The organism is Chromohalobacter marismortui, assembly GCF_004364315.1.
Classification (GTDB): domain Bacteria; phylum Pseudomonadota; class Gammaproteobacteria; order Pseudomonadales; family Halomonadaceae; genus Chromohalobacter; species Chromohalobacter marismortui.
On sequence record NZ_SOBR01000002.1, the window covers coordinates 173,015 to 403,700 of the forward strand.

The window sequence follows — 230,686 nt, forward strand, 5'->3', positions numbered from 1 at the left end:
ATTGGTGTATTTCTTGGCGATCGAGATCACCAGGCGCAGGTTGGCCTCGACCATTTCTTTCTTGGCACGACGCGCCTTGGCCTCGCCAATCGACAACCGCCGATTGACTTCTTTGATGTTCGTGACCGGCAAGCGCACCATTTCTTCCTCGAAGCCGATCTTGCGCTGGGCACGCAGGATATCGGCACGGAACGGCTCGACCCGCTCGGCGTACTTGGCATGCTTGGCTTTGAAACGGTCCAGCCATTCAAGGTCGGACTCGGCGCCGGGAAAAGAGCCGATGAACGTCTTGCGCGGCACTTTGGCCTGCTTCACGAAGACCTGCATGATGGCCTTTTCCTGACCACGAATCTGCTCGATGCTGATGCGCACCTGCCCCACCAAGCGCTCGAAGTGCTTGGGCACCAGCTTGATCGGCGAGAACAGTTCGGCAAGACGCGCCTGCTCTTGATTCGCCTCCGAGGACCCCAGGCCATGCTTGTCGATCGCGGCCTTGGCACGCTCGTTCTGTTCGCGAATCTGCTCGAAACGCGCCCGCGCTTCTTCGGGATCAGGGCCGCCGCCGGTTTCTTCTTCCTCGGCGTCGTCTTCCTCTTCGGACGCCTCGCCGTCCAGGGCATTACGCTCGGGCTCGGGCTCCGCAACGTCCGCCTCGGCCACACCGGGAATTCCCTCGTCGGGGTCGATGAAGCCCGAGAACAAATCGGACAGCCGCCCCGGCGCTTCCTCGTCCTGAGTGGCATCATAGGCCTCCAGCACGGAATCCACGGCGCCCGGCAGATACGCCAGCGAGGACATCACCTCGCGGGTGCCTTCTTCGATGCGCTTGGCGATTTCGATCTCGCCTTCGCGCGTCAACAACCCCACCGTTCCCATCTCGCGCATGTACATGCGCACGGGGTCGGTGGTACGCCCGACGTCGCTCTCGACCGCGGCCAAGGCGGCAACGGCTTCTTCCGCCGCCGACTCGTCGGCGGACTGATCGGACATCATCAGGGTATCTTCGTCAGGTGCCTCCTCGACGACGCTGATACCCATGTCGTTGATCATCGCGATGATGTCTTCCACCTGATCGGGATCGGCGATATCCTCGGGAAGATGGTCGTTGACCTCCGCGTAGGTCAGGAAGCCTTGCTCCTTACCCTGGGCGATCAACTCCTTCAGACGTGACTGCTGCGTATTTCCAGCCATAGAAACCCTATCTCGACAATGGAGCACCTGGAAGCGAACGGATCGAAACGCTGCTAAGCCTGCCAGTATAGCCGCTAAGGGCATTTTACTGCCAGTATCGTATTTGTCTTGTCATCCAGGTGTGCTAGTGTGTTCGGCTATCCTTTAGATATTGCCTAGTAAATGGCGACGTTTTGCGCCAATTCAACCCGTCGCGGCAGGCATCTTCTCCACGACCGTCATGCTGGAGGAGCACCGCCCTTCAACTCCGTCAGTAACGTCATCAGCCGTGCCCGCTCTTCACGGGAGAGACGCTCCCCCTGCCGCTCGCGCGCCAGCAAAGCATCGATGGCCTCCTGCGGCGAGCGCTGCGAATGGCGCTGACGCAAGCCGTCGACCAGGCCTTCCACCTCGGCGCCGCGTGCGTCGCGAGGCATCAACAATTCCCGACGCGCCAGCCAGGCGAGCCGCTCGCCTTCGGGCGTACCGTGAAAGTGCGCCAGCAAGACCTGTGCGTTGCGATAGCCTCCCGCGCGAATCAAGCGCACCACTTCGTGACACAGCGCGCCATCGCCCTCGTCATCAGGGCACCAATCGAGCGACTCGGGCAGGCGATTCACCAAGCCAGGCTCGTGCACCAACAAATGCAGCAAGCGACCCACGAGGCCCAACGCCCCATACCCACCACCCGATGAAACACCTCGGGAGGGCGCCTTTTCCCACGACGGGGGTCCCGTGTCGGGAGACGCAAGCGCCTGACCTTCTGATACCTTATCGGCACGCGCCAGCAATGTCTGAAAGTGCGCCTGCTCGACGCCGGTGCGCTGCGAGAGTTCGCGCAGCAACAGCGATTTCAAAACGCCCTCAGGCAGGCGCTCCAAGGCGCGCAAGACCGTCGTGACGAAACGCTCACGCTCTTCGATGTGCTTGAGATCGCGCCCTTCGGCCGCCTGATCGAAAAGAAATTCCGAAAGCGGGGCGGCGCATAACACACGGTTCTCGAAGGCCTCGGCGCCTTCGCGCCGGATCAGGGTGTCCGGATCTTCGCCTTCGGGAAGAAACAGGAAACGCACCTGGCGCCCATCGATCATCGACGGCAGCACCGTTTCCAGCGCGCGACGCGCGGCCTGCCGTCCTGCCTGATCGCCGTCGAAACAAAACACGACCTCGCCCACCAGGCGAAACAGACGCTGCAAATGGTCTTCGCTAAGCGAGGTTCCCAGGGTCGCACAGGCGTTGCGCACCCCGAATTGCGCCAACGCCACGACATCCATGTACCCCTCGACCACCAGCATGCGCTCCAGCCGCGCATTGGCTTGACGCGCCTCGTAGAGGCCGTACAGCTCGCGCCCCTTGTGGAACACTGGCGTCTCGGGCGAATTCAGGTACTTGGGCTTGGCATCTCCAAGCACGCGCCCGCCGAACGCAATCGTGCGCCCTTTCCAATCACGGATTGGAAACATCACCCGATTGCGAAAGCGGTCGTAGCTGCGCCCAGAGTCCTCACGGTGCACCAGCAGCCCGTATTCGATCTGTACTGCATCGCTGATCCCTCGTTCCGCCAAGTGTCGCTTGAGCGCTTCCCACTTGTCCGGAGCGAAGCCGATACCGAACTCGCGCACGACGTCCGGCGACAATCCGCGACGCTCGAGATACGCGCGTGCCTCGCTGCCTTCCGCCACCGCCAGACGCTCACGGAAGAAACTCGCCGACAGCTCGAGCAGATTGACCGCTTCCTCCCGACGCTGCTCACGCTCCTGGGCACGTGGATCGTCGCCACCTTCACGGGGCACGTCCAACCCCAAGCGCGATGCCAACTGCTCGACCGCCTCGGGAAATCGCAGATGATCGAACGCCATCAAGAAGCGCAGCGCATTGCCGTGCATGCCGCAGCCGAAACAGTGATAGAACTGCTTCTCGGCACTGACGGTGAAAGACGGCGACTTTTCCTGATGAAAAGGACATAGGCCGGCGTAGTTGCGACCAGCCTTCTTGAGCTTAACGCGCTCGCCGACGATCTCGACCACGTCGGTACGCGCCAGCAAATCATCGATGAAGCGTTGGGGTATCTGTCCAGCCATGGCGGGGAGGCGCTCGACGAAACGTTGTCTGTATCGCGGAAATCACGGAGCCTGGCATCGCGGAAACAGCAGGGCGGGAAAAACAAGCGGCCACCCGATGGCAGCCGCTTGGCGTCCCTCTAAAAGGCGGCCGTGGCCACCTCTAGTACGGATCAATACAACCGTTCGAAACGCTTGCGCTCACGCTGCAGTTTCTTGGCATGACGCTTGACCGCCGCAGCAGCCTTGCGCTTGCGCACTGCAGTGGGTTTTTCATAAGTTTCACGACGACGGACTTCGGAAAGAACGCCGCCTTTTTCGCAAGAACGTTTGAAACGCCGCAGGGCGACGTCGAACGGCTCGTTGTCACGTACTTTTACAGAAGGCATTAACCAATCACCTACCTTGGAGAAAGATGAGTTTGGATTGAACGCACACCTTGGTCAGCACGTGTTCAGCAAATGCCGAACGGCATGACGGGTGCACGACCCAGTCTTGCAGAACACAGTATTCTAGTCGTCGTGCGCGCGCTTTGCAAAGCCTTTACCTTCAGCCCCTGCCATGCCCGCCGCGAAAGGCGTAGAATGATGCGCTTCACGGGATAGCGGGAAACCAAGACACATGCGGGTACTGGGCATCGAGACCTCTTGCGACGAAACCGGCGTCGCCATCTACGATACCGAGCGTGGCCTGATCGCCGATGCGCTGCATAGCCAGATGGCGATGCACGCCGAATTCGGCGGCGTGGTGCCGGAACTCGCCTCACGCGATCATACGCGCAAGCTGCTGCCACTGATTCGCCAGGTCCTCGACGAGGCCGCGCTGGACGGCAACCAGCTCGACGCCATCGCCTACACGGCCGGGCCCGGGCTGATCGGCGCCCTGATGGTCGGCGCTTCGACCGCGCACGGCTTGGCCCGCGCCTGGAACATCCCGGTGCTCGGCGTGCATCACATGGAAGGCCACCTGCTGGCACCGATGCTCGAGGAGGCCTCCCCTGACTTCCCATTCGTGGCCTTGCTGGTCTCGGGCGGGCACACGCAGCTCGTGGAAGTGCATGGCCTGGGACGCTATCGCCTGCTGGGCGAGTCGGTCGACGACGCCGCGGGCGAGGCCTTCGACAAGGCCGCCAAGATGCTCGAATTGGGCTATCCGGGTGGCCCGCAAGTGGCCAAGCTGGCCGCACACGGCGATCCCAAGCGGTTTCGCTTCCCGCGCCCGATGACCGACCGACCGGGACTCGACTTCAGCTTCTCGGGGCTCAAGACGCACACGCTGACCACCACCAGAAAGCTCCAGGAAGCCGGCTCGCTCAGCAACCAGGACCGCGCCGACATCGCCCGCGCCTTCGAGGACGCCGTCGTCGATACGCTGGTCATCAAGTGCCGCCGCGCCCTCGACGCCACGGGGCTCAAGCGTCTCGTGGTGGCCGGCGGGGTCAGCGCCAACCAACGCCTGCGCGAACGTCTCGACCATGAAACCGCCAAGCGCCAGGCGCAGGCCTTCTATCCGCGTGGACGTTTCTGCACCGACAACGGCGCGATGATCGCGTACGTCGGCGCCCAACGCCTGCTCGCCGGTGAACGCGACGACATGACGATGCAGGCCACGCCACGCTGGCCGCTGGCGTCGCTCAATCCGCCGGCGGCTTGACCCCTTTCTCACGTTTCAAGCCGGGTTCACTGCCCTGCCCCAGACGGCGAATGTTCCAGGCATGGCGAATCAGCACCAGGGCCGAAAAGGCGCTGACCACCAGCGTCGCCTCGCGCGCCAGCCAATAGCTGGCCAAGGGAGCGAGCAAGGCCGCGGCCAATGATGCCACCGCCGCAGTGCGCGAACGCCAGGCCAGCACCCCCCAGCACAGGGCGCAGACCCAGGCCACGGGTGTCGCGATCATCAGCAGCACACCGAAGGCACTCGCCACGGCCTTGCCGCCACGCCCGCGATGCCATGCGGGATAGCTGTGCCCCACCAGCACCGACAGGCCTATGGCACCCTGTATCCATAGTGGCAATGCCTCGCGCTGTGCCACCCACAACACCGGCATGGATTTGACCGCATCGACCGTCAATGTCAGGGCCGCCGGTAACGCCCCATGCACACGCAGAACATTCGAAAAACCAGGGTTGCACGATCCCACGTAACGCGGATCACGCCGCCCCAGTGCACGACACACCCAGACGGCCCCGAGCAGCGAACCACTCAAATAACCGACGATCATCAAGGCAGCGACGGGCAGGGCTGGCGACATGGTTGGGACTCCCTTGTAGCGTGGGCACACCAGTGCATGGGCCCGCCCATGATTCTGCCACTTCCATGACGTACAATCTAAGGTTTGCAATGTGGTGAAACGCTGACCAGGCTTCGCCGCATGAACACCTGACCTAATGAGGATACGCCGTGGATCACGTGCTGATCGAGGCACTGGAAGTGGACACCGTCATCGGTGTTTACGACTGGGAGCGCACCCTTCGCCAGCGGCTGCGGCTGGATCTCGAACTGGCCACCGACATTCGCCCCGCCGCACAGCGAGACGATATCCACCTGACGCTCGATTACGCCGCCATCAGCGAGCGTATCGGCGCATTCGCCGAGGCCCATCAGTTCGCGCTTGTCGAAACCTTTGCCGAGCGCTTGGCCGAGACCCTGCGTCAGGAATTCGCCATCGCCTGGCTCTGCCTGACCGTCCGCAAACCCGGCGCGGTCGCCAATGCCGCCAGCGTGGGCGTACGCATTACGCGGGGGCAGGCATGACACACGTCACCGTCAGCATCGGCAGCAATATCGACCGTGAACGACACGTCCTTGCCTGTCTCGACGCACTCGCCGACACGTTCGAGGATGTGCGTGTGTCGCGAATTTTCGAAAGCGAGCCGGTCGGCTTCGAGGATGGGCGCAATTTTTACAACCTCGTCGCCGCGTTCCACTCGTCTCTTTCGGTCGGCGAGCTGCAAGCTTGGTGCAAGCAGGTCGAGGCCGACAACGGGCGTCTGCCAGACAGTCCCAAGTTCAGCCCCCGCACCCTGGATATCGATCTGCTCACGGTGGGCGATCGATGCGGCCATATCGAAGGCGTCGATCTCCCGCGTGACGAGATCCTCAAGCATGCCTTCGTGCTGCTGCCACTCGCCGAGTTGCTACCGCAAACGCCGCATCCCGAGACGGGACATCCTTATGCCGAGCTGTGGGCGCGATTCACCAGCGCCGACCAACCCCTGTGGCCCGTGACCTTCACCTGGCGTGGCCGCACGATTTCGCACCCGGATTGACGCCTCGATACCGGGCCGCGTGATGCCTGCCAAAGCAGCCAGCGTCGCATTGCGGTCAGTGACGTCGCTGCTGCACTGCCAGCCTGGCCGGATCGCCTGACGCGAGACATGACGGCGACACACCAGCGCTTGAAACTCGCTCCCGCCGACACAATGAAAAGCCACCCGCCTCGAAAGGCGGATGGCTTTGGCATGCCCGCTCAGACGGCGCCTTGTCGACGCCGTCAATCGGCATTTTACCAGTCTGCGCTATGGCCGATCTGCTGTTGCTCCTGCGTATCGCTGGGCAGGTTGGTGTGCTTGGTGTTGTGTACTGAAATGTAGTGCCGAGCCTTGGCAACGGCCACACTGTCGGCGCCCGAGGTATCTAGCTCCTTGAAGCTCACGTCTAACTGTTCGACGTTCTGGCCGGTCTGCAGTGATTCATGATTGACCTGCATGGCTTCCGAGGAGGCGACGCTAGCTTGAGCAGCCACCGGCAGAGCGGTGAGTGCGACGGCGGCAATCAGGGTACGTACTTGCATGATGGATCTCCTTGCGTGTTCATGTTCGCTTGCGAACGTTGAGTAAAATATATAGCAAGCTAACAATGAACGCAATAACAGATTTGGCAATCGCGCCTATAGCCGAAACCTATATGCCCCAAAAAATCATAATGCAGTCGTTTTTACTGCTTATGGCGCTTAATGGAGCATTGAAACCACCGCTCCCTCTGCTCCCTTTGAGCACAAGCAAGAGATTTTCTTATACTTGAGTTCCTAGTTCTTTTCGTCACCGAAACCTCACGATACCCGCTGCAAGAGCACCACATCATCACGCGGGAAGGTCACCGTGAGCCCGTACCGCTCGGCGAGATAGTGAAAGCTGCGCTCAGCAAAGAAGCTCACATGGGTCGGGTCGCGCATGTACCGCCAACGGCTGAGGTCGGTGACGGCATCGCTGCGTTGGGTCATGATGCCCAGCCAGCCGCCAGGACGTAGACGTTCGACCAGCTCGTGAAGCACCCGTCCCGGTGCATGCAAGTGCTCGACCACCTCGGTGGCGGTGATGACGTCGTACGCCCGCGTCAAGCGTTCGGGGTACGGCGCATAGAAAGGATCGAATACCGTCATGCAATGCCCGGCTTCCTCGAGCATGACCGACAATGTCGGTCCCGGTCCGCAACCGAAGTCGAGTCCTTGCGAGGCCGGCGACAGCCGCGCCAGCAAGGGGTCGCACAGACGTGCCAAAAAGCGGCGATAACCTGGGTCGTCGGGCGAATTCTCGTGCAGATCATAGACCGCACGCTCTTCTTCGGCCGTCGGGCGCTCTCCGGGAGCGACGAAGATCAAGGCGCACACCGGGCAGCGATAATAGCTGCGTGGCGGCGCGCCCGACGAGGGCACACTGCACGACGCCGCGCATAGCGGACATGGCGGGGCCGCGGTCGGTGATATGGTGCTCTCTGTCATGGGGCCTTGCATGACGGGGATGAGTGATCTGCCTGACGCGTCGACAAGGCGACACGCGCGCATCTTTCGACTGGATAAGAACTACCTCGAGCGTGCATGATGTCCTTCCCCCCTTGGGGCCGACCGTCACTTTTTGGACAATCCGCCATGCTCAATGCCATCGACCATTTAGTGGTGAACGTCACCGACCTCGAACGTAGCATCGACTTCTATACCCGCGTATTGGGACTCGAGGCACGCTACCATGATGCGACACGCGCCGATCTCTACCTGGACGATTTCGCCTTGCGCCTATGCACCGTTCAAGCCACGGCCGACAACACGCAACCTGCCATGCCAGGCAATCAGGCCCTGGGCTTTCGCAGTGCTCTGCCGCTGGCGGAAGTCAAGACGCATCTAGAAGTACTCGGAGTACCGCTGGACCGAGAGTCAGACGCCACCGACAGGCTTCATGTACGCGACCCGGATGGCAATCCGATCGAAATTTCGCGCCCCCGGCGCCGCTGACAAGATAATAGCGTATACCCGCGCAGGCGGGCATACGCTGCGCGATCTGTATAATACAAGCCCTATCGTCCGCCGTAACCGATGATGCCATGAGCTCGATGTCCGAAGACGTTTCCGCACCTTTACGCGCACGCGCCATCGCCCTGTTGTGGCGCACTCTGGCACGCTTGAAACCCCACCGGCTGTGGCAGCTTGCCCGCCTGATCGGCCCGCTGATTCTCGCCTTCAGCCGCCGCGAACGCGACGTGACACGCGTCAATCTCAGACACGTCTATCCGGACATGGCGTCACGCCAGCAACGACGCCTGACACGAGACAGCCTGACGCACTCGTCGGCGACCATGCTCGAGCTGGGGTTTGCCTGGATGGCCGCCCCGCAACGCGTCGAAGATTCGATCCGTGCCGTGCATGGCCGCGAGCTGCTCGACGATGCCCGCGCCCAGGGGCGTGGCGTGATCGTGCTGGCGCCGCATTTCGGCAACTGGGAAGTCCTCAATTTCTGGCTGTCCAGTCATTTTCCGTTCACGGCCATGTACGAACCACCCAAGATCGACGCGCTCGACCCGGTGATTCGGCATGGCCGCGAGCGCATGGGGGCCCAGCTGGTGCCCACCAATCCACGCGGTGTCGCCTCGCTGCTCAAGGCGCTCAAGCGCTGCGAGGCGGTGGGGATCCTCCCCGATCAGGAACCGAGCTGGGGAAGCGGCGTCTTTGCCGACTTCTTCCAGCGCCCGGCCTATACCGCCACCCTGCTGCCCAAGCTGGTAGCGCGCACCGAAGCGCGGGTCGTCACCGGCGTGGCGCGACGTCTCCCCGACGGCAATGGCTTCGCGCTGCACTTCCTCGCCGCCGACGAGCGCGTCTACTCACGCGACGAGGCGCTCTCGGCCACCGGCGTCAACGCCAGCGTGGAACACGCCATCGCCCTGGATCCCGCCCAGTATCAGTGGGAATACAAGCGCTTCCGCAAGACGCCGCAACAAGCCGCTCAGCACCCCGACTTCAAACGCTTTCGAATCTACTGAACCTGCGACGCGCCGCCGATTGTTGCCTACACTGCTCCAGAGCATTTCGCGAGGCGCCATGCATGATCGCTCACCACACGACCCAGGCACTAAGACGAAGCGCGCCGACGCTTGCCGGCCTCTGGCTGGGCGCCATGATGATCGCTGCCGGTCAGGCCCAGGCGCTCCCCCCCGTGGAAGTCGTCGGCAACGCGGCACGGGCCAACGTGCCCGACGGTGCCACGCTCGAAAAACGGCTCGCGCTGCGCGCGCCTCGACTGATCAGCTTTGGCCCCGAGGACGAGATGTTCATCGGTTCCCAGGCGGGACGTCTGTACCGTCTGCAACCGCCCTATGATCGTATCGATGCGGAAATTCCGTTGTCCGGTTACCCGCACAGCGCGGTGGTGCACGACGGCTACCTGTACGTGGCGACCACCGATCATCTCTATCGCACGGCCTATACACCGGGACAGGACGTCACCGAGGTGGACTTCGAGGGCGTCGCCGACTTGCCCGGCGGTGGCGGCCATGCCTCGCGTTCGTTATCGGTCGGCCCCGATGGCAGGCTTTATGTCGCGCTCGGCCTACAAGGCAACTGCTCGGCGCAACGCCTCGCCGACGACGTCGCGTTCGAGGACCGGCGTGGCGGCGTGATGGCGCTCGATCCGACGCACGAGACCCCCGGATGGACGCCCTATGTCAGCGGGTTGCGCAATCCCATCGGCATGGCCTGGAGTCCACAAGGCATTCTATACCTCAACAATAACGGCCCCGACCATTGGGGATACGAGGCGCCGCCCGAACTGCTGGTGCGTGCCGAATCAGGGAGCTTCCACGGCATGCCGTGGTATCAATGGAATGACGACGAGTGGCAACGCGACACATGCATCGACTCGGCACCGCCTGCCGGACGTGACACCCTGGCACCGCCGGTGGCCACCTTCGCCGCGCGTAGCGCCCCCATCGGTCTTACCTTCCTGCCTGAGGATAACCCTTGGCAGGTGGACATGGTCAGCGCCATCCATGGCAGTTGGGCCACGCAAGCATCCGGGGGGCGTGCTACTCGCCGGCCCCCCAAGATCGTCGGCATCCGACTCGATGACGACGGCCGTCAAGGCCAGATGGTCGACCTGGTCAGCGGTTTTCAGGCGGCAAACGGCGAACGCTGGGCACGCCCCGCCGGCGTCGCCTACCACGACGGAGCGTTATATTTCACCGCCGACGACGGTGATACCGGGCTGTACCGCCTGACGCCGTGAACTGACAACGTCTAGCGCTTATCCAGATGCGCCTGGCGCGCGGCAACCTCGGCAAGTCCCGACCAGTCCTTTTCACCATCACCGTGCGCCAGGGCATCGAGCAGCCGATCTCGCACCGCACTACCCAATGGCAAGGCGACATGCTGTTCGTCGCCCGCGCGCAGGGCCAGACCGACATCCTTGTGGCCCAGGCGCATCGTGAAGCCGGCGGGCTCGAAGCGCGCGTCGGCAATCATCTTCCCGTAGCCCTGATACGCCGGCGAGGCGAAGAGCGTGTTGGTGACGACATCGAGAAAATCGCTGGCCTCGATGCCGTATGCGCGGGTCAGCGTCGACGCCTCGGCCATCGACTCGATGGCGGTGGCGAGCATGAAATTCGCCGCGATCTTGGCCACGTTGGCGCGCTCCGGCGATTCGCCCAAGGGCCATACGGCTTGGCCCATGGCGTCGAGCACGGGCCTGACCCGCTCGATCTGCGCCGGATCACCGGCAGCGATGATATTGAGCTTGCCCGCCGCCGCCACGTCCGGACGTCCGAGCACCGGCGCGGCGATGTAGGCCACGCCCAGGCGGTCGTGCAGTGCCGCCATGCCGCGCGCAAAGGCCACCGATACCGTGGCCATGTTGATATGCACGCTGCCCTTTTTCATCGCCTCGACGGCCTTGCTCTCGACGAGCACTTGATGCGCCGCCTGGTCGTCCGCCAGCATGCTGACCAGCACCTCGTGGCGTGCCGCGTCGGCCGGTTTCTTGGCGACCTTGGCGCCCTGCTCGGCGAGCGCCTCGGAAGCCTCAGGGGAACGATTCCATACCGTGACCTCATGCCCTGCCTCGAGCAATTGCTGCGCCATGCCACGTCCCATGGCCCCCAGGCCAATGAATCCAATGTTCATATCCAACTCTCCTTTGGTGGCTCCCCTGAACATTAGCACGCAAACAAGGATTTGACGCCCCGGTCGTCGCACACATCGCATGGGGGATTTCATTTGGGCGATACCTTGCTAGACTCGAGACGACAGCTTGACGGGGTGCCGGTGGAACCGGCTGAGATCGTCCTGCTTCGCGTTTCACATCATCGCGGAGCCACGACGGATCCCGACGAACCTGATCCGGCTAGTACCGGCGTAGGGATCAAGCGGAGTGCGCAGCGCTTGGACAGCGTTCATCGTTGCTTACTTCTCCCGCCTACGCTGTGCGCCGGCCTGACTTGTGTCATGACCTGGAGCACATATGACAACAGCGCCATTTCTGTCCGCTACCGCCCGCGTCGACGCGGCCGCCCTTCAGACATTACCCGGCTCGCGCAAGGTCTATGTGGAAGGCTCACACGCGGATATCCGCGTCCCTTTCCGTGAAATCGTCCTGTCGCCGACCACGACCTCCGGCGTCACCGAAGAGAATCCACCCCTGCTGGTCTACGATACTTCCGGTCCCTATACCGACCCCGAGGCCGAGATCGACCTGCGCCGCGGCCTGCCCGAGCTGCGTCGCGGCTGGATCGAGGGACGCGGCGATACCGACTTCCTCGACGGCCCGTCATCGGAATACGGCCGACGCCGCGCCAACGACCCTCTGCTCGCCCCGTTGCGCTTCGACCTGGCCCGCACCCCAAGACGCGCGAAAACAGGCAAGAACGTCACGCAGCTGCACTACGCCCGCCAGGGCATCGTCACCCCCGAAATGGAATTCATCGCCATTCGCGAGAATCAACGTCGGCAAGCCCTCGGGTCCGAAGAGGTGGAGCGGATCCTCGGCCACCAGCACCCCGGCCAGGGGTTCGGCACGCGGCTGATTGATGAGATCACCCCGGAGTTCGTGCGCCGCGAGGTCGCCGAGGGCCGCGCGATCATTCCCTGTAACATCAATCACCCCGAATCCGAGCCGATGATCATCGGCCGCAACTTCCTGGTGAAGATCAACGGCAACCTGGGCAACTCGGCGGTGAGCTCGTCCATCGAGGAGGAAGTCGACAAGATGACCTGGGGCATTCGTTGGGGCGCGGACACCATCATGGATCTCTCCACCGGGCAGAACATCCACGAAACCCGCGAGTGGATCGTGCGCAACGCCCCGGTGCCGATCGGTACCGTGCCGATCTATCAGGCGTTGGAGAAGGTGGGCGGCGTCGCCGAGAACCTGACCTGGGAGATCTTCCGCGACACCCTGATCGAGCAGGCCGAACAGGGTGTGGACTACTTCACCATCCACGCCGGCGTGCTGCTGCGCTATGTGCCGCTGACCGCCAAACGGGTCACCGGCATCGTCTCCCGCGGCGGCTCGATCATGGCCAAGTGGTGCCTCTACCACCACCGCGAGAGCTTCCTCTACGAGCACTTCGAGGACATCTGCGAGATCTGCAAGCAGTATGATGTCGCCTTCTCGCTGGGCGACGGCCTGCGCCCCGGCTCGGTGGCCGACGCCAACGACGAGGCCCAGTTCGCCGAGCTCGAGACCCTGGGCGAGCTGACCCGCATCGCCTGGCAGCACGACGTCCAGGCGATGATCGAGGGCCCCGGCCACGTGCCGATGCACCTGATCAAGGAGAACATGGACAAGCAGCTCGCCGAGTGCGACGAGGCGCCCTTCTACACCCTGGGGCCGCTGACCACCGACATCGCCCCCGGCTATGACCACATCACCTCAGGGATAGGCGCAGCGATGATCGGCTGGTACGGCTGCGCCATGCTCTGCTACGTGACGCCCAAGGAGCATCTGGGCCTGCCCAACAAGGACGACGTCAAGACCGGCATCATCACCTACAAGATCGCCGCCCATGCCGCCGACCTGGCCAAGGGCCACCCGGCCGCCCAGCGCCGCGACAATGCGCTGTCCAAGGCGCGCTTCGAATTCCGCTGGGAAGACCAGTTCAATCTCGGCCTCGATCCCGATACCGCGCGTGAATACCACGACGAGACGCTGCCCAAGGACTCGGCCAAGGTGGCTCACTTCTGCTCGATGTGCGGGCCGAAGTTCTGCTCGATGAAGATCAGCCACGAAGTGCGCGCCGCCGTTTTCAAGGACGAGGCCGACAACCCTGGCCTCGAAAGCGATAGAGAGACGATCGAGCGAGGCATGGAAGAACAGGCCGAACGTTTCCGCGCACAGGGAGGTCACTTATATCGCGAGGTCTGACCATGCACCCGGGACAGCCACGCTGCATGGCGTGGCTGGATGCGTGACCCCCAGATGACGCTTAAACTGGATGATCCTTCGATCGCAGTCGGCGATCGATGATCATGGCAGACAGGAGTGTCGATATGCTCAACGACTGGTTCGTATCCCATCCATCCAATCTGATCTGGGTGGTCTTGTGCACGGCCGTGCTGTATCTGGTCGTGGTGGCTCTGGCACGGTGGTCGGGGGTGCGTAGCTTCGCCGAGTTGTCGACGTTCGATATCGTGGTCACGATCGCACTCGGCTCGATGATCGCCAGCGTGGTGGTGTCCAAGGAGCCGCCTCTGCTGCAGGGAGTGGCGGCCGTGGCGACGCTGTACGTGCTGCAGCTTTTCGTGTCGCGCCTACGTTCGCGTTTTTCCGTGTTTGAGAAGGCGACCGACAATCGGCCCATTCTGCTCATGGGGCCGGGCGGCGAGATCAAGCACGCCAATCTGCGTGTGGCGCGCGTCACCGAGGATGATCTACGCGCCCACATGCGCCGCGCCAATGTCTCTGATCCCCGCCAAGTGCAGGCGATGGTCATGGAAGGCGCCGGCAACATCAACGTACTTTACGGCGAGCATCACGACCTCGGCGATGACCCCTGGATCCTGCGTGGCGTGCGTGATTACACGCGCTAGGTCTCGGTCCGCCCTATCGACATCGCGCCTTGCTGCTTCGGTCACGCCTCGCCATATTCCGGGGACCAGTTCAACCTGGGGCTCGCCTCAGCCACCGCATGGGCATGCCAGGATGAGCACACGGTCTGACACGCGCCCGGGACGAAAAAAGCCACGCTTTCGTTAGCGTGGCTTGGCATGGCGGGCAAGGGGCGCAAGATCAGCGTAGCGAGGTCATCAGCACTTCGTTGTCCGTGACCTGAAAGTCGATCGACATCATGATACTCAGTGCCGTGATGGTGAAGATCGAGAAGATGAACACCTTCTTGGCCCATACACGGTCGTCGCCGGCACGGTAACCGCGCAGCGCCATGACGAGCCAGTAAAGTCCCATGACCGCCGCAACCGCGAAGTAGCCATATCCGGCGTAGCCGCCCAGCGTGAGCATCAGGGTCGCCCCCAGAAACGCCAGGATGTACCAAAAGATATGATGCTTCGCCGCCCGCACACCACGCTCGACCGGCAGCACGGGAATCGATGCCGCGCGGTAGTCATGATAGCGAAAGATGGCGATGGCATACGAATGTGGCATTTGCCACAGGCAGAAGATCAGCAGCAGTGTCAGCGCACCAAGATCGAACTGACCACTGACGGCGCAATAACCCACCACCGGAGGCGATGCGCCGGACAAGCTGCCCACCAACGTGCCATAGATGGAATGTCGTTTGAGATACAGACTATAAAGCCCGACATAGACGACGAAACCGAGCAAGGCAAACAGCGTCGCCAACGCATTGGTACCGAACCACAGCACAGAGAAGCCCGCGATCCCCAACGCACCGCCATAGGCCAGCGTGACCCCGGGCGGGATCAAGCCCTGTACCGTGGCGCGTTCCCGAGTGCGCTCCATGAGCCGATCGATGTCACGATCGATGTAATTATTGAATACGCATCCGGACGCGATCACCAGCGCAATCCCGATGACCGTGGCCAGGAAGAGCCCGCCATCCACGCTCCCTTGGGAAGCGAGGAAGAAGCCCCCGGCCACGGAAATCAGGTTGCCGAAGATGATCCCCGGCTTGGTGATGGACACGAAGAGTTTGAGCATCACGCGAGGCGACTCACCCACCGAGCATCATATTGGCATGCAGGTTTTGCATGATCCAAATCGAGCCGCCCACCAGGATCCCTAGAATCAACGCCGTAAAAGCGAAAGACCCTACATTCCAGCCTTCTTCGGTCTTGAAGTCCAGGTGCATGAACATCACCAGCTGCACCAGGACTTGCAAGATGGCCATGATGGAAATCGTCACGAAAACGGTCATCGTGCTGAAGCCGCCACTCATGACCATCCCGAACGGGATGATCGTCAGCACGATGGACAGGATCAAGCCAGTCACATAGGACTTGACGCTACCGTGATTGCCACCATCGTGGGACGCATGTGCATCGCTCATTTACAGAACTCCCATCAGATAGACGAAGGTAAAGACACAGATCCACACGATATCCAGGAAGTGCCAGAACAGGCTGAGGCACATGATGCGCGGGCGTGTCATGTCGTTGAGTCCCTTCGTGGACAGCTGCACGATCATCACCAGCATCCAGATCAAACCGAAGGTCACGTGCAGACCATGGGTCCCGACCAGCGTAAAGAACGCCGACAGGAAGGCACTGCGATCCGGACCGAAGCCTTCCACGATCAGGTGATGGAACTCATAGAGTTCCATGCTCACGAAGCCCACCCCCAGAATGAAGGTGACGATCAGCCAGGCCCGGACCTGTGACAGGCTGTCCTTGTGCATGGCCAGCACGGCCATGCCATAGGTGAAACTACTGAACAGCAGCAGGAAGGTCTCGACCAGGATGAAAGGAAGTTCGAAGATCTCCTTTCCCGTGGGGCCTCCCGCCGTGCCATTCATGAGCACGGCATAGGTCGCGAACAGGCTTCCGAAGATGACCAGGTCGCTCATCAGATAGACCCAGAAACCGAACAACTTCATTTCCGAGGCATCGTGGTGCTCATGCCCGTCGTGGGCATGAGCGTCATGCTGATTCAAGGTTTGCGTCGTCATGATTACGCCTGCATCTCCAGCCGTTTATGGTGCTCGCGCTCAATACGTTCGACTTCCGCCGCCGGGACGTAGTAGTCGATATCGTCATTGAAGATCCGGAACATGAAGGCCACGAACATGCCAACCGCGCTAACACCGGCAAGCCACCAGATGTGCCAGACCAATGCGAACCCGAACACAATGCTGATCAGACCGATGATTGGCCCCGCCACGGTGTTCTTGGGCATATGAATATCTTCGTACTGCGTCGGCTTGTCCGCTGCCATGCCCTTCTCTTTCTTCGCTTCCCAGAAGGCATCCACGGAGCCGACATGAGGAAGATGCGCGAAGTTGTAGAACGGCGCCGGCGACGACGTGGACCACTCCAGGGTACGCGCGTCCCATGGATCGCCCGTGATGTCGGCGTTTTTCTCGCGATCGCGAATGCTGACGATGAACTGAATCACGGTGCTGGCGATACCGCACAGGATACACACGGCACCGACCCACGCCACGATCATGAACGGCTGCCACTCAGGGTTGGCATACGACTGCATACGGCGTACCGCCCCCATGAAGCTCAGGATATAAAGCGGCATGAAGGCCAGGTAAAAGCCGACGATCCAGAACCAGAAGGAGCGCTTGCCCCACTTCTCATCGAGCTTGAAGCCAAACGCTTTCGGGAACCAGTAGGTCAGGCCCGCCAGCATGCCGAACACCACGCCGCCGATGATGACGTTGTGGAAGTGGGCGATGACGAACAGGCTGTTGTGCAGCACGAAGTTTGCACCGGGGACCGCCAGCATCACACCGGTCATGCCACCGATGGTAAAGGTGATGATGAAGCCCAGCGTCCACAGTACCGGCGACGTGAACTCCAGACGCCCACGGTACATGGTGAACAGCCAGTTGAAGATCTTCACGCCGGTGGGAATGGCGATGATCATCGTCGCGATCCCGAAGAAGGCGTTGACGTTGGCGCCCGCCCCCATGGTGAAGAAGTGGTGCAACCAGACGACGAACGACAGGACCGTAATACACGCCGTCGCCCAGACCATGGTGTTGTAGCCGAACAACCGCTTCTTGGCGAAGGTCGCGATGACCTCGGAGAACACCCCGAACGCCGGCAGGATGAGAATGTACACCTCAGGATGGCCCCAGGCCCAGATGAGGTTGACGTACATCATCATGTTGCCGCCCATATCGTTGGTGAAGAAATGCATCCCCAGGTAACGATCGAGCGTCAGCAGCGCGATGGTCGCGGTCAGAATCGGGAAAGAGGCAATGATGAGGATGTTCGCGCACAGCGACGTCCAGGTGAAGATCGGCATACGGAACAGCGTCATGCCCTTGGTACGCATCTTCAGGATGGTGACGAAGAAGTTGATACCGGTCAGGGTGGTCCCGATCCCCGATATCTGCAGTCCCCATATCCAGTAATCGACCCCCACGCCGGGACTGTACTTGATTCCCGATAATGGTGCATAGGCCAGCCAACCGGTCTTGCCATACTCACCGATGACCAGCGACACCATGGTCAATATGACACCGGCCATGAACAGCCAGAAACTCAGGTTGTTCATGAACGGGAAGGCCACGTCACGCGCACCGATCTGCAGCGGCACGACCAGGTTCATCAGACCGATGACCATGGGCATGGCCACGAAGAAGATCATGATCACACCGTGGGCGGTGAAGATCTGATCGTAGTGCTCGGGGGGAAGGTAGCCCTCGGCTCCGCCGGCGGCCAGAGCCTGCTGGGTACGCATCATGATGGCGTCGGCGAAGCCACGCAGCAGCATGACCAGGGCCACGATGAAATACATGATGCCCAGTTTTTTATGGTCAATGGATGTGAGCCATTCCGTCCACAGCCATTTCCACTTCTTGAAATACGTCAGCAAACCGACGATGGCCAAGCCACCGAGGGCCATCACGATAGCCGTCACGACGATGATCGGCTCGTGATAGGGAATATCGTCAAGTCCAAGTTTTCCGAACATAATGTTACTCCGCTGCCTCTGCGCTCATGGCCTTCTCGCCATGGCCTTCGCCGTGCCCGCTTTGCCCGCTGCCACCTTTGAAGCTCTGGATGATATTGCGGTAAAGGTTAGGCGTTACGTCGGAGAAATATTCCACCGGGTGATCCGTGGAGGGTTCCGCCAACTCCTGATAGCTCCCTTTGAAAGAAAGCGTCTGGGGTGCTTGGCCGACCTTGTCGACCCAGTCTTCGAAGTCGTCCTTGGACAAGGCGAGCGCATCGAACGTCATCTCCGAGAAGCCTCTGCCACTGTAGTTGGACGACTTGCCGGCGAAGACGCCAGTCTCGTTCGCCACCAGGTACACGTCGTTGTCCATGCCGGCCATGGCGTAGATTTGGCTACCCAGGGTAGGAATGAAGAAAGAATTCATGACCGAGGCCGAGGTCACACGGAAGTGCACCGGCACATCGACGGGCATGGCGACTTGGTTGACCGTGGCAATCCCTTGCTTGGGATAGATGAACAGCCATTTCCAGTCCAGGGCGACGACCTGGACCTCCATGGTCTCGCTCGCTGGCGCGAGCGGCTTGTGCGGATCCAACGAGTGTGAAGTCTTCCAGGTAATGATCCCCAGAAACAGGATGATGATGCAGGGCACGAGCCACACCACCACTTCGATCTTGTTGGAGTGCGCCCAATCCGGCAGGTATTTGGCGGCATGGTTGCTATGCCGATACTTCCAGGCAAAGACCACGGTCATGACGATGACCGGGATCACCACGATCATCATCAACCAGAAGGCCGTGATGATCAGCGACTTCAGCTGTTCCCCGATCAGGCCTTTCGGGTCCACCAGCGCCGCGTCACAACCACTCAGCAACACTGCGATCAAAGGTAGGACACCGAGCCATCCCAGGTTCTTCTTCATTCTCATTGCATGGCCTCACTCAAGCATGGGAAGACGTTGCAGCGCTTGCTCATTGAATGCTTTCCTCCGCTAGCGACCCGTTGAACTCGACAGTCAGGAGGGATGGCAAATTCGCCGGCGGAACACGAGCGACTTGCAGTGTGTCCGAGCGGTCATGTATGACGGCCTGACCGCTTGGACACGCCCAATGATTTGCATCCCGGCATGCTGCCGAATCCCAGCTGCCAATAACACGAGTATTATGCACTCTAAAGGTTGGGCATACCGCGCATGCTAGGAGATGACATGGGGCTTCGCCATCGGTGCGCATGCATCGCTTACGCCCTTGCGTCCCTGACCTGCCTGCAATACCGCCATTAGCCGATAGATCGCAAGCAGGGAAGGCCGACGGGGCGGCATTCTGAAGCAAAATCAGGTGAAATAGAAGCGACCATTTGCCGCAGTCGTGTCACACCCCACGCCTCTCGTCCGGGCAGGTGCGCCTACGATTGTAGGGGGTAGCGCAGCGCGCCTCAACGATCTCATCGCCAGGCATCAGAAAAGCTCGGGCGCGAACACCATCAGCGCCATGCCAACGCTCGTGGCCAGCGAGAGTCCGGCGCCCCAGAGCAGGACCCGACGCACTTGCTGCCAGGTATCATGGACGCGTACGGCACGCGCTACTTTAGCCTTGAGTTCCGCATAACGGGCATACTCGTCATCGGCACTGATCGAGAAATCATTGGCCACGTTACCGCGCCAATAAGGCGCATGACTCAGCCCCATGCGTGCACGCAGCAGACCGATGCCCGTCAAGGTGCCGTAGAGCTGGTCATATTCACGCTTGCGCGATTCGACACACAGGATGTGTTCGGCGGCCGACTTGACGGCCTGGTTCTCGCAACGCGCAATGGCTCGCGCAATATCCGCGTCACTCGCCGACACGTGGATGTCCAATCGTCGATAAATATCACGCATGCTGGCGCATCAAATAATCGTAGGCATTCTTGATTCGCTGGAAACGCAGCGACGCCGTGACCATCGCCTCCTGGCTCTGCGCATGGTAGCGATCGGGATGGTATTTCTGTGCCAAGCGTCGATAGGCACGCTTGATATCGCTCTTCTGGGCGTTTTCCATCAATCCCAGCACCGCCAGCGCCCGTTGGGCTTTTTCATTGCCATTGGCATACCCGCCGGTACGCCCACTTTCATGGGAAAAACCTTCATGAGAAAACCCCTCATGGTGACGTTTACCCTCCCCAGAGCGCTGGCCCCCTCGAGAGCGTTCATGATGCCCGGTATCATCACGCCGCCAGCGCCAACGGCGCTGACGGTTTTCTTCACGTTCTTCCTTGGCATGCTCATTTCGGCGATGCTGGCGTTCTTGTCGACGTCCCGCTCGAGCCCCCTGATCGCTGCTTTCCTGATCATCGGCATGCGCTCGAAAACGCTCGCCATCCGCGCCGCGACGTTTTTTTCGAGCCCCACCCCCAGGCTCGGCTCCTTCGCGTGCTTGCCAATGATCGACGGCACTAGGGTCCTCAGGCGCCGCTAACGGATAACCGGCAACATCCCGAAACAAGACCTCGAACCTTTCCGGCGCCACGCCCAGCAGATCGGCCAGAAACCTCAATACATGGTGCTGACCGGCCGCCAAGGCTCCTTCATGGGTCGCCACGTGAATCGCCTGGCGAAGAAAGGTTTCCCGGCGCGGACCACGATAATAGCGCTGCAACACTTCCGCCGCGAGCTGCAAGGCCACGAAATCCGGCGTACTCGCCAAATCAACGATCAACTGATGGCCATGGTCGTGGCGGAAATCCCCGGTGAGGTCGTCGAGCAAGGCCCGCTTGCGGTCGCTCAAGGCATCCTGTCCGTCGCTCATTGCCAACCATGCCAGCAACAACAACGCAGCCGTATCGGCCTCGTTACGACTGCTGAGCAACAAGCGCTCGAAAGGCGTAAAACGCGATGATGCCATGCCAGCTCCTGGCTTTCGGGTCATTTATTATGGGTAATCGCCATATCCTATGATGAATCGGCCGCTGTCTGCATAGCTTTAGCGGTGACACCATGACATGGGTCACTCGCCCTTACCCGATCATCGCTTTCACAGCGACGATCAGCTCGTATCCGCTGGCGCGTCGCTCGCCACGCCACTGGTCGATGGCGCCTGCTCGGCCGCGGCCGGCAAACGTCCCGACGCATCCGATGCCTGTTCGAGGCTCACGCTCATGCGTGGCATCGCGAGTTCCACGCCCAATTCATCGAAACGCCGCTTGAGACGCAAGTTGAAAGCCCGTGCCACGTCCCACTGCATGACCGGAGCCGTGCGCATACGCACGCGCAGGATCGCCGCGCCGGCATCGAAACTTTCCACGCCCTGAAGCTCCAACGGCGACCAAATATAGTGTCGCATCATCGGATCGCGACGCAGCTCTTCGGCCACCTCCCTCACGATGGCAATCGCATCGTCGATCTGCATATGGTGCGCCACGCGAATGCGCAGCAGCGCGACCCCGAATTCACGTGAGAAATTCTGGATCCCCTTGATCTGGCTAAAAGGGATCGTATGCACGATGCCATCCAGGTCACGCAGGCGCACGGTGCGTAGACTCAACCCCTCGACCGTCCCCATATGGCCGCTCAGGTCAACGAAGTCGTCGATGGCCAACGAGTCTTCGATGAGGATGAAAAGCCCCGTGATCAAATCCTGGACCAGCGTCTGGGCACCAAATCCCACCGCCAGACCGATCACCCCGGCCCCGGCCAGCAGCGGCGTCACGTTGACCCCCAGGTTGGCCAACGCCACGATGAAGGCAATGATCACGATGGTCGCGAAGACCACATTGCGAATCAGCGGTGTAATGGTCTGTGCCCGCGTGCTCTGCGCGCGCCCGCTACGTCCCCGCTTGGAAGATAACAACGCCCGCTCGATCGCGGTATCGGCGAGAATCCAGACCAGCCACGCCAGCAGCAGCGTCATGCCGATACTGATCAACGACTGGCCGATGCGCTGGCTGATGCCTTCGTCGCTACCAAAAACCAACAGCGACAAGCCCCAGACACGCATCGCCAACTCGGCGAAGACCACCCAACTCATCAAGTGCGCCAGGGTGTAGCCGAAGCGTACCAGGCGCCGTCGATACTGTGATTGGCGACGCACCTTGGAAGGCTGCTCGGCATGGCGGTGAATCAAACCATTGACGATCAAGGTCACCACCAACAACCCGGCGGTGACGATGGCCTTGGCGAACGCACTGCGCGAGTCACCTTCGGAGGTCAGGATGGCGATCAGCGAGACCACGACCATGAGCAGAACCGGCATATGCCATACCGTTCCCACCACTTGAATCAACTCACTGCTGGCACGCTTATCGCGCCGGTAACGATAGGGACGATTGCGGATCAGGTGCTTGATGGGACGCTTGAACCGGAGGGCGAACGCCCCCGTCAACAAGGCCGCCGTGACGTTGGCCAGCATGGAGACCACCTCCGCCAGTGAGGCCCCCAGGGTCGAGCGCAGTTCCGAGGCATTCGCGGCGTCGCCCAACGCGACTAGCGCACCGATGACGAATAGCCAACGCGCGGCGCGACGATGCAGAATGCGCAAGGCAACCCGTCGATGACCATTGGCGAAAAGCGAAAAAACGACCTCGCAAACGGCGGTGAACAAAATACCGCACAGGGTGATGTAAGCGATCACCATCGCCAATGTCTTCCCCAGCGTGGACGTCATGCCATGCACCACGCCCAGCGTCATCCCGAACGCGAGCCCCCAGGGGAGCAAGCGACGCAGCATGTGACGTATCAGCATCCAAGTGCTCGGCTCAGCGCTGAGCGTGAGCTGCATATTCAAGCGTTTGGCCAAACTGCGCCCGCCGAACACCATCAACGCCGCGCTGCCCCCCCACAATCCCAGCACCCAGGCAAAATCGCCGACGAGATGCACAAGCGACTCCAGCGATGTGAATCGTTGCATCAGGGTATCGCCTGCTCGCGCGCTCAGGCGCCGCCAATACTCGAGAGGCGTCACGACGTCCCCGGCATCGCTCAGCGAGGTCAGCGACTCCGCAATGGCTCCCAGCAACCCACTCGGCGATTCGGCCTTAGCATCGGCGCCTTCCAGCGAGGCTCGCAAGGCGCGTAGCTGGGTGAGCAAGGCGTCTCGGCGCTGCTGGTCTTCAAGCATGGCGATGACACTATCCAATGATTCACGTGCCTGCTCATTCGATGGTGCCTGCGCGCCTTGGCTACCACCTGCGCCGGACAATGCCGCCATCGGCGATGCAATCTGCCCCCACGCAGCACTGGAAAACACCAGTAGCGCACACAACAAAACGAGCCATCGGCCCCAATGCGCCGCTCTCTTGTCCATGCTCACCTCATCTCGACGTCTCATCGACACAGCGTGCCCTAGCCGCGCGCTGCAACCAACCGGTAGACGCACGCAGGAGCGCTTCCAAATAAAAAGCCAGGGCACGAGGCCCTGGCCATAATCCGATCCACTCGAGGGTCAGTGACGGCTGGTCGGAGGCTCGGATACCGCCGCTGCCTCGTCGTCATCCTCGTGATGGGAGGATACACCCCGCTTGCGCTGCAGCCATGCCTGCACATGGGCGATCATGGCGTAGAACGCCGGCACGAAGAAGCTTGCCAACACGGCCACCGACACCATCCCCATTGCCACCGTGGTACCGATGTGATGGCTGTTGGTATCGTTGGCGCCACTCGCGATGGCCAACGGCAGCGTACCGAAGATGAAGGCCAGCGAGGTCATCACGATCGGCCGGAAGCGTAGCTCGGAGGCGGTAATCGCCGCGTCGCGGATCGACTTGGCGTATTCGCGGCGCTGCAGCTCGGCGAACTCGACGATCAGGATAGCGTTCTTGGCCGCCAACCCGACCACGACCAGCATGCCCACCTGGACATAGACACTGGTATCCAGCCCACGCAGCACGATCCCACCAATGGCCCCGATGAAGGCGAATGGCACGGCAGTGATGACCGCCAGCGGCAGCGCCCAGCTTTCGTACTGCGCCGCCAGGATCAAAAAGACCATCAGAATGCCGAAGGTAATGGCAATCAAGGCGGCATTGCCGGCATTGACTTCCTGGAAGGAGGTGCCTGTCCAGCCCATCCCCCATTCGTTGCCAAGCTGTTGCTGCACCACTTCCTGCATCGCGGCTATCGCTTGGCCCGAGCTATACCCCGGCGCGGGTTGGCCCTGGAATTGTGCCGACGGATACACACCGTAACGCGTTACCACCGATGCCGCCGATTGCCGTTCCAGGGTCACGAACTCGGAGATTGGAATACGTTGCCCATCGCCACCGCGCACGAAGATTTGATCGAGATCATCGGGTGTCTGGCGATATTCGTCCTCGTTTTGCATGTAAACCTGGAAATTACGGTTCTGATACGTGAAATAGTTCACGAAACCACTGCCCAGCGTATTCGACAACGTCGTATTGAGATCGCTGAGGGACACGCCGTAACTAAGCACCTTCTCTCTGTTCACTTTAGCGCGATACACCGGTGTAGAGGCGCTGAATGTGGTAAACACACGGGCCAGCTCCGGCCGCTGATTGGCGGCTTGCATGATCTTGCCCGCCGCCTGCATCAGCTGCTTGGAATCGGCGCCACCGTAGGACTGCAGATAGGCCGTGAAACCACCGGTCGTCGAGAGCCCGATGATCGGCGGCATGTTGAAGGCCCTGGCGGTACCGCCTTCCAGACCGGCAGCGATCCGATTGATCTTGGCGATCATTTCCGTGACGGTTTCCTGACGCTCGCCCCAGGGCTTCATGGTGATGAACATCACGCCTTTCGACGTATTGACCGCACTGGTCAATAAATCATAGCCCGCGACCGCGGTGGAATAGGCCACTGCCGGATCCTGCTCGATCTTAGCGCTCAGTTTCTCCATGAAGGCCGTCGTTCGCGCCAAGGAGGCCCCTGCCGGCAGATTCACACTGGCAATGGCGATCCCCTGGTCCGTTTCGGGCACCAGTGTCGACGGGTTGCTTTGATACATCCAATAAGACGCACCGATAATGAGTGCCGTCAATACCAGCGTCAGCGCCCAGGCCTTCACCAGCAAACGCACGACGGCCATATAGCCTCGCGTTACCCACTCGAAGAAGCGGTCGAACAAGCGAAAGGGCGTCGCAGCGGCACGTGCTACCTTGGAACTGCCCAACCCCGATTTGTGCTTGACGAAAAGCGCACTCATCGCCGGTGTAAAGGTCAACGCCACGACGGCCGAAATGGCCACGGAAATCGCGATCGTCAACGCGAACTGCTGATAGATCTGCCCCGTGAAGCCGCCCAGGAACGCCACGGGAATGAATACCGCCGCCATGATGAACGAGGTCGCAATAACCGGGCCACTGACTTCTTTCATGGCTGTAATGGCCGCCTTGCGAATGGAGATATCGGGGTCTTCCTCCAATAATCGCTCGACGTTTTCCACTACCAGTATCGCATCATCGACCACGATACCGATCGCCAACACCATGGCGAACAGCGACAGCAGGTTGATCGAGAAGCCGAACATATAGAGGCCGGCGAAGGTCCCCACCACCGAGACCGGTACCACCGACATGGCAATGACCGTGGTGCGCCAGTTCTGCAGGAAAATGAACACGATGACCGCCACGATCAACAAGGCTTCGAGAAACGTATGGAATACCGAATCCACTGACGCACTGATGAACAATGTCGTGTCGTAGGGGACTTCATACTTGAGCCCCGGCGGGAAACGCTTGGCAAGCTCGTCCATCTTGTTCTTGACGGCTTCGGCGGTTTCCAGCGCATTGGCGCCCGGCTGCTGATTGATCATGATCGGCGTCATGGTGTTGCCGTTCATGTTGGCATTGATCGCATAGGACGATGCGCCCAGTTCGACACGAGCCACATCATTCAGGCGCAACGTCGAGCCATCGGGATTGGTGCGCAGGATGATATTGCGGAATTCATCCGCAGAAGAGAGCCGACCCGGCGCCGTCACTGTATAGGTATAGGCACGCGGATCATCCTGGGGCGCCTGCGACAAGGCGCCCGCCGGAGTCGCGGTATTCTGTGCACGAATGGCGCTGGTAACTTCGGCGGTGGTGAGGTCGTATTGCGCCAACTTACCCGGCTGCAGCCAGATACGCATCGCGAATTCGCCGCCGCCCAGCACCTCGGCCGACCCCACGCCCGGGACCTGACGCAACTCGTTGAGGATATTGAGCGTGGCATAGTTCTGCATGAAGATGCTGCCGTACTCGCCGCTCGGCGAGGTCAGGGCCACCAGCATCAGGATGCTGCTCGAACTCAGCTCGACCGTGACCCCTTGCGACTGCACCGACTCGGGCAACTGGGACAATGCCTGCTGAACGCGGTTGTTGACATTGATGGTGTTGATATCGCCATCGGTGCCGATCCGGAACGAGACGTCCATCTGCATCGAGCCATTGTCGGCGCTGGTCGAGGTCATGTAGATCATGTTCTCGACGCCATTGATCGCCTCGGCGAGCGGTGCGGCAACGGTCTTCGACACCGTCTCGGCATCGGCCCCCGGATAGGTCGCCTGTACCGATACCGTTGGCGGCACCACACTAGGATATTGCTCGATGGGCAAGACACGCATCGCCATCGCCCCGATCACGATGATGACGATCGAGATGACCGTGGCGAAGATCGGTCGCTTGATGAAGAAGTTGGAAATATTCATCCGTCAGGCTCCACTCGCCTGCTTGGCTTGGCGCGTCGAGGACGATGGTTCGGCACTCGACGTTTGCTGAGCCGCCGGCGGCGCGTCACGCGCCCCGGGGACCGCCTCCGCCTTGCCATCGAAAGGCTGAGGCTCGACGACCGCCCCCGGGCTAAGGTTGCCAATATCACTCACCACGACACGATCCCCGGTGTCGAGGCCGGACTTGACGATCATCCACGCCCCGGCGGTATCACCCAACTGGACAGTACGCGTGCGCACCTTATTTTCCTTGCTCAGCACATAGACCTGCGGGCCCATCAATCCCTGCGTCACGGCAATTTCCGGCACCGCGTACACATCGTAACGCTTCAGCCCTTCCAGCTTGACGCGCACGAACTGACCGGGCAGGTAGAACCCATCGGGGTTATCGAAAAAGGCATTGGCCTGGACGGTACTGGTGTTCTCATCGACGCGAGAGCCCAAAAACTGGATGCGTCCGGTCAGGCTATCTTTCGGTGACCCGGGAATCTGCAGGTTGGCGGTAATCGTTTGCTGATCATTTTCTTGCCGTTGACGACGCAACTGGAAGGCTTCCTCTTGAGGAAGCTGAAAACGCACCTCGAGAGGATCGAGCGGCGTAATCGTGGCCAGCTCGGTGCCATCGTTGACGAGATTGCCGAGATTGACCTCGCTAAGACTGATCATGCCCGATGTCGGCGCTTCAATAGTCGTGTAATCGAGATCGATACGTGCGCTATCCAGGGCTGCCTGGGCTTGCGCGACATTGGCGCGCGCGACTTTCAGGTCGGCGAGTGCCTGATCACGCTGTTGGACACTGACCGAGTTCTGCTTCAGCAAGCGTTGATAGCGGTTCGCATTGGCTTGCGCCAACTCGGCGTTGGCCCTGGCGCTCGCCAGGTCCGCCTCACGCTGGCGCACGATGGCCTCGTAGACTTCAGGCTCAATCGTGTAAAGCGTCTGGCCCTTCTCCACTCGTTGCCCAGGCTCGAAGTGGCGTTCCTCCAGCATCCCGCTCACGCGTGCCGCGACGGTGACATCGTGATCGCTACGCAGCATCGCGGGGTAGGACTTGTCGAGTTCGATATCGCGCTTGGCCATTTCCATGACCTGAGCCTTCGTGGGCGGGGGAGCAGCACTCTGCGCCTGCTGTTGGCCGGCGTCATCGCCGCCGCTGCACCCCATCAGCAGAGCACCCGCCAACGCCACGGCCAAAAAGCCCCGGCGCTCATTCCCTGTCGTGGATACCATCGGTGTTTTACCTTGTTTGATCGAGATCAATGATGGCTAAGACTACACGCATACATACATGAATGTAAATGCCATTCACTTGGGGTATGATGGCAGAAAAGTCTTGCCTTTCGGTGTCCATCGCCATCGTCTAGCCGGATTCATCAACGAGATCACGCCATGCCCCGCAGAACCAAAGCCGAAGCCGAAGCCACGCGAGAAGCCTTGCTCGATGCCGCCGAAGACGTTTTCCTCGAAAAGGGCGTCTCACGCACTTCCCTCGAGCATATCGCTCGCCATGCCGGCATGACGCGAGGCGCCGTGTATTGGCACTTCAAGAACAAGGCCGACCTGTTCCATGCCATGCTCGATCGGGTCAAGATGCCGCTCCAGCAGATCATCGACGACATCACCGCCGAGCGTCAGGCGTCAGGGCCACTGAACACGCTGCGCCTTGCCACGCTGCATGCCTTCGAAATGCTCGAGCGCCCACGCTCATGCCGTGTGCATACCATCTTGATTCACCGCTGCGAATTCATCAGCGACATCAACCCCGTGGAACTCCAGAACCGTTTGGCATCGGATTGCCGTGAAGTCGTGCGGCGCTGTTTTCAGCAGGCGCATGACGAAGGTCTGCTGATCGACGAGGTCACACCCGATGTCGCCACACTGATGCTGCATTCAATGATCGGCGGTCTGGTGCACGACTGGCTCCGGACGCCCGACAACTATTCGCTCAGCGCACACGGCGGCGAAGCGATCGACAACTTGTTCTATCTCATTACGCGTCACGCTCAGGTCTAGGCTGCTTGCAGGCGTGCGATGGCCCTTTCGACACCCGCACGGTAAGCGCCACCGAACAGCAGCAGGTGGTTGAGCAATGGGTACAGCTGGAACAATGTTTCACGACGATCCCAATCGTCGGGACGGTCGCCATCCCAGTAAGCCTCGAAGAATGCCTCACCCGGTGAGCCAAACAGTGTCAGCATCCCCAGATCGACCTCTGGATAATGATAGTAGACGGCGGGATCGATGATGGCCGGCCCCTCGGGCGTGGCGAGCACATTGCCGGACCATAGGTCGCCATGCACGAGGCTTGGCGACACCTGCGGCAACCATGTCTCGAGCTGATCGGCGACATCTCCCAGCGCATCCAGCATCGCTGCAGGCAGCAAGCCCCGTTCGACACAGGCCGTGCCCAGCGGCATCAGCCGATGCTCGCGTTGAAACACACGACCATCGTCGCAGGGCGTATTGCGCTGCGCCGTTGGCCCGCAGCGATTATCGCGGGGCCACCCGTGACGCTCGCCGTGCACCGCGTGCAACTCGCGTAGTCCTTCGCCCAGCTTCGCCGCATTGCGCTTGCCGCCCGGCGTCAATGCCTCCATGACCAACCACTCTCCCTCCTGGGCGATCACCGCCGGCACTTTCAACGCTGTGTTCGCTCGGTGCAAGGCACGCAAGCCTTCGGCTTCGGCAGCCAGGGCCACGGGAGCGTCGCGCTTGACCACCACCGCCCCCTGATCGGTTTCCAGCCAGGCGACATCGGCGATATCGCCTCCCGCAAGCGCTCGAGGCTCTCCTCGAGCGACCAGGTGTTGCGATGCCAGCACGGCACGCAGCGACTCCTGCATATTGGCCTCCCTCTCGATTGCTGCTTGCCTTGCATGCCCCGCGGCGTGTTCAGCGCTCCTCCGGCACGGATGTGCTCGTCGTACCTGATGGCGACGCGGCATCGCCAGCCTCCTTGACGCGCCGCTGCTTCAACTCTTGCTGGAACAGCGCCTGAAACTCAGCGATGGCTTCATGCTCGGTCTTTCTCAAGGTTTCTAAATCATGACGATGTTCGTAGGACGATGCCAGTAATTGGTTATCGAAGTCACGGAAGGTGCGTACGGCTTCCAGCGCATTGGAGCCAGGGTAGCCGAGGCCCTTGAGTACTTCCACGCTCATCTCCATGCTCGAGGCAAACGTCTCGCGTACGACGGTATCGACGCCGAGCTCCATCAACTGCCAGGCATGATGGCGATTACGCGCGCGGGCGAAGATTTTGACTTGCGGATAATGACTGCGCACCATCCTCGCAATGGTGAGTGCCGCCTCCTCGTCGTCGACGGCGATCACCAACATCTTGGCTTGAGGGAGGCCCGCCGAGCGCAAGACATCGAGACGCGCGGCGTCGGCATAATAGATACGCGAACCGAAACGGCGAATGAACTCTACTTGGGCGATATTGGGGTCGAGCGCGGTGAAGTTGATGCCCTGCAACTTGAGCACGCGCGCCACCATTTGCCCGAAGCGTCCCAGCCCCGCGATCAGGACCGACGGTGTCTCGTCGCCGAAGTCCTTGTCATAGGGGCGGCTCTCTTTCATCCACAGAGCAAGCCGATCACCGCCACGATAGAGGAAGGGCGTTAGCGCCATGCTCAAGGTCACCGCCGCGATGCACAAGCTGGCGATTCGCTGATCGAATACCCCCGCGCCCACCGCCGCGCTAAGCAGCACGAAGTCGAACTCGCCGCCCTGGGCAATCACCGTCGCCAAGCGCGGGATCTCCTGGCGTGGCAGGCGCGCCACCACTCCCACCAGTGTAATGACGATCAGCTTGGCCGCCAGTAACCCGAGGGTGATGCCCAGCACCCACCATACATTGTCGAACACCAGCGCCAAGTCGACCGACATGCCTACGGCAATGAAGAACAGCCCCAGCAGGATGCCCTTGAAGGGCTCGATATTGGCTTCCAATTCATGCCGATACGCTGTATCCGCCAGCATGACACCACCGAGGAAGGCCCCCAGCGCCATGGACAAGCCGGCCCACTCCATGACCAGCGCCATGGTGAGCACCATGAACAACGCCGCAGCAGTGAATACTTCATGCACCCCGCTGCGCGCGATGAGCGCCAGAACGCGAGGAAAGACCAGGCGCCCGAAGACGATCGCCGCCAGCACCATGCCCACGGCCTTGCCGATGTCGCCCCACATCGCTCCACCGTGACCACTCAGATCGCCCGCGAATAATGGCAGCAGGGCGAGTAGCGGAATGACCGCCAGATCCTGGAAGAGCAGGATGGAGAACGCCGTCTGACCGTGAGGTGTCGCCAGACGGTGCTGCTCATTGAGCAGCTGCAGGGCGAATGCCGTGGAGGACAGCGCCAGGATCAACCCCAGCAATACCGCGAGTTCCCATGACAGCCCCAACGCCCACCCGATGGGCGTCAACAGCATGCCACATGCCAGCAATTGCAGGATCCCCAAGCCGAACAGGTGCTTGCGCATGCCCCACAATCGCGCGGGCTCCATTTCGAGACCGATGAGGAACAACAGCATCACCACGCCGAACTCGGAGAAATGCAACACCTCTTCAGGCTCGGCAATGAAACCGAGCACGGACGGCCCCAGCAGCAGCCCCACGGCCAGATAGCCGAGTATCGAGCCCAGCCCCAGGCGTTGAAACAGCGGCACGGCGATGATGGATACACCCAGCAGCACCGCTGCTTCATAGAAAAAATTCATGCGCTAGCGTTCCTCATATACGCTTTCCGTGATCGCACCGCGGTAGGTGTTCGACTGACAGCTGCTACTCATTATACGTGCGAAACGGCAAGCGCTCTCGGCATGCCAGGCGATAGTGGGCCATGGCCTGGCGCTCCTCGACGCAGAACCGCGCTACCGCCTCGCGAAATCCGGCATGTGGCAAGTAATGAAGCGAAGTACTCCGTTCGGGCGAGAAGCCACGCAGCAACTTGTGCTCACCCTGGGTACCGGGATCGAAGCGTTGCAGGCCCTGTTCCAGGCAATATTCGATGCCTTGGTAATAGCATGCTTCGAAGTGTAGACAGTCGGCCATGACTTCACTGCCCCAATAGCGTCCAAACAACGTATCACCGCCCTGCAGATAGAGCGCCGCGGCGACAGGCGTATCCCCCTGTCGCGCTTGCACCAGCATGAGGGCTTCGCCCATCGTCGCGCGCAGCCGGGTAAAGAATGCTTCACTGAGATAGGGCAGCTGTCCGCGCTCGAGATAGGTGATACGGTAACAGCGATAGAAATGTGCCAACGCGGCGGCATCGATATCGTTCCCACTCAGGCGATGCAGGCTCACCCCTTGTTCGGCGACCTTGCGCCGTTCGCGGCGAATCTCCTTGCGCCGCTTCCCCACCATCGACGCCAGAAAGCCCTCGAAATCACCGTAGTGGGCATCGCGCCACTCGAAACGCACCGCCTCACGTCGCAGCAAGGCCGGCCACTGTGCTTGCCACTGAGTGACTTCCTGCTCATCGGCAAACAGCAGATGCCAGCTCGACACGTCGTTGCCCCGTTCCTCCAGAAAGGCCGCCACCGCTTGCATGGCCTGGGCACGCGAGATGTCGGATGCCACGATCAGGCGTGGACCGACAGCAGGCGTGAAGGGAATGGCGCTCAACCGCTTGGGGTAATACCGTCCGCCGGCACGCTCCCAGGCATCGGCCCAGCTCCAATCGAAGACATATTCGCCGAAGGAATGCGTCTTGAGATAATGCGGTAACACACCCACCAGACGTGCGTCCTGCCACAGCGAGAGATGGCGAGGCGACCAGCCACTCTCGGCGTCTACACAGCCGGTACTTTCCAGCGCATCCAGAAACTCGTGCCGCAGGAAAGGATAGCGGCTCCCCACCAATGCGTTCCATGTGTCGAGCGGGACCTCGGCTACGCGCGGCAGTTCCCGTATCGTCAAGCCCATCATCACGCCTCCCGAAGCGGATTCCCGAACATCACGGCTCATGCTAGGGTGAGGCCAACCCACTTTTGGAGCAAGCGATGCCCCGCGTCACGCCCGTGCCTTCCAAGCCGCCTCCCACTCCACAGTTCAATAGCATGGCGCTGGTCGCTTTTGCGCTCAGCGTGCTGGGAATCTTCGTGCTGCCCAGTGCCTTGGGGGGTGTCGTCTGCGGCCATCTGGCGCGCCGACAAATCCGTCGCACCGGCGAACAAGGCGACGCCTGGGCGCTGGCGGCCCTCATTCTCGGCTATTTGCTGCTTCTGCTGTCCATCGCAGGCTTGTTAGTGTTTGGCGGTGTCATGATCACCATGTTCGGTGTCATGAGCTTCATGTGAACAGTGCACCAACGATCTCCGGACTGGCAGCAGTGGTGCCCATTGCGTAGCTGCGCTAAGCTGGCGCTCCTGTTCCGGAACCTCGCAGTATAGGATGCACGATGCTGGATTCGCTCCTCGACAACGATTTTTACAAGTTCACCATGCAGAGCGCCGTCATCAAGCGCTTTCCTTACGCGCGAGCTCGCTATGCGTTCATCAACCGGGGCGACCACGCCTTTCCTCCTGGTTTTGCCGAACGACTGCGTGAAGCAGTGGACGCCATGGCGAATCTGTCGCTGACGCTCGAGGAAAAGCGTTACCTGGAACGTACTTGCCCCTACCTCGACCCGACCTACCTCGATTTTCTTTCGGGGTTCCACTACGACCCCGGCGAGGTCGAGATCTTTCAGGAAGGCGGGCACTTTACGCTACGCATCGAAGGCCTCTGGTATCGCACCATTCTTTGGGAAGTGCCCCTGATGGCACTGATCAGCGAGATCTGGTATCAGATGGGGGATGGTCAGCGCGATACCGATGAAATCATCGACGCCCGTACACGCGACAAGATCGAGCATTACAAGCGCCTGGGCCTCAAGATTGCCGAATTCGGTACGCGTCGACGCTACTCCTACGACGTACACGACCGCGTCGTGGCATCGCTGCGCCACCACGGCGGCGACACCTTTTCCGGTTCGAGCAACGTGCATTTGGCCATGCGTCATGGCGTCAAGCCGATCGGCACCCATGCCCACGAGTGGTTCATGTTTCACGGCGCGCGCTTCGGGTTCAAGATGGCCACCAGCCTGGCCTTGGAGCATTGGGTGGATGTCTATCGCGGCGACCTGGGCATCGCGCTGACCGACACCTTTACCTCGGCCACCTTCTTCGACAGCTTCGACAAGAAGTTCGCCAAGCTCTTCGATGGCGTGCGTCACGACAGCGGCGATCCACTCGAATTTGCGGCCGCCACCATCGCGCATTACCAACGCATGGGCATCGACCCGCGCACCAAGACGATCATCTTCTCCGACGCCCTGACCCCCGAACGCGTGGAGCGCATCGACAACTTCTGTCGTGGCCGCATCACCACCGCATTTGGCATCGGTACCAACTTCACCAACGATGTCGGCGTCACGCCCATGAACATGGTCATCAAGATGACCGAGGCACGCCCTGAGGGCCAGCACTGGATCCCCGTCATCAAGCTCTCGGACGTTCCTGACAAGAACACCGGTGACGCCGACATGATCGAGCTCGCCAAACGCGTGCTAGCCCTCTCCCGGCGAGCCTGATACGTCCCGCCGTCAGGTTGCTTATCAGTCCTTGTTGAGTGCGCGATCCAAGGCGACCAACGCGGCCTGCCAGGATGCCGCGTCGGCGGCGGCGTCATAGGCCAGGGGCAACTCGAACTCCTTGGCTTGGGCATCGGATGCCGGATTGCTGAAGCCATGCTTGGCACCGGGGTATTGAACCACCCTAACCTCGGCGCCTTGCTCGCTCAACGTGGCCGCCATCGACTCCAATGCCTGCGTTTTCACCAACGGATCGTCCGCACCATTGTGGATCTGCACGATGCCATCGAAGGGTTGCGGATTGGATACCGCCTGGGTGGGACTCCCATGAAAGCTGATCGCCGCTTCGATGGGCATGCCCGCCAGCGCCATGTTCATGACGATGCCGCCGCCGAAGCAATAGCCGATCGCGGCCATGCCTCCATCGCTGACATACGGCTGCTGGCGAAGCTTCGCCATGGCCGCCTCGAGACTCGCGCGCGCCGTCGGCCAATCGCTCATGACACGCTGGGAAAACGCCTTGGCATCCTGCGGATGCGCCGCTGTCTTGCCGTTGCCATACATATCCACCGCCAGGGCGACGAAGCCGAGTGCCGCCAACTGATCGGCCCGTGACTTGGCGTAATCGTTGAGCCCCCACCATTCGTGCACCAACAATACGGCCGGACGCGGCTCATCGTCGTTGACGTTACGCGCCAGATACCCCTTGTACACCTCGCCACCAGTGGCGTATTCGAACGTCTCGCCGACGACCTTCGGGCCTTGCACGGCCTCGGCCCAGGCCCCGACGCTCAGCATGCCCAGCAAGCAGGCCAACAGAATTCGCAGCATGTTTTTCTCCTTGATCCTTGCATCGTGTCCAGGTAAAGCTCGCCGATACGGCATATGAGTACCCAATGATTGCATCACCTGCTCAAGTGGGAGATAGCGGCGCCTGCTGCACACGATTGCGGCCGTTGCGCTTGGCGACATAGAGCCCCATGTCAGCGCGGTGCAGCAGCGACTCCACCCCCTCGTGGGCGTAACGCTCCGCCACGCCGAAACTGACCGTGAAACTCAGCCACTCGCCGTGACATTCCACCCGAACGCTTTCGAATTTCTTGCGCAGTCGCTCTGCCAGCAACACCGCATCGTTGAGCGACTGACCGGCCAGCATCAGCGAGAATTCCTCACCACCGATGCGCCCGAATACATCGTGATCTCGCAACGCGGTACGGCACATTTCGCCCACGCATGCCAGCACCAGATCCCCAGCCGCATGCCCCCAAGTATCGTTGACCGTCTTGAAATGGTCGATATCGAAAATGACCAGGGACACACGCTGGACGACATGATCGGCGGCTTCCAGGCCGCTACGCAAGCAACTCAGATAGGTCCCTCTATTGAGTGCCCCGGTGAGACTATCAGTCGTCGAAAGCTCATGCAGGCGATGCTCACGATGCTTGCGATCGGTGATGTCGCGCGCCACCGCGACGACCCATTCATGGCATTCGCTGGCAGGATTCAAATAAGGCGAGCAGCAGGTCTCCAACCACACATAATGGCCGAGCCGATGACGCACACGAAGCTCCATGCACACCGGTTCGCCATGCCGCGAAGCGTCATGGATCAGGCGCTGCACACGCGGCGCATCATCCGGCGGCAACAGCGCCAGCACTCCCCGTCCGTAAAGCGTTTCGGGACGGTGCCCGAGCAGGTCACGAATCGACGGCGAGGCGAATCGGCATTCGCCCTCGGCATCCAAGAGCACAATGGCATCGCTGACATTTTCGACGATGGCCCGATAACGGCGCTCGTGTTCGGCTAACGCTTCAAGGCGCGTCAAGGCGGCCTGAGTCTCGCTGATATCGGCCAGAGAACCGACCAACTCGACCACGTCGCCTGCCGAATCACGCTGGACGACGATATCGTCTTGCACATGACGCACGGGCTCTTCGTCGGTGCCCACGATGCAATAATAAAGGCGAAGGCGTGATTCACCCGCCGCCAACGCGGCGAATAGATGGGCCTCGACCGCCGACACATCGCGCACACGATCCAGCCACAAGGCAGGGGATGACTGAAGCTGTACCCGTGTGACGCCGATCAGCGCCGCGAGATTATGGCTGACATAGTGCACGTCATTGCGCCACCAACCGGGGCCGGTCGCATAAAGGATGGCGGGAGAGCTCTCCAGTACTGCATCGACATCGCTGAGCAGTGTGGAGAACCCCTTTGCGGCCGGTATATCCATAATGAGTCATAGCCCCACTTCACAGGCTTCGTGACGAATTCACACGACCGCTGACTCGACGAAGGCGCCCAACGGGATTATCGCACCCCGGTTCGTCGCTGTGGCGGCACCGGGGCGGTCTCCGGCTCGGTTTGTTCAACGGGTCGGCGATCATGCGTCTCGAGATAGGCCGACACCAGGGTGCGCAGCTCTTCAACGCTCAGCGCCACACGCTCGCAGCGGGACTGACCCGACCAAGCGACGTAGACGGCAGGCGTGTCGCGCGATTGATCGACACCTGTGATTCTGCCTTGGCGATTGCGGTGTCCGTCGCGCAGCATGACACCGACCAGCCGATGAGCCTGTTGCACAAAATCGCGCATGATGCCCGTTCCGTTGATGAGAAATGATGCATGCCTTTTCAGTCTATCACAGGCCGGCTATAAACCCGACCCAGACGAGACGAAGGACTCGCTACGACACGACGTCATTCTCTACAGGAGCTTAGGCATCGTCGCAAAAGTGGCAATGTCTCCATGGCCATGCGGTGTTGCCTTACCCTGAACATCGGCCAGGCATGACCGGACCTTGAGTATTTGCCCAGAAAAAAGGCGCCCTGAGGCGCCTGATGTCGCGGGTATCGGGGATACCCGATAGGAAGCGAGAGCGAACGGACAACGATCGAGCGGAGCCGTGAGTGCGCGAGACGTGTATCCGGACGCTCCCACACGGGGTGGTTACGTCACCGACGATGGCCTTACTTGGCCGCGTGCATGGCCAGTGCCGTATCCAGCATACGGTTGGAGAAACCCCATTCGTTGTCGTACCACGCCATCACCTTGACCAGCCGGCCGTTGACACGCGTGTGGTTGGCATCGAAGGTGGATGAATTCGCATCATGATTGAAATCGATGGACACCAATGGCTGGGCGTTGGCTGCCAATACCGGGGAATTCTCGGCCGCCTTTTCGACGATGGTGTTGATTTCATCCCGCGTCGTATCACGACCTGCGGTAAAGGTCAGATCCACCAGCGAGACGTTGATCACCGGCACGCGAACCGCCAAGCCATCGAACTTGCCCTCGAGTTCTGGCAGCACCCGACCCACCGCCGCAGCGGCACCCGTCTTGGTAGGAATCATCGACTGGGTGGCGCTGCGCGCACGGTACGGATCCTTGTGGTAGACATCGGAGAGGTTCTGGTCATTCGTGTAGGCATGCACGGTTGTCATCAGGCCGTTCTCGATGCCTACCGCATCATTGAGCGCCTTGGCGACCGGTGCCAGGCAGTTGGTGGTGCAAGAAGCGTTGGACACCACGCGATGTTCGCGAGTCAGCACGTCTTCGTTGACACCGAACACCACCATGGCATCGGCATCGCCGCTGGGCGCAGAGATCAACACCCGCTCGGCGCCGGCCTCGAGATGCTTGGCGGCCGCATCACGCGCGGTAAATAGCCCGGTACACTCCATGACCAGGTCGACATTCAGCGATGTCCAGGGCAAGGCGGCCGGATCTCGCTCGGACAATATGCGGATGCGGTCGCCATCGACAGTCAATGACTCATCGTCGTGCCCCACCTCGAACATGAAGTGCCCATGCACGCTATCATGCTTGAGGAGATGGGCGTTGAGCAACGGGTCACCCAGATCATTGATGGCCACGACCTCGACGCGGTCGCGATAACCGTTTTCGTAGAGAGCCCGCAGGACGTTACGGCCGATACGCCCAAACCCATTGATTGCAATACGCAGCGTCATGATGGCTTCCTCTCTTTGATTGGCACTTTGATTGGCGTGAACCCAAGGATACGATAAGAACCTTTTGGAAGAATACTACAACCATCCCCTCAATTTGGCCAAAAGACGCACGACCATCAAGGTATTTTTTGCTAAATTTACTTACATGACCACCCACCGCACTTGATGAGGTCCTGACATGCCACTGAATCAGACCGTTGCCGACGTTACTCGCCGCATCGAAGAACGCTCCAAGGAGCGCCGTGCGCTCTATGAAAAGAACATGCACGATCAATACAAGCGCGGCGTGCATCGCGGCGAGCTCAGTTGCGGCAACCTGGCCCATGGCGTTGCCGCCTGCGGCAGCCAGGACAAGAACCAGCTCAAGCTGATGAACTCTGCCAACCTGGGCATCATATCGGCCTACAACGACATGCTGTCGGCGCACCAGCCCCTGGAAACCTTTCCCGCCACCATCAAGGACGCCGCTCGACAAATGGGCTCGACCGCCCAGTTCGCCGGTGGCGTCCCCGCCATGTGCGACGGCGTGACCCAGGGTCAACCCGGCATGGAGCTGTCGCTGTTCTCGCGTGATGTCATCGCCATGGCCACGGCAGTGGGCCTGTCGCATAACATGTTCGATGGCGCCCTCTATCTCGGGGTGTGTGACAAGATCGTGCCGGGGCTGTTCATTGCGGCCGCGCGCTTCGGCCACCTGCCGGCCACCTTCGTGCCCGCCGGCCCGATGCCCAGCGGCCTGCCCAACAAGGAAAAGGCCCGGGTCCGCCAGCTGTTTGCCGAGGGCAAGGCAACGCGTGAAGACCTGCTGGAAGCAGAGTCACAGTCTTACCACAGCCCCGGTACCTGCACCTTTTACGGCACCGCCAACTCCAACCAGTTGATGATGGAAATGATGGGCCTGCATCTGCCAGGCACCTCATTCGTCAACCCCGGCACCGAGATGCGCGAAGCGCTGACCCAGTTCGCCACCCAGCAGACGATTCGCAATACCGAACCGGGTGGCGATTACCGGCCCTTCTACAAGCAGGTCGACGCCCGTGCCATCGTCAACGCCATCGTCGGCCTGCTCGCCTCGGGCGGCTCCACCAACCATACCCTGCACCTGGTGGCCATGGCCGCGGCGGCGGGACTGACACTGACATGGGATGACTTCACCGACCTGTCGGCGGTGACGCCGAGTCTGATGCACGTCTATCCCAACGGCCAGGCAGATATCAATCACTTCCAGGCGGCCGGCGGCATGAGTTTCCTCTTCCGCGAGTTGATCGGGGCCGGGCTCGTCCATAGTGATATCCCGACCGCATTCGGCACCGACCTGACGGCCTACACTCAAGAACCCTTCCTCGAGGACGGCGAGCTGATCTGGCGCGAAGGCCCCGAGCAAAGCCTCGACGAGGACGTCCTGCGCCCGGTGTCGAATCCCTTCTCCCCGACCGGCGGCCTGACGGTGCTCGATGGCAACCTGGGGCGCGGTGTGATCAAGATCTCCGCCGTGAAGCAGGAACATCGCTTGGTCGAGGCACCGATTCGGATCTTCGAGGACCAGAATGATCTTCAGAGCGCCTTCGAAGCGGGCGAACTCGATCGTGATGTCATTGCCGTCGTCCGCTTTCAGGGTCCCCAGGCCAACGGCATGCCCGAACTGCACAAGCTCACGCCCTATCTCGGGGTCCTGCAGGACCGCGGCTACAAGGTCGCCCTGGTGACCGACGGCCGTATGTCCGGCGCCTCGGGCAAGGTCCCCGCCGCGATTCACATGACGCCCGAAGCCCTCGACGGTGGCCCGTTGGGCAAATTACGCGACGGCGATATCGTTCGCCTCGACGCCGACAACGGCAGCCTGGAAGTAAAAATCGACCCGCAGACCTGGGCGCAACGCGAGCAGCTCAGCGGTGATCTCGACCACTATCACATGGGACTGGGACGCGAGCTCTTCAGCGGCTTCCGCCAGCTCGCCATGCGCGGCGAGGAAGGTTGCAGCGTGCTGGGTGGCTTCGAGGCAGCCTACCTCCAGCGCCAAGCGCCCCGAACGCATGGCGAGGACGCGTGAATGAGTCGACCTGCCTTGATCGGTGACATCGGCGGCACCAATGCCCGTTTCGCCTTGGTGACGCCGGGGAAGTTCGACCTTCAGGCCATTCGAACGCTCCCGTGCGCGCACTACCCGACACTCTCCGAGGCGATCCGCGCCTATCTCGATGAGGTAGGTGCGGACGTCCCCCACGAGGCCTGCCTCGCCTTCGCCTGCCCCGTGCACAACGATGAAGTCCGCATGACCAACAACGCCTGGTGCTTCTCCAAGCGCCAGGTCACCGAGGAGTTCGGTTTCGAGCTTTTCAAGGTCATCAACGACTTCACCGCGCAAGCCCTCGGCGTCCCCCATGTGGAGGCCGACGACCTGGTCCCGCTGGGGGAAGGCGAGGCCGCACCCGGCAGCGCCAGATTGATCTTCGGCCCTGGCACCGGCCTGGGCATGGCGGGCCTCTTTCCCGGTCAACACGACTGGATCCCGCTCCCCACCGAAGGCGGTCATGTCTCCTTCGCGCCCACCGATGCACATGAACGCAAGCTTCTGGCGTACTTTCATCAGCACTATGGGCGCGTCTCGGTGGAACGTATTCTCTGCGGACAAGGCTTGCTGGATCTGTATCGCGCACACGCGCATCTGGCCAAGCAGATTTCCCACTACAACACGCCCGCCGAGGTCACCGGTGCGGCCCGTGCCGGTGACCCGCTGGCGCGTCAGTCGCTGGAACGCTTCCTCAAGATACTCGGCGATGTCAGCGGCGATGCCGCCTTGATGCTCGGCGCGCGCGGCGGCGTCTATTTGTGTGGCGGCATCCTGCCACGCCTTCTCGATTGGCTGCCTCATAGCCATTTCCGTGACGCCTTCGCCGACAAAGGACGCATGCACGCGTACACTGCTCAGATTCCCGTGTGGGTGGTCACGGCGCCGTGGAATGGGCTGCTGGGCGCCTGCGAAGCATTACACAACGAGGAGGTGGCATGATTCCCGATTCCCTGCGTCAATTGCTCGACGCGACCCAGGGGCAGCGCGACGCCGAATGGCAAGGGCGTCGCGTATTGCTGATCAATGCCGACTGGGGCGAATTGGCGGTGTCCCTACAGGGGGCCAGGTGCTGCACTATTTGCCTTGCGGCCCCGAAGCCAAGCAAGCCGTAGGCACCCAACCGGCGCCCGGCACGGAGAATGGCTGGCTGTGGGTCACGCCTTCACCGCAGACGCTACCCGGCACGATCCGCGGCGGTATCCCGGTGTGCTGGCCGTGGTTCGCCGATGAATCCCCCGATGGCCGCGGCCCCATGCACGGCACTGCCCGCCAGGCCGAGTGGCGGCTTGACGGTGTCGACGACGAGGACGAAGGGGTCGAGGTGCACCTGTCACCGACGACACGCCTCGACGAACAGCTCACCCCTCGCGTGATGATCCATGCCAGCGCCCGGCGCCTGCATGTCGAGTTGATCACCGAGCATCGCGGCGAAAAACCGGTGAAACTGACGGCGGCCTTGCATACCTATTTCGCCGTTGCGCACGCCCACCAATGTCGTCTAGAGGGGCTCGCCGGCGCTCGCTATCTGGACAAGCGCCAGGACTTTTCCGAAGCGCATCAACAGGGCGAACTCGGCGTGCGCGGCCCACTGGATCGCATCTACGAGTCCAATCGCCCGCTGGTGCTCGACGACGGCGAGCGTCGCATCAAGATCGCCAAGCAAGGCAGCGATTCCACGGTCGTCTGGCACCCAGGGAGCGAATTGCCCAGCGACACACCCGCCGATGTCAGCCATGGTTTCCTGTGTGTCGAAGCCGCCTGCACCCGCGTCGATCCCGTATGGCTGGTACCCGGCGCCCAGCACCTCCTGGCCACCACCCTGACCCGAGAGGAGACACTCCAATGAGCGATGAGCTGACGTTCGATGTCCCTTTCGTCCTCGGCATGATGCGCCTCCACGAGCGTCCTGAACTGGCCGATGCCACCCATTTGGCCGACTGGATCGAGGCACGCCTCGACGAAGGACTCGACTGGTTCGATCATGCCGATATCTACGGCAATCGCGAGTGCGAGCGACTGTTCGGCGAGGCCTTGTCACGGCGCCCGGCGCTCAAGGCCCGCGTCAACGTCATCACCAAGGCGGATATCGTACTCCCCGCACGTGACGTGTCGCGTTTCGGGGTCAAGCATTACGATACCTCGCCCGACTACCTCAACGCGCGGATCGATACCTCGCTGGAACAACTCGGCCTCGAGCGCCTCGATCATTTCCTGCTACATCGCCCCGACCCCCTGCTCGATGCCGACGCGACCGCCGCCGCCCTGGACGCCGCCATCGACGCCGGCAAGATCGGTGCCGTGGGCGTTTCCAACTTCTTGCCCGAGCAATGGCGGCGCCTGCAGGCCGCCATGCGCCACCCGCTTGGCGCGCATCAGTTCGAGCTGTCGCTGGCCCGCCCGGACGTGCTGTTCGATGGCTTCTACGATGCCGTGATCGCCGATGGTCTCGCGCCCATGGCCTGGTCGCCGCTAGGGGGCGGCCTGGTCTTCGAGGATGTGCTGGGCAGTGCGCTGGAACACTTCGCCGAGACATTCGAGTCGAGTACCGCGGGTTTGGCACTCGCCTGGCTCAGACGCCTTCCGGGACATCCCGCGCCCGTTATCGGGACCCTCAAGGAAAGCCATATTCAGGCATTGCATCGCGACAGCAACCTGACGCTGGACCGGGCCACCTGGTTCGCGCTGCTCGAAGAGGCGCGTAGTCACCGTGTGGCCTAGCCGGTGTTCCGCATGCGGCTTTCGTCGAATGAGCATTGTCGACCCGCCGACAAGCTGACACGATTCATCCAATCGACCCGCGTGGTCATGCCGCCCGATTCATGAAGAAGGATGACGCCATGTTCCAACTCACGCGCAGCGTCACCTGGCGCGCTCTCGAACGTCTCCACCGCGAGACCGCCAATGATCGCATCAGTGATTACTTCGCCGCCGATCCCCAACGCTTCGAGAAGATGAGCCTGCGTGTCGGTGGCCTGTTCCTGGATTACTCCAAGCATCATGTCTCCGATGCCGTGCTCGCCAAACTGATCGAACTCGCCGATCACTCGGCGCTGGTGCAACGCCGCGCGCAGATGTTTTCCGGCGACATCATCAACGTTACCGAGGACCGCCCGGTCCTGCACACCGCCTTGCGTCATCTGGGCGACGAGCCGGTCTACGCCGATGGCAAGAACGTCATGCCCGAGATTCAGAGCACGCGCGAGCAGATCAGGCGCTTCTCGGAAGAAGTACGCAGCGGCGAGTGGAAGGGCTACAGCGGCGAACGCATCAAGGACGTCGTCAACATCGGCATCGGCGGCTCCGACCTGGGGCCTAACATGGCCTGCCGCGCGCTGCTCAAACACCGCAACGGCGAACTCAATTTTCACTTCGTCTCCAACGTCGACGGCGCACACATTCAGAAAGTGCTGAGAGCGCTCGACCCGGCGACCACGCTATTCATCGTCTCGACCAAGACCTTTTCCACCCAAGAGACGCTGCTCAACGCCAAGACCGCGCGGCGCTGGTTCCTCGACAATGCCGGCGAAGATGCCGATGTCGGCGCGCACTTCATCGCTGCCTCGACCAATCGCAAGGCGGCGATGGAATTCGGCATCCGCGAGGAAAACGTCTTCGAATTCTGGGCCTGGGTCGGCGGGCGCTACTCGATGTGGTCGTCGATCGGCCTCCCCATCGCGTTATCCATCGGCTACGACGGCTTCATGGAACTCCTCGAAGGGGCCTACGAGATGGACCAGCACTTCATCGAGGCGCCGTTCGAGAAGAACATGCCGGTACTCATGGCGTTGATCGGCATCTGGTACATCAACTTCATCGGTGCCGAAACGCATGCCATCGTGCCTTACGATCAGGCCTTGCATCAGCTACCGTCGTTTCTCCAGCAGCTCGACATGGAGTCCAACGGTAAGTCGGTGGATATTTTCGGTCAGCCGGTGAATTACAAGACCGGCCCCATCGTCTGGGGACAGACGGGCTCCAACGGGCAGCATGCGTTTTTCCAGCTGCTCCACCAGGGCACGCGCTACGTGCCCATCGACTTCATCGCCTCGCTCAAGCCCGAGCCGGAATTCGAGGATCACCATTTCGCGCTGCTCACCAACATGCTGGCGCAGGCCAACGCCTTCATGGAAGGCAGCCAGGACGGGGGCCAGCTCGACCCCTACAGCTGCCCAGGCAACCGCCCCTCGAGCACACTACTGCTCGATGAGTTGACACCCAAGAATCTGGGCGCGTTGATCGCCTTGTACGAACATAAAGTCTTCGTCCAGGGCGTGATCTGGAACATCAACTCCTTCGACCAATGGGGCGTGCAGCTCGGCAAGCGTATCGCCGGCGAGATCAGCGAACGCATCGATACCAACGCCGCGGATTTCGATGTGTCTACGCAAGGGCTGCTGTCGCTGGTACGAGAGCACTTCCCCTCGCCTCAGGCCACATCGACGCCGGACGCCAAGAAACCAAGCGGCCGGAAACCAGGAGGAAAAACGTCATGACACCGCTCATTGCCTTCGGCGAAGCGCTGGTCGACATGCTCTCCAACCGCCTGGATGGCGCCGCCGACGATCTCCCGGAAACGTTCACGCCCTATGCCGGCGGCGCCCCGGCCAATGTCGCCGTGGCCTGCGCCCGACTGGGACTGCCGAGCCGTTTCTTGGGCATGGTCGGCGACGATCGCTTCGGCGATTTTCTCGTCGAGGAGCTCGCGCGCCATGGTGTCTCGGTCGAGAACATTTGCCGCACGCGCGAGGCCCGCACGGCCCTGGCGTTCGTCTCGCGCGATGCCCATGGCGAACGACGTTTCGACTTCTACCGCCCCCCCGCAGCCGACCTTCTTTATCGCCTCGAGCATCTTCCCACAGGTGTCTTCGCCGAGCCGGCGATCCTGCATCTGTGCAGTAACAGTCTCACCGATGAAGCGATCGCCGAGACCACGCTGAGCATCGCCGATATCGCGCGGCGTGGCGGTACCCTGATCAGTGTCGATGCCAATCTGCGTACCAACCTGTGGCCCGACAATCGCGTCGATATAGGCCGTGTCACGGCCTTGCTCGACCACGCGCACTTGCTCAAGCTCTCCCGCGACGAACTCGAGCTGCTGCGCGGCGATCATGACGTCGATTCCTGGTTGCAATGGCGCCTGGCAGCCGGCGTGCGGATGATCGTGATTACCGATGGGGCAGCGCCGGTCATCGTGCATCGGCTGGGCAAGGTGATTGACGTCATTCCCCCCGACGTGACGGCCGTGGACACCACCGCCGGGGGCGATGCCTTCGTGGGCGGTCTGCTGGCACAACTGGCCGAGCACGATGTCAACGCCGCCACGCTTGGCGACTGGTGTCAAGACGAAGCCCGCCTGCGCCACGCCGTCGAGCTCGCCTGCCGTTGTGGCGCCTTCGCCGTGACGCGGCCAGGTGCCTACTCGGCATTGCCCACCCGCGACGATCTCGACGCCATGTATTGAAACACGTCGAGCGCCCACCTCGGGCGCTCGCCATGCTGGTCGTCTCACATCCCCGGGCATGCGGGATATCCACGATGCCGTTCCCTACAATGACGCGGCAACGGCTTTATTCGCATTCACTGCGTCCAGATCATCTTCCAGTGTCTGAACCCGGTCGTAATATGTCTTGATCGCCTGCCTGCCTTTCTCGGCATCAGCAAATGACCAGGTGTCCTTTTCAGCCCCTTCGATAATAGTGGTGTAAACGGCCAGCTCAATCGCTTCTCGGACAGCTAGCTGTGGTGGGTCATTGCGAGTAAACCCTGCTTCCAGTTCGAAAAGCTCATCGACAGCGACATAGCGGAATATCGATCCCTGCACCAGAAAGGAGTAGATCTTCTTCGTAGTGGTAACGCTATTCAACACGCGCCCGGTCTTCACACTGACGAGGCGCATGTTGACCGTCACCAGATCGCTGCGGTATTCGGTATTGGCGCCGATGCCTAGATAGCGGGCGCCAACGCCGCCCGTGGTGAGATTCGTTTCATAGGCGATGATCCCGCCTTCCACGATGACACCGGCAAATGTCAAAGGAGGTAACGGCGTGGCCGATGCACCGTTGAACTGCTGACGAGTGGATTGAATGACTTGCCGCTCTCTAAGCAGATTGGGCAGCCCTCGACGCTCCATGACATTGAACCATTGGCCTTTTCCCGCTTTTTCCAAGACGTCCACCATGATAGCGTCTGCGCCTTGCGTCACCGCCCGTGAATATTCCGCGAAGTTATCATTCGGCTTGTATTGCCCCGTCAAATCGGAAAACTCATACACGGCTATATCGATCGGCCGCGCGGCAGCCGGCAGTTGTTCGAGCAACGATGATGTCTTGGTTTCCTGCACGAAGCCAGCGGGTTCCGATGGCATCATCTGGCCAGACACACACCCGCCCATCAGCAGCAACGCGCTCAACCCAATAAGTCCCTTGATAATATTCATACCCCACCCTTGAGTTTTTATAATATATAATTTATTGAATGAGCTTTACTGACCCACGGATGACCTGGGAATATTCACAACATTGGTGTTGATGCCATCCGAAATATTCACGACAACTCTGTCACCCACTGTCTCGTAAGAGACCATGGCACCGTCCAATGAAAAGTTACCCGAGGGTGGAGCGCCATCCTGAAAAATCGCCTCCGAAAGTTGACTCGCCGAACCGGCGATCATGGTATTGCGTATGGCATCCGCAAACTTGTCGGCGGTCGTCTCTTCCTCGAACAAAGAGGAGTATTCATCGCCATCATCCTTGTATTGATTCTGCACGTCTGCCGTCTGCAGGAGATAATTTATATAAAACGGATCTCCTCCAAATGCAGGATTGATAGGTTGGTATACGAGATCGCCGGCCCACGCCCCGGGGGCGACACCAAGCGTTGCCAATAACACTCCGCCCAGGCAAAGACGAAAATTCACTCGACGCATCATGACACTCTCCCTGCATATCGGATGTTATTGAGGAATCGCTTTACTGATACGCCCGCGCGGCGTGTCCAGTACCACGGAAGCCTCATGCTCACTGCCGGAAAAAACCAAGGGGGGACGGTTCTGGATATTCTCGCCTCGCTGCAAATGCAGGATCTTTTTATTACCTCCCACCACGAAAATATCAGAGGTGAGAAGGCTTCCTTTCTGATCGACGACAATGGCATTGCGTCGACCTGTCAAACTTATATGCGACTCAAGATCATCTCCCACCTGGCGTTGGTAGGTTAGATTCCGGTCTCCCTGTGAACTCACCACGGCCCTGTTGCGATTCCCGTATTGCAGGGAGTAGGTCACATTACTCTTCTCGGGAGCGGAAAGAGAAAGGTCATCGAAGTATCCTGACTCGATGGCATTGATCAATCCTTCACCCGGGGTAGAGAAGCTGGCAACCTGACGCTCATTGTCATAGGTCGTCCGCTCGGCCTCGGATATCTGCTCCACGAAGGCCAGGGACCCTTGCCCCATGGCCGCGGGCAACACCGGTATCATGGCCACTAGTACAAGGAAGCCAAGCACTGCGGGATGTTTCATGATCTCTCTCCCATGTCACCATGCAAGCCTCAGGCATTGTGCCTAGATAGGACTCACGACTTCTTCTGCTTCACAAGTGGAACCCGTAAGCCGCTCGGTCACCTCCAAGTGAAACTCCAACCAACCGGCCGGTGCCAGACGAAACTGCACGCGAGACGTGATCGCTTGTTCACCCGGCTGAAGCCGTTGAGAACCGGATTGCTCGATCGTGCCCGAGCCCCCCGGGTCAATCTTTAGCGTTTTCAGAACATAGTCCGCACGCGTCGGTTTGACACTTTCGATAATACCCACTGCCGTCACGATATCGCCCTGCTGCTCTACCGCTATCCGGCAATACAGCTGGTTGAACACCTGCTGCCCCTCACTGGCAAGCGGATAAAAAAGCACGCAGGCGCATAGTAATTGCTTTACTTTGCAGGATATCATGGCGCTCTCACAGTGCTTAACATGACTTACCGATCAAGCTCCCCGGGCCACTACCAGCGCCCGGGGATCAACACGCTCAGCCGACGTTAGTTCTTCTGAAGTGCGTTGAAGGAATTGCCATACCCATGCTGAGAGTGCACGGTGACGTTATAATCTCCGTACTGCCGTGCAATACCAGTATTACCAAAGCCACCCTGTTGGTAAGACATGGTGTTATGATTACCGTCTTGCAACCCTGTCATCCTGTTGCCAAAACCGTACTGCTCTGCCTTGTTGACAAAGTTGTTGTCCCCTTTCTGCGTCAGATTAGCCTTATTGAAGCCACCATGCTGAATGGCGCGATTCCCATTCGTGGCAATATCGTTGCCATCGCCTTCTTGCGTGGTATTGAAGGAGTTATGAGCTCCCACCTGGTTCATATAGACTTCGTTGCTGTCGGCAATGGCATAGCCGCTCATGACGGACAGAATACCTGCAGCCAGAATCAATTTCTTCATTTCATTCACCTCTGCAACAATTATTATAACCCTCAGAGCCCTGGACCCCTGATCCCAGACTCACTCACGAGCAATTGATAATGTTCGAAACACTATCTTCACGCTCGATAACAATTCTTGCCTCAATGTAAAAAAGCGTCAAACGACAAAAGACCCAAATACTTAAAAAAAAGATCTCAGAAAAGCAATCCGTTACCTTTAAAAAACAAACTACATTTCTCATACTCACTACCATTAAGCGCCTGCCAAAGGAGCAGACACGTTTTCAACAGCTTTTGAAATTCAAGACGTTACCCCTTGCCCCATGTCACTACTCCGTACCAGAGCGACCCACGCCGATGAGGAGGTTCGCGCACAGAAGTCACAGAAGTCTTTGAGAGGGGGCGGCACGCGACAAAGAGCTGCCTCGATACCAGGCACTGAAGCACGACGAGCGCCCGTTAAGGGCGCTCGTCGCCTCCCCTACGGGAGCACTACAACGGGCATGTCGAACCGTTAGTGTTGCGCTGCGAAAGGGCGTAGAACTTAAAGCAAGGCATTGAACTGCTTCAGCCATTCGGGATGCGCGGGCCATGCCGGGGCCGATACCAGGCGTCCGCAGGTAATCGCCTGATCGGCCCCGATCTCGGCGAAGTCACCGCCCGCCAGCCGTACCTCGGGCGCACAAGCTGGATAGGCGGAGACGCGCCGACCGCTCAGTGATACCGCGGCGGCGAGCAACTGCGCGCCGTGGCAGATGGCGGCCACGGGCTTGTCGGCTTCCATGAAATGGCGCACCAGCGCCAGGACACGCTCGTCGAGGCGCAGGTATTCGGGGGCACGCCCGCCCGGAATGACCAGGGCGTCGTAGTGCGAAGCCTCGATATCGGCGAAACTGGCATTCAAGCTGAAATGATGGCCGGGTTTCTCGGAATAGGTCTGATCGCCCTCGAAGTCATGAATCGCCGTCTTGATGCTGTCGCCCTTTTTCTTGTCCGGGCAGACGGCCTCGACGCCGTGCCCCATCGCTTGCAACGCTTGAAACGGCACCATGATCTCGTAGTCTTCGACGAAATCCCCGGCGATCAACAGTATACTGGCCATGCATCAGACTCCTTCGGGCAGTTGGGAAACGGATTGGCGCTTGCTGCTTCAGCATAGTGCTTCGCATGCCACGCTGCACATCAGGGCGGCGTCACAGGTCGGCTGTGTAATGGCACAGAACACGGCCATCACGGCGCACTGACAAGCCGCCTGGCAGTCGCCGACCTGGAGCGGGATGAAATGCGCTAACCGCCCATAAGCAAAAGCTTTTGCGTCTCCGCGAACGCTCGCATAGAGTGGCGAGCTTTTGCAGATTTCTTCCTGGAGCGAGCATGCTGGCCGGATTGCTGTTGATCTTGTTGCCTTTGATCGTAGGCTACCTCATTCCGGTTCACCATCGCGGTGCCCTGGCCCTGATCGAGCGCGGCGTAAACGCTTCGGTCTACATCATCCTGTTCTTGATGGGCGTCAGCCTCGCCGGCCTCGAGGATCTGCTGGGCCAGTTATCACGCATGAGCGGCCAGGCCGCGACCCTGTTCGCGATCATCACGCCGCTCAATCTGCTCGCGCTGGCGTGGCTATCGCGCCGTAGCCGTCTGCGCGCCGGTGCGTCGCCGCGCGTCGCCGACGCACCGACCAGTACCGGCGCGGCGCTGGCCGGCTCGTTGTCGCTCGCCGGCGTGGTGGTCCTGGGCACGCTGTGCGGGGCGGCCGCTGGTCACTGGGAGCTTCGGTTCGTGCATGCCTGGGCGGAGCCACTCGCGGAATGGACCCTCTACCTGCTGCTGGCATTGATCGGCTGCCAACTGCGTAATTCGGGGATGCCGCTCAAGCAGATCCTGCTCAACCGCCACGGCCTGGTCATCGCGATCTGCGTCGCACTCAGCTCGCTGCTCGGCGGCTTGCTGGCCGCTCCGCTGCTCGATCTGCGCTGGAACGAAGGCCTCGCCATGGCGGCTGGTTTCGGTTGGTATTCGCTCTCCGGGATTCTCATCGGCGACCAGCTCGGCCCCGTGCTCGGCGGCGTCGCCTTCTTCAACGACCTTGCACGAGAGCTCTTCGCCTTTCTGCTCATTCCGCTGGTCATCCATCGCGCCACGCCGTTGGCCATCGGCTACGGCGGCGCCACGTCCATGGATTTCACCCTGCCGGTCATCCAGCAGCACGGCGGCGTGGCCTGCGTGCCCATCGCCATCGTCAATGGCTTCTTGCTGTCGCTGCTCTCACCGCCCTTGATCCTGCTGCTGCTGTCTTTTTGACGCCTTTCCGACGCGCCCGCCTTGCGACCATGGCCCAACAGTCATGTCTCGCACGAGATGCTAATCTTCTGGAACGTTACCGCTAACATTGCGGCATGACATAACAAGGGGATGGGGAGACACATGCCGCGTCGTTCGTCGGGCCGCGTCACGCTGCAGGATATCGCCGAACGCGTCGGCGTCAGCAAAATCACGGTCTCGCGTGCCTTACGTGAACCTCACCGCGTTTCTGAAACGCTCAGGCTGCGTATCGAGGAGGCCGCCGAAGCGCTGGATTACATCCCCAATCTCCAGGCTGGCGCACTCTCCAGCGGACGCAGCCTGAGCGTGGCACTGCTGGTACCGTCGATCTCCAACTCGGTTTTCTCCGAAGTCCAGCGCGGTGTCGATGAAGGGCTCCGCGAGGCGGGTTATCAGGTACTCATGGGGCATACCGGCTACTCGATTCTCGAGGAAGAACGGCTGATCGATACCTTCCTCGCCTATGGCGTCGACGCGTTCGTACTCTCCAGCACTCGGCACACCGACTACGCCCGGCGCCTGTTGAGCCGGGCGCGCCTGCCGGTAGTCGAGACCATGGAGCTGACCGATACGCCACTCGACGTCAATGTCGGCCTTGATCAACGCGCGGCCGGTCGCGCCATCGGGGAGGCCCTGATCGACGCCGGTTATCGGCGCATCGGATTTTGCGGCGCGCGACTCGACTATCGCGTTCAGCAGCGCTTGGCCGGCTGGGAAGATGCACTGAAAGCAAGGGGACTATCGACACAGCGCTGCCAGACGACGCCGCGCCCTTCGTCCTATCGCTTGGGCGGGGACCTGCTATCGGCCATGCTCGAACGCTGGCCGGATATGGATGCCGTGTTCTGCTGCAACGACGACCTGGCGGCGGGCGCCTTGTTCGAATGCCAGCGACGGCGTCTCGATGTGCCCGGGCAGCTGGCCCTGGCGGGCTTCAACGGCCTGGATATCACCGACGCGACCTGCCCGGCGCTCACTACCGTGATCACGCCGCGTCGTCTCATTGGCGAACAGGCCGCACGCCTGCTCATCGAGCGCTTGCAGGGCGCACCACACGTTCCTTCCCGCCATGACATGGGCTTCGAGATCGCACTGCGTCACAGTACGTGAGACCACGCCTCGCTCACGAGGCGTGGTCGGCACCGAGACGCGACACGCCTTGCACGCTGAGAGCGACGACGTCCTCCAACGAGGCATCGATATCGACGGTCACCGCTTCGTCTGCTCCCGGCGCCTCGAGGGTGGCCAATTGGCTATCGAGCATGGCCTCGCCCTTGAAGAAGTGATCTTGACGCGCCTTCAAGCGTTCCAGCAGTACCTCGCGCGTACCGGCCAAATGAACGAAACACAGCGCGTCGTCTCCATCACGCAACACCTCGCGATACTCGCGCTTGAGCGCCGAACAACCGATCACCAAGGTTTCGCGGTTGTCGCGCCCTTCGCGTACGAGTTCGGCCAAGCGTGCCAGCCAACCGGCGCGGTCGTCGTCATTGAGCGGCTCGCCGCGTGACATCTTCTCTACGCTGGTCGCCGAATGATAGTGATCACCATCGATGAAGCGTCCGTCGAGCGCCTCGGCCAGACGCTCACCGACAGAGGTCTTGCCGCACCCCGACACGCCCATGACGATGATCCGCCGCGTGCTGCCCGTCGCTTCGCTCATACCCACCTTTCCTCGTTTCTCTATTCGCTTTTCAACGCATTGTTATGCATGTGATGTTACCGGTAACATTCATTTTCCTAAATCCGACGCCAAGACACAACGCGACCATCGCCGCATCTCCCGTTGCCGGTCGCGCCTCCACTAAAGGTTTCGTTCACATGGATAACGCTACTCCCCTGCTCCTTTCCGCGCTGGGCGGCATCATCTTGCTTTTGTACCTTGTCATGCGCCTGCGCCTGCATGCGTTCGTCGCGCTCTTGACCGTCAGCCTGATCGTGGGTCTCACCACGGGAATGGATCTCGCGGCCATTCTACAATCCGTGCAGGACGGTATGGGGGGCTCACTTGGCTTCGTGGCGACCGTCGTCGGGCTTGGTGCAATGTTCGGCAAGATGCTGGAAGTCTCTGGCGGGGTCGATCGGTTGGCCAGCACGTTGCTCGATCGTTTTGGCGAAGACCGTTCGCAATGGGCCATGGGGGTGACCGGCTTCCTGGTGGCCATCCCGGTGTTTCTGGATGTCGCCTTCATCATTCTGGTGCCGCTGATCTATGCCCTGACACGTCGCACCGGACGCTCACTGCTTTATTATGGTATCCCGCTTCTCGCCGGCCTTGCAGTTACCCATTCGTTCATTCCGCCGACGCCGGGACCGATTGCCGTGGCGGAACTGATCGGCGCCGACCTGGGCTACGTCATTCTCTTTGGCGCCATGGCAGGCCTGCCCGCCATGGTCATCGCGGGCCCCCTCTTCGGACGCTATATCGCCCAGCATATCGACGCTGGCATTCCGGATTACATGGAACTGCCCAAGGACGAGATCGACAGCAGCGGCCTGCCGAGCTTCACGCTCATTCTCTCGATCATTCTGCTGCCATTGGTTTTGATCGTGCTCAACACCGTCTCCGGTGCGATATTGCCCGACGATAGCCCGATCGTCGCCGCCCTGGCGTTCGTGGGGCATCCCTTCGTGGCGCTCACCCTGGCGACGCTGTTGTCGTTCGTGTTTCTCGGCACGCGGCGTGGCATGAGCCGCGAGAATGTCATGGAGGTCGCTACCAAGGCGCTCGAACCGGCCGGCATCATCATCCTCGTCACCGGTGCCGGCGGCGTCTTCAAACAGATGTTGATCGACTCCGGCGTCGGCGAAGTCATGGGCCAGATGATGGCCGACAGCGCCCTGCCGCCGATTCTGCTCGCCTTCCTGATCTCCACTGCCGTGCGCGTGGTACAAGGCTCCGCCACCGTGGCCATGATCACCGCCGCGGGGCTGATGGCGCCGCTGATCTCCACGCTGGGCCTGGAAGGGCCGGTACTCGGCCTGATCGTGATCGCCATCGCCTCCGGCGCCACGGTGCTCAGCCACGTCAATGACTCCGGTTTCTGGCTGGTCAACCGTTACTTCGGCCTGACCGAGGCACAGACCCTGAAAAGCTGGACGGTAATGGAGACATTGATCGGGCTGGTGGGTCTGGTGGTCGCCCTGATCATTGGGCTGTTCGTGTAACTGGGCATCACTGGAAACGCAGCAGGGGCCTGAATGGCCCCTGCTGCTGGCATATCGCGGCTTCTCGCTTGGCGTCGCACACCTCTCGGCCAAGGCTTACCGCCTGAGCGCATTCTCGATGCTGTCCAGGCGACGTTGCGCCAGCGCTTCGCCTAATGCCTTGCCGCGATAGCCCTCCTCGAGCAACGCCCGTGGCTGGATCGCGCTGGCGGCCTGCCAGGCTTCATCGACGCATGTACTCAGCGCCGGCGCTGCCAAGGCCAGGTAACGCTGCAGCGGCGCGATGCGTTCGGACCGCCGCCACGCATCGATGGCATCGAACCAGGCCATCACGTCGGCTCCCGTCAACCCGGCATTGTCGTACTTCTGCCGCAACGCCCGAGTCCGCGCCACCTGACGGGCCAGCTCGCGCCACGCATTGGGCACGCGCAGGCGCTCGCACAAGGCCTCGCGCGACTCGTCGGCCAGCGCTTCGAGTAACCGCGCCCAACGCCACATCGCAGGATCGTCGCTGACAGGCAGTGTCGCCATGGCTTGTTCGCCAAGGTCGAGCGCAGCGTCGGCATCCAGTTCAGGCATCCATACGGCCAGGGCCCCGCACGCTTGCAGTGCCTGGAAGTAAGCGATGGGACGCGGCTCCGCCAGCGCCTTGACGGTCTCCTGCCAGACACGCTCGGCGACGAGGTGGCCGATTTCGCCGCTATCGCATAGCCGACGCATCAGGCGCTTCGTGTCAGCGGCGATGACGAAGCCCAGATCCCGGTAGCGCGCCCAAAAGCGCGCCGTGCGCAGCACACGCAACGGGTCTTCGACGAACGCTTCGGAGACATGGCGCAGCACGCGGGCATCGAGATCCTCCGCACCCTGGAAAGGATCGACCAGATGCCCCTCGGGGTCTTCCGCCATGGCGTTGATGGTCAGGTCACGGCGCGCCAGGTCTTCTTCAAGGGTTACCTCGGGGCTGGCGTGAACCACGAACCCGGTATAGCCGTGGCCCTGCTTGCGCTCGGTACGCGCCAGGGCATATTCCGCGTGGGTCACCGGGTGCAGAAAGACCGGGAAGTCACGCCCTACCGGGATGAAACCTCGCGCAGTGAGCTCTTCCGGCGTGGCACCAACCACCACCCAGTCTTCATCGGTGACCGGCCAGCCAAGACGCGCATCGCGCACCGCCCCGCCGACCCGGTAGACGGCAAAACCCTCGAGCACATCGCGCGGCTCGTCCATGGGCTCAGTTCTCGACCCGCTCGGGATGACGCGCGGCCCAGTCAGTGAAGCCGCCGTCGAGGCTATAGACATCGCTGAAGCCCTGGGCCGCCAGCCAGGTAGCCGCCTGCTGGCTGGAATGACCGTGATAGCAGACGACCACCATGGGGCACTCACGCGGCGCTCGCTCGAACAGTTCCGCCACACTGGCGTTGTCGAGATGATAGCTGCCGGGGATATGACCCTGTGAGTAACTCAAAGGATCGCGGATATCGACCAGCGTCAGCTCACGGTCGCTCTCGAGCCATTGAGCCAGGGTGGCCGGGGCGAGATGGGTAAAGCTTGTCTCGAGGGGCATGGAATCTCTCCTTGACGGAATGGCTCAGTGCCGCGAATGAGCCGGTTCGACGTAGCGTTCGCCGCTTTCCAGATCGATCGCGGTCAGCTCGCTCCCCCAGACGCAACCGGTGTCCAGCGCCAGGGCACGCACGCGGGCGTCGGGGGTCTCACCTTGAAGCGCCGCCCAGTGGCCGAAGACAATGCGCGGGTCATCCTGACGTGGATAGGTGAACCAGGGGGCGAAGCCCTCTGGTCCGCTATCCAACCCTTCCTTGGCGGCGAAGTCGAGCGTACCGTCGGCGGCGATGAAGCGCATGCGTGTGAAGGTATTGACGATCACCCGGAGGCGCTCGATCCCCTCAAGGTTCTCCGACCAGCGCGCCGGCGAGTTGCCATACATCGCCGCCAGGAAGTCACCCACCGCATCGCCACGCAGCACCGCCTCAGCCTCGGCGGCATGCTCGGCCGCCTGGGCCACGGACCAATGCGGCGGCAATCCGGCATGCACCATGACGGCATCTAGCGCAGCATCCTGCACCAGCAGCGGCTGGCGACGCAGCCAATCGAGCAACGCGTCGCGGTCATCGGCGTCGAGGATCGGTTGCAGGGTATCGGAACGTTTGAGCGGCGCATCGGCCCAGGCCACCGCCAGTAAGTGCAAGTCGTGATTGCCCAGCACGACCCGAGTGCTGTCGCCCAGCGCCTTCACCGCACGCAGACAATCGAGCGACCCGGGGCCGCGATTGACCAGATCGCCCACTAACCACAGGCGATCATGGCGTGGATCGAAGGCGATCCGCTCGAGCAACGCCGCGAACTCCGCATGGCAGCCTTGCAAGTCGCCGATGGCATATGTCGACATATCTTCTCCCCGCCCTACTCAGTGTATCTGATTAGGCCCCGCAAGACGGAAGGCCGCGATGGGAACCTCGAAGGCACGCTGCTCGGTCGTGTCCAGGCAGGTGTAACTCCCTTCCATGACGCCCACCGGACCATCGAGCACTGCGCGGCTGGTGTAGCGAAAACGCTGACCGGGGCCAATCAATGGCTGCTGCCCCACGACCCCCTTGCCGCGCACCTCCTGCACCTGACCGCTGCTCTGCGTGATCTGCCAATGACGTGCCAGCAGCTGGATCGAGCGCATCGAGCGGTTATGCACGGTAATCGTATAACTGAATACATAACGCTGCTCGGCGGGAGCGGACTCACCTGCCTGGTAGACGGGCTCGACCTCGACCTCTACATCGGACGCCACTTCACTCATGGTGTGTCGCCCCCGCGACATGGTTGGCAATACGCACCAGCTCTGCGACGCTCAGGGTCTGCGGGCGACGCCCCGCGTCGATCTCCAGTGCGTTCCAGGCCGCGTCGTCGAGACGCCCCTTGAAGTTGTTGCGCAGTGTCTTGCGGCGCTGGCCAAAGGCCTCGCGCACGATCTCGGCGAACAGCGCTTCGTCATGCGCGACATGGGGTGGCGCGACATGCGGCACCAGACGCACGATCGCCGACTCCACCTTGGGACGCGGCGTGAAGGCTTCCGGCGGGACCACGAACAGATTGTCCACCCGACAATAATACTGCGCCATGGCCGACAGGCGTCCCCATGCCGAACTGCCCGGCGTCGCCGCCAAACGCTCGACGACTTCCCTTTGCAGCATGAAATGCATGTCGGCGATGGCGCCGCGCGCCGTCAACAGATGAAAGATCAGCGGGGTGGAAATGTTGTAGGGCAGATTACCGATGACGCGCAATTTCTTGCCTGGCGTGTCTCCTTGCGCGGCGAGCGCAGCGAAGTCGAACTTCAGCGCGTCCCCCTCGTGAATGACGAACGCCGGGTAATTGAAGAACTGTACACGCAGCCCGGGAATCAGGTCGCGATCGAGTTCGATGACTTCCAGCGCACCGGCGGCGTCCAGCAATGGCTCGGTCAAGGCGCCTTGCCCGGGGCCGATTTCGATCAGGCGCTGACCGGATTGCGGCGCGATGGCACGCACGATTCGATCAATCACGCCAGCATCGCGCAAAAAATTCTGGCCGAAACGTTTACGGGCCTGGTGGACCGGTGGGCGATTGGACATGAGCGTTGCGTATTCCTTGGGAAAATCGAGCATTCAGGCGCGAGGCGCACCATCGCGAGCCATTCTGGCAGCGACATTCAGCGCCACCCGCAGACTACCGGCGTCTGCCTGACCACTCGCGGCCAACTCGAGCGCCGTGCCATGATCGACCGAGGTGCGAATCAAGGGCAGCCCCAACGTCACGTTGACGGCTTCGCCAAAGCCGGCGTATTTCAGCACTGGCAGGCCCTGATCGTGGTACATGGCCAACACGGCATCGGCGTCGGCCAGGTGACGCGGCGTGAACAGGGTATCGGCAGGCAGGGGGCCGACGAGATCCACCCCCTCGTCGCGCATTGCCGCGAGTGTCGGCGCGATGATATCACGCTCTTCAACGCCCAGATGGCCGTCCTCCCCGGCATGCGGATTGAGACCACAGACCAGGATACGTGGTCGCGCGATACCGAAATGACGCTGCAAGTCCGCCGCCAGGATGGTAATCACGCGCCGCAAACCACCGGCATCGATGGCATCGGCCACGGCCCGCAAGGGGAGGTGCGTCGTGGCCAACGCCACGCGCAATGCCGGGTCGGTGCGTTCGGTGGCCAGCAGCATGACCACCTCGTCGACACCGCAGGCATCGCGCAAATACTCGGTATGGCCGGTAAAGTCGGGATAGCCGCCCTCGATGATGGCCCCTTTGTGCAGGGGCGCCGTCACCATGGCATCGGCGCGCCCTTGGCGACACGCCACGATGGCGACATCGAGCGTTTCCAGCACGTAGGCGGCGTTGCCGGGGTCGAGCCGACCGGCCTCGGTGGGTGCTCGCAGTGGCACTGACCACACCGGCAAGACACCATCGCGACACGCCGGCACGGCCTCACCATCGGCCAGCGGCACGATGCGTACCGCAAGCGACAGACGCGCGGCGCGCGCAGCCAGTAACTCAGGGTCGCCGACCGCCACGACACGTGCCTCGAGCGGGCCCCAGGACGCGGCCAAGGCCAGCGTCAAGTCCGGTCCGATCCCCGCCGGCTCCCCTGTGGTCACGACCAGTAACGGGGTGATCCCCATCACTGCTGGCCATCCTCCAGCCGGATATCGATATAGGCGTCGGCGCGAATCTCCTGCAACCAGGCTTCCATTTCATTGTTGACCTTGCGCTGGAACAGCGTCTGGCGAATCTGCTCGCGCTGCGCTTCACGCGTCACATCTTTCTTGCGGCGGTCCTCGAGCTTGATCACATGATAACCGAAGCGTGAGCGGACCGGCTGCGACAACTCTCCGACCGTCATCCGGTTCACGGCATCTTCGAAGGCCGGCACCATCTGCCCGGGGCGCACCCAGCCAAGTTCACCGCCGTCGAGCGCCGTACCATCGTCATCGCTGTACTGCTGAGCCATCGCGGCGAAGCTTGCGCCCTCCGCGATCCGCTGACGAATGTCCTGGGCCAGCGCCTGGGCCTGCTCGTCGTTACGGTTTGGATTGGTGCCGATCAGGATATGGCGTACGCGGTTCTCGGTGACGACTATCTTCTGCTCACTCTGGCCACCGCGCGTGTCGATGCGCTTGACCAAGTGGAAGCCACTGGCGCTACGCACCGGCTCACTGACCTCGCCATCGGCAAGCTGCGGTACCACATCGGCAAAGATCGTCGGCAACCGGTCGCCACGGCGCCAGCCCAGATCACCGCCGGCACTCGCCTGCTCACCGTCGGATTCGGCTCTGGCGAGTTGCTGAAAATCGGCGCCATTCTGCAACTGACGGTACAACTCTCGCGCTTTGGCGCGAGCCTGTTCGACCTGCTCGGGGGAAGGCGATTGCGGCAACGACACCAGCAAGTGCCCTAGATGATAGGCCGTATCGGAGGTGCTGCCTTGCTGATCGAGATAGCGGTCCACTTCGCTGTCGGTGACGTTGACACGGCTAGCGACCTGGCTCTGCTGCACTTGACGCAGCAACATTTCACGACGTACTTGCTCGCGTACCGTGGCCAACGACATACCGTTTTTCTCGAGCGAGTCGGCGAATTCATCCAGCGACATGCCATTGTTCTCGGCGATCTTGCGCACGGCGGCATTGAGCTGTGTGTCGTCGACGCTCACATTAGCGCGTTCGGCCATCTGCAACTGAATCTGCTCGACGACCATGCGATCGAGCACCTGGCGGCGCAGCTCGTCCCGAGACGGCACGGGTATATCGCGACTGGCCATCTGCTTTCTTACCTGGGCGACACGATCCTCGAGCTGACTCTGCATGATCGCGTCCTTGTTGACGACCGCGACGATGCGGTCCAGCGGCTGGGGCTGCGCTGACGCCACCAGTGGCACCAGCGCCAGCAGTAGCATGAAGCCTAGTAAGGCGAACGATCTCAAGCGCATGAAGTCCTCTCTACGTTACTGTCTTATCGCCGACGCGACTGCCGACGGTGAAAATTTGCAAGCGGGTTTAGAAGCGCGTCGCCTGATAACCGGGGATCGCTTCCTCGAAGTAGCTGTCGGCGCCCTGGCCAATGCCGCCCAACCCCTTGAACACGAAGCGCAAGAAGACGCCACGGTTCGTGTAGTCGTCTGCGATGGTATTGGCGGTGTCGTTATCCTCGATCCATTTACGCCAGACGAGCTGTACCGCCGCACAGCAGTCATTGAACTGCACGCCCGCCAACTCTTCCAGGGCACGGTCGTTGGTGTTGTCATACAAGAAGCGGCCAATCAGGTCCAGGCTCGGCAGCGCCTGATACGCGAAGGACACATCATAGTCCTCACGGTTGTAGCCCAGGCGATCCTCGGCGTCGTCCGCCGGCTCGAATCCTTCGACTTGCCAAGTGTACCCCAGGTTCAACACATGGCCGGCGGGATCCCGGTATTGCAAATACGCCGAGGCTTTCTCGGTCATGCTGCGGTCGGGATCGTAGAACCAGGTATACCGGCTTCGCCAGCGCTCGCTCATCTGCCATTCCAGTTGAGTAATGACCGGCGAGCGGTCGCGTGTGGCGTCATACCAGTCCTGATAGTTCAACTCGCGATCCGGGAGGGTGTCGGGATTGCCGTTCATATCGATGTTGCGATTGGAAAAGTAACTGCTCTGTCCCACCGATAGAGACAACCGCTCGCGCCCCGTCTCGTCTTCCAGAAAGCGCGTGGACGCGCCATAGGATAGCTTGTTGACATCCCCCAGACGATCGGCGCCGGTGAACCTGTAAGGTGACCATAACTGCCCCCAGGACACGGCCCGTTCGCTGGTGTCGAAGTCAGGAAAACCGGTCTGGTCACGCTCAGGCACGTACGCATAATAGAGCCGTGGTTCCAGTGTCTGACGCCAATCATTACCAAACAATGTGGTCTCGCGCTCGAAGATCAGCCCCGAGTCCACCGACAGAACCGGCGCCGTCAGCGACGGGTTTTCATCGCGGTCGGTTTGCCGGTTGCCGTAGTCGAGCTCATAGCTCGTTTGCCAGAGCTGGGCGCGTGGCTCGAAGAAGCCCCAGCTGGGGCTGGTGCGCCACCCCAGCGCCGGCGCCAAGTGCACGCGAGAGCCGGTCGCCGCCTCGCGCAGAGGCACTTCCTGCTCGTCGACGTCCCGCCAGAAGTAGGTCACGTTGGAGTTCCACTCCTGATAGAAGCCACTGTCCTGTCGCCAGCGCGCATCGGCGGTCAGACTGGGCAGACGGTAGAACGGCTTGTCATTCTCGGCGAGCGGGTAGTCGAGTTTCTGATAACCTTGAGCACGGGCATCCAGCCGCCAGGTATCGCCCCGGTAAGTCGTGCGTGCCAGACGCAGCAAATGATCGGTATCCTGCTCGGCAAAATTACGCCCGAAATCATCGAAGTAACGGCCATCGCTCGCCGCCCCGTAGGCCAGCTGGTAATCCAGGCGCGGCGAAAAACGTCCCGCGTGTCGATAATCGATGTACCAACGCGATTCACCCTCGAAGGCATCGTCGGGATCATTCGGATTGTCGCTTGCCCCGCCGCGGTCACTGGCCAGGTACGCCCCCTCGAGGGTGCCCTGGTCGCTACCGAATAGATAACGGAACTCACCGCCCAACATGGCGCCATGCTCACTCATCCAGCGCGGCGAGAGGGTGGCATCGTAATTGGGGGCCAGGTTGAGATAGTAAGGCTGCGTATAGTCCAGTCCAGCACTCGAAAAACCGAGCGTCGGCCATAGAAAGCCACTCTGGCGACGATCATCGATGGGAAAGCGTAACCATGGCCAGTAGAAGACCGGCACATCGCCCATCTCCAGGCGCGCATGGGTCGCCGTACCAAAGCCTTCGGCACGGTTCAGCGTCACGTCGCTACCCACCATGCGCCACAAGCCGTTGCCTGGCTCACAGGTGGTGAAGCTGGCTTCTTCGAGACGGTAGCGGCCATCCGGCAAGCGCCGCAGTTCGACGGCATCGCCGCGCACGCGCTGGTCGTGGATCACATAGTGCGCCCTGTTGACGTGTGCGGCGTCACTCTCCAGCGACATGCTCGCGTCGCCGCCCCGCACTAGCAAGCCAGGATAACGAACCGCCGTCGGGCCTTCGGCGAACGCCCGATCACGCGCCGCGTTGACACGTACACGCGGCGCTTCGAGCTGGGTATCATCACGCCGCAGTACCACTTCGCCGGACAGGATGGTGGCCCCGCCATCGCCATAGGCAGCGGTGGCGGAAACACTACGAACTTGCCGGGGAGTGTCACCGGCGGACAACTGATAGCCCGGCTCAATGTAGCGCCCACTGCAAAGTGCGCCATTCGGCGCTTGGTCGCCCCAGGGTTGCCAATCGAGCTGCTGCGCAGGCAGGGGCGCGGGAGGCGCCGCGTGGGCAGCGCTTACCATCAAGCCTGAGAGGGCAGTCCAGAAGAGTCGCTTGCCCATGGTCCTCTGTGTCCTTGCCGAGTGGAATCGGTATTATACAGCCCCTGTCGCGTGCGTCTGCCTCGCAAGGGCGCGTTAGATGAGTAACGTGGCACGACGATACTACGCAACGCCTCGATCGTCAGCGATACGCAACAAGACAATGGACGTGCCAGGGAGTTGTCGACCAGCATGCTGCGGCGAACCAGGCCCGTCAACACGCAACCCACGAGGAGCCCGCATGAACCAGCGCGCGGAGACCCTTCAACGCTGGATCGCCCAGCAACACGACCTGCCCCTCGGCGACTGCCGCCTGGAGCAAGTCGCCGGCGATGCCAGCTTCCGCCAGTATTACCGCTTGCACCTGCCCGATGGCACCCCACGGGTGCTCATGGATGCGCCGCCCGAGCACGAGAACAACCAGGCGTTCGTGGCTATTGCACGTGACTGGCGTGCGGCCGGACTTCCCATGCCCACGCTGTATGCCATGGACCTGGCGGCCGGTTTCGTCGAACTCGAGGATCTCGGCGACGACGTCATGCATCACCATCTGACGACCGAGGCAGCGGCCAGTGCCTGGTTCGAGCGCGCCCTGCAACTGCTCGAACGCGTGCAGCGCCTGGCGCCGAGCTCGACCTTGCCCGCCTACGACCGCGCTCTACTAGCGCGCGAACTGGACCTGTTTCCAGACTGGTGCCTGTCGCGCCTGCTCGAGATTCCCGCACCGCCCGCATGGCCCATGCTGCGCGAGGCACTCATCGACAACGCCATCACCCAGCCCCAGGTCGCTGTCCATCGCGACTTCGATGCCATGAACCTGATGGTGCGCGATGACACGCTATGGCTGATCGACTTTCAGGACGCGGTACAAGGCCCCCTCAGCTACGATCTCGTCTCGCTGTTGCGGGGGCGCTATCGGCTGTGGTCGCGCGAGTGCATGGACGCCTTTATCGGCACGTTTCACCAGCGGGCACAAGCCGATGGCCGACTTCCCGCCGACAGCGATGTCGCTACTTTCGTGTGCCAAGCGGAAGCCATGGGCGTGCAACGCTCGCTCAAGGTGCTGGGGATCTTCTGCCGATTGGCACTGCGCGATGCCAAGCCCCGCTATCTGGAGCGCCTGCCGCACTTCCTCGCGCATTTGCGGCAAGGGCTCGCGGCACTGCCGGCGCACGGCGAATTCCTCACCTGGATAGATACCGCCTTCATCCCCGCGTTGTGTCGTGAACTCGACCGCCGGGGCATCGCCCACTCCTTGCAAGCGAGCGCTTCATGAAGGCCATGATACTTGCCGCCGGACTGGGGACGCGGATGCGCCCCCTCACCGACCATTGCCCCAAACCGCTGCTGCCGATCGCAGGCAAGCCACTGATCGAGCATCACCTGGAGCGTCTGGCGGCGGCCGGCGTCACCGATATCGTGATCAACGTCAGCTACCGCGCCGAGCAGATCGTCGAGGCACTCGGCGACGGCCAACGTTTCGGCGTATCGCTCGTCTTCAGCCACGAAACGACGCCCCTCGAGACGGCAGGCGGCCTGCGCCACGCATTGCCCTTGCTGGGCGAGGCTCCCTTTCTCGTCATCAATGGCGATGTCTGGTGCGATATCCCTCTGGCGACGCTTCCCGGCCTTGGCGACGACCTCGCCCACCTGATCCTGGTCGACAATCCCGACCATCACGCCGAGGGCGACTTTGCCCTCGACGATGCAGGACGCGTGCGGCTCGACAGCACGCCCCGGCTGACCTACGCGGGGCTGGCGATACTCGCCCCCGCGCTGGTCGCCGGATTGCCGGACGACGTCCCGGCAAAGCTGGCGCCCCTGCTACGCGAGGCCATCGCAGCGGGGCATGTGAGTGGCACCCATCATCGCGGCGGCTGGGTGGATGTGGGCACCCCCGAACGCCTCGCCGCATTGGACGCCCACCTGCGCGGCATTTGAGATTGGCTCCTGACATCCCCACATTGAACCGACGCCCCTACGGAAAGGCGACACAAACATGCCAACCCCGTTACCATGCATCCTTTCGAGGCCACGCCTCAGGCGCACGGCACATGCAGACAGATGAGGAATCCCAGCCCATGAAAGCCAGCATCAAATGGACCGACGGTCGCCAATTCGTCGCCGAGGCCGGCAGTGGACACAGCGTCGTGATCGACGGCAACCCGGAAAACGGCGGTCGCAATACCGGCCCCCGCCCCATGGAAATGATGCTCATGGGCCTCGGCGGCTGCACCTCGTTCGATGTCATGCAGATCCTCGACAAGTCCCGGGCGCCGGTAACGGACTGCGTGGCCAGCGTCGAGGCCGAGCGTGCCGAAGGCACACCCGCGGTGTTTACCAAGATTCACGTGCATTTCACGGTGACCGGCCACAGCCTCAAGGAAGCCCAGGTCAAGCGCGCCGTGGAGCTTTCCGCCGACAAGTATTGCAGCGCGTCCATCATGCTCGCGCGTGGCGGCGTCGAGATGACGCATTCCTACGAGATCGTCGACGCGTGACACGCCCACGCGGCGTGTGCGTGACGACATGAGCCGCATGGTGGCGCGAAAGAAATTGCACTCGACAGGTGCGCCGGTCACGGTGGATGTGCATAATACGCGCCTTCCTGCATACGCTTCTGCTCGAGTTCCGGCGCCTGTTCGTCGGGTTCAGTACCAACCTGCCAATTGGGAGGCTCGGACGTGACCGATAATCTCCGACTCCACGGGTTCAACAACCTGACCAGCTCGCTGAGCTTCAACATCTACGACATCTGCTACGCCAAGACGGAACAGCAGCGCAAGGCGTACATCGATTACATCGACGAGCTTTACAATGCCGAACGCCTGACGCAGATCCTCAAGGACGTCACCAACATCATCGGCGCGCACGTGCTCAATATATCGCGTCAGGATTACGAGCCGCACGGCGCCAGCGTGACCATCCTCATCGCTGAGCATGAGCTCGACGAACACGACCCGGAGCATATCGAACCGGGGCCAGGGCCGCTACCCGAAACCGTCGTCGGGCACCTCGACAAGAGCCACGTCACGGTGCATACCTACCCAGAATCGCACCCCGACAACGGCATCAGCACCTTTCGCCTGGATATCGACGTGTCGACCTGCGGCATGATCAGCCCGCTCAAGGCACTGAATTATCTCATCCACAGTTTCGATTCCGATATCGTGACCACGGATTATCGCGTGCGCGGCTTCACCCGCGATGTCGACGGCCGCAAGCTGTTCATCGACCACGACATCACCTCCATTCAGGATTACCTGGCGGAGGACACCAAGCGCGCCTACCAGATGGTCGACGTCAACGTCTATCAGGAAAACATGTTTCATACCAAGATGTTGCTGAAAGACTTCGAACTCGATAACTACCTGTTTGGCAGCACACGCCGCGACCTCACTTTCGAAGAGGCCCGCAACATCGAAGACCGACTGCGCAAGGAAATGCTGGAAATCTTCTACTCGCGCAACCTCGACTGACCCACCACCTCGCGGCTGAGCGGCACAGCGCCCGTTGAAGACCGAAAGCCCCCTGCCGGTTAAAGCCGACAGGGGGCTGTCTTGATGTTCCTTGCAGCTTCCGGCTTATCGCCAGAATGCGCTCATAACTGATAAACCGATTTAGTCATCACCCTGGACATCAAGCGCATGCCCAGTTTGACCGGCATGGGAAAGCGCGCACCGCCCGCCTCCAGCGCCCAGCGTTCGTGATGCGCCTCGTCGGTGCGCATCTGCTCGAGCACCGCCCGCGAGCGGCGATCGCCCATCGGCAGCTTGTGCATGTGGTCGTCAAGATGCCGGCCGACCTGCTCTTCGGTGGCGGCCACGAACCCCAGGCTGATGTTGTCGCCCAACTTGCCGGCCAGCGCGCCCATGCCAAACGAGGCCGCATAGAAGGCAGGATTGAGATAGCTGGTCCGACCATCGAGCTCGCGCAAGCGTTCATCGCACCACGCGAGGTGGTCGATCTCTTCGGACGCCGCCTGCTCCATCTGAGCACGCGTCTCGTGCAGCTTGGCGGTGGCTCCCTGTCCCTGATAGAGCGCCTGGGCGCACACCTCACCGGTATGATTGATGCGCATCAGTCCTGCGGCATGACGGCGTTCGGCGTCGGTCATCTCGGCATCCTGCGTCCCCACCGCAGGATTGGCACGCGACGCACTGGCGGCATGCGGCACGAGCGTACGCAGGATGGTATCGAACTGCTGGATCAGGTTGTCGGTGCGGGAAAGCTGACGCGACATGTGGAAGTCTCCATGCAACGAAGCGGAGTGTAAAAGCACGAGCATCGTAAAACCGGGCCGCTCGAGGAGCGACCCGGCAGCATCGATGCGTCCATCGCTGGGAAGAAACGCGCAAGCCGCTGGCGCGTTACGGTCAGCCCGCTGGCCAAGTGAAGCGACGACCGCCCATCAAATGCATATGCACATGATAGACCGACTGGCCGCCATGGTCATTGCAATTCATCACCACGCGATAACCGTCCTCGGCAAAACCGAGATCCCGCGCCAAGCGTGCGGCGGTATGCTGTAACCGCCCGACCAACGCCAGATCGCCCTCTTCGATATCGTTGAGCGTGGCGATGTGCTTCTTGGGGATGATCAAAATATGCGTGGGTGCCTGAGGGTTGACGTCGTGAAACGCCAACACGTGATCATCCTCGTAGGCGATATCCGGCTCGATATCGCCTTTCACCATCTTGCAGAACAGACAATCCATGAGCCTTTCTCCTCGCGTCGATGTAGAAATGACTGTCTAGCGGAAGCGACGCTGATCCAACAACTGCGTCACCAGCGGTGCCAGGATCAGATCCATGGCCAACGACATGCGTGCCCCCGGCACTACCAGCGTATGCGGACGCGTCATGAAAGAGTCGCGAATCATGGTCAGTAGATACGGAAAATCCACCACATGCGGATCGCGGAAGCGGATCACCACCATGGACTCGGCATCGGTGGGAATGTCCTGCACCTCGAAGGGGTTGGACGTATCCACCGTCGGCACACGCTGGAAGTTGATATGACTGCGCGAAAACTGCGGCTGAATGTAACGCACGTAATCGTGCATGCGACTCAGGATGGTATCGATCACCGACTCCTGAGAATGGCCGCGCAGATTGGTATCGCGATGAATCTTCTGGATCCACTCGAGATTCATCGTCGGCGCCACGCCGACCAGCAGATCGACATGCTTGGCAATATCGTATTCGTGCGTGACCAGACCGCCATGCAAGCCTTCGTAGAACAGCAGGTCGGTGCCGCCGGGCACCGGCTCCCACTCGGTGAACGTGCCGACCTGGTACCCAGCCTCGATATGCTGCTTGTCCTCGGCATGGATATAATGACGGTGCATGCCCATGCCCAGATCACCGTACTCTTGGAACAGGCCTTCGAGACGATCGAGCAGGTTGGCCTCCACCGCGAAATGTGACAGTTCGGACTTGCGGTTGGGCTCTTCCTCGAAGATGCGTGCCAACTCATCGCGCGTGTAGCGGTGGAAAGCATCGCCGTCGACGAACGCCGCATGAATGTCTTCACGCGCGAACATGCGCTCGAACGTCCGCTTGACGGTCGTGGTACCGGCACCCGAGGAGCCGGTCACCGCAATGATCGGGTATTCACGCGACATGACGCATCTCTCCGGCTCGCGAAATTCTCATCACCCGGCACATGCTCGCCGCGCGGTCGGCTCTGCTCGATCGTACAGCTTTCATGTCGCGTTACCCTGCTCGTCGCTTATCGTTTGGTAGGGCGAGGCGTCGAACGTCTCATGCGCCGGCATCGCGCTCGCGCGCCACGGCAAGATGAGCGATGTCACGGCGATACAACGCATCCGGCCAATCGATCGCTGCCACGCCTTCATAGGCATGCTCGCGCGCCACCGTGACACGTGCCCCCAGCGCCGTTACACATAGCACGCGGCCACCGCTGGTCACGACTCGACCATCGTCGCGCAGGGCGGTCCCGGCGTGGAAGACCTTGCATCCCACGGCCTCGGCCCCGTCGAGGCCGTCGATGACGTCCCCCTTGCGATACGCGTCGGGATAGCCGCCCGCCGCCATGACCACGCCCACTGCCGCGCGGGTGTCCCACTCGCATTGCTGGACCGCAAGCTGACCACGAGTCGCCGCCAGACACAGCCCTACCAGGTCTGACTTCAAGCGCAGCAGAATCGGCTGGGTTTCCGGATCACCGAAGCGGCAGTTGTACTCGATCACCTTGGGCGCGCCTTGCGGTGAGATCATCAGCCCTGCATACAAGAAGCCGGTATAGGGGCGCCCTTCGATCGCCATGCCGTGCACGGTGGGCAGGATGACCTCCCGCATGATGCGCTGCTCGACTGCCGGCGTCACCACGGGTGCCGGCGAATAGGCCCCCATACCGCCGGTATTGGGGCCGGTATCGCCATCGCCGGCACGCTTGTGGTCCTGGCTGGTGGCCATCGGCAACACATCCTCGCCATCCACCATGACGATGAAGCTGGCTTCCTCGCCTTCCAGAAACTCTTCGATCACCACCCGCGCGCCGGCATCACCGAAGGCATTGCCAGCCAGGATATCGCGTACCGCCGCGTCGGCTTCTTCCAGCGTCATGGCGACGATCACCCCTTTGCCGGCGGCAAGGCCATCGGCCTTGACGACGATCGGCGCCCCCTGTTCGCGCACATAGGCCAGCGCCGGCTCGACGTCGCTGAAGGTAGCGTAGGCCGCAGTGGGAATCGCATGCCGAGCAAGAAAGTCCTTGGCGAAGGCCTTGGAGCCCTCCAACTGGGCGGCGGCCTGGGTGGGACCGAAGACCGCCAATCCCGCCGCCTGGAAACGATCGACCACCCCCTCGACCAATGGCGCTTCGGGGCCGACGATGGTCAGCTCTATGCCGTTGTCACGCGCAAAGAGCTCCAAACCCACCAAATCGGTGGCGGCGATATCCACGTTGGTGAGCTTCGACTCGCGCGCCGTGCCGGCGTTCCCCGGCGCCACGAAGACAGCATCGACCTGTGGGGATTGGGCTGCCTTCCAGGCGAGTGCGTGCTCGCGGCCACCGCCGCCGATGATCAAAACCTTCATCTGGATAAGACCTTATGAAACTATGACGAAAAAAGATCGACCCATTATGGCAGAAAGCATGCGCCACGACAGAGCCAGGCGTCAGCGTTCCGGCGCATCATCATCCTGCGCTTGGTTCTGGCGCATCATGCGCTGCCAAAAGCGCAGGTTCTCCTCCGCCAATTCGTGCATGGTCTCCACTGGCGAGTGACGCATCGCCTGCTGCCATTGATCCTGCATACGGCGCTGCTGCTCGAGCATCAACTGCGTGCCCTGTTCGAGATAACGGGCCAGTGGCAGAGGCTGCGCCATGGCGTAAATACGGATCAACTGCTCGAGCAAGGCATTGGAAAAAACGTCAGCTTGGTTATCGTCACGCTGTTCCTGCTCAGTGATGATCGACAACAGGATAGGCCGGGTCAGATCCTCACCGCTCTTGGCATCCTCGACGCGAAACGGGACCTCGTCGAGTACCAGACGACGCAAGTCTTCCAGCGTCACATAATGACTCTGCTGAGTATCGTAGAGACGACGATTGGCATATTTGCGTATTACGCGCACGGCGCAGTCCTTGCTGAGGCTTTCATTGCATTGTGCACCGACATTCGAGCAGCGCAAGCCACCCGCGACAGGGCAGCGGTGTGATAGTAGACTACGCGCGTCATTCGCGGAGCCTTCATGAACCTCATTCTCTTCGACGATAACGACCGTCTCGATGCCCAGCGCATGCATCTGCGCGACCCCGTGCGCCTGCGCCACCTGCGCGAGGTACACCATGCGACACCCGGCGACGAGTTGAGCGTGGGCCTGGTCGGCGGCGCGCTGGGACGCGGGCGGCTGCAATCGCTGGACGACACGGGCGCCATCTTCACGGTAACCCTGGATCGCGAGCCTCCCGCGCCCCTGCCGGTCCATTTGCTGCTGGCGTTGCCGCGCCCGCGCATGCTGGCGCGCACCCTCGAGCACGTCACCGCACTAGGGGTAAAACGGCTCACCCTGCTGCATACCCGCCGCGTCGAAAAAAGCTATTGGCAGTCGCCGGAACTGTCCCCCGAGAAGATTCGCCACCATCTACGCCTCGGGCTCGAGCAGGCACGCGATACGCATCTGCCATGCGTGACCTTCGAACCACGCTTCAAGCCCTTCATCGAAGACCGCCTGCCAGCACACCTGAGTGGCCGGCGTGCCCTGATCGCGCATCCCGGCATGGCCACGACCTGCCCACGCGGCCTGGAGGAACCCGTCACACTGGCGATCGGCCCCGAGGGCGGCTTCGTGCCTTATGAAGTCGAGCGCTTCGAGGCGCTCGGCTTCGAAGGCGTGCACCTCGGTGAACGCATACTACGCGTCGAAACCGCCGTGACCGCACTGCTAGCGCGGCTTTTCTAGACCTGCTGCACATCCCCTTCTCGCCCTTCTTCTTCGCCATGTCGTAACGCCTCCGTGGCTCACTTTCCGTCGGCTTGCATGGCTTCTCGGTGACCTCTCGCGGGCTGCGACGGCACCCGATACCCCCTCCTCAAGTGCCGAGAGATCACCGCTACCATCACCACCGTGTGATGGATCGATGATGCTCTTCCATACAAAAGCTGGACACAGGGAGTTAAATGTACAATCATTGTACATGTTACATTTGCTCACTTTCAGGCTACAGCCGAAGCACACTGACAACGAAAAGAAACATTCAATAGCGAATCTGTCACCACCTCCGACATGGAGATTCCATGGTCCGTTTCCGCCAGCAGCGCCGCCACGCCGCCACGCTCGAGGCACTCGATCGTGCCACCGCCATCGTCCACTTTCATCCCGACGGGACGGTGCTCGATGCCAATGCGAACTTCCTGGAAGTAACGGGATACCGTCTAGACGAGCTTCAAGGACGACACCACCGCCTGTTGTGCGAACCGGCTCACGCACAAAGCGACGCGTACCGCGACTTCTGGCGTCGCCTGGCGCATGGCGAGTCCATGACCGGGCGCTACAAGCGCCTCGGCAAAGGGGGACGGCCCCTCTGGCTCGAAGCATCGTACATGCCGATACTCGGGCGATCTGGACGGGTCAAGCGCGTGGTCAAGACCGCCAGTGACATCACCGACAAGGTGCAAGCCGAAAACGACATGCGCAGCCGCCTCGACGCTCTGGATCGCTCCACCGCCGTCATCGAATTCACCCCTACAGGCGATATCCTGACCGCCAACACCAACTTCCTGGCGACCGTGGGATATCGTCTCGAGGACGTGGCCGGGGCCCATCACCAGCTTTTCTGCGAAGCCGAGTATGCCAACAGTCAGGCATACCGTGACTTCTGGGCACGCCTCAACGCCGGTGAATTCATTGCCGGCGAGTTCAAGCGCCTCGATAGCCAGGGGCGGCCACTGTGGCTAGAAGCCACGTACAACCCGGTTTTCGATAATCACGGCAACTTGTACAAAATCATCAAGTTCGCCACCGACATCACTCAACGCGTCGAACGCCATCGGGCGGAATCAGACAGCGCCCGCATGGCGTATCGCATTTCCACCGACACCGACGTCAGCGCCACCGACGGCGCGCGTATCATTGGCGAGGCCATCGAAGAGATCCGCCACATCGAGACGCGGATTCGACAGACATCCACCATCATCGACGAACTCACGCAACGTTCGCAGGATATCAATGCGGTCATCGAGAACATCCAGCAGATCACCGAGCAAACCAACCTGCTGGCACTCAATGCCGCCATCGAAGCAGCACGCGCAGGCGAGCATGGCCGAGGGTTCGCGGTGGTCGCTCGCGAGGTACGCGAGCTCTCGACCCGCACGGCCCACGCCACTCGCGATATCGTGTCGACGACCGGCACCCTGCGCGAGTTGACCCAACGAGCCGATGCCGGAATGCGTGACTGCCTGAGTGGTGTGGAAAGCGGGGTCAGACATGCGGAAGGCGCCGGCGAGACGATTGAGCGCATTCGCCAGGGAGCCAATGAAGTGGTCGCCGCCATCGAGCGTTTCTCCGCGACGCTGGACGACGATCAACGAGATGCGCCGCAAGCGCCCCATGCGTCGCGGCAGGCGACCGCGGCCTCCCTCCCCGCAACCGCCTGAGCGATACGCTTACCGCGCGGATGCCTCGCGCACGCTGTCGAGCAGTGCAGGCGTGGGAAAGCCATCCGCCGTCATGCCTTGGCTGCGCTGGAAGGCGCGCAGGCCCTTGCGGGTATTGGGCCCCACGATGCCATCCGGCGGTCCGCCGGTGGAAAAACCCAAGGCGTTGAGACGACCTTGCATGTCCTTGACCTGGGTACGTGACAGCGGCTCGACCTCACGCGGCCAGTCGCCTTGAATGCCGTCGCCGCCCGCGATGCGCTCGGCCAGCGTCACGACCGCCAGGGCATAGCTGGTCGACGCGTTGTAGCGCATGATGGCACGGAAATTGGGGCCCACCAGAAACGCCGGCCCGCGCGCGCCCGCTGGCGCAATCACCGAGGCCGCGTCGAACGTCGGCAAGGTTCCTTCACGGGCGGTCACGCCCTGTGCTCGCCAGGCAGCACTGGAATGACGTACCGCCAGTTCGGTCTGCGAGTAGTCGAAATCATCGGGCAAGATGACCTCCGTGCCCCAGGGTTGCCCGGCCTGCCAACCGGCTTCCTCGAGGTAATGCGCGGTCGAGGCCATCACATCGTCGATGCTGCCCCAGATATCGCGGCGACCGTCACCGTCGGCGTCAACGGCATAGGCGAGGAAGCTCGACGGCAGAAACTGCGTGTGTCCCATGGCGCCGGCCCAGGAACCGCGCATGTGGTCGCGGTCGATATCGCCGCTTTGTAGAATTTTCAAGGCCGCGAGCAACTCGTGACGGGCGAAGTCCTGGCGCCGCCCCTCGAACCCCAGCGTGGCCAGCGCGTTGATGGTCGAAAAGTGGCCAAAATAGCTGCCGTAGTTGCTTTCCACGCCCCAGATTGCCGTCAATATCTCAGCCGGCACCGCATAGCGGTTTTCCGCGCGGATGGCGGCATCACGATGGGCGTCGAGCTTGGCACGCCCCTGGCGAACGCGCTGCTCGGAGACCGCCGTGTCCAGATATGCCCACACCGGCCTGGAGAACTCCGGTTGAGAACGGTCGAGTTCGATGATGCGCGGCTGAAAACTCACCTGGTCGAAGGCAGCCGCAAGCGTGACCTCGTCGATGCCGGCGTTCGCAGCCTCTTGGCGAAACGCCGCGACCCAGGCGGCGAAGTCGCGGTACGTCTGCTCGCCGCCCTGCGTGTCATGGGTACTGGCACTTGAGGCCTGCGCCGATGAGCTGTCGACCGAAGCCGTTGAAGCAGCGGTATCGCTGGTCGCCATACCTTGGCATCCTGCCAAGTAAAGTCCCAATGCGAGGCCGAAAATGGGTCGTTTCATGTGTCGTTCCTTGTCAATGACGACGATGAGGGCCAAGCGCCGAGCGACGCGGGGCGGATCAGGCCGACAGGCACAGCTGCCGCGCAGGGGCCATGCTACCTAGCCGACAACGCTGCCACCAGAGTTGGCATGCCCAGATAAAGCATGCACCGCTGCATCTTTCGCCGCCCATGCTATAGCGAGGCCAGGAAGGTGCGTGGTACATTCGATCGACCATCTCGTTTTGGCGCTCGACGTAGCAAATAATCAGTCGATACAAGCCGCTGTACGCACAGCTTCGCGCCGAAGCGTCCCGAAGGAGGAGAGACACCATGACAGGACACTCCCTGCCCGGCTGCCTGCCGCTGCGCATGCCCTGCCATTACGGTGCCCATCGTCTGTCACTCATGCCAGCCGGCGATGCAACCGACCGCACCCCTGCTTGGATGCTGGCACCACGAGGTATCAGACGGCCTTATCTGACGGATCCTCCCACCGTCTGCGACTGACGTTCGCGCCGCTGCCGTCCATACTCGTATCCGAGTCTCCGCCCGGATGAGCTCGGGTACTCTCAAACGTTAAACGACAAGAGCAAGTTGCATGTCATTGCTACTGATCGTGCTGTTGCCGCTGCTCGGCAGTCTGTTGCCATTGCTGAGTTCAAACCAGCGACGCCATCAATGCGCGCTGTTGACCGCTGCGATGCCACTCGTCGCACTGCTGGTCACATTACGCGAAACCCCCGGCATTCTCGCCGGCGAGGTGCCGCGCCTGGCGCTTTCGTGGGTGCCGGCACTGGGCCTGGACCTCGCCTTTCGCCTCGACGGTCTCTCGCTGTTGTTCGTGCTGCTGATCCTGGGGATCGGGCTGCTGATCATCCTCTATGCACGCCACTACCTGTCCGAAACGGACAACATGCCGCGCTTCTATGCGTACCTGATGCTCTTCATGACCTCGATGCTGGGCATCGTGATGGCCGACAACCTCATCCTGCTATGGATGTTCTGGGAATTGACCAGCCTGTCGTCGTTTTTGCTGATCGGCTTCTGGAGCCATCAATCAGCTGCACGCAAGGGCGCTCGCATGGCGCTGGCCGTTACCGGGATGGGCGGGCTGGCATTGCTCGCCGGCCTCATCCTGATCGGCCAGATCGTCGGCACCTTCGACATGCAGACGGTGCTCGATAGCCGCGATGTCATCCTGGCGGATCCGCGCTATTTGCCGGCATTGCTCTTGATCCTTCTCGGCGCGTTCACCAAGTCGGCCCAGTTTCCATTCCAGTTCTGGCTTCCCCAGGCCATGGCGGCACCGACGCCGGTATCGGCCTTCCTGCACTCGGCGACCATGGTCAAGGCCGGCGTCTTCCTGTTGGCCCGTCTGCATCCGGCATTGGCCGGGTCACAGGCATGGTTGTATCTGGTTAGCCTGACCGGCCTTGTGACCATGCTTTATGGTGCCTATTTCGCACTGACCAAGCTCGATCTCAAAACGATTCTGGCGTACTCGACGGTCAGCCACCTGGGGCTGATCACCATGCTGTTCGGGCTCAACAGCCAGATGGCGGTGGTCGCCGGGATCTTTCATATTCTTAACCATGCCACTTTCAAGGCGGCACTGTTCATGACCGCCGGCATCGTCGATCATGAATGCGGCACGCGCGACATTCGCAAGCTCAAGGGCCTGTGGCGCTACATGCCAATGACCACTGCCCTGGCCGCCGCCACCGCCGCCTCGATGGCCGGTCTACCGCTGTTCAGCGGGTTTTTATCCAAGGAGATGATGCTCGCCGAGACGCTGAATACGCAGCTCCTTGGCGGCTTGGCCTGGTTGATTCCGGCCCTGGCCACCCTGGGGAGCATTTTATCCGTTTCATATTCGCTGCGTTACGTGCGCAATACCTTCTTCGACGGCCAGCCGCGCGAGCTCAAGAAAACACCGCATGAAGCACCGTTTCCCATGCGTCTACCGGTCCTGGTACTGGCCATCGTCTGCGTGGTCGTCGGTATCTTCCCGGCGCTGACCACCACAGCGCTGTTGACGGCCGCCGCCAATTCAGCCTTGACGACGACCGCTCCCGAGCTCCACCTCAGCATCTGGCATGGATTCAACCTGCCCCTGCTGATGAGCGCGATCGCGCTGGCCGGGGGCCTGATAGTGTATTTGTTGCGCCAGCATCTCTTCACCTTCCATCGCCAGTTCCCGGCGCGCGACTCGCTGGCGATCTTCGAAGGGGCCGTTCAGCGGCTGGTACGCTTCTCGCAGTGGGGCATCGACACCCTCGAGAACGGCTCGCTGCAACGCTACATGCTGTGGGTGGTGATCAGTGCCCTGGCAGTCGCCGGTATCAGCCTCACCGGCATCGAAACGTTGAAAGGCGAGCTGGCCATTCAAGAGGCCAGTCCCTTGGTCATCGTCGGCGCCGCGATCACCTGCTTCGCCGGCCTGGCAACGGCCTTTCTCCATCGCCGTCGCCTGATTTCGCTGATCATGCTCTCGGTGGTCGGTTTGATGGCCTCGCTGATCTTTGCGCGTTTCTCGGCGCCCGACCTGGCATTGACCCAGCTGGCGGTCGAGGTCGTTACCGTGATCCTGCTGATGTTGGCACTGTTCTTCTTGCCACAGAAGACACCCAAGGAGTCGAGTGCGTCGCGCATCGTGCGCGATGTCCTGTTGTCCGCAGGCTTTGGTGGGGTGGTGGCGAGTCTCAACTACGCACTACTGACGCGTCCGTTGAATTCGATTTCGGATTTCTTCCTCGAAAATAGCGTTCCCCAAGGGGGCGGCCACAACGTGGTCAACGTGATTCTGGTCGACTTCCGTGGCTTCGATACCCTGGGCGAAATCACGGTGCTATGCATCGCCGGGATCGGTATCTACAAGCTGCTCAATCGCCTACGCCTGTTCATGCCCTCCAGTGACAGCGAAGGGCGGCCCTGGTCGCCGGATCGCTACCCGACGATCCTGGCATCGGTCTCACAGACCCTGCTGCCGATGGCGCTACTGGTCTCGGTCTTCATCTTCCTGCGCGGCCATAACGCGCCCGGTGGGGGCTTTATTGCCGGACTCGTGACGGCAGTGGCATTGATCCTGATGTATATCGCCCATGGGGTGGAATGGGCGCAGCAACGCTTGTCGTTCCAGTATCAGCCGATCGCCGTCTCCGGCGTCACCATTGCGGCACTGACCGGCATCGGCAGCTGGGCCTTCGGACATCCGTTCTTGACGTCAGCCTTCGGTCATTTCCATATCCCGTTGATCGGTAACGTGGAGCTGGCCACCGCCATGCTCTTCGATCTTGGTGTCTACCTCACCGTGGTCGGTGCCACGCTGATGATCCTTGCCAACCTCGGCAAGGTGACCACGCCTCACCGTCCCTCCAAGCAGAAGGAGAAAGCGTGATGGAAGCGCTATTCGCGACCACCACGGGCATCCTGGCCGCCAGTGGACTGTATCTGGCGCTACGCGGACGTACCTTCCCCGTGGTCGTGGGTCTGACGTTGTTGTCCTACGCCGTCAACCTGTTCCTGTTCTCCACCGGCGGACTGACCACCGGCAAGGCAGCCGTCATCAGCGGCGATGCGGGCGAGTACACCGACCCGCTACCGCAGGCCTTGGTACTCACCGCCATCGTCATCGGCTTCGCCATGACCGCCTTTTCGGTCATTCTTGCCATGCGCGTGCGCGGTGACGTGGGGAGCGATCACGTCAACGGCAATCGCATCGACGAGCCGCGAGAGGACAAGTCCTGATGCAGCACTTGATCATTCTGCCGGTTCTGCTGCCACTCTTCACCGGCGTGGCATTGCTGATCCATCGTGGCGGCGCGCTGACCTTGCGCCGCACAGCCAACGTCCTCTCGACGATCGCACTGGTCGTGGTGGGCATCTTGCTGGTCGCCGAAAGCACCGACGATACCATCCGCTATTACGCGCTGGGCGATTGGCAACCGCCGTTCGGTATCATCCTGGTGCTCGACCGCCTCTCTGCATTGATGGTGATGCTGACGTCGGTACTGGCATTGGGTAGTCTGCTATACGCCTGCGCCGGTGATGACGAGCAAGGCTCCAATTTTCACGGACTCTTTCAGCTGCAATTGATGGGCATCAACGGGGCCTTCCTGACCGGCGATATCTTCAACCTGTTCGTCTTCTTCGAAGTATTGCTCATTGCCTCCTATGCACTGCTGATGCACGGCGGCGGCAAGGCACGGACACATGCCGGCTTTCATTACGTGGCACTCAATCTGCTCGGGTCGATGCTGTTTCTGATCGCGCTCGGTGTGATCTATGGGACGACGGGAACCCTCAACATGGTCGATATATCGATGGCCATTCCGAGCCTGAGTCCCGTCGATCTCGGGCTCGTCAAGGCGGGCGCCCTGCTGCTGCTGATCGTGTTTGGACTCAAGGCGGCCATGCTGCCACTGTATTTCTGGCTGCCACGCGCCTATGCCGCCGCACCCGCGCCGGTAGCGGCGTTGTTCGCGATCATGACCAAGGTCGGCATCTATTCGATCATTCGTGTCTACACGCTGATTTTCGGCGAACAGGCCGGTCCTTTGGCCAATCTCGCCCAACCGTGGGTGTGGTGGTTAGGCTTGGCCACGCTCGCGCTTGCGGCCGTGGGCGTCCTCTCCGCGCGCGACATGCGCACCCAAGTGGCGTACCTGATTCTGATCTCGGTGGGTACCCTCTTGGCGGGCATCGGTATGGGGAGCGAGGCCGCACTGAGTGCGTTGTTGTTTTACCTGATCCATACGACGCTGGTGAGTGGCGGTTTATTCCTGCTGGTGGATGCCATCGCGCAACAACGCGGCAAGGCCGGCGCACGCATCGTACAGTCTCGCACGTTGACGCAGCCCACCATGCTGGGGCTGATGTTCTTCGCCGGGATGATCGCCATCGCCGGTTTGCCACCTTTATCCGGCGCCTTCGGCAAGGCACTGCTTCTTCAGGCGGCGACGACGGTGCAGCAGTATTGGCTGTGGCCCATCCTTCTGACCAGCGGGCTGGCCGCCTTGATCGCTCTGTCGCGAACCGGGTCGACCATCTTCTGGCGGGCCTCGGGCGAGAAAACCGGTACCACACTAGGCCCCTTGCGCGCTGCCGGCGCGTTAATGCTGATCGGTTGCGCTCCGCTCATCGTCGCCTTTGCCGGCCCCATCACCGCATTCACCCAAGCGACCGCCGCTCAATTGCTCGACCGCGATGCCTATGTGCAGGCGATCATCGCGCGGGGCGACACGGGAGGTGACGCATGATTCGTCCTCGCAAATGGCTGCCGATGCCATTGTTGTCCGTCTTGTTGCTGATCGTGTGGCTGCTGCTGATGAACAGCATCGCCCTGGGCCATTGGCTACTCGGCGGCTTCCTGGCCATTGTCATTCCGCTGATCACCGAGCCCTTCTGGGAGGCGCAACCCAGGATCAAACGGCCTTGGCTCATGGTGCGCTATTTCTTTCGGGTCTTGATCGATATCGTCATCGCCAACCTGGAAGCGTCCAAGGTCATACTTGATCCACGCGGCCGGGCGCGCCCTGCCTTCGTCGAGTATCCGCTCGAGCTGCAGGAGAATTTCGCGATCACCATGCTGGCCAGTACCATCACTCTCACGCCCGGCACGGTGTCGGCACATTTGCGCATGGACGGCAAGACACTATTGATCCATGTGCTGGATGTCGGTGATATCGACGACATGAAGCGTCATATCCATGAGCGCTACGAGCGTCCGCTCAAGGAGATCTTCGAATGCTAGATATTGCTCTCAAGATCAGCGTGACGCTGTTCACGATCGCGATCGTCCTCAACCTCTACCGCCTGGCGGTCGGCCCCAGCCTGCCTGATCGCATCCTGGCACTGGACACCATGTACGTGAACTCCATCGCCTTGATCGTACTGTTCGGCATTTGGCTGGGAGATCGCACCTACTTCGAAGCGGCGCTACTGATCGCCATGCTCGGTTTCGTGAGCACCGTGGCGGTCTGCAAGTATCTGCTGCGCGGCGATATCATCGAATAGTGGAGAGATCATGATCGCGTTATACACCCTGATGGAAGGCGTCATCGCTTTCTTCCTGATTGCCGGTAGCATCTTCGCCCTGATCGGTTCACTGGGCCTGACGCGCATGAAGGATTTCTACATGCGCCTGCACGGCCCTTCGAAGATCTCTACCTTGGGCGTTGGCTGTGTGCTGCTCGCCTCGATCACCTACTTCAGCCTGCTCGACGGCGGTCCCAGCTTGCGCGAGTTATTGATCACCATCTTCCTGTTCATTACGGCCCCGGTGTCGGCACACATGCTGAGCAAGAGCGCACTGCATCAGAAGCTCGCACGCGACCCGCGCACGCGCGGCGACCCCGAGGAGTTTCAGGAAGACCACGAGCACAGCGTTGAAGAAGCGCCCCAGGGCGATTCAAAACTCCCCTGAGGCGCCTCCAGAGCGCACAAAAGTGCCCAAGCCCCCAGGTGCTTGGGCAGTCGCCTGACTTACCAGCCTTGGGTATGTTGCTCGACGAGCGAGGCCAGCATATCGATATGCGCGGCGCGGTCATTGAGTGCGGGGATATAGCGATAGTGGCCACCGCCCGCCTCGGTGAAGTAATCGCGGTTCTCGACTTCCAGCTCTTCCAGTGTTTCCAGACAGTCGGCAGCGAACGCCGGACTGATCACGTCGACACCTTCGAGTCCCTCGGCGCCCCAGGCTTTCAGCGTATCGTCGGTATACGGCTTGAGCCACTCCTCGCGCCCGAAGCGCGATTGATAGGTCTGCTGCCATGCCTCGGGCTCGAGTCCCAACGCCTCGGCGACCAGTCGACTGGTCGTCTCGCAGTGACGCGGGTAAGGATCGCCCGCCTCGGCATAGCGCTTGGGAATGCCATGATAGGAAAACAGCAGCCGTGGTTGTCGCCCATGCGCCGCCCAATGCTCGCGAATGCTGTCCGCCAATGCCTCGATGTAGGCCGGATGAGCGTGGTAATCGCGCACGAAACGTAGCTCCGGCAGATGCGGACAGGGCGACAAGGCACGCGCCAGGCGATCGAAGACGGCACCGGTCGTCGTGGCGGAGTACTGCGGATACAACGGCAACACCAGGATGCGCTCGACACCGGCATCGCGCAACGCCAGGCCGGCCTCCTCCATGCTCGGCTTGCCGTAGGTCATCGCCAATTCAACGGGAATGTCGGCACCCATGCGCGCTGCCAATCTCTCCTTCAAGGCGCGTTGCTGGCGACGCCCGATGGCGAGCAGCGGCGAGCCTTCGTCCTGCCACACGGACGCATAGGCCTTGGCCACGCGCGGCGGCCTTATGCGTAGAATGATCCCGTGCAGGATCGGCAACCATTTGATGCGCGGCAGATCGATGACGCGCGGGTCACCCAAAAACTCCGCCAGATAGCGGCGCACCGCCGACGTGGTGGGGGCCTCGGGCGTGCCAAGATTGACGAGCATGACACCAAAGGGTGCTGACCCCATGAAACCTCTCCTATAAGAAACCGTGTCGGACAGTGTAACAAGCTAAAGGCATATTACGCTTATCGCGTTATACTATGAAGACGATTTGTACAACATCTGGATAACTTATGTCCAAGTCATTGCGACTCGTCCTCGGTGACCAACTCAGCCTGACGCTGCCCATACTGCAGAATGCACCGCCAGGGGCAACGATCGCGCTCTGCGAGGTCGAGGAAGAGGGACGCTACGTCCCCCACCACCCGCAGAAGATCGCCATGATGCTCGCCGCGATGCGACATTTCGCCGCCGATCTGCGCCAGCGGGGGTATCGCGTGCATTATTCGACTCTCGACGACCCCGACAACCGACACTCACTGATCGCCGAGGCGGAGCGTCTGGCAAGACGCCACGGCTGCGACGAGATCCACGTGACCCGACCGGGAGAATGGCGTCTGCTGAAGGCCATGGAGGCACGACAGGCACAGCTCCACCCCCCACGCTGGCATATCGTCGAAGACACCCGCTTCTTTTGTTCCCACCGCGATTTCGAGGCCTGGATGGAAGGCCGCAAGCGGCCACGCATGGAAGACTTCTACCGCCTGCTTCGCCGACGCACCGGGCTGCTGATGGACGGCAACGCACCGATCGGCGGACAGTGGAATTTCGACCGCGACAATCGTGCCCCCATCGATGACGCACCGCCCCCACCCTCGCTGCCTCGTCATCGTCAGGACGCCGTCACCCGGGAGGTGCTGGCACTCGTCGAAAGACGTTTCGCCGATCACGTCGGTCGCCTGGAGGGCTTCAACTGGCCCGTCACCCGACGCCAGGCCCTGGCCGATCTGCGCCACTTCGTCGCCCAGGCCTTGCCCGCGTTCGGCACCTACCAGGATGCCATCAGCGATACGGCACCCTATCTCTTTCACTCCAGACTCTCCGCTGCGCTCAATATCGGCCTGCTGTCCCCCGGCGAGGTATGCGAGGCAGCGCAGGACGCCTGGCAACGCGGCGAGGCGCCACTCAATGCCGTCGAGGGCTTCATTCGCCAGATACTCGGGTGGCGGGAATACGTTCGCGGCATCTATTGGCACCGCATGCCCGCCTACAAGCGCGAGAATCAGCTCGGTGCCACCCGTGGACTTCCCCAATGCTACTGGGACGGCGATACCGACTTGCGCTGCCTGCAGCGCGCCATCGAAATGACCCACGACAATGCCTATGCGCATCATATCCAGCGCTTGATGGTCACGGGCAACTTCGCACTGCTCTGCGATGTTCGCCCTGCCGCCTTGTGCGATTGGTACCTCGCGGTCTACGCCGACGCCTGCGAATGGGTCGAGCTGCCCAATACGCTGGGCATGGTCCTGCACGCCGACGGCGGCTACCTGGGCTCCAAGCCCTATTGCGCCTCGGGCAAGTACATCGACCGCATGTCGGATCATTGCGCCCAATGTCGCTACGATCCGCGCCAGAGCGTGGGCGAGAACGCCTGCCCGTTCAACGCTTTGTACTGGCGCTTCCTGGAGCGTCATGCCGACCAACTCGCCGACAATCCGCGCATGCGGGTCATATACGGCACGCTCGACAAGATGTCGGCGCACAAGCGTCAGGCGTTACGCCAACAGGCGGACACGTTTCTCGACTCGCTGACATGGACGCCGCCTTACGGGCAGGGCCAGCATGCAAGCGACTACGGCGAGTGAACTTCGTGGGGAGGAAAATGCCCGGTGCCTCGGCACCCAGGCCCCGGCATGTCGCCGGGCGAATAGTGGAAACGCAATGTGGAGTGAAGGATAGCCGTCGCAACGACCGCGTGAATTGCAGCCATTCAGTGGTTCAAAACACCAGCGGCATGCGTGAGGTCAATGGCGACTGGTAATGCGGTTCGCGTCCGACGACCTCGTCGTGGGCGACCCACTGCACGAGATAGGCACGATGAATACCCGCACGCTTGAGTTCGGAGTAGACATCATCCAGCGCCCGGAACAGCATCGGTTTTCCACGTCGCATCAGTGGATAGCGCTGACCTTCGAGGTCTTCTACCTCGACCCGGTACATACGACTACCCGCGTGACTGATGACGCGAATTTCGAAGTCATGCTCCGCATCCACGAAGCGTTTGAGTTCACTTATTTCCATAATGTTCTCCTTGAGAGAATGAAGATTACCGAGACATTCACTGCTTATCGCAGCGCATGCCCAGCTTGCCTCGAGCGAATGACAAGAATGTTGCAGCAAGTATAGAGCGGGAAAGGAATGTACGTCTCACCACGCACGCGTAAGGGGCAAAAACCTTGACGTACATGCGCGCTATGCAAACTTGGACCTCATCGCGACGAGAAGGTTTCTTAGTGCATGCGCACCACCAAGCGGCCATTGGCAGCACGTTTGGCACTTTGCTTGAGCGGCCCCCAGCAATCGCCGAAACTCTTCGGCGCCAAGCCGCTCGACACGCACAAGGCCGCCACTGAAAGACGCGGCAGCAGGAAGAACCGCTTGTGTCCGAAGCGATCCAGCGCCGTGAACCCGCCTTCCTCCACGACGGTGGCCGGCAAGCGAGCTTCGACGCGTGCCAAGAATGCCTTCTGCAGTGCCGCCAGAAAATGCTGCAGTTGCGCTCGTGGCTGCAGTAACAACACGAAGTCATCACCGCCTACATGCCCCACAAAATCATCCGGTCCCGCGGCTTCGTTCAAGGTGTCGGCGACGTCCAGCAATACGTGGTCGCCCAGCGCATATCCGAAACGGTCATTGAATGGCTTGAAGTGGTCGAGGTCGAGATAACAGGCAACGAAAGGTTGCTGCGCCTCGACGAAGGCATCCAGCGCCGCACGAACCGGCGCGTTACCCGGCAATTGGGTCAAGGGGTTGGCCTGACGCGCGATCGCCACCTTCTGCTCGGTGATCTGCTGCAGCAATGCCACGATCAACCCCATGCCCACGTAACGCCCACGCTGCGTCACCACGAAAGGCTCGGCGCGTTGATCGCTATCGCGCCCCGTGACCTTGCGCGACACCTGATCGAGGGGCTCCGTGACTTCGACGCACAACGGCGCCACACGCATTACCTTGGTCACCGGTTCGCGCCCATGCAGATCGAAGCCGAAGCGTTTTCCCACCAAGGCCATCACCGCTTCGCGCGTCAACACGCCGATAGGCGTTGCCTGGGCATCCACGACGGCCATCGCCCCCACATCCGGTGCAGCACTGAAACGCTCGCTCGCCTCGGCGACGCTTACCGTCATGGCCAGCGCGGGATGGCTTTTACAGACGTGTCGCGCCACGCATTCCTGCAGCGGACTCTCCTGTCGTGCAGCCAGTCGTACAAGGCGCGCATCCAGATCGGCACGTTGTTTTTTCGGCGCCGGCGAGGGCCGGGCGAACAGCCAGCCTTGGTAGTAATCCGCTCCCAGCGCGTGGAGACAATCGAGTTCTTCCTCCCGCTCCACGCCTTCCGCGATGACACGCGATCCCATGCCATGGGCGACGTCCAGAAACGCGCGCACGAACCGACGCTTGACATGATCGTGATCCAGTTCGCTGACGAAGTGTCGGTCAAGTTTGACGAAGTCAGGACGAATCTGTGACCACAGGCGCAAACTGGCGTACCCCTCGCCCAGGTCGTCCAGCGCGATCGTAAACCCCATCGATTGATAATGGCGGACGGCATCCGCCATCAGGTCGGGATCAATGCCCGGCGACTGCTCGGTAAGCTCTATCACCAGGCGGTGCGGGGGGATATTCAGTCGCTTCAGCAGGCGCAGCGTCTCACCGCTGCGATGCTGTGGGTCGAGCAGCACCTCCGGGGACACATTGATGAACAGCAGTTCATCGAGCCCTTCGCCGGCCCAAGCCGTGATCGCTCGCTGACGGCAGACGGCGTCGAGTGGTGCGAGCAGCGACTGCTCGCGCGCCTCCTCGAACATGGTCAACGGGGACGCGTAGACAGTATCTTGCGGACCACGCGACAAGGCTTCGTAGGCAAAGACACGCCCCGAGCGGATGGCCACGATCGGCTGGAAGTGGACGTCGATACGTCCTTCCCGCACGATGGTCGACAACGCCTCGTCGGTCGTCTCAGTAATGCAGGTTGTAGAAGACGAATGAGACATCCTGCCATTAGGCCAATGCCACATGACGTTCATATGACATTGGCCACAGCGAGACGCACCTCAGTAGCGCAGCCTCGACAATCAGCAGTACTAGCGCCTCAAGAATCGCGCTGATAGGTAGACGGGTCGATCGCCACGCCGAGCGAGTTGCGATCGACCCAGTTGCCCGCGCGGGTTTCCTTGTAGCGGAAGACCACACGATCGCCGACCGAGACGGGCAGCTCTGCGTCCTCGGTCTGATAGCTGTAGGTGTCACCGTCGACGATCAAGGTATAGCGGTAGAGATCGGGCATCCCCAGCCATTCCTTGAAGGGCCCTTCCCGTTCGACGCTTTCCAGTTGGCCACGTCCCTCGAGCTTGGGGGTTCGCTTTTTGCCACGTTGAAATCCGCTCGCCATCTCCCCTCCTGTTCACTTGCGAGCCGGCATTATAAGGCAACACCGGCCTGTTTGCCTCGTCGTCACTCGCCCATATGCTGGCCGTAACTATCGGGGGCGAGATCCTCAAAACGGGTGTACTTCCCGATGAAAGCCATGTGCACGGTCCCGATCGGCCCGTTACGCTGCTTGCCGATGATCAATTCGGCCAAGCCATGATTGTCGGGGTTGTCAGGATTATAGACCTCATCGCGATAGACGAACGCGATGACATCCGCGTCCTGCTCGATGGCCCCGGACTCACGCAGGTCCGACATCACTGGGCGCTTGTTGGGTCGCTGCTCGAGCGAGCGGTTGAGCTGCGATAGTGCAACCACCGGACAGTTGAACTCCTTGGCCAGCGCCTTGAGCGAGCGTGAGATTTCGGAAATTTCACCGGTCCGGTTCTCGGAAAAACCGGGAATCTGCATGAGCTGAAGGTAATCGATCATGATCAGCCCGATGTTGCCATGCTCACGCGCCAGGCGCCGCGTCCGCGCGCGCATCTCGTTGGGCGAGAGGCCCGCCGTATCGTCGATGAACAGCTGCTTGTCCTTGAGCAGGTTGACCGCCGAGGTCAAACGTGGCCAGTCTTCGTCTTCCAGTTGACCGGTGCGCACGCGCGTCTGATCGATACGCCCCAACGACGACAGCATGCGCAGCATCAAGGCATCGGCGGGCATCTCCATGGAAAATACCACCACCGGCTTATCACTGGAGATGACTGCATGTTCGACCACGTTCATGGCGAATGTCGTCTTGCCCATCGATGGCCGGCCGGCGATGATCACCATATCCGAAGGCTGCAGCCCAGAGGTCATTTCGTCCAGATCGCGAAAGCCGGTGGACAGGCCGGTCATCTCGCCCTGCATGTTGAACAGCTCGTCGATGCGATCGACGGCCTTGCTGAGCAGATCGCTCATGCCGATTGCGCCCCCGGTCTTGGGGCGGTCCTCGCTGATCTGAAACACCAGGCGTTCGGCTTCGTTGACCAGCTCGTCGGAAGGACGCCCCTGTGGCGCGAATGCACCATCGGCAATCTGATGGGCGGCTTGAATCAATTTGCGCAGGGTGGCCCGCTCACGCACGATATCGGTATAGGCGCGGATGTTGCTCGCCGACGGCGTGTTGCGCGCCAGCTCGGCCAGGTACGCCAAGCCACCGACGCTTTCCAACTGGTCGCGATTTTCCAGCGCTTCCGAGAGCGTGACCACATCGAGCGGATGGCCCGCATCGGAAAGTTGCCCCATCGCATTGAAGATCAGGCGATGCTCGTAACGATAGAAATCGTCGGCGGTCAGACGCTCGGAGACGGTATCCCAGGCGCTGTTTTCCAGCATCAGTCCACCGAGCACCGACTGTTCGGCCTCCAGCGAGTGCGGCGGCACCTTGAGGGCCGCGGTTTCCTGATCGTGTTCGACGTATTCACTCATGCTCGTTTCCTGACCGGTCGATATCGAAGGCCGGCGAACGGGATACGCACACCGCCTCGGCCACTGATATGATGCCGCGACAACATGGCCGTTGCACTCTCGAGAGCGCATCCGTCATGGCCGCCCCGGCACAAAAAGGGCGCGAAGGTTTCCCTCCGCGCCCCATTCCGGCATATCGCCTGGCAGTGGGTCGATTACTCGGCCACGACCACGACGCGAACGCTGGAAGTGACTTCCGCATGCAGTTGCAGCGTAATGTCGTATTCGCCAGTCCGGCGAATCGGGCCTTCCGGCATGCGGACTTCGCTCTTGACCACGTCGAGCCCCGCCTGTGTCAGCGCATCGGCCAAATCGCGCGGACCGATGGAGCCGAACAGCTTGCCTTCGTCACCGGCCTTGGCGACCAACGACAGCTCGATTTCAGACAGTTGCTCGGCACGTGCCTCGGCTTCGGCCTTGCGTTCGGCGGCTTGCGCCTCGAGTTCTGCACGTTGCGCTTCGAATGCGGCAACGTTTTCCTTGGTGGCCGGCACGGCCAGACCATAGGGCACCAAGTAGTTACGGCCGTAACCGGCCTTGACGGCGACTTGATCGCCCAAGTTGCCCAGCTTGCCAATCTTGTCGAGCAGAATGACGTCCATCTCGTTAACCTCTCATCAGTGGTTGCCGGCCAAGCGAGCGCGGAAATCCGCGAAAATGTCGATAACGGCCAGCAACAGCACAACCAGAATCGTGGGCCAGGTCGTCAGCAACAGTGCATAGAAGCCAACCAACCAGAACCCGCTCATCCCCTTCAATCCAATCCAACCATGCACCAGCGCAATGCCTGCCACGAGTATCGGCACCCACGCCAGCATCGTTGCCATCGGCATGGATACCACGACGCCCAGCACCCCCACGCCGACCAGCAGCAACAGCTCCTTGATAGTCAAGCGCAGTGCGTGGAACTCGTCCCGAAAGCCACCCGGGTTGTACAACCCCGCTTGCCAGCTACGCGCCAATGCCAGGCAAGCCACTGCAGCGAGCAACACCACCAGCCCGGTAATGCCGCCAATCAGCATGCCCGCCAGCTGTTCGCTGGAGACGCCCTGAGCACTGAGCTCGGTGAGCATGGTATCGACTTCCGCCGAATTCTGACGCACCTGCTCAAGCAACGGCCCAGCGCCGCCCGGTGGCAGGAAAATGCCTGACTGCACCATCGCCGCACACACCAATGTGCCGACGATCAGCGTGTCGTTCCAGCGCATTCGGGCGCGCAGTATGGTGGCCATCAAGGTGACCAGCAGTACGCTGGCGAGTGGGACGGCATCGCCCTGCACCCACCACCAACCGGCCGGCAACGCCGCGGCGATCACGACGGGCAGGCCCGGCCCCAGGCCACGCCTTAGCGTGACCAAGCCCGCGACGGCGGCACCCAACCAGAAAAGCCAGGGAATCAGCGCCGCTATCAGGGCCGTGATGGTCGCCTGCGGCGTACCGCGCATTACCCAACGGGCGAGTGCCTGCATTACGCCAGTCGCCTTGTCTTACTGGTGGCTGTCGGTATAGGGCAGCAGCGCCAAGTAACGAGCGCGCTTGATGGCCGTGGACAGCTGACGCTGATAACGAGCCTTGGTGCCGGTAATGCGGCTAGGCACGATCTTACCGGTTTCAGTGATGTAGGACTTGAGTGTGTCCAGATCCTTGTAATCGATGTACTTCACGCCTTCGGCGGTGAAGCGGCAAAACTTACGGCGACGGAAAAAGCGTGCCATGGGTTATCCTCCAGAGGTACGAATCAGTTGGCTTCAGCTTCGGCGTCAGCGGGCGAGTCGGAACGTTCGACGTTCGGACGCTCGCTTTTCTCTTCACGACGACGCGGCTTGTCTTCGGCCGGCTTCATCATCGGAGACGCTTCGGTGACCGCCTCTTTGCAACGCACCACCAGGCTACGGATGATGGCATCGTTGAAGCGGAAGATATTCTCGATTTCGTCGAGGGTCTCGCCGCTGCACTCGATGTTCATCAACACATAGTGGGCCTTGTGGATCTTGTTGATCGGGTAGGCCAAGTGACGGCGGCCCCAATCTTCCAGGCGATGCACGGTACCGCCGTTGTCGGTCACGAGCCCGGTATAGCGCTCGACCATGGCCGGCACCTGCTCGCTCTGATCCGGGTGGACCATGAACACGATTTCGTAATGACGCATGATAGCTCCTTACGGTTTGACAGCTTCCACGAGGCCTGTCATTCACAAGTACCAAGTACAAGGACTACAGGGCCGCGAGAAGCAAGGAGAGAAAGTCTCTATGTTTCCAAGCTCACGACATGACGCCCGGAAAGCCGACCAATTGTAGTGATCGTCCAGCCTTCTTGCAACTTGCCGCGACCCCATCAATAAGCGTGACGCTGGCGCACGGCTTCGAACAGACACACGCCGGTGGCAACCGACACATTGAGACTCGACACGCTGCCCGCCATGGGCAACTTGGCGAGCAAGTCGCAGCCCTCACGGGTGAGCCGGCGCATTCCTTTGCCTTCGGCGCCCATGACGATGGCCACTGGGCCCGACAGGTCCACCTGATAAAGATGCTGCGCCGACTCCCCCGCCGTCCCGACGATCCAGACACCATGCGTCTTGAGGCGTGACATGGCCCGCGACAAGTTGGTCACCTGGTAGACGGGCATGACATCGGCGGCGCCACAAGCCACCTTTCGCACCGTGGCGTTGAGGGGCGCGGCCTTGTCCTTGGACACGATGACGCCATGCGCGCCCGCCGCATCGGCACTGCGCAGGCAGGCGCCGACGTTATGCGGATCGGTCACCCCGTCGAGGATCACCAGCAACGGTGGGGACGGCTGCTGCCAGGCGCCAAGGCGGAACCAAAGCGCTTCCTCGCTCTCAGCCTGCAGTGGAGGCGCAAAGGCGATCACGCCTTGATGCACGGCACCTTTGGCCACACCGTCGAGCGTGTCGCGCGCAACGCCTGTGCACTTGACTCCCGCCAGGCGGGCATGCTCCAGCAGGCTATCCAGGCGCGCCTCGGCACGCCCCTCCTGGACCCACAGTTCGCGCGGCGGCTGACCGCGCTCGAACAATGCCCGCACGGCGTGCACGCCATAAACGGCGTCTAGCCCTTCGGGGGTCGTGATACGCCGGCGTGACGATGACGCTTTCATGGTGCCTTGCTTGTCCGCCCCTCGACGCCTGGTCAACGCTTATCGCCTTTGTTGCCGCCGCCCTTGCCGCCTCGCGAACGGCGACGCGGCTTGTTGCCATCGCGCTCTTTCTTGTTCGCGTTGCCGGGTTGTCCCGCGCCCTGCTTGGCATGCTCCGCACCGCCATCGGCTTTCTTGCGCCGGACAGGGCGCTGCGGACGCGGTTTTTCGTCGGCCAGCTCGAAATCGATCTTGCGGTCATCCAGATCGACGCGCGCCACCTGCACGGTCACGCCGTCACCCAGCCGGTAGGACATGCCGCTGCGCTCGCCCTTGAGGCGATGCTTCTCGGCTTCGTAATGATAATAATCGGACGGCAGCGAGGTCACGTGAACCAGGCCCTCGACATAGACGTCGTCCAGGCGCACGAATACACCGAACTGCGTTACCGAGGCGATGGTGCCCTCGAAGACTTCACCGAGCTTGTCCGACATGAATTCGCACTTCAGCCAATCTTCCACGTCTCGCGTGGCATCGTCGGCACGCCGTTCCGTCATCGAGCAATGCTCGCCGAGTTCGAGCATTTGCTCGAAGCTGTACGGTGCCCATGTACTGGGCGCTTCCACCGGCGCCCCCTCGGCGCGCAGCACCGTATTGGTCTGGCGCGGTCCGCGAATGACCGAGCGGATGGCGCGGTGCACGAGCAGGTCCGGATAGCGGCGAATGGGTGAGGTAAAATGCGCATACGCCGGATACGCCAGACCGAAGTGACCGTCGTTCTGCGGCGAATAGACCGCGCGACTCATCGAACGCAGCATCACCGTCTGAATGACATCGGCATCGGGTCGGCCCTTGATCGCCTCGGCGAGATCGCGGTAGTCCTGCGGCGAGGGGTCGTCACCTCCGCCCAGCGACAGACCCAACTCATTGAGGAATAGGCGCAACTTGTCGAGGCGTTCCGGCGAGGGTTTCTCGTGGATGCGATACAGTGCCGGCAGGTCATGCTTGTCGAGAAAGCGTGCCGTGGCCACATTGGCCGCCAGCATGCACTCCTCGATGATCTTGTGTGCATCGTTGCGCGAACGCGGCACGATCTTCTCGATCTTGCGCGCGTCGTTGAAAACGATTTCCGTCTCGGTGGTCTCGAAGTCGATGGCACCACGCGCCTCGCGGGCTTCGCGCAGCGTCGTATAAAGGCTCTTGAGATTCTTGAGCGACGGCACGAGGTCGCGATACTGCTCACGCAAGGCATCGCCTTCCGGTCCTTCGTCGTCGAGGATCGAGGCAACCTTGTTATAGGTCAGTCGCGCATGAGACTGAAAGACCGCTTCGTAGAAACGATAGCGGCTGATCGCACCGTTCGGCGAAATGTTCATCTCGCAAACCAGTGCCAGACGATCGACCTCGGGATTGAGCGAGCACAATCCGTTGGAGAGCAACTCCGGCAGCATCGGCACGACCTGGCCGGGGAAGTAGACCGACGTACCCCGCGTCAACGCTTCCTGATCCAAGGCGCTGCCCGGACGCACGTAATGCGACACGTCGGCAATGGCCACCAGCAACTTCCAGCTACCGGACTTGGTCTTCCAGGCACAGACGGCATCGTCGAAATCCTTGGCGGACTCATCATCGATGGTCACCAACGGCACATCACGCAAGTCAATACGATGCGCCTTGTCGGCCTCGTCCACGGATGTGGACATGTCCGCGATCTGCGCATGCACCTCGGGGGGAAATTCGGCGGGAATCTCGTAACTACGGATGGCAATGTCGATTTCCATCCCCGGGTCCATGCGTTCGCCGAGTACTTCCGTGACCTCGCCCACCGGCTGTACGCGCGTCGCCGGCTGCTGGGTAATGCGTACCGAGACGATCTGCCCATCACGCGCGCCGCCACTGACACTGTGCGGGATGATGACTTCCTGGGCGATGCGTGAATTCTCGGGAATCAGCACGCCGAACTCGGCGGTGTTCTGGCGGTAGATCCCCACCAGGGACTGGGTGTTACGCGCGATGACCTCGACGATGGTCGCTTCGTCACGCCCGCGGCGGTCACGGCCGCTGACGCGCACCAGCACCTGGTCGCCATCGAAGACGCGCCGCATCTGACGTGGCGGGACCACCAGATCGGGCTTCTTGCCGTCTTCCCGGATCAAGAAGCCCATGCCGTCACGATGCCCCTGGACACGCCCCTTGATAAGGTCGAGCTTGTCGATCAACGCATAGGCGCCACGCCGATTGCGCAGAATCTGTCCCTCGCGCTCCATGGCGGCAAGCCGACGTCGCACGCCTTCCAAGCGCTCTTCGTCGTCCACTGCCAGCATGCGGCTGAGGTCTTCGGGGGTAATGGGCTTGCCGTATTCTTCCAGTCGGGCAAACAGATATTCGCGACTGGGAACCGGATTGTCGTACTTACTCGCTTCACGTTCCGCATGCGGATCGTCACTGAGTGTCCAATGATTCATGGTAATGACTTCCTTACAGGCGAAGTGGCAAGCAGACGTAGTGCGCCGCTGGCGTTGTTATGAAATTCAATCATGCCGCCAGTATAGCGGGCACAGCCGGACGACCCAACCATGGCGATGACTGCCTTTCGCAAAACAAGACATGACGCATCGCGACGCGGCTTGCATTCGCGCTCAAAATGGGTATTATACATCGCGCCTTGCCCAGGTGGCGGAATTGGTAGACGCGCTAGCTTCAGGTGCTAGTGTCCGTATGGACGTGGAGGTTCAAGTCCTCTCCTGGGCACCATCGATCTCCCTTGAGATCGTCGTCAGGCAAAGCCCGGATGGCGGAATTGGTAGACGCGCTAGCTTCAGGTGCTAGTGTCCGTATGGACGTGGAGGTTCAAGTCCTCTTCCGGGCACCATCAGTCTCGATGCAGCTTCATGACGCGCCCAGGTGGCGGAATTGGTAGACGCGCTAGCTTCAGGTGCTAGTGTCCGTATGGACGTGGAGGTTCAAGTCCTCTCCTGGGCACCATCGTGTCATGTATCCCGCAATCCCCAGCCGTTTGTCGCCTGTCCCCACCGTACTTCTTCGCATGCCAAATCCGCATGCCAGCATAGCCCTCTGTGGCGTCGCCATCGATGTCTTATGGGCAAGACCGCACAACCACGCGGCGTCTCATCCCGCCCTTATATTCTCGCCAGCACTTTGACACCCCCCGCCCATCGCTCTGCGCATCGAATCACGTACGGCATCCATTAGTTATCATACATAATCATTATTCACACTCGCTGAACACTCGTCGATACTCTGTCTCGATACGCATAGGGACGTTGAAATACTGCCGACCGCCTTGCTCGCCCGCGACATGTGCAGTCGCATGCGGACTCACGCGCACCTACCAAGGGAGAACAGACGATGACACCCAACAGCTTCGATATCACCCGCCTCGACCCCGAGGTCCAGGCAGTACTCCGCGAGATGGCCGCCCAATCCCTGCCACCGCTGGAAACTCTGCCGATCGCGCAGATGCGCGAGGTCTACCGCACGCAGGGCGACCGTCTTGGTGGCGAGGCCAAGCCGATGCACGAGACTCGGGGCCTCGAGGCCGACGGCCCACTGGGCTCGATTCCACTGCGCCTGTATCGACCGCGCGCCGTTGGCGACACGCCCCAGCCCGCCACCATCTATCTCCATGGCGGCGGCTGGACGATCGGCGACCTGGAGAGTCACGACAAGATCTGCCGACGTCTCGCCCACGGCTCGGGCGGGGCAGTGATCGCCGTCGACTATCGGTTGGCCCCGGAACACCCGGCACCGGCCGGTCCCGAAGACGTTCTTGCGGCGATCCGCTGGATAGCTGCCCATGCCGGCGCGCTGGGTCTGGATGCATCGCGCCTGGCAGTAGCAGGCGACAGTGCCGGCGGCGGACTCGCGGCGATGGCGTGTCAGCAGTTGCGCGGCAGCGAGGTGGCGCTGTGCACGCAGGTGTTGTTCTATCCCGGCGTCGATCTCACTCCTGACTCGGACGACTTCCCGTCACGTCAGCGCAACGGCAACGTGCCGCCGCTGACCACCGACTTGATGCACGCCCTCGCCGAGCCCTTCATCGGCGGCTACGACACCACCGATCTGCGGGTATCACCGCTGCGCGCCACCGACTTCAGCGGCCTGCCACCGGCATTGATCGTGACCGCAGAGTACGATGCCCTGCTTGACGAAGGGCGTCGCTATCGCTATGCGCTGGAGGCAGCCGGGGTACCGGTCGTGTACGAGGAGGTTCCCCGAATGGTGCATGGCTTCATCGAGATGGCAGGCGTCGTCTCCGCCGCTGCGCACATACTGGATCTGGCCGCCGCTTTCCTGTGCCGGCAGTTGAACGCTTCCTCGGGGGTCCATCGCCCGAATCAGTGATAACGTCCGGGCTGTCGTGCGACACGCTCCAGCGCCCAGCCTCGTGTCTTGATCTGTGATTCCAGCGGCGTCTCGACTTCATCGGCAAGACGCGGGAAGAAATCGAGGCGCGTCCGCGCCTCGAGCTCGTCGATGCTCACCAGAAAGCGGTCCAGCGGCTCATCGCCATGCACCGTTTGCGGCACGAGAAACGCCAGCGCCCGAGGATGCTCGCCGGGTACGACGATGATCTTGTAGAACGCCGCGGGCACCTGGGTGAACCCGATGCGATGCAGAAACCGAGCGTCGAAGACCGGCCCTGTCACTACCTGGAGCTGCCCGAAACGCGGCAGGAAGTCGTCCATGACGACTTCCTCCAGACGCTGCCATACGCGCCGATTCAAATCAGGGCGCTGGGGGGTAATATTGGTCATGCGAAAGGTATCGAGCTGCGCATCACGACCGTACACGCGGGCAATGGCGTAGTTAGGGGCCAGATGGCCGCGATCGTAACCACTGCGCGTATACTGACCCGAGGTCACCGGCCATAGAGAACGCCAATCGCGTGCAAACCCGTTCGGCCGCTCGCCGATGGGACCATCCGCCGTCTCCTGTAGCACGTAACTGACCCACAGCGGGCTGACCCGAATATCCGACCACCCGACCAGAAAACCATCGTTGCGCAGCACCCGGTTGAACCCCTGCCAGCTGGTCGTTTGCCACTCAGGCACGCCCATCCAACTGAGTCGCTCTCGAACCTCGCGCTCCTGCCAATACCACAGCCCGGACCCGACCACGGCGAAGATCAAGGCAATGCCCGTGCCACGCACCAAGCGCCGCAGCTGATAGGAAATAACGGCGATCATGCCGGCGGTGTATCCTTGTCTTGCGAAAACGAAACGTTGAATGCGGGAGAAGGGCGCACACGACGAGCGCTGCTACCACCCCAATGAAAACATGGTTTCAAGGTCGTGGCGGGAATGGACCTGCATGGCATTGAGGGTCTCGGTATCATGGATGCCCTCGACCTGCATCAGGCGCTCTGTCACGAGCTGAGCCAGGGATTCGAAATCACGCGTGCGCGCAATCGCGACCAAATCATAGCGGCCGCAGGTGGAAAATACCTCGCTGATCCCTTCCAGTTCGGCCAGTCGCTGGGCGACCCCATTGGTCTGCCCCTTTTCCACGTCGATCAGAATCACCGCGCTTTGCATGACACTCTCCTACTGCCTACCTTCACTCGGGGCACTGCACCGGATTTACCACCGGCACGCTCAGAACGCACCGACACGGCACTTTGCCGGCGGCGCGCGGCCAGTATATCAGCCTTGCGCGCCGCGGCTAGCGACGCATTTCAGCCGCCGTCTCGCCATCGCCGGGCAGCGGCCATTGATAACGACGCACGACCTCGCCGTCCTCCACCGATTCGAGCTTGACCGTAAACCCCCATAGCTGGTGCAGGTGGCGCAACACCGGATACAGCGTCTTGCCCAATGGCCGGCGTTGATCCTGGACATGGCGCAAGGTCAGCGAACGGTCGCCACGAATATCGGCCTCCCAGACCTGGATATTGGGCTCGCGAAGCGACAGGGCATATTGCGCGGACAGTGCCTCGCGGACGCGAAGATAGCCACGCTCATCATGAATGGCACTGATGGTGAGCATCTCGTCGCGATCGTCATCGACGAGGCTGAACAGCTTGAGATCGCGAATCACCTTGGGCGACAGAAACTGCTGAATGAACGACTCGTCCTTGAAGTTGTGCATCGCGAAATGCACCGTCTCCAGCCAATCGCTGCCGGCGATCTCCGGGAACCATTCGTAGTCTTCCCCGCTGGGAGACTCGCAGATGCGACGGATGTCCGAGAACATCGCAAATCCCAAGGCATAAGGATTGATTCCGCTGAAATGGGGGCTGTCGAATCCTGGCTGCTGCACGACGGCGGTATGCGAATGCAGGAACTCGAGGATCATGCCCTCATCGATCAGTCCTTCATCATAGAGCCGATTCATCAGCGTATAGTGCCAGAATGTCGCCCACCCCTCGTTCATCACCTGGGTCTGGCGCTGGGGATAAAAATACTGCGCCAGTTTACGCACGATGCGGACGATTTCCCGCTGCCACGACTCGAGAAGCGGGGCGTTCTTTTCCAGAAAATACAACAGATTTTCTTGCGGCTCGGGGGGATAGCGTCCGTGCTGATGGAGTCCCAGCGGATCGTCGTCGTCCGCCACGAAGGTCTCCGACTCAGAGTGTGGCGACGTCCCCGGAATCGTCCGCCACAAGGCGTTCACCTGCGCCTGGAGATAGGCTTCACGCTCCTGTTGGCGGCGCGCCTCTTCCTCCGAGGAAATCGGCGAGGGGCGCTTGTAGCGATCGACCCCATAGTTCTGTAGCGCATGACAGGCATCAAGGAGCTGCTCCACCGCCGTGATGCCATGGCGCTGTTCGCATTCGGCGATGTACTTGCGCGCGAACACCAGGTAATCGACGATCGCCGAGGCATCGGTCCAGGTTCGAAACAGGTAATTGCCCTTGAAGAACGAGTTGTGGCCGTAGCACGCATGCGCCATGACCAGAATCTGCATCATCAGGGTGTTCTCTTCCATGAGATAGGCAATGCAGGGATCGGAGTTGATGACCAGTTCGTAGGCCAGCCCCATCTGGCCACGCCGATAGGCCTGCTCGACGGACAGGAACTGCTTGCCGAAGGACCAATGATGATAGCCCACCGGCATGCCCACGCTGGCGTAGGCATCCATCATTTGCTCGGAGGTAATGATCTCGATTTGATTGGGATAAATATCCAGACGGTAGTCCTTGGCGAACCGAGCGATCTCGCGTTCATAGGCCGTCAAAATCTCGAAATTCCAGTCCGAACCGGTGGCGATGGGGGTCGATGGGGTACTCATGTCACCTCCTCGGCGCGGCGCCTCATTGCGCGGTGCGCTTGCGGAAAAGCTTGCGGAAGACCGGATAGATATCGCCCGACTCGACGATCTGCTGCATCGCGAAGCGCTCAGGGTGACGTGCCTGCACACGCTCATATTCTTCCCACAAGGCCTGATGTGAATGCGGCGTGATCTCCACATAGGTGTAGTACTGGAGCTTGGCCATCAGCGACGACATGAGCAGATCACGGCAGGTCGTCGAATCGTCATCCCAGTTGTCACCGTCGGAGGCCTGGGCAACGTAGAGATTCCATTGCGCGGGCGAATAGCGCTTGGCGATGATCTCATCGACGAGCGTCAATGCACTCGACACGATGGTCCCCCCGGTTTCCCGCGAGTAGAAGAACTCTTCCTCATCGACTTCCTTGGCCGCAGTGTGATGACGAATGAAGACCAGCTCGACCTTCTCGTAGTTGCGCTCCAGGAAGAGATACAGCAACAGAAAGAAACGTTTGGCGATGTCCTTGTGTCCCTGGGTCATGGACCCTGAGACATCCATGATGCAGAACATCACCGCCTTGTTGGAGGGCTGGGGTTGGTCGACGAGGTTGTTGTAGCGCAGGTCGTAGGTATCGATGAACGGTACCGCCTCCAGACGCTTCTCCAGACGTTCGATCTCGGCCTTGAGCTCATGGATACGCGTCGGGTTGCGCAGCACCGGGTCCTTGCGCTCCTCCCCCTCCAGCGCTTCCTCGGCTTCGCGCAGGGCACGCTTGATGGGCGCGCGCATGCCGATACGCCGCGCCTGTGCTTCACGCATCGAACGTACGATGTTGATCCGTGACGGCACACCGTCACGCGTTACCCCGGCGCGCACCGGACGCACCTCATCAAGATCGCGCAACTGCTTGCGTTCGAGATGTGGCAACGCCAGACCGTCAAAGACGAAATCGAGAAATTCCTCACGGCTCAGAGTGAAGGCGAACTCATCCACCCCCTCCCCCTGATGGGCGGCGCCCCCCTCCCCCGTGCCGCCCGCCCCATCGCCACTCGGACGCCGCAAGCGGTCGCCTTCGACGAACTCCTTGTTGCCCGGGCTGACGATGGTCCGCGTGCCGCCAGGGCCATGCTGAAAGACCGGCTCGGATATATCCTTGGCGGGAATCGACACCTGCTCGCCACGCTCCATGTCGGTGATCGAGCGTCGATTGACCGCGTCCTCCACCGAGCGCTTGATATGGGTGCGATAGCGCTGCAGGAAGCGTTGACGGTTGACGGCGCTCTTGTGCCTGGCGTTGGCGCGTCGATCAATGAAGTAGGTCATGCCGACCTCCTATGCTCAGTCTCGATAGCAGCCTGGTTCCGCCGGCGCCGCAGAAGACCCGGGATACGCGGGCGACTACTGCGACTTGCGCACCCGCAAATACCACTCGGACAGCAAGCGTACCTGCTTCTCGGTATATCCCCGGTCCACCATGCGCGCCACGAAATCCTCGTGCTTCTTCCGATCCGCGGTCGAGGCCTTGGCATTGAAGGAAATGACCGGCAACAACTCCTCGGTGTTGGCGAACATCTTCTTCTCGATCACCCCCTTGAGCTTTTCATAGGACTGCCAGCTGGGGTTCATGCCATTGTTCTGGGCCCGGGCACGCAGCACGAAGTTGACCACCTCGTGACGAAAGTCCTTGGGATTGGAAATCCCGGCCGGCTTCTCGATCTTTTCGAGTTCTTCGTTGAGGGCCTGGCGATTGAAGAGCTCGCCGGTCTCGGGATCGCGGTACTCCTGATCCTGGATCCAGAAGTCGGCATAGGTCACGTAACGATCGAAGATGTTTTGCCCGTACTCGCTGTACGATTCGAGATAGGCAGTCTGGATTTCCTTGCCGATGAAATCGACATAGCGCGGCGCCAGATACTCCTTGATGAAGCGTAGATAGCGCTCGAAGGTTTCCTTGGGCAGTTGCTCTTGCTCGAGCCGCTGTTCGAGCACATACAGCAGATGCACCGGGTTGGCCGCGACTTCGTGGGTATCGAAATTGAAGACCTTGGAGAGAATCTTGAAGGCGAAGCGTGTCGACAGGCCATCCATCCCCTCGTCGACGCCGGCCGCATCGCGATATTCCTGTAGCGACTTGGCCTTGGGGTCGGTGTCCTTCAAGTTCGCGCCGTCATAGACCCGCATCTTGGAATAGATGCTCGAATTCTCGGGCTCCTTGAGACGCGAAAGTACCGAGAACTGCGCCAGCATGCGCAGCGTGTCCGGCGCGCAGGGCGCGGCATTCAGCGAGGAATGCTCGAGCAACTTCTTGTAGATGTTGATTTCTTCGGTCACCCGCAGGCAGTACGGCACCTTGACGATGTAGACACGATCCAGGAAGGCCTCGTTGTTGCGGTTGTTGCGAAACGTCTGCCATTCGCTCTCGTTGGAGTGGGCCAGCACGATGCCGTCGAAGGGAATGGCGCCCATGCCCTCGGTGGGATTGTAGTTGCCCTCTTGCGTCGCCGTCAGCAAGGGGTGCAGCACCTTGATCGGCGCCTTGAACATCTCGACGAATTCCATCAGCCCCTGATTGGCCTTGCACAGGCCGCCGGAGAAGCTGTAGGCATCGGGATCGTCCTGGGAATAGAGCTCCAGCTGGCGAATGTCGACCTTGCCCACCAGCGACGAAATGTCCTGATTGTTCTCGTCCCCGGGCTCGGTCTTGGACACCGCAATCTGGTTGAGTCGCGAGGGATAGAGCCGCACGACGCGAAACTGCGAGATATCGCCGCCGTATTCCTTGAGCCGCTTGGCAGCCCAGGGCGACATCACCGACCGCAGGTGGCGCGGTGCAATGCCATATTCCTTCTCCAGCAGCTCGCCGTCCTCTTCCGGCGAGAACAAGCCCAGCGGCGACTCGAACACTGGCGAGCCCTTGATGGCATAGAACGGCACGTATTCCATCAACAGCTTGAGCCGTTCAGCCAGCGAGGATTTGCCGCCACCCACCGGCCCCAGCAGATACAGAATCTGTTTCTTCTCTTCCAGCCCCTGCGCGGCATGCCGGAAATACGCCACGATCTGCTCGATGGCCTCTTCCATGCCGTAGAATTCGGAAAACGCCGGATAACGGCGGATGACCTTGTTGCTGAAGATACGCGACAGCCGCGAATCCTTGGCGGTGTCGATGACTTCCGGCTCGCCGATCGCCTCGAGCATGCGCTCCGGTGCGCTGGCATAGACGCTGGGCTCCCGCCGGCAGAGTTCCAGATACTCCTGAAGACTCATCTCCTCTTGCCGAACGCGCTCGTAACGGTTCTGAACATGATCGAAGATACTCATCAAACGCCTCCTTTCACGACCTGGGTCGCTCATCGGATTCTGGACTGTCTATGTATCAGCGTAGACGGATGGAGAGAAAAGGCGTGATTCGAAACGTTTTTCCTTTCAACGCAGCGACACGCCCCTGGACATGTAGAGCCCACGCACGGTCATTGGTTCGTTGAAAGTTGCACAGGATGCCAGGGCAACGGCCGCGTGGTGTCCTCGCCCTGGCATCTCGCTCAAGCGGCAGACAGTGCGTCGCGCACGTCATCGAGCAACTGATCGAGCAGTGCCTGGGTCGTGTTCCAGGCGCAGACGAAGCGCGCGCCGCCCGCGCCGATGAAGGTATAAAACGTCCAGTCGCGTTGGCGCAGTGCGTCGAGGACCGCGACGGGCAACGTCACGAAGACACTGTTGGCCTGGGCGGGAAACATCAATTCGGCACCCGGCATGGCCGCGAACCCTTCCGCGAGATAACGCGCCATGGCATTGGCATGCTCGGCGTTACGCAGCCAGGCGCCGCTTTCCAGCATCCCTAGCCAAGGTGCGGTGATGAAACGCATCTTGGAGGCCAGCTGCCCGGCCTGCTTGCAGCGATAGTCAAAGTCCTCCGCCAGGGCGCTATTGAAAAACACCACCGCCTCGCCCATCGGCAAGCCGTTCTTGGTCCCTGAAAAGCATAGTGCATCGACGCCAACCTGCCAGGTGAGCTCTGCCGGCGTCGCCTCGAGCGATGCACAGGCATTGGCGAAGCGCGCCCCATCCATATGCACGTGCAAACCATGTTTATCCGCCATGGCACGAATCGCCATCAGCTCATCGCGGGTATACACGGTGCCCACCTCGGTGGCCTGCGTCAGCGAGATCGTGCGCGGTTTGGGATAGTGGATATCGCTGCGCCGGGTGACCAGCGACTCGATGCCTTCGGGCGTCAGCTTGCCATCCGCACCGGAACACGTCAGCAGCTTGGCACCGTTGGAGAAGAATTCCGGGCCGCCACATTCATCGGTCTCGATATGCGCCAGTTCGTGACAAATGACACTGTGATAGCTTTGCCCCATCGAAGCGAGTGTCAGCGAGTTGGCAGCGGTGCCGTTGAAGACGAAAAACACGTCGCAGTCATAGTCGAAGAAACGACGAAAGCGGTCGGCGGCCTTCTGGGTCCAGGCATCGTTGCCATAGGCAAGATCATCGCTGGCATTGGCGCGCAACAGGTAGTCGAGCGCCTCGGGACAGATGCCGGAGGTGTTGTCGCTAGCCAGAAAACGCGGCGTACAGTCGGATTCCATGCCTTGTTGTCCTCATAGGTGGCGAGAAGTAGAGACGCATCAAACACAACGCCAGGCGCCGGGTGCCAACGCCTGCCGTTAACCTGCAAAAAATTGCGTCTCGAGCCAGTCTACTCATCGCCGCCTCTCACCGGAAGCCCGTCGGTGCGCACCGCCCCCTGCACGCACGTCGTTACAGGGTTGCCGCTAAACGGGTGCCCTGATCGATGGCCCGCTTGGCATCGAGCTCCGCCGCTTCCTGTGCGCCGCCGATGACATGCACCTCGCGCCCCGCCGCCGACAGCGGCGCCTCGAGATCCGCCACCGATACCTGGCCGACACACACCACGACCGTCTCCACCGCCAGGCATTCCTGTTGTCCGTCACGCACGATATGCAACCCTGCATCGTCGATGCCGAGATAATCACAACCGCTGAGCATACGGACTCCTCGCTGGCGCAGCGTGGCGCGATGCACCCAGCCGGAGGTCGCGCCCAACCCCTTGCCGGGCTTGCTGGTCTTGCGCTGGAGCAGCGTCACCTCACGCGGCACCCTGGGCGCTCGACGCCTCACGAGCCCACCCCGCGCCGACAACGACAGGTCGACGCCCCACTCGGCACACCACGCCTCGCGGTCCAGCGCGGGATGCCCCTCATGGGTCAAGAGCTCTGCCACATCGAAGCCTATTCCCCCCGCCCCGATGATCGCCACGCGCGTGCCCACGCGTTCAGGGTGCATGATCGCCGCCGGATAGCTCAGCACGCGAGGATGCTCGCTGCCGGGCAGCGACAACGCCCGGGGCGCGACTCCCGATGCCAGCACCACGGCATCGAAGGCCAACAAGCGTTGTGTCTCGGCCGTGGTATTCAGGCATAGCGTGACGCCCAACACCTCGAGCATGCTGCGGTAATAGCGCAACGTCTCGCTGAATTCCTCCTTGCCGGGAATGCGCTGGGCATAGCGAAACTGGCCACCGATCTCCGCCTCACGCTCGAACAGCGTGACCTGGTGACCACGCTGCGCCGCCGACACGGCGGTCGCCAGCCCCGCCGGCCCGGCGCCGACCACCGCAATCTCGCGTGGGGTCGCCACCGGCGCGAGCGTCACTTCTGTCTCGTGACAGGCGCGCGGATTGACCAGACACGACGTCAGCTTGCCCTGGAAGGTATGATCAAGGCAGGCCTGATTGCAGGCGATGCAGGTATTGATGAACATTGCCTGTCCGTCACGCGCCTTGCTCACCCACTCGGGATCGGCCAGGAAAGGGCGCGCCATCGACACCATGTCGGCATGGCCCTCGGCCAGCACGCGCTCGGCGACATCGGGCATGTTGATGCGGTTGGTGGCAATCAGTGGCACCCCGAGTTCGCCGCGCAGCCGTCGCGTCACATCCGTGAAGGCCGCCCGCGGCACGCTGGTGACGATGGTCGGTACCCGCGCCTCGTGCCAGCCGATGCCGGTATTGATCAGATCGGCGCCCGCCGCCTCGATCGCCTGCCCCAGGGCCACCACCTCCTCATGACGACTGCCTTCCTCGACCAGGTCGATCATCGATAGACGAAAGATGATCAGGAAGTCATTGCCCAGTGCCTGGCGAATCCGGCGTACGATCTCCACCGCAAAGCGCATGCGGTTTTCAAAGGTTCCACCCCACTCGTCGTCGCGGTGATTGGTACGCCGACACAGGAACTGATTGATCAGATAGCCTTCCGACCCCATGATCTCGACGCCGTCGTAACCCGCCTCGCGGGCCAGGTGAGCGCAATTGACATAGGCCTCGATCAGTTCCGTCACCTCGCCACCGCTCAACGCCCGGGGGGTATAAGGATTGATCGGTGCCTTGAGCGCCGAGGGGGCCACCAAGGCGGACGAAAAGGCATAACGCCCGGCGTGGAGGATCTGCAGGCAGATGTGGCCGCCCTCGGCGTGTACCGCCTGAGTCACCTGCCGATGCGCCTCGACTTCTTTGGGCACGGTCAATTGGGCGGCGCCCGCGAACACCGCCCCCTCGGAAGACGGCGCGATGCCGCCAGTGACGATCAACGAGACGCCTGCGCGTGCGCGCTCGGCATAGAACGCCGCCAGCCGCGCGAAGCCATCGGGCGCCTCCTCCAGATTGGTATGCATCGACCCCATCAAAATGCGGTTTTCGAGCGTCACGGGCCCCACGGTCAGCGGGCGGAAGAGATGCGGATACTGAGTCACGGCGCGTCCTCGCTTGCACTCGGCTTTAAACCACCATACATTTTCAAACAACTGTATGAACAGTGTAGCGAAGGCGTCGCGGGAGACAATCCCGACCAAGGGCGCAAGCCTCATTGCCGCATTACTTCTGACAGGTGAGCCGTGAATGAACTACCAGACCTCCCAACACCACGTTCCCATCGCCACCGGCGGTGGGCTGCATCTCACCCGCTTCCAGCCCGAACGCATTCACGGCTTGCCTATCCTGTGCTGGCATGGCGCCATCGAATCGGGGCGCATCTTCCACAGTCGTAGCGGCAAGGGATTGGCGCCCTGGCTCGCTCGGCAGGGCCACGAGGTCATGGTGATCGATCAACGCGGTCGCCAGGATGCCCTGCCGCGTCCGGCACGCGGCGTCTCATTTTCACAGCGTGAGGTCATTACCGATGAAGTCGACGCCGCACTGGCCGCCTGCTTGAGCCTGAGCGGGCAATCGCGCTGCCACATCATGGCGCATTCCTGGGGCGGCGTCTTGATCGCCGCGCACCTGGCGCGCATTCCCGGTAGCCGTGGGCATATCGCCAGCCAGGTCTATTTTGGCACCAAGCGCCGAGTGCGGGTCCAGAATCCCAGCAAGTGGCTCTATATCGACCTGGTCTGGAAAGGGCTCGCACCGCTGGCGCGGCGTATGTGCGGGTATCTGCCGGCTCGCACGCTACGCTGGGGAAGTGACGACGAATACGCCACCAGCCACGCGGACAGCGTCACCTGGGTGCGCGAGACGGCGTGGCGGGATCCTGAGGATGGCTTCGATTATGCCACCGCCCTGTCGCAGGGCGGACTTCCCCCCACATTGCATTTGGCGGGCCTTCGCGACCAAGCGCTGGGACATCCTCGCGACGTGGCACGCTTCATCGAGGAATGCGGCCCGCATCGTCATGCATTGCGCATACTGGGACGCGAGCACGGTCAAGGCCGAGACTACGGCCATCTGGACATGCTGACCCACCCCGACGCCGTTGCAGACGTTTACCCACAGGCACTCGCTTGGTGTCAGGCACATCAGGGCGACGCGGTCTCGGTCGAGGAAGACACTTAGGAAGCAGCGCGACAACGGCATCCGCGCATGAAAAAGAAGGGCCCAAACGACAAAACCCCAAGTCAATGACTCGGGGTTGGCCGATGGCGATCGTGGCGGACCGGACGGGACTCGAACCCGCGACCTCCGGCGTGACAGGCCGGCATTCTAACCAACTGAACTACCGGTCCGCATTATCCGATGTGATTCGGATTGGTGGGTGGTACAGGACTCGAACCTGTGACCCCCAGCATGTGAGGCTGGTGCTCTAACCAGCTGAGCTAACCACCCGGATCGCATACTGCTTGATACTGCATGTTGCTGTTGCGTGCCTCGTCGTCACTGACGCATCGGCAAGGAAATCATGGCGGACCGGACGGGACTCGAACCCGCGACCTCCGGCGTGACAGGCCGGCATTCTAACCAACTGAACTACCGGTCCGCTGAATACAATGCTGACCACGCATTGTCGGATTTCCGATGAAGAACTGGCGGACCGGACGGGACTCGAACCCGCGACCTCCGGCGTGACAGGCCGGCATTCTAACCAACTGAACTACCGGTCCGCTGCATTCTTCTTTACGTGTCCCCATCATTCGAAACACATTTCGCGTGATGGTGGGTGGTACTGGGCTCGAACCAGTGACCCCCAGCTTGTAAGGCTGGTGCTCTTCCAACTGAGCTAACCACCCGTGGTCACGTGGCGCTGCATTCTACAGACAGACCGTGGAAAGTCAACCGATTACATTCATCCGATTCATTTACTTGCCTGCATGGCATCGGCCACGACACGCGCGGCTGCGTCGATCAATGCCGCCTGATCATGCCCAGCGCGCCGCCGCGGTTGCCAATCATGATCGCCATCGTCGAGAAAATGCACGTGCGCCGTCGCCGGCAAGGCATATTCTCGAACGTCGCTCTCATTCCCGAACGGGTCCCGCGTCCCTTGCAACACCCAGGTGGGGCAGGTCAGTGTCGGCCAATGCGCCAGCCGCGTACGCTCTGGCTTGCCCGGGGGATGAAACGGATAACCGAATAGCGCCAGGCCCGGCGCCTCGTCACGCGCTGCCAGCAGGCTCGCCACGCGCCCGCCCATCGACTTACCGCCCAGCCACAGCGGCGCTGACGGTGCGCCGGCGAGCGGTGCCAAGGCGTCTCGCCATGCCGCCAGTTCGTCGACCAGACGCTCGACACGCGGCGGTGGACGCCGACGGTTTTCATGCCATACTCGCTGCATGTAGGCGAAATCGATGGCCCAGACCTGCACCCCATGCTGCACCAACGACTCGCGCAAGCGCTGCATGAAGCGCGATGTCTGCCCTGCTCCAGCGCCATGGGTCAATAACAAGCGCCCCGCGCGTGGCATGCCACACACTTCCAGGGGGCCCCATCCATCCAGATAATAATGTTGCGCCGCGACGGCGGGCATCACGCCACTGTCGCGCAGTGACGCCAGCGAACGTGGCATCGCGGCATAGGCATGTTCGAAGCTCATGTCGGTCGGGTCTCATCGAGTGGCAGGGTGCGTCGCTATGCAGCTTTGACGGGGGACACGCGCTACCCTAAGGTAGGCGCGTCTCAGGAGAAAACGCCATGACCGTCGATACCGCCACCCCGGCCTCGCCGATGCAAGCGCATTGTCAGACATGTCGGCTCAACTCCTTGTGTCTTCCGCTGGCATTGGGGCTTGACGCGCTTGACGACTTCGACGCCATCATCCGGCGGCGCGCACCTCTCAAGCGAGGTGAAGCGCTTTTCGATGCCACGACGCCTTTTACACATCTCTTCGCGGTGCGCTGCGGCAGCCTCAAGCAAAGCGTCACACAAGCCCACGGCGAGGAACGCATCACGCACTTCTACCTGCCCGGCGAGCTCGTCGGTCTGGATGGCCTCGCCAGCGGCGGCCATCCAGGGCTCATCCAAGCACTCGAAACCACGGCCGTATGCGCGATTCCCTTCGCTCAACTGGACCGCCTCTCCGGCGAGCTGCCCGAGTTGCGCCATGCGCTCTACCGCAGCATGAGCCGCGAGCTGCACGACGACCGATACTGGCTGTGTCGACTCGCCGGCCACACGGCCGAAGCACGCCTCGCCAGCTTCATCATCGACCTGTCGCATCGCTTCCAGCGCTGCGGTCTTTCTCCCACGCGCTTTCGCCTGCCCATGGCACGGGCCGATATCGGCAGTCATCTCGGCCTAGCCGTGGAAACCATCAGCCGTCTGATGGGTCGCTTTCAGCAGGCCGGGTTGCTCCGCGCAGCGCGCCGCGAGATCACGCTGCTCGAGTACGCGCGCCTCGCTGCCGTGGCACGCGGCGAGACACCGCTTCATGAGTGAGCATCATGCCTCGCGGGTCAGCACATCGAGTGCCTCGATACGCTTGCTCTGGAATTCGCGTTGCTTGTCTTCCAGCCCCACGAAATCGAAGAGGTCGCGGTCGGCCAACTGCGACGGCGCCACATTGGTGATCGATTTGAACATCGCTTCCAGGCGCCCTGGGTGCTTCTCTTCCCAGTCCGCGAGCATTTCCTTGACCACCTGGCGCTGAAGATTGGGCTGCGAACCGCACAGATTGCAGGGAATGATCGGAAACGCCCGCCACTCGGCATACTCGGCGATATCGGCCTCACGGCAATACGCCAAGGGCCTGATGACGACATTCTTATTGTCGTCGGAGAGTAGCTTGGGCGGCATCGACTTGAGCGTGCCACCGAAGAACATATTGAGAAACAATGTCTCCAGCATGTCTTCGCGGTGATGGCCCAAGGCGATCTTGTTGGCACCAATCTCTTCGGCGAAGCCATAGAGCGTGCCACGCCGAAGTCGCGAGCAAAGCGCGCAGGTGGTCTTGCCTTCCGGGGTCTTTTCCTTGACCACCGAATAGGTATCACGCTCGACGATGTGGTAAGGCACGCCCACGCCATCCAGGTAGTCGGGCAACACGTGCTCCGGGAATCCCGGCTGCTTCTGGTCGAGATTGACGGCCACCAGCTCGAATGCGACCGGCGCATTACGCTGCAGGTTCATAAGGATATCCAACATGGTGTAGGAATCCTTGCCCCCTGAGAGGCATACCATGACCTTGTCGCCGTCGCGGATCATCCCGTAGTCGACGATGGCGTTTCCCACCTGGCGCCGCAGGCGTTTTTGCAACTTGTTGAATGCCAGTTTGTCTTGACCGGTGAGTGCGTGCATGACGATAGCGCTTTGGCCTGCCGTAGTGAGTGAAGCCTCTCATCCTACCATCGCAGGCCATCACGACGAAGTGCCAGGCTCCCGCCGCTCAGGCACTGACCGCTCGTCCATGGCACAGGCGCAGATACATCAACGCCGTGGTCACGGCATCACCCAACGCCGTATGACGTCCCATGACCGGCACGCCCAGCGCCTCGCTCATGGCCTCGAAACGTATATCCGGCTCGCTGCCCGGCTGGATTCGCTGACGTTCACGCGCATACAGGCGGCAGATATCCAGCGTGCGATTGGGCAGGTCGAATCCGGTACGCGGGCGAAGGTGACGATTGATGACCGCCACATCGTAATCGATGCACCAACCCAGCAACGGGCGATTGCCGATGAAGTCGAGCAAACGATCGAGTGCGTCACCCAACGCCTCGCCGCCCCATAGATCGACGCCGCGCAGGCCATGAATGCGAATCGAGTCACCCGATAGGCTTTCAGGTCGCTGCAGACGCAGATCCAGCGACTCGCTGGTCAGGACACGCCCATCGCGTATCTTGACCGCCGCCAGCGCCACCAACTCCGCGCGTCGCGGATCAAGATCGGTCGTTTCGCAGTCCAGCGCGATGACCTCACTGCCGCAATACGGCTCGAAGCGCCAAGCGTGATGCCCACCCAGTTGGCGACGCCGATCGCCGGCACGCCGTAATGCCTTTATCATCGCGACTTCTCCATGCGGAAGACGTTAGTCCGCGCCTCGTTCGGCCCCTCGCCGCCACGCCCAGCGCGGTCTCAGTACTCGAGATGAAAGCGCTGCGACAAGCGTTGCTTGAATTCCTTGACCGTATGCAACGCCTCGCGCAACAAGTCACGCTCGAAACCGCTGAGACGCTGCACGATCACGTGATTGGGCTCCTGTGACGCCTCATTATTGTCGAGGCTGTCCAATTGCTGGCGCAGTCGCAGTTCGGAGAACAACGCCATGGCTTCGCCCAGGTCGTCAGCGAACGGCCGGTCGAGACGCCCGTCATCGACCAGGGCATCGAGACGCGCAAACGTCGAAGTGGCGGCGATACGGCGTTCCAGTGCCAGCGTGCGCACGCCATGCACGATGGGGAACAGCCCACCTTTCTTGATATCGATGCCGTGCTCCGGGCGCTTGAGCGAGCCAAACAGGGTCAACGGTGTGGAATAGCGCAATACGCCCCGAGCAAAGTACGACAGCAACAGCTCATCATGGGAACCTCGCGCGAACAGATGCTCACGCAACCCTTCGAGCAAGCTCGCGTTGCCGGCGATGGCGTGAGCGTCGAGCATGATGGCGAGGTTCATCAATGCCTGCGGGTCGCGGCTCGAGGCCCAGCGGGCGATCTTGCCACGCCATGCCGATTCGCTCGCCACCCACTGCGGATTGGAGACCATGATGTTGCCCGGACAAGGCGGATAGCCGAGCCTGCCCAGCGTGTCGGTCAAGCTACCCATGGCATCTGCGATGCCGGGCCAGTCACTGCCATCGGCCAGGATCAACGCATTGTCCTGATCGGTCTTGAGGATCTGCTCGCCGCGCCCTTCGCTGCCCATGACCAGTAGGCACGATTGCACCTGGTGCGTTTCGGGTATCAGGAAGCGAAACGCCTTATGGATAATGCGTCCGTTGAGTGCCGCCAAAAGCTCCATGACGAAACGCAGCTTCACCCCTTGCGCCATCAGTGCCTGAATCAGCTGAGGTAGCCGTGCGCTGGCAAGTGCCAAGCTCTCGATATCTTCGGCTTGCTCTATCTGCAGGCTGACGACATGGGCACGGCTCGAAAAATAGCCCAGCACATCGGTCAACTCGACGACGCCCACCGCCTGCGTTCCTTCCATCACCACGACACGCGCCACTTCATGACGCGTCATGCTCACCAATGCGCTAAAGAGATAGTCATCGGCATGCGACGTGACCAACGTAAAATGCGCGATGCCGAACACCTCGGCGGAATGCGACAAGCCTTGGTGAACCAGCGCATCGAGAAGGTCGGTCTTGGTGACCATACCGCAGCGTCCCGCATGACTGACCAGCAGGCTATCGGCATGGCGCTCACGCAAGTGCGTGACGGCCTCGGCAATCGTGGTACGCCCATCGACGACCACGGGTTCGCGCATGCATTCCGCTACCCGGGCCAGCATGAAGCGCGCCATGCTCATGCCGCTTTCCGCTTGCCGCTGGAGCACATGATGCGCCTTTTCCGCCAGATGCTGACGAAAGAAGTCATCGAAGTCGGGATAGGAGTGACAGATGTCTTCGAAAAGCGCTCGAGGCAACAAATAGCACAGGCATTCCTGTTCGACCTGAAACCTATAACGACTCGTGCCATTGAGGATGCTGATCGCACCGAACAGATCGCCCGCCGTGTAATGACCGATGCGACGCTCCCCGTCACTGGCATTGAGGTCGAGTTCGGCGACTTCGCCCTTGTGGATCAGGAACACATGCTCACCGCGCTGGCCGGCATCGAGCATGACCTCGCCCTCATTGAAATAGGCAAGATCGACCCCGTCCCTGACGCGCTGTCTCCCTCGTTCATCGAGCAGATTGAACGGCGGCTGCGAGAGATTGATATCGACCATGGTAGTACCCTCGTCCCGTGCCGGCCCTGGCACGACTTGGTGTCATCATTACCGCTTCATGTTCCTTATACTTTTCGGTAACACGGCCGAAAGATGCTTACCATATTACGCGCTCCAGAATAGCAAATCCGACTTTTATCACGACACATAGACTATCGTTCTACCCCTGAGATCGCCCCAAAAAAGCGGCTGACTTGCATCCTGCAAGGCTCAACTACCTCTTTTTTATAAGCCTGCTACAAATCCTAAGAACCCTCACAACCTCATGAAAAAAATGAGAATTCAAAAAATCACTCTTTAAACTAATGGCTTGATACCAAAGTATGGGGTTCTTTTTTTCCCATCATTGGCCACTATCACCAGCATGGCCATTCAAGGCAATCCCAGGTAGTTAACACGAGGTCGATGGGCCCGTCATTATCGATAAAAGTCTAGCGCCACTATCGTATCAATGACGTCACCCTACAGAGTGTTCTATACCTGCGATTGCTTTGAAGCGTCTTGCACACTCTCATCACGACACCCACATATCATTACCAGTGGAGAGCGACACCATGGCAGATGAAAAATCCAATGCCGAAGCTTACTGGAAAGCCAACGTGCGCCTAATAACCGGTTGCCTGATCGTCTGGGCACTGGTTTCTTACGGGTGCGCGATCCTGCTTCGCCCCTTGTTATCCGGCATTCCCGTCGGTGGCACTGACCTAGGCTTCTGGTTTGCTCAACAGGGCTCCATTCTGACGTTCATTGGCCTGATCTTCTTCTATGCCTGGAAGATGAACCAGCTGGACAAGCAATACGGACTCGAGGAGTAAGTCAGCATGAGTCAATTTGCCATCAATATACTGTTCGTCGGCGCGTCCTTCGCTCTATACATTGGTATCGCGATCTGGGCCAAGGCGGGATCCACCAAAGATTTCTACGTCGCCGGTGGGGGCGTACACCCCATCACCAACGGCATGGCGATCGGGGCTGACTGGATGTCCGCCGCCTCCTTCATTTCCATGGCGGGTCTCATCGCCGCAGGGGGGTATGCCAACCCCACCTTCCTGATGGGCTGGACCGGCGGTTATGTACTGCTGGCCTTGCTGTTGGCGCCTTACCTGAGGAAATTCGGCAAGTTCACGGTGCCCGAGTTCATCGGCGATCGCTTCTACAGCCGCACGGCACGCATGGTGGCCGTCGTGTGCCTGATCGTGGCGTCCTTGACCTACGTCATCGGTCAGATGGCAGGGGCCGGCGTGGCGTTCTCGCGCTTTCTCGAAGTCGATGCGACCACCGGCCTGCTCATCGCCGCCGTCGTGGTGTTCTTCTATTCCGTCTTGGGCGGCATGAAAGGCATCACCTATACGCAGGTGGCTCAGTACATCGTTCTGATCATCGCCTACACCATTCCGGCGGTTTTCATTTCACTGGAACTCACCGGCAACCCGCTTCCTCCGCTAGGCCTGTTTTCCGACCATAGTGCCTCGGGCCAACCGCTGTTGGCCAAGCTCAACGAAGTCGTCACCGCGCTGGGCTTCGATGCCTATACGGCGATGGTGGACAACAAGCTCAACATGGTGCTGTTCACGCTGTCATTGATGATCGGGACCGCCGGCCTCCCGCACGTGATCATGCGCTTCTTCACCGTCCCCAAGGTGGCGGACGCGCGCTGGTCAGCGGGCTGGGCACTGGTATTCATCGGCTTGCTCTATCTGACGGCGCCCGCCGTGGCCTCCATGGCACGCTTGAACCTGATGACCACCATCTACCCCGACATGGCCGGCCAGGTCGAGAATTACGACGCCGCCGCCACCAACCCCATCGCTTACAGCGAACGTCCCGATTGGATCCGCACCTGGGAAGAGACAGGCCTGATCACGTTCGAGGACAAGAACAACGACGGCAACATCCAGTTCTACAACAACAGCGCCGACTTTTCCGAGCGCGGTTGGCAAGGCAACGAGTTGACCGTCAACAACGACATCCTGGTACTGGCCAATCCGGAGATCGCCAACCTGCCCTCCTGGGTCATCGGGCTGATCGCCGCCGGTGGCCTGGCGGCGGCACTCTCCACGGCAGCCGGCCTGCTATTGGCCATCTCGTCGGCCATCAGTCATGACCTGATAAAAGGAGCCATCAATCCCAACATCACGGAACGCGGGGAATTGAAAGCGGCACGCATTTCGATGTCGGTCGCCATCCTGGTCGCCACTTACCTGGGTGCCAACCCCCCCGGATTTGCAGCCCAGGTCGTGGCATTGGCCTTCGGTATCGCCGCGGCATCGCTCTTCCCGGTGCTGATGATGGGGATCTTCTCCAAGCGGGTGAACAACAAGGGCGCCATCGCGGGGATGTTGTCAGGGCTGACCTTCACCTTGGTCTACATCTTCGTCTACAAAGGCTGGTTCTTCATCCCCGGCACCAACAACCTGGCGGATACGCCGGACAATTGGGTACTCGGTATCTCTCCGCTCTCCATCGGCGCGGTGGGTGCGATCATCAACTTCGCGGTCGCCTACCTGGTGTCCAAATCGTCCGAGGAACCGCCGCGGGAGATCCAGGAGCTGGTGGAAAGCGTGCGCTATCCCAAAGGTGCTGGTGGTGCCGTCAACCACTAAGCCATAATACCCACTGGCTCGGCGGGTCCGGGTCACGGGATCACACCATCGGGCTTCCCACGGGGAGGCCCGATTTCGTTGCAGGGAGAGATTATGATTTGGCAATTGATCGCGGCGATATTTGCCGGCCTCGGCGCGGCAGGGATCGGGTTGATCCTGAGACAGCTCAGCGGTAAGCGCCTACCCCGCTGGATAGTCCCGGCCCTGGCCGGCGTGGGAATGCTCGGCTATCAGATCTACTACGAATACAATTGGCTGACCGCCAAACAGCAACAATTACCCGACTCCGCCGAGGTCGTGGATGTCGAATACGATTCGATGTTTTGGCGTCCCTGGACGTATCTGTACCCCCTCCCCGTCGCCTTCGAGGTGATCGATCGCGACCATTTACGCACCACCGAGGCCAACGGCCAACGCATGGTGGAATTCATCCTCTATCGTTTCAAGAAAGAGGTCACCGACCGCGTGAGCCATCAAGCCTATCTGATGAATTGCAGCAAACGACAATGGGTGCCCCTCATCGGCGATGAACGTCAACCGGATACCGCCGCACTGCGCGAGATGGGTGCCGATGCCCCGCTTTACCAGGCCTTGTGTAAAACATCCTGAGCGTACGGACAACTGACGCGAGCCAGTCGATTACCCTAGAATGGCCGCAGACATAGGGAGGGGGCATGTTCGCTGGCTGGTTACTGATCGTCGTATCACTCGTCTACATTGCCGTATTGTTCGCCATCGCCTGGCGTGGCGACAGCCAGGCCAGACGCCATGGACCGGGCAGGCGACGCCCCATCGTCTACAGCCTCGCGCTGGCGGTCTATTGCACTTCATGGACGTTCTATGGCGCGGTGGGCGAAGCGGCCACGGCAGGCTGGTCGTTCGCCAGCATCTTCGTCGGCCCGATTCTGACCTTCCTGCTGTTCTGGCCCGTACTGGCCAAGATGATTCGCGTCGCCAAACGTCAGAACGTGACCTCGATCGCCGATTTCATCGCCTCGCGCTATGGCAAGACCCAGTCGCTCGCCGCCTTCGCCAGCCTGGTGGCCTTGATCGGCACGCTCCCCTACATTGCCCTGCAGCTCAAGGCCGTGGCCTCGGCCTTTACGGTGCTCACCGACAGCACCGATGTCACGCGCACGCCCTTTCTGGGCGACACGGCATTTTATATCGCCGCGGTCATGGCGCTGTTCGCGATTCTGTTCGGCACACGCCACACCGACGCCACTGAGCACCACGAGGGGCTCATCCATGCCATCGCTTTCGAGTCATTGGTCAAGCTGGTGGCGTTTCTGGTCCTCGGTGCCTACGTCACCTGGGGCATGTTCGACGGCCTCGGCGACCTCTTCGGGCGTGCCGATACCTACCTGGAACTGCAACGTCAACTGACCGAACAGGATTTCGGCCACGGTTTCTGGGCACAGACCCTGCTCGCGATGCTGGCGATCTTCTGCCTGCCTCGCCAGTTCCACCTCGCCGTGGTGGAAAACACGCATGCGGACGATGCCAAACGCGCGCGTTGGCTGTTCCCGCTGTATCTGGCCGCGATCGGCTTCTTCGTGCTGCCGATCGCGGCGGCGGGCCTCACGCTGTTCCCCGAGGGCAACGTCAACCCCGACACCTTCGTGCTGGCACTGCCCATGGCAGGAGGCAGCGAATGGCTGGGACTGCTGACCTTCATCGGGGGGCTCTCGGCCGCCACCGGCATGGTCATCATGGCCGCGGTGGCGGTATCGATCATGATCTCCAACGAGATCATCATTCCACTCTTGTTCCGCCTGCGCTGGTTCGTCACCGAGGGCGATTACGGCAAACTGGTACTCCGCGCGCGTCGCGCGACCATCGTCGTCATCCTGCTGCTCGCCTACATTTTCTATCGCCTGATCGCCGAGTACAGCACGCTGGCCTCCACCGGCATGCTGTCGTTCGCTGCAGCGGCGCAATTCGCCCCGGCGTTGCTGGGCGGTTTGTACTGGAAACGCGGCAATCGTCTCGGCGTGATCGCCGGCATGAACGTCGGCTTCGCGGTATGGGCTTACACCCTGCTGCTGCCAGCCCTGGTCCAGGCCGAATTGCTGCCGATGACCTGGCTGACCAGCGGACCACTCGGACTCGACTGGCTCGCCCCGACGCATCTGTTCGGGCTCAACGTCGGTGACAGCTTCACCCATGGGGTGATGCTCTCGCTGGGCCTCAACCTGTTCTGCTACATCTTTGTCTCGCAGGTGACGCCGCAACGCGTCGTCGAGCGCATCCAGGCATCGCTGTTCGTGGATAGCATCGAGACCCGCCAGACCTCGGTCAACCGTCCCTGGACGGGGGCCACGACGGTGGGTGATCTCAAGGTCCTTTGCGAGCGCTTCCTGGGCACCGGCCAGGTGCAGCGGGCTTTCGAGGACTATTCCCGCCGCGGCGGCCAATCCGTGGACGACAACACCCGCGCTTCGATCGATGTCATCCAGTTCACCGAACGTTTGTTGTCATCCGTGCTGGGGGCATCGTCGGCACGCATCGTGGTCAATTCGGCGCTGCAAGGGCGCGGCATCGGCATTTCCGATGTCATCTCGATCGTCGACGAAGCGTCACAGGTACTGGAATTCAACCGCGCCTTGCTGCAAGCCACCATCGAGAACATCAACCAGGGCATCAGCGTGGTCGACCAGAATGCGCGCCTGGTGGTGTGGAATCAGCGCTACCTGGAACTGTTTCGCTTCCCCGATAACCTGATCCGCGTCAATGCGCCGTTCGACAAGATCCTGCGTTACAACGCGCATAACGGCGAATACGGTCCCGGCGACCCCGAGGAACACGTCGAGTTGTTGATGGACAACATCCGTCAAGGGCAACCGCACCGCTACGTGCGTTACCGCCAGGACGGCACGGTGCTCGAGGTTCAGGGCAATCCCATGCCCGGCGGCGGCTTCGTCTATACCTATCAGGACATCACCCAGCAGAAGCGCACTGAAGAGGCGCTGATCCGCTCCGAAAACAACATTCGCATCTATACCGACAACGTACCGGCGCTGATCGCCTATTTCGACAAGGAATGCCGCTACCTCTTCACCAACCGCGCCTATGAGGCCGCGATGGGCATCGACCGCAACGAGGCGATCGGCGAGCGCTTCGATCATGTCATGCCCGCCCAGGTGATTCGCGAGCGTTCGCCTTGGATGCATCGCGCCCTGGCCGGCGAGCGGGTGAGCTTCGAGATCTCTCAGGACGACGGCGACGGTGGCGTGCGGTACATGCTGGTGACCTATACGCCTCACTTCGGCGAAGGCGAGAGCGTGCTCGGGTTCTTCGCCCTCTACCAGGACATCACCGAGCGACGCCTGGCCGAAATCGCCCTGCGCGAGACCAACGAAAACCTCGAGGAACGCGTCCGCGAGCGCACCCAGGCGCTGTCGGAGGCCAACGCGGCCTTGCGCCAGGAAAACCGCGTACGCGCCGAAGCCGAGTCGGCGCTGCGTCAGGCCAAGCAGGTCGCCGAAGAAGCCAACGCTTCCAAGACACGCTTTCTGGCCGCCGCCAGCCACGATCTGCTCCAGCCACTCAACGCTGCGCGCCTGTTCACCTCGGCGCTGGGGCAACAGGTCGACGCCGACGATCTGCGTCACACCATCAGCCATATCGACAACTCGCTGCAGGCCGCCGAGGAGCTCTTGAGCACGCTACTCGACATTTCCAAACTGGACGCCGGGGCGCTCACCCCACGCCGCACGCAGTTCCCGCTGACCGATATCCTGCGCCCACTGCGGGCCGAGTTCGAGGTCATGGCCGCGGACCGCGGGCTCGATCTGGATGTCGTCGCGACCGGCACCTGGGTAGATAGCGACGCTCAGATGCTACGCCGCATCGTGCAGAATTTTCTCTCCAACGCACTGCGCTATACACAGCAAGGACGGGTGCTGCTGGGATGCCGGCGTCAAGGCGAACACCTGAGCATCGAGGTCTGGGATACCGGCCCTGGCATTCCGGAGGCCAAGCAGGCGGAAATTTTCCAGGAGTTCCGTCGTCTCGACCAAGCCTCTCGCCACAAGGAAAGCGAGAAAGGCCTCGGCCTGGGGCTGTCCATCGCTGACCGCATGAGTCGGGTGCTCGAGCATCCCATCAAGATCCGGTCCTGGGAAAACGTTGGCACCGTCTTCTCGGTCTCGGTGCCCAGGGTCGCGGGGCGTCAGCAGGAAAAAAGCGCCGAGGACACGCCGACGCGTCGTCCCGGCAACAAACTCGCGGGCGCCAGGATTTTGTGTATCGATAACGAGACGCTGATCCTCGAGGGCATGAAGGCGATGCTCGAAGGCTGGGAATGCGAAGTCTTCACCGCCACGTCCATCGGCGGCGCCAAATCGGTGTTGCGCCACCTGGACAGTGACCCCGAAGCCATTCTCGCCGACTACCATCTGGACAACGAGGTGACCGGCTTGATGGCCTTGGAGGCACTCGAGGAACTCTGCGCAGGTCCCGTGCCGGGTATCGTGATCACCGCCGACCGCACCGACGAGGTCGCTGAGGAAATTCGCCGTAATGGTTATCAGCTACTGCTCAAGCCGGTACGCCCTGCCGCCTTGCGAGCGCTCTTGACCCGCACCCTGCAAGCCAATCGCGCCGCTCGTCAGGACCGCTAACGCTGACGCAAGATAGTCCCGGGGCGAGATTAATAGTCAAAACCAATGACCTCTCGACCCAACCGCTATTGGCCAACCCAGGGTCTCTAAGTTAACCTTCAGACACCCGATTAACCATGGTTAACTTAGAGTCGCTACCATGCTGAGTACATTTTCTGATAGCGCAGTACGCGAGCAAGCGGCATCGACGCTCAACGGCAAGGCACAACGCTGGGGGTGGACCGCCTTCTTCGGTCCCGCGCTGATCGCGGCGGTGGCCTATATCGACCCCGGCAATTTCGCTACCAATATCGAAGCAGGGTCACGCTACGGCTATACCCTGCTGTGGGTCGTGCTCGTCGCCAACCTGATGGCCATGCTGATCCAGACCCTCTCGGCACGCCTGGGACTCGCCACCGGACGCAACTTGCCCCAAGTCATTCGCGCGCGCTACCCGCGCCCGGTGGTCTGGTGTTTCTGGATACAGGCGGAGATCGTGGCCATTGCCACCGATCTCGCCGAGTTCCTCGGCGCGGCGCTGGCCTTCAATCTCTTGTTCGGGCTATCGCTGATGGAAGGCGCATTGCTCACCGGCGCGATCACCTACCTGGCGCTGCACCTCTACCGTTACGGTTTCAGGCTCATGGAGATCGTCATCGGCGCGATGATCCTGGCCGTGGCATGCGGCTTCATCCTCGAGCTGGTGCTAAGCCAGCCGCAACCGGCGCCCCTGCTGAAAGGACTCCTGATCCCCGGCTTCCCGGATGGCTATTCACTTTACCTGGCAGCCGGCATACTCGGCGCCACGGTCATGCCACATGTCATCTACCTGCATTCGGCACTCTCACAGCAACGCATCCAGGTAAAAGACGACGCCCATCGCATGCGCTTGATGCGTTACTATCGTCTTGATGTCATCATCGGCATGGCCATCGCTGGCGTGGTCAACCTCAGCATGCTGGCCATGGCGGCAGCAGTCTTCCATGCCAATGGACGCCTCGATGTCGCCACCATCAGCGATAGCTACAAATTGCTGGCACCAATGCTGGGGCAGGTCACGGCAAGTCATGTCTTCGGCGCCGCCTTGCTGCTCGCCGGGCTGTCGTCGTCCATCGTCGGCACACTCTCAGGGCAGGTGATCATGCAAGGCTTCGTGGCCTTCACGATCCCTCTCTGGCTGCGCCGCCTGGTGACCATGTTGCCGGCGTTGGTGATCATCATGCTCGGCGTGTCCGAGCAGAAGGCCCTGGTCGGCAGTCAGGTGATTCTCAGCTTCGGGATTCCATTCGCGCTTATCCCGCTGCTTTTCTTCACCGCCAATCGCCGTATCATGGGCAACCTGGTCAATCACAAATCGGTAACCGTAGTGGGCGGTATCGTGTGCACGTTGATCGTCCTCCTCAACGCGTACGTGCTATTTTCTACGTTCACGGGACACTGAAAGCAGGGGTTGCATGAAGTCTCAGCCCAAGCACGAATATTTCAAACGCGTCCGGCAGGATCACCAGACCGAATTGGTCGAGGATTATGTCGAGGAAATTGCGCACCTGCATAAACAGCTGGGCGAAGCTCGTGCCAGCGATCTCGCCGAATGTTTCGGCGTCAGCGCAGCGGCGGTATCAAAAGTCATCGCGCGCTTGAAACGCGACGGGCTCGCCGTCGCTCGCCCCTACCGGGGGATCTTCCTGACCGACGAAGGGGATGCGCTTGCCAAGCGTGTCATGGCGCGTCACCGCGTCGTTCTGGATGCCTTGCGAGCACTCGGCGTCCCCGAGGAAGTCGCGCGCGCCGATTCCGAAGGCATCGAGCATCACTGCAGTGAAGAAACCGTCAACGCCATGCGCGACTTCCTGCAGCGTCAGCCGCGTTCATAAACCGTCGCCTTGCCCGAGAGCGACGACACACAGAATCGCAGAAGCCGCTCCCGCTAGCACGGAAACGGCTTCTTGTCTGTCACGCAGCCTTGTGGATCGCCACCGAATGCGGCTTAGGACTCGACCTTGGGCGGCTCGACCTCGAGCTTCTGCGCGGCGATAACGGCCTGAGTGCGCGAATGCACCCCCAGCTTGCGTAGAATCGCCGTGACGTGCGCCTTGATGGTCGCCTCCGACACGTTGAGTTCATAAGCGATCTGCTTGTTGAGCAGACCTTCGTTCAACATGTTGAGCACTCGAAACTGTTGAGGTGTCAACGACGCGATGGCTTCGGCGAAGCGCGCTTCATCTTCGTTAGACTCCCCGAGCACATCGGCCATCTCCTCGGGCAACCAGACCTCTCCTTGGAGCACCTCGCGGATCGCTTCGGCGATCACATCCAGTGATGAGGACTTGGGGATGAACCCCGACGCGCCGTAGTCGATGGCACGACGAACCACCGGCGGTTCCTCGCTACCCGAGATGACGACCACGGGCACTTCGGGTGACTGACCACGCAGTTGGATCAGCCCCGAAAAGCCATGCGCGCCCGGCATGTGCAAGTCGAGCAAAATGAGATCAGCGTCGGGATGGCGCATCACCATGTCGGTGGTCGCTTCCATGGTATCGGCTTCGACGATCTCCGCCTGTGGCGCTACTTGGCGCAACGCCTGGTTGAGCGCGGCACGAAACAGCGGGTGGTCATCGGCGACGATGAATTTCTGGGCAAAAGCCATTGTGTCTCCTCCGGATCCCCCTGGAGCGAACGGTCGTGCCGCGATTGTCATCGGCAAGCATCAGGTTCACTTCTTGTTTTCAGCATGTTACCCCATGCTGTAGACAATACCCAAGCCTTGCGTCGACGCACCCCGAACGTTCCTGGTGGCACGAAAAAGCCGGCCATCGGCCGGCGAAAGTCGGGCAGGCACCCGAGGCGAGCTGGCATGCCGCCCCGTGTCGAACGAACCGACACTGGATACCCGCCTCAACACGTGTCAACGATTGACGCGATGCTCGATCAACTCGTCTACCACGCTCGGATCAGCCAGCGTACTGGTGTCGCCCAGGCCCTCGCACTCATTGGCAGCGATCTTGCGCAGGATACGCCGCATGATCTTGCCGGAACGCGTCTTCGGTAACCCTGGCGCCCACTGAATGACATCCGGCGTCGCAATCGGTCCGATATCCTTACGCACCCATTGCGTCAGTTCCTTGCGCAGCTCTTCGCTGGGTTCGGCATCATCGCTCAGGGTGACATAAATATAGATGCCCTGTCCCTTGATATCGTGCGGATATCCCACCACGGCAGCTTCGGCCACGCTACTGTGGGCCACCAAGGACGATTCGATCTCGGCGGTCCCCATGCGGTGCCCGGAGACATTGAGCACATCATCGATGCGGCCGGTGATCCAGTAGTAGCCATCCTCGTCGCGACGGCAGCCATCGCCCGTGAAGTAGACGCCTTCATAGGGAGAGAAGTACGTCTGCACGAATCGTTCGTGATCGTTCCAGATGGTGCGCGCCTGACCGGGCCAGGAATCGAGGAGCACCAGGTTACCCGAGGTGGCCCCTTCGAGCACGTTGCCATCGTTGTCGAGCAACGCCGGCCGGACGCCGAAGAAAGGCCGCGTGGCGGATCCCGGTTTGAGATCGGTGGCCCCCGGCAACGGCGTAATCATGATGCCACCGGTCTCGGTTTGCCACCAGGTATCGACGATCGGGCAGCGCGAATTGCCGATCACGCGGTAGAACCAGCTCCACGCTTCGGGGTTGATCGGCTCGCCCACTGAGCCCAGCACGCGCAGACTCTCGCGTCGACTGGAATCCATGATGTTCTCGCCATGCGCCATCAGGGCGCGGATAGCGGTCGGCGATGTATACAGAATCGACACCTGATGCTTGTCGATGATTTCGCCAAGACGCCCGTGCGAAGGATAGCTCGGCACGCCCTCGAACATCAGGGTGGTCGCGCCGTTGGCCAACGGACCGTAGACGATGTAGCTATGTCCAGTGACCCAGCCGACGTCGGCGCTGCACCAGTACACCTCGCCTTCGTGGTAATCGAACACATAGCGATGGGTCAGCGCCGCATAGAGAAGATAGCCGCCGGTGGTGTGCTTCAGGCCCTTGGGGCGCCCAGTGGAGCCAGACGTATAGAGGATGAACAAGGCATCCTCGGCATTCATCGGCTCGGCCGGGCAGTCGCTCGACTGCCCCTCGACCCACTCGTGGTACCAGACGTCGCGACCGTCGTGCCATTCGATGTCACCCCCGGTGCGCCGGACCACCAGCACCTTGTCGACGATCTCGGTACCGTCGCGGGTCAGCGCGGCATCGACGTTGTCCTTGAGGGGCACATGCTTGCCGCCACGTACCGACTCGTCGGCGGTGATCACTACGCGCGACTGAGCATCGACCACGCGCTGTGCCAATGCATCCGGCGAGAAGCCACCGAAAACCACCGAATGGATCGCACCGATACGCGCGCACGCCAGCATGGCCACCGATGCCTCGGGAATCATCGGCATGTAGAGCGTGACGGTATCCCCCTTGGTGACGCCCATCTCCTTGAGCGCATTGCTCAAGCGGCATACCTCGGCATGCAGTTCACGGTAGGTGAGGGTCTTGTCCTGTCCCGGATCGTCACCTTCCCAAATGATGGCCGGCTGATCGCCACGCGTCTCAAGATGACGATCAAGGCAATTGTAGGCAGCGTTGAGCTCACCATCCTCGAACCAACGGATATCCACGTTGGAAGCGGCAAACGAGGTGTTCTTGACCTTGGTCGGCGCCTTGAACCAATCCAGAGACTCGGCCTGTTCCGCCCAGAAGCCTTCGGGATCGTCGACGGAACGCTGATAGAGGCTCAGGTACGTCTCGTTATCCGCCCAGGCATTGGCGGCGAAATCCTCCGCCACCGGGTAGACTTTCTGCTGTTCGGTCATGGCTGCCTCGCAAGAATCGAGAAATGGATGATCGGCCACCTGATGGGCAACGTGACCGTCCAATAGTGTCTGCCCAGCATATACCCGTAGCCCCCCTGGCTCCCTATTAGACCTTGGTATTATCAATTTCTCTTTTTAATTCATTGAGTTACATCAAATTTCGCCACGTAGCGCAAGCACTGTCGACAATATCGGCAGTGATAGGCAGTGCCGCGTTGCGCCCGCGCATGGCGCCGCGCGGAAAATCGATGCTCGGTATCGCAGCCACACCGATAGCGATATGGCGCGGGACTGGCACGCGTCACATCGAAACGGTGCGTTGTTCGTGGCGGCAACCCGTAGAGCTTTTGCATGACGGTGCGCCATTCGTGGCCATGCGGACGCGCCGGTGGCCCCTCGAGATGAAAGACCACCCAATGCGCCATCTCGTGCGGCACGACGTCGTCCATGAACGCTTGGCGATTCTCGCGCAGCAGGACCGGATTGAAGCGCAGGCCGCCACGGGCGAAGTGCGCCTGACCGGCGCCCTTGCCGCGCATGTCCAGCCATACCTTGGGACGCGGCAGTGAGGGATGAACCTCGAGGGCGACACGCCAGGCCGCCTCGACGTGCGCGCGCAGCGCCTCGTGGAGGGCAGGCTCGTCGAGCGACGCCAGCCAATCGTTATCGGGAGAGGGCAAGGTGACGGACATCATGGGATGCTAGAATGCCGCGCAACGCGTCAGGCGTCCACCACTCAACGACCGCTCCCTGCAAGAGGCCCATCATGTCCGAGACGTCGCCCCCCATGCCCCTGCTCGATGACGAAGCGCTCGACACCCTCGACGATTTCCTCGCATCCGACAAGGTCGACCCCGAAGCGCTCGACTTGATCGGTACCCACGGCTTTCTCGTCGCACTGGCGATCGCACCGATCGAAACGCCGGCCACGACCTGGATCGCCGAGCTGTTCCATGGCGACCCCCAGTTCGCAGACGCCGCGCAGCGCGAACAGATCCTCGGGTTCTGCGAGACCCTCAAGCAAAATGCCATCGAGGCGCTTGAGCACGGTCACCTGCCCGAATTGCCGTTCGACCTCGAGCTGGGTGACATTGCCCCGGAAGAAACGCCCATTGGCGATTGGTGCGCGGGGTTCATGGAAGGCGTATTCCTCAACGAAGTGGCCTGGTTCGAACACGACGAAGCCCGGGTCGCCGAACTGCTGCTGCCTTTCATGGCATTATCGGGACTATTCGACGACGAGCCCGACATGCACGAGCTGATCGCCGACAGCACCCGCGCCGAGGCACTCGTCAAGCAGCTCCCCGAGCTGATCCTCGATCTTTATCTGCATTACCGCGTCCCCGAGGAAAAACCCAAGCCCACGCCGCGCAAGAAGAAACCTGCCGGACGTCCAGGCGGCAAGGGGCGGCGCTAGACGTGTGCTCACCGCAACCGCGTCATCCACCCGTTGAGAGTCCCGAACACCCATTCACGGCAGCGTTGTGTCCACGGACGCCGCTGCCATTGCGCCCAATGGATTTCGTCACTGGTGGCAAAGTTGCGCTCGAATAACGCCGCCACGTCGTTGGCAAAACGGGTGTCCTCGACTTCCTGGTTGGCCTCCAGGTTCCATTGCAGGCTCCAGTGGTCGAAATTGCACGAGCCGATCGACGTCCAGTCGTCGACCAGCACGAACTTGGCGTGGATAAAGCTCGGCTGGAACTCGTAGATGCGTACCCCGGCCCGCAGGAGCCGTGCGTAAAAACGCTGGCCGGCATAACGAATTCCCGGGTGATCGTGACGCGACCCCGGCAGCAACAACCGTACGTCGAGCCCCTGCCGCGCCGCACGGATAAGACGTCGCCGCAGGCTGAAGGTCGGCACGAAGTACGGCGTACATAGCCACATGCGACGCTCGGCAGTGGCAATACGCTGATGAAGCGAATACCGGATCGCCTGATAACGGTGTCCACGTCCACTGATCATGCGCCCGCGCATGCCGCCAGCGAGTGGCGCGATGGGCGCCAGCCGCGGCCACCGACGCGGCGGCGTTTGACGACGCGTCACAGGCGATTCCCACAGCGCCGCGAACAGGCCGACCCAGTCCGCGACAACCGGGCCTTCGATGCGCACGGCCACTTCATACCAGGCATCGACGAAGGCATCGACCGCACCGAAACCGCCGGTAAACGCCAGTCGTTCGTCGACGATCAATAACTTGCGGTGGTCGCGCGACAGGTTCTTGCCCAATCGATGCCACGCCAGCGGATTGAAGAAACGCAGCGCTACGCCGCCCTCGCGCAAGCGCTCGCGATCCGCATGCGAGAGCTTCATCGAGCCATAGCCATCCAGCAGCAGTCGCACCGAGACGCCTCGCTCGGCCGCCGCGCACAAGGCATCGATCAAGCGTGTGGCAAGCGTCCCCGACTCCATCAAATACAACTCGAGATACAGCGTGGTGCGTGCCTCATCGATGGCTGCAAACAAGGCAGGAAGAAAGCGTTTGCCCTCCGGCAACAAGATAAAACGGTTGCCTATGTGCCAACGTCCGCGCATGGTATCTCCTCGATTCACCGCCTGCCGGCTGCCTGACAAGACGTCATTGACGCATGTTTGTAGTGACGCTGAAAAGCGCCGACCTTGGGCCTCGTCGCTCCGGCTGGCTATACTGCGACACCGCGTCTCTTCAAGGCTAATGGATGGCTGTTTCACGCTCTCTCCTCGCTCCCTTGCGCGCCCTGTGCCGCGCACTGCTCGATCGCTGGCTCGACTACCGTCATGTCGACGCGCCACGCCCCGCACTCGATGCCACGTGTCCGACACTCTACGTGCTGCCCCACCCCGCTTTCTCGGACAGGTTGGCACTCGAGTCGATGACACGCCGCGAGGGCCTCCCCGGCGCACAAGGCAACGTCGCGCTCGGCGAGACGCGTCTTCCCGCCTGCATCGCCCTGCCCCGCCTCAGTCGTGGGCTGACGAAGGTGCGCGGGCGACGCTCGCCGCACCTTGACACCTTGCTGGCAAGCTTGGCGGATAACCCAGAGCAGAATGTCCAATTAGTGCCCGTCAGCGTGTTCTGGGGACGCGCGCCCGGCAAGGATTTCGGTTTCTGGAAACTGCTCGCGGCGGATAGCTGGCAATGGAGCGGACGCCTGCGCCGACTCTTGTCGATGATCGTCAACGGCAAGCACGTTCAGATGCACATCGGCGCCCCGTTGCAACTGCGCTCCCTGGTCGAGAGGCGCCCACTGCCGATCGCCCAGCGTCAGACGGCACGCGTGCTGCGCGTGCACTTTCGTCGCGTGCGCGTCCGCGTGTTGGGCCCCGACCTCTCTCACCGCAATACGCTTATTCGCGGCGTGGTCGAGAGTCCGCAAGTGCGACAAGCGATCGCCGATGCAGCCACCGCCCGCAACACCAGCCTCGAACGCGAAACACGCCGTGCGCTACGCTACGGACGCGAGATCGCCTCCAACACGTCATTCCCGGTGCTGCGCTTCCTCTACCAGTTGCTGCGTCGGCTCTGGAATCGTCTCTACGGCGGCGTCACCGTCAATGGGCTCGACGATGTCAAGGCGCTGGCGGGCGATCACGAGCTGATCTACGTCCCCTGCCACCGCAGCCATATCGACTACCTGCTGCTCTCATACGCCCTGTCTCGCGAGGGGCTGATGCCGCCGCATATCGCGGCGGGTCGCAACCTCGACATGCCGGTGATCGGTGCGCTGTTACGTCGTGGCGGGGCGTTCTTCCTGCGTCGCAGCTTCCGTGACAACCGTCTCTATGCGGCCGTGTTCAACGAATACGTGCATCGCCTGATCTCACGCGGTCATCCGCTGGAATACTTCATCGAGGGGGGACGCTCGCGTACCGGGCGAATGCTGGCGCCACGCCCGGGCATGCTCGCCATGACCCTACGCTCCTTCGCCCGCGATCCCCGTCGCGAGGTGGCCTTCATCCCCATCTATATCGGCTACGAGAAGGTGCTGGAAAGCGGCAGCTATCTCAAGGAACTGCGCGGCGGCCAGAAGAAGAAAGAATCCCCCGTCGACCTGTTGCGCATCGTGCATCGCCTGCGGCAACCGCATGGGCATGTCACGGTCAATATCGGGGCGCCCCTCATGCTCAGCGGCTTTCTCGACCACCAGGTGCCCGATTGGCGGGACAACCGTCGTCAAATGCGTCCCGCCTGGCTTAACCAGGCCGTCCCCGCGCTGGGCGCTACCCTGGCCCAGCGCATCAATGCCGCCGCGGCCATCACGCCGGTGTCGCTGGTTGCCCTGGGGCTGCTGGCCAATTCGCACCATGCCATCGAGACCGACCTGCTCGAGCGCCACATGCGCTTGTTGGTGGATCTGAGACGGCATCTCCCGGGCAATGAGCGCATCACACTACCCGATGGCGAGCCTCGAGCGTGGATCGCCCATACCGCTCAGTTGGGATTCATCGAACGTCGTCCACAGGCACTCGGTGAACTCGTCCTCGCCACACCTGAACAGGCCACTTTGTTGACGTGGTACCGCAACAACGTCTTGCACCTGTTCATCGACATGGCACTGGTCGCCTTCGCGTATCGGCATAATGCCCGCTTCAATACAGAGGAGTTGCTCACGCTGCTGGGTCCCATCTGGCCGGTACTCGCGCATGAGTTCCACCTGTCCGCCGAGAGCTTCGCGCCGCGCCTGGAACGCGCCCTCGCCGCGCTCGCCGCGCAAGGACTGCTGATCGAGACCGCACACGCTTGGGAGCGCCCGGCAGGGCACCTCGCCAGCAGCGAACACCTGCGCCTGCTGGGGCGGCTGGTACAACCGACCCTGGAACGCGGTTACCTGCTGTTGGCCGTGCTGCTGCGCGCGGGAAGCGGCACATTGACCCGTGAAGCGCTGGAGGAACAAAGCCGTCAGTTGGCCGAACGTCTGACGCTGCTCTCCGGGCTCAACGCGCCGGAATTCTTCGACAAACGCCTCTTTAGCGGCTTGCTCGACACCCTCGAAGCGCAGGGTTGGTTATGGCAGGAAGATAATACGTTATGCTACGACGCCTCACTCGAACACGCTCAGCGTCGTGGCCAGGCGCTCTTCGATCCCAGTCTGCGCCATCGCCTGACCCAACTCGTGTACCGTCAGACGCCTTGAGGCACTGGGCCGCGTCATGCAGGCTTCAGGCTGCGATGCACATAGAGGTCATAGCGGCTGGTCTTGCCTTCGAGGGTGTGATCCGGCACGCGACCGTCGAGCGGCGGCGCACGACGTGGACGCTTGACTACCACCCGATGCGTGGCGACCTCCAGTGCGGCTTCCAGCAGACACGACGCGTCATCATCGTGACCGGCCAGTTCACGAAAGACGCGCATCTCCTTCTTGACCAGCGCACTCTTGTCGCGATGCGGAAACATGGGATCGAGGTGTACCACCTGCGGTGCCACGCCGTGCCGCGCCACCAGTGTCGCCAGTTCTCGCGTCGCGTCACCATGCGCCACCCGCATGCGTGCCACGATCTCGGCGGTCCCGGCATTCGCGCTCGCGCGGTCGAGGCCATCCTCGAGCAAGGCGTAGATCGCCGCCACACGCTCGATCAACAACACCTCGGCCCCCAGGGTCGCCAGCACGAAGGCGTCTCGGCCCAGTCCCGCCGTGGCATCGACGATGCTCGGCGTCACGCCATGCGCCAAGCCGCATGCCTTGGCGATCAATTGCCCACGCCCACCACCGAAACGTCGGCGGTGCGCCACCTTGCCGGCCATGAAATCGATCCGAATCGGCGCGCCATAGCGGCGCGTGTCGCCGGATAGCGCGAGCCCCTCGTCGCACATGGACAGACACAAAGTGGCATCGGCCTCGCCTTCGGCCTGCCAGGGGAGGCCCAGCCTTGCGGCCAACGCACGCACCGGCTCGCCGATCGCCACGACGCGCTCGCTCATGCCACCCAAACCAAGAGCACGATCCCTAGAATCAGGCGATAGATGACGAACGGCAGCATGCCGATACGATCCAGCGCGGCCAGAAACAACTTGATGCATAGCCACGCGGCGGCGAACGACATCAGTGTCCCGGCGATGATGGTGCCCCAGGCCACGCCTTCGCCCGCCTCGATGAGCTCGAGGCCCTTGAGCGAGCCGGCGGCGAGAATCAAGGGAATCGACAGCAGGAATGAGAAACGCGCGGCGGCCTGACGGGTGAAGCCCAGCAGCAAGGCCGCCGTGATCGTGATGCCCGAACGCGACGTCCCGGGGATCAATGCCAAGGCCTGGGCGAGTCCGATGATCAGCGCACTGCGTAGCGACATCGCCGTCAACGCGTGTCGGCGGCTACCGCGCACATCCGCCCACCACAGGAGCAGCCCGAAGACCAAGGTGGTGATGGCGATGACCAGCGAGGCGCGAAGATATGACTCGATGACGTTTTCCAACAGGAAACCCATCACCACGGCCGGCAGGGTGCCCACGATCACCGCCCAGCCCAGGCGGCTTTCCGGCGTTGCCGGCCCCCCCCGGCATTGGGCTACCCAATCGCGCAGGATGTGCGCCACCTCACGATGAAAGGTCAAGACGACCGCGGCGAGTGATCCGACATGCACGGCGACATCGAAGGCCAGTCCCTGATCGGGCCACCCCAGCAACTGTGAGGGAAGAATCAGGTGAGCAGATGACGAAATGGGCAGGAATTCGGTCAGGCCCTGAATGATGGCCAGCGCAACGACGTGTAACCAATCCATGAGATTGTCCTTGAAACGACGAACAGCATGACGCTGCGTACGAGCGTGCAAGCACGCTTTTATTCACTGGCGCTTTAAAAAACGCTTAGCCGCGTTGCCACGCCACCTCATTGCGCAGATATACCGGCACCGCCGCGTCGGGCGTTGGTCGCTCGCCCGCTTGCCACGCCTGCACGGCCAACTGGACCATGTCCTCGGCAGCCGGTTGCGGTTCGCTCAGGCACTGGCCGAGCGCCGACTGTACTTCAACGGACATGCGCTCGCGCAAGGTCCAGCCCGAGCCGATGCCGACCCAGTCGACATCGTGGGCGGCCACAGGGAGGCGCAGCCGCTCCGGTGCCAACACGGACTCCGTCATGAGCGGCTCTAGAACGCCGTCATGACAGCGGTAGGCAGCCGCGTATATCTCGTCCATGCGCGCATCCAGCGCCGCCGCCACGTAACGCGCATGCAGACGTCGATGTGCGGCCAGCGCCAGGGCTTCCAGGGTGGAGACTCCGATCAGAGGACACTCGAGCGCGAAGGCCAACCCTTGCGCGGTACCGGCGGCGATCCGCAAGCCGGTGAACGAGCCCGGCCCACGGCCATAAGCCAGTGCATCCAGATCGGCAAGCCCTATGCCCGCCTCGGCCAATACGTCATCGACCATCGGCATCAACAGGTGGGTGTGTTGACGTGGAGCATCACGGTAACGGGAAACGACATGGCCATCGCGCCACAAGGCGCAAGAGCAGGCGCTAGTAGAGGCATCCAGGGCCAGCAGAGTGGGCATCGGCGATCATCGAGCAACGGGTGAGCCCGCACTATAAACGTGCCACCGGCCATTGGCAAAATGCCGGCGCATCACCCGCAGCGATGCTTGACGCAGGTCGTCATTGCGCGGCGCCGGAGACACCGCGCGGCGAGAGGAAACTTATCCTTCGAGCGCTGTCAGTACCTGCTGACGGATCGACTCGACGCTGCCGGTGCCTTCCACGCGGTGGTAGGCCGGAGCACTTTGCGGCTCTTGCTGCGCCCACTCGCGATAGTACTGCACCAGCGGCTCGGTCTGTTCATGGTAAACGGACAAGCGGTTGCGCACGGTGGCCTCGCGGTCATCGTCACGCTGGATCAGTGCTTCGCCGGTGACATCGTCCTTGCCCTCTTCCTTGGGCGGTTGGTACTCGACGTGATAGACACGGCCCGAGCCCGGGTGCACCCGACGCCCTGCCAGACGCTTGACGATTTCCTCATCATCGACGGCGACTTCCAGCACATGGTCCAGCTTGACGTTGGCCTCTTTCATGGCATCGGCTTGGGGAATCGTGCGCGGAAAGCCATCGAACAAGAAGCCGTTGGCGCAATCCGGCTGGGCGATACGCTCCTTGACCAGCGAGATGATGATATCGTCGGACACCAGTCCGCCGCTGTTCATGATCTCCTTGACCTTGAGCCCCAGTTCACTTTCCTCCTTGACCGCCGCACGCAACATGTCGCCGGTGGAGATCTGCGGAATGTCGAAATGCTCGCAGATGAATTGGGCCTGGGTGCCCTTGCCTGCGCCCGGGGCGCCCAACAAGATCAAACGCATCGATAGTGCTCCTTGAACGAGTCATCACATGTTCGTTGTCGGCCATGCCATGCGCCATGAAGCGCATGCCATCGCTGTGAGAATGGCCCATGACGATACCTGCACGGCTCAACCGGCACAAGCACACTCACCGCACCTCGGCGGCACATGAACCACGATAATTCACTTATTTTCAGTGACTTGCCTACCGCTTTGCACTTTCGTCGCGCACCTGGGAAGCGGTGCGCATTCAGCCCACAATGAAAAAAGCGGCCTCCGAAGAGGCCGCTTCTATCACGTCATCCATGTGCCTGGATCACATCAGCAGGCGACGAATATCGCTCAGCGCCTGGGCCAGGAAGGCCGTGAAGCGCGCCGCATCCGCACCGTTGACCGCGCGGTGGTCGTAGGACAACGACAGCGGCATCATCAGCCTTGGGGCGAACTCGGCGCCGTCCCACACCGGTTTCGTCTGCGCCTTGGAAACGCCGAGGATGGCGACTTCCGGCGCGTTGACGATAGGCGTGAAGGCCGTCCCGCCGATGGAGCCCAAGCTGGAGATGGTGAAGCAGCCACCGGTCATCTCTTCGCGCTTGAGCTTCTTCGACTGCGCCTTGCCGGCCAGCTCGACCGATTCCTTGGCCAGCTCGATCAGCGATTTCTGATCGGCGTTGCGGATCACCGGCACCATCAGGCCGTCCGGCGTGTCCACGGCGATACCGATGTGCACGTAGTGCTTCTGCACCAGGGTCTCGCCGTCGCTCTTCAGGCTGACGTTGAACTGCGGGAACTTCTGCAAGGCATAGGCACAGGCCTTGATCATGAACGGCAGCGGCGTGAGCTTGGCGTCCTGCTTGGCGGCCTCGTCCTTCATCGACTTGCGGAAGGCTTCGAGCTCGGTGATGTCCGCTTCGTCGAACTGGGTCACGTGCGGCACGTTGAGCCAGCTGCGATGCAGGTTGGCCGCGCCCGCCTTCATCAGGCGGCCCATGGGCTTTTCCTCGACTTCGCCGAACTGGCTGAAGTCGATGTCCGGCACCGCCGGGATACCCGCACCGCCCGCTGGCGCGGCACTGCTTCCGGCACCACTGGCGCGCTGCTGAAGGGCGTGCTTGACGTAGCCTTGCACGTCTTCCTTCAGCACGCGGTTCTTGGGCCCGGTGGGTGTGACCTGGGCCAGATCGACACCCAGTTCACGCGCCAGCATGCGCACCGCCGGCCCGGCATGAACGTGCGCCCCGGCGGTTTTTTCGTCACCGTGCTTATGCCGTGCCTCCGGACTCGGCTCGCCCGTGGGTCGCTTGGCAGACGGGGCCGACTTTTCAGCGCTCGCCTGTTGCTGACCAGCGTCGGCTTTATCGGCACCCGGTTTCTTGCCGCTATCGGCTTTCTTGGCCGGCTTCTTGCTACCGACCACTTCTACATAGCCGATCAAGTCGCCCTCGGAAACGCTGTCGCCTTCCTTGACCGAGACCTCGACCACCTTGCCCTTGTAGGGGCTGGGCACGTCCATGGACGCTTTGTCGGATTCCAGCGTGATCAGCGTGTCTTCCGCATCGATCTCGTCGCCTTCGCTGATCGCCAGCTCGATGATCGGCACGTTCTCGCTGCCGCCGATATCCGGAACACGGAGTTCCTTGCGGCCACCCTCATCGGCGCCTTCTTCGGCATCCTCGTCGGCGTCTTGCCCCCCGGCGTCCGCGTCCGGCTCGGCACTGTCGGAACCGCCTTCCGCCGGTGCTTCGTCGGTATCGTCGTCTTCGTCGTCACCTTCGCCGGCGATCTCCATGCTGCCGATCAGGTCACCCTCGGAGACGCTGTCGCCTTCCTTGACCGCCAGCGAGACGAGCTTGCCGCTGTAGGGGCTCGGCACGTCCATGGAGGCCTTGTCGGATTCCAGCGTGATCAGCGAGTCTTCCGCGCTGACCTCATCGCCTTCACTGACCGGCACCTCGATGATTTCGACGCCTTCGCTGCCACCGATGTCCGGCACCTTGATCTCGACGGTGCGCTTGCCGCCACCGGAAGACTTCTTCTTCGGCGCCGCCTTTTCGGGCTTGGCGTCGTCTTGATCTTCGTCGCGATCGTTTGATGCACTGCTTTCCTGCGACGGAGCATCATTAGCATCGTCGTCACCACCGCCTTCCGCTTCGAGCTCGAGAATATCGTCGCCCTCGGAGACGCTGTCGCCTTCCTTGACCAGCACCTTGACGACCTTGCCGCCCTTGGGTGCCGGGACATCCATGCTGGCCTTGTCGGACTCCAGCGTGATCATGGTGTCTTCGGCGGCAATGACATCCCCCTCGGACACCGCCACCTCGATGATCTCGACGCCTTCGCTACCGCCGATATCGGGAACTTTGATGATTTCGCTACTCAAGGTCGCGCTCCTTTCCAATCTGGCAGTCCGGCCATGTTGTCGGGACATTGCGTCCAGGCAACCTGGCCGAACCAAGCAATCTGGCCATGACCGCCACCGTCTCCAAACGGTGGCGGCACCTTGATGGGACCCTCAGGCCCAAGACATCAGCGGCTCAAGACACCAGCGGGCTGGGCTTGGCCGGATCGATGCCGTATTTCTTCATGGCATCGTTGACGACCTTGGCGTCGACCTCACCGCGGTTGGCCAGCGCACGCAACGCCTGGATGGTCACGTAGTAGCGATCGACTTCAAAGAAACGCCGCAACGCTTCACGCGTGTCGGAACGGCCGAAACCATCGGTTCCCAGTACATGGAAGTCACTCGGTACCCACGCACGAATCTGATCGGCGTAGAGCTTCATGTAATCGGTCGATGCGATGACCGGCCCCTCGACGCCCGAGAGTTGCTGTGACACCCACGGCTTCTCACGCTTTTCATCGTAGTCGAGGAACTGTAGCCGGTCGTACTCGAGCGCTTCGCGACGTAGCTCGTTGAAACTGGTCACGCTCCACACGTCGGCGACCACGTCGTGCTCTTCCGCCAGCATCTCGGCGGCGGCCTCGACTTCGCGCAGAATCGTGCCGCTGCCCATGAGCTGGACGCGTGGCTGTTTCTTGCGACCGTCCTTCTTGCCTTCCTGCAGCAAGTACATGCCGCGAACGATGCCTTCCTCGCTGCCCTCCGGCATCTCCGGGTGCGGGTAGTTCTCGTTCATCACGGTCAGGTAGTAGAAGCAGTTTTCCTTGTCCTGGAACATCCGCTTCAGCCCGTCCTGCAGGATGACCGCCACCTCGTGGCCATAGCACGGGTCGTAGGCACGGCAGGTCGGCACGGTCGACATCAGGATATGGCTGTGACCGTCCTGGTGCTGCAGGCCTTCGCCGTTGATGGTGGTGCGCCCGGCGGTACCGCCGATCATGAAGCCACGTGCCTGCAGATCACCGGCGGCCCAGACCAGGTCGCCGACACGCTGATAGCCGAACATCGAGTAATAGACGTAGAACGGAATCAGCGGCAGATGGTGGTTGGCATACGCCGTTGCCGCCGCGATCCATGCGGAGATGGAACCGGCTTCAGTAATGCCTTCCTCGAGGATCTGGCCTTTCTGATCCTCGCGGTAGTACATGATCTGGCCGGCATCCATGGGCTCGTACTTCTGCCCTTCGGCGGCATAGATGCCGAGCTGACGGAACATGCCTTCCATGCCGAAGGTACGCGCTTCGTCGGGAATGATCGGCACCACACGCGGGCCAAGCTGCTTGTTCTTGACCAATCCGTTCAATACGCGCACGAAGGACATGGTGCTGGACACTTCGCGGTCGCCGGAGCCCTTGAGCTGCGTAGCGAACATCTTGTCGTCGAGCCCGGGAATCTCGAGCGCGTCGAAGTCGTTCTTGCGCGCCGGCAAGAAGCCGCCGAGCTTCTCGCGCTGGAGATGCAGATACTTCATCTCCGGGCTGTCGTCGTCCGGCTTGTAGTACGGAATGTCCCCGCTGTCGATCTGCTTGTCGGAGATCGGAATGCCGAACCGGTCGCGGAACGCCTTGAGAGCGTCGGTATCCATCGACTTGATCTGGTGGGCTTCCATGTCGGCTTCGCCGCTGCCGCCGCCCATGCCATAGCCCTTGACGGTGTGCGCCAGGATCACGGTGGGTCGGTTGCCCGCGTTGTTGACCGCTTCATGGTAGGCCGCATAGACCTTCTGCGGGTCGTGGCCACCCCGGTTGAGACGGAAGATCTGCTCGTCGGAGTAGTCCTTGACCATCGCCGCGGTTTCTTCGTACTTGCCGAAGAAGTGCTCGCGGGTATAGGCACCGCCCTGCGCCTTGTAATTCTGGTACTCGCCGTCGACCGCCTCGTCCATGCGTTTTTGCAGCATGCCGTTGGCGTCTTGCTCGAACAGCGGGTCCCACTGACCGCCCCACACGACCTTGATCACATTCCAGCCGGCACCGCGGAAGACACCTTCCAGCTCGTCGATGATGCGCGAATTGCCGCGTACCGGACCGTCGAGACGCTGCAGGTTGCAGTTGATGACGAAAATCAGATTGTCGAGCTTCTCCCGGCTCGCCAGGTGTAGCGCGCCGAGGGTTTCGGGCTCGTCGCACTCACCGTCCCCCAGGAATGCCCAGACCTTGCGATCCTGCATGTCCTCGAGCTCGCGCGAATGCAGGTATTTCATCACGTGGGCCTGATAGATCGCCTGGATCGGCCCCAGTCCCATGGAAACCGTAGGGAACTGCCAATAATCCGGCATCAGGTACGGGTGCGGATAAGAAGGCAGCGCGTTGCCATCGACTTCCTGACGGAAGTTGTCCATCTGTTCTTCGCTCAGACGGCCCTCGAGGAAGGAACGCGCATAGATACCTGGCGTGACGTGCCCCTGGATATACAGCAGGTCGCCCTTATGGTCGCCGTTATCCGCACGGAAGAAGTGGTTGAAGCCCACTTCGTACAAGGTGGCACTGGACTGATAACTGGCGATATGACCGCCCAGGCCCTTGTGCTTCTTGTTGGCGCGCAGCACCTGCACCATCGCATTCCAGCGGATGGCCGAGCGAATCTTGCGCTCGATGAACATGTCACCGGGCATCTTGGCTTCACGATGCATCGGGATCGTGTTGCGATGCGGCGTGGTCCCGGAAAAGGGAGGTGAAGAGCCATCGCGACGCAGACGATCCGCCAAGCGGCTCATGATATACCGAGCGCGCTCTTCGCCCTCATGCTCGATGACCGAGGCCAAGGAATCCAGCCATTCCGTGGTTTCGATCGGATCGAGATCGTTTCTTGCCTCCAGACTCATAGACGTCTCTCCGAATGAAGATTGTATGTCGGTCATGGCCCGTCTACGCATCGCGATGGGGCCTGTGGCGCTCTTCAGTGCGGGCGCGACCTTCTTTGGGTCGTGTCTCCGGGGAAAACTTTCTGTAATTTCCTTACAGCGGGGCGTGCAAGACGCACGAATTCAGCCACGAAGATACCGCAAACGTTGTCTGCTGCCAATTCGATAGGTCGCAAGCGGCCTGCAAAATGCTTATGGCCCATGCCGCCATGACCAGGATCAGGGGTATAGGACAAAGGTTGACATGATGTAGTGAATTTACACGCACGACGCGCGTCATGACGTTGCGTATGGCAGGGCATCCAGGCAGCGACGAAAATAGGCCCAATCGAAGGCCGGCCCCGGATCGGTCTTGCGCAGCGGCGCGACATGCGCGTGACTGGTCACGCGTTCGAGACTCAAGGCCGGATAGTGCTCACGCAACGCCATAAACACACGTGCCAAGCACCGATACTGTGCGTCGCGGTAGGCATGAACCTCATCGCCTTCCAGCTCGATGCCGATACTGAAGTCATTGAGCTCACGGCGCTCGCGCTGACCATCCCACCAGCGCGAGCGGCCTGCGTGCCAGGCACGCTTGTCGAACCCCACGAACTGCACGATGTCACCGTCGCGACGAATCAGCACGTGGGCCGAGACCCGCAGAGAGTGAAGCGTAGCAAAGTAGGGATGCGCGGCCGGATCGAGACAGTTGGTGAACAACCGTTCGATGGCATCGCCGCCGAAACGTCCCGGGGGCAGACTGATGGAGTGCAGCACCAGTGCCGACACTTCGCCTTCGGGGCGTCTATTGTGATTGGGCGATTCGAGGTGTCGCGCTGACGCCAGCCAATGATTGTCGACCCGCATGACGACTCCTGTCTCTTTGGGACGTACTTGTCGGGGCGTACTTGTCGGGGCGTACGCTTCGCAACGCGTTCGGATAACGAGCCCACCCCTGACCGACGCCCCATGAACCGGATATAATCCCCCTATTGTCGCACATCAAAGAAAGGCGCCCGACATGCAATATCGCGAAGCCCTCGCGGAGGAGATCCGCACCAGTGCTGCCCGTCTGCTGGCAGAGGATGTCGGCCCCGGCGACATCACCGCACAGTTGATCCCTGCCAAGCAGTGGGCCTGGGCACGCGTCGTGGCACGTGAAGACGCAGTGCTGTGCGGGGTGGCGTGGGTCGATGAGCTTTATCGGCGCCTCGATCCGAGCGTCAAGCTCACCTGGCACGCCGCCGATGGCGATGCCCTCGCGCCGGATCAGGTCTTCCTCGAACTGGAAGGCCCCGCCCGCAGCCTGATGACCGGCGAACGCGCGGCCCTCAACCTGCTGCAGACACTCTCGGGAACGGCGACGCGCACGCGTCATTACATCGCGCAGGTGGCAGACACCGGCGTGGCATTGCTGGATACGCGCAAGACCCTGCCCGGACTACGCCTGGCACAGAAATACGCCGTCACCTGCGGCGGCGGCCATAATCACCGCCTCGGGCTGCACGACGCCTTCCTGATCAAGGAAAACCATATCGCCGCCTGCGGCGGCATCGTCAAAGCCGTCACCGCGGCGCGCCGCATCGCCAGCGACCTGCCGGTGGAAGTGGAAGTGGAGTCGCTCGACGAGCTGGACGCCGCACTCGAGGCTGGCGCCGACACCATCATGCTCGATAACTTCGATCTCGAGACGCTACGCGAGGCAGTCGCACGCACGGCCGGACGCAGCCGCCTGGAAGCCTCCGGCAATGTCAGCGAAGCAACGCTGCGCGATATCGCCGATACCGGGGTCGACAGCATCTCTATCGGCGCGTTGACCAAGGACCTCGAGGCCGTCGATCTCTCGATGCGCGTGGTGCGTACCGAGACACGCTGACCACCTGCGTGGCGGCCGCATCATTCAACGTCCGAAGGCAAGCATTCGTTCCAGAGGCTTGAGGGCCTGCTGGCGCAACGCCGCCTCGATGTGAATCTCACCACCGCCGTCACTCAAGACACGCTCGAGGCGGTCCAGATCATTCATCGCCATCCACGGGCAGTGCGCGCAGCTCCGGCAGGTCGCGCCATTGCCTGCCGTGGGCGCCTCGAACAGCGTCTTGTCCGGCACCGCTTGCTGCATCTTGTAGAAAATACCGCGATCGGTGGCCACGATCAGTCGCGACTGATCGAGCGCTTGTGCCGCCTTGATCAGCTGCGAGGTCGATCCGACCACATCGGCCAGTTCGATCACTCCCGCCGGCGACTCGGGATGCACCAGTAACGCGGCGTCGGGATGGACTTTCTTGAGATCCTTCACGCCCTGGGCCTTGAACTCCTCGTGCACGATACAGGCGCCATCCCAGAGCAGCATGTCGGCGCCGGTGCGTTCACGGATGTAGCGCCCCAGATGCTTGTCCGGCGCCCACAGGATCTTTTCGCCGCGAGCCTGAAGGTGCTCGATGACCTCGACCGCGATCGACGAGGTCACCACCCAATCCGCGCGCGCCTTGACCGCCGCCGAGGTATTCGCATAAACCACGACCGTACGCTCGGGATGCGCGTCGCAAAAAGCCGCGAATTCATCCGCTGGACAGCCGTCATCCAACGAGCAGGTCGCCGCCAGCGTGGGCATCAGCACGCGTTTTTCGGGGGACAGGATCTTGGCCGTCTCCCCCATGAAGCGCACCCCGGCCACCACCAGCGTCGTCGCCGGATGCCGGGCACCGAAGCGCGCCATCTCCAGGGAATCGGCCACGCACCCGCCGCTTTCCTCGGCCAACTGCTGAATGGCATCATCGGTATAATAATGCGCCACCAAGGTGGCATGGCGCTCACTCAGTAAACGCTTGATCGTTTCAGTCTGCGCAAGCACCGAGGCGCTAGGGGCGGCCGGAGAATACGCCCGAGCCAGCGGCGAGGCCGCTGCGGTCGTTTTTGGTGTCATGATCGTCATCGTGTCTACCACTGTGACTGGCAGGGGCTCCCCCTGCATAACGAGAAGCGTCGCGCCGCGATCTCTTCGCGGACGCATCGCACCCGAGGTCATGGTACTGCTCGTCAGCACCTGCTTTCCAGCATCGTGGCCACGTCGATACCGCCATGAGGTGCCATGCAAAAGGGGCACCAGAACGCAAAAACCCCGCCTCGAGCGAGACGGGGTTGAATGCTGGTGGGTCGTGTAGGATTCGAACCTACGACCAATTGGTTAAAAGCCAACTGCTCTACCACTGAGCTAACGACCCATAATCTGCCCACGTGGGCAGTCTAAGGCGGCAATGGTGGGTCGTGTAGGATTCGAACCTACGACCAATTGGTTAAAAGCCAACTGCTCTACCACTGAGCTAACGACCCGCCGCCGGGTCTTCGAGACAGACCATCGCACCACGTCATTCAATGACGTGCGTCGATGGTGGGTCGTGTAGGATTCGAACCTACGACCAATTGGTTAAAAGCCAACTGCTCTACCACTGAGCTAACGACCCGTCCCGACAGGGCGCACATAGTACTGATAACGCTCGACATTGACAAGATTTTTTTGCCGGGAAGCCGCTCACCGCGAGCGTCGAGAGTTCTTCGGCTTGCGCATGGCATTGACCGGACGACGCTTGTTCTTGTCTCGGCTCCAACGGTTCTGCTCGTCGGGCGTCAACTCGGGCACCTTGCGCGCCGGCAGACCCGCCAATTGAGACAGATCGTCGATCTCTTCCTGGGACAGCTCGACCCATTCACCCGCCTTGGCACGCTTGTCGAGGAAGATATTGCCATAGCGAACTCGCTTGAGGCGGCTCACCGTGAGCTCTTGCGACTCCCAAAGACGACGTACCTCGCGGTTGCGCCCCTCGAGAATCACCACGTGAAACCAGGTGTTGATGCCTTCGCCGCCGAATTCTTGCACATCGGTGAAGCGTGCCGGGCCATCTTCGAGTATCACCCCCTCGGTCATGGCGGTCACGTGCTCTTGGCGAACGGTACCCATCACGCGCACGGCGTATTCGCGCTCGACCTGCGTGGCAGGATGCATCAAGCGGTTGGCGAGTTCACCGTCGGTGGTGAACAGCAGCAACCCGCTGGTATTGATATCCAGACGCCCGATAGCGATCCAGCGCTCGCCCTTGAGGCGCGGCAAACGATCGAAGACAGTACGCCGCCCCTCCGGGTCGCGACGCGTGCATAACTCGCCCTCGGGCTTGTTGTACATGATGACGCGCCGCGGCACTTCATCAGCGTCGCGCAGATTGACGGGACGCTCATCGAAGGTGACCCGGTCACGCGTCTCGATGCGATCACCCAATGTGGCGACCTGGCCGTTGACCTTGACGCGGCCATCGGTGATGGCGGTTTCCATCTCGCGGCGCGAGCCGAAGCCTGCGCGGGCCAGCACCTTCTGCAATTTTTCGGTAGGCGTGTTCATGAATCGAACGTGGTCTCGTCTGTTGAATGTTCCGCGTCCGCCGCGTCAAAAGCGTGGGCGTCGCCCTCGTCAGGCGACGTCTCGGCTTCTTCTTCGCGTCGGCGGGCGCGTTCGGCCAGGCGAGCTTCGAGTTCTGCAAAGCTCACGCCCGACCGCTCGGACGCCTTCCCGGCGTGCTGATCGTCGGCCGTCCCGGCCGTCGTTGTTTCTATCGCATCTGGCTCGCCCTCGGATGGCGACATTACCTGCGACGCCTCCTCGGTCGATGCCGTATTCTCGGCGTTGTCGGCGTGACTGTCACGAACCGATGAGTGCTCCGCCTCTTCGCCTCCCAACGCTTGTTCGAAACGCGTCTCGAATTCTTTGAGCTCGTGCATCGGCGGCAAGGCATCGAGCGTCTTGAGGCCGAAGTCATCGAGAAAGGCACGCGTGGTGGCATAGACCGAGGGACGTCCCGGCACATCACGCTGCCCCACCACGCGAATCCATCCCCGCTCGGTCAAGGTACGCATGATCGAGCTGCTGACCGAGACCCCGCGCACTTCTTCGATATCGCCACGCGTGACGGGTTGACGATAGGCGATCAGCGCCAAGGTCTCCAGTAGCGCGCGCGAATAACGTTGCGGCCTTTCGTCCCAGAGTCGCGAGATCCACGGTGAAAAGCGCGCACGGATGCGCACCTGAAAACCCGAGGCAGTCTCGATGAGCTCCAGGGCAGTGTGCTCGAGGCGCTCACCGAGACGCGCCAAGGCATCGCGCAGCTCACCGCGCGAAGGGCGCTCTCGCGCGTCGAACAGACTCTCCAGGCGCTCGGCGGTCAACGGTTCGCCGGCGGCCAGCAACGCCGCTTCGCAGACTTCGTCGAGAGACGTAGACGTCTCGTTCATCGGGGGTCCTCTTCGACATCGGCAAAGGCGCTTTCCCCGCCCTCGTCACCCTCCGTGCCGGCGGTGTCATCGACCGCCTCGGCCGCCAGCCGGGCACGCACATGAATCGGCGACAGCGGCGCGTTCTGCGCGATCTCGATCATCGCCTCTTTGGCCAGCTCGAGAATCGCCATGAAAGTCACCACCACCCCCGCGCGCCCCTCCTCGAGCGTGAACAGCGCCTCGAAGGGCACGTAACGCTGGCCGTCCAGTTGCTCCATGATCCTAAGCATGCGCTCGCGTGTAGACAGCACCTCGCGGCTGATCTGGTGCGATTGCTGAAAGTCGGCGCGCTTGAGCAGGTCCGACAGGGCATGCAAGAGTTCGTCCAGCTCGACGTCGGGATGGATCACACGCGTCTCCAGGGTCGGCAGCGCGGCCTGCGCCGCCACCCAATCACGCCCAGCGCGCGGCAGTTCATCCAGCCCTTCGGCGGCCAATTTCAACTGCTCGTATTCCTGCAGGCGGCGGATCAACTCGGCACGCGGATCTTCGGCCTCCTCATCTTCGCTCTTGGGCGGACGCGGTAACAAGGTACGCGACTTGATCTCCGCCAGCATGGCCGCCATCAGCAAATACTCACCGGCCAGATCGATCTCCAGCGCCCGCATCAGTTCGACGTATTCGATGTACTGATGCGTGATCGCCGCTACGTCGATGCCCAGGATGTCGAGATTCTGGCGCCGGATCAGGTACAGCAACAGATCCAGCGGCCCCTCGAAGGTCTCGAGAAAGACGCGCAACGCCTCGGGCGGAATGTAGAGATCTTCCGGCAACTCGGTGATGGGCTGATCGTGCAGGCGCGCCAACACCGCCGCTTGGGACGCGACCGACGCGGTATCGGCACTCACGGGCTCGGCGGTATCACTCACGCGTAACGCTCTCCTCGACTGCGCCTCACGGCGCGACCTTCGACAAACGCGCAGTGTAGCAAGCCCGCCGGGGAGCGAACACGCCCCCGTCATGCAAGATATGTCGATGGATCGTCAGGCGCCCTCGGTCGTACGCGCAAAACGCCGGTAGGTAAAGTCGGGCACGCCCAAGGCATCGCGCACCGCCAAGGTCTGCACCTCGTCATGGTAGGGCGATTTTTCGCACACTGGGTCCATCTGCGCGGCATCACCGGTGAGCATCAGCGCCTGACAACGGCAGCCGGCCCAGTCGATTTCCTTGCGCTCGCAGCTCTGGCAGATCTCGGGCATCCAGTCCGTGCCGCGATAGGCGTTGAAGGCCGGACTGTCGTACCAGATATCGCCCAGCGCGTGATCTGCAACATTCCAGAACGCCAGGTGCGGAATCGTCTCCGCCGCATGGCACGGCAACACCTTACCCGAGGGCGTCACATTGAGGGATTGGCGCCCCCAGCCGTTCATGCAGGGCTTGGGTAGGCGCGCGTGGTAATCCGGGACCACGGCGTCGATGACCAGACGCCCTTGCAGGCGCTCACGCCCAGCCTCAACCCGCTCGACAGCCTCCATGACCTGCTCGCGACTCGGCATCAGGGCGGCGCGATTGACCAGTGCCCAGCCATAGTACTGCGCATGGGCGATCTCCAGCCGCCGCGCTCCCAGTTCCACGGCCAGGTCCACGAAGTCGTCGATCTGATGCAGGTTGATGCGGTGGATCACCGCGTTCAGCGTCAGCGGCAGTCCGACGGCCGTCACCTCGGCGGCGAAGGCCCGCTTGCGCGCATGAGCGCCGGTCATGTTGGCGACGTGATCGGTCACCTCGGGCGTAGCGCCCTGAAACGACAGCTGGACGTGATCGAGGCCCGCCTCCGCCAGGGTCTCCAGCCGGGCACGGTCGATATTGACGCCCGCGGTGATCAGGTTGGAATACAAGCCCGCGTCCACGCAGGCCGCCACCAGCTCGGGCAAGTCGGGACGCAGCGCGGGCTCGCCGCCCGATAGATGGACCTGCAGCACGCCGAGCTCGGCGGCTTCGGCGAAGACCCGTCGCCAGGTCGCGGTATCCAGCTCGTGGCGGCGGCGCTCCAGGGCCACCGGATTGGAACAGTACGGGCACTGCAGGGGACAGCGATGCGTCAATTCCGCCAGCATCCCCATGGGCGGCTGCACGTCATGCGCTTGCGAATGTGTCATGCAACCTCCAGGACACGTTTCTCGACCAACCCAGCGAACATGGCCGTGACGTCCTGGGCGATGCGTTCGCGCGGCGCCTGATAGGTCTCGCACAGCCGATCGATGATCGTGCCGACGCTGCGTTCGCCATCCACCTGGCCGACCACGGCCTGCGCGATACCATCGAGCTGGAAGACGCGCTCGGGCGCCAGCAATACCCAGCCGCCCCGCCGTTTATCTTCACGCAGCCTGACGCCGCGCGGCAGGCGCACGATGTTGCTTTCCTGAATTGCCGTCATGACGTTCCCGTTTGCGCGTCGCCATCCCAGGCTCCGGGCGGCACGTGGCCGGGCGCGACATAGGCGTGATGCAAGGCGTCCAGTTGGGTCCACAGCACCTGGCATTTGAATATCAATGCCTCGAGCACCGCCTGCTGCTGATCCGGACGTTCGGCATGGCGCTTGACGTAGTCGAGCGCCATCTCCGCATCCCGCGGCGCCTGAGTCAGACGTGGCTCGAAATAGGCCAGCGTCTCGGCGGAGACGAAGTTGTAGTGCTTGAGCATGCCGCTGACCCGCTGACCGATCACCAGCGGTGAAAACAGCTCGGTCAACGACGAGGCAATGGCCTCCAGTACACTGCGCTCGCGCACGAAATGAAGGTAAGCCTCCACCGCAAAGCGCGTGGCCGGCAGAACCCGTCGGGCCGAGACCACCATTTCGCGATCCAGTTCCAGCCCGTCGGTGAGCTTCAGCCAGCGCGCGATACCACCCTCGCCCTCGACTTCACCGTCGTGATCCACCAGCCGGGTGCGCCACGCGCGGCGCAGCGCCGGATCGTCGAGACGCGCGATCAGCGAGGCGTCCTTGAGCGGGATCATCGACTGGTAGTAATAGCGATTGAGGGCCCATGCCTGGACCTGACGGCGATTCAGTTCGCCGTTTTGCAGCATGAGCTGGAAGGAATGGCGATGATGGTAACGCTGCTCGCCGATCGCTCGTAATCGTGCTTCCAGCTCGTCCGCGCTCATCGCCTCGTGGATCGGGGTTTCAATATCACTCATCAGCATTCCAGTTCCATGCCGTCGTGGGCGATCTCCCACCCGTGACGCCTGGCCTCCCGGCGCTCCGGGGAGCCGTCGATCAAGACCGGGTTGGTGTTGTTGATGTGAACGAAGACACGTCGTCCGATGTTCAGCGACGACAACGCGGCCATGCTGCCCGTCTCGCCGGACATCGACATGTGCCCCATGCGGCTTCCCGTCTTGTGGCCGACACCGGCGCGAATCATCTCGTCGTCACGCCACAGCGTACCGTCGAACAGCAACAGATCGGCGCCCTCGAGACGTGCCGCCAGGCGTTCGTTCATCGCGGCACAACCGGGAATGTAATAGGCACGCCGCGCGCCGACGCGAAACTCCACGCCCACGGTGGCCTCGCCTTCGCTGCCGATGTCGGGGTTTTCGCCCTCCAGATACAGCGCCGCCTTGCCGGGCACCGCGAATATGCGCGCCTCGAGCCCCTCGGCGAGCGTCAGAGTCTCTTCCAGTGCCACTTCGACACGTTCGACATGATCGGGAGCGAGAACGTTGAAGACCGGACTGTCGCGCAACGCGGCATGAATCTCCGACGTCGCGTGAAGACGATAGGGCGAACTTTCACGCAGACTCAGCAGACCGCCGACATGATCGACATCGCCGTTGGTCAGCAAGATCGAGGCGATCGGCGTGTCACGCTTCCCCTGACGCGGAAACAGCGCCGGGGTCCCGCGTATCTGGGTGAGCACCTCGGGGGCGCAGTTGATCAAGGCCCACGAGCGGCCATCGGCGCTCACGGCCAGGGAGGATTGGGTTCGCGGCGTGACGCGTGGATCGCCCGCCCACGCCAGCCGGCATACATCGCAACGACAGTTCCACTGAGGGAGGCCGCCACCGGCGGCCGCCCCGAGTACATGGATATACAACGCCGCCTCAGAATTCGGCGGGCATGTAGTCGTTGATTTCCAGCGCGATGCAGATTTCCGTCACTTCCGGGGTCATCCAGGCCATTTCCGTCTCTCCATCAGGGTGAATGTCACCGTTCCATCATAAACCGTTAGCGTGATTAGCGCATCTTCAACTAGCCATTGTCCGCTGCATCATCGGCCTTGCGGTAGCGTCCCGCGTAGTCGAAGAGCTTATCGCGGATCTGCCAATGAATGGCATGGCCACTCCTATCCACGTGGCAGGCAACATCGAGCTAAGCATAGCTGACTACCGACTATAGAGGCGGGGGTTCCAGTTTTCGACTTGGCGCTTTTGCAGCCTTTTCGACGCGATCTTGCGCCACGAGTCGGATAAGCCTTCGAGACCGGCAATGACACTCAGAACATCAAAATTGAGAGTATCGACATAAAGTGAATGCCAGATACGGTATAATGTCCATTCTGGGCTTGGGCTATCCAGCTTGATCAGCGTATCACTACACCCCACCATCCCCGGCTCAAGCACTCTGTAGTACCATCCCGTACGACCGGAGTTCTGCAGTCGCAACGCCATATCCGAGACGCCAAAGCGTAAATTCAGCTTCCAACAGGGTTGCCGCCCCTGTGAAACTTGCAAAGTCGCCTCACCAAGACGAAAAATATCACCAACAGCGACCGTATGTTCCAGTAAGCCTATTGTGGATAAGTTCTCACCAAAAGCTCCCGCTGAGCGCAACACAGATAGGTTGCCGAGTTCGTGTTGCCAAGTAGCGTAGTGTTCAAATGGATAATGATGAACCGCTTTCTCTACGCCGCCATGAAGCCGACGATCAGCTTGTTCATCAACCTCGAATCCTTCCCAACCCAAGTAGCAGGCATCTGTCATGGGCGTTTTGGCAATGGCACTGGTTTTGTCGCTGCCACTTAATAACGTAGCACGACCTGTCAGAACAGTTACCTGAGTCATGAAGAGAGTCCTGCTAGCCAATCTCGTAGTAGCTTCTGCCCCGCCTCTTTGAGCAGAGAAGCACTTAGAAGAGCTTGCTGACGCAGATTTTGAGGTGAGATATTCGCTCTTGCCAGCTCAAGCGTATGGCCGATCAACCACCGCTCGAAGCCATCTGCCTCCACTTCCGGATGAAACTGTAAGCCCATCAGCGTATTCCCCACGCTAAATCCCTGAACCGAGCAAACATCCGTCGCAGCCAGAACCGTTGCCCCCTCAGGCAACGTAAAGCGCTCACCATGCCAGTGAAGTACTGGCACCCCCTCAAGATGCTTCAACGGCCCTAAGTAACCGGCAGATGAAAGTGAAAGCGTCTTGAAGCCAATTTCCACTCGTGGCTGAGGCAGGACTTCTCCACCTAAAGCTTGAGCCATCAGCTGCGCTCCTAGACAAATTCCGAGCGTAGGCATGCCCAGCTCCAAACGCTTACGCAAGAATCGCTGGGTTTCGCAAAGGAAAGGATAACCCAGCGTATCGTTAACACTGATTGGGCCACCTAGAACTATCACCAAGTCCGGAGCCAAGGGGTCGCGATTATCAAGCTCGACAACGCCGTTATCTATGTATTCCAAGGTATAGTCGGCAGACTCAAGAACACTTTTCCAGTGCCCAAGATCCTCGAATGAGACATGGCGCAGTATGAGTGCAGTGCGAGACATGGAAGCGATCCATTGCGAATTTGCGTTGAGTCTAGGAGGCATCTGGCCTGATGATAAGTGCCAGTTTTCAAATTTTCACTAGGCCAGATGCCGAGATCGTATGTCGACTATCACCTTTTCATTAGACTTAGACGGCAATAGCCAAGCACCTCTTTTCCTAGTCATTGCCAAGGCGGTTATCCGTGATATCCGGAGTGGACGCCTGCCACCTCAAACACGACTTCCCGGGACACGGACGCTAGCACGTCAACTAGCAGTTAACCGCAATACTGTCGATGCCGCTTATCAGGAATTAATCGCTCAAGGCTGGGCCGAGACTCTCCCCGCTAGTGGAACTTACATCTCGCGGGATCTGCCGCAGAGCAGCGAGCCACCTGAACCATCTCATTCAGTACAGGCTACGCAGAATGCTTCCGTCTCATCACCGACGCCTTCTCTCTCATTCAATGATGGCGCTCCCGATACACGGTTGGTGCCATCGAAGGCATTGGCGCGGGCATTCCGGCGCGCCGTGATACGCCCTGACTTCCAACAGCGTTCGGATTACCAAGATGGGATGGGTAATGCAGCCTTGCGCCAAGCACTGTCCGATTACTTGACCTCACATCGAGGTAAGCATTATGCCGCCGACCACATCCTAGTGACCCGCGGTAGCCAAATGGCCCTTTATTTATCGGCTAGAACACTTCTGTCGCAGGACGACGCCATCGCTATGGAAGATCCTGGCTATCCGCAGGCTCGAGAAGCTTTTCTCGCCACAGGTGCACGCGTTATCGGTATACCGGTTGACGATAAGGGGATCTGCATTGAGTCGTTGGAGCACGCTTTGAACGCTAATCCTGAAATACGCGCGGTCTATATCACGCCACACCATCAATATCCCACGACGGTGACCTTGGGAGCTGCCAGACGCCTTAGGCTTTTAGAGCTAGCCCGGCGATACGACCTTGTTTTGATAGAGGATGACTACGATCACGAGTATCATTTTGAAGGACGCCCGGTTCACCCAATAGCCTCCATGGCCAACGAGAACGAGCAAATCATTTATATAGGGTCTCTTTCCAAATTACTCAGCCCGGGAATCAGGGTGGGGTACGTCCATGCACCACCCAATCTACTAGATCCCATGCTGGAAGTGAGGTCAATCATTGACCGTCAGGGTGACATCCCCCTTGAAATGGCGATTGCCGAGCTAATGGCGAATGGTGAGCTGGCACGCCATACGAGAAAGAGTCGCCAGCTGTACCGTGCCCGCAGAGATATAATGGCCGATAATCTTCATGCTGCATTCGGCAAAACAATAGACTTCAATCTTCCTACAGGTGGCCTGGCCATCTGGCTGCGTCTTCCCCGCGACGTCGACATATGTAGCTTGGCACATGAAGCTGAGCAACAGGGGTTATCCGTTACTCCAGGAGAATATTTCACCGTGGATGTCATGCCACCGCGTGCATTCCGGCTCGGGTATGGTGCCCTCGACAACACCCAGATCCAGGAAGCCGTAAAAGTGCTCTCCAGCGCGTACAGACAAGTTCGCTTTGAATCGTCAAGCTTAAGCCCTTAGCTCGCATCATCGGCCTTGCGATAGCGCCCCGCGTAGTCGAAGAGCTTGTCGCGGATCTGCCAGTAACGCCCCACCTTGCGACCGATCACGAAGTCCGGGGCCTTGAGACGCCGCTCGTCGGCGATCACCGCCTCGGGCGAATCCGGCCGCCAGTCGCTGCCCGGCGCCCGCAGGTGATGGCGCAGAAAGGCCAGCGTGAAGGCGCGACGCTGCGCGGCAGTTTCCAGCGCGAACCATTCGTCGAGCGTGGCACCGTCTTCGTCATGGTAGGTCACTTTCAGGCGCGGCAGCCCGCGGCCATTGGTTACCGCCTGTAACTGCATCCCCGAGACGCGCAGCACCTTGGCTTCCTTGAGGCGCAGCGCAGCCTTGAGCTTGTCGTCGGGATCGACCAGTCGCTCGTCGCATTGATGGCAGGCGCGCGCGGCGATGTCGTTTTCCGCGCCGCACTGATCGCAGACCTTGAAGCGAAAACGAAAGTCGCACTGCCGGCGCCGTCCGTCCGTGTCTTCCAGCAGGCCTTGGCAGCGACGGCCGTAATGTTCGATGACCAACTCGCCATCGCGCTTGCCCCAGAACAGATTGGCATGCCCGCATGCCGGACATTCGACCTGCACCGGTTCGGCATCGGAATCGGGCCGGGGCTCGCCGACCTCCGGCGCATACAGGTCCCAGGGATTGCCCGCATAATCGAGGATCAGGCAGTCCTGCTTGCCCGGCGCCAGGCGCAAGCCGCGCCCGACGATCTGCTGATACAGGCTGACGGACTCCGTGGGCCTCAGGATCGCGATCAGATCCACGTGCGGGGCATCGAAACCGGTGGTGAGGACCGCCACGTTGACGAGATACTTCAACCGCTGCGCCTTGAAGTCCTCGATCAGCGCTTCGCGCTCCCGCCCCGGCGTCGCGCCCACGATCAGCGCCGCCTGCTGCGCCGGCAGATACCCCATGATTTCACGCGCGTGCGCCACCGTGGCCGCGAAGATCATCACGCCGCGCCGCTCGCGGGCCTGCTCGACGACCTCGGCGATGATACCCGGCGTCGCCCGGTGCCCCTGCACGACGCGGTTCAGTGCCTCTTCCTCGAAGCCGCCGCCGCGACCCGGCGACAGCCGCGAGAAGTCATACCGGGTCTGCTCGCCATCTTCGGCATACAGTGCGGCATCCACGCGCCGGGGCGGCGCCAGATACCCCTGCTTGACCATCAGCCGCAGTGGCTGCTCGAACACGCAGTCCTGAAAGAAGCAATCCGCATCGCCGCACACCATGCCGTGGTGATGACGGTGGTAGATGAAGCCTTGTCCCAGACGATACGGCGTCGCCGTCAGGCCCAGCACCTTGAGATGCGGGTTGTGGCGCCGCAGGTGTGCGATCACCTGATGATAACTCGACGCGCCCTTGTCCTCCCGGACCTTGCCCGCCGACGCCCCCGGCGGAATGCGGTGGCACTCGTCGATGACCAGCAGAGTGAACGCGCCCCACGCGTCGTGGGCCTCGAAACGTGCCAGGCTCCTGACCACGGACTGCACCGAACCGAAGACCACCTGACGCTCGCTCTCCTTGCGCCCCAGACCGGCACTGAACAGGTCCGCCTCCAGTCCATAGGCGCGGTACTTGGCATGGTTCTGCTCGACCAGCTCCCGAACGTGCGCCAGCACCAGGACCCGGCCGCGTGCCAGCCGTGCCAGCTCGGCGATGACCAGCGACTTGCCGCTGCCGGTGGGCAGCACCACCACGGCGGGATCGTCGCCGCGCCGGAAATGCGCGATGACGTTATCGACGGCCTGATGCTGGTAGGGGCGAAGCGAGGGCGCGCTCATGCGGGACATCCACGGGCAAAAGGCGAATGTTAGCATCGCCGACAAGGCCACGGGGTCGATCAATGCCTTGATCTTGGTGCCGGGCGCCCCGACTTGATAAGTACAACGCAATGTCACGATGATCTCGAATCACGGCAACACCAACTCTCAGGAGGTCCCATGCAAGCCCCCACCAGCCCCGATTGTCCCGAATGCGGCAGCCGCGCCAAGCGATTCCCGCCCGGCCGCGAAGGGCAGTACCATGTCTTCTGCGAGGATTGCGGTCATGACTTCGGACGCTACGACCGCCTCGTCGCGGACTATCGTCATGCTCTCGAAGAACTGGAGTCGCATCTCGAGACCTCCCCCGGTGCCTCGCGAGACGCCTGATTCCGTGCCCATCCGTCATTCATCATCTTCTTTTCCAGCGGAGGTCACATGTCTTCGAATACAGCGCATTTCGTCGTGCTCGCCGAGTTCCGGATCAAGGAAGGCCAGGTGCCGGCCTTCCTCGCCCTGGCCCACAACGACGCCAACGAATCACTGGCCAATGAGGAAGGCTGCCTGGCATTCGACGTGCTGACGCCGGAAGGCAGCGACAACCTGGTCGTACTGCATGAGGTCTATCGTGACCGCGACGCTTTCGAGCATCACATGCAGATGCCCCACTACGCGCCGTTCAAGGAAGGTAGCGCCCCCTTGCTCGTCGATGAGCCGTCGGTACGCTTCTTCTACACGGCCACTCGTCCCGCGTGATGGTCCCTCGCCAGACAAGACCGCGACGCCGAGCGCCGCGGTCTTGACATATCGACGTACTCGACGGCAAGTGGCCCAAGCTCTACAGGTGGGCGTGAAAAACCTTCATCAACTCGGCCTTGTCCTCGAAGCCGATCCCCGGCATGGCCGGAATCGCCACGTAGCCGTTCTCGATCGGTGTGGAGTCGGCGAAGCCGCCGAAGGGCGCAAAGACCCGCGGGTAGGATTCATTGCCGCCCAGCTTGAGACCGGCAGCGATATTGAGGGCGAACTGGTGCCCACCGTGCGGGATGCACTGGCGGGGCGACCAGCCGCGAATGCGCAGCTCGTCGAGCATGCGCAGGTACTCGACCAGACCGTAGGACAGCACCGGGTCCATCTGCAGGATGTCGCGATCGGGTCGCATGCCGCCATGACGCAGCAGATTGCGCACGTCCTGATGCGAGAACAGGTTCTCCCCCGTGGCGGTCGGGCCGGCATAGTGCTCGCATAGCTGGCGCTGCAGGGCGTAGTCGAGCGGATCGCCGGCCTCCTCGTACCAGCGCACCCCGTAGGGGGCCAGGCCATCGGCGAAGGCCAGCGTGTCCTGCAGACCGAAACGGCCATTGGCATCCACCGCCAGGTGCGACGCCTCGCCCACGACCTCCAGTGCCGCCTCGACCCGTTGCAGGTCTTCGGCGAGCGGCACGCCGCCGATCTTCATCTTGGTGGCCACGTAGCCCATCTCCAGGTAATCGCGCATCTCTTCCTGAAGCCCCTGGATTTCCTTGCCGGGATGGTAATAGCCGCCGGCGGCATAGACCGAGACGTGGCGATCCACCTCACCGTCCCCGAAACGCTCGGCCAACAGCTGCGCCAGCGGCTTGTTCTCGACCTTGGCCACGATGTCCCAGATCGCCATGTCGATGACCCCCACCGCCACCGAGCGTTCGCCGTGGCCGCCCGGCTTCTCATTGGCCATCAGCGTCGCCCAGACCTTGAACGGGTCGAGATTGTGGCCACTGTCATCGAGCAACGACGCCGGATCCGCTTCCTCCAGGCGGGGCAGGAAACGCTCCCGCAGCAGGCCGCTCTGGGCATAGCGTCCGTTCGAGTTGAAGCCATAGCCCACGACCTGGCGGCCATCGACCCTGGCGTCGGTGTAGACCGCCAGGATGGAGACATCCATCCTGGCGAACGAGATATAGGCGTTGGCAATGTCGGAAGCGATCGACACCCGCGCCTCCTTGATGTCGGTAATTCGCATGTTCACTCCTTGTCTCGCGGCCAGCGCCGTTGTGGAACGATCACGACCAGATACCGGTCGGCAGTCTCACGCTCAGGACTTCCGTAAAGGCCAGATAGAAGACCCCGATCAGCACCGCGACGATGGGCACCCACTGCACGAGTCGCCGGCCCGATACGGCGCCTTCGACGTTCGCCAGGTACCAGGTCAGGCCGAAGAAAACGATGGCCGTCGCCAGCAGAAAGCCCAGCAGGTCGATGGCGTACCACCAGGCGAACAGGACGGCGATCATCATCAACAGGCGGCGTGGATTGCCTTCGATGGTGACCTCGCGCGCCGCCGGCTTGGTGAATGCCTTGACGATCAGCGCCAGGGACAACGCGACCGTGATCACCAGGATGGCGCGGGGAAAGATGATGCTCAGCCGGCCCATGCTCTCGCGCGGGAACCACAGGATGGCGGCGAACAGCAAGCCAAAGAGCCCCGCGGCGAAGTCGGTATTGAGTCGCAGAGTCATGGCGATTTCTCCTCGTCCGAGTCGACCTTGGCCATGCGGCCGCTACGCTCCAGCCACCCCGGCAACAGCGTCGTCGCGACACTCAGCACCACCAGGCAGGCGAGAACGATGGAGAGCGGATTGGCCACCAGTCGTAGCCAGGGGATCGGGTCCACCACGGCCACCAGCATGGTCTGCACATAGCCCTTCTCGGCGATGACGCCCAGTATCATGCCCAGCACGATGGGCGCCGCCTGGATGCCGATCAGGCGCAGGAAATACCCCGCCGTGCCCAGCAACAACATGATGAACACGTCGATCATGCTGTTGCGCAGCGCGTAGGTGCCCAGGATGGTGACCATGGCGATGCTCGGCAGCAGGAAGTAAAACGGCGTCTTGACCACCACGCGGTGAATCAGGCGCCCGCCCAGCAGGCCCACCGGCAGCAGGAACATCGCCGCGAAGCCCATCGACAGAATGAAGCCATTGGTCAGCACCCCGGTTTCGGTGAACAGATCCAGCCCCGGGCGCAGGCCATGCATGAGCAATACCCCGAGAATGATGGCATCCGGTGGCGCACCGGGAATGCCCAGGGTCAGCAGCGGCACCATGCTGCCGGCCACCATGACGTTGTTGCTCGATTCCGAGGCGATCACACCATCGACGTTGCCCTTGCCGAACGACGCCGGATCCCTGGAGAAACGGCGGGCCTCGTTGTAGGCCACCAAACTGGTGACGTTACCCCCCGCGCCCGGGATGATGGCGATGATCTGGCCGATGATGCAGGAGCGGATCAGATTGATGGGCTTGCCGAAGATATGCCTACCCATGCGCCCGATGGCCGACCCCGCGCCGCCCTGGAGCTTGCCGCTCTCCGGCAGGGCGCCCCGCCCCTGAGCGGCCATCGAGATCAGCTCGGGCACCACGAACAGTCCGATCAGGGCAACGATCAGCGCGATGCCGCCCTGCAGCGCCGGAATGCCGAAGATGAAACGGGTTTCGCCGCCGATCGGCGAAACGCCGATGGTGCTCAGCAGCATGCCGATGCAACCGCCGAGCAACCCCTTGAGCAGCGAGCCACTCGAGAGGCTGGCCACCAGCGTCAGCCCCAGTAGGGCGACCCAGAACATCTCGGCCGGGCCGAACACCACGGCGAGTCGCGCCAATGGCGGCGCCAGCAACAATAGGAACGCCACCCCGACGATGCCGCCGACCACCGAGGCAATAGTCGCCGCCGCCAGGGCTTCGTAGGCACGCCCCTGGCGCGCCATGGGATAGCCATCGAAGGTCGTGGCAATGGACGACGGCGTTCCGGGTGTGTTGATCAGAATGGCGGTAAAAGCGCCGCCGTAGATGGCGCCCATATAGACCGCCCCCAGCGCCATCAGGCCCTGCAGAGGCGACATCGTGAAGGTGAACGGCAGCAGCACCGCCAGCGCCATGGTCGCCGTCAACCCCGGCAAGGCGCCGATGAACAACCCCGCCGTCACCCCGCACAGGATGGTGACGAGGCCTTCGAGGGTCAGGATCGAAAACAGGGCTTCCAGTAACATGTCCATGAGCCAACTCCCCTTTTCGCATGATGGGTCGCGTCGGATGAACGGCCGCCACCCGCGCCTGCGTCCAGAAAGATCGCAGGCGCGGGTGACGCATCACGTCGCGTTATTGGTTGGCTTTGGCTTCTTCGAGGATCGGCTGGTAGGCCGTCTTGAGTTGCTGCATGACCTCGTCCACTTCGCCATCGGTAATATCGGTCATGACGAAGCCGAGCGGCTCCTGCTTTTCGGCGATGCGCTCATTGGTCTTGGCAAACGCATCCTCCAGCTTGTTGACGATGGCGTCCGGCGTTCCCTTGGGCACGGCCACGCCGCGATAGGCACCGCCGACGATGTCATAGCCCAGCTCCTTGAACGTCGGCACATCCGGTAGCGCGGGGACGCGTTCTTCCGAGGCCACGGCCAGCACGCGGGCGTTGTCCTGCATCTGCACGCCGAGCATCGAATAGTTGAAGATGCCCGAGACGTGATTGCCCTGGACCGCCGCCGGCAACGGCCCCGTACCGGTGAACGGAATGTAGGTCACATCGATACCCGCCTCACGTTCCAGACGCAAGGCGCCCAGATGGTTGGCGCTGAAGGTCCCGCTGCCGCCCAGCGTCACCGCCTGCGGATTCTTCTTGGCATACTGGACCAGGTCGTCAAGCGTCTTGAATTGGCTGTCCTTGGGGACGATCAAGGCGTTGGGCGTGGTATGAAAGAAGGTCACGATCTTCCAACCATCGGTCTCGTAACCGGCATTCTCGCGCATGATGGGCTGCGCGATGATATGCGGGATATTGACCCCGATCATCTCGTAGCCCGTGGGCTCGGCCGTGTTCTGGAACTCGCTCCAGCCGACGGCGCCCCCGCCGCCGGGACGGTGGTTGACGTTGACATCGACCCCCAGGATTTCTTCCAGATGAGGCTCCTGGAAGCGTGCGGTGACATCGGACTCACCACCCGGATCGAACGGAATCGTGTAGGTAATGGGTTGTTCGGGGTACTCGGCGAGGGCGATGCCCGGCATGCCCAGGGCAACCATCAGGGTCAGCGAGCCTGCCCAGCGTGTCGTGGCGCGTGTCATTGGCGTACTCCTTGGTCTTGTTGTGGTCGGGCGACGTTTCCCGCTCGCTTGTTCTTGTCACCGTCATGGCAGAACGAATGAAACGTCATACGCATTTCATGTCGGGGAAATGCATACCGCACCTTTGAAGCTAGCCAACTTGTAAAATCTGTCCACTAACAGGAGGTAGACCTTAGTCTGGTCACGCAGTAAAACGTGTTTCTCAGCATGGAGAGAATAAAACAAATACAACAAAAACAAATACTTGTCAGATAAAAATCTTTTTTAAAAAAGGGGAGGGCCGACGTTGCCTGAGTTGTTCAAGGAATGCTGTCACACGTTGTCAGACGCCGCCGTTACCCTTCGAATACCCGGCGACGCGAATTGCCGATGTGCTCGCGCATCCGCTGGCAGGCCAGTTCGGCATCGCCCGCACGAATGGCCTCGAAGATTCGCACATGCTCATCCTGGACTTCCGGCAAATGCAGCCCCGGACGACGCAGACCGAGGTTGCGCGCCAGATTCTGGCCGAAATTGATCTGTGTCTTGAGGGACAGGAGGGTATCGCTGAAAAACCGGTTGTTGGTGGCATAGGCCACCGCGAGGTGAAAGCCGAAATCGGCATCCACGCCAAGTTCGCCCCCTTGAATACAGGCTTCCAGACGCTGCAGCGCCTTCTCGATGTCCTTGAGCGACGACGACGAGGCATAGTGCGTGGCGGCACGTGCCGACTCGCCCTCGAGCGCCGCACGGAACTCGAAACAACGCTGCATGTCCGCCAGGCTGTCCAGCGGGGCGAAGTCCAGCATGGCACGGTCCGGACGGCGCATCACGTAACTCCCTGCGCCGCGCTGAGAGCGTACTACGCCATCTTCCCTCAAACGTGACAGCGCCTGGCGAACGACCGGACGTGATACCTGATTCATCTCAGCCAGCCTGGCCTCGGAGGGCAGCCGATGCCCCTCGTCGTACTCCCCTTGCAGGATGCGCTCGACGATATCGCCATAGACCTTGTCGCTGAGCCGCGCAGGGCCCATGTGCGAGTCCGCGACACCCGCATGAGAAAAGCCTCCGTGCCGTTCGGAGTGAGAGTCGTGTGTCATTGACGGGTCCATGAATGCAACATACCTGCGCAAGCTAACGCATTTCGAAGCGCCTGTGGGTCATGCGAGGACCCACAGGCGTCCTCGTGCCCCCGTCGTTGCATGGCGAGAGGGCGCGATCAGTCCACCCACACCCGGGCGTTGCGGAACATCCGCATCCAGGCACCGTCCTGCCGCCATTCGTCGGGACGCCAGGAGTTGGTGACCGCGCGGGCCACACGCTCGGGGTGCGGCATCATGATCGTCACGCGGCCATCCGGCGTGGTCAGCCCCGTGATGCCCGCAGAAGAGCCATTGGGGTTGGCGGGATAGCGCGTCGTCACCTGGCCGTAGTTGTCCACATAGCGCAGGGCGATCTGGTCGCTGGTCTGCATGCTGCGCAAGTGGCCGCTGTCACGGAACTCGGCGCGCCCCTCGCCGTGGGCCACGGCGATCGGCAGGCGCGACCCTTCCATGCCGGCCAGCAGGATCGACGGGCTCTTCTCGACCTGCACCATGCTCACGCGCGCCTCGAACTGCTCGGACTCGTTGCGCACGAAACGCGGCCAGTTCTCGGCCCCGGGGATCAACGACTTGAGCTGCGAGAGCATCTGGCAGCCGTTGCACACCCCCAGCGAGAAGCTGTCATCACGCTGGAAGAAGCCGGCGAAGGCATCGCGCGCGCGATCATTGAACAGCACCGACTTGGCCCAGCCGCCGCCGGCGCCGAGCACGTCGCCGTACGAGAAGCCGCCACAGGCGACCAGCCCCTTCATGGTCGCCAGATCGACGCGCCCTTCGAGGATATCGCTCATGTGCACGTCGATGGCCGCGAAGCCGGCATGGTCGAAGGCCGCCGCCATCTCGACATGCCCGTTGACACCCTGCTCGCGTAATATCGCCACACGGGGTTGTGCGCCGCGTCCGATGTAGGGCGCAGCGATGTCCTCGTCGACATCGAAGCTGGGCTGTGCCGAGAGACCGGGGTCGCGCAGGTCGAGCAAGGCATCGAATTCGGACTTGGCACACTGCGGATTGTCGCGCAGCGCCTGCATGCGGTAGCTGGTCTCGGTCCAGGTGCGCTGGGCGATGGCCCGCGTGGTTTCCAGCAGCGGCTCCTCGAACAAGGTGACACGCACCTGATCGTCGTAACGCGGCCGCGCCACCACCCCGCAGGTCTCGAGACCCGCCGCCGCCAGTTGGGCGAGCACGAACTCGGTATCGCGGCGATTGACCTGAATCACTGCGCCCAGTTCTTCGGCGAACAAGGCATCGAAGGCCTCGTAGGCGTCATCGATCAACCAGTCGAGCTTGACCTCCAGTCCGCCGCGCGCCGCAAAGGCCATTTCCAGCAGGGTCACCAGCAGACCGCCGTCGCTGCGATCATGGTAGGCAAGCAACTTGCCGTCAGCATTGAGTCCTTGAATGACGGCGAAAAAGGCCTTGAGATCCTCGGCATCCTCGAGATCGGGACACGCATCACCGACCTGTCCGTATACCTGGGCCAACGCCGACCCACCAAGACGGTTCTGCCCCTGGCCCAGGTCGATGAGAATCAAGTCGCTCTCGTCCTGATCCAGGCGCAACTGCGGGGTCAGGGTGCGCATGGCATCGGTGACCGGCGCGAAACCGGTGATATCGAGCGTCAGCGGCGCTGTCACGCTCTTGTCTTCGTGTTCGCCCTCGGCGGTTTCTTCCCGCCAGGCGGTGCGCATGGACATCGAGTCCTTGCCCACCGGAATGGCGATGCCCAGCTGCGGGCAGAGGTCCATGCCCACGGCATGCACGGCGTCATACAGGGCCTGGTTCTCGCCGTCATGCTCGGCGGCGCTCATCCAGTTGGCGGAGAGCTTGATGTCGGAAAGCTTGGCGATCGGCGCCGCCGCCAGGTTGGTGATGGCCTCGGCCACCGCCAGGCGGGCGCTGGCCGCCGGGTCGACCAGTGCCACCGGCGGACGCTCGCCGAGGGCCATGGCCTCGCCGGCATGCGTATCGAAACTGGCTGTGGTCACCGCGCAGTCCGCCACGGGTACCTGCCAGGGCCCGACCATCTGGTCGCGCGCCACCTGACCGGTGATCGAACGGTCGCCGATGGTGATCAGAAAGCTCTTGGACGCCACGGCCGGCAGCCGCAGCACCCGATCCAGCGCCTCACGCAGATCGAGATTGTCGAGCCCCAGGCTGGGCATCGTCAGCGTGCGTCGCTCGAAGGCCCGCGACATCTTGGGCGGCTTGCCGAACAGCACGTTCATCGGCAGGTCGACGGGACGCGTATCGAAGTGACCATCGTGGACCGACAGATGGTGAGCCTCGGTCGCCTCGCCGACCACGGCATAGGGGCAACGCTCGCGCCGGCACAGCGCGTCGAAGGCCTCCAGGTCGTCCGGCGCCACCGCCAGCACGTAGCGCTCCTGGGCCTCGTTGCACCAGATGGCCAGCGGGCTCATGCCCGGCTCGGCATTGGGGATGTCGCGCAGCTCGAAACGCCCGCCCCGCTCGCCGTCCTTGACCAGCTCCGGCAGCGCATTGGACAGCCCGCCGGCGCCCACGTCGTGAATGAAGCAGATGGGATTGTCGTCGCCCAGCGCCCAGCACCGGTCGATGACTTCCTGGACGCGGCGTTCGATCTCCGCGTTGTCACGTTGTACGGAGGCGAAATCGAGATCCTCGCTGGAGGCGCCCGAGGCCATGCTCGACGCCGCCCCGCCGCCGAGGCCAATCTTCATCGACGGCCCCCCCATCACGATCAGCTTGCCACCGACCGGTATATCGCCCTTGGCGACATGGCCGTCGCGAATATTGCCGTAGCCGCCGGCGAGCATCACCGGCTTGTGATAGCCGCGCCGCTCGATCCCGGCCGCGCCGACCGCGTCCTGCTCGTAGGTGCGGAAAAAGCCGCTCAGGTTGGGGCGTCCGAACTCGTTGTTGAACGCCGCCCCGCCGATGGGCGCCTCGAGCATGATGTCGAGTGCCGACTGAATGCGCGCGGGCTTGCCGTAGTCGAAGGCTTCCCAGGGCTGCACGAACTCGGGGATACGCAGGTTGGACACCGCGAACCCGGTGAGCCCCGCCTTGGGCTTGCCGCCGACGCCGGTCGCGCCTTCGTCGCGAATCTCGCCGCCGGCCCCGGTCGCCGCGCCGGGGTGCGGCGCGATGGCCGTCGGATGGTTATGGGTCTCCACCTTCATCAGAATGTGGATGGGTTCTTGTGTCGCTGCATAGCGCGCTTCCTGCTCGTGACCCGGCAACCAGGGGGCGGCAAAGAAGCGCCCGGCCTCAGTACCACGAATCACGGCAGCATTGTCGCTGTAGGCCGAAAGGATATCGTCGCTGGAACACGCATGGGTGTTCTTGATCATCTTGAACAGCGAATGCGGCTGGGCCTCGCCATCGATGGTCCAGTCGGCGTTGAATATCTTGTGCCGGCAGTGCTCGGAATTGGCCTGCGCGAACATCATCAATTCGACGTCGGTGGGATTGCGAGCGAGCGAGCGAAAGGCCTCGAGCAGATAATCGATTTCGTCATCGGCCAGCGCCAGACCCAGCCCATCGTTGGCATCCACCAGCGCGTCGCGTCCGCCTCCGAGTACATCGATTCGCCCCAGCGGCGCCGGCTCGTGCTGCTCGAACAGCTTGACGGCATCACTCGAATTGGCCAGTACCGTTTCGGTCATGGGGTCGTGCAGCACCGCGACGAGCGCCGCGAACGTCGCTTCGTCGAGCTTGCCCGCCAGCGTCACGCGATACGCGATGCCGCGCTCGATGCGCCGCACCTGAGCCAGGCCGCAATTGTGGGCGATGTCGGTGGCCTTGGAGGACCACGGCGACAACGTGCCCAGGCGGGGCACGACCAGGAACAACTGCCCCTGGGGCTCGGCGTCCGCGCCCTCGCGCACGGGACCGTAGGTCAGCAGTTGCGCCAGGATCTCGCGCGCCGTGTCGTCAAGCTCGTCTTGGTGGTCGACGAAGTGCACGTAATCGGCGTGCAACGCCTCGACCTCGGGCACGGCATCACGCAACGCGGCTAACAGCTTGGCATGGCGGAAAGCGGAAAGGGCGGGCGCTCCTCGCAGTTCGAGCATGTCGAATAAGCCTCTGGGACAACAGGTAGACGATGCCGCGGGCGGCGGCCAATGAGCCCCCATGATAATGGAAAAGCCGCTCACGGGCGAAACCACCCATTGCAGGATAGCGACACGCGTGGAATCGGCACCGGGTGACATGAGAGGCAACGCCCGATAAGGTATCCCCTCTCATCGCTGACCAGAACCGGTATGCTCGATGCTCTGCTTCGTTACATGCGCCCTGTGGCGGCAACTTTCTTCGCCCTGCTCGCGCTGCTGACGCCCGACAATCGCCTCTTCCTCGAACGGGATGCGGCCTTGTCGGCGATTTCCTCGCGTGGCTTCATTGAGGTCGCCACCCGCAACACCCCGACCACGTATTACGAAGGTCGCCACGGCCCCACAGGGTTCGAATACGAGCTGGTGCAACAATTCGCCGCAATGCTCGGCGTCAGCCTCACGGTCGATAGCCAAGGCAATATCGACGATGTGCTCGATGCCGTGCGCGACGGCCGTGCCGACTTCGGCGCCGCCAATCTGGCGCTCGATCCTATCGAGCCTGGCATCCTCTACAGTCGCCCGATCATGGCGATGCAGCCCCTGGTGATCCATGGCCCGGACATCGCGACGCCTGAAACGCCGCAGGACTTGCTGGGCCTGAAAATCGCTGTGATCAAGAACTCGGGCACTAGCCGCGCCCTGCGAGCGCTGCAAGAAAAGTTTCCCAAGCTGAGTTGGCAGGAAACCGATGAGCTGGAGGTCACCGACCTCATCGAGATGGTCGAGAAAGGCGAACTCGATGCCGCCGTCGTCTACGCGCATCAATTCAAGATCAACCGTCTGTTCTTTCCCGACGTCGAGCGTGGTTTCGCGTTGGGCAAGCCACAAAGCCTGGTATGGGCGTTTCCCAAGAGCAACGGTGTCGCCCTCCTGCAAGCGGCCAATCGGCTTATCGCGCGCATGCAGCACAATGGCAAGTTGCGTGCATTGATCGACCAGTACTTCGGTCATGACAATTATCTGGAATACGTAGGGGCAAGCATTTTCATTCGCCATACCCAAAAGCGCTTGCCGAAATACGAGGATGCCTTCAAGAAAGCCGCTCGTCGAACCGGCTTCGACTGGAAATTGCTTGCCGCATTGGGCTATCAGGAATCGCATTGGAAACCGCGTGCCACATCGCCGACCGGCGTGCGGGGGCTCATGATGCTGACCAATGCCACCGCCGGCGAAGTCGGCGTGAGCAACCGTCTCGACCCCGAACAGAGCATCAGAGGCGGCGCCACCTATCTCAAGCATGTGAAGGGTCGGCTGCAGGAAGAGATCACCGAGCCGGATCGCACCTGGATGGCCCTGGCGGCCTATAACGTCGGCTTGGGGCATCTCTACGATGCCCAGAAGATCGCCGAGATGCGGGGTGGCGATCCCTACAGTTGGGCCGACGTCCGCAAGGCACTACCGCTGCTGCAGAAGCGCAAATGGTACAGCCAGGTGCGTCACGGCTATGCGCGCGGCGGCGAACCGGTGATCTACGTGCGCAACATTCGCCGTTACTACGAAATCCTCAAGTACGTGGACCGCAGTCGCCGTCAATTCCACCAGCTCGGCAAAAGCGACGACACCTTCCCCCAAACGCCCTTCAATACCGTCCCACCGGTGCTGTAGGCGATCGCCACGATATGGTTTCGTGCATCATTCGCGCCGCGCCGCAAAGAATGCCTTGAGCAATTGCGTGGCGCGCGAGGCCAGCACCCCACCTTCCACCTCGACACGATGATTGAACCACGGCTGGGCAAACAGGTTGGCCCGTGACTCGACCATGCCGCTCTTGGGTTCGGCAGCGCCATACACGACTCGGCCTACACGCGCATGAATGAGTGCGCCGGCGCACATCATGCAGGGTTCCAAGGTGACGAAGAGCGTGCAGCTATCCAGCCGGTAATTTCCCAGATGCGCGGCGGCGTCGCGCAAGGCGCGTACCTCGGCATGCCCGCTCGGGTCATGACACGACACCGGGGCGTTGAACCCGGCGCCCACGATCTCGCCACCGGGCTCGACCACCACCGCGCCCACCGGCACCTCGCCTGCCTCCAACCCCATGCGCGCTTGATCCAGCGCACGGTGCATGTAGAAGGTATCGCTGCGCATCACGAAGGCACTCCGGTATGCTGGTAGAATTGGAACAGTCGTATGAAAACGAGCCATCAGAAGGATGCCGGCATGACGCACCCCCTCGCCACCCTCGTCGACCTACTAGGCCTTGAACCCCTGGAGGAAAACCTGTTTCGCGGTCGCAGTCAGGACCTCGGTCTTCCCCAGTTGTTTGGCGGCCAGGTCCTCGGCCAAGCACTCTCCGCCGCCACCCGCACGGTGGAAGCGACCCGTCGGGCCCATTCGCTGCATGGCTATTTTCTGCGCCCCGGCGATGCCAAACGCCCCGTAGTGTATCAGGTCGACCGCGTACGCGACGGCGGCAGTTTCACCACCCGCCGGGTCAGCGCCATCCAGAACGGCAAGACCATCTTCTTCTGCAGTGCCTCGTTCCAGGGTGAAGAACCCGGCTTCATCCATCAGCGCGTGATGCCCGAACTCGACTCGCCCCAAGCACTGCTCGACGCGGGGGCCGAGGTGCAACGTTTCGACGGCCACCCCATCGAGTTCCTGCATTTCCCGGATACCACCACTGACATGCCACGCAAACGACTCTGGTTCCGCCTGGCCGGCGAGTTGCCCAACGACGGCTCATTGCATCGCAACCTGCTCGCCTACAGCTCTGATTTCAACCTGCTGACCACCAGCCTCGTCTCGCACGACACCTTTTTCGGCGATCCTCGACTGCAGATCGCGAGTCTCGATCATGCCTTATGGTTCCATGACGAGGCGGCCATCAACGACTGGTTACTGTATGACATGGAAAGCCCCTGGGCCGGCGGAGCTCGCGGATTCGCGCGCGGCAGCGTCTACGACCGACAAGGACGCTTGGTGGCGTCGGTGGCACAGGAAGGGCTGACGCGACTGCGCGACTGAGCCACGCTCAGGAGAGGCGACATGCGCGGGCAGGGACACCCGACACGGATGAGGGCGGAGGCATCAATGAAAAGGCGCGGGACATGGCCCGCGCCTGACACGATCACTGAGTAAGCCGTACTGGACTGCTCAGTCGTTCTTCATCGATGCCATGTCGATGACGAAGCGATAACGTACATCGCCTTTCTGCATGCGGTCCCAGGCTTCGTTGATGTTCTGGATATCGATCATCTCGACATCGCAGGTAATGCCCTTCTCGGCGCAGAAATCCAGCAATTCCTGCGTCTCGGGAATGCCGCCGATCAACGAGCCGGCCAGCACCCGGCGCCGGAAGATCAGGTTGGCACCCGCCACGCCAGGCTCCAGGGGCTGCATCTGGCCGACCAGAATATGCGTGCCGTCATACTTCAAGGCTTGCAGGTACGGGTTCAGGTCGTGCTCATTGGGCACGGTATCGAGCATGAAGTCGAAGGTTTCGGTGACCGCCGCCATCTGCGCCTCGTCAGTGGAGACCACCACGTGATCGGCGCCGTTCGACTTGGCCTCTTCCACCTTGCTCTCGGAGCGCGTGAACAGCGTGACCTCGGCGCCCAGCGCCTGGGCCAGCTTGACGCCCATGTGGCCCAGACCGCCCATGCCGATGACGCCGACCTTATGCCCCGGCTTGACGCCGTAATGCACGAGCGGCGAATAAGTGGTGATACCAGCGCACAGCAGCGGCGCGGCGGACTTCAGATCGATACCTTCCGGCATGCGCAGCACGAATCGTTCGCTGACCGTGACCCGATCGGAATAGCCGCCCTGAGTAAGGCTGCCGTCATGGCGATCGGGGCTGCCGTAGGTCATGGTGAAACCTTCGGCACAATACTGCTCCAGGCCATCGCCGCACGCCTGGCAATGACGGCAGGAATCGACCATGCAGCCCACGCCGACCACGTCACCTGCCTTGAAATTGCTGACCTCGCTGCCGACGGAGGTGACCCGACCGACGATCTCGTGACCGGGCACGATCGGATACTGCGCCATCCCCCAGTCGTCGCGCGCGAAGTGCAGATCGCTGTGGCATACGCCGCAGTAAAGAATCTCGATGGCGACATCATCCGGGCGCGGTTCACGGCGCTCGAAGGCAAACGGCTCGAGTGCCGACTCCGCAGAGTGCATGGCATAGCCCGTCGCTTGTGGCATAGCGAATATCCTTTCAATGGTGAGTGCAATCGCGTAACGGCTCGGCGTCATGTACGAGCGATCACCGAGCCTCGATCACGAACGCCGACAGTGTGGGCATGACAGGCCGTCTCGACCATGCCCGATTCTATGCAATGTTTGCCAGATACTGCTCGCCACCCACACGATAATCATGCCAGACGGCAAATTTCATGCACGATGTTATCCTATGACGGCGTTCGCTATCGCCGAGGAGACGCCGATGACCCTGCTACACCCGCCCCCCCCGAGCCCCACGCATGCTGCCGTCGAGCATACGCTGGAAGAACGTCTCGCAGCACGCCTGGCGCCGCTGGCGACCCAGGAAGGCTTCGCCGCCACTTCCCTGCCCGGCGTACAGCTGATCACTTCGCACTGCGGGCACGCGCGCACACCGCTGATGTACGAACCGAGCCTGGTGATCATCGTGCAAGGCAACAAGACCGGCTACCTCGAGGATCGCATCATCCACTACGGTGCCGGCCACTATCTGATTCAGGCCATGCCGCTGCCCTTCGAATGCGAGACCCATGCCAGCGATACGGCGCCCTTGTTGGGGCTTTCGGTGAGTCTCGACATGGCCATGCTCGGCGAGATGGTCAGGCGCCTGCCCTCGACGCCTCCCACGCGCATGCCCGCCCCCATGGCCGCCGTCGACATGGACGCGGACATGGGCGATAGCGTCATGCGGCTGATCGACTGCCTGCACGATCACGAACAAGCCGCAGCGCTGGGCGACGGCCGCATCCGCGAGGTGCTGTTCGCCGCACTGCGCGGTCCCCAGGGCGCCTCACTGCGCCAGCTGGTGGCCCATCACGGTCAATATTCCCGCATCGCCGAGGCGCTGACTTTCCTGCATCAGCAATATACCCAGCCCTTGAACGTGGAAAGCCTCGCCCAGCGCGTCAACATGAGCGCCTCGCACTTTCACCATCACTTCAAGCGCACGACGCAACTCGCACCAATGCAGTATCTCAAGCGCTTGCGGCTACTCAAGGCACGCCTGCTGCTCACCCAGCAAGGCTACCAGGTGGCGCAGGCGGGCAGCCAGGTCGGCTATCAGAGCGCCTCGCAGTTCAGTCGCGATTACAAACGCTATTTCGGGCAAAGTCCCCTGGATGATCGTCAGTCCCGGATTAGCCACTTGCCATGAACTCGGTGTGAAATACACTGAAGTTGCGGCCCCGACATGCCGATAACATTCCCATCACCATCAGATTGGCGAATGGATGGCATTCAGGCACGACATGGCAAGGAAAGCACGACATGGCCCTATTTCTGACATCGCAAGGCCTGCCAGACGCCATTCAGGGAGAGTGGGACGTCAAACTCATTGCCTTGTCTTGTCTCGTGGCCTGGGTGGCGGCAGGCCTGGGCCTGCTCATCGGCGACCGCATGCAGGAAGCCAACGGCAATTGGCGACGCCAGGGTTGGCTGCTGGCCGGTGCCGGCATGATGGGACTCGGCGTATGGAGCATGCATTTCACCGGCATGCTGGCCCTGCGCCTGCCGCTGCCCATGCAGTACGATGTGGGCCTGACACTGCTATCCCTCTTGCCTGCCATGCTCGGCAGCGGCTATGCCCTGCGGATCATGGCGATGCCCCGGCCCCACCTGAGCTATTCCCTGGTCGGCGGCATCGTGCTCGGCATGGGTATCGGCATCATGCACTACCTGGGCATGGAAGCCATGCGCATGCCCGTCGCCGTACGCTATGACGCGACCCTTTTCTTCATATCGCTCGGCGTTGCGCTGGTACTCGGCATGGTGGCCATGCTGGCCCATCGCTACTGCGTTCGTCATCGACGCCTGGCACACCTCGACCGCCGACTGTTCGGGGTCGCCGCCTGTATCTCGCTGGCCATCAGCGGCATGCACTATACCGCCATGTCGGCCACCTATTATCTGCCCACGGCGACGCCCGTGCCTCAACAAGCGGTGGCGCCTGCCTCCTGGCTGGGTGTCAGCGTCAGCGGTATCGTCACCTTCCTGTTGATGATTGCCGGCCTCTGGGTATTCATCGCTCGGCGTCTGCAGCGCCATCAGCGCCAATCCGTCATGTCGCGCGAGCAACTCATGGAGGTGATCGCCGCCATCAACGACGCTTTCTTACTCTTCGATGACCAAGGCCGGATCGTGCTCAGCAACCGTACGTTCTCGACGCTGACCGGCTATACCCCCGCCGAAATCCACAACCAGCCTTTATCGATTCTCGAATACTCACATGAAAGCGCTCAGGCGCACCGAGACATCCAACGTTTCGTCGCCCAGCATGGCCAATGGCAAGGCGAGATCGAGGCGCGACGCAAGAACGGCGAGGCATTTCCTGTACGCGTCAGCGTCAATCGCGTCGATTACAGCCACGGCAACGCCCATCACTTCGTCGCCACGCTTCATGACCTGAGCGCCCACCGTGAAGCGGAAGCGAAGATTCATCGCCTCGCCCATCACGACCCCTTGACCGATCTGCCCAACCGCCAGACGCTTCATAGGCGCCTTGGCGCCATGCAGGCAAGATGTCACACGCGGGGACAGAGCGGCGCGTTGATCATGCTCGATATCGACAACTTCAAGGCGCTCAACGACTCACGAGGCAATGCCGCCGGCGATATGCTGCTGCGCCATGTGACACGACGCCTCGCGCGTTTCGCTCTCCACGAACACGACCTGGCACGCCTGGGCGGCAACGAATTCGCCCTGGTGGTGACCGACTTGCCATCCGACCGCGACGCCGCCACCGTCGAGTTGCAACACCGCTTGTCCACCGTGCAACAAGCCGTCGGTGGCGTGTACGATCTCGACGGCTTTTCGCACACCACGACGCACAGCCTGGGCGGTGTTTGGTTCCACGCCGAGGACATCGCCACGGAGGAGCTCGTCAAGCGTGCCAGCCTGGCGCTTTCGCGGGCCAAGCAGGACGGGGGCAACGCGTGTCACGTCTTCCATCCTGAGCTGGAAGCCGCCCTGCATGACCGCGTATGGTTGGAAGCCGAGCTGCGCAAGGGCCTTCAAGACGCTCAGATGCGCTTGCTCTACCAACCCCAGGTCGATGCCGAGGGCACGATCATCGGGGCCGAAGCATTGATCCGCTGGCAGCATCCTGAACGCGGCATGATATCGCCGGGCGCTTTCATTCCCCTTGCCGAGGAAACCGGACTGATCGTGCCCATGGGGCATTGGGTACTGGCCGAGGCGTGCGAACGGCTCGCCCGCTGGGCCACCGACCCGGCGCTGGCTCACCTGCAGCTATCCGTCAACGTCAGCGTGCACCAATTCCAGCAACACGACTTCGTCGCCCAGGTACTGGCCGCACTCGCCGACTATCAGGCACCGCCCGAGCGGTTGACCCTGGAACTGACCGAGAGCCTGCTACTCGCCAATGTCGAGAGCGTCATCGAGAAGATGATGCAGCTCAAGCATCATGGCGTCAGTTTTTCCCTGGATGACTTCGGCACCGGCTATTCGTCGCTGGCCTATCTCAAACGCCTGCCCTTCAACGCCCTGAAGATCGATATTTCGTTCGTCCGCGACGTCCTCGTCGACGCCAACGACGCCGCCATCGTCAAGACCATTATCGCGCTGGCCGACAGCTTGCAACTCAAGACCGTGGCCGAAGGCGTGGAAACCCTGACCCAACGCGATTTCCTCGCGCGGCTCGGGTGTCATCATTACCAAGGCTATTACTACGGACGTCCCGGCCCCGCCGAGGACTTCGAGGCGCTCATCACCCCCTCCTACGCACCCTATGCCTAGCGCAGGTCACTCAGGTCACTCAGGTCAGCCCCATCATGCCACGCACGGCGTAGTATCCGCCCACCAGAGTGACCAGCCAGCGCGTCCAGCCGCGAAAGCTCGCATCCGTCAAGCGTCGCAGGATGGCATTCCCGGCGCGAGTCCCCAGGAAACTCAACGGAATCGCCAACGCTATCCAGCCCCACTGCCCGCGCTCCAATGCCAGTACCGCCTGGAAATAAAACACGACCTTGATGGTATGCGCGATGACTTGAATCGCCGCCTTGGAGGCCACCACCGTGCGCCTGTCGAGCCGCGTGCGCACGAAGCCGATATCGATGGTCGGCCCCGACACGCCGGCGGCGATCGTCAGGCCGCCGGCGACCAGCCCGCACAGGATGGCATCGACGGGCCGCGAGACATCGAACCGGAACCAGCGACGCGGCAACCACACCAGAATCGGCATGACCCCGATCAAAAGCAGCACGACATTCTCGCTGGGAGTATAACGAACGCTTGCCAGCAGCAGCGCCGCCATGATCACGCCCAGCACGATCCACGCCACGATGCGCCAATCGATGTAATGCCGCGATAGCCAGGCCCGCGAAGCGTTGGCGCCCATCTGGATGATGCCGTGCACGGCGATGGCCGTCGTGGCCGGCATCCAGGCCAGCAGAAAGCCCATCAGGATCAAGCCGCCTGCCATGCCGAAGACGCCGGACAATGCCGAGGCAAAGAACACCACGCCGAGCAGCATCAGAGAAAGAACAAACGTCATCGCCGCCCCGAATCGCCCCGTAACGGCTGTTCATCAGCCCACATGCGCACGCCTCGCCTCACACCACCTTGAGCGTCGGCCAAGCGTGCCCCGGCCGCGCCATCAAGGTATCACGCAGCGCCTCGCCCGCCGCACCGCTGGTCAGCATCACATCAAAGGCTTCGAGATCGGCGAAAAACGCCGGCCGCACCCGGTCGAGCTTGCTCTCGTCGGCGACGAGGATGCATAGCACGGCAGCCTCCAGCGCTACCTGCTTGGGCACCACCTCATGGAAGTGAAAGCAGCTCACGCCCTTGTCGACGTGGACGCCGGCGGCGGAAATGAACGCCTTGTTGATACCCAGGCGACGAATCGCGGTGATCAGCTCCTCACCACCGAAGGATTGCGACACCGGATAATAGAGACCGCCCAGCAACACCAGCCGCACGTGAGGCAAGGCGAGTTGCTCGATGGCGTTGGCGACATTGAGAGCATAGGTCACCACCGTCAGCGGCAGCTCGGGGTCGAGCTGGGCGAACAGCGGAATCAGCGTCGTGCCGCAGTCCACGAAGATCGTGTCATCGGCCTCGACCATGCGCGCCGCCTCGTCGCACATGCGCTGCTTGGCCTGGGCGAAACTGTCCTGCTGGGCAGCGAAATCATAGCCGGTGGATACCTGCGGATGCTCGGCCAGCAGCAAGCGCCCGCCCAGCGAGACGATGGTGTCCTGGCTGGCGGCGATGTCACGGCGTATGGTCATCTCCGACACTTGGCAGCGTTGAGCGGCCTCGGCGATCGGCAGCATGCCTTCTGCACGCAGGGTGTCCTGCAGCCATTGAAGGCGTGCCGCACTGCGGCTGTTCATGTCACATCTCCCTCGGCACGCCGGTCGACGAGCATCACTCGCCATTCCCCGGCACATTTTTGTTAGCTTAGGCACAAAATTTCTGTTAAAAAAATAACAAAAGTATCCCAACAATAAAGACAAGGACATTACCATGCCAGCGTCTTCTTGCGCGCCGTCCGGCTCAACGGGCGGCAGTACGACCGACTCATCGCTCCATGCCCCGGCCGCGACCGGACGCATGCCACTCGGGGACTCACGCCCATGACCGATCTCAAGCCCATCGCCCGTCAGGCCTTGGCCCTGATGGATCTCACCTCACTCAACGACGATGACGACAGCGCCCGTATACAGGCGCTATGCCGCCGTGCCGACACGCCCGTCGGCCATCCCGCCGCGCTGTGCCTGTATCCAGCCTTCATCGAGGACGCCCAGCGCGAACTCGACGCCCTCGGTCTGATCCAGCGCGTGCGCATCGCCACGGTGACCAACTTCCCCGACGGCGCGCCCAACGCCGAGCGTGCCGCGCGCGAGACACGCCTCGCCGTGGCCGCCGGCGCCGACGAAGTCGACGTGGTCTTCCCCTACCGGGCACTGCTCGACGGCGCGCCCGATGTCGGCCGCTTGCTCGTCGAGGCTTGCCGCGAGGCCTGTGGTGGCGCGACCTTGAAGGTCATCCTGGAAACCGGTGAACTTCAGGATCCCACGCTGATTCGTCAGGCGGCCGAGATCGCCATCGCCGCTGGCGCCGACTTCATCAAGACCTCCACCGGCAAGGTGGCCGTCAACGCCACCCTCGAGGCCGCCGAGATCATGCTCGAGACGATTCGCGACAGCGGCCGCGACGTCGGCTTCAAGGCCGCCGGCGGCATTCGCACGAGCGAGGATGCCAAGGCCTATCTCGAGCTGGCCGCACGGATCATGGGCGAGGCATGGATCAGCCCCGCGCACTTCCGCTTCGGCGCCTCGGGGCTGCTCGATGCCCTGCTCGCCACGCTGGAAGTCGGCGAGACCAAGGCGCCCCAAGAGGGTTACTGAGCGCTCACCGGCCGCTATCGACATTCAACGGCAGACATCGACAAGCAACGACAAACAACAACACGGTTATCGTCATGCTGATTCAAGACATCCTCCGCCGTAAGCGCGACGCCGAAGCCCTCGACGCCGACGCCATCCACACCTTCATGCGCGGCGTCGCCGATGGCAGCGTAGGCGACGCCCAGATCGGCGCCTTCGCCATGGCGGTCGTGCTCAACGGCATGAACCGCGACGAAGCCATCGCGCTGACCGAGGCCACCCGCGACTCCGGCCAGGTCCTGCGCTGGCACGACCTGCACCTCGACGGCCCGGTGCTCGACAAGCACTCCACCGGCGGCGTGGGCGATCTGGTATCGCTGGTGCTGGGGCCGTGGATCGCCGCCTGCGGCGGCCATGTGCCCATGATCTCGGGGCGCGGGCTCGGCCACACCGGTGGCACGCTGGACAAACTCGAAGCTATTCCCGGCTATGACGTCACCCCCGACGACGCTCGCTTCCGCCGCCTGGTCAAGGACGTCGGCGTGGCGATCATCGGGCAGACCGGCACCCTCGCCCCTGCCGACAAGCGCCTGTACGGCGTGCGCGACGTGACCGCCACGGTCGAGTCGCTGCCGCTGATCGTGGCCTCGATTCTGGGCAAGAAGCTGGCCTGCGGGCTCGACACCCTGGTCATGGACGTCAAGGTCGGCAACGGCGCCTTCATGCCCACCGCCGAGGCCTCCCGGGAACTGGCCGAGGCCATCGTCGCCATCGGCAGCAGCGCCGGCACGCCCACCAGCGTGCTGTTGACCGACATGAATCAGCCGCTCGCCGACTGCGCCGGCAATGCCCTGGAAGTGCACGAAGCGTTGCGTCTTCTGAGAGGGGAAGGTCGCGATAGCCGCCTCTATCGGGTCACCCATGCCCTGGCCACGGAAATGCTCGTGCAAGCCGGTCTCGCCACCGATGCCGACGACGCCGCGATACGTCTGGAAACCGCCCTGGCCTCCGGCGAGGCACTGGAACGCTTCGCGCGCATGGTGCACGGCCTCGGCGGGCCGAGCGATCTGGCCGAACGCCCCGCGCACTATTTAGCACCCGCCCCCTGCACGACCGAGGTCGTCGCGCCTCGGGCCGGCACCGTCAACGCCATCGACACCCGCGCGCTGGGGCTCGGCGTCGTCGAACTGGGCGGCGGACGCCGCAACGCCGGGGATGCCATCGACCCTCGCGTCGGCCTCTCGCATATCACCCCGCTCGGCGAGCGCGTCGAGGCCGGGCAACCGCTGTTGCGCCTTCACGCCGCCAGCCAAACCGACGCCGATGCAGTCTCTCGGCGTCTGCGCGAGGCGTTCACCCTGGGCGAACCGGATCCCGCCGTGCCGACGTCGTTGATCCATGCCACCCTGCGTCAGGAGACATCGTCATGATCCGCGCCATCCTGCTCGTCCTCGATTCCTTCGGCATCGGCAATGCCCCGGATGCCGCCGCGTTCGGCGATGCCGGCGCGGATACGCTAGGCCATATCGCGCGTCACCGGGCCGCTGCCGGCCGACCGCTCGCGTTGCCCAACCTGGCAAAGCTGGGGCTCTATCACGCGCATCACCTTGCCACCGGCGAGTGGGCCGCGGGCATCACGCCCCCCGAGACGCTCGACGGCGCCTACGCGGCGGCATCCGAGATTTCCTCGGGCAAGGACACGCCCTCCGGGCATTGGGAGATCGCCGGCGTGCCGGCACTGTTCGAATGGGGTTACTTCCTCGACAAGACGCAGAGCTTCCCGCCCGATCTTTTGGAAGCGCTGATCGAGCGCGCCGACCTGCCCGGCGTGTTGGGCAACTGCCATGCGTCCGGCATGCCGATCCTCGAGGCACTGGGCGAAGAACATATCGCCACTGGCAAGCCCATCGTCTATACCTCGGCGGACTCGGTGTTCCAGATCGCCGCTCACGAGACCCATTTCGGCCTGGACCGCTTGTATGCGCTGTGCGAGATTGCCCGCGAGCTGCTGATGCCCTACAACATCGGTCGCGTCATCGCCCGCCCCTTCGTCGGCGAGACGCTGGACGCCTTCGAGCGCACCGGCAACCGTCGCGACTACGCCATCGAGCCCCCCACCCCGACCGTACTCCAAAAGCTGCACGACGGCGGCGGTACGGTATTGGGCGTGGGCAAGATCGGCGATATCTATGCGCATTGCGGCGTCTCCAGAGTGTTCAAGGCCCACGGCCATGACGCGCTGTTCGATGCCACGCTCGAAGCCATCGATGAAGCAGGCGATCGAACGCTGGTAATGACCAACTTCGTCGACTTCGACACGCTGTACGGCCACCGGCGCGATCCGGACGGCTACGCCGAGGCGCTGGAAGCCTTCGACCGGCGCCTGCCGGAAATACTGGCGGCGCTCGGTCCCGAGGATTTGCTCATTCTCACCGCCGATCACGGCAACGACCCGACCTGGACAGGGACCGACCACACGCGCGAACAAGTCCCCGTGCTTGCCAGCGGCGCGCGTTTGGCGGCGGGACCGTTGGGCGACGAGGCCGGCCGTCTGACGACCTTCGCCGATATCGGCCAGAGCCTGGCGACACACTTCGGTCTCGCGCCCATGGCCCACGGCAGTGACTTCCTGAGCCCGGCGCCCGCCGCCGCCTCCACGACGACAACAGGAGACTGACGCTATGTCGACCCCGCATATCGATGCCCCCGCCGGTGCCTTCGCCGACACCGTGCTCATGCCCGGCGATCCGCTGCGCGCCCAGTTCATCGCCGAGACCTTTCTCGACGACGTCGAGTGCGTCAACCGGGTGCGCAACATGCTCGGTTTCACCGGCACCTATCGCGGCCGCAGGATCTCGGTGATGGGCAGTGGCATGGGCATTCCCTCGATCTCGATCTATGCCAAGGAGCTGATCACCGAGTACGGCGCCAGGCGCCTGGTACGCGTAGGCTCCTGCGGCGCGGTGCGCGATGACGTGGCGGTCAACGACATCGTCGTGGGCATGGGCGCGTGTACCGATTCCGGCGTCAACCGTACGCGCTTCAAGGGCCACGATTTCGCCGCCATCGCCGACTTCGATCTGACCCGTCACGCCGTCGACGCCGCGCGCGCACGTGGCATCCAGGCCAAGGTCGGCAACCTGTTCTCGGCGGATCTTTTCTACTCGCCCGACGACGCCATGTTCGACGTCATGAAGCGCCACGGCATTCTCGGCGTCGAGATGGAAGCCGCCGGGCTGTATGGCGTCGCCGCCGAGTTCGGCGCCCGCGCCTTGACCGTGTGCACGGTCTCCGATCATATCCTGAAAGGCGAAGCCCTCGACGCACAGACGCGCCAGACCGGCTTTCACGAGATGATGGCCATCACCCTCGAGGGCCTGCTCCGCGACGACGAGGACACCGCCCATGACTGAGCCGCGTTTCACGCCTCTTTCCGAGGCCTCACGTCAGGCACTGATCGCGGTGCGCGACAGCGCCTATGCGCCCTACTCCCGGCACCCGGTGGGGGCACTGCTGATCGCCGAGAGCGGCCGGCATTATCTGGGCTGCAACGTGGAAAGCGCCAACTTCAAGGGCCTATGCGCCGAAGCCGGCGCCATCAGCGCGATGAGCGCTCAGGGCGAGCGCGAGATCGTCACGCTGTACGTCATCGGCCCCGGCGAGCATCTATGCACGCCCTGTGGCGACTGCCGCCAGCGCATTCGCGAATTCGCCACGCCGGACACCGTGATCGTCGTCCTCGATGGCGACGGCACGCCGCTCAAGCACTACACCATGGAGCAGTTACTGCCCGACTCCTTCGGGCCGGAGAACCTTCCACCGGCGTGAGGCAGATTCCAGCCTCAAGCATCCCAATACGGCGGCTCGCCGATCGTCGTCTGCAAGTCGCCCAGGAACGCCGCCACCTTGGAGGAGCGCAAGCGGTTTTCCGGAAAGATCGCATGAATGCCTTGCGGGGCAGGCTCGCCGGAGGCCTCCCACTCGGACAGCACCGGCGTCAGCCGCCCGGCCTTGAGCTCCGCATGGATCAGCCAGGTCGGGAACAGCACGATGCCCTGTCCCTGCAAGGCCGCTTCCAGCAAGCTTTCCGCATTGTTGCTGCGCAGGTTGCCACGCACCTCCCTGACTCGGTACTTACGGGCGCCGGGATCACGGAAATACCACGGCTGAACGCCACGCGTGCCCTTGTAGATCAAGCAGTTGTGCTCGGATAACGCGTCCGGCGTCGCCGGCATGCCCCAGCGTTCAAGATAGCCAGGCGCAGCGCACACCACGAAGTGTTGCCGGGCCAACTGCCGCGCGACCAGACTGGAATCATTCAGGGCCCCCACCCGCACCACGACATCGACGCCTTCCTGTACCGGATCGATGAAGGCATCGCTGAGCGTCAGCTCCGTCTCGAGCCGCGTATACCTGGCCTGAAAACTCGCCAGGCGTGGCGCGATATGCCGTCGCCCGAAAGCCACCGGGGCGTTGATGCGCAACAGCCCCTGCGGCTGCGAAGCCGTGCCCGCCGCCTGTTCCGTGGCGATATCCAGTGAATCCAGGATCTCGCGCACTTCCTGATAATACCGCTCCCCCACTTCCGTCAGCCGCACCGCGCGCGTATGCCGATAGAGCAGCCGCTGGCCCAATGCCTTCTCCAGCGCCGCGATATGACGCGACACCGAGGAGGCCGGCAACCCCTGCTGGCGCGCCGCCGCCGCAAAGCTCCCGGTGGCCGCGACCCGAACGAACAAGCGCAATGCCACCAACGACATCGAGTTGCTCATAATGCAATTCACCTATGCCAAACCACCTCATTGTAGCGTTAAAAGCAAGGCGCTATCGTCGCCTTCCTTTTACGGAGGTTACCCCATGAAAACCATCATCCTATTGCTGGCCGTCCTCCTGGCAGGCATGGGCCTGTCCATGGAAGCCGGTCTACTCGGCCCCTTGGGAAAGGAGATCGGCCACTTCTCGGCGACCCTGTCGATCTTTCTCGTCGGCGGGTTGCTATTGACCCTGGCACTGATCTTCAGCCGACCCCGGCTCGGGCAACTGTTCCAACAGCCTCGTTGGCTCCTGACCGGTGGCATTCTCGGGCCGGTGTACGTCGTCGTGCTCACCATCGCCACGCCCTTCGTGGGCGTGGGCACGACCATGATCGGCATTCTCAGCGGCCAGGTCGCCGCCAGCCTGGTCATCGACCATTTCGGCCTGCTGGGCAGCGAGCGCCGCGGCGTCGACGGCTACCGGCTGCTCGCCCTGCTATTGATCATCGCCGCCCTCTGGCTCATGCAGTAAGGAGACTCTCATGCTATTGCCACTCATCTTTCTCGTGCTTCTCATCGGCGGCGCGGCCCTCGCCGCGCAATCGTCGATCAACGGCCGCCTCGGCGCCAATGTCGGCGTGCTGGAAAGCGCCTGGCTGACCTTTGCCTCGGGTGCCTTGATCACCTTCTTGTTGATGTTCTTCTTCGAGCCCGCGCACCAGGAGACGTTGTTCACGGTACCCAAATGGCAGTTGATCGGTGCCTTGTTCGGCGTGGTCTACATGATCGTCATCGTCTTCGCCGTGCCCCGCGTCGGTACCGCCGCGGCCACGGTCGCGACGATCTCCGGCCAGTTGCTGATGAGCGTATTGATCGACAACTTCGGCTGGCTGGGCAACGCCCGCATGCCGCTGGACGCCTCGCGCTATACCGCCCTGGCCCTGCTCGCCGCTGCCCTGGTGCTGATTTATCTGAGCAACACGCGACAGCGGATCGCACAGGCCAAGGCCACCGCCGCCGAATAATCCTCAGCGCAACGGCTCTAGCAGCGCGTTGAGGCCGTTGTGGTCGATTTCATGCATCAGGGCGAGCAGCCGCCCGATCTCCCCCTGCGGGAAGCCCTGCCGGGCGAACCAGGCAAGATAAGGGCCGGGGAGGTCAGCGATGAGTCGGCCTTCGTATTTACCGAAAGGCATCGTGCGGGTGGCGAGCTTTTGCAAATCGTCAGGGGTCATGGCGGCGCTTCTCGCGTAACGGTCCAGGCGACCATGCTAACGGACGCGTCGACACGCGTCGCCATGGCGCGCATGCCATGCGTCGCACGCATACCCCCATTACCAAGTAGCGTTTGAGCATAGTGCCCCGTGTGTCGGTAGAGTGGCAGGCCCTGCCATTGGCGCATGGCGCCACACGATAACGACAAACGGAGACTGGGTGATGCAAACATCGCTACGGCCCTTGGTTTTCTGGCCAACCTTCCTGGTACTGCTGGCGGCGGTGATCGCCAGCTACGTCAATCTCGACGCCTTCCTGGCCACCGCCAGCGCGCTCAACGCTGCCATCCTGGATAACTTCGCGTGGCTCTTCAGCCTGGGCAGCCTGTACCTGCTGGTACTGGCCGTCATCGTCTATTTCTCGCCGCTGGGTAAACTACGTATCGGTGGCGAACAGGCAACGCCCATGCTGTCGCGACTGCGCTGGTTCTCGATCACGCTGTGCACCACGCTGGCTGTGGGGGTGCTGTTCTGGACCACCGCCGAGCCGCTGTATCACTTCATGGGGCCGCCCGCGTCGCTGGGTCTGGAGGCCGGTTCCAGCGATGCCATGCTGTTCGCGATGTCGACCATGTTCCTGCACTGGTCGTTCACGCCCTATGCCATCTACGCCGTGCCGGCACTGATCTTCGCGCTGGCGTTTTATAACCTGCGTTTGCGCTTCTCGATCTCGAGCATGCTGGAGCCGGTGTTCGGACCCAGGGTCAAGCGTTTCGGCGGCTTGATCGACGCCGTCTCGCTCTACGCCCTGGTGGCCGGCATGGCCTCGTCGCTGGGCACCGGCGCGCTGACGTTGGCCGGCGGCGCGGGGCAGTATCTGGGTGGCGAGACCAGTCCGCTGCGTCTGGGCGTGGTCATCGCCTTGATCGTGGTGACCTTCGTGATTTCCGCGGCCAGCGGCCTGCAGAAAGGCATCGCGCGGCTATCGTCGCTGAACGCCATCCTGCTGTTGATTCTCGGCGTGTTCATCTTCGTGGTGGGGCCGACGAGCTTCATGCTCTCGCTGGGCGTGGAATCCTTCGGCGTCTATCTCGACAACTTCTTCACCAAGAGCCTGTTCACCGGCGCCGCCGGCGAAGACCCGTGGCCACAGTGGTGGTCGATCTTCTACTGGGCGGTGTGGTTCGCCTGGGCACCCATGGCGGCGCTGTTTTTGGGCAAGATTTCACGCGGCTACACGGTTCGTGAGTTCCTGCGGGTCAATCTCTTCTACCCAGCCCTTTTCGCCTCCGCCTGGGTCATCATCTTCTCCGGCGCGGCGCTTTATTTTCAGGCCCGTACCGGTGTCGATCTGCATGCCATTCTCAATGATCGCGGCGTCGAGAACGTGCTCTACGAGCTGTTCCGTCAACTGCCTTTCGCCGGTGTCTGGATTCCCTTGCTGCTGTTCATCGCCTACATCTCCTACGTCACGGCGGCGGACTCGCAGACCGATGCCATCGGCAATCTGTGCACACGCGGCCTGACCGCCGACTCGGATCTCAACACCGGCGTGTCGATGAAGGTCCTGTGGGGCGTCATCGTCGGCATCGTGTCCTGGGTCATGGTCAGCTTCGTGGGCATCGACGGCATCAAGATGCTCTCCAACCTCGGCGGCCTGCCGGCGCTGATCATCGTGCTGCTCGCCACCGGCTCGCTATGGCGCTGGTTGAAGAATCCCGAGCGTCTCGCGGCACCGCCTCTCTCTTCCCACGCCTCCAAGGACGACGCATGAACATCAAACACGACTTTCCATACCGCGTGCGCGAGATCGAGAACCAATGGATCGTGCTCGCCGACGGCACGCGCCTGGCGGCCCGCATCTGGTTACCCGAGGATGCCGAATCGAATCCGGTACCGGCGATCCTCGAATACCTGCCCTATCGCAAACGCGACGGCACGGCGGTGCGCGACGAGCTGACTCATCCCTACTTCGCCGGCCACGGTTACGCCTGCATTCGGGTCGATATGCGCGGCAATGGCGAGTCCGATGGGCTGATGGAGGACGAGTATGCCCCCCAGGAACAGCGTGATGCACTGGAGGTGATCGACTGGATCACCGGCCAGCCCTGGTGCGACGGCAAGCTCGGCATGATGGGCATCTCCTGGGGCGGCTTCAACAGCCTGCAACTCGCCGCCCTGCGCCCCGAGCCGCTCAAGGCGATCATCACGCTGTGCTCCACCGACGACCGCTATGCCGACGATATCCATTACAAGGGCGGCAACATGCTGCTCGAGAATCTCGGCTGGGCGGCGACCATGCTCAGTTTCTCGGCCGCCGTGCCCGATCCGGCGCTGGTCGGCGATCGCTGGCGCGAGATGTGGAAACACCGTCTCGACAACATGCCGCTGCTGGCGGAAACCTGGCTCGAGCACCAGCATCGCGACGCCTACTGGAAACACGGTTCGATCTGCGAGAACTATCACCAAGCGCTAGGCGGCATCGAAGCGGCTGTCTATATGGTCAGCGGCTGGGCCGATTCGTACATCAACACAATCCCGCGGATGATGGACAATCTCTCATGCCCGAAGAAGGCGCTGATCGGGCCCTGGATGCACAAGTACCCCCATTTCGCGATCCCCGACCCGGCCATCGGTTTTCTGCAGGAGGCGCTGCGCTGGTGGGATTACTGGCTCAAGGATACCGACACCGGCATCATGGACGAGCCACCCTGCACCTTCTATCTGCAGGATGGCGTGCCGCCGGCGCCCAAGTATCTCGAGCGTCCCGGGAAATGGGTGCAGACCTCCCATTGGCCCGCGCCCAGCGACGAGGTCGAGACGCAGTTACTGGTGCTCGGCGACCAGGGATTGGCGTCCAACGGCCGCTTGAGCAACGACCGGCAAATCGCCTCGCCGCTGACCGCAGGCGCGCTGCAGGGCGAATACATTCCACTGTGGTTCGGCGCCGACTTTCCGCCGGACCAGCGCCGTGACGATGGCCTGTCGTTGACCTTCGACTCGGTGCCCTACATCGAAGGGCTCGATATTCTCGGCCAACCGAGACTTGCAGTGTCGGTCACCAGCACCGAAGCGTGCGGCCAACTGCATGTGCGCCTATGCGACGTGGCCCCGAACGGCGAAAGCGCGCTGATCACCTATGGCACGCTCAATCTCACTCTGCGTGACGACCCCGGCACGATGACGCCACCGGTACCGGGCGAGCCGCTGGACGTTCGCGTGCCGCTGGATCTGATCGGCTATCGCCTGCCCCCGGGACACCGCCTGCGCGTGGCGCTCTCCAGCGCCAGCTTTCCGCTGGTGTGGTCGCCGCAAAAGCGCGCGGATCTCACGCTTCAGGCCGGGACACCGACGCTGGAACTGCCCGTCTGCAAGGCGAGCTATCTGCCGATGCCGTTCGCAGCGCCGGAGAGCGCGCCGCCCTGTCGCGTGGAAACGCTGCGTGCCGGTCAGCCCAAGCGCACGATCAGCGAGGACGTCGGCAGCGGCGAGGTGACCGTCACCGTGGAAGACGACATGGGCGACATTCGCTTCGAGGATCACGGCTTACGTGTCGAGCAAAAAGCAAAAGAGGTCTACAGCAGTCACCCGACCGACGCCACACGGACACGTGCCGATATCGAGTGGGTCTACCGCGCCAGCCGCGATGAAGGCGACGGCCAGTTCGCCGTCGAGGTGACCAGTCGCTACCACCTGCATTGCGACGCAGACACCTTCTACCTCAACGCCGAGCAAATCGCCCACGAGGGCGAGACGTTGATCAGCGAGAAGTCGTGGCAGCGCGAGATTCCACGCACGGCCATTTGAGCAGCGGCGTGCATGTTATGCTCCGGGGTCGTTTCATGGCCCCGGATACGTCTATGTCTTCCCGTGATGCGCTACCGCCGCTGGCGTGCCTGCGTGCCTTCGAGGCCGCCGCACGGCATGCCAGTTTCACGCAAGCCGGCAATGAACTCAGCCTGACCCAGAGCGCCGTCAGCCGTCAGATCAAGCGGCTCGAGGACGATCTGGGTCGGCCGCTGTTCGAGCGTCATTACGAAGGCTTGCGCCTGACACCCGCCGGCGAACGCTACTTCGGCGTGGTGCAGCGCCTGTTGCGCGATCTGCGTGACGAAACCGCACGCCTGCGGCGTCGCGGGGACGACCGTCAGTTGACGTTGGCCTCCAGTCCCACCATCGCCGCGATCTGGCTGGCGCGGCAGCTTCCCGACTTTCAGCGTGCGCATCCGCATATCGAGATCCGCATCCTGACGGTCGAGGACCCTCACCGCCTGGACCTCGCCGAGTTCGACCTCGGCATCTACTATCACGTCCCGCATGAAGTCGATCCGCCCGGCCTCGATGCCGAGGCGATCTTCTCCCACGAGGAGGTCGCCGCCGTGTGCAGCCCGGCCTACCTGGCCCGACACGGCGACATCCGCGATGCCGACGACCTGCTCGCGCGTCACACGCTGATGGTCGTCGAAGATCATTATCACGACTGGTTGACCTGGGAAGGTTGGTACCAGGCACAGGGGCTGCACTGGCATGCTCCGGAGCACAGCCTGCGCGCCAACAGCTTCCAATTGCTGATGAATGCCACCCTGGCGGGGCAAGGCGTGACGCTGGGCTGGACACGCCTGCTTGCTGCGGACCTGGCACAGCGCAACCTGGTGCAGGTGCTACCGCATACGCTACCCAGCCGGGGACGGCTGTCATTGCTCACCCCGCAACATCGCCACCTGACCGACCCCATGCGCGCATTCCGGGCCTGGGTACTGAACACGGCTTGAGCAGCGCCGGCGCCCATACGCCCAAAGTGGCACGCCTGGCCCATATCCGGTAAGCTGCACGCCCGCTGCCCGCCTACTCTGGCCCACTTCGCAGCCACCGAGACGACTTCATGAGCTTTACCTCCTTGGGGCTTTCCGCCCCTATTCTGGATGCCGTGGCCGAGCAAGGCTACGAGACGCCCTCACCGATTCAGGCCAAGGCGATCCCCGCCGTCCTCGACGGGCGCGACGTCATGGCCGCCGCGCAGACCGGCACCGGCAAGACCGCCGGTTTCACACTGCCGATCCTCCAGCGCCTGTCCACCGGCACGCGCGCGCCCGCCAAGCAGGTGCGCGCGCTGATTCTCACCCCGACCCGCGAGCTGGCCGCTCAGATCGGCGCCAATATCGAGGCATACGGCAAACACCTGCCGCTGCGTAGCGCGGTGGTCTTCGGCGGCGTGAAAATCAACCCGCAGATCGCCAAGCTACGTGGCGGGGTCGACATCCTGGTGGCGACGCCGGGTCGATTGCTGGATCTGTATGGCCAGAAGGCCGTCAGCTTCGATGCCTTGGAGGTGCTGGTGCTGGACGAAGCCGACCGCATGCTCGACATGGGCTTCATTCACGATATCCGTCGGATCCTCAAGACCCTGCCCGCCAAGCGTCAGAACCTGATGTTCTCGGCGACTTTCTCGCAAGAGATCCGCACGCTCGCCAAGGGCATGGTCAATGACCCGGTGGAAATCTCGGTCACACCGCGCAACACCACCGCCGAGACGGTCACGCAGTGGATCCATCCGGTGGACAAGACCCGCAAGCCGGCACTGCTCACACACCTGATCCACGAGAATCAGTGGCAGCAAGTGCTGGTCTTCATGCGCACCAAGCACGGCGCCAACCGCCTGAGCCGCCAGCTCGAAGACGCCGGCATCGAGGCGGCGGCGATTCACGGCAACAAGAGCCAGAATGCGCGCACCAAGGCCCTCGACGGCTTCAAGAGCGGCGAGATTCGTGTGCTGGTGGCCACCGATATCGCCGCCCGCGGCCTCGACATCGACCAGCTCCCGCAGGTGGTCAACTTCGAGCTGCCCAATGTCGCCGAGGACTACGTCCACCGTATCGGGCGGACCGGGCGTGCAGGCGCCAGCGGCCACGCGGTATCACTGGTCAGCCCCGAGGAAGGCAAGGAGCTCGCGGGCATCGAACGCCTGATTCGCCAGACGCTGGAACGCCAAACCATCGCCGGCTTCGAGCCCAGCGAGGCACTCGTCAGCGGCCAGGGCACCAGCCCTGCGCGCGGTGGCAACGGTGGGGGCCAGCGCAACGGTAACGGTCGCGACAACGGCCAACGTCGCGGTGGCAACTCAGGCGGTCACGACGCACGCAACGGCAATGCCTCCCGCGACCGCAATGGCGGCGAGAATCGCCCGCGCCGCCGTCGCGGCGGTCGAGGTCGCGGTAACGGCACCCAAGGCGGGGCATAAGCCACGTCGCCCGTGAGTCGCGGCGATATCCCGTCAACGGCTCACGTGCCCTCATCGGGTGCCGATGACGCGCAACAACCGCGGGCAACGCTGTGAGACAGCCGGATGTGATCGTCCAGCAGCGCCCGTGCCGCCGCGATATCGCGGCTCAGCGCCAGTTCGACCAGCTCGCCATGTTGGCGATCAAGCGCCTTTCGCACCGCCGGATTGGGCGGCGCCAGACGCCGGTAGCGGTCGAACTGGTCGTGGAGTTGTTCGATGAAGCGCAGCAACCAATGGGAGCCGCACGAGGCGAGTAGCGCGCGGTGAAAGCGCAAGTGTGCCTGTTCCCACTCTTCCACCCGCTCAGGATGCTCGTCGGCACGCCGCAATCGATGGTGCGCCGCCAATACCTGTGATTCCCATTCCGAATCTCCCGCCTGAAACGCCTGCGTCAACGCCATGCATTCAAGCTGGGCACGCAGTCCCGCGATGTCATCGAGCTCCTCGAGGTGCATCGCCGGCACCCGAAAGCCGCGCTGATTGACCTGCTCGAGCAGGCCGTAGGCCGCCAGCCGATTGAGCGCCTCGCGCAGCGGGCTGAGTCCGACTTGATAGTGATCCTTCAAGGCACTGATGGCGAGCTTCTCGCCCGCCACGAAACGCCCGCGAATCAGGTCCTGCTTGAGCGTCTCGAAGATCCGGCTCGAGGCCATGTCGCGACTAGCGGATGGCGATGCGGTCATGGCGTGGTTCTCTTATCCAGTTCAAAGGTGATGGCCGGCGATGCGTATTGCCGACTCGGCAAGCAACGGATTGCCTCGGTGCAGGAGACACTTTGCCAAATCCCATATTGACGTTAATAAAATCGCGCGCCATAGTCATCTCAACAAAATCGATTTTTTTACTCAAAACGATTTATAACACAACAATCGATCGGAGACGGCATGTTGACGCCCTTTTCCCCGGCAACGCCCTACCCCTCCCAGCGCAGCGCCACCTATGCCAAGCACGGCATGGTCGCCGTCTCGCAGCCCCAAGCCAGCCAGATCGGCCGTGACATCCTCGCCCAGGGCGGCAACGCAGTGGACGCCGCCATCGCCACCGCCGCAGCGTTGACCGTGGTCGAGCCCACCGGCTGCGGGATCGGCGGCGATGCCTTCGCACTGGTGTGGATCGCCGATGACAATGGCGGTACGGGCAACCTCCACGGCCTCAATGCCAGCGGTACCGCCCCCGCCGCCTTGACCCCGGAGGCGGTCGCCGGGGCCGGCTTCGAGACCATGCCGCTGTATGGCTGGACGCCGGTCACCGTGCCCGGTATCCCCGCGGCCTGGGCCGAGCTGTCGCGGCGCTTCGGCAAGCTCGACTTCCAGACGCTGCTCGCCCCGGCGATCCGCCTGGCCCGCGAGGGCTTTCCAGTCTCGCCGGTGATCGCCAGCCTGTGGCAGCGCGCCGAGTCGACCTTCCGCGAGCACCTAACCGATGCCGCCACCGCCGGCTGGTTCGAGACCTTCACGCCGACCGGGCGCGCCCCGCGCGCCGGCGAGTGGCACCGCTGCGAGGACCAGGCGCAGACCCTGGAAGCCATCGCCGAGACCCGCTCCGAGAGCTTCTACCGCGGCGAACTGGCCGCGCGCATCGATGCCTTCTCCCGGGCGACCGGCGGCTACCTGCGCGCCGCGGACCTCGCCGGCTACCAGCCGGAGTGGGTCGCGCCGATCGCCGCCGACTACCGCGGTCACAAGGTCTGGGAGATCCCGCCCAACGGCCAGGGGCTGGTCGCGCTGATGGCGCTGCGCATCCTCGAGGGCTTCGAGGTCGACAGCCGCGACGATCCCGAAGTGCTGCACCGCCAGCTCGAGGCGATGAAGCTGGCGTTCAGCGACGGCCAGGCCCATATCACCCAACCCGAACACATGCCCCATAGCGTCGAGGCGCTGCTCGGCGACGCCTACACCCGCGAGCGCCGCGCGCTGATCGGCGAGCGCGCACTCGAGCCGACCCCGGGCACCCCGCAGGCCGGCGGCACCGTCTACCTGGCCACCGCCGATGACGATGGCAACATGGTGTCGTTCATCCAGAGCAACTACCACGGCTTCGGCGCCGGCGTAGTGGTACCGGGTACCGGCATCGCGATGCAGAATCGCGGCCACAACTTCAGCCTCGACCCGAGCCACGCCAACGTGCTCGCGCCGGGCAAGAAGACCTTCCACACCATCATTCCGGGCTTTCTGACCCGCGGCGATGGTACGCCGCTCGGGCCGTTCGGCGTGATGGGCGGCTTCATGCAGCCTCAGGGCCATGTCCAGGTGGTCATGAACCTGGTCGATTTCGGTCTCAACCCCCAGGCCGCGCTCGACGCACCACGCTGGCAGTGGATGGGCGGCAAGCGCATCGGCATCGAGCACGGCTACCCGGCGCCGCTGGTGCGCGAGATGGCCGAGCGCGGTCATGACATGCACGTCGATCACGATCCGCGCGGCTTCGGCCGCGGTCAGGTGATCATCCGCGATCCCGAGAGCGGCATCTATTGCGGCGGCACCGAGCCGCGCACCGACGCCAGCATCGCGGTGCTGTGATCATGCTGCGTACTCAAGCCCAGCTATTCATGGCCTTCCTGCGCATCGGCCTGTTCGGTTTCGGCGGCGGCCCGTCGATGATCCCGCTGGTCCATCAGGAGGTCGTCAAGCGCCACGCCTGGATGGACGACGACGCATTCGCCGACGTGCTGGCGATCGGCAATACCCTGCCTGGGCCGATCGCCACCAAGATGGCCGGTTACATCGGCTACCGGGTCGGCGGCATGCCGGGCGCGCTCAACGCCGTGGTCGCGGTGATCGTGCCGATCATCGTGGCGATGATCGCGCTGCTCAGCCTCTACGCCCGACACGGCGGCCAGCGCTGGGTACAGGGCATGGGCCAGGGCGTGGTGCCGGTGGTGATGGTGATGATGGCCAAGCTGACCTGGGACTTCTTCGCCAAGTCGCGGGCCAGCCTCGGCTGGCTCGTGACGCTGACCATGGGCGCCGTCGCCGGTGGCTTGATCTACTGGCTCGACGTGCATCCGGGGCTGGTGATCGGGGCGATCCTGCTGGCCGCGCTGCTCCGCCCCGAGCGACAGCAAACCACCGGCGAGACGAACAAATGATCTATTGGCAGCTGTTCCTGGCCTTCTTCATTCCCAATATCGTCGGTTACGGCGGCGGCCCGGCGATCATCCCCTTGATCGAGAACGAGGTGGTCGGCCGCTATGGCTGGATGAGCTCCCAAGACTTCGCCGAGACCCTGGCGCTGGGCAACGCCCTGCCCAGCCCGATCGCTACCAAGATGGCCGGCTACATCGGCTACGACGTCGCCGGCGTGCCCGGCTCGCTGATCGCCACCTTCGCCACCGTCGCGCCCTCGCTATTACTGATGCTGGCCGCGCTGGGCACGCTGTATCGCTACCGCGACTCGATCAAGGTCAAGTCGATGAGCCAGTGGGTCCGCCCGGTGGTGATGACGCTGATGGCCTATCTGACGTGGCGCTTTCTCGCCGAAGGGCTGGACACCGCCGGCGCAGTGCACACCGCGATCATCGGCGGCGTGGCCGGCGTATTACTCCTGGCGACCCGGGTACACCCGGCGTTCGTGGTGTGTTTCGGGCTCGGCTACGGCGCGCTGCTGCTCGGGTAGCGAGCGCCATGACCTGCCCGTTCGCGGATTCGGCGATGTACCGCGCGAATCCAACAAGGCTCTGACGAGCCGGTAAGCAAGCAATGCATGAATACGATGACCAACAAGGACAATATAGCCATGTCATTTACTTCTCAGCAGAACAACACGCGGCTTCCAAAACGCCGTTCCTTCCGTTCCACACTGCTCATCGCCGGGCTGATGCTGGGAACGACGCTCGGTGCCAGTACCACCGCGCTGGCCCAAGCCGAGGCCTATCCCAACAAACCGGTGGAATTCATCGTGCCGTGGTCACCGGGCGGTGGCAGCGACACCTTGATGCGCGTGATCTCCAATCATGTCGAACCCTATCTGGGCCAACCGATGCCGGTGATCAACATGCCCGGTGTCAGCGGCACCACGGGGCTCGAGGCACTGGCTGAGCGCGACCCCGACGGCTACACGGTGGGCCAGATCCACGAAGGCCTGCTGGTCGCCCACCATACCGGATTGACCGACCTCAACTGGAACGACTTCACGCCGGTGGCCGCGATGACCGCCTCGCCGCAGTACCTGACGGTCAACGCCGACAGCCCCTGGCAGACCTTCGACGAATTCGTCGACTATGCCCAGGACAACCCGGGCGAGATCCGTGTCGGCGTGACGCTTGGCGGGATTCCCCATGTCCACGCGGCGATGATGGAAGATGCCGCGAACCTGTCGTTCCGCTATGTCGGTTTCGAGGGCACCGGTGCTCGCATCCGTGCCCTCGTGGGCGGGCATATCGACGCGGCGATTGGGGATATCGCCTCGAGTGGCGAGTTCGTCAAGAATGGCGACCTGCGTTTCCTGGCGGTGGGCAGTACTGAGCGTCAGGAAGAGACGCCAGACGTGCCCACCTTCAAGGAACTCGGTTACGACTCGCTCAGCCTCAACATCGTGCGCGGCCTGATCGCTCCCAAGGGTACGCCAGAGGATAAGGTCAAGGTACTCGCCGATGCCATGCAGGAACTCTCCCGGGATGAGCAGTTCATCCAGGCGGTGCATAACGCCGGCGCCCAGGTGCATTTCGAAGGTCCTGATGCATTCGCTGACTACCTCGAGACCACCGACAAGACCATCGAACGGCTCTCCGGGAAGCTGGCCAAATGAGCTCGCAGGCTCCCTCGCAGCAGACCCGGTCATCGGACCGGGTCGCCGACGCAGGCACCCGGCGCGCCAACGCACTCGCCCATCTGCTGCTGAACGGCGTGCTGGTGGTGCTGTTCGGCGCGCTGTTCATCAAAGCCGGGGCGCTGCCCGCGTCGATGTGGGAACCGCTGGGGGCGGGGAGCTTTCCACGCCTGGTACTGGCCGTTCTGGTCGTGATCAACCTGGGCATCATGGCCCAGGAATGGCGACACTTCCGTGGGGCATCGAGTGCCGAGCCGGGGTTGGTCAGGCGCTGGCTGTGGCGCCACCGGCTGGCGTTCGGTGTCCTCGCGCTGTTCGCCCTGTACATCGTCGGCGTCCCGGCGCTGGGCTTTCGCCTGGCCTCGCTACTCTTCCTGACCCTGGCTCAACTCGCGCTCGGCGTACGCCGCCCACGCAGCCTGGCGATCGCCGCCGTCATCGCCGTGACGTTCTCGTTCGGCCTCGACTGGCTGTTCCGGGATGTCTTCATCATCAGCCTTCCCCGCGGCCCCTTCGGCTGAACATTGGCTGACACCACGGCCTCGCGGCTGTCCTCGAGAGGAGACACAACATGACGGAAGCGCTGTTCGCCGGCATGGACCAGTTGTTCACGCTGCCGACCATGGCCACCATGCTGCTCGGCGTGGTCGCTGGCGTCATCGCCTCGGCGATTCCCGGCTTCACCATCACCATGGCCATCGTCTTGACCCTGCCGCTGACCTTCACCATGGACCCGCTGCAGGGCGTGGCAACCATGCTCGCGGTCTATGTCGGCGGCTATTCGGGCGGGCTGATCAGTGCGGCCCTGCTGGGCATCCCGGGCACGCCCTCGTCGGTGGCCACTACCTTCGATGCCTTCCCGATGGCGCGCAGCGGCCAGCCCGGTCGCGCCCTGGCGCTGGGTATCTGGGCATCGTTCTTCGGCGCCCTGGTCAGCGCCATCATCCTGATCATCGCCGCTCCACCACTGGCGATGATCGCCGTCAAACTGGGCGCATGGGAGTATTTCTCGCTGATCATCTTCGCCATGACGGTAGTCGCCAGCCTGGTCGGCAAGTCGATGCTCAAGGGACTGATGACCGGCATGCTGGGACTGTTCATCGCCACCGTCGGCGCCGATCCGATGATGGGCGTGGCACGCTTCACCTTCGATTTCGATCTGCTTGCCAATGGCTTTCCCTTTTTGGTGGTACTGATCGGTATCTTCGCCGTCAGCCAGTTGCTTCAGGAGGTCGAGGACGCTGAACAGACCCAGCACGGCAAGCAGTTGATTCCTGCCAACGTCGCCTTCAAGCCATTGGATGCGCTGCGCGAAACGCTGACCTACCCGATCAACCTGATCCGTTCGTCGCTGGTCGGGGTGTTCATCGGCGCGGTCCCCGGCGCCGGGGGCAGCATCGCCAACCTGCTGGCCTACGATCAGGCCAAGCGTGCTTCCAAAACACCCGAGACGTTTGGCACCGGCACGCCCGAGGGGGTGATCGCCTCGGAATCCGGCAACTCGGCGACGTCCGGCGGCGGGCTGATCCCGATGATCGCATTGGGCATTCCGGGCAGCGCCGTCGACGCAGTCCTGATGGCCTCACTGATGGTGCATGGCATCGGCATCGGCCCGCGGCTGATCCTCGATCACGGCGACCTGGTCTACGGCATGTTCATGGCCATGCTGCTGGCCGCATTCATGGTGCTGGTGGTGTGCCTGTTCAGCATGCGCCTGTTTCTGCGTGTCACCGACGTGCCACGCTCGGTGATCGTACCGGTGGTGCTGGTGTGTTGCGTGGTCGGCGCCTTCGCCCTCAACAATCGCATCACCGACATCTACCTGCTGCTCGGCGTGGGGATCTTCGGCTATATCCTCAGCAAGCTCGACTACCCGCTGGCGCCGCTGGTACTCGGGGTGATTCTCGGACCGATCGCCGAGACCAACCTGCGCCGCGCGCTGATGACCGACGAGGACTGGACGCTGTTCTTCACCCGGCCGATCTCGCTGACACTGTTGATCCTCGCCGCGGTGTCGGTCGCCTTTGCGATTCGTCATCGGCTGCGCCAGCGCCGCAGCGAGCAGACCGCCTGATCCGGCCTCCTCGGGGGCCGCTTCGACACCTCATCGATGACAACAAGGAATTCGCCCATGTCACCTTCCCGCTTGCTGGACTGTCATGCGACCGTGGCCGCACCGCTCAAGCTGGCCATCGCCGGCCTGCTCGTCGGCGTCAGCCTGACTGGCGCCACCTCTGTGCTGGCCGACGACACCCCTTCCACCGACAGGCGCTCCGTACGCATCGCGGTCGACGTGCCCTATCCGCCCTTCGAATACCGCAAGGCCAACGGCGAGCTGGCGGGTTTCGAGATCGAGCTGGGCAACGCGCTTTGCCGGCGCGCCAAGCTGGACTGCGAATGGGTCGTACAGGGCTGGGACGGGATCATTCCTGGACTCTTGGCACGCAAGTACGACGCCATCCTGTCGTCAATGCGCATCACTCCCGCCCGCGAGCGGCAGGTCCGCTTCACCGACCCCTACGCCATGTCACCCAAGGTATGGGTGGCGCATACTGGCCACGACATCTCGCTCGATGATCCGCAGTCACTCTCCGGCCTGTCGGTGGGCATTCAACGTGGCACCACCCAGGACAACTACGTCACCCAGCGCTACAGTGACAGCCTGGACATTCGCCGCTACAACACCGCCGCCGACGTGGCGCTGGATCTGCAAGCCGAGCGCATCGACCTGGCCTTCATCAACTATCCGGTGGCGCTCGACACCCTGAACATCGGCGCGAGCGACGCCCAATTCGTGCAGGTCGGACCGCGCATCAACAGCCCCGAGTCGATCTTTGGCAAGGGTAACGCCATCGCCGTGCGGCCGCGCGACGAAGCGCTCGCCGCCTCGTTCAACCAGGCGCTGGACAGCGTCTACGCCGACGGCACCTTCGTCGAGCTGATGGAAAAGTACTTCGACTACGACCTGCGACCCGACGCGCGGCTATAACGCCTTGCATGGCCGGGCCAACAATGCGCATGGCCCGGCCAAGCCAGCGGGTGAACCCGCTTCGCGACGCTCAGAACTCCAGGCAGATCTTGCCGAAGTGACGCCCCGCCTCCTGGTGGCGAAACGCCTCGGCGATCTCATCGAGGGCGAATCGGCGGTCGATGACCGGTCGCATATCACTGGCGTCGATGGCGCGGATCATCTCGATCTGGTCGCGCCGGCTGCCCACGATCAAGCCCTGCAGACGCGCCTGCTTGGCCATCAACTTGGCCGTGGGGATCTCGCCGCCGCGCCCGGTGAGCACGCCGATCAACGAGATGTGACCGCCGATGCGCACGGCGTCGATGGATTGCGGTAGCGTGGCCGGCCCTCCGACCTCGATGACGTGATCCACGCCTCGGCCATCGGTGAGTGCCTTGACGCGCTTGCCCCACGCCGGCTCGGTCTTGTAGTTGAGCGTGTGATCGGCCCCCAGCTCCTTGAGCCGTGCGATCTTCTCGTCCGAGGACGAGGTCGCGATCACGGTGGCGCCCATCAGCTTGGCGAACTGCAAGGCGAAGATGGACACGCCGCCGGTGCCGAGCACCAGCACCGTGTCACCCGCCTTGAGGTTGCCATCCACCACCAGCGCTCGCCAGGCGGTCAAGCCGGCGGTGGTCAAGGTGGCGGCTTCGGCATGGTCGTAATCACGCGGCGCATGGGTGAACCAGGTCGCGGGACGCACGACCTGCTCGCGGGCGTAACCATCGACGCCATCACCAGGCGTGGTGGTGAAGTCGCCGATCCGTGCCGGCCCTTCGAGCCACTCGGGGAAGAAAGTCGATACCACCCGATCCCCCACGGTGAAGTCCTCGACACCTGCGCCCACCGCGTCGACGACACCGGCACCGTCCGACATGGGGATACGACCGTCTTCGGTGGGCATGGCCCCGGCGACGACACCGTAGTCATGGTAATTGAGCGAGCTGGCATGCACCCGCACACGCACCTCGCCCGGCCCCGGCTCGCCCGGCGCTTCGCGTTCGTGAACATCGAGCTTATCCAGCCCGCCCGGACTACGTAATGTAACGACGTTCATTGCACTCTCCTTACGACCATGCAGCGTTCCCACGACACCACGCCATGACATGGCATCGCGAATGTCTTTCTTTCATGATGGTGACGATTGGCCACGAGGCAAGGGCGACCGTGACGTTGCCGCCCTCGTCACGGTCCATGCGTCGGTGCATCGCGGGATTGCCGGTGCCCGCTTGGCGCGGCATAGTGGCTCATCGCCCATCAGGATACCTTCATGCCCCGCTCCCCGGTCATTCCCCTCGATCAGCTCGTGCTCGAACGGCACACCCATGGCACACATTTCGAGGCCGCGCAGGCCGCCTTCGCGGCCGCCGCCGGGGCGACGCACCTGGGCGCCCGGCTCGTCGAGGTGCCCCCCGGCAAACGTGCCTGGCCTCACCACGCCCATCACGCCAACGACGAACTCTTCGTGATTCTCGCCGGCACGGGCGAATTGCGCTGGGGAGAGAACCGCCATCCCGTCACCAGCGGCGACGTCGTGGTCTGCCCGGCGGGAGGCAAGGAGAGCGCACACCAGTTGATCGCATCGCCGGATAGTCCGATACCGCTTCGCTACTTGGCCGTCAGTTCGATGCGCGAGCCGGATATCCTCGAATATCCTGATTCAGACAAACTCGGGATTTTTACCGGCAGTGCGCCGGGCGGCGACACCGATAAACACCCCCTGACACGCTTCATGCGTCACTGCGATACGGTCGTCTACTGGGAAGGAGAAACAGGCGACGACACGCCATGAGGCGTGCCGTCGGGCATGTCATTCCAGCACGACCAAACGATTGGGCAGTTCATTGCGTTCGTGCGTGGCGGGCACGTTCTCTCGAAGGTGCTCGCCGCATGCTTCGATGCAGGTGAGGAAGCCCTGCAGCGTCTGGCCTTGCTTCACCTGCTGTGTAAAGGCCGAGACTATCCCCTGCCAGATTTCGTCATCGAGGCGGCTGGAAATGCCGCGATCGACGAGGATCTCCACGTAACGCTCGGCTTCGGAGACGAAGATCAGCATGCCCGTGCCGTCTTGCGTATGGTGCAGGTTCTGCTCGAGAAATTGCCGTCGCGCCAGGTTGGCGGCTCGCCAGAGGCGCACGCGACGCGGGATCAGCCGTGTCGTCACCGCCGGCAACCGAAACACGATCGCCAGCACCGCGAAGCACGCCCACTGCACGATCAAAAGCTCCGAGGCGTCCAGCCATTGGGGAAAGTAATTGATCGCTCCCGGAATCAACAGGGCCAGAATGCCCGCCCAAAGCAATGGGATATAGGTGTAATCGTCGGCCTGCGGCGCGAGCACGGTCACCAGTTCGGCGTCGGTACCGTGCTCGATATGCGTGATGGCATCACGCACCTGCTGCTGCTCGCTGTCACTCAATAATGCCATGGTGCTGTCCCTTGCGTTGATCTACCAGTCACCGGAGGCACCGCCCCCGCCGAAACCACCACCGCCGCCACCGAAGCCGCCGCCGCCGAGGCCGCCACCGCCGCCTCCGACACCGCCGCCCATGGCGCCGCCGAGCAGAACACCACCGAGCAGGCCACCGCGTCCGCGACGACGTCCGCCGCGTCCCCCGCCACCGATGCCGCGCACGATGGCCATGACGATCATCAGCATGACGAAGAACGCCACCGATGCACCGCCGACATCGCGCGCTTTGTCATGTTCGGGGGCCGCACCGACGGCAGGCGCATCGGCCATCGGGTCACCGCCGAGAACCTTGATGATCGCCTTAGTGCCCTGGATGATACCGGTCGCGTAATCGCCTTCACGAAATGCCGGGATGATCGTCTGCGTGATGATCGCCGAGGACTGCGCGTCGGTCAGCCGCCCTTCGAGGCCGTAGCCGACCTCGATACGCACGTCGCGATCCGCCATGGAGACGATCAGCAACGCACCGTTGTCCTCGCCTTGCTGGCCGATGCCCCAGTGGCGGCCCAGTTGATAGCCATATTGCTCGATCGGCACGCCCTGCAAGTCCGGCAGCGTGACCACGACCACCTGCTCGCTGGAGGCGTCCTCGTGCGCCGCGAGCATGCCGCTCAATTCCTTCTCGGTCGAAGCGTCCAGCAAGTCGGCCTGATCGACCACCCGCCCGGTCAACTCGGGAAACTCGATGTCCTGCGCCTGGACACTGAAGGCAACGGCCCACAGCAGCAACAAGCCTGTCAGACGAATGCAATGCTTCATTGGAACTCCACCTCAGGCGCCTGGTCGGCGTTCTCGGCCGTGGCTTCGAAATTTTCGCGAACCGACATGTCGCTATACAGCAAGGCATGCCAGAGTCGCCCGGGGAAGGTGCGAATCTCGGTATTGTACTGCTCGACCGCCTGGATGAAGTCGCGGCGTGCCACGGCGATGCGATTCTCGGTGCCTTCCAACTGTGACTGCAGCGCCAGGAAGTTCTGATTCGACTTCAACGCCGGATAACGTTCGGACACCGCCATCAGGCGACTCAGCGCGCCGGTCAACTGGCTCTGCGCTTGCTGGAATTGTTGCAGCTTCGCGGGATCATCCAGCGAGTCGGCATCGATGTTGATCGAAGTCGCCTTGGCACGCGCTTCGATGACGGCGGTGAGTGTTTCCTGTTCCTGGTTGGCGAAGCCCTTGACGGTTTCCACCAGGTTGGGCACCAGGTCAGCGCGCCGCTGATACTGATTCTCCACTTGCGCCCACGCCGCCTTCACTTTCTCGTCCAGCGTGGGGAGGTTGTTGATACCGCAGCCCGTCAGCGTCAGGGCAAGGCACAGCCACAGCGTAACCTGAACGACGGCGCGGGAAGTGAGCGGCATGGGCATGGGTCGCGGCAGCATACGTGTTTTCCAGTGATGAGTGCGAAGATGGAGTCCCCAACTTACAGGGGGACATGCAGCATGCATAGTCGCGTCTGCGCCGAGACCGTATTTCCTGCGCGTGCCAGACGCCGCAAAATTAAACCTGCCTCATACGCCGATGTTGCGTAGAATTCTCGACGTTGCGAATAACTTGAAAGGGCATGACATGGGTAGGGCTTTCCAGAACCGCAAGGAATCCATGGCCAAGACGGCCGACGCCAAGACCAAGGTGTACAGCAAATACGGGCGCGAGATTTACGTCTGCGCCAAAAACGGCGGCGTCGACCCCGCGGGCAATCTCGCCCTGCGTGGCTTGATCGAACGCGCCAAGAAGGATCAGGTCCCGTCGCACGTCATCGACAAGGCGCTGGACAAGGCCAAGGGCGGAGGCGGCGAGGACTACTCCCTCGCGCGCTACGAGGGTTTCGGCCCGGGCAGCTGCATGATCATCGTCGAATGCCTGACCGATAACCCCAACCGCACCTTCGGCGATGTACGCGCCTGCTTCAACAAGGCCAAGGGCAAGCTAGGCACCCCGGGCAGCGTCAGCCACATGTTCGATCACTGCGCGATCCTCGCCTTCGAGGGCCGCGACGAGGAGACAGTCCTGGAAGCCTTGATGGAGGCCGATGTCGACGTTACCGACATCGAAAGCGACGCCGACCGCATTACGGTGTTTGCGCCCCACACCGACTATGCCAAGACCAAAGAGGCCCTCGCCGAGGCCTTCGGTGAACTCGACTTCGAGGCCGACGAGATTCAGTTCTTGCCGCAGACCACGACCCCCGTCGCCGGGGATGACGTGGCCATGCTCGACAAGCTGCTCGCCACCCTCAACGATCTCGACGACGTTCAGAACATTTATCATAGCGCCGAGCGGCAAGACTGACTCGGCCTCGCCGACGATACATTCGCCGACGATGCACTTATCGAACAGGCGCACGCCAACCACGACAGGCCGGCGTGGGCCTATACAGACCGTCCCTTTTCCACGGGAGCCCGGTATCGCATGAGTCATGACATAGCAGACGCCACTGCCACTGCCACCGACGCTCGCAGCGACGCGCGTGCCCACACCTTGCAAGCCACGCCGACGATGATCGCCGTCCAGGGGTTGACCAAGCGTTATGCCTCCGGCTTCGAGGCACTCAAGCGCATCGACCTGGATATCCAGCGAGGTGAAATCTTCGCCCTGCTCGGCCCCAACGGCGCCGGCAAGACCACCCTGATCAGCATCATTTGCGGACTGGTCAACGCCAGCGACGGTCAGGTTCGTGTCAACGGCCACGATATCGTCGACGACTACCGTGCCGCGCGCGAGCAGATCGGCCTGGTGCCGCAGGAGTTGACCAGTGACGCCTTCGCCACGGTATGGAACACGGTCAGTTTCAGTCGCGGCCTGTTCGGCAAGCGCGCCGACGACGCCCACATCGAGCGTGTGCTCAGGTCGTTGTCGCTATGGGACAAGCGGCGCAACAAGATGATCACGCTCTCGGGGGGCATGAAGCGCCGAGTACTGATCGCCAAGGCGCTGGCGCACGAGCCGCAGATCCTGTTTCTCGACGAGCCTACCGCCGGGGTCGATGTCGAACTGCGCCGCGACATGTGGAACGTCGTGCGACAACTGCGCGATCAAGGCGTTACCGTCATCCTGACCACGCACTACATCGAAGAGGCCGAGGAGATGGCCGATCGCATCGGCGTGATCAACGATGGGGAGATCGTGCTCGTCGAAGAGAAAACCGCCCTGATGCACCAGCTAGGCCGCAAGCGGCTGCGGCTCGATCTGCAGACACCACTGGCGACCATTCCCGAGGCGCTGGCCCACTACCCCTTGAGCCTCGCCGATGACGGCCACGTGCTGGTCTATACCTACGCCGCGTCATCTGACGAGCACTCGCAACCGGCGAGCATCAGCGCCCTGCTCAACGATATCGAAGCGGCAGGCGTCCGCTTCAAGGACCTCCACACCGAGCAAAGCTCGCTGGAGGAAATTTTCGTCAATCTGGTGAGGAAGGACGCATGAATTTCCGCGCAGTCGGCACCATTTACCATTTCGAATTGGCACGCGCGTGGCGCACGCTGCTGCAAAGCCTGGTCTCGCCAGTGATCTCCACATCGCTGTATTTCGTGGTCTTCGGCGCCGCTATCGGTTCGCGCATTCAAGAAGTCGAAGGCGTCAGCTACGGCGCCTTCATCGTGCCCGGACTGATCATGTTGATGCTACTCACCCAAAGCGTCTCCAACGCCTCGTTCGGAATCTTCTTCCCCAAGTTCACCGGCACCATCTACGAAGTGCTCTCGGCGCCGGTCTCATACGTCGAGATCGTCCTCGGGTATGTGGGAGCGGCGGCCACCAAATCCCTCATCCTGGGGTTGATCATCCTCGTCACCGCCAGTTTCTTCGTCCCCTTGCGTATCGACCATCCGCTGTGGATGTTGCTGTTCTTGATCCTTACCGCGCTCACCTTCAGCCTGCTGGGCTTCATCATCGGGATCTGGGCGGAAGGTTTCGAGAAGCTGCAACTCGTACCGCTGTTGATCATCACGCCACTGACCTTCCTTGGCGGCAGCTTCTACTCCATCGACATGCTGCCCCCTGTATGGCAGACGGTGACGCTGTTCAACCCGGTGGTGTATCTGGTCAGTGGCTTTCGCTGGAGTTTCTACGGCATCAGTGATGTGAGTGTCGGCGCCAGCCTGCTCATGATCCTGGTCTTTCTTAGCCTGTGTCTGGCGCTTGTCGGGTGGATCTTCAAAACCGGCTACAACATCAAGCCCTAGGCATTTTCAGACAGTCCCCGAGCCTTGAAAATTGGCCCATAGTGCGCGTTAGCGTGCCCATTTGCGTTTTTACCAAGATGCCGCCATGCCGATTCTGAACAGCACCATCCATCGCATCGACAACCCCGATACCGAGACGCCCGCCACGCTGACGCGCGCCGAACATGCGCAGTCATCGACGGCGCCGCTCGAGGCGCTGCTGGCGAGTGTCAATGACAGCTTTCATGCCAAGCCCAAGGCGTGGGGCCACTTCGGCGAGACAGGCAGCAGCACTTTCGCCGCGGGACTCTCGGAGTATTTGGCAGGAACGCTCGATTTCGTCACCTGGAGCGCACGGGTGGCGGAGCGCCTCAATGCCTTGATCGATACCCACCTCTCGGTGGGGGGGCACCTGCTGTTCGTGCATTATCAGCACGGCGAGCGGCAGTACCTGAGCATGGCCATGCTTCACCATCGACAAGGCTTTGCCATCGACAATGCTCTCGAGGTGACCGAAACGCCGCAGCTCAACCTTGGCCAATTGATGCTCGCCGTGCGCATCGACCTCACCCAATGGCAGGGCGGTCATTCACAGCAATATGTATCCTTCATCAAGGATCGCGGCGGCAAGAAGTTCGCCGAAGGCTTCCGTGAACTGCTCGGCGTCGAGGAAGGCGTGGATGCCAGCGGCGAAACCAGGACCTTGCTCAAGGCATTCAGCGACTATGTCGAACGCCAAGACTTGCCCGACGACGAGAGCCGCGAGAAGACCGATGCCGTGATCGATTACGCCAGCACCCAGGCCAAGCACGGCGAAAAAGTAACCCTCGACGAACTGTCTGAACTCGTCGATGAACAGCAACCCAAGGCGTTCTACGACTACATCCGCCACCAGGATTACGGCCTCTCCGAGGAGATTCCGCCCGACAAGCGCACGCTCAATCAGTTTCGACGCTTCACGGGGCGCGCCAGCGGCGTCTCGATCAGTTTCGACTCCCACTTGCTGGGCAACAGCATCGAATTCGACGCCGAGCGCGATCGCCTGATCATCAAGCAAGTGCCCGGCGCCCTGAAGGAACAGCTCAAGCAGCGCGAACGCTAGGTGTTACCGTCAAGCACTGGAAAATCAGCGCTCCAGATAGCGCGGTTTGACGATACCCTCGAGCGCCTTTGCAGGAATGCGTAGCACCGGTTGCCCATACGAGTAGGGCGCGATGTCATAGGCGTTATAGCCTACCCGCCATTCGTCGGCGAGCGGTGCCACGTTGCGGTTCATGCTCAGTGGCCAGGAGTCGGTAAAGTCGATCTCCGCCCGTTGTGTGTCCAGCCAGCGTAGATGCGCGCGCGACAGCGCCTTGCGATAGGCCGTCGTCTGCCCCTCACGCAGCATGTCATCGAGCGTCACGACACGTCGTGCACGCTCATCGATGACCATGAACTGGGTCAGCGGCATGCCGTGCGCACCGCCGGTGAACAGGTAACTATCGAGTTTGACGGTGGTTAGATCGGCATGCCGGTCATAGACCTCCGCCTTGAAAACAGCCTGGTAACCGGGCAATTCAGGGGCGCGCTCCCGGGCGACCTTGGCCTCGCTGAAAAACGTCTGGGCGAAGGCTTTCCAGGACGCTGCCGTCACCGCGCTTTCGCCGTCGGTGATCCCCGTGCCCATGCCCAGCAACTCATCCTGCAACCGCTCCGTCAGTCCCGGCGCACCGGGAAAACGTAGCGAGTCGACCTCGACGGTCGCACAACGCCCTGGCGGACAACCACGCTCGACGAAACGTTTCTCTACATGTTCGATATCCACGTCTGCCGGTGCCGTCGCCCATGTTTGGCAACCTCCGAGCACTGCCAAGGCGCCCAACATGATGCCACCACCCACCACACGACGTGCGGTCGCTATATTCGTCTCACACAACACGATGCTTCCTCCCTGATACGCCGGGATCATCCCGGCGACTATTCCTGACGCAGTTCCCCTGCGTGGCGCATGCCCCACTATAGACGATCCACAGCGATGCCGGCGCACGCCCCCACTGGCCGTGTTTAGCCTTTAGCGAACGGGCAGACTCGACGAGCCGACGACAGGATCGAGCATGAACCCGACAGAATCGCGCATTTTGTCCGCTGTCATAGGGTCCATACTAGAGGAAGCCGTGTCGTCCCATGCCGCTTGACGGCGCCAAGGGACATGATGACGGCTACCTTCGAGGGTCGAATTCACCGCCAGGAGTGTTTCATGCGTTATCAACCATTCGGCAATACCGGTTTGTTCGTCTCAGAACTGTGCCTGGGCACCATGACCTTCGGTGGCCAGGGCGAGCTCTGGAGCCAAATCGGCGATCTACAGCAAAGCGACGCCGAGCGCCTGATCGGCCGCGCCCTGGATGCCGGCATCAATTTCATCGATACCGCCGACGTCTATTCCCAGGGCCAATCGGAAGTGATCACCGGCCAGGCGCTGAAGAATTTAAACGTCGCCCGCGATGACGTGGTCGTGGCCACCAAGGTGTTCGGCGAGACCGGCGCGGGCGTCAACGCTCGCGGCCTGACGCGCTACCACATCATGGAGGGCGTAAAGGCCAGCCTGAAGCGGCTGCAGCTCGATCATATCGATCTCTACCAGGTACATGGCTTCGATCCGGCCACGCCGATCGAGGAGACCGTCCGTGCGCTCAATACGCTGGTCGAGCATGGTCATGTGCGCTACGTCGGCGTTTCCAACTGGGCCGCCTGGCAGATCATGAAGGCCTTGGGTATCGCCGAGCGTCACGGTCTGGCGCGGTTCGAGTCGCTGCAGGCGTATTACACGCTGGCCGGGCGTGACCTGGAGCGCGACATCGTGCCCCTGCTGCAAAGCGAGACGTTGGGACTGATGGTCTGGAGTCCCCTCGCCGGCGGCTTGCTGAGTGGCAAGTACGGACGCGACAAGCACGCCGAGGCAGGCAGCCGTCGTACCACCTTCGATTTTCCGCCGGTCGACGTCGAGCGTGCCTACGACTGTATCGACGTGATGCAGCGCATGGCCGAGACGAAGCGTGTTTCCGTCGCCCAGATCGCGCTCGCCTGGCTATTGCATCAACGCGCCGTGACCAGCGTGATCATCGGCGCCAAACGTACCGATCAGCTCGACGATAACATCGCCGCCACCGGGGTGCGCCTGAGCGAAGCGGAACGCGCCGAGCTCGATGCCGTCAGCGCACTGCCTGCCGAGTATCCCGGCTGGATGCTCGAGCGTCAGGGCGACTATCGTCGTCAACAGCTGGCCGACGCCACGCGTTGAACGACACCAGCATTCGCGAAAGTTCCAACTGACAGACCGGTAGGGTCCGGAGAAAAGTACGGCCCGCTTCTCCGAAGAGAAGCGGGCCGTGTGGTCGATCCAGGGGGATCAGGCGCGATACATCGTTATCCCGCCTTGTTCGCTTTCACCCCTTCTTCGATGCGGCGACCGATCTCGGCGTCGATGTTCTTCCAGTACTCGAACACGCGCGACAGTACCGGTTCCTCGACACCGTCGGAGACATGGCCGACCACATTGTTGACCAGGCGATCGCGGGCGGCATCATCCATGACCTTGTTGATCAGGTCGTTGGCCTGGCTATAGTCATCGTCATCCTTGCGCAAGGCATAGGGCGCCCGCACCATCTGGCCGTTGGCTTCCCAGGTGGAATCGGTGGGATAACGTTCGCCATCCGCCGCCGGACCGCCCTTGGAGTTAGGCGCATACACCGGGTCGGATACCTTGTTGATGCGCATCGCCCCGTCCTTGCTGTAGCTATGCACAGGCGCCTTGGGCGCGTTGACCGGGATCTGCTTGTAGTTGACCCCGAGACGCGCGCGGTGCGCATCGGCATAGGAGAACACACGGCCGACGAGCATCTTGTCCGGGCTGATGCCGATGCCGGGCACGAGGTTGTTGGGCTCGAAGGCCGCCTGCTCGATTTCGGCATGATTGTCGGTCGGATTGCGATTGAGCTGCAGCTTGCCGACCTTGATCAGCGGATAATCGTCGTGTGGCCAGACCTTGGTCAGATCGAACGGGTTGATGCGGTAGGTATCCGCATCCGCGAACGGCATGACCTGCATGTAGAGCGTCCAGCTCGGGTAATCGCCGCGCCCGATGGCGTCGTACAGATCACGGGTATGATAGTCGCCGTCTTCACCGGCCAGTCGATCGGCTTCTTCCTGTGTCAGGCACTCGATGCCCTGGTCTGTCTTGAAGTGATACTTGACCCAGAACTTCTCGCCCTGAGCATTGGCCCACATGTAGGTGTGGCTGGAGTAGCCGTTCATGTGGCGCCAGGTCTTGGGAATGCCGCGATCCCCCATCAACCAGGTGACCTGGTGGGCGGATTCCGGCGACAGCGTCCAGAAGTCCCACTGCATATCGTGGTCGCGCAGATTGTTATCGGCACGACGCTTCTGCGAGCGGATGAAGTGCTGAAACTTCATCGGGTCTCGGATGAAGAACACCGGCGTGTTGTTCCCCACCATGTCGTAGTTGCCTTCACTGGTGTAGAACTTGATCGAGAACCCACGCGGATCACGCCAGGTGTCGGGGCTCCCGCGTTCGCCGGCCACCGTGGAGAAGCGGATCAACACATCGGTCTTGGTGCCGGGCTGGAAGACGGCTGCCTTGGTGTACTGGCTGACATCCTCGGTCACTTCGAAGTGACCGAATGCACCACTGCCCTTGGCATGCGGCTGACGCTCGGGAATCCGCTCGCGATTGAAATTCGCCATCTGCTCGATGAGGTAGTGATCATGCAGTACGAGCGGGCCGTCGGGCCCCACGGAGAGCGAATGTTCGTCGCTGGCCACCGGAATTCCGGCGTCTGTCGTCGTCGGCTTGCGATTGTCTTGCGTCACGATGATATCTCCCCATCATTTTCGTATGTGGCACAGCTGTCGCCACGCCCTTTCCATGGGATCGAACCGCAGGTCCTTAAGATCGAACTGCTGGCGCGATGATGCCCTCTATCCGGGAGACCTCCCGTCTCCCCCACTCCATGTATAGGAAACAACCCTAATCACTGTCTACCTCGTCACCGGCGATGCCGATGCGGCGGGCGCCGCTGACGAGGTGGCCGACAACGCCGCCGAGAGGACGCCGGCCCCGCCAATCCCCCATGTGGCAAGGGTTTTCATGAGCGACTCTCAATCAGACGGTTTCATCCGATAGTCTATTACAATCTAGACCATCAATAAGTTTCATGGTGTTACGTCGCCCTCCAGGATGCGACGATCTGGCCATTGCGGCATGCTGTCGACCGTACATCCTGAGCAGCACCTCATCCATCGGCTACCGCATCGCTATCACTCACGACGTTCCCTCGTTATCATCGGACCCATAGGCCTTGGCGAACGTGGCGATGACGTGACGCAGCACCTTGCGCTGCGCGCTAGGCAGGCTACGGTAGATTTTTAACACTTCGGCTTCATCCCCACAGACAGCAACGACATCCAACTCACTGGGCATGGCATAAAGCGCGCGCTCACTCTCGTCTCCATAACGCAGTACATGCGGTTCGATACGCAGCCACTCGGCAAGCACCTGAAGTTTATCCTGTGCAGGAATGGAGTCACCACGAAGCCAACGCCGTACCGCTTGGAATGTAATAGGCTTTCCCCAGTAGCGAAGATTGAACTCGCGTTCAAGTACCGAGGGGCGAGGCTCATAGCCTGCGGCAACAAGGGCCTTCTGAAGGCGTTCGGCGAACATGGTTTTTTCATTCATACGCCGAATTTGAATCAAGGATTCAATTCGCGTTGAATCGTTATTCACTTTAATATTGAATTATCCATTCAGTACGCTGATTGGACGGTTCATGACTCAGCCTCTATGCCTTGGGACGGCCGGTTGGAGGCGTCCATGATACAGGGGGAAGATGGATCGACTAAGCGTCTCGCACAACGTCACATTGAATTCGAACAAGTGGTTGCTGATCATTGACATCGGGGGACGGTATTGTGACGCCAAAACGACATGAACAGCGTCGACTCCATGCATTGCTTGAAACCGGACTTCTGGATACGCCCCCGGAAGAACGCTTCGATCGCTTGACGCGTATTGCCAAGCAGCACTATCAAGTCAATACCGCGCTCTTCACCCTCATCGATGCCAAGCGTCAATGGTTCAAGTCAAAGCAAAACCTGGGGCTGGAGGAGACGCCCCGCCGACACGCCTTTTGCGACTACACGATCCAGCAAAGCAGCATTTATGTCGTCGAGGATGCGGCCAACGACCTTCTTTTTTCCCGGAACCCCTTGGTTACCGGTACACCGCATATTCGCTTCTATGCAGGCATCCCCGTGCGCGACCCGACGGGCTTCAATATCGGCACCCTGTGCATGATCGACTCCCGCCCGCGTGATGCCTCGCGCATGGACTTCAGCATCTTGCGCAGCCTGGCGGCGATGCTGGAGGAAGAACTCGAGCGCGTATGCGCCGATGCCGACGCCCATTATGATGTATATACTCAAAAGATGGCGCACGCTATCCAGCGCGTACAAGATGCCTTCTCATCCAGCGAAGAAAGATCGGTGGCATGTGAAGCCTTGCTCTCGGAACTGCTACATTTAACCGGCAGTCAGATAGGATTCGTGGGCGAGATTAACGACAAGGCACATACGACACCTCACCTGTACAGGACCGCCCTCTCCGGCATATCGCGCAGACAACCGTCCAGCATCACCGACGATCCCAACGCTAAAAACGGCATTCCGATCGACAAGCTCGACGATCTCCTGGGGCTTCCTCTGCGCACTCGACATACCGTCACCCGGACGTTCGAAGCGCCCCTTAAACTGCCCCCGCTTTTTCCGGACCACTATCCTGGTATTCATACCTACATGGGCATCCCCTTGCACGCGGGGGAGGAGCAAATAGGACTGATTGGTATTGCCAATCGTAGCGAGGGCTATCCACCGTCGCTGATAACTTTATTGTCACCGCTTCTTCAAACAGTGGAAACATTGTTCGAGCGTGAACGCCTCAACGCTACCGACCAGGAGAAAAAGCGCTTATTGAATGAGGCCGTCAATATCGATGGCCTCACAGGCTTGCCTAGTCGACGTTTGCTCAATGAACTGTTTCAGGATGAACTCGTCGCCGCGCGGCACAGGCGCGGATCGATTTCGGTGTGCTTTCTGGATCTGGACGGTTTCAAGGCGATCAACGACCGCCATGGCCATGCGGTCGGTGACGATGTGCTCAAATGCGTGGCGGACCGCCTCCGCAGCGCTGTGCGTCATCACGACGTCATCGCTCGCCTGGGAGGCGATGAATTCGTGGTCATTCTCCGTGACGTCGACCATCCTAGAACCTATCGTCATATTCTCGATCAATTGCGGCACCCCATGCCGCTACAAGGGAATGTCATCGAGCTGTCCGCCAGCATGGGCATAACCCGCTTCCCAAGCGACGACTCCGATAGCGATTTGCTGCTCAGGCATGCCGATCAGGCCATGTACACGGCCAAGGAATCGGGAAAGAACTGCTATCATTTCTTCGATATCGAGAGTCATCACTCCCAACAAGAGCGCTTTGCCATTGGCGAGCAAGTCCAGCATGCCCTGGACGAGGGGCAACTCGAGCTTTTCTATCAGCCCAAGTTGCATTACAAGACCGGTCACGTATCGGGATTCGAGGGCTTGATACGCTGGCACCACCCATCGGGCAAGCTTGTCTACCCAGGGCGCTTTCTACCCTACATCGAGCATACCAAGCTCGATATCGAGCTCGGCAAGCATGTCATCAGCCAAGCGGTATCGACGCTCGAGACATTCCGAGCACGCAATTTACCCTATACCGTGAGCATCAACCTGAGCCCCTCTCATTTTCTCAATGACGAGTTCCTCGATCATCTGAACAACACCCTGAGTCGCTATGACATGGCGTTTCGCAAACGCCTGACGCTCGAGATTCTCGAAAGCACGGCTCTCGACGATGCCGGTCTCGCGGCGTCGAACATCAAGGCCTGCCAGGCATTGGGCGTGGAACTCTCCCTCGATGACTTCGGCACCGGTTTCTCATCGTTGAGCTACCTGCGCAAGTTCTCGACCAACGAGATCAAGATCGACCGCTCGTTCATCCTCGGCATGCTGGACGATCCCGAGGATGAAATGATCGTCGAGGCGATCATCGCGCTATCCAAGAGCTTCAACCGCCGCGTGATCGCCGAAGGGGTCGAGCATCGTGCCACTGAGGAAAAGCTCATCGACATGGGCTGCGACATGGGACAAGGCTTCTTGTATAGCCCTGCTTTGCCCCTCGACGAAGCATTGGACTGGGCATCCTGCCACGCCCGTCCCTGACATCGCTCAGCTTGCGTTGTCATCACGCTGTGTGGAAAAACGCCATACCGTGCGCGACTCATACGTCTCACCGGGCGCGAGGATCGTCGACGGGAAACCTGCCTGGTTGGGTGAGTCAGGGAAATGCTGGGTTTCCAGCGCAAAACCACTACGTTTTTCGTAGGCGTCGCCTCCCTTGCCGATCAGCGTGCCATCGAGGAAATTCCCCGAATAGAATTGAATTCCAGGCTCGGTCGTAGCGATCTCCAGTACACGGCCACTCTGTGGCGCTACAACGCGGGCGGCCGTTACCAATTCGCCGGCACTCGCGTCATCGCGCACCAACACGAAATTGTGATCGTAGCCCTGCCCGTACACCAGTTGCGTATTTTCCTCGCCAATGCGCGCGCCGATCGGGGTAGCATCACGGAAGTCGAACGGTGTGCCCGCCACGTCGCGCAGCTCTCCGGTGGGGATCAAGGTGTCGTCCACCGGCGTGAAGGCATCGGCATTGAGCATCAGCCGATGATCGACGATCGAGCCGCTGCCCTCGCCCGCGAGGTTGAAATAACTATGCTGCGTGAGATTGACCGGCGTGGCCTTGTCGGTGGTGGCGTGGTAATCGATGATCACCTCGTCGTCGGCGGTCAGCGTGTAGGTCACGCGGGTGTCCAACCTGCCGGGATAGCCTTCCTCGCCATCTTCGCTGGTGTAACGCAGTTCGACACCGACGCCAGTGTCGTTCTCGAAGGAATGTGCCTGCCAAAGCCGCTTATCGAAGCCTTTATCGCCGCCGTGGAGATGATGGGGGCCATCGTTGGTCGCCAGCTCGTAGGTCGTGCCATCGAGCATGAAGCGCCCCTCGGCGATTCGGTTGCCATAGCGCCCGATCAAGGCACCGAAATAGGGATTGGATTGACGATATGCGTCGGAGCGGTAGCCTTCCAGGGAATCGAACCCCAGCACGATGTCATCGACGTTACCCTGCGCATCCGGCGTTCGCAGGGAGGTAATGATGCCGCCATAGGTGATCACCGTCATATCGATGCCATGGCCATTGCGCAGGTGGTACGCCTCGACCTTGCGGCCGTCGGGAAGCTGACCGAAGCGCTGCTTTTCGACGGAAGGTGTCTGTGTAGTCATCTCGCCTGCCTGTGCCGCATTCAACGCCAAGCATGTCATTCCCATGCCCAACGCCAATCGCGGAATCGTCTGAAATCGTATCATCCTCGGCCCCTCGGTAACGCCTCTCAGCGCCACCCCATGCGACGCTTCACCCTTTCACGCTAGCCGGACCGAGTTCCCCTCACCAATAACCGGGTAACGACATCCTCATGTCCTAATGGATATCAGCACTGCACGAAACGCCACCGATGCGCTCGTGTGCGCCATGGCATGCCAGTCTCACGCTAGACCAACGTCGTGTCGGCCTCCGCCTATATCCGACCGTCGCCATGCAGCGCCCCTTGCGTGCGGCCACTATCATGCCCATCTAGTGACTACATGCACACCCAGTCGCGTGTGCCGCATCCAACATGCCTGTCATCACAGCGGGAGACATCATGGAATCACGCTATTTCACCATCCACTCGCATCCCCAAGGTTTGCCCAAGCGCGATTTCTTCGCGTTGCAATCCCAGACACTGCCTGAGCTGGCGGCAGGCGAGGTCCGCGTGCAAAACCTCTGGCTCTCGGTCGACCCCTACATGCGCGGACGCATGGACGGCGTGACGACGTACGTACCGCCTTTCACCCTGGGCGAACCGCTCGAAGGCGCCGCTATCGGCGAGGTACTCGAATCACGCGACGAACGCTTCACCCCCGGCGACCGCGTCGTGCACATGGGCGGCTGGCGTGATGTCGCGCAGCTTTCCGGCGACGACTTGCAGGCATTGCCCGATATCGATGTGCCACCGCAGACCTTTCTCGGTGTGCTCGGCATGCCGGGCATGACCGCCTGGGTCGGCCTGAACCGCATTGCTCGGCTCCAGGAAGGCGAACGCGTGCTGGTCAGTGCAGCGAGCGGCGCCGTCGGTTCCCTGGCCGTGCAACTGGCCAAGGCCAAGGGCTGCCACGTGGTGGGGATCGCCGGCGCGCCGGAAAAACTCGAATGGCTGGAATCGCTCGGCGTGCGCGCGGTCAGCTATCGCGGCAAAGACGCGCAACAGCTCAGCGCCGACCTCGAGGCCGCCAGCCCCGACGGGTTCGATGTCTACTACGAAAACGTCGGCGGCGATTGTCTCGAGGCCGCACTCGACAACATCCGGGTCGGTGCGCGAATCGCGGTATGCGGCCTGATCGATAGCTATAACGCAGAAACGCCCACGCCCGGCCCCAGCAATCTGTCCCGGTTGCTGATCCGCCGCGCGCGGATGGAAGGCTTCATCATCCTCGACGCCGAAAACTGGGAGCACTACCCCGAGTTCCTGCAGGAGATCGGCCCGCTCGTCGCGCGGGGCGAGATCGACTACCGGGAAACCATCGAGGAAGGCCTCGAACGCACGCCGGATGCCTTCCTCAAGCTCTTCGAAGGCGGCAACACCGGCAAGATGCTGGTCCGGCTGTAAAGCCCCGCGGTTAGCTCCCACCCAGCGTCTCGGCGATGCGCTCGCCGAGACGCCGTCCGTTCTCCAGGCAATCTCCCACTGCGATGCCATCACGCCAGTTGCCGAGCAACGAGAGGCCGGGATGCGCTTCCAGCGCCGCGTCGAGGGCGGCAATCCGCGCCAGGTGCCCACGCTCGTACTGCGGAATCGCCTGTGGCCAGCGGCTCACGCTCTGCCATACAGGGTCGCCGCGAATCCCCAACAAGTCTCGAAGATCGGCGGCGACCTGCGCCACCTGGGCGTCGTCATCGCCGGCGGCGGCCTCCGGCTGACGCCGGCCTCCCAAAAAGGCCGTCAGCAGCACATGATCCGACGGCGCGCGCCCGGGAAACAGCGTCGAGGAAAACAGCGCCCCCAGCGTACGCCGCCGCTCGACCCCGGGAATCAACATGCCGAAGCCATCGAGAGGATGGTCGATGTCGGCTCGGCGAAACCCTACCGAGACCGCATTGACCGGCGGATAGGCGATTTCCTCCAGAGGCGCGGCCAGGGCCGCGTCGTGAGAGGCCAGCAGCGCCGCCGCCGTGGGCGCCGGCACTGCCAGCACCAGTTCCCGCGTGCGAATGCGCTGGCCGGCGGCCGTGTCCACCTGCCAACCGTCGGCCTCGCGGCCCACGGCGACGACCTCGCATCCGCACTGTACCGATGCTCCGGGCCGATCGGCGATGTCCTCGGCCAGTCGCTCGGCCAAGCGTTGCAGCCCGGCGGGGAAACTCACCAACTGGCCACGCCACTCAGGTGGCAGAGCGGGCGGTTCGCGACGCGACTGGCGTAGTCGACGCAGCCCGCCACGTACCAGCGAGCCGTACTCGCGTTCCAGCGCCACCAGCCGGGGCATCGCCGCCTGCGCGGAGAGCCGCGCGGGATCGCCGGCGTAAACGCCGGAAACGAAGGGATCGACCAGGTGGTCGAGCACGTGCCGTCCCAGGCGTCGCACGACGAAGTCCGCCAGGCTTTCCTCGTCGCGTGGCGGCCTCGCTCGGAAGGGCTCGCGCAGCACGGACCAGCTGCCACGCAGGCCGATCAACGGGTTGGCGGGCGCCTTGAGGAGATGGGTGGGCAAGGCCACCGGACGCCCATGGAAGGCGATATAGCGACGCCGCGCATCGGGATTGGCCGGCTGAGCCTCGTCGAGCAGTCCCAGCTCGTCGAGCAGCGTGTGCAGTGGCGGCTTCATCACCAGTGTGTTGGGACCGACCTCGACCTGCCACGCCCCGTCGCGATGGGTGCGCAGATTGCCTCCCGCGTGCGGTCCGCGCTCGAGCACGCTGACAGCGAGCCCGCGCCTGGACGCCGCCCGGGCAGCCGCCAAACCGCTGGCTCCACCGCCGACGACCACCACGTCGCGTCGTGCCTCGCCGACCACTTGGTCGGTCGCATCGAGCTGTTCTTCATGCTGCATGACGTCTCTCCCGGGCGCGCCTGGCGTTCAGATGACGAGGATAACGGATGCGGCCGGCTCGCGGGGCGCTACGCTTGCGGCGCATCGACGCACTCGGCATTCCGCGTCCGCTCGCTGCGCCCGATGATCGACGCCCCTACCATGTCGCCGGTGACGTTGAGCGCCGTGCAGCCCATGCCCACCAAGGCATCGATGGCGGTCAGCAACGCCACCGTCTCGATGGGCAGCCCCACCTGGGAGAACACCGTGGCGATCATGATGATGCCGGCACCCGGCACGCCGGCGGTGCCGATGGAAACCAGCGTACCGATCAGCACGATTTCCAGCATGCTGGTGAAATCCAGCGGCGCGCCGATCACGTTGGCCGCGAACACGGCGGAAATGGCGATGCGAATGGCGGCGCCATCCATGTTGATGGTCGCCCCCAGCGGCAGGCTGAAGCCGTAGACCCCACGCGACAGTCCCATGCGCCGCGCCGCATCCAGCGTCAGCGGCAGCGTGCCGGAGCTGCTCTGGGTGGCGAAGGCGGTCGCCATCGGCGTGCGCGCTTCGCGAAAGAAATCCCGCAGCTTGACGCCGAAGGCCCCCATCAAGACGCAATACAGCAGGACATGCACGCCCAGCGCGAGGTACAGCACCAGCACCATGTCGCCCAGTGACAACAGCGTTGCCACGCCCTGCTCGGCCACGGTACCGGCCACGATGGCGAACACCCCGATCGGCACGTAATGCAGCACCCCCGACATCACCTTGAGCGTGACCTCGTTGAGCGCCTCGATCACACGGTAGAGTTGCTCGGCCAGTGCCCCATGCGTCTCGGACGTGCGGAGCTTCAACAACGCGATGCCGAAGACGATGGCGGTAAAGATGATGCCCAGCATATTCAGCTCGGCGAATGCCCCGATGATGTTATCCGGCACCACCCCCAGCAGCACCTGCGCAATGCCGGGATTCTCCGGCACCGATACCTTGGCGCTGCTATCCAGCGTCATGCCACTCCCCGGGGAAAACAGCGAAGCCACCGTGAGCCCCACGACGATCGCCAGCGCCGAGGTGCCGATATAATAGACAACCACCTTGCGCCCGACGCGCCCCATGCTCCCGGCGCTGGCCTGATTGATGCCCACCAGCAGGGTGAACAGCACGATCGGCACGATCAGGAACTTCAGCAGGCGCAGCAAGAGATCGCCGAACGGTGCCAGCCAGTCGGCCACGCTCTGGCCACCTGCCAGGCCCACCACGACCCCCAGTATCAGCGCCAGCGTGACGCGCAGAATCAACGAGGCATTCAAATACGCATGCAACAGTGCTTTCACCGCTCCTTCTCCTTGTGTTTGGCCATGATGGTGTCGCTCCATGTCGGCCACAACGCCTGACACGAAGGCTGCGGCGGCGTCATATTACCATTATGCTGGGCGCATGGATTCGGACACGGGATACGAGGCAATGAACGAACGCGCAATTGACTGCTGGTTGACGGACATGGATGGGGTATTGATCGGCGAAGATCACGCGCTTCCCGGCGCCGTCGAATTGATCGACCAATGGCGGGCCAACGGCACGCCCTTCCTCGTGCTCACCAACAATTCCATCTACACCCCGCGCGATCTCAGCGCGAGGCTCAATCGTCTGGGCATCAATGTCCCCGAGGACCGCCTGTGGACGTCCGCCCTGGCCACCGCCGCCTTCCTGCGCGATCAAACGCCCGGCGGGTCGGCCTTCGTGATCGGCGAGGCCGGCTTGACCACGGCCATTCACGAAGCCGGGTTCGTGATGACCGACGTCGCGCCGGACTTCGTGGTCCTCGGCGAAACCCGCAGCTATTCGTTCGAGGCCATCACCCGGGCGATTCGTCTGATCAATGCCGGGGCGCGCTTCATCGCCACCAATCCCGACGTTACCGGCCCCAGCCCCGAAGGCCCCTTGCCGGCCACCGGCGCGGTCGCGGCCTTGATCACCGCCGCCACCAAGCGCGAGCCCTACTACGTCGGCAAGCCCAACCCGATGATGTTCCGCTCGGCCATGAACAAGCTGGGCACCCACTCCGAACGGACCGGCATGATCGGCGACCGCATGGACACCGACGTCATCGCCGGCATCGAGGCCGGGCTGCACACGGTCCTGGTGATGACCGGCATCGCCACACGTGAAGACCTCGAGCGCTACCCCTTCCGTCCCCGCGAGGTCATCGACTCGGTCGCGGAATTGTTGGAGAAGTAGCGCTCGTTGACGGCGTGGGCGTTATGACTCGCGTTTATCCTGCGTATTGGTCTCGAAGTCGCTGGCATCGTGACGCTCGTGCAGCTGCATCTCGGGCTCGCCGAAGGGACGATTGACCATGCGCCCACGCAGCACCGCCGGCCGCGCATCGATTTCCTCGGCCCAGCGCACGACATGCGTGTACTCGTGGACTTGCAGGAACTCGGCGGCATCGTAGAGACGTCCCAGCACCAATTGCCCGTACCAGGCCCAGTTGGCGATGTCGGCGATGCTGTACTCGTCGCCGGCCAGATAGCGGTTTTCCGCCAGGTGCCGGTTCAGCACGTCGAGCTGACGCTTGGTTTCCATGGCGTAACGGTCGATGGGGTACTCGAGCTTGACCGGCGCATAGCTGTAGAAATGCCCGAAACCACCGCCGAGGAACGGCGCGCTGCCCATCTGCCAGAACAGCCAATTGAGCGCCTCGGTGCGTGCTGCATGCTCCTTGGGCAGGAACTCCCCGAACTTCTCGGCGAGGTACAGCAGGATCGAGCCGGACTCGAATACCCGCGTCGGCGTGTCGGTGCTGTGGTCCATGAGCGCCGGGATCTTCGAGTTCGGGTTGACCTCGACGAAACCGCTGCCGAATTGATCGCCCTCGCCGATATCGATCAACCAGGCGTCGTACTCGGCGCCCCGATGCCCCAGCGCCAGCAATTCCTCGAACATCACCCCGGCCTTGACGCCATTCGGTGTGGCCAGCGAATACAGCTGGAAGGGATGCTTGCCCACCGGAAGTGCTTTCTCATGGGTGGGCCCCGCGACCGGGCGGTTGATGCTCGCGAACTTGCCGCCGCTCTCTTTCGGCTCCCAAACTCTGGGTGGCGTGTACTCGTTTGCTTGGCTCATGAAGCCTCCTTGTCTGTACGTCGGATCGCCCCTCACCAAGCGGCGGGACGTATCCAGTCGCCTGAAAAGGTAGTCTGATAATCATTGGGACGCGAGGCGGGTGGTTCAAGCCGATCGGGGCCTACGTGTCCACCAACCGTCAACACCATGCATCTACAGGTGCTCTACCGCCACGGCCAGTGCCGGCGCCAGGGGGAGACGCGGCAGCAGAGTGGCTTGGTAGGCATGATAGAGGTCGGGTTTGACGTCGCCCTGCGCCGGGTCGATGTCGAGGCGATGATCCAGTTCCTGCTGCCAGCCGCCGCGCTTTCGGTCGATGAAGGTGGTGTCGATGAAGTCCCACAAGTGGCGGTACCAGCGCTCGTAGTGCGCCTCGCCCGTGCGTTGCAGGAAGGCACCGGCGGCGGCCAGTGCCTCGGCATGGGTCCAGTGGCGACGACGGCGCGAGCTCGGCTGACCCTGCCAGTCCACGGTATACACCAGCCCCGGCGCGCCGTCGCTGGCCCAGCCATCACGCAGGCTGGCCTCGAACAGCGCGGCGGCATCCACGAACAACCAAGCCGGCGCCTCCCGCCCACGCACCTCAAGCGCCGCCTCTAGATGTAGCATCAGTCGCGACCATTCGAAGCCATGTCCCGGTGTCGCGCCATACGGATAGAAGTCGTGGTGCGGCTGCTCGGCGTTGAACCCCGGCCATTCGGACCAGTCGCCGTGAAAGTGCTCGAGAATGCGATAGTCGCGTGGCGCGGCATGGCGGTGAATCAACCGCTCGACGATGGCCAGCGCCCGATCCAACCAATGCGGCTCGTCGCGTACATCGGCCAACGCCAGGCACAACTCGACGCCATGCATGTTGCTGTTACCGCCGCGATAGTCCGCCAGCTCGCGCCAGCCTAGCGCGTAGCTCTCGACGAAGGCCTGCTCGTTCTCCGACCAGAAGCGCGTCTCGATGACCTCGACCACCTCGTCGAGCAACACCGCCGCACCGGGAATGCCCGCCTGGGTCGCCGTCGCGGCCCCCAGGGCGACGAAATGGTGCAGGTAACACTGCTTGGTGCGATCCGCTGTCACAGCAGGGTCCCCCGCAAGCCAGCCACCGTCATGCGTGTCACGCAGCAAACCACTCAAGGCGCGTATGGCATGCTCGGCCAACGACGCCGCACCGGGCACGCCCTGCATCGCTGCCAATCCATAACTGTGCGCCATGCGACCGGTGATCATGGTATCCGCGCCCGCACCATTGGGTATCCGTCCATCGCCATCTAGCGGCGCGAAACCGCCGGTATCAAGCCGCGCCTGACGGTGGAAATCGAGCAGCTTCAAGCCCTCTCGGGTCAGCCAGTGATGATGCGTTTCGGCGTCCAGCCAACGTCGTGATAGTGCGTGAGTATTATCTGTCATGTCATGCACGCCTCGAGTTCTGGGTAAACAAAAGCCAACGTCACTCACTCACGTGCCGCCAGGGCGCGCTGATATTCGTCCCGCCACGCCTGGTCATGCAAAGCGGAATCAGCGGGAAACCGTCCCAATTCAACAGCCAATTCGAAGAAGCCGCGTGCCGGCATGTGCGGCGCGCGGCGACTGACGACCAGCGCAGCGATGAAGGGGCATTCCTGGGCGGCATCCTCGCGCATCGACGCCTCCAGTGCCTGAGCGACACGCTGGATGGTACGCGGTGGCTGCAAGCCGAGCGCGTCGGCGACGTCCTGGTAGGTCAGTGGTAGCTTCTCTCGCGGCGCCGCTTCAAGCGTTTCGCGCACGGCGACCACAAGCGGTAACGAACTATCGGACATGGTGTCGCTCAGGCGCTCGGATCGAACAATTTGACTTCGTGAATGTCGACATACTCCCACACGCGACCGGTCATGTAGGGCTCAGACTCGAGCCACGCTTCCAACGCCCGACGATCGGCGAACTGGAGATGCGCACTCGAACCGATCATCTTGCCACTGTCATCCAGGATCGCCCCGCCGCTGAGGAAGCAGCCCTCACGAGCGAGCGTGCGCACGCCATCCAGATGCGCCTCACGGTTGGCCAGGCGGCGATTCAGGGCATCATCGTCGGCGTAATCGTAGGCCACTACGGCATATTGCGGCATGATGTTCTCTCGTCTCAGGAATAACGAATCGGGGCGTTGCCACCATGGTCTGAATCATGCGTGAGACCAGGCCATGGTACAACGGTCGTCAGCGGATTCACGCTGCCATCCCGATCTTGCAACCCAGTTCAAAACGCCTATGCACCGCAACTCGAACCGTACGCCCTGCTTCTCCCGCCAACGGCCATGCGTGGCATGAGCGATACCCGCCTCTTTCGCTCGCTACGTTTTTACAATTACCGCGTGTGGGCCATCGGCGCCCTGGTCTCCAACATCGGCACCTGGATGCAGCGCATCGCTCAGGACTGGCTGGTGCTGACCGTGCTCACCGACCACGATGCCAGCGCCGTGGGCATCACCATCGCTTTGCAGTTCGGCCCCCAGCTGTTGTTGCTGCCTCTCACCGGGTACGCGGCCGACCATTTCGACCGCCGCCGGCTGATCCTCGTGACCCAGGCGTTGCTCGGTCTGCTGGCACTGGGACTGGGTCTGGCCACCCTCACCGGCATAGTGACACTGTGGCAGGTCTATGCCTTCGCCCTGGGACTCGGCTGCGTCACGGCCTTCGACGCCCCCGCACGACAGACCTTCGTCAACGACCTGGTCGGTGAGAAGCATCTTTCCAACGCAGTGGCCCTCAACTCGACGTCCTTCAACGCAGCCCGAATGATCGGCCCCGCCGTCGCCGGGTTGTTGATCGGCGCTGTCGGCAGTGGCTGGGTCTTCATGCTCAACGCCGCCTCGTTCGCCGCCGTGCTCGGGGCACTATGTCGACTGCGGCTCGACGAGCTACGCCCCATTGCCCGACCAAGGCATGACGCCGGTGGACTGACGGAAGGCTTTCGCTACGTGTGGCAACGGCCCGACCTGCTCGCCATCCTGCTCATGCTGTTTTTGATCGGCACCTTCGGCTTCAACTTCGCGGTCTATATTTCCACCATGTCGGTGAAGGTATTCCACGGCGAGGCAAGCCAGTACGGGCTCCTGACCTCATCCCTGGCCGTCGGCTCGATCACGGGTGCGCTATTGGCAGCCAAGCGCGAGCGTCCGCCCATGCGGCTACTGTGCTTCGCCACCTTGGGGTTCGGGGTCTGCTGCGGCCTGGCGGCACTCGCCCCCAACGCCTACCTCTTCGCCGCCGCCCTGATGCTGACGGGCCTGGCCGCGCTGACCTTCATGACCGCATCCAATGCGCTGATTCAGCTCTCGACGGAGCCGATGATGCGTGGCCGCGTCATGGCATTGCGGATGGCGATCACCATGGGCGGCACGCCGCTCGGCGCCCCCCTCGTCGGCTGGCTTGCCGATCATGCCGGGCCCCGCTGGGCGATGAGTGTCGGCGCCAGTGCCGGCGTCATCGCTGCCCTGATCGGAGGCATCATGCTGTTACGGCAACAGCGCCGACAGCGCTTATATCTTCAACCGCAAGAGGCCTATCGCCAGCACGAGCCGTGATATGAACTGATCTCATTATTGACTGCGAGATCGCCAGTCGAGCCCCATTTGCCAAAAGTCGATCTCAAGGCGGGTCGCATCTCGAAAAATACCCACGAGCTCTTCGAAGCGCTGCTCGGTCACACCGGCCAGTCGTTCGTCCAGCCATTCGATTTCACTGTGCATGGCGCTTTGGAATGCATCGCTTTCGTACATCGCGATCCAGGCATCGTAAGGGTTATCGGCGCGTACCGTCGTGGACTCGCTGTTGAGCATATTGGCGATTTCCCCGTAGCCCACCAGGCACGGGGCCAGCGCCACGTGCATATCGAGTAGATCGCCCCGATTGCCGGCATCGAGCACATAGCGCGTGTAGGCCATGGTGGCCCGGTCTTCTGGTAATCGAGCCAAGTCATGGTCACTGATGCCCCATTGCCGGCAGTAGTCGACATGCAGCGTCAGCTCGGTATCGACGACGGCCTTGAGACCGTCAAAGGCTTGGCGCAGATCCGCCATATTGCGGCTTTTATAGATCGCCAGCGCATAGGCCCGCGCGAAATGCTGAAGAAACAGATAGTCCTGCTGGAGATAATAGCGAAAGGCACCCGGCTCGAGCGTACCGGTGCCTAGACGGCGCACGAAATCGTGCTGGATATACGCCTGCCAGTCGGCCGCGCACGCGTTTTTGAGATCGTCGAAACGATAGGCCATGATCGTCTCCGGTCGTTGGCAAGTAGGATCCGGAGGCAGGCCACAGGGGACAGGCAGATGTGTTGTCACAGGCCCGCTTGATTCCCTACGCCAGTACCCGCCTGCACGTGCAGGCATTCGCCGGATCAGGTTCAACGGGTTAATGCGCTAGTCCGGCTCACGGACCTGCATCTCTCAGCCGGTCGCCCGGCACCCCGTCAAGCACGCTAGACACACTAGCCAACGGGCGGTTGTTTGTTCAACAACCGTGCTGGGATAAATGACGCTTTTCGATTTCCAACGGGACTGGATGGAGACCCGCTCGGCGTTTACTCGATGATCGAGGCGAAGCGATCGTTCAATCGTCTGAGTGCGGGCTTGAGCAGCGGCGCCGGCCGGTCGCGACGCATCAACGCCTCTTCCCCGGCGTAGCTGTAGGTGATCGCTTGCGCGGCGAGCCAGCGTAGCGGCTCGACTTCCCAGCGTTTGATCAGCTGACGATGACTGGCGTCGTTGAAGGCCCAGGGCATGCGCACCCGCTCGGTATCGCGCGCGAGAATCATCTCCGCCAGGGTGCGACCGAACAGGTGCGAGGCGGCCACCCCTTCGCCGGCGTAGCCGCCCGCGGTGGCAAGACCGCTGGCGCGATCGAGGATCGCATGCGGGCGGAAGTTGCGCGACAAGCCCAGCGAACCGCCCCAGCCATACTCGACCCTGACACCCTCCAGCGCGGGCAGGAGATCCACCAGCAGGTCCCGCCGCATGCGAATGGCCCCATCATCGATCGCCTGGTCGGCCTTGGACCGGGCGCCGAGATAATAGGTGCCGCGCGCACCGAAAACGATGCGCCCGTCGGCGGTGCGATGACCGTAATTGATCAACCGGCTGGCATCCGCGAAGGCGGGACGCTCGGCCATGCCGATCTCCTGCCAGCGGGCCTCCGACAGCGGCTCGGTGGCGATCACCAGGCTCTGCACCGGAATCACGTGGCGCTTGAAATCGAGGAACCGGTCGGCGTACCCCTCGGTCGCACACACGACCATCGGTGACTCGACGCTACCCTCGCGCGTGCTCACCTTGTGGTGCGCCAGGGTCTCGGCACGGCTCTGCTCGTAGATCGTCACGCCCAGGCGCTCGACGCACTCGGCCAGGCCGGTGACCAGCTTGACCGGGTTCAGCGTGGCGACCTGGCGGTGGTAGATGCCGCCGTAGCCGTTTCTGAATCGGGCCTTCTCCGAGAGTTGCTCGGCATCCAGCCAGTAGCAGTTCGCCTCGCTGTGCCCCAGCTCATGCAGATGCTGCAGGTAGTCGCGCTGGATGGCGATCTGATCCCGGTAGCGAGCCGCCGCATAGATCGCGCCGCCCTTGTTGAAATCAGCCTCGATCCCCTCGAACGCCAGTACCCGGCCGACCTCATCGACGTTATCGGCCACCACGCCACAACAGGTTTGCCGTTCCGCCAATGGCAAGTCCCCGATATGCCGCTCCAGCCCGGCGAGGTTACCCACCACCCAGCCGCCATTGCGCCCCGACGCGCCATGACCGACACGCTCGGCCTCGAGCACGACGATCGCCCGCTCGGGGGCAAGGCGTTTCAGGTAATAAGCGGTCCATAGCCCGGTGAAGCCGGCACCGACGATGACAACGTCGGCCTGGACATGCGCGGTCAGGCGCGGGCGCGACGCCGGCCGCTCGTCCAGGGTGGTGCTCCAGAAGTTGCTAAGCGCATCAGTGTGCATGGCGTATTCGCTCGTCCGAGATCACATGTAGCCCAGCACCAGATACCCCGCGGCGGCAATACAGCCCGCGAGGGCCGCATAAGGCAACTGGGTGAAGGCGTGCTGGAAGGGCGTGCAGCCGCTGGCCTGGGCGGTCAGCACCGTGGCATCGGAATAGAAGCAGGCATGGCTGCCGAAGGTGCTGGCAGAGAGCGTGGCACCGATCACCAGCGTCATGTCGGCCCCGAGGTTCTGCCCCAGCACGGCGACGATCGGCAGGATGATCACGAACACGCCCCAGTTGGACCCGGTGGCAAAGGACACGAAGCCCATGACGGTGAAAATGATGAAGGGCAGCATTTCCGCGCTGACCAGCGGCTCGACCGTGGTGATGACATAATCGGCGAGCCCCAGTGAGGTGTTGACCTCATTGAAGAGGAAGGCGGCCACCAGCACGGCCAGGGCATCCAGCATCGACTTGAAGCCTTCCAGGATGTTGTCGAAGGTCTGGCTGGGCGACAGCTTCTTGAACCCGATGAAGGCCACGATCATGCCGGCCAGGGTCACGAAGATGCCCATCAGGAAATCCAGATCGAACCACCAGGTAAAGAAGGCCAGTGACGCCATGGGCAGCAGAAAGGACCAGATGCTGCCTTTCGCATGGGTGTCCGCTTCGAGGTGAGCGATTTCATCATCGATGTGTTCGGCCCCGGGGGGCACGCACTGCCCTTGCTTTTCGGCACGCTGCTCGGCCTTCTTCATCGGGCCGAAGGCAGGAATCCAGCGCAAGATGAACAGCGGCACCAGGATCACCGCGACCCAGGGGTAGAACATGAAAGGAATGGCCTGGATGTAGGTCCACACCCCCTGCCCATCTTCCGCGACGCCGTTGGTCTCGAGCAGGGCACCGAAGAAGACCGCCCAGGTCGAGATCGGGATCAACACGCTGATGGGCGCGGCGGTGGAGTCGACCACGTAGGCCAGCATTTCCCGGGAGGTCTTGAAGCGGTCGGTGACCTTGCGCATCGAGGTGCCGACGGCCAGGGAGTTCAGGTAGTCGTCGACGAACAGGATGATGCCCATGATCCAGCAGCCCAGCAGCGCGCGAGGCTTGTTGGTGGTATAGCGCATCAGCTTGTCGGCGAATGCCCGGGAGGAACCGGACTTGAGCAGCAGCGCGATGATGCTGCCCATCAAGCCGCAGACCATGATGACCCAGGCGACATCCGCATTGGTCATCACCGTGAGCAGATCCTCGGTGAGACTGCTCAAGGCATTGCCGGGGTCGATCATCAAGGTACCGATGAAGGCCCCCAGGACCAGGGGTTCGAGGGCCCGGCGAGTCCACAATGCCAGTATCAGGACGATTGCCGTGGGCAGCAGGACAAGGGGATTGTCATATTCCATCGTATCTCACCTCAGCGGAGTTGTTGTTGTGCCTTCGTGAATGACGGGAAGCCGAATTGTCAGGCGCCAAAGCGCCGCTAGTGCAGTTTTTCGCGTAATGGTTATTTGAGTTTTTCGAGTAATTGGTAGTACCACATGCCGGCCGCCAGCAGTGCATTGCCGAGCCGGTCATCGAGCGGGATGCGGATGTGGCGCACGTTGGCGAAGGCATCGAATTCCTCGAGCGTGCCGGAAACGGCATTGGCCATGATCTCGCCGACGATGTGCGAGGTAGCGATGCCGTGGCCGGAGTAGCCTTGGGCGTAGTAGACGTTGTCCGAGAGCTTGCCGAGCTGAGGAATGCGGTTGATCACGATGCCCGCCATGCCTTGCCATTGAAAATCGATGGCAACGCCCTTGAGTTGCGGGAAGGTGTGCTCCAGGCGCGGCCGCAGCTCAGCGGTGATGTCTTGTGAATCGCGTCCCGAGTAGTTGGCACCGCCACCGAAGAGAAGCCGCTTGTCGGCGGTCAGTCGGTAGTAATCGAGCACGAAACGCGTGTCATAGACCGCCAGATCCTCGGGGTCGATGGACTGCACCTGTTCGGGCGATAGCGGCGCCGTCGTCACGATGCCCAGCGATGCCGGAAACAACTTGCCCTTCAGCTGCTTGCGCTCGAGGCGGTGATAGGCGTTGCCGGCCAGGATCACGCTGTCGGCCGTTACCCGACCGTGCTCGCCGACCACCACCGGCGTATCGCCATGCTCGATATCCACTACCGGCGAATGCTCGAAGATCCGCGCCCCCAGGCTTGCTGCCGCGCGGGCCTCCCCGAGGCACAGGTTGAGCGGATGCAGGTGCATGTTGTAATCGTTGCGGATCGCCCCGTGATAGAGCTCGGTGCCGACCACCTCGCGCACCGCCTTGGCATCCAGCCAGTGCACATGCTCGCCGATGGCATGGCGTTGCGATTCCTCGAAATCCTGTCGCAACGCCTTGATGTGGCTGGGCTTGTAGGCCGCCTGCAGGTGGCCGTGCTTGAGGTCGCAGGGGATCGCATACTTTTCGACCCGCTGCTTGATGATCCGATGCCCGCGCCAGCGCAGGTTCCAGACGAAGCGTTCGGCGTCATCGCCCAGCGTGTGGCGCATTTGTCGGGTCATGGCGTCCTGGCCGGAGAGGCTCCCGGTCACCTGCCCGCCGTTGCGGCCGCTGGCGCCCCAGCCGATCCGGTTGGCCTCGACGAGGGCCACGCGATAGCCGCGTTCGGCCAGCTCGACCGCCGTGGCCACGCCGGTGAAGCCGCCGCCGACGATCGCCACGTCGACCCGGTGCTCGCCTTCCAGGCGCGGATAGTCGGATTCCTGGACGATCGATGCGGTGTAGTAGGAAGCACAGCGTTGCTGGGTCATGCCTGCTCCTTAAAGACGGGAAAGATACGTCTGGCGGTCGACATCGGTGACCCGGGCCATGAGCTCTCGGGCCTCGTGACGCTTGATCCCGGCGTAGAGATCGCGATACGCCGTGCCGAAGATATCGGCCATGGCAGGCGAGGCGGCGAAGCGATCGAGCGCGGTGAGCCAGTCATGGGTGAGATGCTCGGGGCGCTGCCGCGCGTGGGCTGCGTCCTCGATGGCCGGGGGCGGCGCGATGCGTTGCTCGAGCCCATGCAGAATGCCCCCCAGCAGCGCCGTGGCGACCAGATAAGGATTGGCATCGGCGCCGGCCACGCGGTGTTCCAGACGCGCCGCGGCGCCTTGCCATTCCGGCACGCGCACGGCCGCACCGCGATGATCGCACCCCCAGGTGCACTCGATCGGTGCGAAGCTGTCGGGTTGAAAGCGCCGGTAGGAATTGCCGTGCGGCGCGAAGATCGCCTGACCATCGAGCAAGCTATGCATCACGCCGCCGATGGCCGCGTCGAGATGTCCGGCGCCGTTGTCGCGATCGAAGATATTGTGGCCGTCCTCGTCGAGCACACTGACGTGCAGATGCATGCCCGATCCCGCCTGATCGGTGTAGGGCTTGGCCATGAAGGTGCTCGCCAGGCCGTGATGACGGGCGGCCTGGGCCACGAGACGCTTGAAGTACAGCGCATCGTCGGCGGCGGCCAGGGCATCCGGGCGGTGCCAGAGATTGACCTCGAACTGCCCCGGCCCGAACTCGGCGATCAGCGTATCCGCCGGGATATTCTGGGCGTGGGCGAAGGCGCGGATGGTGTCGAGGACCGGCGCCACCGCGTCCATCGTCTCGAGCTCGTAGAGCTGCTGCCCCCGAGGCTCCCCACCCGGACACAGCGGCGCGGGCGGCATGGTCTTCAGCGCGTGCCGCGCCTCGGCATCGAGCAGGTAGAACTCCAGCTCGATGGCGACCACCGGCGTCCAGCCATGGCGACGAAAGCGCTCGACGACCGCGGCGAGCATGGCGCGCGGGTCCATGAAACTCGGCGTGCCGTTCAGATCGTGCAGGGTGGTGAGCACCTGGTGGCCCTTGGCCCAGGGCAGTGGCGTCAAGGTGCGCTCGTCTGCGTGACAGGCACCGTCGGGGTCGCCGATCGACTGCGACAGCCCGGTCAGCGCATCGTTGTCCTCGCTCCAGATATCCAGCGACTGCGTCGAGAGCGGCAGGCGCACCTGCCCCTCCATCACCTTGTCGAGCTGGTCGGCGGGCACCCACTTGCCGCGCGGAATGCCGTTCATGTCGATGCACAACACGTCGACCCGGTCGGTGGCCGCTTCCTCGTGAGGGCGGTCGGTGCGTTGGGCATCGGTGCTGTGGGCAAACGGAGCCTGCGATATCTGCGCCATAGGGGACTCTCGATCTTGTGATGGTCCGGTGTGATCACATATGTGTGATCACACTAGCAGAGCCCCATCGACCCCACAAGCGAGCCGGTATCGTGATTGCCCCCGCCAGTTACGTTAAGCTGGAACGCCTGGCTCGGACTTTCATTTCGTAAAAGGCTTTGGCACATCGCATGACCACGGAATCAACCGCCAGTCGTACGGCTTTTTCGCCCGATACCGCCTCGACCCGGCTTCACCGGGCCCTGCGCGTGCGTCTTTGCGAGGGTGATTTCACCCCCGGTGAAGTGATCTCGATTCGGCGCATCGCCGCGGAATACGACATCGGCACCATGCCGGCCCGCGAAGCGATACGCTGGCTGGTGACGGAGGGCGCGCTGATCTTCTCCGACAGCCGCAAGATCATCGTCCCCGAGCTGAGCCATGACCGGTTTCATGAAATCCTGTTCGCCAGAAAGAACCTGGAAACCGAGGTGTCGCGCCAGGCCTTCGACCATATCGGGGTCGCCGATATCGAAGCCCTGGAACGGATCGACGAGCAGATCAACGACGCCATCGCCCAGGGCGACCTGGTCAGCTACATGCGCGGCAATTACCAGTTTCACTTCCATATCTACCGCCTGAGCCAATCGCAGGTGCTGTTGCCACTGGTCGAGATACTCTGGCTGCAATACGGCCCCAGCATGCGCTATATCTGCACGCGCTGGGGCGCATCGAGCATCGCCGACGACTATCATCGCGAAGTGACCCAGGCGCTCAGGCGCGGCGACCTGGCGTCGTTCTGCGAGGCGATTGCCGCGGATATCGAGCAGGGCATGCTGCTGCTGGAATGACGAAGCCGCACAATGATGGACGCTTTCAAACTGGTATGTTCTTCAGCTATACCGGTTGGGCCTAACCCTTACTATGATTGGCATGGTGGTGATTTGCCTGGGCCTTCAGGCAAGACTAAGCTAATTGGACTAAGCCCGGAGGTGTCATGGACATCATCAATATGCACGACGCCAAGACGCGCCTCTCCCAGTTGGTGGACAAGGCCGCGAAGGGTGAGCCTTTCATCATCGCCAAGGCCGGCAAGCCAATGGCGCGGGTGATCGCCATCGATGCGCCGGAGCCCGTAAAGGGTCGTCGCCTGGGATTTCTCAAGGGGCAGATACGTGTACCGGAGGACTTTGACCGCCTCGGGGAAACGGACATTGCCGATTCCTTCGAGGTTTGAATGAACCTGCTACTGGATACGCATGTGCTGCTGTGGGCGGCGGGTTTCCCCGAGCGCCTATCGGTGGAGGCTCGAGCGCTGATCGAGGATACGGAGAATCGGTTGTTTTTCAGTGCGGCAAGTATCTGGGAAGTGACGATCAAGAACGGTTTGGGCAAGCCCGCTTTCCAGGTCGACCCTCACCTTTTCCGGCGTGGGCTGGTGGAAAACGGCTATGAGGAGCTGCCGATCATCAGCAGCCATACGCTCGCCATCAGTCATCTGCCGCCCATCCATCGCGACCCTTTCGACCGGATCCTGGTGGCCCAGGCGGAGTACGAAGGGATTCTACTGCTGACCCGCGATGAGATGGTGGCTCGCTACCCCGGGCCGATCAGGCGGATCTGAAGCAGGGCCTGCCTTTATTGTCACTGCCAGCCCGGTTCTGTGAAACTACACGTTCATTGGTTCCTCGGCACCCGCTTCATGGACTACGATTTCCGCACTACGCTTGGAGCAGGAGCACATCGCCCAGCGCTGGTTTCTGGGGGCGCTGGGTCGATTCAAAGCGTGCCCTGCCAGCCGAGGGTACTCAACCAGGCATCATGACAACTCAACATCCCTTCTTCTCGCGGCGACATCGGGCCGAGCAGTAGATGACATGCTCCCAATCCCGCGCCCACTTCTTGCGCCAGGCAAAGGGGCGCTGGCACACCGGGCAAATCTTGGTGGGGAGGTGAGGTTTGCGATGCGGCATCAAGGCGTCTCCCGAAGATGGCCGGATCACCATAGCGAACATGCACCCTCCGCCCAAGTCGTGCATGCTGGTAGGCAAAGATCTAACGACATCACGGTAGCCAGGACAGGCAAGGGGGATGCATGAGCCAGGAATCGGAACCGACGCGCAAGGCACTCTACGAGCAAGCCCAACAGCAAGAGGTCGCGGGACGCTCGAAGATGAGCAAGGCGGAACTGGCGGCGGCGCTCGAGCGTCAGCCGTTCGAAGAGTCCGCCGCGCCGGTGGTGGCGACGCGCTACCAGACGTTCAAGCGCCTGGCCGAGGCAGTGGCGGCCGGCGAGTTCGTGCTGCGCCCGCGCGTCCTGACCGGGTTCGAGCGTCGTCGGCACGTGCGCCAGACGCTGCGCGAGGACCACCAGACACGCATCGCGGAAGGGTGCGAGGAAGCCGGCGCCAAGTTCGACCAGCTCTCCGACTCGCTGTTTTCATTCTTTCGCGGTACAGGGCTGCTGTTCTACCGCGACATGGCCGGCGACGACGCCTGGATGCCCACCGTGCTCGCGCTCGGTGACGTTCACCCCGGCAACTTCGGCGTCATGCCCAACGTGGACAACGTGCCGATCTTCTCGGTCAACGATTTCGACGAGGCCTACTACGCGCCCTTCACCTGGGATATCAAACGCGGCGCGGTCGGCTTCATGATCGCCGCCGAAACCGAGGGCGAGCTCAAGCACAAGCATCGCGTCAAGATCGTGCGCCGCTTCGTGCAGGGCTACATCGAGACGATGGAGCGGCTGGCCCACGAAGGCACCGAGCGAGACGAAGAAATGCGTCACGACAACGCGCCGTCGCTCATCCGCAAGCTGTTCGAGGACGCCGATGAAGACCGTGCCGAGTGGCTCGCCGACGACTATCTCGACGAGACCCGAAGCGGCTTCCGCCCGACCAAGAAGCTGGTGCCGATCTCGTCGCGCCGTGACGAATTCCAGGCGATCACCGATCGGCTGATCGAGGAAAACGAGATCGAGGTGCCGGCACGCGCCAAGGCGCGAGACAAGCATGGCATGCACGTGAAGGACGTGGCGATCCGCCTCGGTCAGGGCACCGCCTCGCTGGGGCTCAACCGCTATTACGTGCTGATCGAAGGCCCCCGGCGCGACGGCACGGACGACTTGATCATCGAGTACAAGCAGGCCCGGCGCTCGGCCCTTTCCGGCCTGGTGCCACCCTCCGCCTACGAAATGGATACCCTCGCCGAGCGCATCAGCCATGCCCAGGCCGTGCACCTGATACGCGGTGATGTCTTCTATGGCCACGTCACCTTCGAGGGGCACAGCTATCTATCCCGCGAGCGCGCGCCGTTCCGCGACGACATCGACCTCGACGAGCTTTCCAAGCGTGAATGGAAGGAATACGCCCATATCTGCGGCGGCGTGCTTGCCACCGTGCACGCCCTCTCCGACGAATCCGGCAAGCTCGACTACGACATCGAACCCGCGATCCTCAACGCCATCGGCCCGCCGGCATTGTTCGCCGAGGACATGGTGGAATTCGCCACCGAAGCCGCCGACCGCCTGCACCGAGACCACGAGATGTTCCGCGAGGATCACGCCCGGGGCGCGTTCGAGCACCTGGACTGGGTGCATCGGTGAGTAAAGTGTCTGCTTGGTGACGCGGGAGTAGCTGCGCGGCCGCTTCATTGCCATCTCATCAAATTGGGCATTTCAAGACTCATTAGACGGCTTGTGAGTACTCAAATGCTCGCTATGATGCGGCCTGCATGGGATAGCAAGAAGATGGGCATCTTAGTACCCACAAGGCTATGAAATGAAACTTTAAATACTCATTTCTCAGGCAGGTGGTGGTCATCACCTGAATCACGCGTGCGGTGTAGCGCCCGCGGCGCCTCGCTCAGTGGTCTGAACTTGGCACTGAGCGCCGTAGACCGTGCAGTCCATCAGGCCACAGACCGTCATGGCCAATATCAATGAGCTGGTCAACAAGGCCGCTACACACCTAGGCCCACTACCGGTCGCGGGAATGAGCCTTAGCATGCATTGCTGGCTTGCTCATCGGGCCTGATGGGCAGCCTGGCTGTCAGCGTGGCCGTCAGAAGCATGATGGCGATGCATTCGATAGGCGCGATAGAAGTTGGCCACGCCTCCACCAAGGAACAAAACACTGGCGAAAATGAACTGGCTGGCCAGGTAAGTAAACAGCTTCTCGGCGAGCCTGGAATGATCATCGGGCCAAAGGTAGGGAATGGAAGGGATCAAGAACAAGACCGATCCCATGACGAAGCAGATGGCAACGGCATTCAGGAGTTGCAACCCGATCAGCGTGCCTGCGCGGGTAATCTGCGTCACGCTGATCGCCGCCCCAAAGGCGAACAGGGCGCTGCCGATGATGAAACACCAGGCCCCCCAGGCTTCCTTGAACACACTGGGCAGGAAACAGACGCTGCCGACCAGGAAAAGCACACTGGCAATGACGTAGCCTATCGAGGTCAAAAACTCCAGCATCGTCTTGCGACCGTGTCGCTTGTTGCGCCGGTAATGAATGGTCAGCTCGATGAAATCATGCACCACGACCATCAGATAGACCGCCGAGCCAATGATGAACAGCCAAGCGGCGGCCGCCGAATACTGTTGGTACATGGGCAGGAAAAAGACGCTGCCCACGACGAAACACAGTGCCCCGATGATGTAGGTCGAAGCATTCAGCCCCTCCCAGAAGAAGCTCTTCGTTTCAGTCTTGTAGCTGCGTCGTCTATTCGTGATGTGGTGGGGCATGCGAACTCCGTGTCTGTCAGCCTTGGATGCATAGCATAACCACAGCACTCTGGACCGCAAGGTGGAGATGGAGTGGCCAGATGGGCGGCACCGGCCGACATGGACCGCCGGTCCGGTCGTGAACTAACCTTGGCCCCTAAGCGCTCATTCTGACCCCCGTACCGTGGCTTATCTGCTCATGGCAGGCTGGTTGGCTTGTGGCTAAAACGTGACGGAAAGATGCAATGGAGGCCGCCTTGGACCAGCCCTCGGCAGATACCGAACCGGATTCGATCGACTATCAACAGGTGCTTGAAGCGACACTGGGAGATCCCTTCAGCAGCAACAACCGCATACGCGTGCTCCGCAATGGCATCGAAATATTCCCGCCCATGCTCGAGGCGATCCGTCAGGCACGCGTCAGCGTGGAGCTTCTCACCTTCATCTACTGGCAAGGGGACATCGCCGAGCAGTTTTCCCAGGCGCTGACCGAACGCGCTCGGGCCGGCGTTCGGGTACGGGTCATCCTTGACGCCATCGGCGCCTTGAAGATGCCGAAGGCCCTGGTCGAGCAGATGCGCTCGGCAGGTGTGGATATCGTCTGGTTTCGTCCCACCGTGCGCTGGAAACTCTGGGAGCTGGATAACCGCACCCACCGCAAGGTACTGGTCTGCGATGACCGCATCGCCTTCACCGGCGGGGTCGGCATTGCCAAGGAATGGGAAGGGGATGCACGCGACCCCAACGAGTGGCGGGATACCCACTTCCAGATCGAGGGGCCCGCGGTCCAGGGGCTACAGGCAGCCTTTATCGACAATTGGGTGGAATCGGGGCGTGCAGTGCGCGACGACGTGGCCCGGATGGCCCGTGCACAAGCGCCCCAGCCGGCCGGCGAGAGCCGAATCCGCGTGATGAAGACGGCGGCGGCAGTGAACTGGAGCCCCATCGCCACGACCTTTCACGTCCTGCTTGCGATGGCGCGCCATAAAGTACGTATCACCACCGCCTATTTCGTACCCAACGCCGCCATGGTGAA

General features: G+C 62.0%; 208 protein-coding genes, 11 tRNA genes, 2 pseudogenes and 1 riboswitch (2 of these 222 cut by a window edge). Of the genes and pseudogenes, 89 read left to right on the plus strand and 132 right to left on the minus strand.

The genetic code is table 11. The features are described 5' to 3' along the window. From rpoD to rpsU, 3 genes are all read right to left on the minus strand, one after another. Positions 1–1,191, minus strand: the 5' portion of a protein-coding gene (gene rpoD, locus C8E00_RS03995) for an RNA polymerase sigma factor RpoD (RefSeq protein WP_133694857.1). Its footprint begins 654 nt before the window's first position; the window shows 1,191 of its 1,845 coding nt (coding positions 1–1,191); the start codon lies at positions 1,189–1,191; the stop codon falls past the left edge of the window. 218 nt (positions 1,192–1,409) lie between these two features. Further along, on the minus strand, positions 1,410–3,251 hold the full coding sequence (gene dnaG, locus C8E00_RS04000) for a DNA primase (RefSeq protein ID WP_133694859.1): 1,842 nt from the start codon (positions 3,249–3,251) through the stop codon (positions 1,410–1,412). Between the two features lie 152 nt (positions 3,252–3,403). Continuing rightward, on the minus strand, positions 3,404–3,619 hold the full coding sequence (rpsU, locus tag C8E00_RS04005; RefSeq protein WP_040244373.1) for a 30S ribosomal protein S21: 216 nt from the start codon (positions 3,617–3,619) through the stop codon (positions 3,404–3,406). Between the two features lie 232 nt (positions 3,620–3,851). On the opposite strand from rpsU, the gene tsaD reads away from it, so the two are divergent. Beyond that, positions 3,852–4,883 (plus strand): tRNA (adenosine(37)-N6)-threonylcarbamoyltransferase complex transferase subunit TsaD, encoded by a 1,032-nt coding sequence (gene tsaD, locus C8E00_RS04010; protein WP_133694861.1) that lies wholly within the window; start codon positions 3,852–3,854, stop codon positions 4,881–4,883. Here tsaD and C8E00_RS04015 read toward each other — a convergent pair. Further along, entirely contained in the window at positions 4,864–5,481 is a 618-nt protein-coding gene (locus C8E00_RS04015; protein ID WP_133694864.1) for a glycerol-3-phosphate acyltransferase, read from the minus strand. The two genes, tsaD and C8E00_RS04015, sit on opposite strands and share 20 nt — an antisense overlap. Before the next feature lie 149 nt (positions 5,482–5,630). Here C8E00_RS04015 and folB point away from each other — a divergent pair, with 149 nt between their 5' ends. Then, positions 5,631–5,984 (plus strand): dihydroneopterin aldolase, encoded by a 354-nt coding sequence (folB, locus tag C8E00_RS04020; RefSeq protein ID WP_133694866.1) that lies wholly within the window; start codon positions 5,631–5,633, stop codon positions 5,982–5,984. After that, entirely contained in the window at positions 5,981–6,499 is a 519-nt protein-coding gene (folK, locus tag C8E00_RS04025; RefSeq protein WP_133694869.1) for a 2-amino-4-hydroxy-6-hydroxymethyldihydropteridine diphosphokinase, read from the plus strand. Before folB ends, folK begins: the two co-directional genes overlap by 4 nt. A gap of 236 nt (positions 6,500–6,735) precedes the next feature. Here folK and C8E00_RS04030 read toward each other — a convergent pair whose 3' ends face one another. Continuing rightward, positions 6,736–7,023 carry a hypothetical protein gene (locus C8E00_RS04030; protein ID WP_133694871.1) on the minus strand — a complete coding sequence of 96 codons (288 nt, stop codon included), beginning with the start codon at positions 7,021–7,023 and terminating at the stop codon, positions 6,736–6,738. Between the two features lie 258 nt (positions 7,024–7,281). Then, entirely contained in the window at positions 7,282–7,950 is a 669-nt protein-coding gene (locus C8E00_RS04035) for a class I SAM-dependent methyltransferase (protein ID WP_133694874.1), read from the minus strand. A gap of 147 nt (positions 7,951–8,097) precedes the next feature. On the opposite strand from C8E00_RS04035, the gene C8E00_RS04040 reads away from it, so the two are divergent. From C8E00_RS04040 to C8E00_RS04050, 3 genes are all read left to right on the plus strand, one after another. After that, positions 8,098–8,457 carry a VOC family protein gene (locus tag C8E00_RS04040; RefSeq protein ID WP_133694876.1) on the plus strand — a complete coding sequence of 120 codons (360 nt, stop codon included), beginning with the start codon at positions 8,098–8,100 and terminating at the stop codon, positions 8,455–8,457. Positions 8,458–8,546: 89 nt separating this feature from the next. Further along, positions 8,547–9,482, plus strand: coding sequence for a lysophospholipid acyltransferase family protein (locus tag C8E00_RS04045; protein ID WP_243833108.1), 936 nt, complete (start codon positions 8,547–8,549; stop codon positions 9,480–9,482). A gap of 62 nt (positions 9,483–9,544) precedes the next feature. Continuing rightward, the gene (locus C8E00_RS04050) at positions 9,545–10,723 is read left to right on the plus strand and encodes a PQQ-dependent sugar dehydrogenase (protein WP_133694878.1); all 1,179 of its coding nucleotides are present in this window, start codon (positions 9,545–9,547) and stop codon (positions 10,721–10,723) included. 11 nt (positions 10,724–10,734) lie between these two features. On the opposite strand, the gene C8E00_RS04055 is transcribed toward C8E00_RS04050, so the two are convergent. Further along, positions 10,735–11,616 (minus strand): NAD(P)-dependent oxidoreductase, encoded by an 882-nt coding sequence (locus C8E00_RS04055; RefSeq protein ID WP_133694881.1) that lies wholly within the window; start codon positions 11,614–11,616, stop codon positions 10,735–10,737. A 121-nt stretch (positions 11,617–11,737) separates the two neighbouring features. Next, a riboswitch (TPP riboswitch) is annotated at positions 11,738–11,871 on the plus strand. 82 nt (positions 11,872–11,953) lie between these two features. Between C8E00_RS04055 and thiC the strand changes: the two genes are divergently transcribed. Together thiC and C8E00_RS04065 are read left to right on the plus strand one after the other, a co-directional pair. Beyond that, the gene (gene thiC / locus C8E00_RS04060) at positions 11,954–13,855 is read left to right on the plus strand and encodes a phosphomethylpyrimidine synthase ThiC (protein ID WP_133694883.1); all 1,902 of its coding nucleotides are present in this window, start codon (positions 11,954–11,956) and stop codon (positions 13,853–13,855) included. A gap of 125 nt (positions 13,856–13,980) precedes the next feature. Beyond that, complete coding sequence (locus C8E00_RS04065; RefSeq protein WP_166638244.1) at positions 13,981–14,520, plus strand: DUF421 domain-containing protein; 540 nt, start codon at positions 13,981–13,983, stop codon at positions 14,518–14,520. A 199-nt stretch (positions 14,521–14,719) separates the two neighbouring features. Here the strand turns inward: C8E00_RS04065 and cyoE are convergent, their stop codons facing one another. From cyoE to C8E00_RS04115, 10 genes are all read right to left on the minus strand, one after another. Further along, complete coding sequence (gene cyoE, locus C8E00_RS04070) at positions 14,720–15,607, minus strand: heme o synthase (protein WP_133695917.1); 888 nt, start codon at positions 15,605–15,607, stop codon at positions 14,720–14,722. A gap of 13 nt (positions 15,608–15,620) precedes the next feature. Next, positions 15,621–15,956: a cytochrome o ubiquinol oxidase subunit IV gene (gene cyoD, locus C8E00_RS04075; protein ID WP_133694888.1), complete on the minus strand. Its 336-nt coding sequence runs from the start codon at positions 15,954–15,956 to the stop codon at positions 15,621–15,623. After that, positions 15,957–16,574, minus strand: a complete 618-nt coding sequence (locus C8E00_RS04080; protein WP_133694891.1) for a cytochrome o ubiquinol oxidase subunit III — start codon at positions 16,572–16,574, stop codon at positions 15,957–15,959. 2 nt (positions 16,575–16,576) lie between these two features. Further along, positions 16,577–18,556 (minus strand): cytochrome o ubiquinol oxidase subunit I, encoded by a 1,980-nt coding sequence (cyoB, locus tag C8E00_RS04085; RefSeq protein WP_133694893.1) that lies wholly within the window; start codon positions 18,554–18,556, stop codon positions 16,577–16,579. 4 nt (positions 18,557–18,560) lie between these two features. Beyond that, positions 18,561–19,469 carry a ubiquinol oxidase subunit II gene (gene cyoA / locus C8E00_RS04090; RefSeq protein WP_133694896.1) on the minus strand — a complete coding sequence of 303 codons (909 nt, stop codon included), beginning with the start codon at positions 19,467–19,469 and terminating at the stop codon, positions 18,561–18,563. A 528-nt stretch (positions 19,470–19,997) separates the two neighbouring features. Next, entirely contained in the window at positions 19,998–20,420 is a 423-nt protein-coding gene (locus C8E00_RS04095) for a hypothetical protein (protein WP_133694899.1), read from the minus strand. Then, entirely contained in the window at positions 20,413–21,423 is a 1,011-nt protein-coding gene (locus tag C8E00_RS04100) for a J domain-containing protein (protein ID WP_166638246.1), read from the minus strand. Before C8E00_RS04100 ends, C8E00_RS04095 begins: the two co-directional genes overlap by 8 nt. 141 nt (positions 21,424–21,564) lie before the next feature. Continuing rightward, positions 21,565–23,820, minus strand: coding sequence for a mechanosensitive ion channel family protein (locus C8E00_RS04105; protein WP_243833109.1), 2,256 nt, complete (start codon positions 23,818–23,820; stop codon positions 21,565–21,567). A 138-nt stretch (positions 23,821–23,958) separates the two neighbouring features. Further along, entirely contained in the window at positions 23,959–27,162 is a 3,204-nt protein-coding gene (locus C8E00_RS04110; protein WP_133694905.1) for an efflux RND transporter permease subunit, read from the minus strand. A 3-nt stretch (positions 27,163–27,165) separates the two neighbouring features. Continuing rightward, positions 27,166–28,413, minus strand: a complete 1,248-nt coding sequence (locus C8E00_RS04115) for an efflux RND transporter periplasmic adaptor subunit (protein ID WP_133694907.1) — start codon at positions 28,411–28,413, stop codon at positions 27,166–27,168. A 159-nt stretch (positions 28,414–28,572) separates the two neighbouring features. Here C8E00_RS04115 and C8E00_RS04120 point away from each other — a divergent pair, with 159 nt between their 5' ends. Beyond that, a complete protein-coding gene (locus tag C8E00_RS04120) occupies positions 28,573–29,196 on the plus strand; it encodes a TetR family transcriptional regulator (RefSeq protein ID WP_133694910.1) in 624 nt (207 codons plus the stop codon). Here C8E00_RS04120 and C8E00_RS04125 read toward each other — a convergent pair. The 3 genes from C8E00_RS04125 to C8E00_RS04135 all read right to left on the minus strand — a co-directional run bounded on the left by C8E00_RS04125 (position 29,193) and on the right by C8E00_RS04135 (position 33,118). Beyond that, positions 29,193–30,026, minus strand: a complete 834-nt coding sequence (locus C8E00_RS04125) for a fructosamine kinase family protein (RefSeq protein ID WP_133694913.1) — start codon at positions 30,024–30,026, stop codon at positions 29,193–29,195. The genes C8E00_RS04120 and C8E00_RS04125 overlap by 4 nt on opposite strands. 49 nt (positions 30,027–30,075) lie before the next feature. Continuing rightward, positions 30,076–31,908: a monovalent cation:proton antiporter-2 (CPA2) family protein gene (locus C8E00_RS04130; protein WP_133694916.1), complete on the minus strand. Its 1,833-nt coding sequence runs from the start codon at positions 31,906–31,908 to the stop codon at positions 30,076–30,078. Positions 31,909–31,972: 64 nt separating this feature from the next. Next, positions 31,973–33,118 (minus strand): GNAT family N-acetyltransferase, encoded by a 1,146-nt coding sequence (locus C8E00_RS04135; RefSeq protein WP_133695919.1) that lies wholly within the window; start codon positions 33,116–33,118, stop codon positions 31,973–31,975. 77 nt (positions 33,119–33,195) lie between these two features. Here C8E00_RS04135 and C8E00_RS04140 point away from each other — a divergent pair, with 77 nt between their 5' ends. Together C8E00_RS04140 and pncB are read left to right on the plus strand one after the other, a co-directional pair. Then, the gene (locus C8E00_RS04140) at positions 33,196–33,492 is read left to right on the plus strand and encodes a DUF4190 domain-containing protein (protein ID WP_133694918.1); all 297 of its coding nucleotides are present in this window, start codon (positions 33,196–33,198) and stop codon (positions 33,490–33,492) included. Between the two features lie 101 nt (positions 33,493–33,593). Further along, the gene (gene pncB / locus C8E00_RS04145) at positions 33,594–34,766 is read left to right on the plus strand and encodes a nicotinate phosphoribosyltransferase (RefSeq protein WP_133694920.1); all 1,173 of its coding nucleotides are present in this window, start codon (positions 33,594–33,596) and stop codon (positions 34,764–34,766) included. A 24-nt stretch (positions 34,767–34,790) separates the two neighbouring features. On the opposite strand, the gene C8E00_RS04150 is transcribed toward pncB, so the two are convergent. From C8E00_RS04150 to gap, 4 genes are all read right to left on the minus strand, one after another. After that, on the minus strand, positions 34,791–35,597 hold the full coding sequence (locus C8E00_RS04150) for a dienelactone hydrolase family protein (protein WP_166638247.1): 807 nt from the start codon (positions 35,595–35,597) through the stop codon (positions 34,791–34,793). An 82-nt stretch (positions 35,598–35,679) separates the two neighbouring features. Then, positions 35,680–36,999 carry a sensor domain-containing diguanylate cyclase gene (locus C8E00_RS04155; protein WP_133694923.1) on the minus strand — a complete coding sequence of 440 codons (1,320 nt, stop codon included), beginning with the start codon at positions 36,997–36,999 and terminating at the stop codon, positions 35,680–35,682. A gap of 77 nt (positions 37,000–37,076) precedes the next feature. Then, complete coding sequence (locus C8E00_RS04160) at positions 37,077–37,361, minus strand: hypothetical protein (RefSeq protein WP_133694925.1); 285 nt, start codon at positions 37,359–37,361, stop codon at positions 37,077–37,079. A 374-nt stretch (positions 37,362–37,735) separates the two neighbouring features. After that, entirely contained in the window at positions 37,736–38,737 is a 1,002-nt protein-coding gene (gap, locus tag C8E00_RS04165; protein WP_133694927.1) for a type I glyceraldehyde-3-phosphate dehydrogenase, read from the minus strand. Positions 38,738–38,915: 178 nt separating this feature from the next. Here gap and edd point away from each other — a divergent pair, with 178 nt between their 5' ends. The 6 genes and pseudogenes from edd (at position 38,916) to C8E00_RS04195 (ending at position 46,269) form a co-directional block, all read left to right on the plus strand. After that, on the plus strand, positions 38,916–40,787 hold the full coding sequence (edd, locus tag C8E00_RS04170; protein WP_133694929.1) for a phosphogluconate dehydratase: 1,872 nt from the start codon (positions 38,916–38,918) through the stop codon (positions 40,785–40,787). Beyond that, positions 40,788–41,747 carry a glucokinase gene (gene glk / locus C8E00_RS04175; protein WP_133694932.1) on the plus strand — a complete coding sequence of 320 codons (960 nt, stop codon included), beginning with the start codon at positions 40,788–40,790 and terminating at the stop codon, positions 41,745–41,747. It begins immediately after the preceding gene. Beyond that, a pseudogene (locus C8E00_RS04180) lies at positions 41,744–42,654 on the plus strand (D-hexose-6-phosphate mutarotase). Before glk ends, C8E00_RS04180 begins: the two are co-directional and overlap by 4 nt. Further along, on the plus strand, positions 42,651–43,526 hold the full coding sequence (locus tag C8E00_RS04185) for an aldo/keto reductase (protein ID WP_133694935.1): 876 nt from the start codon (positions 42,651–42,653) through the stop codon (positions 43,524–43,526). Before C8E00_RS04180 ends, C8E00_RS04185 begins: the two are co-directional and overlap by 4 nt. 119 nt (positions 43,527–43,645) lie before the next feature. Continuing rightward, positions 43,646–45,301 carry a glucose-6-phosphate isomerase gene (gene pgi, locus C8E00_RS04190; RefSeq protein ID WP_133694937.1) on the plus strand — a complete coding sequence of 552 codons (1,656 nt, stop codon included), beginning with the start codon at positions 43,646–43,648 and terminating at the stop codon, positions 45,299–45,301. Next, entirely contained in the window at positions 45,298–46,269 is a 972-nt protein-coding gene (locus C8E00_RS04195; protein ID WP_133694939.1) for a carbohydrate kinase family protein, read from the plus strand. Before pgi ends, C8E00_RS04195 begins: the two co-directional genes overlap by 4 nt. A gap of 84 nt (positions 46,270–46,353) precedes the next feature. On the opposite strand, the gene C8E00_RS04200 is transcribed toward C8E00_RS04195, so the two are convergent. The 6 genes from C8E00_RS04200 to C8E00_RS04225 all read right to left on the minus strand — a co-directional run bounded on the left by C8E00_RS04200 (position 46,354) and on the right by C8E00_RS04225 (position 50,333). Beyond that, positions 46,354–47,244: a CsgG/HfaB family protein gene (locus C8E00_RS04200; protein ID WP_133694941.1), complete on the minus strand. Its 891-nt coding sequence runs from the start codon at positions 47,242–47,244 to the stop codon at positions 46,354–46,356. A gap of 45 nt (positions 47,245–47,289) precedes the next feature. Further along, positions 47,290–47,736: a curli assembly protein CsgF gene (locus tag C8E00_RS04205; protein ID WP_133694943.1), complete on the minus strand. Its 447-nt coding sequence runs from the start codon at positions 47,734–47,736 to the stop codon at positions 47,290–47,292. A 24-nt stretch (positions 47,737–47,760) separates the two neighbouring features. Further along, positions 47,761–48,327 carry a hypothetical protein gene (locus C8E00_RS04210; protein ID WP_133694946.1) on the minus strand — a complete coding sequence of 189 codons (567 nt, stop codon included), beginning with the start codon at positions 48,325–48,327 and terminating at the stop codon, positions 47,761–47,763. A gap of 42 nt (positions 48,328–48,369) precedes the next feature. Continuing rightward, on the minus strand, positions 48,370–48,753 hold the full coding sequence (csgH, locus tag C8E00_RS04215; protein WP_133694949.1) for a curli-like amyloid fiber formation chaperone CsgH: 384 nt from the start codon (positions 48,751–48,753) through the stop codon (positions 48,370–48,372). 86 nt (positions 48,754–48,839) lie between these two features. Beyond that, positions 48,840–49,250, minus strand: a complete 411-nt coding sequence (locus C8E00_RS04220; RefSeq protein ID WP_133694951.1) for a hypothetical protein — start codon at positions 49,248–49,250, stop codon at positions 48,840–48,842. Positions 49,251–49,775: 525 nt separating this feature from the next. Beyond that, positions 49,776–50,333, minus strand: a complete 558-nt coding sequence (locus tag C8E00_RS04225) for a DJ-1/PfpI family protein (protein WP_133694954.1) — start codon at positions 50,331–50,333, stop codon at positions 49,776–49,778. A gap of 272 nt (positions 50,334–50,605) precedes the next feature. Here C8E00_RS04225 and C8E00_RS04230 point away from each other — a divergent pair, with 272 nt between their 5' ends. Next, a complete protein-coding gene (locus C8E00_RS04230; RefSeq protein ID WP_133694956.1) occupies positions 50,606–51,532 on the plus strand; it encodes a LysO family transporter in 927 nt (308 codons plus the stop codon). Between the two features lie 123 nt (positions 51,533–51,655). Next, on the plus strand, positions 51,656–52,663 hold the full coding sequence (locus tag C8E00_RS04235; protein ID WP_133694958.1) for a LacI family DNA-binding transcriptional regulator: 1,008 nt from the start codon (positions 51,656–51,658) through the stop codon (positions 52,661–52,663). A gap of 13 nt (positions 52,664–52,676) precedes the next feature. Here C8E00_RS04235 and C8E00_RS04240 read toward each other — a convergent pair whose 3' ends face one another. After that, on the minus strand, positions 52,677–53,216 hold the full coding sequence (locus C8E00_RS04240; protein WP_133694960.1) for a gluconokinase: 540 nt from the start codon (positions 53,214–53,216) through the stop codon (positions 52,677–52,679). A gap of 158 nt (positions 53,217–53,374) precedes the next feature. Between C8E00_RS04240 and C8E00_RS04245 the strand changes: the two genes are divergently transcribed. Continuing rightward, positions 53,375–54,721 (plus strand): GntT/GntP/DsdX family permease, encoded by a 1,347-nt coding sequence (locus C8E00_RS04245; protein WP_133694963.1) that lies wholly within the window; start codon positions 53,375–53,377, stop codon positions 54,719–54,721. Between the two features lie 96 nt (positions 54,722–54,817). On the opposite strand, the gene C8E00_RS04250 is transcribed toward C8E00_RS04245, so the two are convergent. The 8 genes from C8E00_RS04250 to C8E00_RS04285 all read right to left on the minus strand — a co-directional run bounded on the left by C8E00_RS04250 (position 54,818) and on the right by C8E00_RS04285 (position 63,192). After that, complete coding sequence (locus C8E00_RS04250) at positions 54,818–55,948, minus strand: tRNA nucleotidyltransferase/poly(A) polymerase-related protein (RefSeq protein WP_133694965.1); 1,131 nt, start codon at positions 55,946–55,948, stop codon at positions 54,818–54,820. Between the two features lie 4 nt (positions 55,949–55,952). Further along, entirely contained in the window at positions 55,953–56,285 is a 333-nt protein-coding gene (glpE, locus tag C8E00_RS04255) for a thiosulfate sulfurtransferase GlpE (RefSeq protein ID WP_133694968.1), read from the minus strand. A 24-nt stretch (positions 56,286–56,309) separates the two neighbouring features. After that, positions 56,310–57,128, minus strand: a complete 819-nt coding sequence (locus C8E00_RS04260) for a symmetrical bis(5'-nucleosyl)-tetraphosphatase (RefSeq protein WP_133694970.1) — start codon at positions 57,126–57,128, stop codon at positions 56,310–56,312. A gap of 18 nt (positions 57,129–57,146) precedes the next feature. Continuing rightward, entirely contained in the window at positions 57,147–57,530 is a 384-nt protein-coding gene (apaG, locus tag C8E00_RS04265) for a Co2+/Mg2+ efflux protein ApaG (RefSeq protein ID WP_133694972.1), read from the minus strand. Beyond that, on the minus strand, positions 57,523–58,344 hold the full coding sequence (gene rsmA / locus C8E00_RS04270; protein WP_166638248.1) for a 16S rRNA (adenine(1518)-N(6)/adenine(1519)-N(6))-dimethyltransferase RsmA: 822 nt from the start codon (positions 58,342–58,344) through the stop codon (positions 57,523–57,525). The genes apaG and rsmA overlap by 8 nt, the downstream gene beginning before the upstream one ends. A 33-nt stretch (positions 58,345–58,377) precedes the next feature. Further along, positions 58,378–59,397: a 4-hydroxythreonine-4-phosphate dehydrogenase PdxA gene (gene pdxA, locus C8E00_RS04275; RefSeq protein ID WP_133695924.1), complete on the minus strand. Its 1,020-nt coding sequence runs from the start codon at positions 59,395–59,397 to the stop codon at positions 58,378–58,380. Next, complete coding sequence (locus C8E00_RS04280; RefSeq protein WP_133694978.1) at positions 59,397–60,704, minus strand: peptidylprolyl isomerase; 1,308 nt, start codon at positions 60,702–60,704, stop codon at positions 59,397–59,399. The genes pdxA and C8E00_RS04280 overlap by 1 nt, the downstream gene beginning before the upstream one ends. Positions 60,705–60,771: 67 nt before the next feature. Further along, a complete protein-coding gene (locus tag C8E00_RS04285; protein ID WP_133694980.1) occupies positions 60,772–63,192 on the minus strand; it encodes an LPS-assembly protein LptD in 2,421 nt (806 codons plus the stop codon). A gap of 220 nt (positions 63,193–63,412) precedes the next feature. Here C8E00_RS04285 and C8E00_RS04290 point away from each other — a divergent pair, with 220 nt between their 5' ends. The 4 genes from C8E00_RS04290 (at position 63,413) to speD (ending at position 66,650) form a co-directional block, all read left to right on the plus strand. After that, positions 63,413–64,447, plus strand: coding sequence for an aminoglycoside phosphotransferase family protein (locus C8E00_RS04290; protein WP_133694983.1), 1,035 nt, complete (start codon positions 63,413–63,415; stop codon positions 64,445–64,447). After that, positions 64,444–65,112, plus strand: coding sequence for an N-acetylmuramate alpha-1-phosphate uridylyltransferase MurU (gene murU / locus C8E00_RS04295; RefSeq protein ID WP_133694985.1), 669 nt, complete (start codon positions 64,444–64,446; stop codon positions 65,110–65,112). Before C8E00_RS04290 ends, murU begins: the two co-directional genes overlap by 4 nt. Positions 65,113–65,252: 140 nt before the next feature. Then, positions 65,253–65,672: an OsmC family protein gene (locus C8E00_RS04300; protein WP_133694988.1), complete on the plus strand. Its 420-nt coding sequence runs from the start codon at positions 65,253–65,255 to the stop codon at positions 65,670–65,672. 183 nt (positions 65,673–65,855) lie between these two features. Further along, positions 65,856–66,650 (plus strand): adenosylmethionine decarboxylase, encoded by a 795-nt coding sequence (gene speD / locus C8E00_RS04305; RefSeq protein WP_133694990.1) that lies wholly within the window; start codon positions 65,856–65,858, stop codon positions 66,648–66,650. 122 nt (positions 66,651–66,772) lie between these two features. On the opposite strand, the gene coq7 is transcribed toward speD, so the two are convergent. The 5 genes from coq7 to phaR all read right to left on the minus strand — a co-directional run bounded on the left by coq7 (position 66,773) and on the right by phaR (position 70,776). After that, a complete protein-coding gene (gene coq7, locus C8E00_RS04310) occupies positions 66,773–67,414 on the minus strand; it encodes a 2-polyprenyl-3-methyl-6-methoxy-1,4-benzoquinone monooxygenase (RefSeq protein ID WP_133694992.1) in 642 nt (213 codons plus the stop codon). A gap of 133 nt (positions 67,415–67,547) precedes the next feature. Further along, positions 67,548–67,889, minus strand: coding sequence for a histidine triad nucleotide-binding protein (locus C8E00_RS04315; protein WP_133694995.1), 342 nt, complete (start codon positions 67,887–67,889; stop codon positions 67,548–67,550). A 36-nt stretch (positions 67,890–67,925) separates the two neighbouring features. Next, positions 67,926–68,798, minus strand: a complete 873-nt coding sequence (locus C8E00_RS04320; protein ID WP_133694997.1) for a phosphoribulokinase — start codon at positions 68,796–68,798, stop codon at positions 67,926–67,928. 139 nt (positions 68,799–68,937) lie between these two features. Continuing rightward, complete coding sequence (gene purD, locus C8E00_RS04325; RefSeq protein WP_133694999.1) at positions 68,938–70,236, minus strand: phosphoribosylamine--glycine ligase; 1,299 nt, start codon at positions 70,234–70,236, stop codon at positions 68,938–68,940. Positions 70,237–70,317: 81 nt separating this feature from the next. Further along, positions 70,318–70,776 (minus strand): polyhydroxyalkanoate synthesis repressor PhaR, encoded by a 459-nt coding sequence (gene phaR, locus C8E00_RS04330; RefSeq protein WP_133695001.1) that lies wholly within the window; start codon positions 70,774–70,776, stop codon positions 70,318–70,320. 117 nt (positions 70,777–70,893) lie between these two features. Here phaR and C8E00_RS04335 point away from each other — a divergent pair, with 117 nt between their 5' ends. After that, complete coding sequence (locus C8E00_RS04335) at positions 70,894–71,604, plus strand: 16S rRNA (uracil(1498)-N(3))-methyltransferase (RefSeq protein WP_133695004.1); 711 nt, start codon at positions 70,894–70,896, stop codon at positions 71,602–71,604. 335 nt (positions 71,605–71,939) lie between these two features. Beyond that, positions 71,940–73,298, plus strand: coding sequence for a methyl-accepting chemotaxis protein (locus C8E00_RS04340; RefSeq protein WP_133695006.1), 1,359 nt, complete (start codon positions 71,940–71,942; stop codon positions 73,296–73,298). A 9-nt stretch (positions 73,299–73,307) separates the two neighbouring features. Here C8E00_RS04340 and C8E00_RS04345 read toward each other — a convergent pair whose 3' ends face one another. Next, positions 73,308–74,597 carry a lytic murein transglycosylase gene (locus tag C8E00_RS04345; protein WP_133695008.1) on the minus strand — a complete coding sequence of 430 codons (1,290 nt, stop codon included), beginning with the start codon at positions 74,595–74,597 and terminating at the stop codon, positions 73,308–73,310. A gap of 311 nt (positions 74,598–74,908) precedes the next feature. Here C8E00_RS04345 and C8E00_RS16595 point away from each other — a divergent pair, with 311 nt between their 5' ends. The 7 genes from C8E00_RS16595 (at position 74,909) to C8E00_RS04375 (ending at position 81,002) form a co-directional block, all read left to right on the plus strand. Further along, complete coding sequence (locus C8E00_RS16595) at positions 74,909–75,085, plus strand: hypothetical protein (protein ID WP_166638249.1); 177 nt, start codon at positions 74,909–74,911, stop codon at positions 75,083–75,085. A gap of 91 nt (positions 75,086–75,176) precedes the next feature. After that, positions 75,177–77,975, plus strand: coding sequence for a monovalent cation/H+ antiporter subunit A (locus tag C8E00_RS04350; protein ID WP_133695010.1), 2,799 nt, complete (start codon positions 75,177–75,179; stop codon positions 77,973–77,975). Further along, positions 77,975–78,325, plus strand: coding sequence for a Na+/H+ antiporter subunit C (locus C8E00_RS04355; RefSeq protein ID WP_133695012.1), 351 nt, complete (start codon positions 77,975–77,977; stop codon positions 78,323–78,325). Before C8E00_RS04350 ends, C8E00_RS04355 begins: the two co-directional genes overlap by 1 nt. Next, a complete protein-coding gene (locus tag C8E00_RS04360; protein ID WP_133695015.1) occupies positions 78,322–79,836 on the plus strand; it encodes a monovalent cation/H+ antiporter subunit D in 1,515 nt (504 codons plus the stop codon). The genes C8E00_RS04355 and C8E00_RS04360 overlap by 4 nt, the downstream gene beginning before the upstream one ends. After that, on the plus strand, positions 79,833–80,330 hold the full coding sequence (locus C8E00_RS04365; protein WP_133695017.1) for a Na+/H+ antiporter subunit E: 498 nt from the start codon (positions 79,833–79,835) through the stop codon (positions 80,328–80,330). Before C8E00_RS04360 ends, C8E00_RS04365 begins: the two co-directional genes overlap by 4 nt. Then, complete coding sequence (locus C8E00_RS04370; protein WP_133695020.1) at positions 80,324–80,593, plus strand: K+/H+ antiporter subunit F; 270 nt, start codon at positions 80,324–80,326, stop codon at positions 80,591–80,593. The genes C8E00_RS04365 and C8E00_RS04370 overlap by 7 nt, the downstream gene beginning before the upstream one ends. Before the next feature lie 10 nt (positions 80,594–80,603). Next, a complete protein-coding gene (locus C8E00_RS04375) occupies positions 80,604–81,002 on the plus strand; it encodes a Na+/H+ antiporter subunit G (protein WP_133695022.1) in 399 nt (132 codons plus the stop codon). Positions 81,003–81,061: 59 nt separating this feature from the next. Here C8E00_RS04375 and hemH read toward each other — a convergent pair whose 3' ends face one another. Continuing rightward, positions 81,062–82,048 (minus strand): ferrochelatase, encoded by a 987-nt coding sequence (hemH, locus tag C8E00_RS04380; RefSeq protein ID WP_133695024.1) that lies wholly within the window; start codon positions 82,046–82,048, stop codon positions 81,062–81,064. A 107-nt stretch (positions 82,049–82,155) separates the two neighbouring features. Here hemH and C8E00_RS04385 point away from each other — a divergent pair, with 107 nt between their 5' ends. Then, complete coding sequence (locus C8E00_RS04385) at positions 82,156–83,730, plus strand: cryptochrome/photolyase family protein (protein ID WP_133695026.1); 1,575 nt, start codon at positions 82,156–82,158, stop codon at positions 83,728–83,730. A 133-nt stretch (positions 83,731–83,863) separates the two neighbouring features. Here the strand turns inward: C8E00_RS04385 and C8E00_RS04390 are convergent, their stop codons facing one another. The 10 genes from C8E00_RS04390 to rnr form a co-directional block, all read right to left on the minus strand. Next, positions 83,864–84,166 (minus strand): DUF6482 family protein, encoded by a 303-nt coding sequence (locus C8E00_RS04390; RefSeq protein ID WP_133695028.1) that lies wholly within the window; start codon positions 84,164–84,166, stop codon positions 83,864–83,866. A 209-nt stretch (positions 84,167–84,375) separates the two neighbouring features. Further along, positions 84,376–86,139: a bifunctional diguanylate cyclase/phosphodiesterase gene (locus tag C8E00_RS04395; RefSeq protein WP_243833110.1), complete on the minus strand. Its 1,764-nt coding sequence runs from the start codon at positions 86,137–86,139 to the stop codon at positions 84,376–84,378. 98 nt (positions 86,140–86,237) lie between these two features. Continuing rightward, positions 86,238–86,537, minus strand: coding sequence for a hypothetical protein (locus C8E00_RS04400; protein ID WP_133695032.1), 300 nt, complete (start codon positions 86,535–86,537; stop codon positions 86,238–86,240). 62 nt (positions 86,538–86,599) lie between these two features. Beyond that, positions 86,600–87,988, minus strand: a complete 1,389-nt coding sequence (dnaB, locus tag C8E00_RS04405) for a replicative DNA helicase (RefSeq protein ID WP_133695034.1) — start codon at positions 87,986–87,988, stop codon at positions 86,600–86,602. Positions 87,989–88,182: 194 nt separating this feature from the next. Then, a complete protein-coding gene (rplI, locus tag C8E00_RS04410; RefSeq protein WP_133695036.1) occupies positions 88,183–88,629 on the minus strand; it encodes a 50S ribosomal protein L9 in 447 nt (148 codons plus the stop codon). Positions 88,630–88,644: 15 nt separating this feature from the next. Then, positions 88,645–89,496, minus strand: coding sequence for a YybS family protein (locus tag C8E00_RS04415; protein WP_133695038.1), 852 nt, complete (start codon positions 89,494–89,496; stop codon positions 88,645–88,647). An 18-nt stretch (positions 89,497–89,514) separates the two neighbouring features. Further along, positions 89,515–89,742, minus strand: a complete 228-nt coding sequence (rpsR, locus tag C8E00_RS04420; RefSeq protein ID WP_040244525.1) for a 30S ribosomal protein S18 — start codon at positions 89,740–89,742, stop codon at positions 89,515–89,517. 23 nt (positions 89,743–89,765) lie between these two features. Beyond that, on the minus strand, positions 89,766–90,176 hold the full coding sequence (rpsF, locus tag C8E00_RS04425; RefSeq protein WP_133695040.1) for a 30S ribosomal protein S6: 411 nt from the start codon (positions 90,174–90,176) through the stop codon (positions 89,766–89,768). A gap of 185 nt (positions 90,177–90,361) precedes the next feature. After that, positions 90,362–91,147: a 23S rRNA (guanosine(2251)-2'-O)-methyltransferase RlmB gene (gene rlmB, locus C8E00_RS04430; RefSeq protein WP_133695042.1), complete on the minus strand. Its 786-nt coding sequence runs from the start codon at positions 91,145–91,147 to the stop codon at positions 90,362–90,364. A 32-nt stretch (positions 91,148–91,179) separates the two neighbouring features. Next, positions 91,180–93,591: a ribonuclease R gene (gene rnr, locus C8E00_RS04435; protein WP_133695044.1), complete on the minus strand. Its 2,412-nt coding sequence runs from the start codon at positions 93,589–93,591 to the stop codon at positions 91,180–91,182. A gap of 202 nt (positions 93,592–93,793) precedes the next feature. Between rnr and C8E00_RS04440 the strand changes: the two genes are divergently transcribed. The 4 genes from C8E00_RS04440 to C8E00_RS04455 all read left to right on the plus strand — a co-directional run bounded on the left by C8E00_RS04440 (position 93,794) and on the right by C8E00_RS04455 (position 95,491). Further along, positions 93,794–93,880: transfer RNA gene (locus tag C8E00_RS04440), tRNA-Leu, on the plus strand. A 31-nt stretch (positions 93,881–93,911) separates the two neighbouring features. Beyond that, a tRNA-Leu gene (locus C8E00_RS04445) sits at positions 93,912–93,998 on the plus strand. A gap of 26 nt (positions 93,999–94,024) precedes the next feature. Further along, positions 94,025–94,111, plus strand: a tRNA-Leu gene (locus C8E00_RS04450). Between the two features lie 384 nt (positions 94,112–94,495). Further along, positions 94,496–95,491 (plus strand): alpha/beta hydrolase, encoded by a 996-nt coding sequence (locus tag C8E00_RS04455; protein ID WP_133695046.1) that lies wholly within the window; start codon positions 94,496–94,498, stop codon positions 95,489–95,491. On the opposite strand, the gene C8E00_RS04460 is transcribed toward C8E00_RS04455, so the two are convergent. The 7 genes from C8E00_RS04460 to C8E00_RS04490 all read right to left on the minus strand — a co-directional run bounded on the left by C8E00_RS04460 (position 95,485) and on the right by C8E00_RS04490 (position 105,140). Next, positions 95,485–96,336, minus strand: a complete 852-nt coding sequence (locus tag C8E00_RS04460; RefSeq protein ID WP_133695048.1) for a DNA/RNA non-specific endonuclease — start codon at positions 96,334–96,336, stop codon at positions 95,485–95,487. The two genes, C8E00_RS04455 and C8E00_RS04460, sit on opposite strands and share 7 nt — an antisense overlap. A 72-nt stretch (positions 96,337–96,408) precedes the next feature. Beyond that, positions 96,409–96,684 (minus strand): Lrp/AsnC family transcriptional regulator, encoded by a 276-nt coding sequence (locus C8E00_RS04465; RefSeq protein ID WP_133695050.1) that lies wholly within the window; start codon positions 96,682–96,684, stop codon positions 96,409–96,411. Between the two features lie 127 nt (positions 96,685–96,811). Continuing rightward, entirely contained in the window at positions 96,812–98,383 is a 1,572-nt protein-coding gene (locus C8E00_RS04470; RefSeq protein WP_133695052.1) for a SpoVR family protein, read from the minus strand. Positions 98,384–98,405: 22 nt separating this feature from the next. After that, positions 98,406–99,686, minus strand: a complete 1,281-nt coding sequence (locus C8E00_RS04475; protein ID WP_133695054.1) for a YeaH/YhbH family protein — start codon at positions 99,684–99,686, stop codon at positions 98,406–98,408. Between the two features lie 75 nt (positions 99,687–99,761). Continuing rightward, positions 99,762–101,684: a PrkA family serine protein kinase gene (locus C8E00_RS04480; protein WP_133695056.1), complete on the minus strand. Its 1,923-nt coding sequence runs from the start codon at positions 101,682–101,684 to the stop codon at positions 99,762–99,764. Positions 101,685–101,905: 221 nt separating this feature from the next. Next, the gene (locus C8E00_RS04485) at positions 101,906–102,955 is read right to left on the minus strand and encodes a threonine aldolase family protein (RefSeq protein WP_133695058.1); all 1,050 of its coding nucleotides are present in this window, start codon (positions 102,953–102,955) and stop codon (positions 101,906–101,908) included. Positions 102,956–103,127: 172 nt separating this feature from the next. Beyond that, the gene (locus C8E00_RS04490; protein WP_133695060.1) at positions 103,128–105,140 is read right to left on the minus strand and encodes an NADPH-dependent 2,4-dienoyl-CoA reductase; all 2,013 of its coding nucleotides are present in this window, start codon (positions 105,138–105,140) and stop codon (positions 103,128–103,130) included. Positions 105,141–105,285: 145 nt separating this feature from the next. Between C8E00_RS04490 and C8E00_RS04495 the strand changes: the two genes are divergently transcribed. Next, positions 105,286–106,218, plus strand: a complete 933-nt coding sequence (locus C8E00_RS04495) for an alpha/beta fold hydrolase (RefSeq protein WP_133695062.1) — start codon at positions 105,286–105,288, stop codon at positions 106,216–106,218. A gap of 93 nt (positions 106,219–106,311) precedes the next feature. On the opposite strand, the gene C8E00_RS04500 is transcribed toward C8E00_RS04495, so the two are convergent. The 6 genes from C8E00_RS04500 to C8E00_RS04525 form a co-directional block, all read right to left on the minus strand. Next, positions 106,312–106,388 (minus strand) — tRNA-Asp (locus C8E00_RS04500). Between the two features lie 23 nt (positions 106,389–106,411). Then, positions 106,412–106,488: transfer RNA gene (locus C8E00_RS04505), tRNA-Val, on the minus strand. 74 nt (positions 106,489–106,562) lie between these two features. Further along, positions 106,563–106,639, minus strand: a tRNA-Asp gene (locus C8E00_RS04510). 47 nt (positions 106,640–106,686) lie between these two features. Continuing rightward, positions 106,687–106,763: transfer RNA gene (locus tag C8E00_RS04515), tRNA-Asp, on the minus strand. Positions 106,764–106,813: 50 nt separating this feature from the next. After that, a tRNA-Val gene (locus tag C8E00_RS04520) sits at positions 106,814–106,889 on the minus strand. Positions 106,890–106,954: 65 nt separating this feature from the next. Next, the gene (locus C8E00_RS04525; RefSeq protein WP_243833111.1) at positions 106,955–107,692 is read right to left on the minus strand and encodes an alpha/beta family hydrolase; all 738 of its coding nucleotides are present in this window, start codon (positions 107,690–107,692) and stop codon (positions 106,955–106,957) included. A gap of 98 nt (positions 107,693–107,790) precedes the next feature. On the opposite strand from C8E00_RS04525, the gene fnr reads away from it, so the two are divergent. Then, positions 107,791–108,534, plus strand: coding sequence for a fumarate/nitrate reduction transcriptional regulator Fnr (fnr, locus tag C8E00_RS04530; RefSeq protein WP_133695064.1), 744 nt, complete (start codon positions 107,791–107,793; stop codon positions 108,532–108,534). 3 nt (positions 108,535–108,537) lie between these two features. On the opposite strand, the gene ttcA is transcribed toward fnr, so the two are convergent. From ttcA to C8E00_RS04545, 3 genes are all read right to left on the minus strand, one after another. Continuing rightward, complete coding sequence (gene ttcA, locus C8E00_RS04535; RefSeq protein ID WP_133695066.1) at positions 108,538–109,392, minus strand: tRNA 2-thiocytidine(32) synthetase TtcA; 855 nt, start codon at positions 109,390–109,392, stop codon at positions 108,538–108,540. Positions 109,393–109,480: 88 nt separating this feature from the next. Beyond that, positions 109,481–110,098 carry a 3'-5' exonuclease gene (locus C8E00_RS04540; protein WP_133695068.1) on the minus strand — a complete coding sequence of 206 codons (618 nt, stop codon included), beginning with the start codon at positions 110,096–110,098 and terminating at the stop codon, positions 109,481–109,483. A gap of 71 nt (positions 110,099–110,169) precedes the next feature. Beyond that, the gene (locus tag C8E00_RS04545; RefSeq protein ID WP_133695071.1) at positions 110,170–111,987 is read right to left on the minus strand and encodes a DUF294 nucleotidyltransferase-like domain-containing protein; all 1,818 of its coding nucleotides are present in this window, start codon (positions 111,985–111,987) and stop codon (positions 110,170–110,172) included. A gap of 554 nt (positions 111,988–112,541) precedes the next feature. Here C8E00_RS04545 and C8E00_RS04550 point away from each other — a divergent pair. The 6 genes and pseudogenes from C8E00_RS04550 to mntR all read left to right on the plus strand — a co-directional run. Next, positions 112,542–112,802: a DUF4212 domain-containing protein gene (locus C8E00_RS04550; RefSeq protein ID WP_133695073.1), complete on the plus strand. Its 261-nt coding sequence runs from the start codon at positions 112,542–112,544 to the stop codon at positions 112,800–112,802. 6 nt (positions 112,803–112,808) lie between these two features. Further along, complete coding sequence (locus C8E00_RS04555; protein WP_133695075.1) at positions 112,809–114,590, plus strand: sodium:solute symporter family protein; 1,782 nt, start codon at positions 112,809–112,811, stop codon at positions 114,588–114,590. A gap of 93 nt (positions 114,591–114,683) precedes the next feature. Then, positions 114,684–115,199 (plus strand): hypothetical protein, encoded by a 516-nt coding sequence (locus C8E00_RS04560; RefSeq protein ID WP_133695077.1) that lies wholly within the window; start codon positions 114,684–114,686, stop codon positions 115,197–115,199. Between the two features lie 65 nt (positions 115,200–115,264). Next, complete coding sequence (locus C8E00_RS04565; protein ID WP_133695079.1) at positions 115,265–119,215, plus strand: hybrid sensor histidine kinase/response regulator; 3,951 nt, start codon at positions 115,265–115,267, stop codon at positions 119,213–119,215. Between the two features lie 139 nt (positions 119,216–119,354). After that, on the plus strand, positions 119,355–120,635 hold the full coding sequence (locus C8E00_RS04570; protein WP_133695081.1) for an Nramp family divalent metal transporter: 1,281 nt from the start codon (positions 119,355–119,357) through the stop codon (positions 120,633–120,635). 10 nt (positions 120,636–120,645) lie between these two features. Then, a pseudogene (gene mntR, locus C8E00_RS04575) lies at positions 120,646–121,068 on the plus strand (manganese-binding transcriptional regulator MntR); the annotation flags it as partial. A gap of 113 nt (positions 121,069–121,181) precedes the next feature. Here mntR and C8E00_RS04580 read toward each other — a convergent pair. The 3 genes from C8E00_RS04580 to C8E00_RS04590 form a co-directional block, all read right to left on the minus strand. Then, positions 121,182–121,844 (minus strand): response regulator, encoded by a 663-nt coding sequence (locus C8E00_RS04580; RefSeq protein WP_133695083.1) that lies wholly within the window; start codon positions 121,842–121,844, stop codon positions 121,182–121,184. A gap of 258 nt (positions 121,845–122,102) precedes the next feature. Beyond that, a complete protein-coding gene (acs, locus tag C8E00_RS04585; protein WP_133695085.1) occupies positions 122,103–124,052 on the minus strand; it encodes an acetate--CoA ligase in 1,950 nt (649 codons plus the stop codon). Positions 124,053–124,192: 140 nt separating this feature from the next. After that, the gene (locus tag C8E00_RS04590; protein WP_133695087.1) at positions 124,193–124,747 is read right to left on the minus strand and encodes a SprT family zinc-dependent metalloprotease; all 555 of its coding nucleotides are present in this window, start codon (positions 124,745–124,747) and stop codon (positions 124,193–124,195) included. A gap of 71 nt (positions 124,748–124,818) precedes the next feature. Here C8E00_RS04590 and C8E00_RS04595 point away from each other — a divergent pair, with 71 nt between their 5' ends. Then, the gene (locus C8E00_RS04595) at positions 124,819–125,469 is read left to right on the plus strand and encodes a YecA/YgfB family protein (protein WP_166638251.1); all 651 of its coding nucleotides are present in this window, start codon (positions 124,819–124,821) and stop codon (positions 125,467–125,469) included. Between the two features lie 8 nt (positions 125,470–125,477). Here C8E00_RS04595 and C8E00_RS04600 read toward each other — a convergent pair whose 3' ends face one another. Next, complete coding sequence (locus C8E00_RS04600; protein WP_133695091.1) at positions 125,478–126,590, minus strand: phospholipase D-like domain-containing protein; 1,113 nt, start codon at positions 126,588–126,590, stop codon at positions 125,478–125,480. Between the two features lie 143 nt (positions 126,591–126,733). Here C8E00_RS04600 and plsB point away from each other — a divergent pair, with 143 nt between their 5' ends. Beyond that, positions 126,734–129,169 carry a glycerol-3-phosphate 1-O-acyltransferase PlsB gene (gene plsB / locus C8E00_RS04605; protein ID WP_133695093.1) on the plus strand — a complete coding sequence of 812 codons (2,436 nt, stop codon included), beginning with the start codon at positions 126,734–126,736 and terminating at the stop codon, positions 129,167–129,169. Positions 129,170–129,183: 14 nt separating this feature from the next. On the opposite strand, the gene C8E00_RS04610 is transcribed toward plsB, so the two are convergent. From C8E00_RS04610 to ampD, 7 genes are all read right to left on the minus strand, one after another. After that, positions 129,184–129,954, minus strand: coding sequence for a class I SAM-dependent methyltransferase (locus C8E00_RS04610; protein ID WP_133695095.1), 771 nt, complete (start codon positions 129,952–129,954; stop codon positions 129,184–129,186). Further along, entirely contained in the window at positions 129,951–130,748 is a 798-nt protein-coding gene (locus tag C8E00_RS04615; RefSeq protein ID WP_133695097.1) for an undecaprenyl-diphosphate phosphatase, read from the minus strand. Before C8E00_RS04615 ends, C8E00_RS04610 begins: the two co-directional genes overlap by 4 nt. Positions 130,749–130,833: 85 nt before the next feature. Continuing rightward, positions 130,834–131,520 (minus strand): tRNA (adenosine(37)-N6)-threonylcarbamoyltransferase complex dimerization subunit type 1 TsaB, encoded by a 687-nt coding sequence (gene tsaB, locus C8E00_RS04620; protein ID WP_133695099.1) that lies wholly within the window; start codon positions 131,518–131,520, stop codon positions 130,834–130,836. A 141-nt stretch (positions 131,521–131,661) separates the two neighbouring features. Then, a complete protein-coding gene (adk, locus tag C8E00_RS04625; protein ID WP_133695101.1) occupies positions 131,662–132,318 on the minus strand; it encodes an adenylate kinase in 657 nt (218 codons plus the stop codon). A gap of 295 nt (positions 132,319–132,613) precedes the next feature. Then, entirely contained in the window at positions 132,614–134,677 is a 2,064-nt protein-coding gene (gene aceF / locus C8E00_RS04630) for a dihydrolipoyllysine-residue acetyltransferase (RefSeq protein WP_133695103.1), read from the minus strand. 154 nt (positions 134,678–134,831) lie between these two features. After that, complete coding sequence (gene aceE / locus C8E00_RS04635; protein ID WP_133695106.1) at positions 134,832–137,522, minus strand: pyruvate dehydrogenase (acetyl-transferring), homodimeric type; 2,691 nt, start codon at positions 137,520–137,522, stop codon at positions 134,832–134,834. 315 nt (positions 137,523–137,837) lie between these two features. Further along, positions 137,838–138,410 (minus strand): 1,6-anhydro-N-acetylmuramyl-L-alanine amidase AmpD, encoded by a 573-nt coding sequence (ampD, locus tag C8E00_RS04640; protein ID WP_133695108.1) that lies wholly within the window; start codon positions 138,408–138,410, stop codon positions 137,838–137,840. Positions 138,411–138,564: 154 nt separating this feature from the next. Between ampD and nadC the strand changes: the two genes are divergently transcribed. Continuing rightward, positions 138,565–139,419 (plus strand): carboxylating nicotinate-nucleotide diphosphorylase, encoded by an 855-nt coding sequence (gene nadC / locus C8E00_RS04645; protein ID WP_133695110.1) that lies wholly within the window; start codon positions 138,565–138,567, stop codon positions 139,417–139,419. 24 nt (positions 139,420–139,443) lie between these two features. Here the strand turns inward: nadC and nadA are convergent, their stop codons facing one another. The 14 genes from nadA to C8E00_RS04715 form a co-directional block, all read right to left on the minus strand. Next, positions 139,444–140,475, minus strand: coding sequence for a quinolinate synthase NadA (gene nadA, locus C8E00_RS04650; RefSeq protein ID WP_133695113.1), 1,032 nt, complete (start codon positions 140,473–140,475; stop codon positions 139,444–139,446). A gap of 214 nt (positions 140,476–140,689) precedes the next feature. Beyond that, positions 140,690–140,764: transfer RNA gene (locus C8E00_RS04655), tRNA-Lys, on the minus strand. 34 nt (positions 140,765–140,798) lie between these two features. Further along, positions 140,799–140,873, minus strand: a tRNA-Lys gene (locus tag C8E00_RS04660). Positions 140,874–140,929: 56 nt separating this feature from the next. Further along, positions 140,930–141,004, minus strand: a tRNA-Lys gene (locus tag C8E00_RS04665). A gap of 68 nt (positions 141,005–141,072) precedes the next feature. Then, positions 141,073–141,933 (minus strand): 23S rRNA pseudouridine(2605) synthase RluB, encoded by an 861-nt coding sequence (rluB, locus tag C8E00_RS04670; RefSeq protein WP_133695115.1) that lies wholly within the window; start codon positions 141,931–141,933, stop codon positions 141,073–141,075. Continuing rightward, complete coding sequence (gene scpB / locus C8E00_RS04675) at positions 141,930–142,820, minus strand: SMC-Scp complex subunit ScpB (RefSeq protein ID WP_133695118.1); 891 nt, start codon at positions 142,818–142,820, stop codon at positions 141,930–141,932. Before scpB ends, rluB begins: the two co-directional genes overlap by 4 nt. Continuing rightward, positions 142,817–143,731 carry a segregation and condensation protein A gene (locus C8E00_RS04680; protein ID WP_424948536.1) on the minus strand — a complete coding sequence of 305 codons (915 nt, stop codon included), beginning with the start codon at positions 143,729–143,731 and terminating at the stop codon, positions 142,817–142,819. Before C8E00_RS04680 ends, scpB begins: the two co-directional genes overlap by 4 nt. Positions 143,732–143,845: 114 nt before the next feature. Continuing rightward, the gene (gene pqqE, locus C8E00_RS04685; RefSeq protein WP_133695123.1) at positions 143,846–144,961 is read right to left on the minus strand and encodes a pyrroloquinoline quinone biosynthesis protein PqqE; all 1,116 of its coding nucleotides are present in this window, start codon (positions 144,959–144,961) and stop codon (positions 143,846–143,848) included. After that, the gene (gene pqqD, locus C8E00_RS04690) at positions 144,958–145,239 is read right to left on the minus strand and encodes a pyrroloquinoline quinone biosynthesis peptide chaperone PqqD (RefSeq protein WP_133695125.1); all 282 of its coding nucleotides are present in this window, start codon (positions 145,237–145,239) and stop codon (positions 144,958–144,960) included. Before pqqD ends, pqqE begins: the two co-directional genes overlap by 4 nt. Next, a complete protein-coding gene (gene pqqC / locus C8E00_RS04695) occupies positions 145,236–146,003 on the minus strand; it encodes a pyrroloquinoline-quinone synthase PqqC (protein WP_133695127.1) in 768 nt (255 codons plus the stop codon). Before pqqC ends, pqqD begins: the two co-directional genes overlap by 4 nt. Then, positions 146,003–146,902 carry a pyrroloquinoline quinone biosynthesis protein PqqB gene (pqqB, locus tag C8E00_RS04700; protein WP_133695130.1) on the minus strand — a complete coding sequence of 300 codons (900 nt, stop codon included), beginning with the start codon at positions 146,900–146,902 and terminating at the stop codon, positions 146,003–146,005. Before pqqB ends, pqqC begins: the two co-directional genes overlap by 1 nt. A gap of 7 nt (positions 146,903–146,909) precedes the next feature. After that, entirely contained in the window at positions 146,910–146,987 is a 78-nt protein-coding gene (pqqA, locus tag C8E00_RS16860) for a pyrroloquinoline quinone precursor peptide PqqA (RefSeq protein ID WP_083831125.1), read from the minus strand. Between the two features lie 204 nt (positions 146,988–147,191). Beyond that, positions 147,192–147,869, minus strand: a complete 678-nt coding sequence (locus C8E00_RS04710; protein WP_133695132.1) for an MOSC domain-containing protein — start codon at positions 147,867–147,869, stop codon at positions 147,192–147,194. Beyond that, positions 147,866–148,567 (minus strand): glutamine amidotransferase, encoded by a 702-nt coding sequence (locus C8E00_RS04715; protein WP_133695134.1) that lies wholly within the window; start codon positions 148,565–148,567, stop codon positions 147,866–147,868. Before C8E00_RS04715 ends, C8E00_RS04710 begins: the two co-directional genes overlap by 4 nt. Positions 148,568–148,667: 100 nt before the next feature. Between C8E00_RS04715 and pdxR the strand changes: the two genes are divergently transcribed. After that, the gene (gene pdxR / locus C8E00_RS04720) at positions 148,668–150,131 is read left to right on the plus strand and encodes a MocR-like pyridoxine biosynthesis transcription factor PdxR (protein WP_133695136.1); all 1,464 of its coding nucleotides are present in this window, start codon (positions 148,668–148,670) and stop codon (positions 150,129–150,131) included. Here the strand turns inward: pdxR and radD are convergent. Continuing rightward, positions 150,128–151,960: a DNA repair helicase RadD gene (radD, locus tag C8E00_RS04725; RefSeq protein ID WP_133695928.1), complete on the minus strand. Its 1,833-nt coding sequence runs from the start codon at positions 151,958–151,960 to the stop codon at positions 150,128–150,130. The two genes, pdxR and radD, sit on opposite strands and share 4 nt — an antisense overlap. A 150-nt stretch (positions 151,961–152,110) precedes the next feature. Between radD and C8E00_RS04730 the strand changes: the two genes are divergently transcribed. Beyond that, complete coding sequence (locus C8E00_RS04730) at positions 152,111–152,320, plus strand: hypothetical protein (RefSeq protein WP_133695138.1); 210 nt, start codon at positions 152,111–152,113, stop codon at positions 152,318–152,320. 48 nt (positions 152,321–152,368) lie between these two features. Next, complete coding sequence (locus tag C8E00_RS04735; RefSeq protein WP_133695140.1) at positions 152,369–152,686, plus strand: putative quinol monooxygenase; 318 nt, start codon at positions 152,369–152,371, stop codon at positions 152,684–152,686. Between the two features lie 82 nt (positions 152,687–152,768). Here the strand turns inward: C8E00_RS04735 and C8E00_RS04740 are convergent, their stop codons facing one another. The 6 genes from C8E00_RS04740 to purL form a co-directional block, all read right to left on the minus strand. Then, positions 152,769–153,932: a mandelate racemase/muconate lactonizing enzyme family protein gene (locus tag C8E00_RS04740; RefSeq protein ID WP_133695143.1), complete on the minus strand. Its 1,164-nt coding sequence runs from the start codon at positions 153,930–153,932 to the stop codon at positions 152,769–152,771. Between the two features lie 40 nt (positions 153,933–153,972). After that, on the minus strand, positions 153,973–154,428 hold the full coding sequence (locus tag C8E00_RS04745; RefSeq protein ID WP_133695145.1) for a tripartite tricarboxylate transporter TctB family protein: 456 nt from the start codon (positions 154,426–154,428) through the stop codon (positions 153,973–153,975). After that, positions 154,425–155,966: a tripartite tricarboxylate transporter permease gene (locus tag C8E00_RS04750; protein ID WP_133695148.1), complete on the minus strand. Its 1,542-nt coding sequence runs from the start codon at positions 155,964–155,966 to the stop codon at positions 154,425–154,427. The genes C8E00_RS04745 and C8E00_RS04750 overlap by 4 nt, the downstream gene beginning before the upstream one ends. Before the next feature lie 103 nt (positions 155,967–156,069). Continuing rightward, positions 156,070–157,029 carry a Bug family tripartite tricarboxylate transporter substrate binding protein gene (locus C8E00_RS04755; RefSeq protein ID WP_133695151.1) on the minus strand — a complete coding sequence of 320 codons (960 nt, stop codon included), beginning with the start codon at positions 157,027–157,029 and terminating at the stop codon, positions 156,070–156,072. A gap of 335 nt (positions 157,030–157,364) precedes the next feature. After that, on the minus strand, positions 157,365–158,045 hold the full coding sequence (locus tag C8E00_RS04760; protein WP_133695153.1) for a FadR/GntR family transcriptional regulator: 681 nt from the start codon (positions 158,043–158,045) through the stop codon (positions 157,365–157,367). Positions 158,046–158,230: 185 nt separating this feature from the next. Beyond that, positions 158,231–162,172 (minus strand): phosphoribosylformylglycinamidine synthase, encoded by a 3,942-nt coding sequence (gene purL, locus C8E00_RS04765; protein WP_133695156.1) that lies wholly within the window; start codon positions 162,170–162,172, stop codon positions 158,231–158,233. 192 nt (positions 162,173–162,364) lie between these two features. Between purL and mltF the strand changes: the two genes are divergently transcribed. Next, positions 162,365–163,819: a membrane-bound lytic murein transglycosylase MltF gene (gene mltF, locus C8E00_RS04770; RefSeq protein WP_133695159.1), complete on the plus strand. Its 1,455-nt coding sequence runs from the start codon at positions 162,365–162,367 to the stop codon at positions 163,817–163,819. Positions 163,820–163,846: 27 nt separating this feature from the next. Here mltF and tadA read toward each other — a convergent pair whose 3' ends face one another. After that, positions 163,847–164,302, minus strand: coding sequence for a tRNA adenosine(34) deaminase TadA (tadA, locus tag C8E00_RS04775; protein WP_133695161.1), 456 nt, complete (start codon positions 164,300–164,302; stop codon positions 163,847–163,849). 72 nt (positions 164,303–164,374) lie between these two features. Between tadA and C8E00_RS04780 the strand changes: the two genes are divergently transcribed. Continuing rightward, positions 164,375–165,181, plus strand: a complete 807-nt coding sequence (locus C8E00_RS04780) for an acyl-CoA thioesterase (protein WP_133695163.1) — start codon at positions 164,375–164,377, stop codon at positions 165,179–165,181. 129 nt (positions 165,182–165,310) lie between these two features. Here C8E00_RS04780 and C8E00_RS04785 read toward each other — a convergent pair whose 3' ends face one another. Then, entirely contained in the window at positions 165,311–166,366 is a 1,056-nt protein-coding gene (locus C8E00_RS04785; RefSeq protein ID WP_133695166.1) for an NAD(P)-dependent alcohol dehydrogenase, read from the minus strand. A 241-nt stretch (positions 166,367–166,607) separates the two neighbouring features. Here C8E00_RS04785 and C8E00_RS04790 point away from each other — a divergent pair, with 241 nt between their 5' ends. Continuing rightward, positions 166,608–167,537, plus strand: coding sequence for an AraC family transcriptional regulator (locus C8E00_RS04790; RefSeq protein ID WP_208291875.1), 930 nt, complete (start codon positions 166,608–166,610; stop codon positions 167,535–167,537). Between the two features lie 113 nt (positions 167,538–167,650). After that, on the plus strand, positions 167,651–170,137 hold the full coding sequence (locus C8E00_RS04795; protein ID WP_133695168.1) for an EAL domain-containing protein: 2,487 nt from the start codon (positions 167,651–167,653) through the stop codon (positions 170,135–170,137). A gap of 19 nt (positions 170,138–170,156) precedes the next feature. Here C8E00_RS04795 and C8E00_RS04800 read toward each other — a convergent pair whose 3' ends face one another. Further along, positions 170,157–170,894, minus strand: coding sequence for a sulfite exporter TauE/SafE family protein (locus C8E00_RS04800; protein ID WP_133695171.1), 738 nt, complete (start codon positions 170,892–170,894; stop codon positions 170,157–170,159). Between the two features lie 58 nt (positions 170,895–170,952). Next, on the minus strand, positions 170,953–171,738 hold the full coding sequence (locus tag C8E00_RS04805; protein WP_133695174.1) for a DeoR/GlpR family DNA-binding transcription regulator: 786 nt from the start codon (positions 171,736–171,738) through the stop codon (positions 170,953–170,955). A 243-nt stretch (positions 171,739–171,981) separates the two neighbouring features. Between C8E00_RS04805 and deoC the strand changes: the two genes are divergently transcribed. The 5 genes from deoC (at position 171,982) to cdd (ending at position 176,562) form a co-directional block, all read left to right on the plus strand. After that, positions 171,982–172,755, plus strand: coding sequence for a deoxyribose-phosphate aldolase (gene deoC / locus C8E00_RS04810; RefSeq protein WP_133695177.1), 774 nt, complete (start codon positions 171,982–171,984; stop codon positions 172,753–172,755). A gap of 74 nt (positions 172,756–172,829) precedes the next feature. Further along, positions 172,830–174,164, plus strand: coding sequence for a thymidine phosphorylase (deoA, locus tag C8E00_RS04815; RefSeq protein ID WP_133695180.1), 1,335 nt, complete (start codon positions 172,830–172,832; stop codon positions 174,162–174,164). Further along, the gene (locus C8E00_RS04820; protein WP_133695182.1) at positions 174,161–175,411 is read left to right on the plus strand and encodes a phosphopentomutase; all 1,251 of its coding nucleotides are present in this window, start codon (positions 174,161–174,163) and stop codon (positions 175,409–175,411) included. The genes deoA and C8E00_RS04820 overlap by 4 nt, the downstream gene beginning before the upstream one ends. Positions 175,412–175,415: 4 nt before the next feature. After that, entirely contained in the window at positions 175,416–176,147 is a 732-nt protein-coding gene (deoD, locus tag C8E00_RS04825; protein WP_133695184.1) for a purine-nucleoside phosphorylase, read from the plus strand. After that, positions 176,140–176,562 (plus strand): cytidine deaminase, encoded by a 423-nt coding sequence (gene cdd, locus C8E00_RS04830; protein ID WP_133695186.1) that lies wholly within the window; start codon positions 176,140–176,142, stop codon positions 176,560–176,562. Before deoD ends, cdd begins: the two co-directional genes overlap by 8 nt. 14 nt (positions 176,563–176,576) lie before the next feature. Here cdd and C8E00_RS04835 read toward each other — a convergent pair whose 3' ends face one another. Then, entirely contained in the window at positions 176,577–177,506 is a 930-nt protein-coding gene (locus C8E00_RS04835; protein ID WP_133695188.1) for a LysR family transcriptional regulator, read from the minus strand. Positions 177,507–177,591: 85 nt separating this feature from the next. On the opposite strand from C8E00_RS04835, the gene C8E00_RS04840 reads away from it, so the two are divergent. Both C8E00_RS04840 and C8E00_RS04845 read left to right on the plus strand, forming a co-directional pair. Continuing rightward, positions 177,592–178,020 carry a DMT family transporter gene (locus tag C8E00_RS04840; RefSeq protein ID WP_133695190.1) on the plus strand — a complete coding sequence of 143 codons (429 nt, stop codon included), beginning with the start codon at positions 177,592–177,594 and terminating at the stop codon, positions 178,018–178,020. 10 nt (positions 178,021–178,030) lie between these two features. Beyond that, positions 178,031–178,513: a DMT family transporter gene (locus C8E00_RS04845; RefSeq protein WP_133695193.1), complete on the plus strand. Its 483-nt coding sequence runs from the start codon at positions 178,031–178,033 to the stop codon at positions 178,511–178,513. Between the two features lie 3 nt (positions 178,514–178,516). On the opposite strand, the gene C8E00_RS04850 is transcribed toward C8E00_RS04845, so the two are convergent. Then, on the minus strand, positions 178,517–178,723 hold the full coding sequence (locus tag C8E00_RS04850; protein ID WP_133695196.1) for a DUF3820 family protein: 207 nt from the start codon (positions 178,721–178,723) through the stop codon (positions 178,517–178,519). Positions 178,724–178,925: 202 nt separating this feature from the next. Between C8E00_RS04850 and C8E00_RS04855 the strand changes: the two genes are divergently transcribed. The 4 genes from C8E00_RS04855 (at position 178,926) to C8E00_RS04870 (ending at position 184,940) form a co-directional block, all read left to right on the plus strand. Beyond that, positions 178,926–180,476, plus strand: a complete 1,551-nt coding sequence (locus tag C8E00_RS04855; RefSeq protein ID WP_133695199.1) for a BCCT family transporter — start codon at positions 178,926–178,928, stop codon at positions 180,474–180,476. Beyond that, positions 180,473–182,509: a CocE/NonD family hydrolase gene (locus tag C8E00_RS04860; RefSeq protein WP_133695202.1), complete on the plus strand. Its 2,037-nt coding sequence runs from the start codon at positions 180,473–180,475 to the stop codon at positions 182,507–182,509. The genes C8E00_RS04855 and C8E00_RS04860 overlap by 4 nt, the downstream gene beginning before the upstream one ends. A 53-nt stretch (positions 182,510–182,562) precedes the next feature. Next, the gene (locus tag C8E00_RS04865; protein WP_166638252.1) at positions 182,563–183,474 is read left to right on the plus strand and encodes a LysR substrate-binding domain-containing protein; all 912 of its coding nucleotides are present in this window, start codon (positions 182,563–182,565) and stop codon (positions 183,472–183,474) included. A 110-nt stretch (positions 183,475–183,584) separates the two neighbouring features. Then, a complete protein-coding gene (locus C8E00_RS04870; protein ID WP_133695207.1) occupies positions 183,585–184,940 on the plus strand; it encodes a DEAD/DEAH box helicase in 1,356 nt (451 codons plus the stop codon). Positions 184,941–184,981: 41 nt separating this feature from the next. On the opposite strand, the gene C8E00_RS04875 is transcribed toward C8E00_RS04870, so the two are convergent. Next, positions 184,982–185,665 carry a GntR family transcriptional regulator gene (locus tag C8E00_RS04875; protein WP_133695209.1) on the minus strand — a complete coding sequence of 228 codons (684 nt, stop codon included), beginning with the start codon at positions 185,663–185,665 and terminating at the stop codon, positions 184,982–184,984. A 201-nt stretch (positions 185,666–185,866) separates the two neighbouring features. On the opposite strand from C8E00_RS04875, the gene C8E00_RS04880 reads away from it, so the two are divergent. The 7 genes from C8E00_RS04880 to C8E00_RS04910 all read left to right on the plus strand — a co-directional run bounded on the left by C8E00_RS04880 (position 185,867) and on the right by C8E00_RS04910 (position 192,738). After that, on the plus strand, positions 185,867–187,501 hold the full coding sequence (locus C8E00_RS04880; protein WP_133695212.1) for a gamma-glutamyltransferase family protein: 1,635 nt from the start codon (positions 185,867–185,869) through the stop codon (positions 187,499–187,501). A 2-nt stretch (positions 187,502–187,503) separates the two neighbouring features. Continuing rightward, positions 187,504–188,070: a chromate transporter gene (locus C8E00_RS04885; RefSeq protein ID WP_133695214.1), complete on the plus strand. Its 567-nt coding sequence runs from the start codon at positions 187,504–187,506 to the stop codon at positions 188,068–188,070. After that, a complete protein-coding gene (locus tag C8E00_RS04890) occupies positions 188,067–188,597 on the plus strand; it encodes a chromate transporter (RefSeq protein WP_133695216.1) in 531 nt (176 codons plus the stop codon). Before C8E00_RS04885 ends, C8E00_RS04890 begins: the two co-directional genes overlap by 4 nt. Before the next feature lie 120 nt (positions 188,598–188,717). Continuing rightward, on the plus strand, positions 188,718–189,728 hold the full coding sequence (locus tag C8E00_RS04895; RefSeq protein ID WP_208291876.1) for a Bug family tripartite tricarboxylate transporter substrate binding protein: 1,011 nt from the start codon (positions 188,718–188,720) through the stop codon (positions 189,726–189,728). Next, a complete protein-coding gene (locus C8E00_RS04900) occupies positions 189,725–190,270 on the plus strand; it encodes a tripartite tricarboxylate transporter TctB family protein (RefSeq protein ID WP_133695218.1) in 546 nt (181 codons plus the stop codon). The genes C8E00_RS04895 and C8E00_RS04900 overlap by 4 nt, the downstream gene beginning before the upstream one ends. 50 nt (positions 190,271–190,320) lie before the next feature. Next, on the plus strand, positions 190,321–191,823 hold the full coding sequence (locus C8E00_RS04905; RefSeq protein ID WP_243833112.1) for a tripartite tricarboxylate transporter permease: 1,503 nt from the start codon (positions 190,321–190,323) through the stop codon (positions 191,821–191,823). 57 nt (positions 191,824–191,880) lie between these two features. Next, entirely contained in the window at positions 191,881–192,738 is an 858-nt protein-coding gene (locus C8E00_RS04910; protein WP_133695220.1) for a transporter substrate-binding domain-containing protein, read from the plus strand. Positions 192,739–192,808: 70 nt separating this feature from the next. Here the strand turns inward: C8E00_RS04910 and C8E00_RS04915 are convergent, their stop codons facing one another. Beyond that, positions 192,809–193,816, minus strand: a complete 1,008-nt coding sequence (locus tag C8E00_RS04915) for a zinc-dependent alcohol dehydrogenase family protein (RefSeq protein ID WP_133695223.1) — start codon at positions 193,814–193,816, stop codon at positions 192,809–192,811. 213 nt (positions 193,817–194,029) lie between these two features. On the opposite strand from C8E00_RS04915, the gene C8E00_RS04920 reads away from it, so the two are divergent. Further along, complete coding sequence (locus C8E00_RS04920; RefSeq protein WP_133695226.1) at positions 194,030–194,551, plus strand: cupin domain-containing protein; 522 nt, start codon at positions 194,030–194,032, stop codon at positions 194,549–194,551. 18 nt (positions 194,552–194,569) lie between these two features. Here C8E00_RS04920 and C8E00_RS04925 read toward each other — a convergent pair whose 3' ends face one another. From C8E00_RS04925 to C8E00_RS04935, 3 genes are read right to left on the minus strand one after another with little or no spacing between them, the layout of a single operon-like run. Further along, positions 194,570–195,187: a TPM domain-containing protein gene (locus C8E00_RS04925; protein WP_133695229.1), complete on the minus strand. Its 618-nt coding sequence runs from the start codon at positions 195,185–195,187 to the stop codon at positions 194,570–194,572. 21 nt (positions 195,188–195,208) lie between these two features. Next, positions 195,209–195,991 (minus strand): TPM domain-containing protein, encoded by a 783-nt coding sequence (locus tag C8E00_RS04930; protein ID WP_133695231.1) that lies wholly within the window; start codon positions 195,989–195,991, stop codon positions 195,209–195,211. Further along, positions 195,988–196,614 (minus strand): LemA family protein, encoded by a 627-nt coding sequence (locus tag C8E00_RS04935; protein ID WP_243833113.1) that lies wholly within the window; start codon positions 196,612–196,614, stop codon positions 195,988–195,990. Before C8E00_RS04935 ends, C8E00_RS04930 begins: the two co-directional genes overlap by 4 nt. 187 nt (positions 196,615–196,801) lie before the next feature. Between C8E00_RS04935 and C8E00_RS04940 the strand changes: the two genes are divergently transcribed. The 4 genes from C8E00_RS04940 (at position 196,802) to yejK (ending at position 200,500) form a co-directional block, all read left to right on the plus strand. Next, a complete protein-coding gene (locus C8E00_RS04940; protein ID WP_133695233.1) occupies positions 196,802–197,524 on the plus strand; it encodes a YebC/PmpR family DNA-binding transcriptional regulator in 723 nt (240 codons plus the stop codon). Between the two features lie 207 nt (positions 197,525–197,731). Next, on the plus strand, positions 197,732–198,661 hold the full coding sequence (locus tag C8E00_RS04945; RefSeq protein ID WP_133695940.1) for an ABC transporter ATP-binding protein: 930 nt from the start codon (positions 197,732–197,734) through the stop codon (positions 198,659–198,661). After that, positions 198,658–199,419: an ABC transporter permease gene (locus C8E00_RS04950; RefSeq protein WP_133695235.1), complete on the plus strand. Its 762-nt coding sequence runs from the start codon at positions 198,658–198,660 to the stop codon at positions 199,417–199,419. The genes C8E00_RS04945 and C8E00_RS04950 overlap by 4 nt, the downstream gene beginning before the upstream one ends. 85 nt (positions 199,420–199,504) lie before the next feature. Beyond that, positions 199,505–200,500, plus strand: a complete 996-nt coding sequence (gene yejK, locus C8E00_RS04955; RefSeq protein WP_133695237.1) for a nucleoid-associated protein YejK — start codon at positions 199,505–199,507, stop codon at positions 200,498–200,500. Between the two features lie 24 nt (positions 200,501–200,524). Here yejK and C8E00_RS04960 read toward each other — a convergent pair whose 3' ends face one another. Further along, positions 200,525–201,319, minus strand: coding sequence for an RsiV family protein (locus C8E00_RS04960; protein WP_243833114.1), 795 nt, complete (start codon positions 201,317–201,319; stop codon positions 200,525–200,527). A gap of 318 nt (positions 201,320–201,637) precedes the next feature. Between C8E00_RS04960 and C8E00_RS04965 the strand changes: the two genes are divergently transcribed. Then, complete coding sequence (locus C8E00_RS04965) at positions 201,638–202,681, plus strand: aldo/keto reductase (protein ID WP_133695241.1); 1,044 nt, start codon at positions 201,638–201,640, stop codon at positions 202,679–202,681. 125 nt (positions 202,682–202,806) lie between these two features. Here the strand turns inward: C8E00_RS04965 and C8E00_RS04970 are convergent, their stop codons facing one another. Beyond that, complete coding sequence (locus C8E00_RS04970; RefSeq protein WP_133695243.1) at positions 202,807–204,270, minus strand: catalase; 1,464 nt, start codon at positions 204,268–204,270, stop codon at positions 202,807–202,809. Positions 204,271–204,721: 451 nt separating this feature from the next. After that, positions 204,722–205,123 (minus strand): transcriptional regulator, encoded by a 402-nt coding sequence (locus C8E00_RS04975; RefSeq protein WP_279586106.1) that lies wholly within the window; start codon positions 205,121–205,123, stop codon positions 204,722–204,724. Positions 205,124–205,371: 248 nt separating this feature from the next. Here C8E00_RS04975 and C8E00_RS04980 point away from each other — a divergent pair, with 248 nt between their 5' ends. Beyond that, positions 205,372–207,717: a sensor domain-containing phosphodiesterase gene (locus C8E00_RS04980; protein ID WP_133695246.1), complete on the plus strand. Its 2,346-nt coding sequence runs from the start codon at positions 205,372–205,374 to the stop codon at positions 207,715–207,717. A 6-nt stretch (positions 207,718–207,723) separates the two neighbouring features. Here the strand turns inward: C8E00_RS04980 and C8E00_RS04985 are convergent, their stop codons facing one another. After that, positions 207,724–208,923, minus strand: coding sequence for an aldose epimerase family protein (locus C8E00_RS04985; RefSeq protein ID WP_133695248.1), 1,200 nt, complete (start codon positions 208,921–208,923; stop codon positions 207,724–207,726). Positions 208,924–209,258: 335 nt separating this feature from the next. Between C8E00_RS04985 and C8E00_RS04990 the strand changes: the two genes are divergently transcribed. After that, a complete protein-coding gene (locus C8E00_RS04990; RefSeq protein WP_133695251.1) occupies positions 209,259–210,263 on the plus strand; it encodes an NADP-dependent oxidoreductase in 1,005 nt (334 codons plus the stop codon). A gap of 10 nt (positions 210,264–210,273) precedes the next feature. Here C8E00_RS04990 and hemG read toward each other — a convergent pair whose 3' ends face one another. Both hemG and C8E00_RS05000 read right to left on the minus strand, forming a co-directional pair. Continuing rightward, a complete protein-coding gene (hemG, locus tag C8E00_RS04995) occupies positions 210,274–211,704 on the minus strand; it encodes a protoporphyrinogen oxidase (RefSeq protein WP_133695254.1) in 1,431 nt (476 codons plus the stop codon). A 68-nt stretch (positions 211,705–211,772) separates the two neighbouring features. Then, on the minus strand, positions 211,773–213,062 hold the full coding sequence (locus tag C8E00_RS05000) for a dicarboxylate/amino acid:cation symporter (protein WP_424948537.1): 1,290 nt from the start codon (positions 213,060–213,062) through the stop codon (positions 211,773–211,775). Between the two features lie 88 nt (positions 213,063–213,150). Between C8E00_RS05000 and C8E00_RS05005 the strand changes: the two genes are divergently transcribed. Further along, positions 213,151–213,924, plus strand: coding sequence for an HAD-IIA family hydrolase (locus tag C8E00_RS05005; RefSeq protein ID WP_133695259.1), 774 nt, complete (start codon positions 213,151–213,153; stop codon positions 213,922–213,924). Between the two features lie 21 nt (positions 213,925–213,945). On the opposite strand, the gene yghU is transcribed toward C8E00_RS05005, so the two are convergent. The 4 genes from yghU to C8E00_RS05025 all read right to left on the minus strand — a co-directional run bounded on the left by yghU (position 213,946) and on the right by C8E00_RS05025 (position 216,910). Beyond that, positions 213,946–214,812, minus strand: a complete 867-nt coding sequence (yghU, locus tag C8E00_RS05010) for a glutathione-dependent disulfide-bond oxidoreductase (protein ID WP_133695261.1) — start codon at positions 214,810–214,812, stop codon at positions 213,946–213,948. Between the two features lie 153 nt (positions 214,813–214,965). After that, entirely contained in the window at positions 214,966–216,213 is a 1,248-nt protein-coding gene (locus C8E00_RS05015; protein ID WP_133695263.1) for an AGE family epimerase/isomerase, read from the minus strand. 44 nt (positions 216,214–216,257) lie between these two features. Beyond that, positions 216,258–216,605: a hypothetical protein gene (locus C8E00_RS05020; protein WP_133695266.1), complete on the minus strand. Its 348-nt coding sequence runs from the start codon at positions 216,603–216,605 to the stop codon at positions 216,258–216,260. A gap of 8 nt (positions 216,606–216,613) precedes the next feature. Beyond that, entirely contained in the window at positions 216,614–216,910 is a 297-nt protein-coding gene (locus C8E00_RS05025) for a YciI family protein (protein ID WP_133695268.1), read from the minus strand. Between the two features lie 195 nt (positions 216,911–217,105). On the opposite strand from C8E00_RS05025, the gene C8E00_RS05030 reads away from it, so the two are divergent. Beyond that, a complete protein-coding gene (locus C8E00_RS05030) occupies positions 217,106–218,365 on the plus strand; it encodes an MFS transporter (RefSeq protein WP_133695271.1) in 1,260 nt (419 codons plus the stop codon). Between the two features lie 15 nt (positions 218,366–218,380). Here the strand turns inward: C8E00_RS05030 and tenA are convergent, their stop codons facing one another. The 5 genes from tenA to C8E00_RS05055 form a co-directional block, all read right to left on the minus strand. Beyond that, entirely contained in the window at positions 218,381–219,055 is a 675-nt protein-coding gene (gene tenA, locus C8E00_RS05035; protein ID WP_133695273.1) for a thiaminase II, read from the minus strand. A gap of 308 nt (positions 219,056–219,363) precedes the next feature. Continuing rightward, positions 219,364–220,773, minus strand: coding sequence for an NAD(P)/FAD-dependent oxidoreductase (locus tag C8E00_RS05040; protein ID WP_133695275.1), 1,410 nt, complete (start codon positions 220,771–220,773; stop codon positions 219,364–219,366). A gap of 21 nt (positions 220,774–220,794) precedes the next feature. Then, positions 220,795–222,159, minus strand: coding sequence for a Na+/H+ antiporter NhaC family protein (locus C8E00_RS05045; protein WP_133695278.1), 1,365 nt, complete (start codon positions 222,157–222,159; stop codon positions 220,795–220,797). Positions 222,160–222,260: 101 nt separating this feature from the next. After that, positions 222,261–223,550: an NAD(P)/FAD-dependent oxidoreductase gene (locus C8E00_RS05050; protein WP_133695280.1), complete on the minus strand. Its 1,290-nt coding sequence runs from the start codon at positions 223,548–223,550 to the stop codon at positions 222,261–222,263. A gap of 9 nt (positions 223,551–223,559) precedes the next feature. Beyond that, entirely contained in the window at positions 223,560–224,945 is a 1,386-nt protein-coding gene (locus tag C8E00_RS05055) for a glutamine synthetase family protein (protein ID WP_208291878.1), read from the minus strand. Positions 224,946–225,115: 170 nt separating this feature from the next. On the opposite strand from C8E00_RS05055, the gene C8E00_RS05060 reads away from it, so the two are divergent. The 3 genes from C8E00_RS05060 to C8E00_RS05070 all read left to right on the plus strand — a co-directional run bounded on the left by C8E00_RS05060 (position 225,116) and on the right by C8E00_RS05070 (position 226,548). Continuing rightward, entirely contained in the window at positions 225,116–225,775 is a 660-nt protein-coding gene (locus tag C8E00_RS05060) for a GntR family transcriptional regulator (RefSeq protein WP_133695283.1), read from the plus strand. 146 nt (positions 225,776–225,921) lie between these two features. Further along, on the plus strand, positions 225,922–226,161 hold the full coding sequence (locus C8E00_RS05065) for a type II toxin-antitoxin system Phd/YefM family antitoxin (RefSeq protein WP_133695286.1): 240 nt from the start codon (positions 225,922–225,924) through the stop codon (positions 226,159–226,161). Continuing rightward, positions 226,162–226,548, plus strand: a complete 387-nt coding sequence (locus C8E00_RS05070) for a type II toxin-antitoxin system VapC family toxin (RefSeq protein ID WP_133695288.1) — start codon at positions 226,162–226,164, stop codon at positions 226,546–226,548. It abuts the gene before it with no gap. 205 nt (positions 226,549–226,753) lie between these two features. On the opposite strand, the gene C8E00_RS16785 is transcribed toward C8E00_RS05070, so the two are convergent. Beyond that, positions 226,754–226,963: a DUF2256 domain-containing protein gene (locus tag C8E00_RS16785; RefSeq protein WP_341765843.1), complete on the minus strand. Its 210-nt coding sequence runs from the start codon at positions 226,961–226,963 to the stop codon at positions 226,754–226,756. 56 nt (positions 226,964–227,019) lie between these two features. Between C8E00_RS16785 and C8E00_RS05080 the strand changes: the two genes are divergently transcribed. Beyond that, positions 227,020–228,531: a DUF2252 domain-containing protein gene (locus C8E00_RS05080; RefSeq protein ID WP_133695290.1), complete on the plus strand. Its 1,512-nt coding sequence runs from the start codon at positions 227,020–227,022 to the stop codon at positions 228,529–228,531. A gap of 417 nt (positions 228,532–228,948) precedes the next feature. On the opposite strand, the gene C8E00_RS05085 is transcribed toward C8E00_RS05080, so the two are convergent. After that, positions 228,949–229,671: a YrhK family protein gene (locus tag C8E00_RS05085; RefSeq protein ID WP_133695293.1), complete on the minus strand. Its 723-nt coding sequence runs from the start codon at positions 229,669–229,671 to the stop codon at positions 228,949–228,951. 224 nt (positions 229,672–229,895) lie between these two features. Here C8E00_RS05085 and C8E00_RS05090 point away from each other — a divergent pair, with 224 nt between their 5' ends. Continuing rightward, positions 229,896–230,686, plus strand: the 5' portion of a protein-coding gene (locus C8E00_RS05090) for a phospholipase D-like domain-containing protein (RefSeq protein WP_133695295.1). 409 nt of this gene lie beyond the right edge of the window; only the first 791 of its 1,200 coding nucleotides appear in the window; it begins with the start codon at positions 229,896–229,898; the stop codon falls past the right edge of the window.

Coding starts and splice junctions, on each gene's coding strand:
- dnaG (WP_133694859.1), bottom strand. CDS start 3,251: ATGGCTGGACAGATACCCCAACGCTTCATCGATGATTTGCTGGCGCGT.
- rpsU (WP_040244373.1), bottom strand. CDS start 3,619: ATGCCTTCTGTAAAAGTACGTGACAACGAGCCGTTCGACGTCGCCCTG.
- tsaD (WP_133694861.1), top strand. CDS start 3,852: ATGCGGGTACTGGGCATCGAGACCTCTTGCGACGAAACCGGCGTCGCC.
- C8E00_RS04015 (WP_133694864.1), bottom strand. CDS start 5,481: ATGTCGCCAGCCCTGCCCGTCGCTGCCTTGATGATCGTCGGTTATTTG.
- folK (WP_133694869.1), top strand. CDS start 5,981: ATGACACACGTCACCGTCAGCATCGGCAGCAATATCGACCGTGAACGA.
- C8E00_RS04030 (WP_133694871.1), bottom strand. CDS start 7,023: ATGCAAGTACGTACCCTGATTGCCGCCGTCGCACTCACCGCTCTGCCG.
- C8E00_RS04035 (WP_133694874.1), bottom strand. CDS start 7,950: ATGACAGAGAGCACCATATCACCGACCGCGGCCCCGCCATGTCCGCTA.
- C8E00_RS04040 (WP_133694876.1), top strand. CDS start 8,098: ATGCTCAATGCCATCGACCATTTAGTGGTGAACGTCACCGACCTCGAA.
- C8E00_RS04045 (WP_243833108.1), top strand. CDS start 8,547: ATGAGCTCGATGTCCGAAGACGTTTCCGCACCTTTACGCGCACGCGCC.
- C8E00_RS04050 (WP_133694878.1), top strand. CDS start 9,545: ATGATCGCTCACCACACGACCCAGGCACTAAGACGAAGCGCGCCGACG.
- C8E00_RS04055 (WP_133694881.1), bottom strand. CDS start 11,616: ATGAACATTGGATTCATTGGCCTGGGGGCCATGGGACGTGGCATGGCG.
- thiC (WP_133694883.1), top strand. CDS start 11,954: ATGACAACAGCGCCATTTCTGTCCGCTACCGCCCGCGTCGACGCGGCC.
- C8E00_RS04065 (WP_166638244.1), top strand. CDS start 13,981: ATGCTCAACGACTGGTTCGTATCCCATCCATCCAATCTGATCTGGGTG.
- cyoE (WP_133695917.1), bottom strand. CDS start 15,607: ATGCTCAAACTCTTCGTGTCCATCACCAAGCCGGGGATCATCTTCGGC.
- cyoD (WP_133694888.1), bottom strand. CDS start 15,956: ATGAGCGATGCACATGCGTCCCACGATGGTGGCAATCACGGTAGCGTC.
- C8E00_RS04080 (WP_133694891.1), bottom strand. CDS start 16,574: ATGACGACGCAAACCTTGAATCAGCATGACGCTCATGCCCACGACGGG.
- cyoB (WP_133694893.1), bottom strand. CDS start 18,556: ATGTTCGGAAAACTTGGACTTGACGATATTCCCTATCACGAGCCGATC.
- cyoA (WP_133694896.1), bottom strand. CDS start 19,469: ATGAGAATGAAGAAGAACCTGGGATGGCTCGGTGTCCTACCTTTGATC.
- C8E00_RS04095 (WP_133694899.1), bottom strand. CDS start 20,420: ATGCGTGATATTTATCGACGATTGGACATCCACGTGTCGGCGAGTGAC.
- C8E00_RS04100 (WP_166638246.1), bottom strand. CDS start 21,423: ATGGCATCATCGCGTTTTACGCCTTTCGAGCGCTTGTTGCTCAGCAGT.
- C8E00_RS04105 (WP_243833109.1), bottom strand. CDS start 23,820: ATGGACAAGAGAGCGGCGCATTGGGGCCGATGGCTCGTTTTGTTGTGT.
- C8E00_RS04110 (WP_133694905.1), bottom strand. CDS start 27,162: ATGAATATTTCCAACTTCTTCATCAAGCGACCGATCTTCGCCACGGTC.
- C8E00_RS04115 (WP_133694907.1), bottom strand. CDS start 28,413: ATGGTATCCACGACAGGGAATGAGCGCCGGGGCTTTTTGGCCGTGGCG.
- C8E00_RS04120 (WP_133694910.1), top strand. CDS start 28,573: ATGCCCCGCAGAACCAAAGCCGAAGCCGAAGCCACGCGAGAAGCCTTG.
- C8E00_RS04125 (WP_133694913.1), bottom strand. CDS start 30,026: ATGCAGGAGTCGCTGCGTGCCGTGCTGGCATCGCAACACCTGGTCGCT.
- C8E00_RS04130 (WP_133694916.1), bottom strand. CDS start 31,908: ATGAATTTTTTCTATGAAGCAGCGGTGCTGCTGGGTGTATCCATCATC.
- C8E00_RS04135 (WP_133695919.1), bottom strand. CDS start 33,118: ATGGGCTTGACGATACGGGAACTGCCGCGCGTAGCCGAGGTCCCGCTC.
- C8E00_RS04140 (WP_133694918.1), top strand. CDS start 33,196: ATGCCCCGCGTCACGCCCGTGCCTTCCAAGCCGCCTCCCACTCCACAG.
- pncB (WP_133694920.1), top strand. CDS start 33,594: ATGCTGGATTCGCTCCTCGACAACGATTTTTACAAGTTCACCATGCAG.
- C8E00_RS04150 (WP_166638247.1), bottom strand. CDS start 35,597: ATGCTGCGAATTCTGTTGGCCTGCTTGCTGGGCATGCTGAGCGTCGGG.
- C8E00_RS04155 (WP_133694923.1), bottom strand. CDS start 36,999: ATGGATATACCGGCCGCAAAGGGGTTCTCCACACTGCTCAGCGATGTC.
- C8E00_RS04160 (WP_133694925.1), bottom strand. CDS start 37,361: ATGCGCGATTTTGTGCAACAGGCTCATCGGCTGGTCGGTGTCATGCTG.
- gap (WP_133694927.1), bottom strand. CDS start 38,737: ATGACGCTGCGTATTGCAATCAATGGGTTTGGGCGTATCGGCCGTAAC.
- edd (WP_133694929.1), top strand. CDS start 38,916: ATGCCACTGAATCAGACCGTTGCCGACGTTACTCGCCGCATCGAAGAA.
- glk (WP_133694932.1), top strand. CDS start 40,788: ATGAGTCGACCTGCCTTGATCGGTGACATCGGCGGCACCAATGCCCGT.
- C8E00_RS04185 (WP_133694935.1), top strand. CDS start 42,651: ATGAGCGATGAGCTGACGTTCGATGTCCCTTTCGTCCTCGGCATGATG.
- pgi (WP_133694937.1), top strand. CDS start 43,646: ATGTTCCAACTCACGCGCAGCGTCACCTGGCGCGCTCTCGAACGTCTC.
- C8E00_RS04195 (WP_133694939.1), top strand. CDS start 45,298: ATGACACCGCTCATTGCCTTCGGCGAAGCGCTGGTCGACATGCTCTCC.
- C8E00_RS04200 (WP_133694941.1), bottom strand. CDS start 47,244: ATGAATATTATCAAGGGACTTATTGGGTTGAGCGCGTTGCTGCTGATG.
- C8E00_RS04205 (WP_133694943.1), bottom strand. CDS start 47,736: ATGATGCGTCGAGTGAATTTTCGTCTTTGCCTGGGCGGAGTGTTATTG.
- C8E00_RS04210 (WP_133694946.1), bottom strand. CDS start 48,327: ATGAAACATCCCGCAGTGCTTGGCTTCCTTGTACTAGTGGCCATGATA.
- csgH (WP_133694949.1), bottom strand. CDS start 48,753: ATGATATCCTGCAAAGTAAAGCAATTACTATGCGCCTGCGTGCTTTTT.
- C8E00_RS04220 (WP_133694951.1), bottom strand. CDS start 49,250: ATGAAGAAATTGATTCTGGCTGCAGGTATTCTGTCCGTCATGAGCGGC.
- C8E00_RS04225 (WP_133694954.1), bottom strand. CDS start 50,333: ATGGCCAGTATACTGTTGATCGCCGGGGATTTCGTCGAAGACTACGAG.
- C8E00_RS04230 (WP_133694956.1), top strand. CDS start 50,606: ATGCTGGCCGGATTGCTGTTGATCTTGTTGCCTTTGATCGTAGGCTAC.
- C8E00_RS04235 (WP_133694958.1), top strand. CDS start 51,656: ATGCCGCGTCGTTCGTCGGGCCGCGTCACGCTGCAGGATATCGCCGAA.
- C8E00_RS04240 (WP_133694960.1), bottom strand. CDS start 53,216: ATGAGCGAAGCGACGGGCAGCACGCGGCGGATCATCGTCATGGGCGTG.
- C8E00_RS04245 (WP_133694963.1), top strand. CDS start 53,375: ATGGATAACGCTACTCCCCTGCTCCTTTCCGCGCTGGGCGGCATCATC.
- C8E00_RS04250 (WP_133694965.1), bottom strand. CDS start 55,948: ATGGACGAGCCGCGCGATGTGCTCGAGGGTTTTGCCGTCTACCGGGTC.
- glpE (WP_133694968.1), bottom strand. CDS start 56,285: ATGCCCCTCGAGACAAGCTTTACCCATCTCGCCCCGGCCACCCTGGCT.
- C8E00_RS04260 (WP_133694970.1), bottom strand. CDS start 57,128: ATGTCGACATATGCCATCGGCGACTTGCAAGGCTGCCATGCGGAGTTC.
- apaG (WP_133694972.1), bottom strand. CDS start 57,530: ATGAGTGAAGTGGCGTCCGATGTAGAGGTCGAGGTCGAGCCCGTCTAC.
- rsmA (WP_166638248.1), bottom strand. CDS start 58,344: ATGTCCAATCGCCCACCGGTCCACCAGGCCCGTAAACGTTTCGGCCAG.
- pdxA (WP_133695924.1), bottom strand. CDS start 59,397: ATGGGGATCACCCCGTTACTGGTCGTGACCACAGGGGAGCCGGCGGGG.
- C8E00_RS04280 (WP_133694978.1), bottom strand. CDS start 60,704: ATGCGCTTGAGATCGTTCGCCTTACTAGGCTTCATGCTACTGCTGGCG.
- C8E00_RS04285 (WP_133694980.1), bottom strand. CDS start 63,192: ATGGGCAAGCGACTCTTCTGGACTGCCCTCTCAGGCTTGATGGTAAGC.
- C8E00_RS04290 (WP_133694983.1), top strand. CDS start 63,413: ATGAACCAGCGCGCGGAGACCCTTCAACGCTGGATCGCCCAGCAACAC.
- murU (WP_133694985.1), top strand. CDS start 64,444: ATGAAGGCCATGATACTTGCCGCCGGACTGGGGACGCGGATGCGCCCC.
- C8E00_RS04300 (WP_133694988.1), top strand. CDS start 65,253: ATGAAAGCCAGCATCAAATGGACCGACGGTCGCCAATTCGTCGCCGAG.
- coq7 (WP_133694992.1), bottom strand. CDS start 67,414: ATGTCGCGTCAGCTTTCCCGCACCGACAACCTGATCCAGCAGTTCGAT.
- C8E00_RS04315 (WP_133694995.1), bottom strand. CDS start 67,889: ATGGATTGTCTGTTCTGCAAGATGGTGAAAGGCGATATCGAGCCGGAT.
- C8E00_RS04320 (WP_133694997.1), bottom strand. CDS start 68,798: ATGTCGCGTGAATACCCGATCATTGCGGTGACCGGCTCCTCGGGTGCC.
- purD (WP_133694999.1), bottom strand. CDS start 70,236: ATGAAGGTTTTGATCATCGGCGGCGGTGGCCGCGAGCACGCACTCGCC.
- C8E00_RS04335 (WP_133695004.1), top strand. CDS start 70,894: ATGAACCTCATTCTCTTCGACGATAACGACCGTCTCGATGCCCAGCGC.
- C8E00_RS04340 (WP_133695006.1), top strand. CDS start 71,940: ATGGTCCGTTTCCGCCAGCAGCGCCGCCACGCCGCCACGCTCGAGGCA.
- C8E00_RS04345 (WP_133695008.1), bottom strand. CDS start 74,597: ATGAAACGACCCATTTTCGGCCTCGCATTGGGACTTTACTTGGCAGGA.
- C8E00_RS16595 (WP_166638249.1), top strand. CDS start 74,909: ATGACAGGACACTCCCTGCCCGGCTGCCTGCCGCTGCGCATGCCCTGC.
- C8E00_RS04350 (WP_133695010.1), top strand. CDS start 75,177: ATGTCATTGCTACTGATCGTGCTGTTGCCGCTGCTCGGCAGTCTGTTG.
- C8E00_RS04355 (WP_133695012.1), top strand. CDS start 77,975: ATGGAAGCGCTATTCGCGACCACCACGGGCATCCTGGCCGCCAGTGGA.
- C8E00_RS04365 (WP_133695017.1), top strand. CDS start 79,833: ATGATTCGTCCTCGCAAATGGCTGCCGATGCCATTGTTGTCCGTCTTG.
- C8E00_RS04370 (WP_133695020.1), top strand. CDS start 80,324: ATGCTAGATATTGCTCTCAAGATCAGCGTGACGCTGTTCACGATCGCG.
- C8E00_RS04375 (WP_133695022.1), top strand. CDS start 80,604: ATGATCGCGTTATACACCCTGATGGAAGGCGTCATCGCTTTCTTCCTG.
- hemH (WP_133695024.1), bottom strand. CDS start 82,048: ATGGGGTCAGCACCCTTTGGTGTCATGCTCGTCAATCTTGGCACGCCC.
- C8E00_RS04385 (WP_133695026.1), top strand. CDS start 82,156: ATGTCCAAGTCATTGCGACTCGTCCTCGGTGACCAACTCAGCCTGACG.
- C8E00_RS04390 (WP_133695028.1), bottom strand. CDS start 84,166: ATGGAAATAAGTGAACTCAAACGCTTCGTGGATGCGGAGCATGACTTC.
- C8E00_RS04395 (WP_243833110.1), bottom strand. CDS start 86,139: ATGTCTCATTCGTCTTCTACAACCTGCATTACTGAGACGACCGACGAG.
- C8E00_RS04400 (WP_133695032.1), bottom strand. CDS start 86,537: ATGGCGAGCGGATTTCAACGTGGCAAAAAGCGAACCCCCAAGCTCGAG.
- dnaB (WP_133695034.1), bottom strand. CDS start 87,988: ATGAGTGAATACGTCGAACACGATCAGGAAACCGCGGCCCTCAAGGTG.
- rplI (WP_133695036.1), bottom strand. CDS start 88,629: ATGGACGTCATTCTGCTCGACAAGATTGGCAAGCTGGGCAACTTGGGC.
- C8E00_RS04415 (WP_133695038.1), bottom strand. CDS start 89,496: ATGCAGGCACTCGCCCGTTGGGTAATGCGCGGTACGCCGCAGGCGACC.
- rpsR (WP_040244525.1), bottom strand. CDS start 89,742: ATGGCACGCTTTTTCCGTCGCCGTAAGTTTTGCCGCTTCACCGCCGAA.
- rpsF (WP_133695040.1), bottom strand. CDS start 90,176: ATGCGTCATTACGAAATCGTGTTCATGGTCCACCCGGATCAGAGCGAG.
- rlmB (WP_133695042.1), bottom strand. CDS start 91,147: ATGAAAGCGTCATCGTCACGCCGGCGTATCACGACCCCCGAAGGGCTA.
- rnr (WP_133695044.1), bottom strand. CDS start 93,591: ATGAATCATTGGACACTCAGTGACGATCCGCATGCGGAACGTGAAGCG.
- C8E00_RS04455 (WP_133695046.1), top strand. CDS start 94,496: ATGACACCCAACAGCTTCGATATCACCCGCCTCGACCCCGAGGTCCAG.
- C8E00_RS04460 (WP_133695048.1), bottom strand. CDS start 96,336: ATGATCGCCGTTATTTCCTATCAGCTGCGGCGCTTGGTGCGTGGCACG.
- C8E00_RS04465 (WP_133695050.1), bottom strand. CDS start 96,684: ATGCAAAGCGCGGTGATTCTGATCGACGTGGAAAAGGGGCAGACCAAT.
- C8E00_RS04470 (WP_133695052.1), bottom strand. CDS start 98,383: ATGAGTACCCCATCGACCCCCATCGCCACCGGTTCGGACTGGAATTTC.
- C8E00_RS04475 (WP_133695054.1), bottom strand. CDS start 99,686: ATGACCTACTTCATTGATCGACGCGCCAACGCCAGGCACAAGAGCGCC.
- C8E00_RS04480 (WP_133695056.1), bottom strand. CDS start 101,684: ATGAGTATCTTCGATCATGTTCAGAACCGTTACGAGCGCGTTCGGCAA.
- C8E00_RS04485 (WP_133695058.1), bottom strand. CDS start 102,955: ATGGAATCCGACTGTACGCCGCGTTTTCTGGCTAGCGACAACACCTCC.
- C8E00_RS04495 (WP_133695062.1), top strand. CDS start 105,286: ATGAACTACCAGACCTCCCAACACCACGTTCCCATCGCCACCGGCGGT.
- C8E00_RS04525 (WP_243833111.1), bottom strand. CDS start 107,692: ATGAGCTTCGAACATGCCTATGCCGCGATGCCACGTTCGCTGGCGTCA.
- fnr (WP_133695064.1), top strand. CDS start 107,791: ATGACCGTCGATACCGCCACCCCGGCCTCGCCGATGCAAGCGCATTGT.
- ttcA (WP_133695066.1), bottom strand. CDS start 109,392: ATGCACGCACTCACCGGTCAAGACAAACTGGCATTCAACAAGTTGCAA.
- C8E00_RS04540 (WP_133695068.1), bottom strand. CDS start 110,098: ATGATAAAGGCATTACGGCGTGCCGGCGATCGGCGTCGCCAACTGGGT.
- C8E00_RS04545 (WP_133695071.1), bottom strand. CDS start 111,987: ATGGTCGATATCAATCTCTCGCAGCCGCCGTTCAATCTGCTCGATGAA.
- C8E00_RS04550 (WP_133695073.1), top strand. CDS start 112,542: ATGGCAGATGAAAAATCCAATGCCGAAGCTTACTGGAAAGCCAACGTG.
- C8E00_RS04555 (WP_133695075.1), top strand. CDS start 112,809: ATGAGTCAATTTGCCATCAATATACTGTTCGTCGGCGCGTCCTTCGCT.
- C8E00_RS04560 (WP_133695077.1), top strand. CDS start 114,684: ATGATTTGGCAATTGATCGCGGCGATATTTGCCGGCCTCGGCGCGGCA.
- C8E00_RS04565 (WP_133695079.1), top strand. CDS start 115,265: ATGTTCGCTGGCTGGTTACTGATCGTCGTATCACTCGTCTACATTGCC.
- C8E00_RS04570 (WP_133695081.1), top strand. CDS start 119,355: ATGCTGAGTACATTTTCTGATAGCGCAGTACGCGAGCAAGCGGCATCG.
- C8E00_RS04580 (WP_133695083.1), bottom strand. CDS start 121,844: ATGGCTTTTGCCCAGAAATTCATCGTCGCCGATGACCACCCGCTGTTT.
- acs (WP_133695085.1), bottom strand. CDS start 124,052: ATGACCGAACAGCAGAAAGTCTACCCGGTGGCGGAGGATTTCGCCGCC.
- C8E00_RS04590 (WP_133695087.1), bottom strand. CDS start 124,747: ATGATGTCCGTCACCTTGCCCTCTCCCGATAACGATTGGCTGGCGTCG.
- C8E00_RS04595 (WP_166638251.1), top strand. CDS start 124,819: ATGTCCGAGACGTCGCCCCCCATGCCCCTGCTCGATGACGAAGCGCTC.
- C8E00_RS04600 (WP_133695091.1), bottom strand. CDS start 126,590: ATGCGCGGACGTTGGCACATAGGCAACCGTTTTATCTTGTTGCCGGAG.
- plsB (WP_133695093.1), top strand. CDS start 126,734: ATGGCTGTTTCACGCTCTCTCCTCGCTCCCTTGCGCGCCCTGTGCCGC.
- C8E00_RS04610 (WP_133695095.1), bottom strand. CDS start 129,954: ATGAGCGAGCGCGTCGTGGCGATCGGCGAGCCGGTGCGTGCGTTGGCC.
- C8E00_RS04615 (WP_133695097.1), bottom strand. CDS start 130,748: ATGGATTGGTTACACGTCGTTGCGCTGGCCATCATTCAGGGCCTGACC.
- tsaB (WP_133695099.1), bottom strand. CDS start 131,520: ATGCCCACTCTGCTGGCCCTGGATGCCTCTACTAGCGCCTGCTCTTGC.
- adk (WP_133695101.1), bottom strand. CDS start 132,318: ATGCGTTTGATCTTGTTGGGCGCCCCGGGCGCAGGCAAGGGCACCCAG.
- aceE (WP_133695106.1), bottom strand. CDS start 137,522: ATGAGTCTGGAGGCAAGAAACGATCTCGATCCGATCGAAACCACGGAA.
- ampD (WP_133695108.1), bottom strand. CDS start 138,410: ATGCGGGTCGACAATCATTGGCTGGCGTCAGCGCGACACCTCGAATCG.
- nadC (WP_133695110.1), top strand. CDS start 138,565: ATGCAATATCGCGAAGCCCTCGCGGAGGAGATCCGCACCAGTGCTGCC.
- nadA (WP_133695113.1), bottom strand. CDS start 140,475: ATGACGATCATGACACCAAAAACGACCGCAGCGGCCTCGCCGCTGGCT.
- rluB (WP_133695115.1), bottom strand. CDS start 141,933: ATGAACACGCCTACCGAAAAATTGCAGAAGGTGCTGGCCCGCGCAGGC.
- scpB (WP_133695118.1), bottom strand. CDS start 142,820: ATGAACGAGACGTCTACGTCTCTCGACGAAGTCTGCGAAGCGGCGTTG.
- pqqE (WP_133695123.1), bottom strand. CDS start 144,961: ATGACACATTCGCAAGCGCATGACGTGCAGCCGCCCATGGGGATGCTG.
- pqqD (WP_133695125.1), bottom strand. CDS start 145,239: ATGACGGCAATTCAGGAAAGCAACATCGTGCGCCTGCCGCGCGGCGTC.
- pqqC (WP_133695127.1), bottom strand. CDS start 146,003: ATGAGTGATATTGAAACCCCGATCCACGAGGCGATGAGCGCGGACGAG.
- pqqA (WP_083831125.1), bottom strand. CDS start 146,987: ATGGCCTGGATGACCCCGGAAGTGACGGAAATCTGCATCGCGCTGGAA.
- C8E00_RS04710 (WP_133695132.1), bottom strand. CDS start 147,869: ATGACTCAGGTAACTGTTCTGACAGGTCGTGCTACGTTATTAAGTGGC.
- C8E00_RS04715 (WP_133695134.1), bottom strand. CDS start 148,567: ATGTCTCGCACTGCACTCATACTGCGCCATGTCTCATTCGAGGATCTT.
- pdxR (WP_133695136.1), top strand. CDS start 148,668: ATGTCGACTATCACCTTTTCATTAGACTTAGACGGCAATAGCCAAGCA.
- radD (WP_133695928.1), bottom strand. CDS start 151,960: ATGTCCCGCATGAGCGCGCCCTCGCTTCGCCCCTACCAGCATCAGGCC.
- C8E00_RS04730 (WP_133695138.1), top strand. CDS start 152,111: ATGCAAGCCCCCACCAGCCCCGATTGTCCCGAATGCGGCAGCCGCGCC.
- C8E00_RS04735 (WP_133695140.1), top strand. CDS start 152,369: ATGTCTTCGAATACAGCGCATTTCGTCGTGCTCGCCGAGTTCCGGATC.
- C8E00_RS04740 (WP_133695143.1), bottom strand. CDS start 153,932: ATGCGAATTACCGACATCAAGGAGGCGCGGGTGTCGATCGCTTCCGAC.
- C8E00_RS04745 (WP_133695145.1), bottom strand. CDS start 154,428: ATGACTCTGCGACTCAATACCGACTTCGCCGCGGGGCTCTTTGGCTTG.
- C8E00_RS04750 (WP_133695148.1), bottom strand. CDS start 155,966: ATGGACATGTTACTGGAAGCCCTGTTTTCGATCCTGACCCTCGAAGGC.
- C8E00_RS04755 (WP_133695151.1), bottom strand. CDS start 157,029: ATGACACGCGCCACGACACGCTGGGCAGGCTCGCTGACCCTGATGGTT.
- C8E00_RS04760 (WP_133695153.1), bottom strand. CDS start 158,045: ATGGGCCCTGCGCGGCTCAGCGACAAGGTCTATGGCGATATCGTCGAG.
- purL (WP_133695156.1), bottom strand. CDS start 162,172: ATGCTCGAACTGCGAGGAGCGCCCGCCCTTTCCGCTTTCCGCCATGCC.
- mltF (WP_133695159.1), top strand. CDS start 162,365: ATGCTCGATGCTCTGCTTCGTTACATGCGCCCTGTGGCGGCAACTTTC.
- tadA (WP_133695161.1), bottom strand. CDS start 164,302: ATGCGCAGCGATACCTTCTACATGCACCGTGCGCTGGATCAAGCGCGC.
- C8E00_RS04780 (WP_133695163.1), top strand. CDS start 164,375: ATGACGCACCCCCTCGCCACCCTCGTCGACCTACTAGGCCTTGAACCC.
- C8E00_RS04785 (WP_133695166.1), bottom strand. CDS start 166,366: ATGCCACAAGCGACGGGCTATGCCATGCACTCTGCGGAGTCGGCACTC.
- C8E00_RS04790 (WP_208291875.1), top strand. CDS start 166,608: ATGACCCTGCTACACCCGCCCCCCCCGAGCCCCACGCATGCTGCCGTC.
- C8E00_RS04795 (WP_133695168.1), top strand. CDS start 167,651: ATGGCCCTATTTCTGACATCGCAAGGCCTGCCAGACGCCATTCAGGGA.
- C8E00_RS04800 (WP_133695171.1), bottom strand. CDS start 170,894: ATGACGTTTGTTCTTTCTCTGATGCTGCTCGGCGTGGTGTTCTTTGCC.
- C8E00_RS04805 (WP_133695174.1), bottom strand. CDS start 171,738: ATGAACAGCCGCAGTGCGGCACGCCTTCAATGGCTGCAGGACACCCTG.
- deoC (WP_133695177.1), top strand. CDS start 171,982: ATGACCGATCTCAAGCCCATCGCCCGTCAGGCCTTGGCCCTGATGGAT.
- deoA (WP_133695180.1), top strand. CDS start 172,830: ATGCTGATTCAAGACATCCTCCGCCGTAAGCGCGACGCCGAAGCCCTC.
- C8E00_RS04820 (WP_133695182.1), top strand. CDS start 174,161: ATGATCCGCGCCATCCTGCTCGTCCTCGATTCCTTCGGCATCGGCAAT.
- deoD (WP_133695184.1), top strand. CDS start 175,416: ATGTCGACCCCGCATATCGATGCCCCCGCCGGTGCCTTCGCCGACACC.
- cdd (WP_133695186.1), top strand. CDS start 176,140: ATGACTGAGCCGCGTTTCACGCCTCTTTCCGAGGCCTCACGTCAGGCA.
- C8E00_RS04835 (WP_133695188.1), bottom strand. CDS start 177,506: ATGAGCAACTCGATGTCGTTGGTGGCATTGCGCTTGTTCGTTCGGGTC.
- C8E00_RS04840 (WP_133695190.1), top strand. CDS start 177,592: ATGAAAACCATCATCCTATTGCTGGCCGTCCTCCTGGCAGGCATGGGC.
- C8E00_RS04845 (WP_133695193.1), top strand. CDS start 178,031: ATGCTATTGCCACTCATCTTTCTCGTGCTTCTCATCGGCGGCGCGGCC.
- C8E00_RS04850 (WP_133695196.1), bottom strand. CDS start 178,723: ATGACCCCTGACGATTTGCAAAAGCTCGCCACCCGCACGATGCCTTTC.
- C8E00_RS04855 (WP_133695199.1), top strand. CDS start 178,926: ATGCAAACATCGCTACGGCCCTTGGTTTTCTGGCCAACCTTCCTGGTA.
- C8E00_RS04860 (WP_133695202.1), top strand. CDS start 180,473: ATGAACATCAAACACGACTTTCCATACCGCGTGCGCGAGATCGAGAAC.
- C8E00_RS04865 (WP_166638252.1), top strand. CDS start 182,563: ATGTCTTCCCGTGATGCGCTACCGCCGCTGGCGTGCCTGCGTGCCTTC.
- C8E00_RS04870 (WP_133695207.1), top strand. CDS start 183,585: ATGAGCTTTACCTCCTTGGGGCTTTCCGCCCCTATTCTGGATGCCGTG.
- C8E00_RS04875 (WP_133695209.1), bottom strand. CDS start 185,665: ATGACCGCATCGCCATCCGCTAGTCGCGACATGGCCTCGAGCCGGATC.
- C8E00_RS04880 (WP_133695212.1), top strand. CDS start 185,867: ATGTTGACGCCCTTTTCCCCGGCAACGCCCTACCCCTCCCAGCGCAGC.
- C8E00_RS04885 (WP_133695214.1), top strand. CDS start 187,504: ATGCTGCGTACTCAAGCCCAGCTATTCATGGCCTTCCTGCGCATCGGC.
- C8E00_RS04890 (WP_133695216.1), top strand. CDS start 188,067: ATGATCTATTGGCAGCTGTTCCTGGCCTTCTTCATTCCCAATATCGTC.
- C8E00_RS04895 (WP_208291876.1), top strand. CDS start 188,718: ATGTCATTTACTTCTCAGCAGAACAACACGCGGCTTCCAAAACGCCGT.
- C8E00_RS04900 (WP_133695218.1), top strand. CDS start 189,725: ATGAGCTCGCAGGCTCCCTCGCAGCAGACCCGGTCATCGGACCGGGTC.
- C8E00_RS04905 (WP_243833112.1), top strand. CDS start 190,321: ATGACGGAAGCGCTGTTCGCCGGCATGGACCAGTTGTTCACGCTGCCG.
- C8E00_RS04910 (WP_133695220.1), top strand. CDS start 191,881: ATGTCACCTTCCCGCTTGCTGGACTGTCATGCGACCGTGGCCGCACCG.
- C8E00_RS04915 (WP_133695223.1), bottom strand. CDS start 193,816: ATGAACGTCGTTACATTACGTAGTCCGGGCGGGCTGGATAAGCTCGAT.
- C8E00_RS04920 (WP_133695226.1), top strand. CDS start 194,030: ATGCCCCGCTCCCCGGTCATTCCCCTCGATCAGCTCGTGCTCGAACGG.
- C8E00_RS04925 (WP_133695229.1), bottom strand. CDS start 195,187: ATGGCATTATTGAGTGACAGCGAGCAGCAGCAGGTGCGTGATGCCATC.
- C8E00_RS04930 (WP_133695231.1), bottom strand. CDS start 195,991: ATGAAGCATTGCATTCGTCTGACAGGCTTGTTGCTGCTGTGGGCCGTT.
- C8E00_RS04935 (WP_243833113.1), bottom strand. CDS start 196,614: ATGCTGCCGCGACCCATGCCCATGCCGCTCACTTCCCGCGCCGTCGTT.
- C8E00_RS04940 (WP_133695233.1), top strand. CDS start 196,802: ATGGGTAGGGCTTTCCAGAACCGCAAGGAATCCATGGCCAAGACGGCC.
- C8E00_RS04945 (WP_133695940.1), top strand. CDS start 197,732: ATGATCGCCGTCCAGGGGTTGACCAAGCGTTATGCCTCCGGCTTCGAG.
- C8E00_RS04950 (WP_133695235.1), top strand. CDS start 198,658: ATGAATTTCCGCGCAGTCGGCACCATTTACCATTTCGAATTGGCACGC.
- yejK (WP_133695237.1), top strand. CDS start 199,505: ATGCCGATTCTGAACAGCACCATCCATCGCATCGACAACCCCGATACC.
- C8E00_RS04965 (WP_133695241.1), top strand. CDS start 201,638: ATGCGTTATCAACCATTCGGCAATACCGGTTTGTTCGTCTCAGAACTG.
- C8E00_RS04975 (WP_279586106.1), bottom strand. CDS start 205,123: ATGTTCGCCGAACGCCTTCAGAAGGCCCTTGTTGCCGCAGGCTATGAG.
- C8E00_RS04985 (WP_133695248.1), bottom strand. CDS start 208,923: ATGATACGATTTCAGACGATTCCGCGATTGGCGTTGGGCATGGGAATG.
- C8E00_RS04990 (WP_133695251.1), top strand. CDS start 209,259: ATGGAATCACGCTATTTCACCATCCACTCGCATCCCCAAGGTTTGCCC.
- hemG (WP_133695254.1), bottom strand. CDS start 211,704: ATGCAGCATGAAGAACAGCTCGATGCGACCGACCAAGTGGTCGGCGAG.
- C8E00_RS05000 (WP_424948537.1), bottom strand. CDS start 213,062: ATGGAGCGACACCATCATGGCCAAACACAAGGAGAAGGAGCGGTGAAA.
- C8E00_RS05005 (WP_133695259.1), top strand. CDS start 213,151: ATGAACGAACGCGCAATTGACTGCTGGTTGACGGACATGGATGGGGTA.
- yghU (WP_133695261.1), bottom strand. CDS start 214,812: ATGAGCCAAGCAAACGAGTACACGCCACCCAGAGTTTGGGAGCCGAAA.
- C8E00_RS05015 (WP_133695263.1), bottom strand. CDS start 216,213: ATGACAGATAATACTCACGCACTATCACGACGTTGGCTGGACGCCGAA.
- C8E00_RS05020 (WP_133695266.1), bottom strand. CDS start 216,605: ATGTCCGATAGTTCGTTACCGCTTGTGGTCGCCGTGCGCGAAACGCTT.
- C8E00_RS05025 (WP_133695268.1), bottom strand. CDS start 216,910: ATGCCGCAATATGCCGTAGTGGCCTACGATTACGCCGACGATGATGCC.
- C8E00_RS05030 (WP_133695271.1), top strand. CDS start 217,106: ATGAGCGATACCCGCCTCTTTCGCTCGCTACGTTTTTACAATTACCGC.
- tenA (WP_133695273.1), bottom strand. CDS start 219,055: ATGGCCTATCGTTTCGACGATCTCAAAAACGCGTGCGCGGCCGACTGG.
- C8E00_RS05040 (WP_133695275.1), bottom strand. CDS start 220,773: ATGCACACTGATGCGCTTAGCAACTTCTGGAGCACCACCCTGGACGAG.
- C8E00_RS05045 (WP_133695278.1), bottom strand. CDS start 222,159: ATGGAATATGACAATCCCCTTGTCCTGCTGCCCACGGCAATCGTCCTG.
- C8E00_RS05050 (WP_133695280.1), bottom strand. CDS start 223,550: ATGACCCAGCAACGCTGTGCTTCCTACTACACCGCATCGATCGTCCAG.
- C8E00_RS05055 (WP_208291878.1), bottom strand. CDS start 224,945: ATGGCGCAGATATCGCAGGCTCCGTTTGCCCACAGCACCGATGCCCAA.
- C8E00_RS05060 (WP_133695283.1), top strand. CDS start 225,116: ATGACCACGGAATCAACCGCCAGTCGTACGGCTTTTTCGCCCGATACC.
- C8E00_RS05065 (WP_133695286.1), top strand. CDS start 225,922: ATGGACATCATCAATATGCACGACGCCAAGACGCGCCTCTCCCAGTTG.
- C8E00_RS05070 (WP_133695288.1), top strand. CDS start 226,162: ATGAACCTGCTACTGGATACGCATGTGCTGCTGTGGGCGGCGGGTTTC.
- C8E00_RS16785 (WP_341765843.1), bottom strand. CDS start 226,963: ATGCACGACTTGGGCGGAGGGTGCATGTTCGCTATGGTGATCCGGCCA.
- C8E00_RS05080 (WP_133695290.1), top strand. CDS start 227,020: ATGAGCCAGGAATCGGAACCGACGCGCAAGGCACTCTACGAGCAAGCC.
- C8E00_RS05085 (WP_133695293.1), bottom strand. CDS start 229,671: ATGCCCCACCACATCACGAATAGACGACGCAGCTACAAGACTGAAACG.